Raw genomic sequence first — 220829 nt, forward strand, 5'->3', positions numbered from 1 at the left:
ACATCCTGGTGAACAATGCCGGATCCTCGCCGTTGGCGCCGTCCTCGCTCGAGACGCCGGAGCAGCTCTTCGACCGCATCGTGGCACTGAACTTCAAGGGACCGTTCCGTCTGATGTCCCTGGTCGGCAGCCGCATGGCGGCAGGCGAGGGCGGCTCGATCATCAACATCTCCAGCGCCGGCGCGCTCAGGCCGCGGCCGCAGATCGCGCCCTATGCCGGCGCCAAGGCGGCGCTGAACGCCATCACCGAGGCCTTCGCCTTCGAGTACGGTCCCAAGGTGCGGGTGAACACCATCTCGCCGGGCCGCTTCCTGACCGACGTCTCCAGGGCGTGGAGCGAGGAGCACAAGCTCAATGCGACGGCGGCACTCAGGCGCAGCGGCCGACCCGAGGAGATCGTGACGGCGGCTCTCTACCTTGCTTCGAGCAAGTCCAGCTTCACCACCGGATCCCTGGTCCGGGTCGACGGTGGCATCGCCTGAGGCCGGGCGAAACGACCGGCCCGACGGCGACCTGTTTGCAGGAGGAAAGAAGATGAAGATGAAAGCTGCCGTGCTCACCGTGTGCGGTGCGCCACGTCCGTTCGCCAAGTCCAAGCCGATCCAGATCGCCGAGGTCGACCTCGATCCGCCGGGCGAGGGCGAGGTGCTGGTCAAGGTCGGCGGCGGCGGCCTCTGCCATTCCGACCTGTCGCTGGTGAACGGCGACCGGCCGCGGCCGGTGCCGGTCGTGCTGGGCCACGAGGGCGCGGGCGAGATCGTCGAGGTCGGCGCCGGCGTGCACGACGTCAAGCCGGGCGACCATGTCTGCTTCACCTTCAACGTGAGCTGCGGCCGCTGCCGGCGCTGCCTCGAGGGCCGGCCCTATATCTGCGAGCGCTCGGTAACGCCGCGCGCCGCCGGCCAGCTCCTGTCGGGACATCATCGCCTGCACCTCGACGGCAAGCCGGTGAACCACCAGTCCGGCGTCTCCTGCTACGCCGAGTATGCCGTGGTCGACCGCGGCTCGATCGTGGTGATCGATCCGACGCTGCCGCTCGACGTGGCGGCCCTGTTCGGCTGTGCCGTCGTCACCGGCGTCGGCGCCGTGGTCAACACCGGCCAGATCCGGCCGGGCAGCTCGGTCGCCATCGTCGGCCTGGGCGGTGTCGGGCTCAGCGGCCTGATGGGCGCGGTGCTGGGCGGCGCCGGCCGCATCGTCGCGATCGACCTCAGTGACGAGAAGCTCGGCCTGGCGCGCCAGCTCGGCGCCACCGACACGGTGAACGCCCGCGACCCCGACCATGTGAAGCAGGTCCGCGACCTGACCGACGGCGGCGTCGACTATGCCTTCGACCTCGCCGGCACGATCAAGGCGATGGAGACGGCCTACCTGGTGACGCGCTGGGGCGGCACCACGGTGACCGCCGGCCTGTCGCCGATCAGCGCCGACTTCTCGTTCAAGCAGAGCGGGCTGGTCAGCGAGGAGAAGACCATCAAGGGCAGCTACATGGGGAGTTGCGTGCCGGTGCGGGATATCCCGCGCTTCATCTCGCTCTACCAGCAGGGCAAGCTGCCGGTCGATCGCATGATGAGCCAGCGCATCGGCTTCGACGAGGTGAATGCCGGCTTCGACCGCCTGCAGGATGTCGCCACGGTTCGGCAGGTGCTGGTTCCCCACGGATGATGGCCAACCTCGCGCTCGCCAGCCTGATGGTGAGCCTGACCGTCGTCGTGCACTTCGCGGGCCTGCTGATGCTGATGCGCATGCTGCGGGCCCGCGGACACCGCTTCCGCGCGCACGAGAGCGCGGTCGGGCAGGGCGCCGCGATCGTCTTCGTGGTGCTGGGCCTGATGGCGTGCCACACCGCCGAGATCTGGCTCTATGCGGTGGTCTACTACTGGTTCGGCAGCCTGCACGACTTCGAATCGGCGCTCTACTTCTCGACGACGAGCTTCACCACCATCGGCTACGGCGACGTGGTGCTCGACAAGCACTGGCGCCTGCTGAGCGCCATCGAGGGCGCCAACGGCCTGCTGCTGTTCGGCTGGTCGACCGCCTTCCTGTTCGCCGTCACGGCGCGCATGCGGACGCTCGAGCACGACTGGCTGGAGCGGCCGGAGGCGCCGCGGTGACGGCGGAGGCGAGGCGGAGACCCGACGCATCCCGCCTCGCCTCGCGCCGCCCTACTCCATCTTTGCGCCGCTCGCCTCGATGATCGGCTTCCACCGCTGCATCTCGGCGGTGAAGTAGGCGGCCGACTTCGCCGCGTCCGCGTCGGCCACCGGCTCGATCGACATGGCCCGCAGATCTTCCTGGAACTTGGGGTCGCTCATGATCTTGCGGGTCGCGTCGGCGATCACGTTCGTTTCCATCGCCGGCGTCGCGGCCGGAAGGGCCACCGGGTTCACCGTCGAGACGAGTACCTCCGGCAGGCCACATTCGGCAGTGGTCGGGACGTCGGGAATCACGCTCGAGCGCCTTTCCGCGCAGATCGCCAGGTAGCGCAGCTTTCCCGACCGGTACTGGCCGAGCGACGTGCCAACCGTGTCGAGCAGCCAGTTCACCTCGCCCGAGAGGGCGGCCTGGAGGGCCGGGCTGTTGCCCTTGTATGGGACATGGAGCGAGACGAGGTTGCCCGCCTGCATCTTGAAGAGCTCGGCGCCGAGATGGTTGATGCTGCCCATGCCGGACGAGCTGTACCGATACTTGTCCGGGTTGGCCTTGAGCAACGCCACCAGCTCGGGCAGCGTCTTGACCGGTAGTTCGGGATTGCAGGCGATCACCATCGGTACAAAGCCGATGATGAACAGCGTGAAGTCCTTCACCGGGTCGTAGGGTGCCTGCGGCATCAGCAGCGGGCTCGTGACCTGGGTCGAGGACGAACCGATCAGCATCGTGTAGCCGTCCGGCTTGGCCTTCGCGACGATGTCGGCGCCCACCGTGCCGCCGGCGCCGGCCTTGTTGTCGACGACCACAGTCTGTCCGAGTTGCGCCGCAAGCCGCTCGCCGTAGCGTCGGCCCAGCACGTCGGTCGGGCCGCCCGGCGGGAACGGCACGACGAGCCTGATCGGCCGCGAAGGGTACTTGTCCTGCGCGAAGGATGCCGCCGGCAGGCTGGCGCTTCCGGCCAGGGCGCTCGCGCCGAGCAACAGGGTACGTCTCTTCATCGATTCCTCCTCGTTGATGTTGTCACCAGTGGGGCCGGCGCTTCTCGAAGAAGGCGGCGATGCCTTCGCGGGCCTGCGGGCTCGCGAGTCCGAGGCTGATGCTGTCCACGGCGCTGGCCATGGCGGCGCGGTGGCCGGCCTCGTCGCTGTGCCAGACGAATTCCTTGGTCCGCCGCACCGCATCCGGGCCGCTGCGCAGCAGGCTCTCCAGGAGCTTGCGCAAGTCGGCGTCGAGCCCGCCGGCCGGCACGGCGCGGGTGATCAGGCCGATCCGGTCCGCCTCGCGGGCGTCGATCCGCCGGCCGCTCAGCACGAGGTCCATCGCCTTCTTGCGCCCGACGGCCAGGAACAACGCCATCAGGGCCGGCGAGGGCGGAAAGCCGTGATGGACCTCCGGATAGGCGAACAACGCCTCCTCCTCCGCCACCGCGATGTCACACCAGCTCGTGAGGGTGGCGCCGGCGCCGAAAGCATACTTCTCGACCACAGCGACGGTGGGCTTGGGGCAGAACCAGACGGCCTCGTTGAGTGCCTTGAGCTTGTCGTAGGTCGCCACGATCGTCGCATTGTCGGCATCCTGCAGCGCCCGCAGGTCACGCAATTCGCGGCCGGCGCAGAAGATGCCGCCACGGCCGCGCACGACGATGACGCGGCACGCCGAGTCGGCCGCCAGGGCACGATAGTGGCCGGTCATCGCCTCGATCAGCGTGTTGTTCAGCGCGTTGCGATGCGCCGGGTTGTCGATCCAAAGCGTGGCGACGCCGCCCGCGTGATCCAAGTCGATCTTGCCTTTCGAGGCTTCGCCGCTCATATCGCACCCTCCTTGCGCAGGGCCGCGATCTTGTCCTCGCCAAAACCCAGCTCTTGTTTCAAAATCGAATCCGTATGCTCGCCCAGCGCGGGCGGCGCGCCGCCCGGCACCGCCGGAGTCGCCGACAGGTTCAGTGGCACGCCGGCAAGTTCCAGGGAGCGGCCGCCGCGTCCCGCTACGTCGAGCACCATCTCCATGGCGCGGACCTGCGGATGAGCCAGTGCCTTGGCGATGTCGTTGACGGGCGAGCAGGGAACGTTGGCGGCATCGAGCAGGCGAACCCACTCGGCCGTTTCACGGGTTGCGAAGATCTCCGACAGAGCGGCGATCACCTGTTCGCGCTCGGCGATCCGCTGGGTCGTCGTCGCATATTCCGGGTTGGCGCCCAGCGCGTCGGCGCCGATGGCCGCGCAGAGCCGGCGCCACGCGGCGTCGTTGGTCGCGCCGGCCAGCACGTAGCCGTCGCGGGTGCGGAACGCTTGGTAGGGCACGATATGCCAGACGCCCGAACCGTCGCGCGGCGGCAGCTTGCCGGCCAGCGTGTAAGCCGGCACGTGATAGCCCAGCAGCGCGATCGCGGTCTCGAGCAGCGACACGCGGATATGCTGGCCGTCGGCCTTGCCGGCGAGCCGAGCGTAGAGGGCGGCCGAGACGCCGGAGAAGGCGAGCATGCCGGTTGCCATGTCGATGAAGGAGGCGCCGGCGCGGATGGGGCCGCCGTCGCGCTCGCCGGTCATGGCCATCATGCCGCTGAATGCCTGGAGCATCAGGTCGTAACCGGGCTTGCCGGCGAGCGGCCCGTCGTGGCCGTAGCCGCTGATGGTGACGTGGATCAGGTCGGGCCGCAGCGCCCGCAGCTTCGGGTCGTCGACGCCCAGCCGTCCCGCGACTGCCGGCAGAAAGCTGTCGATCACGACGTCGCTGCGGCGCACCAGCGCCGCCAGGATCTCTTGACCGGCCGGACTCTTGAGATTCAGGGTCATGCCGCGCTTGCCGCGGTTGACGCTGAGATAGTTGGCGCTCTCACCGTCGACCACCGGCGCCCACTTGCGGTTCTCGTCGCCGCCGACATCCTCGACCTTGATGACGTCGGCACCGAAGTCCGCAAGGAGCTGGCCGCACGATGGTCCCGCAAGCACGCGGCTGAGGTCGAGGACGCGGATCCCGGAAAACGCGCTCATGTCACTGGCCGCGCACAGTGGGCGTGCGCTTCTGCCGCCAGGCCTCGTGCGCGTCCTTCGAATCCTCGGTCTGGCTGAGCGCCATGAAGCGATAGACGTCGACCTCCGAGGCGTCTCGGATGCTCGGGATGTCGAGTCCCCGGGTCAGCGATTCCTTGGCCAGCCTCGCGGCCAGCGGCGGCAGGGCGGCGATGTCGTCGGCCACCGCCATCGCCCGTTCCATCAGATCGGCGTGCGGGACCAGCCACTGGGCCAAGCCGATCCGGTAGGCTTCGGCGGCGTCGATCGGATGGCCGAGTGCGGCCTTCATCGCGTGGCCCTTGCCGACCCAGCGCGCCAGCCGGACGGCACCGCCATAGGCCGGCATGATGCCCAGCCGCACCTGCGGTAGCCGCCATTCGGCGCGTTCCGAGGCGACGATCAGGTCGCAGCAGTAGGTGGCGATGCAGCCGATGCCGATGGCATAGCCGTTGACGGCGGCGATCACCGGTTTTGGAAAGTCGGTCAGCAGGTTGGCGACGAACTTTCGCCAGTGAGGGATGGCCGTGATGAAGGCAGCGGGAGAGGCAACCGTATGGGTCGTCGTGTCGGCGAGGTTGGCGCCGGCCGAGAAGGCGCTGCCCTTGTCGTCGCCCGTCAGGACGACGCAGCGGATCTCGTGATCCTTCTCCAGCGCCGCCAGCTCGGACTCCAGGCCCTCGTTGAAGTCCTCGTCCCAGGCGTTGCGGGCGTCCGGCCGGCTGAGGGTCAGGATGGCGACGTGGCCGCGAATCTCTTTGAGCACTGGCATGGTGGTTTCCTCCGTTGGAGGCGGCGCGCCATCACGGCAGGACGGTGCCGCTTATTCCGAGCCGGCCGAGCCGATCAGGCGGCCGTCGGCGGTCGGCCGACGTCAGTGCGGGATCGATCGGTCCGGGGCCGGATGCCGTTCGTCTTGCGGTCATTTCGCGTTCCTCCGGCGCGGAAGATTCGCCAGGGCGCGTCATTTTTGAATTATATTTTTCGTATGAGAGTAATACGAACGGCAGATCAATGAATCTGCGGTCTCTGCGCTGCTTCATTGCCGTGGCCGAGGAACTGCATTTCGGGCGCGCGGCGCGCCGATTGAACCTCTCCCAGCCGCCGCTGACCCAGCACATCAAGGCGCTCGAGGCCGAACTGGGCGCCAGCCTGTTCCAGCGAACCAAGCGATCGGTTCGCATCACCGATGCCGGTGCCGCCCTGCTCGACGAGGCGCGGCGCCTCATCGCCGAAGCCGACGGGTTGCGCCACCTGGTCCGGCGCGCCGACGAGGGTGGCAGCAGCTACCTGCGCGCGGGCTTCATCACCTCCTCGGTCTTCACGGCGGCCCGCCGGATCTTCGCGCGCCTGTCGCGCGGGGTCCCCGGCATCACCGTCATGTGGCAGGAGATGAGCTCCTCGGAGCAGATCGAGGCTCTGCACAAGGAAAAGATCGACATCGCCTTCCTGCATGTGCCGGACCAGCATGACGGGCTGACGGCACGGCTGATAGTGCGCGAGCCGATGGTCATGGCGGTGCCAGAGGCGCACCGGCTGAGCGGCCGGCGCAGTGCCACTCTTGAGCAGTTCGCCGCCGACGATTTCGTGCTGCCGCTGCGCCACATGTCGCCAATCTTCCACGACAGTATCATCGCTGCCTGTCGCGAGGCCGGGATCAGCCCGGTCATCCCGCCGCACGAGCCGCGCAACCTGCTCACGGTCCTCAGTCTGGTGTCGGTGGGAGCCGGTGTGTCGGTGGTGCCGGCGACGTTGGCGGCATCAGGCTTTCCCGGCGTCACCTTCCTCGCGATCCGCGGCACCCGGTTGGTGTCCGAGGTGTCGGCTCTGTGGAAGCCCGACAACCGCTCGCCGGGCCTCGCGCGGGCGCTTGCGGCCCTTCGGTTTGCGGGGCGACGCGCGCGGGCGTGAGGGGGCCGTCCTCAGCGGAGCTCGAATCCCAGCCGCGCCAGCGCGCCGCGGATGCGTTCGCGGCCCATCATCGACTTGAGCGGCCCCATCCGGTTCAGCACGCGCTGCGACCAAGTCGTGGCCTGCATGTCGTTGCGCGCCGAGAAGGCGGCCATCTCGGAATCGTAGGCGGCACGGTCGCGGCTCTCAGCCGTCGCCGCATAGCGCTCGCGATGCAGGACCGTCGACTGCGCGAGGCGCGGCTTCACCTCGTTGCGCGTCGCCGGGTTGCCGGTGCCCACGCAGAGGCCGAACACGACGAAGGCGCGCGGCGGCAAGCCGAGCAGCTCGGCCACCCGGACGGGATCGTTGCGCATGGCGCCGATGTAGACGGTGCGCAGGCCCAGCGATTCGGCGGCGACCACGGCGTTCTGCGCCGCCAGGGCGGCGTCGACGCAGGCGACCGTGAAGGTCTCGAGCCAGGGCAGGGCCTCGAGCTCGGTCTTCTCGGCGGCGCCCAGCCGCTCGTTGCGCGACAGGTCGGCGACCCAGCAGATGTACAGCGGGCACTGCTCGATGTGCTTCTGGTCGCCGGCGATGCGGGCCAGCTCGCGGCGCGTCGCGGGATCGTCCACGGTGACCGCCGACCAGAGCTGCATGTTGGAGCTGCTGGCGGCCGACTGCGCGGCGGCGATCAGCGTCTCCAGGGTCCCGGGCGGCACCGGGTCGGGCAGGAAGTCGCGCACCGAGCGATGGTCGAGCAGGCCGGCGATCGTCTCGTTCCACGGGCCGTGCGGCGGCAGGGCCGCACCGTAGCGGCGGGAGAGAGACTTGGTCCGGTCGGCGCCGGCTTCGGTCGTTGCGGGAGTCAGTGCGTCCATGCTGTGTCGGCCTGCGGTTTGGCGCGGGTGACGGCAGTCAGCAGCGCGAGGAAGATGAAGGCGGTGACGATCATGAAGATCGCTCGCGGCTCGTGATGGTCCATCAGCGCGGCGTAGAGCAGGGGCGCCACGACGCCGCCCAGGTTGAAGCCGGTCGAGACGAAGCCGAACACCTTGCCGAACGAGCCGGGCGGCGTGACGGCGCGCACCATCATGTCGCGCGACGGCTGGATGACGCCGTTCAGCAGCCCGCCCAGCGACATCACGCCGATCAGCAGGATGGCCGGCATGCTCACCCAGGCCATCAGGATCGCCATGGTCGAGGTGCAGGCGAAACCGACGGCGGCGACGCGCTCGTGGTGCGGCGTGCGGTCGGCGATGAAGCCGCCCAGCAGCACGCCGCCGGCGCTGAACAGCAGGAAGCCCGAGAGGCCGATGTTGGCCACGGAGGCCGGCGTGCCGTGGATGGCTCCGAGGCCGACGACGCTGTAGGTCTGGATGCCGCCATTGGCCATGGCGATGCAGAAGAAGAACAGCAGGTTGCGCAGGATCGGCGCGCTCAGCAGCAGGTCGAGGCCGACCTTGGCCTCGGCCGCAGCGCCGTGCGACCGGGCCTTGTGCGGCTGCGGCTTGTGGACGACGCGCGGCAGGATGCTGCCGGCCACGATCAGCAGCAGGGCGACAGCGAAGGACAGGGCGCCGGCGAACAGGAACGCGCCTTGCCAGCCCCACAGGGCGGCGCAGCCCAGCACCATGGCCGGCGTCACGCCCGACCCCAGATAGCCCGCGAACGTGTGGATCGAGAAGGCCTTGCCGATCCGCTTGTGGTCGACCGTCGCCGACAGGATCGAATAGTCGGCCGGATGGTAGACGGTGTTGGCGACGCCCAGCAGGGCGTAGGCGATGATGAAGAACCAGTAGCCCGGCAGCAGCGCGGCGGCGACGATGGCAGCGCCGCCGACCACCAGGCCGCCGATCAGCATGAAGCGCGGACCGAAGCGGTCGACCATGAAGCCGGCCGGCGTCTGCAGCAGGGCGGAGGCGATGTTGAAGACGGTGATCGCCAGCGCGACCTGCGTGTAGGTGACGCCGAACGCCTCCTTCACCTGGAGGAGGATCGGCGGCAGCAGCATGATGTGGATGTGACTGACGAAGTGCGCGATCGCCACCAGGCCGATGATCTTGGTTTCGCGCCCGACGGTTGCCGAGGCGGGCAGCGGCAGGGGTTCACTCGTCGACGACATTGACACCCAGGGTCCCGATTCCGGAGATCTCGACCTCGACCTTGTCGCCGCCCTTCATCCAGAGCGGCGGCTTGCGGCCGAGCCCGACTCCGTCCGGTGTGCCGGTCGCGATGATGTCGCCCGGTTCCAGCCAGGTCACGGTCGAGAGATATTCGATGATGGTGGCGACGTCGAAGATCATGTGGTCCGTCGTGTCGTGCTGCACCACGGTGCCGTTCAGCCGCGTGGTGAGCTCGAGCGCCTGCGGATCGGGGATCACGTCGGGCGTGACCAGCCACGGGCCGAGCGGCCCGGTCGCCGGGAAGTTCTTGCCGGCGGTCACCGAATGCTTCTGGAAGTCGCGCACGCTGCCGTCGAGGAAGCAGGTGTAGCCGGCCACGACCGACAGCGCGCTGGCCCGCGACACGTGGCGGCAGCGTTCGCCGATCACGACCGCGAGCTCGCCCTCGAAATCGAACTCGATCGAGGCGCGCGGCCGCACGATGTTGCCGCCGGCGCCGACCAACGTGCTCTGCAGGCGGGCGAAGACGCTGGGAACGGTCGGAAGCTGGCGGCCGACCTCGCCGGCATGGCTGGCGTAGTTCAGGCCGACGCAGAGGATCTTGTCGGGGTTGGGTATGAGCGGCGCCAGCTCGACGTCGCCCAGCGCGACGTCGGCCTTGGCGCCCTTGGCGGCGTGCGCCAGCGCCGGCAGCGCCTTGGCCGCCAGCACGTCGCGCAGGCTGGCCCAGGTCGACGAGGTCCGGGCGGAGAGGTCGATGACACCGCCTTCGACGACGGCACCGATCCGGACCGCGTCCGCATGGCGAAAACTGACCAACCGCATGCGGCGACAATCCCAGATGGCAACGCCCTTGTCATCCGAACGCGCAGCACAGGAGATGTGCCGCGCGCGACGATGGCGCCGGCGGTCAGCCGATCCGCTTCCGCAAGCCCGGCGACAGGCGCACGCTGTCGACCGGCGCCGGCACGGCGAGCGATCCACGCGTCGCCTTGGCCGGCTTCTGCCGGGCCAGCCCCTCGGCCATCGACACGGCGCAGGCCACGCCATCCAGCAGGGGAACCGGCACGGCGCTTCGCAGCCGGTCGGCGAGACCGGCAAGGCCCGCGCCGCCCAGGATCACCACCTCGGCGCCGTCCTCGGCCACGCAGGCCGTGCAGCCTTGGGCCAGCAGCGTCAGCGCGGCCTTGGGGTTGCGGGCGATGTCGCCGCCGGTCGGCGCCACGGTGCGCACCGAGGCGAGCCGGCCGGCCAGCCCCTGCGAGGCGACGAACTCCTCCAGCATCGGGCCCCAGCGCTCGCCGCCGGTCACGATCGAGAAGCGCCGGCCGAGCGCGCAGGCCTGCAGGATCGAGGCCTCGGCCATGCCGACGACCGGCACGTCGGCGATCTCCTTGAGCGCGGCGAGGCCGGGATCGCCGAAGCAGGCCAGGACGACGGCGTCCTTGGCGCCACGATCGGCGGCCAGCGCATCGACCGCGGCGTGGCCGGCGATGGCGTAGCCGACGCGGCTCGCGATGTAGCGGGGCCCGAAGGCGCCGCTCGCCGCGCGCAGCTTCGTGCCGCGGTTGGCGAAGCGGCGGGCCGTCCGCAGCACCAGCGCCGTGATGGTGCGCGTGGTGTTGGGGTTGATGAGAAGGATCTCGGTCATTGCTGCATGATCTCTTTCAGCCGCGCCACGTCGTAGTTCTCGCCGATCGACAGCGCGCAGATGCGCGACACGAAGGCCATGGGAAGGCCGCTCTCCTCCTTCCAGGCATTCAGCTGCGCCTGGGCCGCGCGAAGATCCTTCCGCGAGGTGCCGGTGGCGCTCAGCGCCACGCCGGCGTCGCGCAGGCAGAGCATGACATGGCCCGACAGGACCCAGGCATCCCATCCCAGGAAGCGCAGCAGGTACTGGCCGCTGAAACCGCCCAGCCGCGCGCCGCGCTTGGCCAGCACCTCGAGCAGGCCGGCCTGGTCGTCGGCCGGCCAGCCGGCGAGGAACTTGCCGAAGCTGCCGTGCTCGGCGGCGATCTCGCTGACGAACTTCGCGTTGTCGCGCACCGAACGGATCTTCTGAGGATTGCGCACGATGCGCTTGTCGGACGCCAGCGCGTCCCAGAACTCGGCCGGCTGGAAGAGCAGCCGCTTCGGCTCGAAGCCGAGGAAGGCCTCCTCGAAGCCCGGCCATTTCTGGTCGATCACGCTCCACACGAAGCCGGCCGAGAAGACGCGCGCGGCCATCTCCGACAGGACGCGATCGTCGGCGAGCTTCACCAGCGCCTTGTTGTTGGGCTTCTTCGGCAGAAGGCTCGTCAGCACCTTCTCGCCGCCCTTGCGCCGGGCGGCGCGCTCGCGGATTCGCGCGAAGGGAATGCGGACCACTCGCTTCGCCACCGCCGCTACTCCAGCCAGCCGTCGAAGAAATCGAACACGCTCGCCTTGAACAGGCCGTGCGCGATCATGGAGAAGTGGTCGCAGCCCGGCAGGGTGACGGCGCGCGCGCCGGGAATGGCGTCGGCCAGTCCCTGCGGCGGTCCCGCCAGCGGATCGCGCGCGCCCGCCACCACGAGGGTCGGGCGGCGGATCGGCATCAGCGCGTCCGGCGTGATCGGTCCGCGCGGGCCGCGCGAGCAGGCCGCCAGCGCCAGCCGGTCCTCCCTCTGCTCGTCGGCGAATTGCCGGAAGCTCTTCAGCAGCGGATCGTCGATCGCATCGGGCGAGTCGGCCTCCATGGCCTTGGCCATGGCCTCGGGATCGCGCGCCGGCTCGAAGATGCGGCCGCCGACGCCGGCCACGACGAGATGATCGATGCGGCCGCCATCCTCCATCGCCGCCGTCAGTGCGATGTGGGCGCCCATCGAGAAGCCCAGCAGGTGCGCCCGCTCGATTCCGGCCTGGTCCATCAATGCAAAAACATCGCGTGCCATCGCCCTGCGGTCGTAGAGCGCGGGATCGTGCGGCTTGGCGCTCGCGCCGTGACCGCGGCAGTCCAGCGCCAGGCCGCGCAGGCCCTTGGCCGCGACGGCGTCGTACCAGCCCATGCGCTTCCAGTTCTCGACGCGATTGGACGAGAAGCCGTGCACCAGCACGATCGCCTTTCGGGCGTCATCCGGTCCGAAGGAGTCGTAGGCGAGCGTCAGCCCGTCGGCGGTGAACTCAGCCATAACTTTCCCTAGCCTGTGCCATGAAGCGTCACAAGTTGATCCGGGAAGTGTGATAGCGCACAAGGGCCCAAGAAAAGAGGAAACGCATGACGGCACGGATCGGAAAGACGGTGGCGGACTCGAAGCCTTTCTGGCCCGAGACCCCCGCCCGGCCCAAGGGCGCGCCCAACATCCTGGTGATCCTGTTCGACGATGTCGGCTTCTCCGACTTCGGCTGCTACGGCTCGCCGATCGCGACCCCGACGATCGACGCCATCGCCGGCCGCGGCCTGCGCTACACCAGCTTCCACACGACGGCGATGTGCTCGACCACGCGCGCCGCACTGCTGACCGGCCGCAACCATCATTCGGTGGGCGTCGGCTGCCTGGCGAACTTCGATTCGGGCTATCCCGGCTATCGCGGCAAGATCGCGCGCGAGGCCGGCACGATCGCAGAGATGCTGCGGCCGCATGGCTACCGCAACTACATGCTGGGCAAGTGGCACGTCACGCCGCTCACCGAGACCGGCGCCACCGGTCCGTTCGACGGCTGGCCGCTCGGCCGCGGCTTCGACCGCTACTACGGGTTCATGGATGCGGAGACCGACCAGTACGCGCCCGAGCTGGTGCGCGACAACACGCCGTGCGATCCGCCCGGCACCTTCGCGACGGGCTATCACCTGACGGCCGACCTGGTCGACCAGGGCATCCGCTACCTTGCCGACCATGTCGCCGACGACGCGGCCAAGCCGTGGCTGATGTGGCTGGCCTTCGGCGCCTGCCACGCGCCGCACCAGGCGCCGTTCGACCTGATCGCCAAGTACGACGGCATGTTCGCCGACGGCTGGGATGCCGAACGCGAGCGCCGGCTGGCGCGGCAGATCGAGCTCGGCATCGTGCCGAAGGGCACGCGCCTGCCGCCGCGCAACGACCTGGTTCGGGCCTGGGCCGACGTGCCCGAGGGCGAGCGGCGGCTGTTCACGCGCCTGCAGGCCGCCTACGCCGCCATGCTGGACCATGCCGACCGGCACATCGCCCGGCTGATGGACTTCCTCGACAGGGCCGGCCAGCTCGAGGACACGCTGGTCCTCGTGCTGTCGGACAACGGCGCCAGCCAGGAGGGCGGGCCGTTCGGCATGGTCAACGCCATGGGCCCCTACAACCTCAAGCGCGAGCCGCTGGAGGAGAAGATCGGGCGCATCGAGGATATCGGCGGGCCCGACACGCATTCCAACTTCCCGCTGGGCTGGGCGATGGCGGCCAATACGCCGCTGCGCCGCTACAAGCAGAACACGCACGGCGGCGGCATCCGCGATCCCCTGGTGATGGCCTGGGACAAGGGCATCGCCGCCCGCGGCGAGCTGCGCCACCAGTTCTGCCATGCCAGCGACCTTGCGCCCACGCTGCTCGACATCGTCGGCGTCAAGCCGCCGAAAGCCATCAACGGCGTGAAGCAGATGCCGCTCGAGGGCACGAGCTTCGCGCGCAGCCTGTCGAAGCCGAAGGCGCCGTCGAAGAAGAAGCCGCAGTACTTCGAGATGTTCGGCCATCGCGGCCTGGTGCAGGACGGCTGGAAGGCGGTCAGCTTCCATCCGCCCGGCAACAGTTTCGAGCACGACAAGTGGGAGCTCTACCATCTCGACCGCGACTTCAACGAGGTCGACGACCTGGCCGAGCGCGAGCCCGAGCGGCTGAAGGCGATGGTCGAGGAATGGTGGCGCCAGGCGGAGGCCCACCAGGTGCTGCCCCTCGACGACCGTTTCGCGCCGCGCTTCGCCGACAATGCCAAGCGCTTCCACGGCCCGCGCAAGAGGTTCGTCTTCCACGCCGGCATGGGCCACCTGCCGACCGACGTGGCGCCCGACGTGCGCAGCCGCAGCTACACGATCGAGGCCGATGCCCGCGTCGACGGACCGACGACCGAAGGCGTGCTGATCGCCCACGGCGACATGACCGGCGGCTACACGCTGTACATCAAGGACAACCGGCTCTGCTACGACATGAACGTCGGCGGCCTGCATCACCTGATCAGCTCCGACCGCCCCGTGCCGGCCGGCGACCGCCGGCTCGGCCTGCAGATGCGCCGTCGCAACGACATGAACGTCGCCACCCTGCTGATCGACGGCGAGCCTTGCGGTCGCTTCGAGACCGCGGTCGGCTTCGTCGCCTTCATCTCGTGGTCCGGTCTCGACATCGGTCGCGACCGGTCGAGCCCGGTTTCCCATTACGAGGCGCCCTTCGCCTACACCGGCCGGCTGCGCAAGGTCACCATGACCATGGACGACGACCAGGCGCTCGATTCCGAGACGGCGGCGGCGGCGGCACTCGCGCGCGAATGACCGCCGTCCTGCCGCGGCCGGCCGCCGGGCCGCCCGGCGTCGACAGCCCCTATGCCTGGCGGCTGGCGCTCGTGTCGATGTTCTGCATCGCGCTCGGCGGCGGGGCGATCTACCTGCCGGTGCTGGCGCTGAAGGAGATCGCCGCCGAGTTCGACGGCCGCCGCGCCGTGCCGTCGCTGGCCTACATGCTGGGCTTCTCGGCGATGGGCCTGGGGGGCGTCGCCATGGGCTGGCTGGCCGACCGGACCAGCCCGCGCGTGCCGCTCCTGATCGCCGGCGTGTCGATCGTCGCGGGCGGCTGGCTGACGACGCATGGCGGACGCTGGATCGGCAACGAGCTCGCCCTCTATCTCGGCTACGCGATCCCGCTCGGCTTCCTCGGCAATGCCGCCACCTTCACGCCGGCCATGAACAACATCCAGGGCTGGTTCGAGCGCCGCCGCAGCACGGCGGTGTCGATCATCTCGGTCGGGCCGGCGCTGTCGGGCTTCATCTGGCCGCAGATCTTCCGCTGGCTGCTGCCCGACATCGGCTGGCGCCAGGCGCTGGTCGTCTACGGATTGACGGCTGGGACGCTGCTCTTCGCCTGCGCCTTCTACGTCCGTGCCGCGCCGGCGCGCCGCCCGGCCGGGCGCCGCGCGGCCGAGGACCGCCCGCACCTGCCGCTGCCCTCGCCGGCGCTGATGACGCTCCTCTCGGCGGCGGGCTTCTGCTGCTGCGTCGCGATGGCGGTACCCTTCGTGCACATGGTGGCGTTCTGCGGCGACATCGGACTCTCGCCGGCCCGCGGCTCGGAGGCGCTGTCGCTGATCCTGCTGACGGCGGTGGCCTCGACCTTCGCCATGGGCCGGCTGGCCGACCATATCGGCCCGACCCGGGTCAGCCTGCTCTGCGCCTTCGTGCAGATCGCCTCCCTGGTCGGCTTCGTCTTCGTCGACAGCCTGAGCGGCATCTACACGCTCTCGGTCATCCACGGCATCCCCTACATCGCCATCGTGCAGGGCTATGCGCTGATCCTGCGGCAGGTCTACGGCGCCTCGATCGCCGGCTGGCGGCTGGGCGTGGTGATGCTGTTTGCCATGGCGGGCATGGCCGTCGGCGGCTGGCTGGGCGGCGAGATCTTCGACGCCACGCTCAGCTACCGCCCGGCCTTCCAGGCGGCGCTCGCCTTCAACCTGCTGAACTTCATGCTGCTGGGCGTGCTCTACATGGCGCAGCGGCGGCGACCGATGACCAGCCTGCCCTGACGGTCGGGATCGATCGAGGCGTCGTCGGCGACCTCAGCGGACGAACGTGGCCTTTGCGCGACGGGAGGCACGGAGGTAGCACGTGCCCACGATCGCGCTCGTGAGATGGCCGGCGACGAAGCCGACGAAGAACGGGGTCAACGCCTGCGCCAGCGTCATGTCCAGCCGGACGACCGCCATCAGCTTGTCCGTCAGCAGCAGCGGCACATAGGCGAACGACTGCATGATCCAGAGCGCCGGGAAGGTCCGCAGCCTTCGGAACATCGCCACGGTGGTGCAGGCGACGAAAGCGACGAACAGCAGGTGCAGGACGAACTGGGTGACGTAGGTCGGTTCCTGGAAGGGCAGGCCCTGCTGGGCCAGTTCCATCCTGTCGAGCAGTTCTCGCAGGACGTGGAAGACCAGCAGCACCTGAAGCAGGACGAGGAGCCGCAGCCAGCCGCCCAGGCGCGCCGGCCGGCCGGCGACAGGAGGGCGGTCCTCCGCGTCGGCGTGGAGCGTCACGGCGAACGGCTCCCCGGCTCGAGCCTGTTCAGCAAGTCGTGCGCCCGCCCGCGCACGTGGTTGGCCAGGGCGGCCGGGCCCTTCCAGGCGAAGACGACGTCGTACAGGCAGCGTCCGTCGTAGGCCACGTAGGACAGCTGCGTGGCCTCGCTCTGCTCGGGCAGGCAGCGCAGCGATGTCGTCGCCGTGATGAAGGCGAGGGCGCTCGTCGTGGACACGCCGTCCAGCTCGCCCGTCACGATGCATTCGGGCGAGCGAGCCCGTACGGCGGAAAGGATGCCCGAGAGGAGCTGCGCGCGAGCCTGCGGGGCCGTGGCGCCTTCCTGGGCCCAGGCCAGTCCGGTCTTGGGGAAGGCGCCGGGTCGGGGGCCGGCGGCGATGATCGCGGTGACCTGCGGCGTGCAGCCGTCGCATCGCAGCTGTCTCCCGGCGCCGAGGATCGGGGTCGTGCTCCTGATGGTGACCGGCACCTCGCTCCAGCCCGCCGGCAGTCCGCCGAGGCCGACCGGACAGGTCTGTCCGGCGGCCGTGCCGCCTGTCAGGCTGATCGCGAGAGCCAGCACGGCTTTCCATGCATGGGCCGCCATCGAGTCCCTCCCCTTGTTCACTTTCGCCGCTGGCCGCGTCCGGCGACCCACTGCACGACGCCATGCTCCAGGCATTCGTTCATGAACTGCACGGTCTGGTGCAGGCCGCGGGCGATGGCGGCCTGCCGTTCCGGTGCCTGCGCCACGCCCGGGACCCAGACGTAGCGGGCACGGCCCTTCTCGACGATGAAGCCGAGCTTCAGGAGCTGCCGCAGCTTGCGGCGCACCGTCTCGCGCGGCATGCCGAGCGCGCTGGCGATCGAGGTGGCGTTCACCCCGCGCTGGCCCTCGAGGCCGACGACGCTGTCCAGGCTGCCGTAGCGGGCGCGAAACGCGGCGTCGCGCATTCCCGGCTCGATCGCCGCCATGCCGATGATCTCGGCGACGCGGGCGAGATTGAAGTCGCCGAAGTACAGCGTCCGGCGCTCCTGCTCGAGGCGATGCAGGTAGTGACCGATCATGTAGACGAAAAGGCGTGAGTTGCCGGGAACATCCGTCAGAACCAGCCTTCCTTCCGGCGCGACCGTCGTGGCACGTCTGCCCGGCGCGGAGGTCCCACCGTTCGCGCGCTTGGGTGCCGGCCGCGAGTACTTGATCATCCTGTCTCCTCCCGATCGGCCGTGCAGCGGCCAGCCTGCCCAGTTTGGGCACTTGGAAGATCGCAGGCGACCGCCTCAACCCTAGATTTAGCCGCGAGATAGACCCCGCCGGCACGGCGGGAGACGGGAGGTGGCATGCACGTGGCCTGGAAATTGGCTTCTGTCCTGGTGGTGGTCTCGGGTCCGGCGCTGGCCGAGAGCTGGAAGGCTCGCGCCGAGCTGATAGAGACCAAGTCGGCGGAAGGGTGCCGGCGGGACGGCAGCGTCTACACGCTCGAGCTCGGCGGCGGCACCTTCAGCGCCACCGACGTCGACGGCAAGATGTTCAGCATCGCCGTGCCGGCCAACGGCGTCATCAAGGAGGACTACCGCTCGCCGAGCGGCAGCCGCCTGGAAATGTCGGGCAACGTCAACACCCGCCACCTCGAGATCTACAGCGGGCTGCGGGGATGCTTCTGGCGCCTGGTCCCGGAGAAGGGCTGACCGTCGAGCGCAGGTGGCGGCGTCGCGCCGAGCGTCAGTCCTCGATCGCCTGCAGCACCAGGTTGCGCAGCAGGGGCGCGGTCCGGCCTCGAATCCCGCCCGGGGCGGCCGTCATCAGCACGGCGGCCAGCTGCTCCCTGGGGTCCACCCAGAAATACGTGCCGTAGCCGCCGCTCCAGTAATAGTCGCCTTCGTTGCCGGCGAACTCCGCGATCCCGGGCTGGGTGCGCACCGCGAAGCCGAGGCCAAAGCTGTAGCCCTTCGGCAGGATCGGGTTCGTCGTGCGCGCCCGCACGTCGGCGCCGAGCTGGTCGGTCGTCATCATCTTCAGGGTCCTGCTCGCGATGATGCGTTTGCCGTCCAGTGTCCCGCCATTCGCGAGCATCCGCGCGAAGCGAAGGTAGTCCGGCACCGTCGACATGACGCAGCCGCCGCCGCAGTCGAACTTGAGCGGCTGGTGGTCGGCCTGGAGGACGAATTGCGGCCGTCCCGTGAGGGGATCGTTGGCGAAGGCCTGGGCGTGGCGGTTCTTCTTGCCTTCGGGGACATTGAACGCGGTGTCGACCATGCCGAGCGGCGTCCAGAGGCGATCCTGCAGGAAGGTTGCGAGTGGGGTGCCACTGACCGCTTCGACGATCAGACCGAGCGCGTCGACCGACAGGCCGTAGTCCCACACCGTGCCGGGTTGGTAGAGCAGTGGTGCCCTGGACAGCGCGGCCACGAAACCCCGCGAGGTCAGCGTCAAGCCCGACCGGCCCGAGGTCGGCGGCCAGAACCTGTGCACCGGCGTGTCGCCGAGGCTGCCATAGGTGAAGCCCGACGTATGGCGCAGCAGGTCCTGCACGGTGGGTTGGCGGCTCGCGGCGACCGTCTCCACCGTGTCGCCCTTCACGACACCCACCTTCATGTCGGCCAGCGCCGGAATGAACTTTCCGACGGGATCCGACAGGAGCAGCTTGCCTTCGTCGTGGAGCATCATGACGGCGGTCGACACCATCGGCTTGGTCATCGAGGCGATGGCGAAGATGGCATTGGCCGGCATCGCGTCCCGGGTCACCGGATCGCGGTAACCGAGCGATTCGAAATAGACGGGCTGATCCTTGCGGACGACACCGATCACGGCGCCAGGCAGTTGGTTCCTGTCGACCTCCGACTGGAACACCCTTGTGATCCGGTCGAGCCTCGACCTGGACATGCCCACGTTTTCCGGCGCGGCGACACGAGCCGTATCGGCAAACCCCGGCGGACAGGCGACAAATGCCGCCAGTACGGCGGCAACGACCGCGGTCCCCCTGTGTCCGAGCGTCACTTGTCCCCCAGTCGCGCCCCAAACGCCCGCTCACGATAGCCGCAAAAGTCGGCGGGCCGCACGGACTTCTCCTGGAAATGCATTGGAATTCGCCCGACGCCCCGTATTCAATCGGGATCCGACAAGGTCGGGTGGCGATTTTCGGACGGAGGCGTGATGAGCAGCGAACTGACGAGGATGAGCGCGGTCGAGGCGGTGAAGCGGCTGAAGGCGCGCGAAATCACCCCGCTCGAGCTCATTGACGCCTCGGCCGCCCGCATCGCCGAGGTCGAGCCCGCGGTGAATGCGTTGCCGACGCTCTGCCTCGACCGTGCGCGCGACCATGCAAGGCGCATCATGGCCGGCGGCGCGGCCTGCGAAGCCGAGGGCGAGGCCGGCTGGCTCGCCGGCCTGCCGGTGTCGATCAAGGACCTGACCGACGTGGCCGGCGTGCGCACGACCTACGGCTCGCCGATCTTCGCCGACCACGTGCCGGCCAGATCCCATCCGCTGGTCGAGCGCATCGAACGCAAGGGCGGCATCGTCGTCGCCAAGTCCAACACGCCGGAGTTCGGCGCCGGCGGCTCGACCTTCAACGAGGTGTTCGGCCGCACGCGCAATCCCTGGAACACGTCGCTGACCTGCGGCGGCTCGACCGGCGGCGGCGCGGTGTCGCTGGCGACCGGCGAGGTCTTCCTGGCGCACGGCACGGACCACGGCGGCTCGCTGCGCCGGCCCGGCACCTACTGCTCGGTCGTCGGGCTGCGGCCGTCGCCCGGCCGGGTGACGCGCGGCACCTCGAACAATCTCTGGTCGCCGCAGTCGGTGCAGGGGCCGATGGCGCGCAGCGTGCCCGACCTCGCGCTGTTCCTCGACACGATGGCGGGCTTCTGCCCGGAGGACGCGCTCACCTTCGAAGCGCCGGCGACGTCGTTCAGCGATGCCGTGGCCCATCCGGTGGTCCCGCGGCGCGTCGCCTGGACGGCCGACCTCGGCGGCATCTGCGAGATCGACCGCGACGTCCGCGACGTCACGTCGACGATGGTCCGGCGTTTCGAGGAGATGGGCTGCATCGTCGAGGAAGTCTCGCCCGACTTCGGTCCGGTCGACGACGTCTTCATGGCGCTGCGCAGCCAGCAGTTCGTCGTCGATCGCGAGCTGCAGATCGAGCAGCATCGCGACAAGATCAAGCCGGACATCATCTGGAACACCGAGCTCGGCCTGAAGCAGAGCGCCAGCCGGCTTGCCTGGGCCGAACGCGAGCGTGCCGCTCTCTTCCGGCGAATGGCCACCTTCTTCCGGACCTACGATCTGCTGGTGACGCCCAGCGCTCCGACCGGCGCCTTCGACGTCAACCTACGCGCGCCGGAGACCATCAACGGGCGCAAGCTCGACAACTACATGGGCGGCTCGACGCTGAACTCGGCGATCACCGTCACCGGCAGCCCGGCGATCGCCGTACCCTGCGGCTTCGACCCGTTCGGTCGTCCCGTCGGCCTTCAGCTCGTCGGCAAGCCGCGCGGCGAAGCGGCGCTCCTGCAGGCGGCCTCGCTTTACGAAAACCTCGTGGGCCTCAACAAGCTCCTGCCCATCGACCCCCGGCCGGGAACGGTCCCACCCGCTTGACGTGGGTCGTTCTAGATATACATTTGGAATGTATATCCATGAGGTTGGTATGCAGGTTTCCAAGTGGGGCAACAGTCTCGCCATCCGGCTGCCGGCCGCCGTGGTGGAGGCGCTGAAGCTGAAGGAAGGGGACGAGGTCGAGGTGCACGTCGCCGGGGAGCGCGCGTTCGACATTGCGCGCGACCGCAGCCGTGAACGGGCGCTCGAGCGCATCCGGGCCCTGCGCAAGGACCTGCCGCCCGACTGGAAGTTCGATCGCGACGACGCCAACGCCCGGTAGGGAGCATGCCGGCGTTTCTCGACAGCAATGTCCTCGTCTACGCCTTTACCACCGATCGCCGTTCGTCGGTGGCCCTGGATCTGCTACGCGCCCGTCCCGTCATCAGCGTGCAGGGTCTCAACGAGTTTGCCAACGTGGCGAGGCGCAAGCTCGGCATGACCTGGCCGGAAGTGCGGGAGAGCCTTTCCGTGCTCCGGTCGCTGTGCCACGCGATCCTGTCTCTCGACGCGGCGGCGCACGACGTCGCTCTGCGGATCGCCGAGCGTTACGGCTATTCGATCTTCGACGCCCTGGTAGTGGCGTCGGCGTTGCAGGCGGGCAGCGAGACACTTTGGTCCGAGGACATGCAGCACGGCCTGGTCGTCGATGGCCGCCTGCGCATTGCCAATCCGTTTCGCAGCGGAAGTTGACCGCGGCGGGCGAGGATCGACCCCAAGCCGGGAACCGTGCCACTCTCCCAGACCTCACCCTGAGGAGGCGCGCAGCGCCGTCTCGACGGGTGGGCAACAGCAAGGTTGGGTCCCACCCAGCGAGACGCGACTCCGTGCGCTCCTCAGGGCGGGGAATGGAGGAAAGAACGAGATGAAGGCTTCGCTGTTCTACCTGCCGAGCATCGGCAGCCGCGCGGAGATCGAGGCCGGCATGGCCGGCATGAACCCGCACTACTACCAGCGCATGCTGAAGGAGCTCAGCGAGCAGATCAGGCTCGGCGACGATCTGGGCTACGATTCGGTGAGCTTCACCGAGCATCATTTCCACATCGAGGGCTTCGAGCTCTCCAACAACCCGGTGCTGCTCGACCTCTACTTCGCGATGCAGACCAAGCGCATCCGCGTCGGCCAGCTCGGCATCGTCCTGCCGGCGGCCAACCCGATCCGCGTGGCCGAGGACATCGCCATGCTCGACCACATGACGGGCGGCCGCGCCAATGCCGGCTTCGCGCGCGGCTACCAGCGCCGCTGGGTCGACATCATGGCGCAGCAGACGCACGGCATCCACGGCGCGCTGCCCAACCAGCACGACGAGATCGACAACGCCAATCGCCTCGCCTTCGAGGAGAACTTCCGCATCGTCAAGAAGTGCTGGACCGAGGAGATGCTGACCCACGACGGCACCTTCTGGAAGGTGCCGGCCGGTCCGACGCCGTGGACGCTCGACACGACCGAGAAGTGGGGCAAGGGCGTCGAGAACGGCATCCTGAAGTCGGTCGGCGTGGTGCCGAAGCCGCTTCAGAAGCCGCATCCGCCGCTGTTCCAGCCCTTCGCCAGCTCGGAGAACACGGTGCGCTTCTGCGCCCAGGAAGGCATCACGCCCATCCTGCCGCCGATGCTGCCGGTCTACGAGGACAAGCTCTACAGCGTCTACTCCGAGGTTTCGGGCAAGCCGCGCGGCCAGGGCGTCGGCGTGCTGCGCGACGTCATCATCGTCGACAGCGACGAGGAGGCGATGGCGCTATGGCGCGATTCGGGTCAGTTCTCCGGCCGCGCCTGGTTCGAGCCCTTCGGCTTCCGCAAGGGCATGCAGGATCCCAAGACCGGCAAGTTCCCGACCGCCGAGGAGATCATCGCCATGGGCTACGCCTATGTCGGCACGGTCGACACGGTGCTGCGCGCCATGGAGGCGCAGCAGAAGCGCCAGCCGGTCGACTGGGTGTTCTGCTACACCTACAACGCGCTGCTGCCGCATCCGGTCCTGATGAAGTCGATCGAGACCTTCTGGACCAAGGTGATGCCGCGCTTCCGATAGGGCATTTCCTTCCGGCGGCGTTCCGCACTAGCGTGGGCGGGTGACAGCGTACGGTATCGTCGGGTTCGGCCGCATCGGCCGGCGGCTCGCGGCGCGGTTGCCCGGGGCCGTCGCCGTCCTGGTGCGGCCGGCGCAAGAGGCCGACGCCGCGGCGGCGCTGGGCGCGGATAAGGTCTGCACCGATCTCGCGGGGCTGATCGCCCGCCGACCGTCCGTCGTCGTCGAATGCGCGTCCGCTGCCGTGCTGGCGCAGGCCGGTCCGGCGCTGCTGGGCGCCGGCATCGACCTCGTGCCGCTGTCGCTGACCGCGCTGGCCGACCCCGCCGTCGAGAAGCGCCTGCTGGCCGCCGCCGCCACGGGACCCGGACGGCTCGAGATCGCGCCGGGCGCCATCGGCACGCTCGACCTGCTGGCGACGGCGCGCGAGGACGGGCTGCGCCGCGTCGTCTATCGCCAGCTCAAGTCGCCGTCGATGTGGGCGCTCACGCCTGCCGCCGCCCTGGCCGATCTCGGCGCCGTCGACGGCCGCCACGTCTTCCTGCGCGGCAGCGTGCGCGAGGTCGCGCGCCGCTTCCCCGACAACCTCAACACCTCGGTCGGCGTGGCGCTGGCCGGGCTCGGGCTCGACGAGACGGAAGCCGAGCTGGTTTCCGACCCGGCGATCTCCGAGACCGCGCACGAGCTCGAGATCGAGGCGGCGCCGGGCAACGCGGTGCTGCGGCTGGGCGGCCGGACGGTGGCGCCGGACGGCGACCCGGTCGACTACACGACCTTCAGCCTGATGCGTATCCTGCGCCGGCGACAGGGGAGCGTGATGATCTGATGGCCGATCCGGTGGCATTCCTGCAGGCGCTGGTGCGCGCCCAGAAGGATGGCGAGGCCGCGGTGCAGCGGCTGGTCGCCGAGGCGGCGCGGGCGCTGGGCTGCACCGTCGAGACCGTGGGCTATCGCCCCGCCGAGGTGCCCATGGTGGCGGAGTTCGCTGCGGGGCCGGCGATCGACACCGGCGAGCGCGAGAGCGTGGTGGCGACGTTCAGGGGCCGTGGCCCCGTCAGGGACAGTGGCCTTGCCGGGGCCAGTGGCCGCAGCGTGATCTTCTTCGCCCATCCCGACGGCGAGCCGGTGCCGGCGCGACCGGGCTGGCGGCACGATCCCTTCGCCGGGACGATCGAGGGTGGCCGCCTGCACGGCTGGGGCGCTGCCGACGACCTTGCCGGCGTCGCCATCCTGGTCCAGGGCCTCCAGGCGCTGCTCGAGTCGGGTCGCGCGCCGGCCGGCGACGTCATCCTGGCCAGCACGCCGAGCAAGCGTCACGCCCGCGGCGTGTCGGCGCTGCTGCACGGCGGCCTCAGGGCCGACGCGGCCGTCTACCTCCATCCCGCCGAATCGGGCGTCGGCCTGCGCGAGATCAAGGCCTTCGCCTCGGGCCTGCTCGAATTCGAGGTCAGCGTCGAGGGCCGCCAGCCCGACACCAACGAAATCAGCCACGCGGCCTTCGCCCACACAGCGGTCAATCCGATCGACAAGCTCTGGCTGGTCCACCGGGCCCTGCAGGACCTCGATGCACGGCGCGCCGCGGTGCGGCATCCGGCGCTGGAGGCGGCGATCGGCCGCTCGACCAACCTCCTGGTGTCGCACGTCCAGGCCGGGCAGCCGGGCGTCTACGCCCGCGTGCCGCAGCGGGCGGTCCTGTCGGCCGCGCTCTCCTTCCCGCCGCCCGAGACCCTGCCGCAGGTCCAGGCGGCGGTCGAGGCGGCGGTGCGGGCCGCGGCCGAGGGCGATCCCTGGCTGCGGGACCATCCGCCGCGGATCAGCTTCGTGTCCGGCGTCACCGGGGCGGAGGTCGCGGTCGACCATCCGCTCTACCGCGTCGTCGCCGAGGCCGTGCGCGCCGTCACCGGCGAGGCCCCTCACGTCAACCCGCTCCACACGTCGAGCGACATCCGCAATCCCATCGTCCAGGCCGGCATCCCCACGGTCGGGCTGGGGCCGCTGGGCGGCAATCTCACCCAGAACGGCCTGACCGACGAATGGGTCGACGTCGAGGACTACCGCCGGGCCGTGGAAGTGGCGGCCGCGGTCATCGCCGGCTGGTGCGGGACGGCCTGATTCGGGCCGGGACAGGCCGCGCGTTCGGCGTCAAAATTGCATTCGTTCGGGCGGCTCGTTTTGTGGGGGACTGACATGAAGACATCCGGACTACACCGTCGCGGCCTGCTGAGCGCAGGCGCCGCGGCCTCGGCGCTGGTGGCCCTGCCGGCGGGACTGCGCGCGCAGCCCAGGATCGCGCCGCCCAACATCATCAAGGCGGGCACGCTGATCATGTCGATCAACCCGACCCTGCCGCCGCTCCAGTATGTCGACGACAAGGGCGAGCTCAAGGGCATGCGCGTCGAGCTGGCCAACGAGTGCTGCAAGAAGCTGGGGCTGGCCCCGGAATACATCCGCACCGAGTTCGCCACCATGATCCCGGGCCTGGCGGCCAAGCGCTGGGACATGATCAACACCGGCATCTTCTGGACCGAGGAACGGTCCAAGCTGATGTACATGATCCCCTACGAGCAGGCGGCGATCTCCTTCCTCGCCGCCAAGGGCAATCCGCTCGGCCTCAAGACGGTCGAGGACCTGGCCGGCAAGCGCATCTCGGTCGAGCTGGGCGGCATCGAGGAGCGGCGCACGCGCGAGGTCGCCAAGATGCTGGCCGACAAGGGGCTGAAGCCGGTCACCGTCATGACCTTCAACAACTTCGCCGAGGCCTTCCAGGCGCTGCGCGCCGGCCAGTCCGACGCCGCGACCTGCATCGACGCCACGGCGATGTTCATGCAGCAGCGCGGCGACTTCACCCGCGCCATCAGCGGCGTCTTCCCGCAGACCGCCTGCTTCGCGGTGGCCAACAAGCCCCTGGCCGAGGCCGTCGTCGGTGCGCTGAACGACCTCAAGAAGGACGGCACCTACGACAAGCTGCTGGACCAGTACGGCGTGCTGAAGGTCGACGAGCCGACCTTCGCCATCAAGGGCCCGGGCCCGGCCTAGCGGAACAGACTGTCTTTCCTCCCCTTCGCGGCTTGCGCGAAGGGGAGGTGCCCGCGCAGCGGGCGGAGGGGTCGAGCACGTTGCCACTCCATGACCCCTCCGGCGCTTCGCGCCACCTCCCCGCGCGATGCGCAGGGAGGCAGAGGAAACACCAATGAAAGTCTGGAACTGGGAAGGCTTCTGGGGCTACTTCACCAACCTCTACCTTCTCGAAGGCGCGCTGTGGACGATCGGGCTCACCATCAGCACGCTGATCCTGGGCGGCATGCTCGGGCTGGTGCTGGCGGTCATGCGGCTCAGCAAGCACAAGGCGGTCTCCCGGGCGGCGCAGGCCTATGTCTGGATCTTCCGCGGCACGCCGCTGCTGGTGCAGCTCATCATCATCTACACCGGCCTGCCGCAGCTCGGCCTGATGCGCTTCAGCGTGCTGGAATCGGCGGTCATCGGCCTGGCGCTCAACGAGGCGGCGTACCTCTCGGAGATCCTGCGCGGCGGCATCCTGTCGGTCGCCAAGGGGCAGTCGGAGGCGGCGCGGGCCCTGGGGCTCAAGCCCTTCCAGATCTTCCGGCTCGTCGTGCTGCCGCAGGCGCTGCGGGTGATCATCCCGCCGCTCGGCAACTCGGTGAACGGCCTGCTCAAGACGACGTCGATCGCCTCGGTCATCTCCATGGAGGAGGTGCTGCGGCGCGGCCAGATCCTGATGCAGCAGAAGTTCCAGGTCCTGGAAGTCTTCATGGTCGTGGCAATCATCTACCTGGCGATGACCACCTGCTGGGACTTCGTGCAGCGCCACATCGAGGCCTATTACGGCCGCGCGTATGGCGGGACGGCCGATCGCCAGCTCGCGCGGGACGATCACTGAAAGACTGACGCCGTCGCCGTCGTGGTCGGCATGTTTCGTGCATCGCCGCCGGCCAGTTCGACAGGACGGTGCAATCATGTCCAAGGGCCCGCGCCAGTTGCGCTTCGGTGCCTTCTTCAGCGTTCCAGGTTGCCATCCGACGGGGTGGCGCCATCCCGATGCGATCTGTGAGACCGACCTCGACTTCCGCCTGCTCGCCGACATGGCGCGCATGGCCGAGCGCGGCCGGCTCGACTGCATGTTCTTCCAGGACAGCGTCGCCATCCCGGGCAGCACCGCGGTGTACGGCGCCAAGCCCTTCCGCGTCCGCAACGGCCGCCAGGCGCATATCGAGCCGGTGAGCGCCATCGCCGCCCTGGCGGCGGTGACCAGCCATATCGGCCTCGTCTCGACCTGCACCACTTCCTACAACGAGCCGTACAACGTCGCGCGGCGCTTCCTCACCATCGACCATATCAGCGGCGGTCGCGCCGGCTGGAACCTCGTGACCTCGCAGGCCGAGGACGAGGCGGTGAACTTCGGCCGCGACCAGCACTTCGAGCACGGCGTCCGCTACGACCGCGCCGCCGAATTCCATGATGTCGTGGTCGGCCTGTGGGACAGCTGGGAGGACGACGCCTTCCTGCGCGACAAGGAAAGCGGCGTCTGGTTCGACTACGACAAGATGCACATCCTGCGGCACAAGGGTCCGCACTTCACGGTGCGCGGGCCGCTCAACGTCGCGCGCTCGCCGCAGGGCCGTCCGATCGTCGCCCAGGCGGGCTCCTCCGACGTCGGCATGGAACTCGCCGCCCGCACCGCCGACATGGTCTTCACTGCCCAGACCACGATCAAGGAGGGCCAGACCTTCCGCAACGAGATGCATGCGCGCATGGAGAAGTACGGGCGCGGGCCCGACGAGATGCGCATCTTCCCCGGCATCATGCCGATCGTCGGCCGTACCGAGGCCGAGGCGCAGGAGAAGTACGAGCAGCTCCGTTCCTATGTCGACGACGGCGTCGGCATCGCCGGCGTCGCGCGCCTGGCGGGCGGCGTCGACATCTACGCCCACGATCCCGACGGGCCGCTGCCCGAGCTCAAGCCCAGCAACGCCGCGCGAGCGCGCCAGGAAATGATCATCGCCATGGGCAAGCGCGGCCTCACCATCCGCCAGATCGGCCGCGTGCTGGCCATGAGCCAGGCCCATCGCGTCCTCTACGGCACGCCCAAGCAGCTCGCCGACGACATGCAGGCCTGGCTGGAGGAGGGGGCCTGCGACGGCTTCAACCTGCTGTTCGCCCACTATCCCAAGCCGCTCGAGGAATGGGTGACCATGGTCGTGCCCGAGCTGCAGCGCCGCGGCCTGTTCCGCACCGAATACGAGGGCAGGACCTTCCGCGAGAATCTCGGCGTGCCGTTCCCGAAGAACGTCCACACGCCGAACCGGACGACGGTGCAGGTCACCGCGGCGGCCGCCAATGACTGACCGCCGGCGCCCGCCCCGGGTCCCCCTGTCATCCCGAGCGAAGCGAGGGACCTTTCCCGCTGCCTCAAAGGCCCCTCGCTCCGCTCGGGGTGACAGTCTTCGCTTCGGAGACGCCTAGTGTCGCGCAAGCAGCTCCATCTCGGCGGGTTCTTCAGCGTGCCGGGCAACCATCTGGCGGGCTGGCGCCATCCCGACGCGGTCGTGACGTCCGACATGGACTTCAAGCAGTACGCCCACATCACCCAGGTGGCCGAGGCGGCGAAGTTCGACACGATCTTCTTCCAGGACACGGTGGGCGTCGCCGGCAGCCGGGCGCTGGCCCGCGGCGAGCGCACGCGCGCCAAGCTCTCGCGCACCGTGAAGCTCGAGCCGACGGCGACGCTCGCCGCGCTCGCCGTGGTCACCAGCCGCATCGGCCTCGTGGCAACGGCGACCACGACCTACAACGAGCCCTACAACATCGCCCGCCGCTTCGCCTCGATCGACCATATCTCCGGCGGCCGCGCCGGCTGGAACCTGGTGACCTCGCAGATCGAGGACGAATCGGAGAATTTCGGCTTCGACGAGCACCTGGCCCACGCCGAACGCTACGAGCGCGCCGCCGAGTTCTACGAGGTCGTGACCGGCCTGTGGGATTCCTGGGAAGACGACGGGCTCCTGCGCAACAAGGAGACCGGCATCTACATGGACCGTGACAAGGTCCATTTCCTCGACCATGTCGGCAAGTACTTCAAGGTCAAGGGACCGCTCAACATCACGCGCTCGCCGCAGGGCTGGCCCGTGGTGGCCCAGGCCGGCTCGTCCGAGGCCGGGCGCGATCTGGCGGCGCGCACCGCCGACGTGGTCTTCACGGCCCAGACGCGGCTCGACGAGGCCAGGGCCTTCTATGCCGATATCAAGGGCCGCGCCGCGCGCTACGGTCGCTCGCCCGACGACATCAAGATCATGCCGGGCCTCACGCCCGTGCTGGGCGGCACCATGGCGGAGGCGCAGGCCAGCTACGACTACCTCCAGTCGCTGATGCCCGATGACGTCGCGCTGCAGTCGCTGTCGCACATCTCGGGCGGTCTCGACCTCACCCAGTATCCGCTCGACGGGCCGCTGCCCGAGCTGCCGCCCAGCAATGCCGCCAAGGCGCGCCAGGCGCTGATCGTGCGCACCGCGCGCGAGGGCAACATGACCTTGCGCCAGATCGCCCGCCACACCGCCGCCGGCACCGGCCATCGCGTGCTGGTCGGGACGCCCGAGTACATGGCCGACGAGATGGAGACATGGCTCAAGGAAGAGGCGGCCGACGGCTTCAACGTGGTCTGCAACCACTATCCCAGGCCGTTCGAGGATTTCTGCCGCCTGGTCGTGCCCGAGCTGCAGCGGCGCGGGATCTTCCGCACCGAGTACGAGGGCACGACCCTGCGCGACCATCTCGGCTTACGCGTCCCGGAAAACCGCTACACGCGCCAGGCCCGCTCCGGCCTGGCCAAGGAGGCCTCATGAGGAGACTCACGCTCGCGATCGTCGCTGGCCTGTCGGCGCTCGCGCTCTCGGTCGGCACGGCGGCACCTGCCCTGGCCCAGGGCCCGACCGAGAAGGTGCGCCGGATCAACCTCTACTCCTGGCCGCAGGCGGCCCTGCCGCAGAGCTTCCAGGCGGCGCAGCTCATCGCCCAGGAATGGCGCAAGCTCGGGCTCGACGTCGACGTCAAGCCGCTGCAGCGCCAGCAGCAGACGCAGCTCATCTGGTTCAGCCGCGACAAGTGGGACACGACCATGTGGCGCATGGTCGGCCGGCCCGAGCGCAGCGATCCCGACGAGCTGCTCTACAGCCTCTATCACTCGAAATACGCCGACAAGGGCTACAACTTCATCGGCTACATCAATCCCGAGTACGACGCGCTGGCCGAGAAGCAGCGCACGCAGCTCGATCCCGCCGAGCGCCAGAAGACGGCGTTCAAGATGCAGCAGATCATCAACCGCGACCAGCCGCAGGCCTTCCTTGTCCACCCGAAGTACCTCGCCGCCTTCAACAAGGCGGTGTTCAAGGAGGACACGGTCGTCAACGAGAGCGGCATCGGCATCCGCAACATCTGGACCTTCCTGAACATCCAGCCGCTGGGCGCCCAGAAGGACCTGATCATCAACAGCAACGAGAACATCAACGCCACCAACCCGCTCTACATAGGCGGCGCCGTCGACAGCTGGGTGACCGACCTGATCTGGGACCGCGTGATGCGCATCGGCCCCGACGGCATGCCCAAGCCCTGGGCGGCCGAGAGCGTGGCCTGGGTCGACGACAAGACGGTCGACGTCAAGCTGCGCGCCGGCATGAAGTGGCACGACGGCCAGCCGGTCACGGTCGACGACGTGATCTTCTCGTTCCAGGCGCCGGCCGGCGACAAGGCGCCGATGTACAAGCCGTTCGTCACCGACATCGCCAAGATCGAGAAGACCGGCGACCTCGCGCTGCGCTTCACGCTGAAGCAGCCCAACACGACCTTCTTCACGGCCTCGCTGTCCAAGATCAACCTGATCCCCAGGCACATCTGGGAGCCGGTGCTCAAGGACCTGGCCGGCAAGCCCGAGACCGCCGAGCAGCTCAAGGACGTGTCCCGCATCGGCTCGGGCCCCTTCAAGCTGGTGCGCTGGAAGCCGACCGAGGAGATCCTGCTCGAGCGCAATGGCGATCATTTCGCCGCGCCCAGGATCGAGCGCTGGATCATGCGCATCGTCCCCAACGCCGAGGCGACGCTCGGCATGCTGAAGCGCGGCGAGCTCAACTTCATCGGCATCTTCGGCGGCGATCCCGAGGTGCTGACCAAGTTCGCCAAGGACAATCCCGACATCGCCATCCGCAGCGAGGTCGACATCGGCTTCGAGTACGTGGCGTTCAACAACCGCCGTCCGCCGTTCGACGACGTCGCTTTCCGCCGCGCCCTGTCGCTCGCCATCGACCGCCGCCTGATGGTGGCGGCCGCCTGGCAGGACTACGCGATCCCGGCCAACAGCCACGTCTCGCCGGTGCTGAGCTACTGGCACGATCCGTCGGTCGACAACCTCAAGACCAGCCTGGCCGAGGCCAAGAAGATCCTGAAGGACGCCGGCTACCGCCTGGTCGGCGGCAAGCTCTACTACCCGGCCGGCAAGCAGGAAAAGCTGACGACGGAGTGATGCGGGAGATGTTGTCATCCCGAGCGCAGCGAGGGACCTTTGATGGTCCCGAAAGGTCCCTCGCTGCGCTCGGGATGACAGCTTTGTCGTGCTCCGCGGGGAAGTCGCCATGAAGCTCGTCGTCGAGCGCTTCACGCACAACGCGCTGGCGCTGCTGGCCGTCACGACGGTCCTGTTCTTCATGTTCCGGCTGATGCCGGGCACGCCGCTCGCCGCCTTCATCAACGAGAACCTGAACGCCGACCAGCAGCAGGCGATGCTCGAGCAGTTCGGCCTCGACCGGCCGATGTGGCAGCAATACTTCATCTATCTCGGCAACCTGCTGCAGGGCGAGATGGGCCTGTCGTTCTTCCAGCGCCGCCCGGTCACCGAGATCCTGCTCGAGGTCCTGCCCAACTCGGTGATCCTGACCCTCACCTCGCTGATCGTCGCCTACATCGTGGGCGTGCTGGCCGGCGCCTGGCTCGCCTGGAAGCGCGGCAGCTGGATCGAGCGGGTCGCGGTCCCGGCCGTGCTGGCGACGCGCGCCGCGCCCGAGTTCTGGATCGGCATGGTGCTGCTCGCCCTGCTGTCGTTCAATGCCGGCTGGTTCCCGTCGGGCGGCGCGAGCAGTCCTGGCCTCGACTACGACAACGAGTGGCAGCGCATCGCCTCGCTCGACTATCTCCACCATCTCGCCCTGCCGGTGCTGACCCTGGCGCTCTACCTGCAGGGACTGCCGTTGCTGCTGATGCGTTCCAACATGCTCGAGGTGATGCACGAGGAGTTCGTCACCATGGCGCGCATGAAGGGGCTCAGCGAGTGGCGGGTCGTCATCGGCCACGCCGCGCGCAACGCGCTCCTGCCGGTCGTCACCGCCTTTGCGCTGGGCGTCGGCCTGTCGATGGGCGGCAACGTGGTGATCGAGACGGTGTTCAGCTGGCCCGGCATCGGCCGCCTGCTGGTCCAGGCCGTGACGGTCCACGACTATCCGCTGGCCCAGGGCGCCTTCCTGATGATCGCCCTGGTGCTGGCGCTGATGAACTTCGTCGCCGACCTGCTCTACATGGTCCTCGACCCGCGGGTGAGCCATGGCCGAGCGGGCTGAGCCGCTGCCCGCGCGGGCGGGCTGGCCGATGCTGGCCGCGGTGCGGCGGCTCGCGGCGATGCCGCTGCGCGATCCCTTCGCCTTCGCCGGCGTCCTGATCTACGGGCTGTTCGTCGTGGTGGCGCTGTTCGCCGACCAGATCGCGCCGGTCGATCCGCTCGAGATCCTCTTCACCGAGGCCGGCAAGCTGGCCGCCAACGTGGCGCCCTCGGCCGACTTCCCGCTCGGCACCACCAATCTCGGCCGCGATATCTATTCCCAGCTCGTCCATGGCACGCGGAGCGCGCTGGCCGTCGGCCTGTCGGCCGCGGTCATCGTCGCCACCGTCGGCACCGTGGTCGGGCTGGTGGCGGGCTATTTCGGCGGCACGGTCGACGCCGTGCTGATGCGTATCGCCGACATGGCGCTCAGCCTGCCCTTCCTGCCCTTTGTCATCGTCATGACCGGCTTCCTGGGCGCCAGCACGTCCAACATCGTGATGGCGGTGGCGCTGCTCCTGTGGCCGAACTCGGCGCGCGTCATCCGCAGCCAGGTCCTGACCTTGCGCGAGCGCGCCTATGTCGAGGCCGCGCGAGTCACCGGCGCCAGCCCTTGGCGCATCCTGTTCGTGCACATCGCGCCCAACATCCTGCCGCTCAGCTTCGTCTATGCCGCCATCGCCATCGGCTGGGCGATCATCACCGAGGCGAGCGTGAGCTTCCTGGGCTTCGGCGATCCCGACAGCGTGTCGTGGGGCATGATGCTGCAGGATGCCTTCGCCTCGCAGGCCCTGTCGCGCGGCCAGTACGCCTGGTTCGTGCCGCCCGGCCTCTGCATCATCCTGGTGGTCGTCGCCGGCTTCTTCATCAGCCGCGGCTACGAGGAGGTCTTCATGCCGCGGCTGCGCGGACGGTGAACCGGCGATGATGCTCGAGGTCGACGACCTGCAGATCCACTACGGCACGCGCGACGGCGCGGCGCGGGCGGTCGACGGCGCCTCCTTCGTGGTGCCCGAGGGCCGCATCGTCGGCCTCGTGGGCGAATCGGGCTGCGGCAAGACCACGACGGTCCGCGCCATCATGGGCGTGCTGTCGGAGAACGGCCGGCAGGCCGGCGGCCGCGTCGTCTTCAAGGGCCAGGTGATGGACGAGGCGACGACCCGGCGGCTGCGCTGGCGCGACATCGCCTACGTGCCGCAGAGCGCCATGAACTCGCTCGACCCCGTCTACACGGTGGGTGCCCAGCTCACCGAGGTGCTGACCCGGCGCGGCGGCCTCTCGCGCGCCGCCGCCCGCGCCCGCTCGGCCGAGCTGTTCGACCTGGTGGGGCTGAGCGAACGTCGGCTGGGCGACTATCCGCACCAGTTCTCCGGCGGCATGCGCCAGCGCGCCGCCATCGCCATGGCGCTGGCGCTCGAGCCCAGCCTGCTGCTGGCCGACGAGCCGGTGACGGCGCTCGACGTCATCGTGCAGCGGCAGATCCTCGACGTGCTGCGCTCGCTCCAGCAGCGGCTCGGCATCTCCATGGTGCTGGTCACCCACGATATCAGCGTGGTCGCCTATCTCTGCGACGACGTCGTGGTCATGTACGCCGGGCAGGTGGTCGAGAGCGGCCCCGTGCGCGAGGTCCTGGCGCGGCCGCGTCATCCCTACACGATGGGCCTGCGCAACGCCTTTCCCGACCTGCTGGCCGACGCCATGGAGCTGGTGCCGATCGGCGGCAGCCCGCCCGACCTGCGCGAGCCGCTCAGCGGCTGCCGCTTCGTGCCGCGCTGCCCCTTCGCCCAGCCGGCCTGCAGCCTCGACCTTCCTCCCGCCGCCGGCGAGGGCCATCGTTCGGCCTGCCGGCGCGACGGCGAGGCCGATTCGCTTCGCATAGCCGCATTGGATCCCAGGACATGGCAGCGCTCGTCGAGCTTCGCGATGTCGTGAAGCACTTCCCCGTGACGCGCACGCTGGGCGATATCGCCCGCGGCGCGCGGCCGGTCGTGCGCGCGCTCGACGGCGTCAGCTTCGACGTCGGCGACGGCGCCGCCGTGGCGGTGGTGGGCGAATCGGGCTGCGGCAAGACCACGCTCGGCCGCCTGATGCTGAAGCTCGTCGAGCCGACGGCGGGGTCGATCGCCTTCGACGGCGCGCCGGTGGCGGGGCTGGCGGGGGCGGGGCTGCGCCGCTTCCGCCGCCAGGCCCAGCTCGTGTTCCAGAATCCGTTCGAGGCGCTCAACCCGCGCTTCACGATCTACCGCGCCGTCATCGAGCCGCTGATCAACGCCGGCATCGATCGCGCCGAGCATGCCGACCGCGCCGCCTCGGCCTTCCGCCGCGTCCACCTGGCCGACTTCGACCGCTACTTCGACCGCTACCCGCACCAGCTGAGCGGCGGCCAGCTCCAGCGCGTGGTGATGGCGCGCGCGCTCGTTCTCGAGCCGCGTTTCCTGGTGGCCGACGAGCCGGTGTCGATGCTCGACGTCAGCGTGCGCGCCGGCATCCTGGCGCTGCTGCGCGAGGTGCGCGAGACGATGGGGCTGACCGCCGTCTACATCTCGCACGACCTCGCGCTGGTCCGGTATCTCTGCGAGCGCACCCTGGTCATGTATCTCGGCCGCGTCGTCGAGGATGCGCCGACCGACGAGATCGTGCGGCGGCCGCGCCATCCCTACACCAAGGCGCTGGTCGCCGCCGTGCCGGTGCCCGATGCCGACCAGTCGCGCGCGCCGCTGCCCATCACCGGCAACGTGCCCGACGCCCGAGACCCGCCGAGCGGCTGCTCCTTCCGCGACCGCTGCCCGCGCGCCGAGGCGCGCTGTGCCGCCGAGTTGCCGCCGCTGCGGCCGCTGGCCGACGGCCACCGTGTGGCCTGCCACTTCGCCTGAGGGTCGCTCTGCCCGAACGGACGGGATCAGGCGCGGGCGCGCACCTTTTCGTCGGGCAGCACACCCATCTCGCGCAGCACCGCGCGCAGGGCGGGGCGCTGCGCCTCGGGCAGCGGCAGGCGCGGGGCGCGCGGCGGGCCCATCGGCATGCCCATCATCTCGAAGCAGGCCTTGGTGCCCGAGACGTAGCGCGGGCCGCCGACCCACCAGAGGAGCGGCGTCATCTTCTTGTAGAGCGCCAACCCGGCATCCATGTCGCGCTTGTCGGCCACCAGCTCGAACAGCTCGGCCGACCAGCGCGGGATCACGTTGGAGCAGACCGCGACCCAGCCCTCGGCGCCCAGCCAGAACGATTCGTAGCCCAGCACGCCCGCGAACACCGTCATCCTGTCGCCGGCGAGCCGGATGATGTCGCGCACGCGGGTCGGATCGAGGGTCGATTCCTTGACGTAGAGGCAGTTCGGGATCTCGGCGATGCGCGCGATCAGCTCCGGCATCATGTCGACATTGGCGGTCGCCGGGTTGTTGTAGACCATGATCGGCAGCGAGATCGCGTCGGCCACCGTCTTGTAGTGCGCGTAGAGCTCGTCGTCGGTCGGCACGCTGTAGAAGGGCGGGATGATCATCACGCCGTCGGCGCCCATCGACTCGGCCTCGCGGCTGGTGCGCACCACCTCGTCGGTCCATTCCGCCCCGGTGCCGATCAGCACGGGCACGCGGCCGGCCGCCTGGCCGACCACGATCTCGACGATCTGGCGGCGCTCGTCGGGCGTCACGCTCAGGAACTCGCCGGTGCTGCCGAGCGGGATCAGCCCGTGGATGCCCTCGTCGATCTGGAAGTCGACCAGCCGCCGTAGCGCCGCCTCGTCGACCTTGCGTCCGTCGGCGGTGAAGGGGGTGATCAGGACGGTGTAGGTGCCGCGAAACTTCTTCATGTCGTACCTCTGGCGTCCATTGTAGACGTTTTGCCATGCGCCTGAAGCATCCCGACCTGCGGCCCGCCGGCGCGTCCGTGACGATGACCTTCGACGGGCGGGAGATCGAGGCGCTGGAGGGCGAGACGGTGGGCGCCGCCCTGGCCGCCGCCGGCATCGTCGCGGTCCGCCGGACCCGCTCCGGCGACCCGCGCGGCCCCTTCTGCGGCATGGGCGTCTGCTACGACTGCCTGGTCACGATCGACGGCCGGCCGAGCCAGCGCGCCTGCCTGACCAGGGCGACGGCCGGCATGGATATCCGTTCCGATCCGACGGCCACGGCACCCGTTCCGCTGCCCGTGCCGCCGCCCGCCGCGCCGGCCGCGGACGTCGCCTGCGACGTGCTGGTGGTGGGGGCGGGGCCAGCCGGCCTGTCGGCGGCGCGGGCACTGGCGCTCGCCGGCGCCGACGTGGTCGTGCTCGACGAGCGGCTGCATGCCGGCGGGCAGTTCTTCAAGCCGCTGGCGCCCTCGCACGCTGCCGATCCGGCGACCCTCGACCGCCAGTTCCGCGACGGCGCCGTGCTGGTCGAGGCGACACGGCGTGCCGGCGCCCGCCTCGAGGCCGGCGCCCTGGTCTGGTCGGCCTTCTCGCCGCACGAGGTGGCCGCCCTGGTCGGCGGACGCTCGATCCTCTACCGGCCGCGCCGCCTGGTGCTGGCCACCGGCGCCTACGAGCAGGCGCCGATGCTGCCCGGCTGGACGCTGCCGGGCGTCATGACCGTGGGCGGGCTGCAGACGCTGGCGCGCTCCTACCGTGTCGCGCCGGGGCAGCGCATCGTGATCGCCGGCAACGGACCGCTCTGCCTGCAGACGGCCGTCGAGCTGATCGACGGCGGCGCCGAAGTCGTGGCCGTGCTCGAGGCGGCGCCGCGCCCCGGCCCGGCGCGCGGTTGGGCACTGGCGCGGTCGGCACTCGCTGCGCCCGGCCTCGTGGCCCAAGGCCTCTCGCTCGCCGCCCGGCTCGGCCCGCGGCTGCACTGGGGCATCGTGGCGACGCGCCTCCTGGGCGAGGACCGGGTGACGGGCGTCGAGGCCGGCGGCCGCGTCTTCGAGGCCGACATCGTGGCGCTGAACCACGGCTTTTCCGCCTCCTCGGAGCTGGCGCGATCGCTGGGCTGCGCCCATCGCTTCGTGGCGCGCGGCAGCGGCTCGATGGAGACGCTGACCGACGCCGACGGCCGCACCAGCCTGGAAGCCGTGTTCGCGATCGGCGACGGGGCACGCTTCGGCGGCGCCCAGGCGGCGCTGGCGCGCGGCGCGCTGGCCGCCGCCGCCATCGCCGGCGACCTCGGGCTGAAGGCGGCGGTGCCGGCCCGGTCGCTCGCCGAGGCACGCCGCGCCGCTGCCCGCGCCGAGCGCTTCCAGGCGGCGCTGTGGGCGCTGTTCGCGGCGCCTGCCTTCGATCCGGCGGCGCTCGACGACGAAACGATCGTCTGCCGCTGCGAGGAGGTGACGGCGGGCACGCTGCGCGGCCTGATTGCCGCCGGCCACGACTCGCCCGCGGCGCTGAAGCGCGCCTCCCGCGTCGGCATGGGCCGCTGCCAGGGCCGCTACTGCGCGCCGGTGGTGGCGCGGCTCACGACGCCGGCAGTCGACGAGTACGGCCTGTTCGCGCCGCGCCCGCCGGCCAAGCCGGTGCCGATCGCCGCCCTCACGGTCGAGCGGCCGGAATGGACGGGCCACAAGGACTTCGTGCCGCCCGACATGGCCCATCCGCGCGAGGTCGCGCCGCTGCCGGCGGAGACGGTCGACGTGCTGGTGATCGGCGGCGGCGTCGCCGGCTCCTGCCTCGCCTACTGGCTGGCCGCGGAGGGCATCGACGTGATGGTCGTCGAGCGCGACGAGGTGAACCTGCAGGCCTCGGGGGCCAATGCCGGCTCGCTGCACGTCCAGCTCCTCGCCTTCGACTTCTCGCTCGACGGGCCGGCCGACAACCGCGCCGCCGACACGCTGGCGCTCGGCCCGGCGTCGGTGGCGCTGTGGCAGTCCATCCAGGAGGAGACCGGCGAGGACCTCGAGATGAAGGTCTGCGGCGGCCTGATGCTGGCCGAAAACGAGCGCGACATCGAATTCCTCAAGGGCAAGATCGCGCTGGAGAAGAGCCGCGGCGTCGCGGCCGAGCTGATCGGCGGCAACGAGCTGCGCGCGCTGGAGCCCTGCATCGGCGAGGTGGCGATCGCCGCCGAATGGTGCCCGGGCGAGGGCAAGATCAATCCGCTCAAGGGCACCAACGCCGTGGTGGCGCGGGCGCGGGCGCGCGGCGCGCGCTTCCGGCGCGGTAGCAGCGTGCAGGCGATCGAGCGCGACGGCGCCGCCTGGACGGTCGCGACCAGCCGCGGCCCGATCCGCGCCGGCCGCATCGTCAACGCCGCCGGGCCATGGGCCGCCGAGGTGGCGCGCCTGGTCGGCGTCGAGATCCCGGTGCGCGGCGCGCCGCTGCAGATGGTGGTGACCGAGCCCACAGCGCCCACCCTGTCGCGGCTGGTGGCCTACGCCCATCGCCATCTCACGCTGAAGCAGATGGGGTCGGGCGCCTTCATGATCGGCGGCGGCTGGACCGCCGGCCTCGACGAGCAGCAGCGCCTGTCGCGCGCCCTGCGGCCGAGCGTCGAGGGCAATCTCTGGATCGCCAGCCGCGCCGTGCCGGCGCTGGCCCAGCTCCATGCCGTGCGCATCTGGGCCGGCATGAACGTCAACATCGACCGCGCCCCCATCCTGGGCGAGGTGCCGGGCGTGCCGGGCTTCTACAACTGCGTCAGCTCCAACGGCTACACGCTGGCGCCCGTCCTTTCACGGTTGACCGCGGAGATGCTGGCCGGCCGGTCGCCCAGCCTGCCGGTCGAGCCGTATTCGGTCCGTCGGTTCGGCTGAACCCGCACCCTGTCATCCCGAGCGCAGCGAGGGACCTTTCCGGGATGCCGCCGCCGCCCTCAATTGAAGATCGACGGGTCGATCAGCGGCTTGCCGCGCGGCTGGGCGGGGAGGGGAGGGGGCGGTCGCAGCGCTGGAAGAGGCCGCGGCCGGCCGAGCCGCTCATGCGGCCTTCCTCCATGACGACCTCGCCGCGCGACAGGGTCATCACCGGGTAGCCGGTGAGCTCGCGCCCCTCGTAGGGCGTGTAGTCGCAATTGTGGTGGAGGATCGTGTTGGTCAGGCTCACCTTGCGCTCCGAATCTGGCAGCAGCCCGATTTCCTTCCACAGTCTGACGCCATGCTGGTACGATGATGGCGACTGAGCCGTTATGCTGAAGGTGGAGCATCGTGGCGAACCAGAACGACCTTCAGGTCGCTGCGAATGGCAAGGATCACTGGAACACGTGGGTCAACGCGCACCCCGGCTACAACGCCGACTTTTCGGGGCATGTGTTCACCTCGATGGCCGACTTCGCAGGCTTCAACTTTCCGGGAAAGGCGAACTTTCAAAACTGTACCTTCACGGCAGACGTGACGTTTAAGGAAGCAAGAATCTGGGGAGAAGCAGACTTCTCTGGCGCGACCTTTCAGGCGTATGCCGCCCTAGACCGCATCCAATTTCGAGACGACGCCAATTTCCAGCGTGCTCACTTCAAGCAGTACCTCTATCTGGTCCACTCGGAGTTCTACCGCTGGGCCACATTCAGGGAAGCAATGTTCAATGGAACACTTGAGCTAACGGGTTCGACGTTTCACGGTGAGACTGACTTCACTCAGGCAACGTTCGACGATGCGATCTTCAAAGCTGTTCAATTTAAGAGCGCGCTTACGACGTTCGCATTGACCATCTTCAAGAAGGTGCCCGACTTTCGGAATTGCAGGTTCGACACGCCGCCCATCCTGTACGGCATGGATGTCGGTGACGATCCGACAAGCAAGCAGGCAGCAGATGCACAGGATGCAGACAAATTTCGTCGCCTCAAGGTGCTGGCGTCCGATGCCAAAGATTTTCAGAGCGAACTAAACTTTTTTGCGGATGAGCTTCGGGCGAAGAGAGGTCACGAGACGAAGAAGCGCTCTGCAATACTGCTGAACAAGACCTACGAGTGCGTCTCTAACTTCGGACAGAGCATTGCGCGGCCGTTCTGGTGGTTGTTGGGCATGATTGCCGTCTCCGGTTTCATAAGAGTGGGCGCCTGTTTGCCATCATCGATATCATCGGTGGATGCGGCAGTGTCCCACTTCATGATGTCACTTGCTGATACGGCTCTACTTGTCGGTTCCGAAAAATGGGAGCTTAGGGCTGCGGCTCTAAAACTTGCGGTGTGCAACAGGCACTTCGGCTTGCTAGAGCACGTCGGCGCGCTGCTTCAGAGTCTCACGGGACTGATCCTTTTGTTCCTGATCGTGCTTGGCCTGAGAAACAGATTCCGAATTGGCGGCGGCAACTAGTGTCAGCCTTAGCGCGGTCCCGGATCAGATCAAGCGATGTCCGCAGTTGAGGCTATCAGCGACGCCGGGCGAGCAACGGAGACGGCTTCCGCTGCAGGGGCGTCGAATATCCCGGCCGGATCGGGCCGAACAGCCAGGATGGATTGTGGATGCCGAACTTCATGGCGGCCTTCTCCTCCCGTGAGATGGAGGAAGTTAGCTGAAGATCGACGGGTCGATCAGCGGCTTGCCGCGCGGCTGGGCGGGGAGGGGGCGGTCGCAGCGCTGGAAGAGGCCGCGGCCGGCCGAGCCGCTCATGCGACCTTCCTCCATGACGACCTCGCCGCGCGACAGGGTCATCACCGGGTAGCCGGTGAGCTCGCGCCCCTCGTAGGGCGTGTAGTCGCAATTGTGGTGGAGGATCGTGTTGGTGAGGCTGACGCGGCGCTCGGGATCCCACAGCACGATGTCGGCGTCGGCGCCGACGGCAATCGTGCCCTTGCGCGGATGCAGGCCGTAGATCTTGGCCGCGTTGGTGGAGGAGAGCGCCACGAACTGCTGCAGGGTAATGCGACCCTTGTTGACGCCCTCGGAGAAGAGCAGCGGCAGGCGCGTCTCGACGCCCGGCACGCCGTTGGGAATCTTGCGGAAGCTCTTGTCGGCGCCGGGCAGCTTCTTGCCGCGCACATCGTCGTACTTGAAGGCCGCATGGTCCGACGACAGGACCTGGAAGGTGCCGGCCGACAGGCCGGTCCAGATGTGCTCCTGGTTGTCGGTGCCGCGCGGCGGCGGCGAGCAGACGCACTTGGCGCCCTCGTCGCCCGGCCTGTCGAAATCCTCCTCGCTCAGGAACAGGTACTGCGGGCAGGTCTCGCCGTAGACCTTGAGGCCGCGCGCCTGGGCGCGCTGGATCTCGTGCATCGCCTCCTTGGCCGACACGTGGACCAGCAGCATCGGCACGTCGAGCAGCTCGGCCAGCGAGATCGCCCGATGGGTCGCCTCGCGCTCGACGACGAAGGGCCGCGAAGTCGCGTGGAACTTGGCCGCCGTCAGGCCCTTCAGCTCCAGCCGCTCGGTCAGCCAGCCGATGCAGTCGGAATTCTCGGCATGGATCATCAGCATGGCCTGCTCGCGGCGGGCAGCGGCCAGCGCGTCGAGCATCTGCCGGTCGGTCAGCTTGATGTCGTCGTAGGTCATGTAGACCTTGAACGAGGTGTAGCCCTCGGCGACCAGCGCCGGGAAATCCTGCCCCATGATCTTCTCGCTGGGGTCCGACAGGATGACGTGGAAGGCATAGTCGATCAGCGACTTGCCGTCGGCCCGCTGGTGGTAGCGGTTGACCACGTCGCGCAGCGGCTGGCCGCGGCCCTGGTAGGCGAAGGGGATGATCGTCGTGGTGCCGCCGGCCGCCGCCGAGCGGCTGCCGCTCTCGAAATCGTCGCAGAACACCGAGCCGTCGGCCGTGTCCTGGTCGAAATGGACATGGGCGTCGATGCCGCCCGGCACGGCGACCAGCCCGGTGGCGTCGATCTCCTTGGTGCCCTTGTCCAGCCGCTCGCCCAGCGCCACGACCCGGCCCTTGGTGATGCCGATGTCGCCCTTCACGACGTCCGAGGCCGTGGCGATGGTCGTGTTGCGGATGACGAGGTCGTACTCGGCCATGTCCAATCTCCCTTGGCCCGAAGGCTGCAAGTCCCGTGCCGTCCGTCCTGCCTAGACCGGGCCCGCTCCCCGGTCCACACTCGCCGCAAGGAATAGGGAGCCGTCATGAAGCGCTGGATCAAACCGCTGGCCGTCCTGCTGTCGGCGGGCGTGCTGGCCGCGACCGCCGTCGCGCAGGCCCCGGTCAAGCCGGCGATCATCTACAGCACCGGCGGCAAGTTCGATAAGTCGTTCAACGAAGGCGTCAGCATGGGCGCTGCCCGGTTCACCAGGGAGACGGGCATCGCCGTCGCCGAGTTCGAGCCGAGCAACGAGACCCAGTTCGAGCAGGCCCAGCGCCGCTTCGCCCAGCGCGGCCAGGACCCGATCATCGCCGTCGGCTTCTCCCAGGCCGTGCCGCTCGAGAAGGTCGCCAGGGAATTCCCCAAGGTCCATTTCACGATCATCGACAGCGTCGTGAACCTGCCCAACGTCCAGTCGGTGGTGTTCAAGGAGCAGGAAGGCTCCTTCCTGGTCGGCGTGCTGGCGGCGATGGCGTCCAGGACCGGCAAGGTCGGCTTCGTCGGCGGCATGGACATCCCGCTGGTCCGCCGCTTCCTGTGCGGCTTCGAGCAGGGCGTGAAGTACGCCGATCCCAAGGCCGAGGTGATCGCCAACATGACCGGCACGACGCCGGCGGCGTGGAACGATCCCGGCCGCGGCGCCGAGCTGGCCAAGGGCCAGTTCGATCGCGGCGTCGACGTCGTCTATGCCGCCGCCGGCTCGACCGGCCTCGGCGTGCTGCAGGCGGCCAAGGACCGCGGCAAGCTCGGCATCGGCGTCGATTCCAACCAGAACCATCTCCACCCCGGCACCATGCTGACCTCGATGCTGAAGCGGGTCGACCTCGCCGCCTACAACAGCTTCAAGGCGGCCCAGGCCGGCACCTGGAAGGGCGGCACGCTGGTGCTCGGCCTCAAGGAGGGCGGCGTCGACTGGGCGCTCGACAAGGACAACGAGAAGCTGATCACGCCGGAGATGAAGGCCAAGGTCGAGGCCGCCAAGGCCGACATCGTGTCGGGCAAGATCTCCGTGCACGACTACATGAGCAACAATTCCTGCAAGTGACGCCGCTTCCGTGGCGCCGGCGATCGAGCTGATCGGAATCGACAAGTCGTTCGGCGCCGTCCACGCCGTGCGCGGCGTCTCGATTTCCGTCGAGGGCGGCACCATCACCGGCATCGTGGGCGAGAACGGTGCCGGCAAGTCGACGCTGATGAGCGTCCTCTACGGCCTCTACGACGCCGATGCCGGCGAGATCCGCATCGACGGCCGGCCGGTGCGCATCACCGGCCCGAACGACGCCATCGCGCAGGGCATCGGCATGGTCCACCAGCACTTCATGCTGGTCGAGACCTTCACCGTCCTGGAGAACGTCGTGCTGGGGGCCGAGGGCGGCGCGCTGCTGGGTGCGGGCCTCGCCCGGGCGCGCGCCGAGCTCGAGCGGCTGGCGCGCGACTACGGCCTCGCCGTCGATCCCGATGCCCGCGTCGCCGACCTGTCGGTGGGCGAGCAGCAGCGGGTCGAGATCCTGAAGGTCCTCTATCGCGGCGCCCGCATCCTGATCCTCGACGAGCCCAGCGCGGTGCTGACGCCGCAGGAGACCGACCGGCTCTTCCGCATCCTGCGCACCTTGCGCGAGCGTGGCGTCACCATCGTGCTGATCACCCACAAGCTGCGCGAGATCATGGCCGCGACCGACCGGGTGTTCGTCATGCGCCAGGGCGCCATCGTGGCCGTCCGGCTCACCGCCGAAACCGATCCCGACGAGCTGGCCGAGCTCATGGTCGGCCGCAAGGTCCGGCTGCGGCTCGACAAGGCGCCCGCGCGGCCCGGCGCGGTGCTGGTCGAGGCCGAGGGCCTGTCGCTGGTCGACCGCCGCGGCGTGCGCCTGCTCGACGATGTCGACCTGCAGGTCCGGGCCGGCGAGATCGTCGGCATCGCCGGCGTCTCGGGCAACGGCCAGACCGAGCTGCTTCAGGTCCTGTCGGGCATCCGCCGCCCGACCGGGGGCCGCGCGACCCTGTGCGGCCGCACGATCGACGCCCGCCATCCCTGCGATCCGGCCGAGATGCGCGCGCTCGGCGTGGCCCACGTGCCGGAGGACCGCCAGCGCCAGGGCATGGTGGCGGCCTTCCCGGCGCGCGAGACGGCGATCCTGGGCTACCAGTTCCAGCCGCCGTTCTCGCATCATCACCTGATGGACGGGCCGGCCGTCGGCCGCCACTGCGCCGCGCTGATGGAGCGCTTCGACGTGCGGCCGCGCGCCCCCGGCCTTCGCTCGGCGAGCTTCTCCGGCGGCAACCAGCAGAAGCTGGTGCTGGCCCGCGAGATGGCGCCGACGCCGCGCGTGCTGCTGGTCGGCCAGCCGACCCGCGGCGTCGACATCGGCGCCATCGAGTTCATCCATCGCGAGCTGCTGGCCTGCCGCGACCGGGGCTGCGCCGTGCTGGTCGTCTCGGCCGAGCTCGACGAGATCCTGGCGCTGGCCGACCGCGTGATCGTGATGTTCGCCGGCCGCATCGCCGGCGAGATGCCGGTCGCCCGCGCCGACGAGCGCACGCTCGGCCTGATGATGGCCGGCGCGCATGCCGAGGGAGCGACGGCGTGATCCTGGCGCGGCGGCCGCTGCCCGCCTGGGCGGAGATCGTGGTGCTCCCGGCGGTCAACATCGCGCTCGCCTTCGTGACGGTCGCCGTGATCGTGCGCGTGATCGGCGCCGATCCGGGACACGCGCTGCGCCTGCTGGTGCTGGGCGCGGTCGGCTCCTCCGAATCGATCGGCTACACGCTCTACTACACGACCAATTTCGTCTTCACCGGCCTCGCGGTGGCGGTGGCCTTCCATGCCGGCCTGTTCAACATCGGCGGCGAGGGCCAGGCCTATCTCGGCGGGCTGGGCTGCGGGTTGGCGATCCTCGCCTTCGACGGCGTCCTGCCGGCGCCGGTGATGATCCCGGTCGGCATCCTGGCGGCGGCGCTGTTCGGCGCCGCCTGGGCGGCCGTGCCGGCCTGGCTGCAGGCCTGGCGCGGCAGCCACATCGTCATCACCACCATCATGTTCAACTTCCTGGCGGCCGCGCTGATGGTCTACCTTATGGTGAACGTGCTGATCGCGCCCGGCTCGATGACGCCGCAGAGCCGCACCTTCGCCGCCTCGGCCTCGATCCCGTCGATGCAGGACGCGCTGGCGGCGATCGGCATCGCCGTCGCGCCCTCGGCGCTCAACCTGTCGATCGTGCTGGCGGTGCTGTGCTGCCTCGGCGTCTGGGTGTTCCTGTGGCACACGCCCTGGGGCTACTCGCTGCGCACCATGGGCCACAATCCCGAAGCCGCCGTCTATGCCGGCACCAACCTGCGCCACATGACGATGCTGGCCATGTGCCTGTCCGGCGCGCTGGCCGGCTTCGTCGGCGTCAACGAGCTGATGGGCGTGCACCATCGCCTGGTGCTCGACTTCCCGGCCGGCTACGGCTTCGCCGGCATCGCCGTGGCCCTGATGGGTCGCAGCCATCCGCTGGGCATCCTGCTGGCGGCGCTGCTGTTCGGCGCCCTGCAGCAGGGCGGCACCGAGCTCTCGTTCGAGATCCCGGCGATCACCCGCGAGATGGTCGTGGTGATCCAGGGCCTGGTCATCCTGTTCTCCGGCGCCCTGGTGAACATGCCGCGTCCGTGGCTGCAGCGCCTGTTCGCCCTCGTGGGCCGGGGGGAGGGGCCTACGAAGCGGCCGGAGGGCGCATGACCGACCTCCTGCTCTTCGTCCTGCTCACGCTCGCCGCCACGCTCCGGGTGGCGACGCCGCTGATCCTGTGCGCCATGGGCGGGCTGTTCTCGGAGAAGGCCGGCATCATCGACGTCGGCCTGGAGGGCAAGATGCTGGTGGCGGCCTTCTTCGGCGCCGCCGCGGCCTCGGTCGCGGGCTCGGCCTGGGCGGGAGTCGGCGCGGCGATCCTCGCCGCCGAGGCCTTCGCCCTGCTGCACGGCTTCGCCTGCATCACCCATCGCGGCAACCAGGTGGTGAGCGGCGTCGCTCTCAACATCGTGGCCGCGGGCCTCACCGTCGTGCTGGGCAATGCCTGGTTCGGCCGCGGTGGCCAGACGCCGCCCCTGGTCGGCGAGCAGCGGCTGCGGCCGCTGCTGCTGCCCGACGCCGGCGACAATATCCTGGTCTATGCCGCGCTGGCCTCGGTGCCGCTCACCTGGTGGCTGATCGCGCGCACCCGCTTCGGCCTGCGCCTGCGGGCGGTCGGCGAGATGCCGCTCGCCGTCGACACGGCCGGCGTCTCCGTGCCCGGCCTGCGCTACCGCGCCGTGCTGCTGTGCGGCCTGTTCGCGGGCCTCGCCGGCGCCTATCTCTCGATCGCCCAGAGCGCCGGCTTCAGCCGCGACATGACGGCGGGCCAGGGCTTCATCGCGCTCGCCGCCATCATCTTCGGCAAGTGGCGGCCGTTGCCGGCCTTCGGCGCCTGCCTGCTGTTCGGCCTGCTCGACGCCGTCGCCATCCGCCTGCAGGGCGTGCGCATCCCCGGCCTCGGCGAGGTGCCGGTGCAGCTCATCCAGGCCTTGCCCTATCTTCTCACCGTCTTCCTTCTGGCGGGGTTCATCGGCCGCGCCGTCGCCCCGCGCGCCGCCGGCATCCCCTACCAGAAGGAACATTAGAGCGTTGGAGACATCGATGGACGACCTGCTGCACCTCGCGCAACGCATGATGCTGCGCGCCCACGCGCCCTATTCGAAGTTCCATGTCGGCGCCGCGGTGCGGGCGGAGGACGGCTCGGTCCACGGCGGCTGCAACGTCGAGAACGCGGCCTATCCCGAGGGGACCTGCGCCGAGGCGGGCGCCATCGCCGCCCTGGTCGCCGCCGGGCACAGGCGCGTCCTCGAATGCCTCGTCGTCGGGCCGGGGCCCGAGGTCATCACGCCCTGCGGCGGCTGCCGCCAGAAGCTGCGCGAGTTCGCCGCCGACGACCTGCCCGTCCATCTCTGCGGACCCGACGGGCTGCACCGCACCGTGACCCTGGGTCAGCTCCTGCCCATGTCCTTCGGGCCGCACCACCTGGAGAAGCCGTGAGCGCCGCCGAGGAGATCGCCCGGCGCGCGCCCGGCTTCCGGCCCCGGGTCGCGCTGGTCCTGGGCTCGGGCCTGGGCTCGTTCGCCGAGGAGGTCGCGAGCGTCGCCGTCATTCCCTATGCCGAACTGCCGGGCTTCCCGCAGCCCACCGTCGGCGGCCATGCCGGACGGCTGGTGCTGGGCCATGTCGGGCCGACGCCCGTCGCCGTGCTGCAGGGCCGCGCCCACTACTACGAGCGCGGCCGCGCCGACGAGATGGCCGGCGCCATCGACACGCTGGCGGCGCTCGGCTGCGAGACGCTGCTGCAGACCAACGCCGCCGGCAGCCTGCGGCTCGACATGCCGCCGGGCTCGGTGATGGCGCTCAGCGACCACATCAACTTCACCGGCGTGAACCCGCTGTTCGGCCGGACCGGCAACAGCCGCTTCGTCGACATGGTCGATGCCTACGATCCGGCGCTGCGCCGCCGCCTGCTCGACGTCGCGCACCGCGCCAATCTCCGCTGCCACGAGGGCGTCTACATCTTCTTCAGCGGCCCGAGCTTCGAGACGCCGGCCGAGATCGCCGCGGCGCGCGTGCTGGGCGCCGACGCCGTCGGCATGTCGACCGCGCCCGAGACCATCCTGGCCCGTCACGCCGGGCTCCGGGTGGCGGCGCTGTCGGTGGTGACCAACTATGCCGCCGGCCTGGTGCCGGGCGCGCTGGGCCACGACCACACGATCGCCGTCGCCAGCGCCGCCTCGGGCGACGTGCGACGCCTGCTGCGGGCGTTCCTCGAAGGCTACGAGGCGGCCTGAGCCGGCGGCGGTGCCTTCTTCGGCACCCACAGGTCCGCCGTCGGCGCGATCTCGATCAGGTCGCTCGGGAAGGTCCGCTTCTGGAAGGCCACGATGTCGTCGAACGATCCGTGCAGCCACTCGTCGAACTCGTGGGCGTGGAGCAGGACGGGCATCCGGTCGTGCAGGGGCCGGATCGCGTCGTTGGCGTCGGTCATGACCCCGGAATAGACCGGCCCCCACTCGTCGCTGGTGCGCCACAGGCCGCCCCACGCCGCGACCGGCTGGTCCCTGATGGCGATCCACGTCCGGGTCCTGGCGCCCTTGGGGCCTTCGGGTTCGGCGAAGCGAGTCAGCGGGATCAGGCAACGCGATCGCGGCGTTTCGGCCAGGCGCTTCCAGGTGAACTTCGTGACGTCGGCGATGTTGTTCACGGGCCTGGGCTTCGAGCCGGGCTTCATGGTCGCGAAGCGCATCGGGAAGCCCCAGACCATCGACTGCAGCACGCGCTCGCCGCCCTCCGCGTCGCGCACAACGAGGCCCGGACCGCCGGGCAGGATGTCGTCCGGCAGGTTCGGCTCGACCGGCGGCATGCGCGCCCGGAAGACCTTCGCCACCTCGTCCCTGCTCTTTCGCACCGTGTAGAGATTGCACATGTCGTTCCCCGAGAGCGGCAATCCTGTCGCGGGACGGTCTCGAAGCAAAGCGCCTTGAGGGAAGAGGGGGGCCCCCGACCGGCCGGTGGGAGGCTCCCCCGATCCGGCGCTTGATTGTTCGCCATGCGTTCTATATACGGGAGTTATTGATCTGATCCCCGGTTATGAGGCATGGTCATGACCCCCTGCGGTCCCGGCGACATCGATACCGACGACGTTGCGCTCGAAATCGACGCGCTGGAAGACGATGCGCTCGACGAGGATGCCCTCGACGCCCACCCCCTGGTGCGAATCGTGCGCTCCGATCCCGAGTCGGAATTCTACGATCCGCGCTACGCCCGGCCGGTCGGCGCGCCACCGACGGCCGGCTGGGGCGAGATCGACACCGCTGTGCTGGACGAGGCGCGCGCGCCCGTCCCTGCGTTTCCCCTCGACGTGCTGCCCACGTTCTGGCGCGACTGGGTCGAGGCCACGGCGCGGGCGGTCGGCGCGCCTGTCGACTACGTGGCGCAGTCGTTGCTGGCGGCCGTGGCCGCCCTATGCGGCGGCGGAGCGGTTGTGCGCGTCGGGCCGCGCTGGTCCGAGCCGCTGGTGCTCTGGCAGGCGATGGTCGGGCCGCCGTCGAGCGCCAAGTCGCCGGCCATGGCGCCGCTGCGCGAGCTGCTGGCGACCCTCGACGCCGAGAAGACCGGAGAGGAGGAGGAGCCGCGCCGGGCGGTCGTGAGCGACGCGTCGCTCGCCGCCGTTGCCGAGGCGGTGGCCGCCAACCCGCGCGGCGTCATCGTCTGGCGCGACGACTTGCCGGAGGGGCTGATGCGGCCGGCGGACACGGCCCGCCGACAATGGCTTCAGGGCTGGGCGGCGGGTCCCGTCGCGTTCGGCCGGGGCGAGGGAGCGGGACTTCGAAGCATCGACCGTTTCGCGGTGAGCCTGTTGCTGGCCATGGTGCCGGACCGGGTATCGGAGCTGTTCGCCGCCGGCGAGGAGCTGGCCGGCCGCTTCCTCTATGCCTGGCCGCCGCTGCCCGAGCATTCTCCCCTGGCCGACGCCAGGCCGGCCCCGGACGCCGAGGCGCTGGCGGCGCTGCGGCGGATCGCGCGCAAGGCGCGCCCGCCGTCGATCCCGCTCGAGCTCATCGTCGATGGGCGCGGCCTCGGCGCGCTGGACGACTTCCTGGGCGCGCTGCAGCGCGAGCTGCGCGAGGCCGAAGGGCTCGACATGGCCTGGCTGGGCAAGGGCCGCGGCACGGCGGTGCGCCTGGCCGGCATCCTGCAGATGCTGGCATGGTCGGAGAGCGGCGCCCCCGGAGCCCCGGGCCATCTGGGCAGCGAGGAAATCGAGCGCGGTGTGCGCCTGTGGTCCGGCTACTTCCGCCCGCACGCGCTGGCCCTGTTCCATCGCAGCGCGCCCAGCGACGGCGATCGTCGCGCCCGCCGCGTGGTGCGCTGGTTGCGGGATCGCGGCGTGACCGAGTTCTCGCGCGAGCAGGTCCGGCTCGAAGCCTTGAACCGCAGCGTCAACGCGGCGGCGACGGACGGCGTGCTTGCCCGCCTGCAGGCCGCCGGCCTCGTGGAGCGCGTGTCCTACGCCACACCCAGCCGCGGCCGGCCCCCCAATCGCTGGTTGGTCAATCCGCGGCTGGCCACAAGGCCCTCTGTCGGAAATGCCGGAAATGCCGGAAAATCGCCGGCCTGACCGCGAGTTCACGGTGCCGCTCGCTTCCGACCTCGCCCGCTCGCGTCGATCGACTTGAGGCGACTGGCACGAGTGGGCTTGAAGGCTGCGGTACTCGCTGCGGAGCGGTGGCCGCCAATCGCTGCCCCCGCTATCCTCGATGCGATGCTGCCCCAGGAGATCATCCGTCGCAAAAGGGACGGTCATGAACTGTCGGCCGGCGAGATCGCCGCCATCGCCCGGGGCATCCACGACGGCAGCCTGAGCGAGGGCCAGGTCGCGGCCTTCGCCATGGCGGTGTTCTTCCGCGGCATGACCACGGCCGAGCGCGTCGCCTTCACGGTCGGCCTGACCCATTCCGGCCGGACGCTGGAATGGCAGAGCCTCGCCCTGCCGGGCCCGGTGATCGACAAGCATTCGAGCGGCGGCGTCGGCGACAAGGTGAGCCTGATGCTGGCGCCGCTGGCCGCCGCCTGCGGGCTCTTCGTGCCGATGATCTCGGGCCGCGGGCTCGGCCATACCGGCGGCACCCTGGACAAGCTGCAGGCGATCTCCGGCTACGAGACCCAGCCCGACATCGAGACCTTCCGCCGGGTCGTGCGCGAGGTCGGCTGCGCCGTCATCGGCCAGACCGACGACCTCGCCCCGGCCGACCGGCGGCTCTACGCCACGCGCGATGTCACGGCGACGGTGGAATCCATCCCGCTGATCGTGAGCTCCATCCTGTCCAAGAAGATCGCCGCCGGCCTCGGCGGTCTGGTGATGGACGTGAAATGCGGCTCGGGCGCCTTCTGCGACACCGAGGCGATGGCGCGCGAGCTGGCCGAGGGGCTGGTCGCGGTCGCCAACCAGGCCGGCCTGCCGACCGTGGCGCTGATCACCGACATGGACCAGGTGCTGGGCCACACGGTCGGCAACGCGCTCGAGGTCGCCGAGGCGGTGGCCTACCTGAAGGGCGAGGGGCCGCGCGAACCGCGCCTGCACGAGGTCGTGCTGTCGCTGGCCGGCGAGATGATCGCGCTGGGCGGGCTGGCGCCCAGCGCCGCCGCCGGCCGCGCCCGCGCCCAGGCGGCGCTCGACGACGGGCGGGCGGCCGCCGTGTTCGGCCGCATGGTGTCGGCGCTCGGCGGTCCCGACGACTTCCTCGAGCACAGTGCGCGCTATCTCGGACGGGCGCCGGTCGAGCGTCCCTGTCCGGCAGTCAGGGCCGGCTGGGTGGCCGGGATGAACGCCCGCGAGGTCGGCATCGCCGTGGTGGCGCTGGGCGGCGGCCGCGCCCATGCCGACGACGCGATCGACCCGGCGGTGGGCCTGAGCGGTTTCGTCGAGGTCGGCGCCCGGGTGGAGGCCGGCACGCCGCTCTGCCTCGTCCATGCCGCGGACGAAGCCGCGGCCGCCGCCGCGATCGCCGCCGTGCAGGCGACCGTCCGCATCGAGGACCGGCCGCCTTCCGCCCGGCCGGTGGTCATGCAGCGGATCGACCGGTGAGCGCCGTCGACCTCGACGCCTGGCGGCGCGACGGCTTCCTGGTGCTGGAGGATTTCGTGGCCGCTGCCGACTGCGATGCGCTGCAGGCGCGCGTGGCCGAGCTGGTGGCCGGCTGCGATCCGGGGCTGGCGCGCACGGTCTTCTCGACCCGCGACCAGGGCCATGCGCGCGAGGCCTATTTCCGCGAGTCGGGCGGGGCGATCCGCTTCTTCTTCGAGGAGGCGGCGACCGACCGGCCGCCGGCAGAGGCGCTGAACAAGATCGGCCATGCCCTGCACGACCTCGATCCCGTGTTCGACCGCGTCTCCCGCCAGCCGCGCTTCGCGGCGCTGGCCTGCCAGCTCGGCCTCGAGCGGCCGCTGCTGCTGCAGTCGATGTACCTCTTCAAGCAGGCGCGGATCGGTGGCGAGGTCGGCTGGCACCAGGACGCCGCCTTCCTGCACACCAGGCCTTCGACCGTGGTCGGCTTCTGGATGGCATTGGACGATGCCGACCGCGACAATGGCTGCCTGCTGGCCCTGCCCGGCGGCCACAGCGGGCCCCTGCGGCAGCGCTTCCGCCGCCAGGGAGAGTCCATGGTCACCGACACGCTCGACGCGACCCCGTGGCCGGCCGTCGAGCCGGTGGCGCTGGAGGCGCGGCGGGGCACGCTGGTCGTCCTGCACGGGCTCCTGCCGCATGCCAGCGCGCCGAACCGCTCGGCCCGGCCGCGCCACGCCTATGCCTTGCACCTGATCGACGGAACCGCCGAGTATGGCGCCGACAACTGGCTGCAACGGCCGGACCTGCCACTGCGAGGATTTGCGTGATTCCCAAGGCCGAGCTGCATTGCCACCTGGAAGGCTCCATCCCGCCGGCGCTGGCGCACACGCTGGCGGCGCGCAACGGCCTCGCCATGCCGCCCGGGCTGATGAGCGAGGGCGGCCACTATGTCTGGAACGATTTCCTGAGCTTCCTGAAGGCCTACGACCTCGTCTGCACGACGCTGCGCACGCCGCGCGACTTCGGCGACGTGATCTATAGCTACCTGGCCGGCGCGGCGCGGCAGGGCGCGGTCTATGTCGAGATGTTCTGCTCGCCGGAGCGGCCGGCGGCGCTCGGCCTGTCGTACGGACAGTGGCTCGAGGCGCTGGAGGAGGGGATCGAGCGCGCCCGCCGCGAGTTCGGCATCGAGGGCCGGATCATCGTGATCTGCATCCGCCATCTCGGGCCCGAACGGGCGCTCAGGATGGTGCAGAAGATGGTCGCCGAGCCGCACCGCTACGTCGTGGGCTTCGGGATGGGCGGCGACGAGGCCAAGTTCGCGCCGGCCGATTTCGCGCCGGCCTACCGGCTGGCCCACGAGCACGGCTACGGCTGCACCGTCCATGCCGGCGAGGTGGTCGGGCCGGAGAGCGTCTGGGCGGCGATCCGCGACCTGCCGGTCACCCGGATCGGCCACGGCGTGCGCTCGGCCGACGATCCGCGGCTGATGGAGGAGCTGGCGCGGCGCGGCACCGTGCTGGAGGTCTGCCCCGGCAGCAACGTGGCGCTCGGCCTCTATCCCGACCGGGCCTCCCATCCGCTGCACCGGTTGATCGCCGCGGGCGTCCGCGTCACGCTCAATTCCGACGACCCGCCGTTCTTCAACACCAGCCTGGGCGAGGAGTACGACAAGGCCGGGCTCGGCGAAGCGGAGCTGCGGGGCATCGCGCGCACGGCCATCGAGGCGTCCTTCGCCGACGAGGCGACCCGGCGCCGGCTACTGGGGGAGATCGGACAATGATCGGTCGGAAGGTTCTGGCCCTGGCGGCGGCGCTGGCCGCCGTCTCGACGGCGACGGCGCAGGCCCAGGAAGTGCCGCCCAACGACATGCTGCTGGCGACGCTGTGGACCCAGCGCTCGGTCGAGTACCGCGCCAATGCGCTCACCGTGTTCTCGCTGGCCCGGATCCGCCTGGACGAGGCGCTGGCCGACAGGAGCTGGACGGCGGCGCCCAACGAGCAGAAGGGCAGCTTCGGCGACCTGCCGCCCGCCGTGGTGCTCGATGTCGACGAGACCCTGCTCGACAACTCGCTCTACCAGGCCTGGATGCTGAAGGCCGACCAGACGTTCAGCACCAGGACGTGGAACCAGTTCTGCGCCGACCAGGTGTCGCGGGCGGTCCCGGGCGCCGTCGAGTTCGCCAAGTATGCCGATTCCAGGGGCGTCAAGCTCTTCTACATCACCAACCGCGACGCCTCGACCGAGAAGGATACCCGCCTCAACATGGAGAAGCTGGGCTTCCCCATGGGCGGCAACGTCGACACGTTCCTGATGCAGAACGAGCAGAAGGACTGGGGCAGCGCCAAGAGCACGCGGCGCGCCGTGGTGACGAAGGACTACCGCGTGCTGCTGAACATCGGCGACAATTTCGGCGACTTCGACGACCGCTACCGCTCGAGCGAGGCCGACCGGGCCAAGGCGTTCGATGCCGACCTCGGCTACTGGGGCAAGCAGTGGCTGATGCTGCCCAACCCGACCTACGGCTCGTTCGACACGGCGACCTACGGCCACGACTTCAAGAAGCCGCGCGGCGAGCAGCGCAAGGCCAAGTGGGACGCGATCGAGACCTGGGTCGGCCCGAAACAGTAGCGGGGAAGGTCGCGCCTCAGACCGTGACGTCGAGGTCGACGAAGGCGCCGTCGGCGAACTGCAGCGGGCCCACCTGCCACTGCACGACGGTGCCGTCCTCCTTGCGGCCCTCGACCACGATCACGTAGTCGCGGCCGGGATCGACCGTGTGCCCGCCGTAGCGCGGCAGCCGGCCGCTGTCGGGAACGAACCACGAGAAGAAGTTGCGGACCGAGCGGCCCTTGATGACGCCCAGCAGCAGCGGCCGCGTGCCGGCGGGCGCCCCGGCCGCCGGCGGCGGACCGGCATAGACGTAGAGGTCGCCGACCGCCTCGCCCTTCAGGGCGCGGACGGAGATGTAGGCCTTGCCGGCGGGCGGCTTGGGCGGTCCCGCCGTCGCCGGCGTGCGGACCTGGCGGAAGCCCAGCGCGACCAGCATGCTGTTCACGCCGGAGCTGCCGCCCGCGATGATCATGGCGGTCAGGACCATGCCGGGCGTGCTGGCCGCATAGGCCTTGCCGGTGACGGCGTTGACCAGCGCGGTCACGATGTCGAGGTCGAAGTAGCGCACGAACAGGAAGGCGACGACGAAGGCGATCAGCGGCCGGACGGCGCGCGGCACCAGGTTCTCGACGAACGGCTTCCAGTTGAACAGCAGCGCCAGCGCCGATTCCAGCAGCACCGCCAGCACGAACAGCAGGAAGATCGCCTTGAAGGAGGCCTCGTAGACCTCGCCGAAGGCATTGTCCGCCGGCGCCTGGGCCATCGCGGCGGCGGGCATCAGGAGAAGGGGCAGCAGGGTAAGGGACAGGAGCCCGGTCATCCGCCGCCGGCGCGGCACCGGCGGCTCTCGCCGCAGCAACCCGTGTGTCATCTCGGCCCCCGTGCGCTGTCGTCGGGCTCTCCCCGAGCCGTCCGGGAAATCTTGCGGGCGCAGCCGAAGGTTGTCCACCGGGCCACGCGATGGCCCCCGGCGCACGGCTCAGATCGCCGCTTCGGTCCGGGCGTCGAACAGGTGCAGCCGGTTGGGGTTGACGGCGAGCTTCAGCCGCTCGTGCACCCGGGTGCGCAATGTCGGGTCGACCGAGGCCACGAAGGTGCTGCTGCCGACCCGCGTGTCGAGCAGGATCTCCGAGCCGAGCTGCTCGACCACCTCGACCTCGACCTCGAAGCAGAGCTCGTCGGGGTCGCCGGGACCCGCGACATGCAGGTCCTCGGGCCGGATGCCGAAGGTCGCGCGATCGCCGTCGCGGCCGTTGGCGCGCCGCGCCACCGGCTCGGGCAGGCCGATGCGCAGGCCCGGCGCCTCCGCCCACAGCCGGCCGTTGCCGCCCGACAGGGTGACGTCGGCGAAGTTCATCGCCGGCGAGCCGATGAAGCCCGCCACGAAGCGGTTGGCCGGGCTGTTGTAGAGCTCGAGCGGCTCGCCGACCTGCTGCACGACGCCGTCCTTCATCACGACGACGCGGTCGCCGAGCGTCATCGCCTCGACCTGGTCGTGGGTGACGTAGATCGCCGTCGTGCCCAGCCGCTCGTGCAGCTTCTTCAGCTCGACGCGCATCTGCACCCTGAGCTTGGCGTCGAGGTTGCTGAGCGGCTCGTCGAACAGGAACACCTTGGGGTCGCGCACGATGGCGCGGCCGAGCGCGACGCGCTGGCGCTGGCCACCCGACAGCTGCCGCGGCTTGCGATGCAGCAGGTCGCCGATGCCGAGGATCTCCGCGGCGCGCTTGATGCGCTTCTCGATCTCCGGCTTGTCGAACTTCCGCATCTTCAGCCCGAACGCCATGTTGCTGGCGACGCTCATGTGCGGATAGAGCGCGTAGTTCTGGAACACCATGGCGATGTCCCGGTCCATCGGCGGGACCTCGTTGACCACCGTCTCGCCGATCAGGATCTCGCCCGACGTGATCGCCTCGAGCCCGGCGATCATGCGCAGCGTCGTGGTCTTGCCGCAGCCCGAGGGACCGACGAAGACCACGAACTCCTTGTCGCGGATGTGCAGGTCGACGTCGCGGACCACGTGGTTGGCGTCGAACTTCTTGTTGAGCTTGCGGACGATGACCTCGGCCATGACCCTACCCCTTGACCGAGCCGGTGAGGCCCGACACGTAGTGTTCGACGAAGAACGAGTAGACGATCGCCACCGGGATCGAGCCCAGCAGCGCGCCGGCCATCAGCGGTCCCCAGAAGAAGACGTCGCCGCGGATCAGCTCGGAGGTCACGCCGACCGGCACGGTCTTCTGGTCGGGCGACGACAGGAAGACCAGGGCGTAGATGAACTCGTTCCACGACAGGGTGAAGGCGATGATGCCGGACGACAGGATGCCCGGCACCGCCACCGGGATGATGATGTAGATCATCGCCTTCAGCCGCGAGGCGCCGTCGATGCGGGCGCATTCCTCGAGCTCCTTGGGGATGGCCTTGAAGTAGCCCATCATCAGCCAGGTGCAGAACGGGATCAGGAAGGTCGGATAGGTCAGGATCAGCGACCACGGCGTGTCGCCGAGCCTGAAGTTGCGGATGATCTCGGCCAGCGGGATGAACAGCAGCGTCTGCGGCACCAGATAGGTGATGAAGATCATGGTGCCGAGCCCGCCGGCCCACGGGAAGTTGAGGCGGGCGAGCGCGTAGCCCGCCAGCACGCCGCAGAACAGCGAGATGATCGTGGAGGCGATGGCGATGAACATCGTGTTCAGCATCCAGCGCCCGAAGTTGGTCTCCTCGAACAGGTACTCGATGTGCTCGAAGGTCGGATGGTTCGTCCAGAACGGCATGTAGTTGACCGCGTTCCACGGCCGGTAGAGCTCGCCGTCGGGCCGGAAGGTCGTGATGATCATCCAGTAGAACGGGAACAGCAGGACGAAGACGAACAGGATCAGCGGGATGTTGTAGAACACCCAGCGCCGCCAGGACGCACCCTCGATCATCGGCGGATCCCTCCCGTCATCTGGTTTCGACCCGGCGGATGTAGAGGAGCTGCACGACCACGATGATGAACAGGAACGGGAACATGGCGAGCGAGATCGCCGCGCCCTCCGACAGGAGGCCGGTGCCGATTCCGATCTGGTAGGCGTAGGTGGCGAACAGCTGCGTGGCGTTGGCCGGCCCGCCCCCGGTCATGACGTAGACGAGCTGGAAGTCGGCGAAGGTCTGGATCACCGAGAACAGCATCACGACCATGGTGACGGGCAGCAGCAGCGGCCAGGTGACGTACCAGAAGCGGTTCCACGGCCGCGCGCCGTCGATCGCCGCCGCCTCGTTGAGCTCGGGGCTGATGGTCTGCAGTCCGGCGAGAAGGCTGATGGCGAAGAACGGCACGCCGCGCCAGATGTTGACGATGATGATCGAGGTCATGGCGAGGTCGGGATCGCCCAGCCAGTTGATGCGCTGGTCGATCAGCCCGAGATGGAACAGCGTCCAGTTGATGACGCTGAACGTCGGGTCGAACATCCACTTCCAGGCGAAGGTCGACAGGACCGTCGGGATGATGAAGGGCAGCAGGATGAAGGCGCGGACCAGCGCCTTGCCGCGGAAGTGCCGGTTCAGCAGCATGGCCAGCCACAGGCCAAGCGCCAGCTTGAACACGGTCGTGACGCCCGTGTACCAGAAGGTGTTCCAGACCGCCGTCCGGAAGATGCTGTCGTCCCAGACCTTGGCGAAGTTGTCGAGGCCGACGAATTTGCCCTCGATGCCGACGCGCGTGTTGGTCAGCGACAGCATCACCCCCTCGAAGAAGGGATAGGCGATGAAGAGGCCGAGCAGCACCGCTGTCGGCGTCAGCAGCGCGAGGGCGAGCCAGCGCTCGTCCTCCAGCCGCCGCAGCCGCGGGGTTTGACGCGATGCCACACCCGGGACTGCGGTCACTGCCATGGTTCGCTCACCCGTCGAGTTGCGCGATGGGGCCGGCGGTCAGCTTTCGTAGATCTTCTTCAACTCCGTCTCGGCCCACTTCACCGATTCCTCGGCGGGCATGCCCTGCACCGCCTTGGCGTACATGTCGGTGATGATGTACTTGCTGAGCGCCTCGGCCGCCTTGGCATTGGGCGTGCCGGCATAGCCGGGCGCCTGGCCGAGGCGGGCGGCGACCTTGTAGGGCGTCATCACGGGATCGACGTCCCAGAGCTTGTCGCTCTCCCACTTCTCGGTGCAGGGCGTGGCGAAGCCCTTCTGCGATTCGAAGAACTTCCGGTAGTTGGCCTCCTGGTGGAGCCACTTCAGGAACTCCTTCGCCGCGTCCTGGTTCTTGGAATACTTCATCAGCATCTGCGACTGCAGCAGATGGAAGCCGAACTGTCCCGCCGGGCCCTTGGGCAGGGGCGCATGCAGGATGTCCTTGTTCATCGGCGCGCCCTTCTCGGTCTGGTACTGGGCGGGCTTGCGCAGGGTCTCGATGTAGATCGACGCGCCGTTCAGGGTCGCGGCGATGGTCTGGGACAGGAAGGCACGGTTGTTGTTGGTGTCGTCCCAGGCGAGGCCGCCCTCGTCCATGGCGTCCTTCCACAGGCCCTGCATGAACTTCACCGATTCGATCGTGCCGGGCGAGTTGATGACGACCTTCTTGCCGCTGTCGTCGACCTCCTTGCCGCCCCACGACCACATGTAGGGATAGGTGAAGCCCGGCGCGTCGCCGAACGTGTGTCCGAGCGTCTGGCCGAACGGATGGCCCTTGGCCTTCAGCTTCTTGCCGACCTCGCGGTAGGTCTCCCAGGTGTCGGGGAACTTCGAGGCGCCGACCTCGTCGAGCCACGACTTGCGATAGGCGATCATGCCGCCGATCACCGCCCAGGGCATGCCCATGAACATCTTGCCGTCGCTGCAGATCGAGCGGGCGTACTTGAACAGGCCGCCCTCGCGCTTGGCGACCTCGTCGACGATCGCGCTCAGGTCGACGACGCTGTTGGCGTAGAGATAGGTCTGATTGTTGAACGCCATGATCAGGTCGGGACCGGCGCCCGACTGGATCGCCGCGGTCGTGCGCGGCTGCAGGTCGTTGCCGTTGACCGTCTCCAGGTTGACCTTGATGCCGAGATCCTTCTCGGCCTGCGGCATCAGCTCCTTGCGGAACATCTGGTCGGTCGCTGGAACGAAGTCGACCCACTTGAGCCAGTGAACTGTCTTCTGCTGGGCATAGGCCGGCGTACGGCCGGTCGCCAGAATGCCCGTCATGCCACCCAACGCTGAACCGGCGGCGAGCTTCAGTACGCTGCGACGCTTGGTCTTGGCCATGGTGTTCCCTCCCGGGAAGGCCGCCTCATTGGACGGCTTGTTTATGCGATCATGGTAGGCACCACGCGAGCGCGCGCGCAAGACGGTTGAAGAAATATTCGCTGCGTGTCGTGGCGCGCTGCAGCAAACGCGGTTCACCCGACCTGAAGCGGCGTCGCTGCCGGCTGTCCGGCGACGACCGTCCTTCATGCTCAAAGCGTCTCCGGGTCGAGCGTGAAGAGCTCCTGCGCCCGGCCGACGCCGCGCAGCGCGAAGCGGCCGACCGACACGAGCTGGGCGCGCTGACCCGGCGGCAGGCAGCCGGCGAAGGTCGACGAGATCAGCACCGGGCGATCGACGGAGCGGCACATCGAGGCGATGCGGCTGGTCTCGTTGACTGCGGGCCCCACGACGGTGAAGTCGAGTCGCTGCAGGCTGCCGACATTGCCGTAGAAGACCTCGCCGACATGCAGGCCGACATAGACCGAGGTGACCGGCCGTTCCTCGCCCTGCCGGCGCTCGTTCAGCGCCGCGACGCGTGCCCTGAGCTTGGCCTCGGCCTTCAGCGCGCGCTGGCAGGCCTCGCCGCGATCGTCGCCGCGGAACAGCGCCAGCGTGCCGTCGCCGATCAGCTTCAGCACGTCGCCGCCGGCCTCGTGGATCGAGGTGATGGCCGCGTCGGCATAGTCGTTCAGGAGCGGGATGATCTCCGCGGGTGGCGCGGTCTCGGTGATGGCGGTGTAGCTGCGCAGGTCGGAGAACCAGAGCGCGGCCTCGATGCGCTCGGCGACGCCGCGCTGGATGCGGCCCTCGAGCACGCGCCGTCCGGCGTCGCGGCCGAGATAGACCTCGACCAGCGTGCCCGAGACGCGCGCCAGGGCCGCGCTCTTGATCGCCAGTCCCAGCGCCGGCACCAGCCGGCGCAGCGCCGCCACGTCGCCGTCGCTGAAGCCTTCAGGCGCGCGCGTCGACCAGGCGGAGTAGACGCCGTCCATCTCGCCGATCATGGCCTCGCCGCCGATGCGGTGGATGAAGATCAGGTAGTCGGTGTGGCCGAGATCCTTCATCTCCTGGATGATCTTGAAGTCGGCCGGCTCGCCGAAGCCGATGCGCCGGCGCAGCTCCTCGCCGCCGGTCTGCAGCAGGTGGAAGAAAGGGCTGCGCTGCCAGGATTCGGCTGCCTCGCCCTCGTTGGTGCGGCCATAGTCGGCGGCGGCCTCTTCCTCGACCTCGTCGTTGCGCCAGCGGAAGATCGTGCCTTCGTGCACCGGATGGAGCGTGTCGATGAAGGTGAGCGCCCGCGAGACAGGAAGACCGGCGGCGTTGCACTTCTCGCAGAAGTGGCGCAGCAGGTCCGCCTCCGGCAGGCCCTGCAGGCCGCCGCGGACCAGCCAGTCGACCAGGCGATCGATCTCGGCGGTCTTCACGGGCGGCGGTCGAGCGGATGGACGGGCAGGATCATGCCGCAGGATACAACGAAGCCGGCGCGCCGCGCCGGAATTCCGCCTGCCCCGCGCGCGCAACCGAGGCCCGGCTGGCGCATTGTGCCGGCATGCTCGTCAGCGACGTCATGACCCGCGAGGTCGAGACCGTGCCTCCGGAAGCCTCCCTCCAGCAGGCCGCCATGGCCATGGAGGCGATCGGCGTCGGCTCTCTGCCGGTCTGCGACGGCCGTCGCCTGGTCGGCACCCTCACCGATCGGGACATCGTGGTGCGCGGCGTCGCCACCGGGCGATCCCCGGTCGAGATGCTGGTGCGCGACTGCATGACCGAGGACATCGTCTGGGCCTTTGCCGACGAGGACGCCGAGGCGGTGCTGGCGCGCATGCGCACGCTGCAGGTCCGCCGTCTGGCGGTGGTGGACCGCGACAGGCATCTGGTCGGCATCGTCTCCCTGGGCGACATCGCCACCGAGCCGCGCGCGGCCGACTTGCGCGAGGTCGGAGAGGCGGTCGCCGAGATTTCCGAGCCGTCCCGGCCGCAGAAGTAGGCCGCAGAAGTCGGGCGAGCCGGTCAGGCCGGCACGCAGTATCCGTCGCGGCGCGGATCGCAGCCGCCGGTGAAGGTGCCGCTCTCGTCGCGCGCCACCGCCTGCATGCCGCCGACTGTCCACGTCCAGTCGGGACCCGCCGAGAGGTCGTGGCCGCGGCTGCGCAGTTCCGTCCGCACCTCGGCATCGACCCGCGATTCCAGCAGCACGGCGCGGCCGTCGGTCAGGCGCGCGCGCGGTGCCTCGATCGCCTGCTGCAGCGGCAGGCCGAAGTCGACGTACTGCACCATCGCCTGTGCCTGGGTCTGCAGGATGCCGTAGCTGCCGGGCGTGCCAAGCGCCAGCACCGGCCGATCGCCCTGGGTGACGATCGAGGGCGCGACGCAGATCGGCATGGCGTCGCCCTGCTTCACCCGGTTGGGGCTCTGCGGGTTGACGTCGGCCCAGTAGAGGAAGTTGTTGAGGCAGAGGCCGGTGCCCGGGACGACGACGCCCGAGCCGAACACGCTGCCCAGGCTCTGTGTGACGCACACCATGTTGCCGTCCCTGTCGGCGATCGAGAAGGAGGTCGTGTGACCCTCGCTGGCCGCCGGCGTCCACTGCTCGGTGGGGCCCGTGACCGGCTTGCCGTCGCGCACGCGGGTCCGCAGGCTCTCGACATGGCCGTCCGACAGGAGCTCGGCCAGCTTCTGCGGCGAGGGCGCGCCATTGGCGATGCGCACGCCGGCGGCGATGCGGATGGCGCGCAGCACCGTGTCGATGTGCTCCGTGCCGTTGCGCTTCATCCCGGCGAGGTCGAAGCCTTCGAGGATGCGCAGGGTGAGCAGGTACTGAAAGGCCTCGCACGGCGGCGGCGGCACGTGGATGGTGCGGCCGCGATAGGTGGCGGCCAGCGGGTCGATCCATTCCGCCTTCGTGTCGAGCAGGTCCTCGAGCGTCAGCGTGCCGCCCAGCTCGGTGAGGCGGTCGATCAGCTTGCGGCCGAGCGCGCCGCCGTAGAGCAGGCCCGGCCCCTCGGCTGCGATGGCCTCCAGCGTTGCCGCGAGATCGGCCTGTTTCAGGATCGCGCCCTTCACCGGCCGGCCGCCTTCGATGCCGTCGATGTAGGTGCGCGACCATTCGGGGAAGAGATCGGCATGGCTGCGCATCTGGGGCGTGATGCCGGCGATCTCCTCGACGTTGAACTCGATCATGCTGAAGCCGTCGCGCGCCACCCGGATCGCCGGGGCGAACAGCTCGGGCAGCTTCCTGGTCCCATAGGCATCGACCATCTCGCACCAGCCGGCGAGATTGCCGGGCGAGCCGACGGCGATCGGGCCGCGCAGGATCTGCTCGCGGTTGCTGAGCTTCTCCAGCGGGAACCGGCGCGGGATGCGGCTCATGAAGTTGAGCGAGCGCACCCGCCGCTCGGCGGCGATGTAGCAGGTCGCCATGCCCTGGCCGGCGAGGCCCGACATGTAGGGCTCGACCACGTTCAGGGTCGCCGCTGTCGCCGCCGCGGCATCGAAGGCGTTGCCGCCGCTGCCGAGGATGCGGGCGCCGGCCGCGGCGGCCAGCGGATGGGCGGCGGCCACCATACCGTGCCGCGATGCGATCGTAGGACGCTTGCCGTGCTGCAGCATTCTGTCTCCCCCGGGGGCGCGCGATGGTGCCTTCCCGCAGCCGACACTGCCAGCAACAATTGCGCCGCGGCGCCGCGCGGAGGACAATTCGACCATGCGCAACCTTGAATTCGGCTGGTTCCTGCCGACGGCCGGCGACACCACCGCCTACGGGCTCGCGAGCGCGCAGGTCGCGCCCTCGCTGCCCCTGTTCGATCGCGTCGTCGCCGCGGCCGAGGCCGCCGGCTTCGAGTACATGCTGGTGCCGGTGCAGACCGCCTGCTGGGAGGCCTGGATCTCGAGCGCCCTGATGGTCGGCCGCTCGAAGTCGATCCGCATGCTGGTGGCGGCGCGGCCGTCGTACATCAACCCGGTGCTGCTGGCGAAGATGATCGCCACCTTCGACCAGCTCTCGGGCGGGCGCATCTGCATCAACCTGATCGCCGGCCAGAGCGAGCAGGAGAACGCCTCGGAAGGCATCAGGTGGGGCAAGGAAGAGCGCTACGAGATCATGGACGAGGAGGTCTCGATCCTGAAGGCGCTGTGGACGACGCGCGGCCCGGTGACCTTCGAGGGCAAGTTCCACCAGCTGAAGGGCGCCCAGATCCGGCCCTATCCGCTGCAGCAGCCTCATCCGCGCTTCTATCTCGGCGGCGGCTCGCGGCAGGCCTGGGAGATCTCGGCCAGGCATTCCGACGTGCATCTCTTCTGGGGCGACACCTACGACCGCATCCGCGCCAACATGGCCGAGATCCGCGGCATGGCGGCCCGCCACGGCCGCGAGAAGGACATCGGCTTCGGCATGCGCCTGCAGGTCGTGTGCCGGCCGACCGAGGCCGAGGCCTGGGAGTTCGCCCACGAGCTGGTGGCGCATGCCAGCGAGTCGCAGAAGGCCTTCGTCAAGGAACGCTTCGCCGCTTCCGAGGCCAACCGCCGGGTCCGCGAGCTGGCGGCCCAGGGCGAGGTGATCGAGCGCAACCTGTGGACCGGCATCACCCAGGTGCGGCCGGGCGCCGGCATCGCCGTGGTCGGCACGCCCGAGCAGTGCGCCGACACGCTGCAGGACTTCATCGACCTCGGCTGCCACTCCTTCTGCCTGTCGGGCTACCTGCACGACGAGGAGGCCGAGCGCTTCGGCAAGTGGGTGATGCCCATCCTGCGCGAGCGCAACCGCGAGCGCATGCTCGCAGCCTGAAGCACGTATCGGAGCGCGGACCTCCAGGTCCGCTCATGATCATGATGCGGACCTGGAGGTCCGCGCTCCAAAGACGCGCCAAGGAGTGGCGCGCCCCCCGGCAAGATGGCGAGCGCGCTAGCCGCCCAGCGGCACGGCCAGCAGGACGAGCACCGATCCCAGGAGCGCGATCGCCAGACCGGTCCGCCATCGACTGCTCCCGGAATAATGGGCCCACCAGTACCCCGTCAGGAACAGCAGCCCGACTTGCAGCGCATTGGCCCAGCGCAGGGCGACGAAGCCGTCATCGAACACCAGCAACGGGATCAGGCCGGGGATCGCCGTCGCGCTGACCAGCACGACGATCAGGCCGGCGGCGACCCAGTCGTGGCCCCGAAGGTGCGCCCGATCCGTCCCGGCATGCCGGAACAGGTCCAGCAACGTCCTGTGCAGGTGGGCCTTGTCCTGTGGCCGCATCGGCGGTTCGCCGTCGAGAGCGAACTCGTCCTTGATGGCGGCGAGCGCCTCCACGTCACTCGCGGCGGTCTGCAGCCGCCTCACGAACTGTACGCGTCTGTTGCGGTTGAAGATCGTGCCCAGAAGGTAGAACGCGCCGTCGATGACGCCCCAGGCCAGATTGCAGCCCAGAAGCGCCAGGGCGAGCTCGACGCCGACGATGTCTGCCCGCTCCGACAGCAGCCGGGCGCCGGTCGTGATGGTGAGCGCCATGATCAGGCCGAACAGTATCTCGAGGAGCGTCTCCGACGGATCGAGGTAGCGACCGACGAAGCGGGCGATCATGGCAGTCTGTCTCCCGGGCGCCGGGCGCGGGACAGCGACACGGTGAAATAGACGTTCCACCCTTCGGGGCGGTTCTGGGCGGCAAACTCCTTGTAGCCCCGGAGGCTGAGATCGGTCGCGACGCCACCCAACTGGAACGACCAGCCGGCCTGTGGCCCGACGCCCGCCACCCGGGACCGGAAATCGCCCAGCCGCGCCGAGCCGCCGGTGTCCGGGCTGAGCTGGCTGAAGTAGTAGCCCGCCAGGCCGACATAGAATGAATCGCTCAGCGACCAGGACGCACCGACGTCGATGTGCGCGTCCATTCCGCTCTGATACTGCGTCGTCGGATTGATGAAATTGTAGGTCAGGCCGGCGGTGACCGAGAACTCGAAGGGCGAGGGCGGCATGAAGGTGTAGCCCATGCCCCAGTCGATCGCCCAATGGCCGACGCCGACGCCGGCCCAGCGATCGGGATCATAGCCGCCGACGGGCGCGCTTCCCATGACATAAGTCATGGCGTTGTGGCTGCCAGTCTGCCACTTCAACGAAACCATGGGATAGAGATCGCTGATCCCCGTCGCGGTGTCGCTGGCGCCCGCCGAGAACGCACGGCCTCCCGGCCCGGTCAGCACGCCCCAGACCGATGTGTCGGCGCGGCCCGCCGAAAAAGTCACGCCGAGCCAGAGCTGTCCGTTCAGGACCGGATCGGCAAAAGTATAGCCTGGCGTCAGGTAGAGGTACTGCTCCGTCGTGCTGTAGCCCAGCAGCAGGCCGCCACCCCGCGAGAAGCTCGTCCCTGCCGTGGCGCTGGCCTTGCGAAAGTAGAAGAGCGCCTCGAACGAGAAACCCGGATCGCCCGGCACGGAGGCAAAGCTTGCGAACTGACCCGGCAGCCAGACGCTGGCTCCGCCTTCGTCGGCCCTGGCGGCTCCCGATTGCAGCGCGGAGCCGAATGCCAGGGCCAATGGCATGGCGAAGATGGCCCTCGACGGCATCGGCCTCCCCCATTTTCGTTTGAGTGTATCATGGTTCCAGCCAGGGGGAGGTCGCGATGAAGACTTTGCGAAGCGTGCTGGCCGAGGCGCCATTGGCATGGTTGCTGATCGCCGTACCCGTGACGGCCTGGGTCCATCATGCCCGGCCCGAATCGCCCCTGCTCGGTTTCGTGCTCGCCTGCGTCGCCATCATCCCCCTGGCCGGTCTGCTCGGGCTTGCGACCGAGAAGCTCTCGGCCCGCGTCGGCGATGCGATCGGCGGCTTTCTCAACGCCACGCTCGGCAATGCCGCCGAGCTCATCATCGCGCTCATGGCGCTGCGGGCCGGCTTGCTCGATGTCGTCAAGGCGTCGATCACCGGCTCGATCATCGGCAACCTGCTGCTGGTGCTGGGGGCGGCCTTCCTCGCCGGCGGGCTGCGCTATCCGGTGCAGACCTTCGCCACGATCGGCGCCCGCGCGCAGGTCGGCATGATGGCACTGGCGGCCATGGCCATCCTGATCCCGTCGATCGTGGCCGCGATCGGCGGCGGCAGGTTCGTGGCCCAGTCGGTGAATTTCAGCATCGTCGTGGCGATCATTCTGCTGGTGGTCTATCTGCTGAGCCTGGTGTTCGCCCTCCGCACCCATGTGCACCTGTTCAAGGGCGACCAGGAAGCGGCCGGGCACGAAGCGCATGGCGCTCCCTGGTCGAAGTCTCTCGCCATCGGCGTCATGCTGGTCGCCACCCTGCTGATCGTGTGGATGAGCGAGATCCTGGTGGCGACGGTCGAGCATGCCTCCCAGGCGCTCGGGCTTTCGAACCTCTTCGTCGGCGTCGTCGTCGTGGCGGTCGTGGGCAATGCCGCCGAACACAGTACGGCGGTGCTGATGGCCATGCGCAACCGCATGGAGATCGCCATAAGCATCGCCATCGGCAGCAGCACGCAGATCGCACTGTTCGTCGCACCTCTGCTGGTTCTGCTGAGCCTCGTCATCGCCCCGGCGCCGCTCAGTCTCGCGTTCACGGGGGTGGAGGTCTTCCTGGTGCTGATGGCGACCTTCGTGGCCTCGATCCTGGTCGTCGACGGGCGGACGACCTGGTTTACGGGCGCACAGCTCATCGCCGTGTACCTCGTCATGGCGATCACGGTGTTCGGCGTACCGGCGTGAGACGCAACGGCCGACCACGGGTTGACCGACTCCGGAGGATACGATGGGACGCATCACCCTGACCGTGGCTGTCGCCGTGCTGGCGGCGACGAGCGTGGCGGCTTGCCACGACCAGCACACGATCGAGGGTACGCGCTCGCACACCCTCACCGTTGGCGGCAAGAGGATGAAGGCGAATCTCTCGCCGACCGGTGGGGCCAACGAGTTCGACCTCCTGGTCGTGCGCGACGACATCGTCATCAATCCCGACCCGGCATCCGAGCGCGAGCGAGGGCAGGAGGCGGCAAGCCGCATCATGGGGGAGGTCTGCAAGGTGAAGGGGCTCAAGCCGCAGGTCCTCGACGACCGTCTCGTCCAGCAGCTCAATTACTATGTGCGATTCCGCTGCGTCTGACGGACATCAATCTCCCGCCCGGGAGTGCGGCTGATCCGAAGCGTTGGAAGAAGATGTATGCTTGGCCGTGTGGTTCTCCGAGGCTCCCACAATGTGAGGAAAGACCATGCACAAGACTTTGTCCCGGAGGCTCTTCATCCTGGCGGGATTGGCGCTTGGTTCCGCCGCCCATGCCCAGCCATCGGCATCCCGGTTCGTGGGTCGTTGGACGGGCCACGTGCGTGGATTGGGCGACGCCGAGATCGTCGTGACCGCCGTTCGGCCGAACGGCCAGATCGACGGCGCGATGACTTTTCCCGAGCAGGGGAGGACCCTCGCGTTCGGTGACAAGGTCGACATCGCGAACGGCATCAATCACGGCGTTGTCCGGGAGTCGGTTCTGACGATCGAGACGGCCCTGGGAGGCACCTACCGCCTGAACCTCGTCGAGGGCGGGATGAGCGGAGAGTACACGCGCGGGACGACCATGAAGGTGCCCGTTACCTTTCAGAAGGTGAAATGACGGGCCTCCCGTCCACGGCGTCAAGGCGCAGGCGGAAGCCCTTCAGCGTCCACATCAGCGCAGTGGCCTGTCGGTTGCCCAGGGTGACACGCTGAGAGAGCTTGCACTGGTCAGCGGGACCGCCGTCGCCAGGTCAGGATCCAGCCGAGAAGCAGGCCGCCGATCAGCACCAGAAACGGCAGCACGAAGCCCAGCAGGTAGACGTGGAGCGGCGACCACGCCGAGTATTCGCCCAGACGGAGCAGCAGGCCGTTCTCTCGGGCGCGGCACCAGAAGTCGCCGTTCGGCATCGTGGTGCATATTTGGCGGATGAAGAGCGTCCAGCCGATCAACCAGATCGCCGAGGCGACCAGCCACAGGGCAAAGACTCCGCGAGGCCAACTCATGGTGGCGGTTCAGGTCTGGTGACGCAGGCGGGACATGCCCCGCCGCGTCTCGATATGCTGCAGGAGGGCATTGATGGATTCCTCGACCAGATCCTGGCCGTGGCGTCGGGCATCGGCGACCAGCGCCTTGGGCATATCTTTCTGACGGCAGACCGCTTGCTGTCCGCGGCACAGCCAGAATTCGATGCGCTCCTTCCGCGCAATGATCTGGACGGAGAGCGGTACCTCACTCGGCCGGCTTCGAGCGGGCGGTGGAGAGCGATTTGCAGCCACGCCAACAAGAATACCGCGGGCCCAGTTTCGGACCTTGATTTCCGTCAAGGGAGCGCTTCCGTCCATTCGAGGACTATCCGACACTAGAAGGCGCTGCCCGCGTCCTTCGAATCGCATCGCGTCTTCCCCATGTCGAGCAGCCGGTCGCGATCCAGCACCACGATCTCGTCCGTGCCGGCGACCTGGATGATGCCGCGCCGCTTGAGCTTGCCGATGGTCCGGCTCACGGTCTCGATGGTGAGGCCGAGATAATCCGCTATGTCGCCGCGGGTCATGTGGAGCGACAGCGGCTGGCTCGATACGCGGCGCACGCGATAGAGCGTATCGATCTCCGCGAGGAAATGCGCCACGCGCTCCGTCGACCTGAGCTGCCCGAGCACCAGCATCGCCTGTCCGGTCTGCTTCAGCGCCGTCGCCAGGGCTTCGGCCGTGGCGGCCGCCAGGTCGGGATGGGCGGCGGCGAAGGCATCGAACTTGCGGCGGTCGAAGCCGCACGCCTCGACGTCGGTCAGCGCCTCGCCTTCGAAGGCGTACAGGCCACCTTCCTCGAGATAGCCGACGCAGTCGCCGGGCACGCGGATGGCCACGATCTGCCGGCGGCCGTCCTCGAGCGTGCGCGACACGGCAACGACGCCCCTGGTGATCTTGAAGAAGCTGCCCATGGGCGTTCCGGCCGCGAACAGGATCTCGCGCTTTCGCCACTTGCGCGGCCCGCCCAGCGCCAGCAGCTGCGCCAGTCGTTCCCGATCCAAGGGTTTGCAAAGGTTCAGATGCCGACCGGCGCACCGCTCGCAGGGCAGCGACACTTTGGTCTGCTGCTTCTCGGAGGAGTCCTCGCTGCGTGCCAGGATGCCGGAAAGGACATTCACCATGCAAAATTAGCATGCTTCCCAATTCCCGGCGAGACCAACCGTCAGGGGTGATCCGCGACCCGGCTCGCCTGCCCGGCGCTAGCGCTTGGGCAATCGCGCGCTTTCGGCCTGTATGGCCCGGTCGATCACGACGAACAGATAGGACTCGGGAGACAGGGTGCAGCCGCCTCTCACGAGGTAGGCGATCTGTGCGCCACGATCGTCGTCCGGCAGGACGACGCCTCGGTACCGGGCCGAATGCTCGGCGAGCTGAGTGGCCAGGGTCCGGCGGGCGTCCGGCGCCATCGCATGGGCTTCCCGGCAGGTCACGTACGCCGCACGGTCGAAAACGAAGGCATTCTGTGCCTCCGCCGCGCCGAACGCCGCGAATGCAGCCGTTGCCGCGGTTCCCGAAACGGCCAGGAGAAGGCGCTTCATTGCTTCCTCCTACTTCTGGATCGCGCTGCCGGTGATGTATCCGGCCGCGCCGCCGATCAGGCCGGCGCCGACGACCTGGCCGAAGCTGCCGCCGGCCACCATGCCGATGCCCGATCCCAGCGCGGCGCCGGTCACCGCGCCCTTCTGGCTGGTCGACATGTTCTCGCAGCCGGCGGCCAGGCCGCCGGCGGCGAGCGTCAGGATGAGGGTCCGGAATAGGCGCTTCGTCATGGTTCAATCCCCGCTCGGCTCGATGCCTGGAGTGCCGCGCCCCTCTCCCGGGACATCCGGCAAACAGGGCATAATAGTCGCGGGATCGGGCCTCGCCATGATTTCGATCAAGCGAGCGCCTCGCCGGCGTAGTGCGCGATCATGCGCTCCTCGTCGGTCGGGATCACCCAGGCCGATACCGGGGAGTCGTCCCGGCTGATGCGGCCCTCGTGCCGATGGTTGCGCGCCTCGTCGAGCGCCAGGCCGAGCCAGCGGCACCCGGCCGAGACCTCGGCGCGGGTGTCGGCGTCGTTCTCCCCGATGCCGGCGGTGAAGATCACGGCGTCGACGCCGCCCAGCGCGGCGGCGAGCGAGCCCGCCTCGCGCACGATCCGGTACACGAACAGCGCGATCGCCTCGGCAGCCTCCGGCGCGTCGGAGGCGCGCAATGTGCGCATGTCGGACGACAGGCCGGACACGCCGAGCAGCCCCGACTTGCGGTAGAGCAGGTCCTCGATCGCCTGGGCGTCGAAGCCCCGCTCCTTCAGGAGATAGAGCAGGACCCCGGGATCGAGGGAGCCGGTGCGCGTGCCCATCATCAGCCCGTCGACCGCGGTGAAGCCCATCGTGCTGGCGACGCTGCGTCCGCCATTCACGGCGCAGAGGCTGGCGCCGTTTCCGAGATGGGCGATGATCAGGCGCCTGTCCGCGATGGCCGGCGCCACGTCGCGGACGCGGCGCACGATGTAGTCGTAGGAAAGCCCGTGGAAGCCGTAGCGTCGTACCCCGTCCGCCGTCAGCGCGCGGGGCAGGGCGAAGGCCTGCGCCACCGCCGGCTGGCTGCGATGGAAGGCGGTGTCGAAGCAGGCGATCTGCGGCAGCTGCGGCGCGGTCCGCGCGATCGCCCGGATGGGCGCGAGATTGTGCGGCTGGTGCAGGGGCGCCAGCGGGATCAGCTTCTCCAACCGTGCGACGATGGCGGGATCGACCCGTACCGGTGCCGCGAACTCCGTGCCGCCGTGCACGACCCGGTGCCCGAAGGTCACGACCGGCCGGCCGCGCAGCAGCTCCTGCCCGCATTCCAGGATCGCGTCCGTCGCGCTGTGATGGTCGAGGGCGCCGGCGGGCCAGGATCGCTCGGCGACGACCTTGCCGGCGGCGTCCTTCACGCTGAGTCGCGGCTCCAGGCCCAGGCGTTCGACCTGGCCGCGGAACAGCAGCGGTCCGTCGCGTTCCGGCCCTCCGGTTCGCCGCTCGAAGAGCGCGAACTTGATGCTGGACGAGCCGGCATTGAGGACGGCGATGACGCCGGACTCCGTCGCGGGGGAAGGGTTCACGCCGGTCACGCGACGATGTTGGCGCCGCCGTCGACATAGACGGTGCCGCCGGTGACGCGATGTGCGAACGGGGTGGCGAGGTAGGCGCAGGCGTAGCCGACATCCATGATGTCGACCAGCTCGCCCAGCGGCGCCTTCCGGGCGGCCTGGTTCAGCAGCAGCTCGAAGTCCTTCAGTCCCGAGGCGGCGCGCGTCTTGAGCGGTCCCGGCGAGATGGCGTGCACGCGGATGCGCCGGGGGCCGAGCTCGTAGGCGAGGTAGCGGCAGGCGGCTTCGAGCGCGGCCTTGACCGGACCCATGACATTGTAGTTCGGCACCACGCGGTTCGCGCCGTAATAGCTCATGGCGAACATCGTGCCACCCCTCGTCATCAGCGGCGCGGCCAGCCGGGCCATGCGGATGAAGGAGTGGCAGGAAACGTCCATCGCCTTGGCGAAGCCCTCGGCCGAGCAGTCGAGCAGGCCGCCGCGCAGGTCCTCTCCGGGCGCGAAGGCGATCGAGTGCACCAGGATGTCGAGCCCGCCCCAGCGCTTCTCGATCTCGGCGAACACGTCTTCGAGCTGGCCGGGCACGGCGACGTCCAGCGGCAGGGCGATCGGTGCCTCCAGCGCCCGCGCCAGCGGCTCGACATGGGGCCGGGCCTTGTCGTTCAGCCAGGTCACGGCCAGCTCGGCGCCGGCATTGCGGAACGCGCGGGCGCAGCCGTAGGCGATCGACTGGTCGTTCGCGATGCCCACGACCAGGGCTCTGTGGCCGGTCAGGACCGGCCGGATGGCGTCTTCCATGATGGTCTCAGGCAATGGCGGCGGCGGAATTGGCACGGCGGGCTGCCGCGACGAGCACGGCCACCGCGCACGAGGCCAGCCGCGTGAGCAGCGAGTCGGCGCGGCTCGTCAGGATCACGGGCACGCGGGCGCCCAGCACGATGCCTGCCGCGTCGGCATTGGCCAGGAAGGACAGGCTCTTGGCCAGCATGTTCCCGGCCTCGAGGTCGGGCACGACCAGCACGTTGGCGCGCCCGGCGACCGGCGAGACGATGTGCTTGATCGCCGCCGCCTCCTCGCTGATGGCATTGTCGAGCGCCAGCGGCCCGTCGAGCTCCGCTCCGGTGATCTGACCCCGATCCGCCATCTTGCACAGGGCCGCCGCCTCGATCGTCGAGGGCACGCGCGGATTGACGGTCTCCATCGCGCTCAGGATGGCGACACGCACCGGCTCCGTGCCCAGCGCGTGGGCGAGGTCGATCGCGTTCTGCACGATGTCCACCTTTTCCTCGAGGGTGGGGACGATGTTGACCGCGGCATCGGTGATGATCAACGGGTGGGGATGGCTCGGCACGTCCATCACGAAGCAATGGCTGATGCGGCGCGCGGTGCGGATGCCGGTGGTTCGCGCCACCACGGCGCCCATCAGCTCGTCGGTATGCAGGCTGCCCTTCATCAGCGCCTCGACCCGGCCCTCCTGGACCAGCTCGACGGCCTTGGCCGCCGAATCGTGGCTGTGCTGGGAGGCGACCAGTTCGAGACCGCCGATGTCGATCGAGCAGCGTGCCGCGGTGTCGCGGATACGCGCCGGCGGCCCGACCAGGATCGGCCGGAGCAGGCCGATCCGGGCGGCCTCGACGGCGCTTTCCAGCGAGACCTCGTCGCAGGGATGGACGATCGCCGTCGCCATCGGCGGATGCCGCGCCGCCGTGGCGATCAGCCGGTGGTACTTCTCGTGCCGGCGGCCGCCGGGTTCCGTGTCAGGCATGGTTCGCTTCTCTCGCGGAGTGGCGCTGCGGCGCGGTGAACAGGTCCTCGACACGCTGCAGCCGCCGCCGTGCTTCGTCCAGCAGATCGCCGCTGGCCGCCACGACCTCCTTCACGGCAGCCAGGGCGTCGCTCCTGGCCTGCGCGTCGTCGGGCAGCAGGTGGGGGATGGCGCGCACCGCACGCTCCTCGTCGAGCCGCAGCAGCAGGTACTGGTCGCGCAGCATCGCCTTGATCTCGCCGAGCGTGCGGCGGCGGTTGGCGGGCTGCAGCCGACGAATGGCCTGCAGCGTGCGGAAGCCGCGTTCGTCGACCGAGCGCTCGGGCAGCCGCACGTACATGATGGCGCGCACCAGGGCCTCCGGCATGCCGCCCACCTCGAAGCGCTTCTCGAGGTCGGCGCGGTAGTGGGCGCTCGCCGCCTCGCGCGCGAGGTCGCGGGCGATGCGGCGTTGCGCCGGTGCCGAGGCCGTGCCCAGCCCGGCCATCGCCTGCACGACGGGCGAGCCGTAGGTCGCGAGGAAGGCCGCCTCCGTCATGGCGTCGCGCGCGAGGCGCCAGCTCTCCCAGCACGTGGAAATCCAGGTCGAGCCGATCTGCTCGAGGACATGGAACGGATTGTCGGCGGACACCGGCTTGCGGTCGGCGCGCACCGCGTCGGCGAGCGGCTTGATCGCGGCCATCGCGGGATTGCGGTCGGAGAAGGCCGCGAAGCGCACGCGGTTGGGATGCAGCTCGCGCAGCGCGTCGGCCGTCGGCGCCGAAACCACCGCCTGCACGGCCGGTTGCGCGATCGTGCGATAGAGCCCGTGGCCGATCTCGGAGACGCGGGCCACGGTGGCGAAGCGCAGATTGTCCTCGTCGCTGTTGGCGCCCAGCGCCCTGATGTCCGCGAGCGAGCGGGCCTCGAGGCGGAAGAGGTACTTGCCGTGGATCAGATCGGCGTTCGCGGTGGTCCCGTCGACCTCCGTGATGACCGCTTCGTAGAGGCCGGGCGGCAGCAGGTCGATCATCTCCATGCAGGAGGCGAACTCGGCGTGTTCCCTGGTCGCCACCTTGCCCGAGACGAAGATGCCGAGATGGCCGATCGACTGGTGCAGCGTGTAGACGATCGTCTGCCCGTTGGCGACGATCTCCTCGTCGCTTGCGTAGAGATCGGTGACCCAGCCGAGCGCCTGCTGCGGCGGCGTGATGTTGTCGCCCCACGAGCACAGCACGATGATCGGCGACCGGATGTTGCGCAGGTCGACGCGCACGCCGGCCGAAGTGCTGAGCTCGCCGGAGGTGAGCTTGTTGCCGACGAAGAGATTGTCGGCGATCCACTGCATCTCGCCGGCGTTCAGCAGGACCGGGTTTCCCCACCAGGTCTCGAATTCGAGGAAGCGCGGCCCCTCGGTGTCGACCCTGGAATAGAGGTTGTAGGGCTTCTCCCAGTAGGTGTTGGCCGGGTTCAGGGATTCGAAGTTGGCGACCAGGTTGGCGCCGTCGAAGATGCCGTTGCCGAGGTCGCCGGCGAGCGCCGTGAGCCAGGTGCCGCCCAGCGTGCCGCCGAGATAGCGCATCGGATTGCGGCCGCGCACGCCGGCCCAGTAGGACAGCGGCGAGCCGGCCAGCAGGATCGGACCGCAGAGGTCCGGGCGGATGGCCGCCATCATCATGATCTGCCAGCCGGCCTGGCAGTTGGCCACGACCACCGGCTTCCCCTCCGCCTCGGGATGGCGCCGGGTGACCTCCTCGAGGAAGGCGGCCTCGGCTGCGCAAACGTCCTCGACCGTCTGTCCGGCGACGGGCTGGGGCAGGAAGCCCACGAAGTAGCAGGGGTGTCCGGCCGCCAGCGCGACCCCGATCTCGCTGTCGTGCTTCATGCCGCCGATCCCGGGTCCGTGCCCGGCCCGCGGGTCGACGACCACGAAGGGCGGCTTGGCGGGATCGATCACCGTGCCCTCGGGAGGAACGATGCGGACCAGCGCGTAGTTCACCGGCCGTGGCAGCGTACGGCCGTCGACGATCGGTTCGAACCGGAAGTTCAGCACGTTCGGTGCGCTCTTCTGGTTCTGCTCGTCGTGGATGTTGCCGCGCTGGCGGAGCACGTCGAGCGTCAGGATGGCCCGCTGCCAGGCATCGACCCAGTATTCCTGCAGCACATTGACATTGGGCGTGGCGGTCATCCTCTGGCCCTCCTGCAGGCTGCGCCGGCGCTGGCTGCACCGCGTCCGACCCTGATAGTCGCCGCTCTCATGTTCGAGCCTTGATCCTGCTCAATAGGGCAGGCGGTTCGGCTGCGACGAAAGGCGCCCGGAACGCGGTGCGATGGCTTTGCCCGTCCGCCTGCCCGGTCGAAGAGGGCTCGGGGAACCGATGGACAGGCGGGACATGGTCGATATCCTCGACGGTTCCGGCAAGGGACGCACAGGAGTCTCGGTCCCCTTGGTTACGCCATCATGATGCACGCCGCCCTTCCGGATTTCAGCGCGCGCCAGCTCGAGGCCGTGCTGGCGCTGGTCGAGTATGGCAGCTTCGTTGCCGCCGCCGCGCGGCTGCGCGTCTCCCAGCCCGCCCTGACGCGCGCCATCAAGCGCCTGGAACACGATCTCGGCGTCCGCCTGTTCGACAGGACGACACGGCGCGTGCAGGTGACGGCCGCCGGCCGGGAGTTCGCCGCCGTCGCCGAGCGCATGCTGAACGACCTCGGGATCACGGTGAAGAGCGTGCGCGAGGTGGCGCAGGAACGCCGCGGACTGGTCGTGCTGTCGAGCGTCATGTCGGTCGCCGGCGCCGCCCTGCCGCGTGTCATCGCGGCCTATCGCGCTGCCCGGCCGGGTGTCGAGATCCATGTGCGCGAGAGCGTTCATGGCTCGGTGCTGGAGGACGTGCGCAGCGGCGTCGCCGATTTCGGGATCGGCTACGTCGACGAGCTTCCCGATTTCGCCGTCGGGACGTCGCTCGGGCGCGAGACGTTCTGCGTCGTGATGGCCCGGCGCCACAGGCTCGCCGGCCGGCGCAAGCTCGGCCTGTCCGACCTCGCGGACCAGCCGATCGTGGCGCTGCCGACCGATTCGCGGACCCGGCGCACCATCGACGCCGCGGCCGCGATGGCCGGCGTGCCATTGCGCCAGATGGTGGTGGTGACGCAGATCGCGACCCTGCTCGGACTGGTGGCGGCGGAGGTCGGCGTCGGGATCGTGCCCCGGGGCGCGGTCCGCGGCGCGACCGGCCGCGGGTTGCGGGCGGTGCCGCTCGCGCCGCGGCTGAGCTGCCGGATCGGCGTGATCGTGCTGCGCGAACGCGAGCCGACGCCGGCGGCGTCGGGAATTCTCGCCCTGCTGCGGCGGGAATGGCCGCGCCGCGATTGATGCGCCGCCCGCAACAATCCCGCCTATCAAGTTGACGTTGGCATGGCGCCGCCGCGCGCTATGCTCGGCGCCGGAGGAATGACGTGCAGCTTTCTTCGCGGACCTACGACGCCGCCAGCATCGGCGATGTCCAGGAGCTCTATCACAGCAACGGCTGGACCGACGGGCTGCCGATCGTGCCGCCGACCGCCGACGCCGTGCAGGCCTGCCTCGACTGGGCGATGATGCCGCCCGACCAGCTCATCGGCATCGAGCCGGTGCGCGGCCTGTCCATCACGGCCGAGAAGCTTGCGGTCAACGCCGTCATGGCGGGCTGCCTGCCGATGCATTTCCCCGTCGTGGTCGCCGCCTGGACGGCCATGATGCAGGACGATTTCCTGATGCACGGCGCCACCGCCTCGACCGGCGGCTGTGCCGTGCTGGTGGTGCTGAACGGACCGATCCGGCTCGAGCTCGGCGCCAGCGGTGGCTTCAATGCGCTCGGCAACAGCGACCGCGCCACCGCCGTCATCGGCCGCGCCATCCGGCTCTGCCTGATCAACCTCATGGACGTGCGGCCGGGCGCCATCGACCGGTCGACGCTCGGCCATCCCGGCAAGTTCAGCTACTGCATCGCCGAGGACGAGGAGGACACGAGCTGGCAGTCGCTGGCCGAGACCCGCGGCATCCCCCGGGAGGCCTCGGCGGTGACGGTCATGGCGGCGGGCGCGCCGCGCCAGATCATGAACGAATGGACGACCCGGCCGGAGGAGATCCTCGAGACCTTCGCGGCCGAGATGCGCGCCAACCTGCGGCACTATTCGATTTACGCCGGGAACTATGCGCTGATCATCCCCAAGCAGCTGCGCGAGCACCTGCAGGCGGCCGGCTGGACCAAGGCCGACATCGCCGCCTTCATCCACGAGCGCGCCCGCATCCATCGCCGCGAATGGGCCGAGGTCGGCAAGGGCGCCGTGGTGCGCGACCGCGGCGACAGCGTCTATCCCGCCATGGACTCGGCCGACCAGCTCCTGGTCGTGGCGGCCGGCGGTCCGGCCGGCGGCTTCGGCGCCGTCATCCCACCCTGGCTCGGCCACAAGAGCCACGCCGTCACCGTTGCCATCGGCGCCTGCGTCGATTGCGAGCCGCCCAGGAAGTAGCGGAGGAAAGACCATGAGCTTCACCGTCCTCGATCCGACGCCGGAGAAGGCCCCGCCGGCCGGCCGTCGCGCCCCGCGCCTCGACACGCTGGAGGGCAAGACCGTCGGCTTCATCTCCAACGGCAAGGAAGGCACCAAGGGCTTCTTCGCCCATCTCGACCGCCTGCTGCGCGAGGAGCACGGGGTGGCGCAGGTCGTGATGCGCACCAAGTCGAACTACAGCGCGCCCGCCGATGCGCCCATCGCCGCCGAGATCCGCAGCTGGGACGCGATGATCTCCGGCATCGGAGATTGAGGCAGCTGCTCGTCGTGCAGTCTGCACGACTCCGTAACCGCTGAGCGCCTCGGGATCCCGGCCTTCAGCGTGATGACCGAGCGGTTCGTGAGCGCCGCCGAGATGATGAGCCGCGTGCTGGGAATGCCCGGCTATGCCTTCGCCACCATCGGCCACCCGGTGAGCAGCGCCTCCGACGCCGAGCTCGAGGCCATGGCGCGCCGGGCGATCGAGCAGGGAAGGGCGCTGCTGGTCGACGGTTGAGGCGGGAACCCGAGGGCCCGGGAGGCGTTGATCCCGGCACCCAGAGGAGTCCTGCATGAGACCGCTCGTCGTGTTCGGCGTCACCCTGATCGCCATCGGCATCGTCGGTCTGGCGATCGACAATATCTCGTTCACCGAGAAGCGGACCCTCGTCGACGCCGGCCCGATCCGGGTGACCGCCGACCAGGAGCGCACCATCCCCATCCCGACCATCGCCGGCGTGATCGCCGTGCTGGCCGGGGCCGGCATGGTCTTCGTCGGCCGGCAGGCGAGGGGATGACCCTCCCGCAGGTGACATCGAGTTGACAGTCGGCGCGGTGCGGCCGTCCGTGCAAGGGCGGCGTCATCGCGTGCGTGATGTCCTCGGGCTCCTCATCAGGGAGGAGCCCCTGCGCACCCATCCAAAACTGACGCCGGGCACGACCGAGGAGAATCCGGCCGGCCGGAACTGATGGGTAGCGGGGCGTGACCGGCTCAGTCGCGGCCCCACAGGCGGCGGGTCGCGATGGCGGCCCCGTCGCGGCAGCTGCGCAGCTTCGCCCAGACCACGTCCTCTGCGACCAGCTCGGAGCCCGCGAAGGTGCCGAAGCCGCAGTCGCTCGAGGCGATGACGCGGCTGCGGTCGCCGACCGCGTCGACCGCCTCGCAGATGCGGTTGGCGATCACCTCGGGATGCTCGACGTAGTTGGTCGTCGAATCGATCACACCGGGCAGCAGCAGGAACTCCGGCGGCAGGCCGATCCGCTTCAGCGCGGCATATTCGTGCTGGTGGCGCGGGTTGGCGAACTCGACGCTGAGCGCGCCGACCCTGGCCTGGGTGAGCACCGGCAGCACCTCGGCCAGCGGCACGTCATGGATGTGCGGCCCGTCGTAGTTGCCCCAGCAGCAGTGCAGCCGCACGCGCTCGCGCGGGATGCCGGCCAGCGCTTCGTTCAGCGCCGCGACATGCATCTCGGCGATGGCGATGAACTCGGCCACCGACTTGTCGTGGAACAGGACGCTGCGCTCCATCGCGAGGTCGGGCGCGTCGATCTGCAGGACATAGTCCCGGGCGATGCGCTGGTATTCCTTCCGCATCTCGCGGGCCAGCGCGAAGACATAGGCTTCGTGGCTGTCGTAGTGCGCGTTCAGCATCGTCGTGGCGACGATGCCGGGCGAGGCCGCGGTCATGAAGGCATCGGCGGGCGGCGTGTCGAGGGAAGCGAGTGCGGCGCCGAACATGCGGCATTCCTCCTCGGCCGCCGACAGGTCGTCGTACGACACCGCCGCGATCGCCTGCGGCGCGTTCGACACCTTGCTGCGCCGCGGGAAACGCTGCCGATGCTGGGCCAGCAGCGAGGGGAAGTCGACATAGTCGCGCGGCCGCGGGCGCGCCGATTCGCCGCCGAAGCCGGTCATGCGCTGCGCTACGTAGGTCTGGAAGCCGACGCGCGGCTGCTCGCCGTCGTTCACGATGTCGACGCCGCAGTCCGACTGGGCGCGCACCACATGGCGCACGGCCGCCTCGCTCTGGCGCGCCAGCTCGGCCTCGTCCACCGGCTCGCCCAACTCCTGGCGGATCAGCAGGTCGCTCAGGACCTCGTTGCGCGGCAGGCTGCCGACATGCGTGGTGAGGATGCGGTCTTCGCTGCGGTGCATGGTCAGGGCAGCTCGAGGCGCACGGCGACCGCCGCGCTGGCGATCACCGCCGGGTCGTTGTTCTCCGGATCGGGCACGTCGAGCCCGCCCTTGACCGCCTTCACCGTCACGATCCCGTGCGGCAACGAGGCGCGGACCTTCTCGAGGTCGACCTTGTCGGGCTGCTGCACGCCGATCGTCACGTCGACGAACATGCCGGTCTTCGGATCGACCTTGAGGCTGCGGATCATGGCGAGCGAGCTGTGGTGCAGCGCGTCCTGCACCGCCCGCAACGCGGCCTTGGTGTAGTCGCCGCCGTGCAGGTCGTTGCCGGTGCCGAGCTCGAGAATCACTCTCTTGGCGGGCATCGCTTCCTCCCTACAGGTCCAGCCGCACGACGGCGGCGGCCTGGGCGATGATGGTCTTGTCGGTACCGGCCTCGTTGGCGATCTCCAGCCCGCCCTCGTGCACCGTCACGGTGCCCGTGCCGTGCGGCAGGACGGCCAGCACCTGCTCCTTGTCGACCTGGGACGGCTGCGGCACGCCGATCAGCACCTCGACCCGCATGTCGTCGCTCGACTTGCCGAGCGCCGTCGCGACGGTGAGCGAGTTGTGCCACAGCGCGTCGCGCAGGGCGCGCACCGCGGCCTTGGTGTAGTCGCCGCCGCGGATGTCCGTGCCCATGCCGATCTCGAGGGCCACTCTCTTCAACGCCATGCACCGTCTCCCCTCTTCCGTCGCTCAGGGGAGCGGTTGTAGCACGGAAGCGCCCGCGCGCCGCGGCGTCAGCGGCCCTTGCGAAACGCCGCGTCGAGGCTCCACGGGCCGGGGCCGGCAGCGGCAATGTAGAGGAACACGAAGCAATAGAGCACCGCGAGTTCGCCCCGGTTCAGGATGGGGAAGAAGCCCTGCGGCGCATGCGCCATGAAGTAGGCGACCGCCGTCATGCCTGAGGCGAGGAACGCTGCCGGGCGGCTGAACAGGCCGATCACGAGGAGGATGCCGCAGACGAACTCGATGATGCCGGCATAGCCTGGCATCGAGGCGATCGTGAAGTTGGCCGGGACCGCTCCCGCCGGAAACTTCAGGAGCTTGGCGGTGCCGTGCTGCAGCAGCAGCAGGCCCGACATGAAACGCAGGATGCTCAGAAGACGCGGCGACCAACTCGACGCCACGGAATCAACGCTCATAACTAAACTCTCCCCGGATACGCGGGCGCACCGTGACCATCCGTCGGGGAGGTTGCAAGTCACGCTTATGCGACAGGCTTCCTTATGCGACAGGCGTCGGCGGACCCGGAGGGTGGACCGGCGGCGGTGGCACGTCCTCGGGGACCGGGCGGCCGGGCTGGGGCATCTCGGGCGGAATCGGATCGGTCTTTCCCGGCGGCGGCGGCACGGGCATCGGTTCGGTCGGCGGCTTGGCCATCATAGTCTCCATCGCTCAGAATTCAGAAGAGGTGCGGTGGCCACGCGCGAAGAGGGGGCGCACGCCCGCGGCGTGCACCCCCCTCGCTTCGGCGTGAGGACCTCTTAGCGATCCCTGTTCTGGGACGGGTTCTGGGACTGGCCGGGCGCCTGGCCCGGCTGCTGCTGACCCGGCTGGTTCGGCCGGTTCTGCCGCTGCTGCTGCTCACGCTGCTGTTGCTCGCGCTGCTGCTGCTCCCGCTCCTGCTGGGACTGCGGATTGCGTTCCTTGGGGTCGTTCATCACTGCCCTCCTTGGACTGTACGAGGCGACGGCCGGCATTGGCCGCCACCACCTGAGGAACGGCCCCCTCGCGCAACGGGTTGCCGCCGCGTGTCGTTTGAAAGGGGACCATTCAAGGGCATGCACGGAGACCGCAAATGACGAAGAAACCTGCACGCGCCGCGTTCGCTTCCCTGCTCGTGGCGCCGGTGGCGGCAGCAATGTGCGTCGGCCTGTCGTCGACCGCATGGGCCAGCTCGGACGAGCACTGCGCGGCGGAGTGGAAGAGCGCCGACGGCAATGGCGACGGCGAGCTCGTCGGGCCCGAGGCCGAACGCTACCTTGCCTACTACCGGGTCCGCGCGCAGGTCGAGCCCGTCCAGGGCCGCATCGGCCGGGAGGAGTTCATGCGCGCCTGCCGCAACGACGTCTTTATGGCCAAGGCGCCGGACGACGGTGCCCCGCTCAAGGGCGCCAACAGCTTCACCGAGGAACAGGCGAAGGACCGCGCGAAGGCGGCGGGCTACAGCAGCATCGCCTCCCTCAAGAAGGACGGCGACGGCGTGTGGCGCGGCAACGGCATGAAGGACGGCAAGGCCACCGACATTGCCGTCGACTACAAGGGCAACGTGGTCGCCCAGTAGCGCGGCGGCCCGGTAGCGCGGCGGCCCAGCAGCGCCGCGGCGACGAGGCGGAACCGTCGACGGCTCCGCCTCGTCGCGCAGGAGCCCGGGCGTCAGCGACGACGGTCGCCGCGATCGCCCTGGCCCGACTTCACGGCGCGCCTGGAATGGCGGCGGCGATCCTGCGCCAGCGAGCGGCCGACATCGTCGCTTTCCTTGAAGCGGCCCTTGCGCGTGCGGCGCACGTAGCGCTTGTCGGTGCCGGTATCGATCAACTCGCGCTTCGCCGCCGTCTTGCGGCGGGCGACCTTCTTCTTCGCAGCCTTCTTCTTCGCGCCCTTCGCGGCGGGCTTCTTCGTCGCGCTCTTCGCGGCGGTCTTCTTCTTGGCGACCTTCTTGCCGGCGACCTTCTTCTTCGCCGCCTTCTTCCTCACAGCCATGACGTCCTCCGGACTTCGTTGCGCCGCCGCGCAATCCGCGCGGGGCAGGCACACCAACGTCTGCTCGTGCAACTTCGTTGCGTGGACTGTAGATCGGTCCGATGGTCGACGCGCGAGTTGAAGGGCGCGGCTGCTAAAAACGAGCGCTTGCGTGGTACCGACCGCGACCTCGAAGGCGCGCGGACCATCTGGCAGAATGTTGATGAAGTCGATCGCGAGTCGGTGGAGGCATGATGAATCTCCCAGCGCGGATTCTTGGGGATCATCCGCTGCGGATGATCCGGGAGAGAGCGAATGCCGTCGGAGTGGACGTTCCGGCGTGGGTCTTTTCGGGCTTCACGACCAAGCTCCTGGCGGCCCCAGCATGAGCGTCCTGGGCAAGTGGCGCATCGTGGAGATGCCGGACTATACGGAGGACTATCCCGGCATGATGAGGCCGGCCTACATCCTGTTCGAGCCCACTCGCGGCGAGTTCGCCTTCGGCTGTGTGACCGGTGCCTTCGCCGGCGGAGACGACCACGACGGCGTCGAGTTCGACTGGGGCGGCAACGATGAAATGGACGAGGCCTGCGGCAATGGATGGGCCGAGCTGCAGTCCGACGGTACCCTCATCGGCGAGATCTGCTTCGACGGCGGCGATGAAGTCTCCTTCACCGCACGCCGATGGACCACTTCTTCAACAGCCTGCTAGAGAGGTAATGACGACAGCTTCGTACTCTTTCCTATAGGGAGCACGTGAAGGGACGGAGGGGTAAGCAGATTCATGAGTTCGAGCATCTCGGGCCACTTCCACAGGATGGAGGCCGCGATCTGATGCAATGGAGTTTTTTGGTACGCCGGCGCTAGGACAAAGCCATGCAGGCCAGCCGACCGAAGCGCTTGGCGTTCCGCTGGATTCTTGTGAAGTCGCGCGTCACCAGTGATGAAGCACCATGCGTCAGTGTCATTCTTCAGATGGTTCAGCCAATCGACGTCTGCGGTGTGTCGTCCGTTCGGGAGGCCGGGCACGTCCTTGATGTGAAGGGCCTGATGACCAGAGTGCCGAATGAATCCGTCGAGAGTAGACGCCACTGCTGGCGCCGTGTTGTTGTCGAAGAAGACTTTCACGCCATCGCGGCTTCGAAGCGGACAGCCCGCTTCACAGCCGCAACTGAAACGTCAAATGCAAGCGCGGCCTCTTGCTCGCCATCTATGGCCGCCGCAGCGGCCAAGCTGCGAGTTGGCACGCTCGTGTCGGCATCAATTGGTTGTCCAAATGAGCGAGCGGGATCGACGACGACGTGCTGCTGCTTCCCAAGAGGCCACCACATCGACGGCTCGCCGTCCTCGAAATCGACATCCCTTAGCAGAGGATCGATAACTTGCTTGAACTCGAACTGACGCCGAAACAGGTTCAGCAATTGCTCGCGGGGTTGTCCCTCGTCATCCGTTGACAGGATCTTGAAGAAGATTTCGCGACCATCAGTACGAAACCGGTAACTGGAAAGCGGCCGGTCTGTGCCAATGATCTCACTCGCGAGGGCAATACCGGCCCGAACTCGCTGCGGCGATAGCCCCTCTTGGATGAACCGGTTGGCGATGCGTGCCTCAAGCAGATCGCGAAAGCCGAGGAATATCTGCCCATCCGACAGATGGATTTGAGCGTTCCACAGCGGCGCATAAAAATGGGCACCGACTCTATGGCCCCGTACCCAGCGTGCGATTTTCTTCGCCGGTATGCGGAGCAGGCGGCCGGCTTCGGCCGCCGTATAGATTCCAATGCCAACCAGCTGCTCCTGCATAGGAATCATATAGCGCATCGGTCCGGACATCGGAACCAGAACGCTCACGCTGGATCTCGGTTTGCTTCTCTGGAAAAACCAAAGGGCCCAGCCGTTGCCGGCTGGGCCCTTGATCTTGGTGGAGCCAGGCGGGATCGAACCGCCGACCTCTACAATGCCATTGTAGCGCTCTCCCAGCTGAGCTATGGCCCCGAAATTCTGCCTGGGCGGCGGGAGGTATAATTGCTGCTCCTGCGACTGGCAACAGCCAGCAGCAGGGCCCGTCGCCTAGCGGTCGTTCTCTCCCTTGTCGTCCTCGACGTCGACCTCGACCTCGATGTCCTCGGTCTCGTCGCCGAGATCGTCGGTGTCCTCTATCGCCTCGTCGCCTTCGACATCGGGCAGCTCGTCACCGACCAGCGCCGCCTCGTCCGCCTTCTTCTTGGCAGCCTTGGCGGCAGCCGCGGCTGCCGCGGCGGAAGCGGCGGCCGTCGCCGCGGCGGCCGCGGCGCCACGCCCGCGGCGCACCTTCACGAAGTCCTCGCGATCGTGCTCGCGGCCGCATTTCGGGCACTTGATCGGGCCCTTGTTCAGGTCGTAGAAGCGCGCGCTGCAGCTCTGGCAGGTGCGCTTAGTACCCCAGCTCGCCTTGACCAACGCTCAAACTCCCGGGAATTCCGAAGGAAGGGGGCCGGAATCGGCCGCGAGGGGGGCGTATGTCACGCGTCTTTCACCCTGTCAAAACCAAATTCCGGCATGGTAGGAGCACCGTTCCTCGCGGCCCGACACCGGTTCGCAGGACGTGTGGGGGCGCCCGTCGCATTCCCGCCGCAATTCCCGGAGGGTGACCCTGTCCTCGAGAGCCCACTCGGCCAAGCTGATCGCCCGTCCGGTCGACCGTCTCGCGGGCCGCGTGCGCGCCCCCGGCGACAAGTCCGTGTCCCATCGCGCCCTGATGTTCGGTGCGCTCGCGCTGGGCGAGACCACGGTGCGCGGCCTGCTGGAGGCGGAGGACGTGCTGGCGACGGCGGCGGCGCTGCGCCAGCTCGGCGCCACCGTGACGCGCGAGCCCGCGGCCGGCCTGTGGCGGATACGCGGCTTCGGCGTCGGCGGCGCGCGCGAGCCCGCCGACGTGCTGGAGCTCGGCAATTCCGGGACCTCGGCGCGGCTTCTGTCGGGCATCCTGGCCAGCCATCCCTTCACCAGCTTCCTGACCGGCGACACCTCGCTGCGCCGCCGGCCCATGCAGCGGGTCATCGAGCCGCTGTCGCTCATGGGCGCGCGCTTCGAGAGCCGCGCCGGCGGGCGCCTGCCGCTGGCGGTGATCGGCACCGACGAGATGGTGCCGGTCGAGTACCGGCTGCCGGTGGCCTCGGCACAGGTGAAGAGCGCCATCCTGCTGGCCGGCCTCAACACCGCCGGCGAGACCACGGTGATCGAGCCGGAGGCGACCCGCGACCATACCGAGCGGCTGCTGCGCCACTTCGGCGCCGAGGTCCGCGAGGCGTCGGCCGAGCCCGGCGGCAAGCGCATCACCGTGGTCGGCTGGCCCGAGCTCACGGGCCGCGACGTCACGGTGCCGGGCGACCCGTCGTCGGCCGCCTTCGCGGTCGTGGCGGCGGCGATCCGCCCGGGAAGCGACGTCACGGTCGAGGGCGTCGGCATCAATCCCCTGCGCACGGGCCTGTTCGAGACCTTGCGCGAGATGGGCGCCGACATTGCCTTCGAGAATGCGGGCGAGCGGAGCGGCGAGCCGGTCGCCGACATCCGCGTGCGCGGCGGCCGGCTGGAGGGCGTCGAGGTGCCGGCCGACCGGGCGCCCCGCATGATCGACGAGTATCCCATCCTCGCCGCGGCGGCGGCCTGCGCCCGCGGCCCGACGCGCCTGCTGGGGCTGGGCGAGCTGCGCGCCAAGGAGAGCGACCGGCTGGCCGGCGTTTCGGCCGGGCTGCGGGCCAACGGCGTGGCTCACGAGACGGGCGCCGACTGGCTGATCGTCCATGGTGCCGGCGGCCCGCCGCCCGGCGGCGGGCTGGTCGAGACGCATCTCGACCATCGCATCGCCATGGCCTTCCTGGTGCTGGGGCTGGGGGCGCGCGATCCGGTCGCCGTCGACGATGCCTCGCCGATCGACACCAGCTTCCCCGGCTTCGCCAGCCTGATGAACACGCTCGGGGCCTCGATCGGCCCGGAGGCGGCGTGATGGCGCCCCTGCTGATCGCCATCGACGGCCCGGCCGCCTCGGGCAAGGGCACGCTGGCGCGCCGCCTGGCCGGCCATTTCGGCCTGCCCCATCTCGACACGGGCCTGCTCTACCGGGCCGTCGGCCGGATGGCCGAGCGGACCGGCGGGGACCCGGCAGCCATCGCCGCCGGTCTGACCGCCGCCGACCTGGCCGATCCGGCGCTGCGCGGCGACGATGCCGGCCAGGCCGCCTCGCGGGTCGCGGCGCTCGCCGAGGTCCGGGCCAACCTCTTGAAATTCCAACGGGAATTCTCACATCAGGCGTCCGGTGCCGTGCTCGACGGGCGCGACATCGGGACGGTCATCTGCCCCGAGGCGCCGGTGAAGCTGTTCGTGACCGCGAGCCTCTCGGCCCGCGCCGACCGACGGTACCGGGAGTTGCGCCAGCAGGGAGCCGACACTATAAGACCGCGCGTTCTTGCCGAGTTGGCGGAGCGGGACCGTCGCGACAGCGAACGGGCGGCTGCACCCCTGAAAGCCGCGCCCGATGCTTACCTTCTCGATACCAGCGACATGGATGCCGACGCGGCTTTCGCCGACGCTCTGGCCTTCATTCAGCGCAAGGGCTTTCGATCACCCGGACCTTAAGTCGCCGCCGGGCGGTCGCAGACTCCGACAGCGGCGACTGCGGACGGCACGGCCGGACGCGGTTTCAAAGGCATTGGATCCGCCGGACTTAACCGGTTGGCCGACGGGCGGCAGCGTTTCGCCCGGGATCGAGGAAGGAAGAGGTATTGAATGGCCAAGGGCAGCGCCCTGCGCAAACAGACGAACGACGCCGCCAGCGCGGAGTTCGCCGCACTACTCGACGAATCGCTGGGCGGTTCCTCGAGCTTCGAAGGCACGGTCGTCAAGGGCCGCGTCATTCGCATTGCCAATGATTTCGTCGTGGTCGATGTCGGGCTGAAGTCCGAGGGCCGCGTTCCCCTCCGCGAGTTCTCCAACGGCGGCACCCCCGCCGAGATCCGCGAGGGCGACACGGTCGACATCTTCGTCGACCGCATGGAGAACAAGGACGGCGAGGCCGTGCTGTCGCGCGACAAGGCGCGGCGCGAGGAGGCCTGGACCGTTCTCGAGAAGGCCTTCACCGACGGCGAACGCGTCAACGGCACGATCTTCGGCCGCGTGAAGGGCGGCTTCACGGTCGACCTGTCGGGCGCCGTGGCCTTCCTGCCGGGCAGCCAGGTCGACGTGCGCCCGGTGCGCGACGTCGGCCCGCTGATGGGCCAGGCCCAGCAGTTCGCCATCCTCAAGATGGACCGTCGCCGCGGCAACATCGTCGTGTCGCGCCGCGCCGTCATGGAGGAGACCCGCGCCGAGGACCGGACCCGCCTGATGGGCAACCTGTCCGAGGGCCAGGTGCTGGACGGCGTCGTCAAGAACATCACCGACTACGGCGCGTTCGTGGACCTGGGCGGCGTCGACGGCCTGCTGCACGTCACCGACATCGCCTGGAAGCGCATCAACCATCCGTCCGAGGCGCTGACCATCGGCCAGTCCGTCAAGGTGCAGGTCATCCGCTTCAACCCGGAGACCCAGCGCATCTCGCTCGGCATGAAGCAGCTGATGAGCGATCCGTGGGACGGCGCCGGCGCCAAGTACCCGGTCGGCCTGAAGCTCAAGGGCCGCGTCACCAACATCACCGACTACGGCGCCTTCGTGGAGCTGGAGCCGGGGGTCGAGGGCCTGGTGCACGTCTCGGAGATGAGCTGGACCAAGAAGAACGTCCACCCCGGCAAGATCGTGTCGACCTCCCAGGAGGTCGAGGTGATGGTGCTGGACGTCGACATGTCCAAGCGCCGCATCTCGCTCGGCCTGAAGCAGTGCATGGCCAACCCGTGGGAGAGCTTCGCCGACCAGTATCCGGCCGGCACCGAGCTCGACGGCGAGGTCCGCAACATCACCGAGTTCGGCCTGTTCGTCGGCCTGCCCGGCGACATCGACGGCATGGTCCACCTGTCCGACCTGTCGTGGGACAAGGCCGGCGACGAGGCCATCCGCGACTACAAGAAGGGCGACCCGGTCAAGGTCAAGGTCCTCGACGTCGACATCGACAAGGAGCGCATCTCGCTCGGCATCAAGCAGCTCGAGAACGATCCCTTCGAGAACGTCGGCAACGTCGCCAAGAAGGGCGACGTGGTCACCGTCATCGTGGCCGGCATCCAGGACAACGGCATCGACGTCACGGTGCAGGACGGCATCCCGGGCTTCATCCGCAAGTCCGAGCTCTCCCGCGACCGCTCGGAGCAGCGCCCGGACCGCTACGCCATCGGCGACAAGCTCGACGCCAAGATCACCAACATCGACCGCGCCTCGCGCCGGGTGGTGCTGTCGGTCAAGGCCCGCGAGCTCGACGAGGAGAAGAAGGCGATGGCCGATTTCGGCTCCTCCGACTCGGGCGCCAGCCTGGGCGACATCCTGGGCGCGGCGCTGAGCCGGGCCCAGAAGAAGGAAGAGGAAAACCAGTAAGCCGTCCCTCCGGACGACCTGCTAAGGCCGGCCCCTCGAGGGGCCGGCCTTTTTCGTGCCCGGCCGGCAGACCGATTGCGTTTTTCGTGCACGAATCGCCTCTGGGATGCCGGCACGCCGCCTTTCCGTTTTGATTCAAGGGCTTAGGCTTGAAGGAGGGTGCCTTTTCCGATATTGTCACGGCAATGACCAAGTCGGAGCTGATTGCTCGCCTGGCGGCCAAGAATCCCCATCTCTATCAAAGGGATGTCGAACGGATCGTGGCCACGGTCTTCGACGAGATCTCCAAGGCGCTGGCCAGCGGTCATCGCGTCGAGTTGCGCGGCTTCGGCGCCTTCTCCGTGAAGAAGCGCGAGCCGCGCACCGGCCGCAATCCGCGCACCGGCGAGCAGGTGGCGGTGGCGTCCAAGCGGGTGCCCTATTTCAAGACCGGCAAGGACCTGCGCGACCGCCTGAACAAGGAGGCGGTCAAGGCGGCCGGCCTCGCGCCGCCGGAGCCGGCCGACCAAGCGGACAAGGATTAGTCCCGCGACACGGGTGACAGGCGCCACCCTGAACCCTCGCCTCGAACGCCCGCGATATGCCAAGGTAGGGGCGTCATGAAGATCCTCGTTCGTGTCCTGTTCGTGCTGTTCCTGCTGATCGGCGTGCTGATCGCGGTGAGCAACAACCAGCCGGTCCAGCTCAGCCTGTGGCCGCTTCCCCATCTCGTGGTCATGCCGCTCTACCTGCTGGTGATCGGCATGCTGCTGCTGGGCGTCCTGGCGGGGCTCGGCATGGGCTGGTGGGCCGGCCGCCACCATCGCCGGAGGGCGCGCGCGGCCCGCGGCGAGGCCAACCGGCTGGCGCGCGAGGTGCAGCGCCTGCGCGACACGACCCCGGCGGCCGCGCCGGCCCCGGTTGCCCCGGCGCCGCGCGAGGCCATCCAGCGGCAGGCCGAACTGGTGGCGCCGGAACTGGCGGCCCCGCGGGCCTCGGGGCGCGGCCCCTTCTCGTGAGGATTCTCCCGGCCGCGGAGGTCGACGCGGCCCTCGACGACCTGGCGCTGATCGATCGCCTCGACGCGCTGTTCCGCGCCGGCTGCGAGATGCCGACGCGCCACCACCACACGATCGCCGCGCCCAACGGCGCCGGCTCGGCCGATGCCACGCTGCTGCTGATGCCGGCCTGGACTCGCGGGTCCTCCGCGGGGCCGGCGACGGGCCGCGTCGGCATCAAGGTCGTCACCGTCTTTCCCGACAACGGACGGCGGTCGCTGCCCTCGATCTACGGCCAGTACCTGCTGCTCGACGGAGCGACCGGGGCGCCGCTCGCCCTGCTCGACGGCACCATGCTGACCAAGCGGCGCACCGCCTGCGCCTCGGGGCTGGCCTCGCGCTACCTGTCGCGGCCCGACGCGCGCCGGCTGCTGGTGATCGGCACCGGTGCGCTGGCCCCGCAGCTCGCCCGCGTCCATGCCAGGGTCCGGCCGATCGAGGAGATCGTCGTGTGGGGACGCCGGCCGGAGGCAGCCGAAGCGCTCGCCGAGTCGCTGGCATCGAGCCTGCCGCCGGCGCTGGGGCGGCCCGTCACGGTCCGCGCCGCCACCGACCGCCAGCAGGCCGTGGCCGAGGCCGACATCGTGTCCTGCGCCACCCTGTCGAGCACGCCCCTGGTCGAGGGCGCTTGGCTGCGCGAGGGCCAGCATCTCGACCTCGTCGGCGCCTTCACGCCGCGGATGCGCGAGAGCGACGACCGGGCGGTGCAGCGCGCCCGGATCTACGTCGATACCCGCGCCGGGGCCCTGAAGGAGGGCGGCGACATCGTGCAGCCGCTGGCCAGCGGCGCGATCGGGGAGGGCGACGTCGTCGCCGACCTGTTCGAGCTCTGCCGCGGCGAGCGGCCGGGACGGGCAGCCGGCGACGCCACGTCCATCACCCTCTTCAAGTCGGTGGGCGCCGCCCTCGAGGACCTGGCCGCCGCCGAGCTCGCCGTCACGGCTCGATGAGGGCACCGGCGCTCTTCAGCGCCTCGATCTCCGTCTCGCTCAGCCCCGCCTCGGCCAGCACCCCGCGCGAATCGGCACCGAGCCGGGGCGCCATGCGCCGGATCGCGGGCGGCGTGCGGCTCATGCGCATCGGCGGCTCGACCATGGTGATCTCGCCCTCGCTGGGATGCGGGTACTTGCGGAAGAGCTGCCGCCACACGAGGTGGGGATCCTCGAACAGGTCGGCCGGCCGTGACACCGGCGCGTTGGGGATCTGCGCCTCGTCGAGGAGCCTCACCCATTCGGCCGTGGTTCGGGTGGGCGCCAGCGCCTCGACCATGCTGTACATGTCGTTGATGTGCAGCGAGCGCGCGTTCAGGGTCGAGTAGCGCGGGTCCTGCAGCACCTCGGGGCGGCCGACGATCTCGAAGAAGTTGCGCCAGTGCTTGTCGTTGTAGGGCAGGATCGCCATCCAGCCGTCGAGCGTGCGGAACGGCTTGCGGGTACGCGCCAGCAGGCGGGTGTAGCCGACCGCGCCCTCGTCGCTGAACGTCCGTTCCCACAGATGCTCGACCATCAGCCAGGCGGCCATGGTCTCGAACATCGGCACCTCGACGAACTGGCCCTCGCCGGTGCGCTGGCGGTGCATCAGGGCGGACAGGGTCGAGAAAGCAAAGGTGAGGCCCACCGTCTTGTCGGCCAGGATGGTCGGCGGATAGCGCGGCACGTCGTCCCCCGCCGCCTGGCCCATCAGGTCGGCGATGCCGAAGCGTGCCTGGATGGCATCGTCGTAGGCCGGCAGGCGTCCGTAGGGACCGTCGGCGGCATAGCCGTAGGCGCCGACATAGACGATGTCGGGCCTGATCTTGCGGATCGCCTCGTAGCCCAGCCCCAATCCCTCGATGGCCTGCGGCCGGAGCGCGTGCACGAAGGCGTCGGCGCCCGCAACCACCTTGAGCAGCGCCGCGCGCGCCGCCGGGCTCTTGAGGTCGAGGCAGAGCGAGCGCTTGTTGCGGTTCACGTAGAGATAAGTGGGACCCATGCCGGGCGTCTTCGCCGGCCGGCCGATGTGGCGCACCGCGTCGCCCTCCGGCGCCTCGACCTTGATGACGTCGGCACCCTGGTCGGCCAGCAGCATCGTGCCGTAGGGACCGAGGATGATGTTGGTCAGGTCGACGATCCTGATTCCTTCGAGCGCGCCCGGCATGTTCCTTCCCATTGCGTGACCCGAGACTGCCATTGCCTTGACGAGCCGTCACCGCCTCTGGCACTGCGGCGCAAAACACCGAGAGGAAACGATGGCCGCGCACCGACGCGGACGCGGCGTCGGCCGGCCGGCAACTGTCGCGTGCACGGGCCCATCAGCGAGTCAAGGGACGGCACGCACATTCACGGTCGGCGCTGCGGTTTATGAATCCGTTGTGAATCGCGCGCGGCCGGTGTAGCGAGGATCAAGCAAGGACGGGGGCGATGCGAAGCAACGTCGCGGGGAAACAGCAGGAGACAAGGTCGGCCTCGAGTCCGGCAGCGAGGCGGTACCGCATCGAGGATCAAGTCGGCTACCTGCTGCGACGGGCCCATCAGAGGGCATCGGCCATCTTCCAGGTCACGATCGGCGACCAGAACATCACGCCCACGCAGTACTCGAGCATGGTGAAGCTGCACGAGTACAACGAACTCTCGCAGAACCATCTCGGCCGCCTCGTCGGCATGGACAAGGCGACCATGCAGGGCGTCGTGCGCCGGCTGAAGGATCGCCAGCTCGTCGATTCGCGGCCCGATCCCGGCGATGCGCGCCGCACGCTGCTCAGCCTGACGAGCGAGGGCCAGCGGATGGTGAACAAGCTGCTGATCAACGGTCCCGCCGTGTCGCGCGAGACGCTGAAGCCGCTCACGGCCGCCGAACAGCGCCAGCTCCTCGAGCTCCTCTCGAAGATCGTCTGACGCGCCGCCGCCGCCGGGCGGCACGACTCCTCGTTGACTCGCGCGATGCCTGTGGCATCGTATGTGTACGAACGAATGGGTGCCTATCTCCGTCCCCGCCATCTTCAGGACGCGCTCAGTGCGCTCGCCCGACCGCACGCGGTGCTGGCGGGCGGCACCGACTTCCATCCCGCCCGGGTCGGCCGCGCAACCGACGAGGACGTGCTCGACATCGCCGGTATCGTCGAGCTGCACGGTATTTCCTCGACGGCCGACGGCTGGCGCCTCGGCGCCACCACCACCTGGAGCGAGCTCGTCGCGGCCGACCTGCCGCCGCTGTTCGACGGGCTGAAGCAGGCCGCGCGCGAGGTCGGCGGGCGGCAGATCCAGAACATCGGCACGCTGGCCGGCAACCTCTGCAACGCCTCGCCGGCCGCCGACGGCGTGCCCTGCCTGCTGGCCCTCGACGCCGAAGTCGAGATCGCCGGCGTGGCGCCGCGCCGCCTGCCGGTGTCGGCCTTCCTCACCGGCCCGCGCCGCACTTCCTTGGCGCCGGGCGAGCTGGTGGTGGCGCTCCACGTGCCGCGTCCGCGCCACGACACGCGAAGCGCCTTCCTGAAGCTGGGCGCCCGCCGCTACCTCGTGATCTCGATCGCCATGGCCTCGGCCGTGCTCGAGATCGCCGACGGGCGGATCGCGGCGGCGCGTGTCGCCGTCGGCGCCTGCTCGCCGGTCGCCGTGCGGCTGCCCGGCCTCGAGGCCGCCCTGGAGGGCGCGCCGGTCGACGGCGCGCTGGCCGACCGGGTCGACGCCGCGCATCTCGCGCCGCTCGCGCCCATCGACGATGTCCGCGGCAGCGCCGCCTACCGGAGCGACGCGGCGCTCACGCTGCTGCGCCGCCTGCTCGGCGGCTTCGCGCCATGACGGTGCGCTTTACCGTGAACGGCGCCGCCGCGACGTGGGAAGGTCCGCCGATCACCCGGCTGGCCGCTGCGCTGCGCGACGATCTCGGCCTCACCGGCACCAAGGTCGGCTGCGACGCCGGCGACTGCGGCGCCTGCACGGTCCTGCTCGACGGCTGCCAGGCCTGCTCCTGTCTCGTGGCGATGGGGCAGATGGAGGGCCGCACGGTCGAGACCGTCGAGGGCCTGGCCGGCGCCGACGGCACGCTGTCGCCGCTGCAGCGCTCGTTCCTGGCGCATGGCGCCGCCCAGTGCGGCATCTGCACGCCCGGCATGCTGATGGCGGCGGAGGAGCTGCTGCGCCGCGTCGCGGCGCCCAGCCGCGCCGAGGTCGAGGATGCGCTGGGCGGCGTGCTCTGCCGCTGCACCGGCTACGGCAAGATCGTCGCGGCCGTGATGGATGCCGCCCGGACCGCGCCGCCGGTGGCGCCCGCAGCGGGCACCGCCGTCGGCGCCCGTCTTGCCCGCGTCGACGGCGTTCCGAAGGTCACTGGCCGCGACGGGTTCGGCGCCGACGGCATCCCGGCCGACGCGCTGTGGATCCGCGTCGTGCGCTCGCCACATGCCCGCGCCCGCTTCGTCCTGGGCGATCTCGCGCCCTTGCGCCGCCGCCTCGCGGCCGTGCTGACGGCCGCCGACGTGCCGTCGAACGGCTACGGCATCTATCCCGACATCAAGGATCAGCCGGTGCTGGCCGACGGCCAGGTGCGCTACCGCGGCGAGGCCGTCGTGGCCCTGGTCGGCGCGCGCGACGTGGTGATGGCCATCCGCGACGACGAGGTGCCGATCGCCTGGACGCCCGAGCCGCCGGTGACGGGCATCGACGCCGCGACCGCCGACGGGGCGCCGCTGGTCCAGGAGGACCGGCCGCGCAACCTGCTGCTGGAGGGCGGCGTGCGCCGCGGCCGGCCGGCCGAGGCCTTCGCCGACTGCGCGGCGGTCGCCGAGGGCGTGTTCGAGACCGCCTTCGTCGAGCACGCCTATATCGAGCCGGAGGCCGGCTGGGCGCGGCGCGTCGGCGACCGGCTCGAGATCCACGCGACGACCCAGACGCCCTACATGGACCGCGACGAGATCGCGGGCGTGATGCGGCTGCGGCCCGAGGCGATCCGCATCGTGCCGACCGCGTGCGGCGGCGGCTTCGGCGGCAAGCTCGACCTCTCGGTGCAGCCGCTCCTCGCGCTCGCCGCCTGGACGCTGGGCCGGCCCGTGGCCTTCGTCTACACGCGGCCCGAGAGCATGGCGGCCTCGACCAAGCGCCATCCGGCGCGGGTCGCGGCGAAGTTCGGCTGCGACGCCAACGGCAGGCTGGTGGCCTGCGACGTCACCGCCACCTTCGACACCGGCGCCTACGCCTCCTGGGGGCCGACCGTCGCCAACCGCGTGCCCGTGCACGCGATGGGCCCCTATGCGGTGCCCAACGTGCGCACCTGGGGCGAGGCCTTCTTCACCAACGGCCCGCCGGCCGGCGCCTTCCGCGGCTTCGGCGTGCCGCAGGCCGCGATCGCCCACGAGGCGATGATGGACGCGCTGGCCGACCGGCTCGGCATGGACCGGCTGGAGTTCCGGCATCTCAATGCATTGCGGGCCGGCGATACGACGGCGACCGGCCAGACGCTCGCCCATTCGGCCGGCCTCGCCCAGTGCCTCGACGCGCTACGGCCGTCGTGGCGCGCCGCGCACGAGTCCGTCGCCGCCTTCAATGCCGCCGAAGCCGGGTGCGGTGGGCAGAAGCGGCGCGGCGTCGGCATCGGCTGCATGTGGTACGGCATCGGCAACACCTCGATGTCGAACCCCTCGCGCATGCGCATCGGCCTGTCGCCCGCCGGCACGCTGACGCTCTACAGCGGCGCGCTCGACATCGGGCAGGGCTCGAACACGATCATGACCCAGATCGCCGCCGATGCGCTGGGCCTCCCGGCGGCCGCGATCGTGCTGGTCACCGGCGACACCGATCTCACCCCGGACGCCGGCAAGACCTCAGCCTCGCGACAGACCTTCGTGTCCGGCCAGGCGGCCGAGCGCGCGGCGTCCGACCTGCGGCGCCAGATCCTGCGCCTGGCGAATGCCGGTCCCGATGCGCTGCTGTCGCTCGACGGCGCCACGGTGACGGTGCGCGACGGCGGCACGGTGCGCACCATCGACCTCGCAACGGCGGGGCCGCTGATGGGGGAGGGGACCTTCGATCCGCCGACCACGCCGCTCGACGCTGACGGGCAGGGCATCCCCTATGCGACCTATGCCTTCGCCGCCCAGACCGCCACGGTCGAGGTCGATCTCGATCTCGCCACGGTCAAGGTCCTGAAGATCGTGGCCGCCCACGATGTCGGCCGCGCCATCAACCCGACCCTGGTCGAGGGCCAGATCGAGGGCGGCATCGCGCAGGGGCTGGGCCTGGCGCTGATGGAGGAATATCTGCCGGGCCGCACCGAGAACTTGCACGACTATCTGGTGCCCACGATCGGCGACGTGCCGGAGATCGAGTGCCTGCTGATCGAGGATCGCGAGCCGCTCGGACCGTCGGGCGCCAAGGGCGTCGGCGAGCCCGGCCTGGTCCCGACCGCGCCCGCCATCCTGGGCGCCGTCCACCACGCCACCGGCATCCGCGCCACCCGCGTGCCGCTGCTGCCGCATCGCCTGCGGGAAGCGTTGCTGTCTTCTCCCATCCTTTCGGATTCCTCTCCCCCGCGAGGGGGAGAGGCTAGGAGAGGGGGCGACGGCGGGACTATCCCCCTCACCCAACCTCTCCCCCTGGCGGGGGAGAGGAGCAAGAGAGAGCGGGCGGCGCCGTCCGTGTCTTCCTCGGATTCCTCTCCCCGCGAGGCGGAGAGGAGCATGACAGCTGATGCTTCTTCCTCGGATTCCTCTCCCCCGTTAGGGGGAGAGGCTAGGAGAGGGGGCGACGGCGGGACTGTCCCCCTCACCCAACCTCTCCCCCTGGCGGGGGAGAGGAGCAAGAGAGAGCGGGCGGGACCTTCTGCTTCTTCCTCGGATTCCTCTCCCCCGCGAGGGGGAGAGGCGAGGAGAGGGGGCGATGACGGGCGCGTCGCATCGGAGGGAAGCCCATGAGCGACGACATCGCCCTCAGCGAGGCCGAGCGCGGCGCGGGCATCGTGCGCTGCGATGCCTGCCCGGTCCTGTGCCGCATCCGGCCGGGACGCGCCGGCGCCTGCGACCGCTACGCCAACGAGGACGGCAAGCTGGTCCGCGTCGATCCGCTGGTGCTGCTGGCCAGGCCCGACCTGGCGCGCGTCGCCTTCATCGAGGGCAGCGAGTCCTGGCGCGGCGAGCTTGGCCGCGGCGACGGCGCGTTCGTTACGGGAATCGGCGCCACCACGACCTATCCCGACTACAAGCCCGCCCCCTTCATCGTCTCGTCGACGCACGAGGGCGTCGACATGGTCACGGTCGTGACCGAGGGCATCTTCAGCTACTGCGGCACCAAGGTGAAGATCGACACCGACCGCTTCCTCGGGCCCGAGCAGGCCGCGGTGCGCGTCAAGGGCGAGGCGGTCGGCCATGTCACCACGGCCGAATACGGCTCGCAAATGCTGTCGCTGGGTGGCGTGCATCACCTGACCGGCGGCAGCAAGAAGGAAGGCGTCGTCACCTGCGACACGCTGCTGGCGCTGTGCAACCGCGAGCCCGTCGAGCTCGCGATCGACGGCGGCTCGACCGTCATCGTCCAGGCCGACCGGCCGCCGGTGGTCAACGGCGCGCGCGAGGAGCGCATGCGCGTCGGCTGCGGCTCGGCCGCCATCGGCATGTTCGCGCCGCAGTGGAAGGACCATGTCGACGAGGTGATCGTCGTCGACGACCACATCACCGGCGTGCTGAGCGAGCACCAGGGCGGCCGCTTCCTCGACATGAAGCCGGCCGGCATCCGCGTGCGCGGCCGCCGCTCGACGCCGGGCCGCTATTTCCAGGTCGCCGAGCCGGGGCTGGGCTGGGGCGGCACCAATGTCTCCGATCCGCTGGAGATCATCGACCGGATCGACCCGAAGCAGGCCTGGCCCGGCCTGCGGCTGCTGATGGTCTCGACCACCGGCGAGCATTCGGCCTGGTTCGAGCTCGACGGCGAGCTGCGGCCGCAACCGGCCGACATGCCCGACCCGGTGCGCCACGTCGTCGAGCGCATCGCCGAGAACTGCGAGCCGGCGCTCTGCACGGTGATGTTCATGGCCGGCGCCGGCGGCTCGCTGCGCGCCGGCGTCACCGAGAACCCGGTGCGGCTGACGCGCTCGGTGCGCGATGCGCTGACCAAGGTCACGCTGGGCGGCGTGCCGGCCTATGTCTGGCCGGGCGGCGGCATCACCCTGATGGTCGACGTGGCGAAGATGCCGGAGAAGTCGTTCGGCTACGTGCCGACGCCGGCGCTGGTGGCGCCGATCGAGTTCACCCTGCGCGCCGAGGACTATGCGGCGCTCGGCGGCTACGCCTCGCGCGCCGTCACCCTCGAGGACGTGCTGCGCGGCCACAAGGTGCGGCTCGACCCGTCTCGGGAAGAGGGGGGCGAACCGTGAGCGCGGTCGCCGCCCGCCTGGCCGACGGCCGCCTGCACCTGCAGCACGGGCCGATCGACCTGGTGATCGAGGCCTTCGGCGCATCGTCGGAGGTCGAGCGTGCCTACGGCCAGGCAGTCGACCGCTTCGCCGACATCCTGCCGACGCTGGTGCGCGAGCTGCCGGTCCTGCGCCGTCCGGTCGGTGACGCCTATCCATTGCTGCAGGGTCCGGTCGCGCGCCGCATGGCCGAGGCGGTGTGGCCGCATCGCGCCGTCTTCGTCACGCCCATGGCCGCCGTCGCCGGCGCCGTGGCCGACGAGATGCTGCAGGCGCTGGTGGCCGGCCGCACGCTCGACAAGGCCTATGTCAACGACGGCGGCGACATCGCCCTGCACCTGACGCCGGGCCACGCGCTGCGCGCGGGCCTTTTCGTGTCGGCCCTCGACGGCGTGGCGCGCCTCGCCCACGGGCAGCCGTCGCGCGGCATCGCCACCTCGGGCCGCGGCGGCCGCTCCTTCTCGCGCGGCATCGCCGATTCGGCCACCGTGCTGGCCCGGACCGCGGCCGCAGCGGATGCCGCCGCGACCCTGATCGCCAATGCGGTGGACTGCGATCATCCTGCCATCGAGCGCCGTCCGGCCCGCGACCTCGATCCCGACAGCGACCTGGGCGACCTCGCCGTGACCGTTTCCGTCGGCCCCTTGCCCGAGGCGGCGGTTGCCGGGGCGCTGGACCGCGGTGCCGTCGAAGCGCGCCGCCTGCGCAACCGCGGCCTGATCGATGGCGCCGCGCTGTCGCTGCGCGGCCAGTGGCGCCTCGTTGTTGAGTCGCAGCTCCCCTTCGTCTCGACCGAGGGCCACGGGCCCGAGTGGAGAGACCTTCTTTCCACGACAAGCCGCTTCTCGGGAGAAGCAGGGACGCTCCCCGCGAAGGCACGCCACAGTCTCCAGCTGGACAGGGTCGTCGAATGACCGAGCCCACCGACCCAGGAGAAGGCAATGAGCCGAAACTGGCGACGCTGCGTGCCGCGTTTGACGAGGGCGACGAAAGCGGTCCGGCGACGCCTTTCGATTTCGAGGCGTTCATTGCCGCGAAGCGTCGAGATTGCCAACCTTCCGACACGGGTCATGGTGATGGCACGGCGCTTGCCGGGACGAGGAAGCGATGAGCGATTCCCTGGATGCCGCGATGGCGGCGCTCGATGCCTACATGGACGGGCTCAACCGCGGCGACGAGGCGGCGGTCAACGCCGCCTGCAATTTCCCCCACGTGCGGCTGGCTGGCGGCAAGGTCGCGGTCTGGCACGATCGTGGCGACTACAGGCTGGACGATTTCCGGGCGCGCGCCGGCGAGGGCTGGGCGCGCAGCCAGTGGGACGAGCGCACGCCGATCCATGTCGGGGCCGACAAGGTCCATCTCAAGGTGGCGTTCAGCCGCTACAAGGCCGACGGCACGCTGATCGGCCGTTTCGAGACGATCTACATCGTGACCCGTCAGGACGGGCGCTGGGGCATTCAGGCGCGGTCGTCTTTCGCGTCCTGACGGCTTGTCGTGGAAGGGGCCGCCTCGGTAGGGTCGGCCAAGGGTTGTTTCATGGAGGGGAACAGATGCTGACGCGCAATCACCTGCTGTCCGGCGCCGCGGCGCTGGCGGCGCTCGCGCTTGCCGGGCCGGCCGGCGCCCAGGCGCCGATCAAGCTCGGCGAGCTCAACAGCTACAAGGTCTTCCCGGCCTTCCTCGAACCCTACAAGAAGGGCTGGGAGCTGGCGGTCGAGGAGGTCAATGCGGCGGGCGGCGTGCTCGGCCGCAAGATCGAGGTCGTGAGCCGCGACGACAACGGCAATCCGGGCGAGGCGGTGCGCGTCGCCGAGGAGCTGCTGAGCCGCGAGGGCGTGGCGATGCTGATCGGCACCTTCCCCTCGAACGTCGGCCTGGCGGTCTCCGACTTCGCCAAGCAGCGCAAGGTCCTGTTCATCGCCGCCGAGCCGCTGACCGACAAGATGGTGTGGGACGCCGGCAACGCCTACACGTTCCGCCTGCGCACCTCGACCTACATGCAGACGGCGATGCTGATCCCCGATGCGGTCAAGGTGAACAAGAAGCGCTGGGCCATCGTCTATCCGAACTACGAGTACGGCCAGTCGGCCACGGCGGCCTTCAAGAAGCTGCTCAAGGCCAAGCAGCCCGACGTCGAATTCGTCGCCGAGCAGGCCACCCCGCTCGGCAAGATCGACGCCGGCGCCGTCACCCAGGCCCTGGCCGACGCCAAGCCCGAGGCGATCTTCTCCTCGCTGTTCGGCCCCGACCTCGCCAAGTTCGTGCGCGAGGGCCAGCAGCGCGGCATCTTCAAGGGCATTCCGGTGTTCAACCTGCTGGCCGGCGAGCCCGAGTATCTCGACCCGCTGAAGGAGGAGGCGCCCGAGGGCTGGTACGTCACCGGCTATCCCTGGAGCGAGATCAAGACGCCGGAGCACACCAAGTTCCTCAACGCCTACCAGGCCAAGTACAAGGACTATCCGCGGCTGGGCTCGGTGGTCGGCTACGCGGCCATCATGTCGGCCGTCGAGGCGATCAGGAAGGCAGGCTCGCTCGACCAGGACAAGCTGATCGCCGCCGCCGCCGGCCTCAAGGTGCTGACCCCGTTCGGCATGATCGAGTACCGCGCGCTCGACCACCAGTCGACGATGGGCGCCTATGTCGGCCGCATCGGCGTCAAGGACGGCAAGGGCTACATGAAGGACTGGCGCTTCGTCGAAGGCAGCGACGCCCTGCCGCCGGACGACGAGGTCAGGAGGATGAGGCCGAAGAATTGAGAGACGGCGACTCTGTTCAAGCGCCCTTCAAGCTCCTCTCCCCCGCCAGGGGGAGAGGTTGGGTGAGGGGGCTGGTCCCGTCGGTGCCCCCTCACCTGGCCTCTCCCCCGAGCGGGGGAGAGGAACATGAGGAACGTATCAACGACGGTCTTCACGACCTCTCGTGACCTTCGCCTCGCTCATCATCCAGCTCCTGAACGGGCTGGCGTCTGCGGCGTCGTTGTTCCTGGTGTCGGCCGGCCTGTCGCTGATCTTCGGCGTCACGCGCATCGTCAACTTCGCCCACGGCTCGCTCTACATGCTGGGCCTCTACGGCGCCTACACGCTGATCGAGACGCTGGGGCGGACGCCGCTCGGCTTCTGGTCGTCGGTCGTGCTGGCGGCGCTCTGCGTCGGCCTGGTCGGCGTCGCGATCGAGACCGTGATCCTGCGGCGCATCTACCGCGCGCCCGAGCTCTTCCAGCTGCTGGCCACCTTCGCCGTCGTCCTGGTGATCAAGGACGTCGCGCTGGCCGTCTGGGGCGCCGAGGACCTGGTCGGCCCGCGCGCGCCCGGCCTGTCGATGGCGGTCGAGATCCTGGGCCGCCGCATCCCGGCCTACGATCTGGTGCTGATCGCCATCGGCCCGGTCGTCCTGCTGGCGCTCTGGCTGCTGCTGAAGCGCACGCGCTGGGGCGCGCTGGTGCGGGCCGCCACCCAGGACCGCGAGATGGTGGCGGCGCTGGGCGTCGACCAGGCCTGGCTGTTCACCTCGGTGTTCTTCGTGGGCGCCGTCCTGGCAGGCCTGGGCGGCGCGCTGCAGATCCCGCGCGAGCCGGCCAACCTCGACCTCGACCTCGCCGTCATCGCCGACGCCTTCGTGGTCACGGTGGTGGGCGGGCTGGGCAGCATCGGCGGCGCCTTCCTGGCCGCCATCCTGATCGGCGTCGCCAAGGCGCTGTGCATCGGGCTCGGCACCGTCGATCTCCTGGGCGTCGAGATCGCCTTCCCCAAGCTCACCCTTGTGGTCGAGTTCCTGATCATGGCCGTCGTGCTGGTGGCCCGGCCGTTCGGCCTGCTCGGCAAGCCGCCCGCCCAGCAGCGCCTCGCCGCCGACCCCGCGCCGCCGCTCACGGTGCCGTCCTGGACCTTCGTGCTGGTCTGGCTGGTCGTGCTGGCGGCCGTGCCGCTGATCGCCGACCGCTACGTCACCATCCTGCTGACCGACATCTTCTGCTTCGCGCTGTTCGCGGCCAGCCTGCACTTCATCATGGGGCCGGCCGGCATGGTGTCGTTCGGCCATGCCGCCTATTTCGGGCTCGGCGCCTACGCCGCCGGCCTCCTGCTGAAGCGCGCTGGCCTGCCGATGGAGGCCGCGCTCGTGCTGGCGCCGCTGGCGGCCGGCGCCTTCGCCGTCGTCTACGGCTGGTTCTGCGTCCGCCTGTCGGGCGTCTACCTCGCCATGCTGACGCTCGCCTTCGCGCAGATTTCCTGGTCGATCGTCTTCCAGTGGGATTCGCTCACCGGCGGCAGCAACGGCATCTTCGGCATCTGGCCGGCCGGCTGGCTCGCCTCCAAGACCGTCTACTACTACCTGACGCTGGCCTGCTGCGGCCTCGGCATCGCGCTCCTGTGGCGGGCGCTGTTCTCGCCCTTCGGCTACGCGCTGCGTGCCGGCCGCGATTCGCCGCTGCGCGCCGAGGCGATCGGCATCGACCTGCGCGGCTTCCAGTGGATGGCCTTCGTGCTGGTCGGCACGGTCGCGGGCCTGGCCGGCGCGGTCTACGCCTTCTCCAAGGGCAGCATCTCGCCGGCCACGATCTCGATCGCCCAGTCGACCGATGGGCTGGTCATGGTGCTGCTGGGCGGCGTCGATACCTTGACCGGCCCGCTGGTCGGCGCCGGCCTGTTCACCTGGCTGCGGGACGAGGTCGCCCGCCGCACCGAGTTCTGGCGGGCCGTGATCGGGCTGGTGATCCTGCTGATCGTGCTGCTCTTCCCGCAGGGCCTGGTCGGCGGGCTGAAGGCGCTGGTCGCGCGCGTGCGGGAGCAGCGGGCATGAGCGCGGTGCTGCAGGTCGAGGGGCTGCACAAGTCGTTCGGCGGCGTGCAGGCGGTGGCCGACGTCTCCTTCGCCATCGACGCCGGCGAGCTGCTGGCGCTGATCGGCCCCAACGGCGCGGGCAAGAGCACCTGCTTCAACATGCTGAACGGCCAGCTCGCGCCGGACGGCGGGATCGTGCGCCTCGCGGGCCGCGACATCGTGGGCTTGAGGCCGCGCGCCATCTGGCGCCTGGGTGTCGGCCGCACCTTCCAGATCACCGCCACCTTCGTCTCGCTGACCGTGCGCGAGAACGTGCAGATGGCGCTCTATTCCCACGCCGGCCGGCTGGGCTCCCTGCTGGCGCGCTTCGGCCGCGCCTTCCGTGCCGAGGCCGACGGGCTGCTGGAGCAGGTCGGCATGCTCGACCAGGCGGAGCGGCCGTGCGGCGTACTGGCCTATGGCGACCTGAAGCGCGTCGAGCTCGCCATGGCGCTGGCCAACCAGCCGCGCCTGCTGCTGATGGACGAGCCGACGGCCGGCATGGCGCCCCGGGAGCGCGTCGCTCTCATGGAGCTCGCCGCCGGGCTGGCCCGGGCGCGCCGCATCGCCGTGCTGTTCACCGAGCACGACATGGACGTGGTGTTCGGCCAGGCCGACCGCATCATCGTGCTCGACCGCGGCCAGCTCATCGCCGGCGGCACGCCGGCCGAGGTCCGCGCCGATCCCCGGGTGCAGGCCGTCTATCTCGGGAGCGCCCACTGATGCTCTCGGTCCGCGACCTCCACGCCTATTACGGCCGGGCCCACATCCTGCACGGCGTCTCGCTGGAGGCGCGCGCGGGCGAGGTGGTGGCGCTGCTCGGCCGCAACGGCGCCGGCAAGTCGACGGTGATGAAGTCCGTCATGGGCCTGGTGCCGCCGGCGGCCGGCGAAGTCGCCTTCGAGGGCCGGCGCATCGAGCGCTTGCCGACCCATCGCATCGCCCGGCTGGGCCTGGGCTACGTGCCCGAGGAGCGCCGCATCTTCACCGAGCTCAGCGTCGTCGAGAATCTCGCGGTCGGGCGCCAGCCGGTGCGGCCCGGCACGCCGGCCTGGACCGAGGACAGGCTCTTCGCGCTCTTTCCCAACCTCGGCGCCATGCGCGAGCGGCCGGGCGGGCGCATGTCGGGCGGCGAGCAGCAGATGCTCACCATCGCCCGCACCCTGATGGGCAACCCCCGCTGCGTGCTGCTCGACGAGCCGTCGGAGGGGCTGGCGCCCATCATCGTCGAGCAGATGGCCCGCTCGATCCGCGCGCTGAAGGGCGAGGGGCTCTGCGTGGTGCTGAGCGAGCAGAATCTGCATTTCTCCCAGGCGGTGGCCGACCGCGCCTACATCATCGAGAAGGGCCAGATCCGCTTCGGCGGCTCGATGGCCGAGCTCGCGGCCGACGCCTCCCTCCGTGAACAGTACCTGTCGGTGTGATGGATCCTCTTCGTCTTCCGGACCGCGGGCCTCCAGGCCCGCCTCATGTCATCCTGAGCGCAGCGAAGGATCTCATGCCGATTGCCTCCGGCGATGAGGTCCTTCGCTACGCTCAGGACGACAAATTCGAGTGGACCCCGCCATGCCCCCGCGCTTCCTGACCGTCGGCATCGATGTCGGCGGCACCTTCACCGACCTCCTGGCCATCGATCCGCGCACCAACCAGGTGAAGCTCGCCAAGGTGCCGACGACGGTCGACAACCAGGCGACCGGCTTCCTGGCGGCGCTGGCCGCGGCCGGCGCCGATCCCGCCACCGTGCAGGCGCTGGTGCACGGCACCACGACCACGACCAACGCCGTGCTGGAGCGCAAGATCGCCTGCGTCGGCCTGATCACGACCAGGGGTTTCCGCGACGTGCTTGAGCTCGGCCGGCGCACGCGGCCGCAGCCCTACGGGCTGCGCGGCACCTTCGAGCCCGTCGTGTCCCGCGAGCACCGGCTCGAAGTGCCCGAGCGCATGGACGCCGACGGCAATGTCGTGACGCCGCTCGACGAGGCCGCCGTCGCCGAGGCGGCGAAGACGCTGATCGCCGCCGGCTGCGAGGCGGTCGTCATCCATTTCCTGCACAGCTACATCAACCCGGCCCACGAGAAGCGCGCGGCCGAGATCGTCCATGCGCTGTGGCCCAACGGCTACATCACCGCCGGCCATGCCATCCTGTCGGAGTACCGCGAGTACGAGCGCGGCGTCACGGCCGCGGTCAACGCCGCGGTGCAGCCGGTGCTCGACCGCTACCTGTCGCGGCTGCGGCTCGAGCTGCTGGGCAAGGGCTTCGACCGCGACATCCTGGTGATGCAGGGCAACGGCGGCACGGCCTCCTCGCAGTTCATCGCCCGGGCGGCGGTCAACACGGTGATGTCGGGCCCGGCCTCGGGCGTCATGGCGGCCGCCTATACCGGCCGCCTGTCGGGCCATCCCAACCTGATCACCTACGACATGGGCGGCACCTCGACCGATGTCGGCCTGATCGAGAACGCCGTGCCCACCGTCTCGGGCGAGCTCGAGCTCGAATACGCCATGCCGATCCACGTGCCGATGGTCGACGTGCACACGATCGGCGCCGGCGGCGGGTCGATCGCCGCCGTCGACGCGGCCGGCATGCTGCGCGTGGGCCCCGAGAGCGCCGGCGCGCGGCCGGGCCCGATCTGCTACGGTCGCGGCGGCGCCGAGCCCACCATCACCGACGCCAACCTGGTGCTGGGGCGCCTCAATCCCGACCGGCTGCTGGGCGTCGACAGTCCCGTGACGCTCGACCATGTGCGGACGCTCGTGGAGGACAAGGTCGGCCGGCCGCTCGGCCTCGACGCCGAGGCGGCGGCTGCCGCCATCCTGCGCATCGCCAACGACCGCATGGCCGGCGCGATCCGGCTGGTGTCGCTGGCGCGCGGCCGCGACCCGCGCGACTTCGCGCTGTTCGCCTTCGGCGGCGCGGGCCCGTTGCACGCCACGGCGCTGGCCCGCGAGCTCGGCATCCCGACCGTGCTGATCCCGGCGCGGCCCGGCATCACCAACGCGCTGGGCTGCGTCGTGGCCGACCTGCGCCAGGATTATGTGCGCACTATCAACAAGCCGCTGTCGGCGCTCGACGCCGCCGCCATCGCCGCGGCCTATGCCGAGCAGGCCGCCCAGGGCCGCACCGCCATCGGCCGCGAAGGCGTGCCGGTGCGCGAGCTGCGCCGCGTCCTCAGCGCCGACATGCAGTTCCAGGGGCAGAGCCACATCCTCTCGGTCGCCGTCGACAACGAGAACATCGGCGTCGCCGGCCTGCACAAGGCCTTCGCCGCCGCCTACTTCCGCCGCTTCGGCATCGAGCTGCCCGAGATCCCGCCGGTGCTGGTCAACCTGCACACCGCGGTGATCGGCGTCCGCCCCGAGATCCCGCTGGCGGCGCTCGCCGCCGGCGAGCGGGCGCCGACGCTGGCGGCGGCCAGGGTCGGTGAGCGCCGCGTCTGGTTCACCGACGGCTGGCGGGAGACCCCGGTCTATGCCCGCGACCGGCTGCCGCTCGACGCGGCTTTCGAGGGGCCGGCGATCCTGGAGCAGCTCGACTGCACGACGGTGGTCGAGCCGGGCGACAGGGTGAGGCAGGACGGGATCGGGAACCTGCTGGTGTCGGTCGGGACCTCGGCTTGATCTGCTGGATCTGTCAGTCAATCGGCGGGATCGAAGGGGATGATCTTCGTCGTGGACGGCAGGAATCTCTCCGGCCCGGTTTTTGCGACCTTTTCCCAAAGATAGCCTATCATGGGCAGGCGGCAGGCGGCAGCGGAGGTGGTTCATGGTGACTCATGTGCGGTGTGGTTCTCTCTTCACGGGCGACCAGACGACGGCCTCGCCAGGCAGCACTCTCGTGTACGGCGACGACGGACGCCTCACCTATGTCGGGCCCACGGCGGGCGCGCCAGCGGTCTCCGTCGGCGAGACGCTGCTGAACTATGAATCGCTGTTCGTCATGCCCGGCTTGATCGACGTGCATGTCCATCTGGCCTACGGCAACGCCAAGACCGAAGAAGACATCGATCTCTACCAGCCCATGGAGTTCCGTGCCCTGCGCGGGATGTTCTTCGCGCAGAAGGTCGTCGCGGCCGGCTATACCTCGATCTGCGCGCCCGGCGACGCCGGGCAGATCAGCCTGTCGGTGCGCGATGCCATCACTGCCGGCCTGTTCGACGGTCCGCGCGTGACGGCGGCCGGCCGCTACATCACATCCCGCCAGGGCCTGACCGACTGGTATCCCAGCTGGATCGGCGCGCCCGACACGTCGATCGGCCGGCTGGTCGCCAGCAAGGACGAGGCGATCGAGGAGATCCGCGTCCAGGCCAAGAACGGCGTCGATTGCATCAAGATCGCCATGGACGGCTTCCAGACCCGGCCCGACGGCGAGCTGATTGCCGCTTTCAACCAGGACGAAACGACCACCATGGTCACGGAGGCCCAGCGTCTCGGCCGCAAGGTGGTGGTCCATGCCCGCGGCCGCGAGGCCGTGCTCTACTCGGCGCGGGCCGGCGTCGACCTGATCTTCCACGCCTACTATCTCGACGACGAATGTCTCGACGCCATGGTCAAGTCGGGATCGGCCATCGGTCCGACCATGACCTTCCCGCGCAACATCATCGACTTCACCCAGCCCTATGAACGCGCCGCCACAAAGGGGCGCATCGAGAACACTTCTCGGGAATACGAGATCGCCTGCGCCAACCTTCAGCGGGCCCGCAAGGCCGGCATCCCGATGATGACCGGCACCGACAGCGGCTTTGCCGTCACGCCCTACGGCGAGTGGCACGCCCGCGAGCTCGAGATCTTCGTGCGCGATCTCGGCTTCACGCCGGCCGAGGCGCTGCGCTGCGCCACCGAGGTGGCCTCGCGTTTCCTGGCGCGGGGCGACCGGCTCGGCGTCCTGGCACCGGGTCGCCAGGCCGATTTCATCGCGGTCGAGGGCTCGCCGCTCGACAACATCGCGCTGCTGCAGGACAAGAAGCGGATCCGGCACGTCCATATCGGCGGAACGCGCCTGCAGATTCCCGAGCGCGGCTACGACCCGAACCTCGTCACCGACAAGTCGTGGATCAACTGGAGCGATATCTACACCCAGGAGCGGGTGCACGAACTCGGCCTGCTCGGAGACAAGAGCCTGGCTGCCGCCGAGTGATCCGGGCGGAGGACGGGCATGCACGCTGAGATCGCCGGCGCGGGCTTTGCCGGCCTGGTGACCGGGATCGCGCTGCGCCAGCGGGGCTGGACGGTGCGCGTGCACGAGATCGACGATGAGTTGCGCGCCTTCGGTGCAGGCATCTTCATCTGGGACAATGGCCTGCGCGTGCTGGAGGCCATCGGGGCCTACGAGGCCGTGGCCGCCGGGGCCTATGCGGCGCCGGGCTATCGCACCGAGCGCGACGGCGCCTGCATGTCCTTCGGCAGGGTCAATGCCGAAGGACACTTCCGGCTGCTCACCATGTCGCGCCAGCATCTCTACGCGGCCATCCTGGCGGCCGCACGCCGGGCCGGGGTCGAGCTGGTCACGAGCTCGGCGGCCGTGGGTGCCTCGCCGGACGGCGAGCTGCATCTGGCCGACGGTCGCCGCCTGAAGGCCGACCTGGTGGTTGGCGCCGACGGTGTCCGCTCGGCGGTGCGCGATTCGCTGGGCCTGCCCGGAACGCGGAAAAAGTACATCGACGGCATCGTTCGCGTGCTCGTGCCGCGTGGCCCGCTGGTCGGCGGCCGCTGGGACGAAGTCATCGACTTCTGGGCCTTCTCGCCGCGCACCCTGCGCATTCTCTACACGCCTTGCGGCGCCGATTCGCTCTACATGGCGATGATGGCGCCGGTGGCCGACGCCGAGGCGTCGGCGATTCCCGTCGATCCGGACGTGTGGGCCTCATGCTTCCCCGACCTGCGGCCGGCACTGGAGGCGATCGGCACGAGGGGGCGCTACGACGTCTACGAAACGACACGGCTCGACCGGTGGTCGTCGGGCCGCGTCGCGATCGTCGGCGATTCCGCGCATGCCATGCCGCCGACGCTGGCCCAGGGCGCGGGGTGCGCCATGATGAACGCACTGGGGCTTGCCGTTGCCGTCGAGGGCGTGAGCCGCGGCGACTTGCCCGCCGCGCTTGCCGCCTGGGAGGCACGCGAGCGTCCCCTGACCGATCACACCCAGTCGAGCGCCGCGCATCTCGCGGCGACGCGGGCGCTCGCCCAGGGAATGCCGTGGGACAGCGACGTCTTCCGCGCCGTCCGCCACGTCCCGACAGGGACCGCGCCCCCTTGACGTCACCGCAAGACAACCGTCACAATTAACTAGATAGTTAGTTAAAGGGGGCGGCATGCCGGAGGCTGGGGCGACGGCAAGCAAGGTCGCGATCGACATCGGCGGCACCTTCACGGACATCGCGTTGGCGACGGCCGACGGCCGGATTCACCAGAGCAAGGTCTCCTCTACGCCCGACGATCCCAGCCGCGCCGTGATCGAGGGCGTGGCTCAGCTGCTGGCCGAGCTCGGCCTCGATCCGGCGGACGTGGCCGAGGTGATGCACGGCACCACGGTCGGCTCCAACACCATCCTGCAGAGGACGGGAGCCCGAACGGGGCTGATCACCACGCGCGGCTTCCGTGACGTGCTGGAGATCGGCCGCATCCGCATGCCCGACATGTTCGACCTCACCTGGGAGAAGCCGCGGCCGCTGGTCCCGCGCCGGCATCGACTCGAAGTCACCGAGCGCATCGCCGCCGACGGCTCGATCGTGTCGCCGCTCGACGAGGGCGCCGTCGTCGACGCGGGCCGCGCGCTGGTCGCCGACGGCATCGAGGCGATCGCCGTCGTCTTCCTGAACAGCTATCGCAATCCGGTCCATGAGCAGCGCGCCGAGGCGCTGCTGCGCGAAGCGATTCCCGGCCTCCTCGTGACGAGCTCCTGCGCCGTCCTGCCGGAGATCAAGGAATACGAGCGGACGAGCACGACGGTGGTCAATGCCTACCTGCTGGCCGCGATGCAGCGCTACCTGCAGCGTCTTGAAAAGGGCCTGCGCGGCGTCGGCGTCACCGCACCCATCCTCGTCATGACTTCCAACGGCGGCATGCTGGCGGCGGAGGCGGTCTGCGAGAAGCCTGTGCTCGCCGTCGCCTCCGGACCGGCGGGCGGGGTGATCGGCGCCGCGCGCCTGGGGGCGGCGCGCGGCGATCGCGACGTCATTGTCTTCGACATGGGCGGGACGACGGCCAAGGCCGTGATCGTCGAGGACGGCCGGCCGACGATGACGTCCGAGTACGAGTTCCGCGACGGCATCTCGACCTCGAGCCGGTTCGTCAAGGCTGGCGGTTACATGCTGAAGGTGCCGGCCATCGACATTGCCGAGGTGGGCGCGGGTGGCGGCTCGATCGCCGCCATCGACAAGGGAGGCCTGCTGGTGGTCGGTCCTCAGTCGGCGGGCGCGATTCCGGGCCCGGCCTGCTACGGCATGGGCAATGACCGACCGACGGTGACCGACGCCAATGTCGTGCTCGGCTTCATCAACCCGCATGGCTTGGCCGGCGGCCGCCTGGAAATCGACAAGTCGCTGAGCGAGAAGGCGATCGCCGACCATCTCGCGGCCCCGCTGGGGCTCAGCATCGTCGATGCCGCGCACGGCATCCGCGCCGTGGCGAACGCCAACATGGCGCGTGCCGTGCGGGCCGTCACGGTGGAGCGCGGCCGCGATCCGCGCGATCTCGTGCTGATGGCGTTCGGAGGCAACGGCGGCGTCCATGCGCCCGATCTCGCCCGCCAGCTCGGCATTCCAAAGGTCATCGTGCCACCGCTCTCCGGCGTGTTCTGTTCGGTCGGAATGCTGGCCAGTGACGTCGAGCACATCGCGCTCGCCACCGTCGTGTGCCGTCTCGATCGCTTGGCGACGGCCGAACTCGCGGCCCTGCAGCGCGGCCTCGCCGAGGAGGTCGATGCCAGGCTGGCCCGCGACGGCTACCGCCCTGACCGCCGCGTCGTGGCCTTCGAGGCGGAGTTGCGCCACGAGGGCCAGGCCAGCGAGCTCACCGTCGCACTCGACGGCGACGACCTGGAGGTGCTGCGCGAACGCTTCGCGGACGAGTACTTCAAGGTCTATGGCTATCGCGACACGACGCCCGTCGAGCTCATGAAGCTGCGGGCGATCGGCCGCGGCCTGCGCGACAACCGGCTGGATTTCGCCGACATGAAGATCGCGCCGCGTGCCGGCACGACCGCCGCCGCGAGCCGCGCCGTGTCGTTCGCGCGCGGCGAGCCCGCCGTGCCGGTCCCGATCGTGGGCCGCCAGGCCCTCGGCAGCGTCCCGCGCCCCGGTCCCTTGATCGTCGAGGAGTTCGACGCCACCGTCGTCGTGCCCCCGGACGCCACCGTGCATTGCGATGCGATCGGCTGCATCGTCGTGGAGATTGCCGCATGAAGATCGATCCGATCACCTTCGCCGTCGTCAAGAACGGCCTGGATTCGATCGCCGACGAGATGGCCTACACGGTGGTCCGCACCGCCAGATCCGAGATCGTCAAGGACGTGATGGATTTCTCGGCTGCGCTGTGCGCCGCCGACGGCCAGATGGTGGCACAGGCAAAGACCATCGCCCAGCATCTCGGCGCCATTCCCGAAGCCATGGACTCGGTGCTGACGGCCTTTGCCGACGATCTGCATGACGGCGACGTGGTGATCATGAACGATCCCTATCATGGCGGCATGCACCTGCCGGACATCTTCATGTTCGTGCCGATCTTCCACGGCGGGGTGCGCCGGGCCTTCGCGGTCGTGATCTGCCATCACACCGATGTCGGCGGCCGGGTGCCGGGCTCCAATGCCTCCGATTCGACCGAGATCTACCAGGAAGGCCTGCGGATGCCGCCGCTCAAGCTCTACGAGCAGGGCCGCATCAACCGCACCCTGGAGAAGCTGATCCGGATCAACGTGCGCGTGCCGGACCGCGTGCTGGGCGACCTCGCGGCCCAGTATGCCGCCGCCCAGGTCGGTCGCCGCGGCCTGGAGAAGCTCATGCAGCGCTACGGCGCCGACGAGCTCGAAGCCTACATGCAGGAACTGCTCGACTACGCCGAGCGGCTGACCCGGCAGGAGATCCTCACCTGGCCGCGCGGCACCTGGCGGTTCACCGACCATATCGACAGCGACGGCTTGTCCGACGCGCCGATCCCGATCTCGGTCGCCATCACGGTGCGCGACGACGGCACGCTTGCCGTCGACTATTCCGGCTCCTCGCCACAGGTCCGTGGCGCGCTCAACTCGACCCTGAGCTTCACGCGCTCACTCACCTATCTGAGCGTGCGTTGCGTGCTGGCCAAGGATATCCCGAACAATGTCGGCCTGTTCCGCTGCGTCGACGTGACCGCCCCCGAGGCCTCCATCCTCAATCCGGCGATGCCGGGTGCCTGCGCCGCGCGTGCCCTTACCGGCTATCGCGTCTTCGACGCCATGCTGGGTGCCCTGGCGCAGATCGTGCCGGACAAGGTTCCCGCGGCGGGCGAGGGCGGCAACAGCGTGATCTGCATCAGCGGGCTGCGCCCGAACCGGGAGCCCTTCATCATCGTCGACATGATCTGCGGCGCGTGGGGAGGGCGGCCGGACAAGGACGGCCTGGAAGCGGTAACCAACGCCTCGCAGAACCTCTCGAACATGCCCGTCGAGATCATGGAGGCCGAGCATCCCGTGCGCATCGAGGAATACGCCTTCGTGCCCGACAGCTGCGGCGCAGGCCGCTTTCGCGGAGGGGTGGGCATCCGGCGGACCTATCGCATCCTCGCCGCCGAGGCGCTCCTGCAGATGCGCACCGATCGTGTGCGGTTCGCGCCGTACGGCCTGTCCGGCGGCCAGCCGGGCGGAAAGTCCAGCAACTACATGGAGGTCGGCGGCGAGCGGCGCGCCCTTCCCGGCAAGATCACCACCAGCGTTCAGCAGGGCACACTGATCGTCCACGAGCAGGCCGGCGCCGGCGGCTTCGGCGATCCGCTCGAGCGGCCGCCCGAAGCCGTGTTCGAAGACTTCCTCGAAGGCAAGATCTCGCGCGACTATGCCGAGCGCTTCCATGCCGTCGTGCTGACGCCCGAGAGTACGCTCGACCGCGATGCCACCGCCGCCCTGCGCGATGCGCGCGGACGCGCGCGGCCGGTCGCGACCGCGGCCTGAGGCGGCGGGACTCGATGGAGGCCGTCGAGATGACGCCGCCGCGCCGCACGCGCAATGCCGCAGCGACGCGGGCTCACATCCTCGCGGTCGCGCAGGCCGAGTTCGTCGACCACGGGCTGAGCGGCGCCAGGATGGACCGCATCGCCACGGCCTGCGCCGTCAACAAGAACCTGCTCTATCATTACTTCGGGTCCAAGGAAGACCTCTACCTGGCGGTGATCGAGGCCATCTGGGCGGGCCTGCGCGCCCACCAGCGGGACGACGAGCTGCTGGCGCTGCCGCCGGACCAGGCGATGCGCCGGCTGGTCACCAACACCTTCGACCACTTCGTCGCCACGCCGGAGCTGATCCGGCTGATGAGCGTCGAGAACATCCACTACGCCCGAAACCTGCGGCGCTCGACCACGGTCAAGCCGCTCTACGGGGACCTTCTCGACACGCTCCGGACGATCCTGCAGCGTGGTCAGTCGGAGGGAATGTTCCGGCCCGGCGTCGACGTGATCGACCTCTACCTGTCGATCTCGGGTCTGGCCTACTTCTTTCTGTCCAACCAGCACACGCTGTCGTGGCTGCTCGACCGCCCCCTGGTGACGCCCCGTCGCGTCGCCGCGCGGCGCCGGCACGTCGTCGACATGGTGCTGGCCTATCTCGTGCATCCGTCGCCGGACGGGCAGGACATGCCGGCGGCCCAATCAGGCGAAAGGAGACAGGGATGAGCAGGATTTCTTGGCAGCGATGGGTGGCGGCGACGATCGCCGCGGCGGGGCTGATGGGGGCGCTGGCCGCTCCGGCGGCCGCCCAGGAGAAGATGTCGGTGCGCCTCGATTTCGCGCCGTGGGGCGTGCAGGCGGCCATGCACCTGGCGAACCAGCAGGGCATGTTCAAGGCGGCCGGGCTCGACGTGGACGTCCAGGACGGCCGCGGGTCGGGCAACACCATCCAGCTGGTGAATGCCGGTCAGGTCGATGTCGGGCAGGTGCAGGTGGGGCTGCTCGGATCTGCGCGCGCCCAGGGTGCGCAGCTGAAGGCGATCGCCACCTTCATGCCCAAGACCGATCTCTGCGTGCTGGTCGACAAGTCCTCGCCCATGACCAAGGCGGCGGACCTCAAGGGCAAGACCGTGGTCGTGTTCGCCGCCAGCCCCTGGGCGCCGCTGATCGATCCCTACCTGAAGTCGGGCGGCCTCAACCGGGAGACCGCGAAGATCGACTTCGTCGATCCCGCCGCCCTCTGGGGCACCTACATCGCCAAGCGGGCCGACGGCCTGATGTCGACGGCGAGCTCGGCGCTGCCGGTCGCCGAGGCATCGCGGCCGTCCAAGTGCCTGTGGGCCTCCGATGCGGGTCTGACCTTCATGAGCTACGGGCTGGTCGTGAAGGAGGATACCATTGCCAAGCGCGGCCCGGCGCTACGGAAGCTGATCGAGACCCAGCAGCGCGCCTGGGAGCAGATTCGCAAGGATCCCGAGCTCGGCGTCAAGGCGATGCTCGCCGCGCGCCCGGACGCCCGTCTCAAGCCGGACGTCCAGCGCAGCCAGATCGTCATGTCCCTCGACTTCTTCGAGACGCCGGCGACCAAGGGCAAGCCGATCGGCTGGCAGGCGAAGGCCGACTGGGAGGCTACCTTGAAGACGCTCGAGGGGGCCGGCGTGGTCAAGCCCGGCTGGAAGGCCGACGACTACTTCACCAACGCCCTGATGGACTGAGATCGTGCCGGAGGCATCGCCCCTTCTCGGCGCCGCGCACGTCTGCCTGCGCAACGTGGGCAAGACCTATGCGTCGCCGCGCGGGCCGGTGCCTGCCCTGGCGGGCATCGACCTCGACCTCGGCGTCGGCGAGTTCGTCAGCGTCGTCGGGCCTTCCGGCTGTGGCAAGAGCACGCTGCTCAAGCTTGTAGCCGGGCTCGAGGGCCTGAGCGCCGGCGAGATCATGGTCGAGGGCCGTCGGATCGATGGACCGCCGGACGGGCTGGGCGTCGTGTTCCAGCGCGACGTCCTGCTCGACTGGCGGACCATCCTCCAGAACGTGCTGCTCTCCGTCGAGCTCAGCGGCAAGCCGACGGCCGGCTATCGCGAGCGCGCCCTCGGGCTTCTGGGGCGCTTCGGGCTGGGCTCGTTCGAGCATCGCTATCCGTGGGAGCTGTCGGGCGGCATGCGCCAGCGCGCCTCGATCTGCCGTGCGCTGCTCTCAGACCCGCAGCTTCTGCTGATGGACGAGCCGTTCGGAGCCCTCGATGCGATGACGCGCGACGACCTCAACCTCGAGCTGGCGCGCATCTGGCAGGAGACGCGCAAGACCCTGCTGTTCATCACCCATTCCATCGCCGAGGCGGTGTTCCTCTCGGACCGTGTGGTGATGATGGGGCGCGCTCCGGGCTCCATCATGGAGATCGTCTCCATCGACCTGCCTCGGCCGCGCTCGCTGGCGGTCCGCGAGAGCGCCGACTTCGGCCGCTACGTCGCGCACGTCCGGCATCATTTCGCCGAACTCGGGATCGTCAAGGAGTAGCCGATGCTGAAGCGCCTGCTTGGGGCGAGCGAGGCGCGCGACGTCGTCGCGGTCCTGGCCGCCACCCTGCTCTTGTGGGAGGCGGGCGTCTGGTTTTTCCAGCCACCGCCGCTGATCCTGCCGGCGCCGAGCGCCATCGTCGCCGCTTTCCTGCAGACGCCGGGGGTGTTCATGCGCCAGCTCGGCTTCACGCTGGGCATGACGTGCCTGGGCTTCGCCCTGGCCGTCGTCCTGGGCGTGCTGCTGGCCGTGGCGATCGTCTCCTCGAAGCTGCTCGAACGCACGATCTACACGCTGCTGGTCGCCCTGAACTCGATTCCCAAGGTGGCGCTCGCGCCGCTCTTCGTCATCTGGATGGGCACGGGCAGCGAGCCCAAGGTGGCCATCGCCCTGATGCTCGCCATCTTCCCCATCGTGATCGACACCGTGCTGGGGCTGCGATCGGTCGATCCCGACATGCTGCACCTGGCCCGTGTCTCGCGGGCGTCGCCGTTGGCGGTGCTGGCCAAGATCAAGTTCCCCTGCGCGCTGCCCAGCCTGTTCGCCGGCATGAAGGTGGGCATCTCCTTCGCGCTGGTCGGTGCCATCGTGGGCGAGTTCGTGGCTGGCAGCCAGGGGTTGGGCTTCCAGATCCTGGTGGCGCAGGGCCAGTTCGACACCGTCGCCGTGTTCGTCTGTCTGGTGCTGCTGGGCATCTTCGGCACGCTGCTGTTCTTCGTGCTCGACTACGCCGAGCGGCTCTGCCTGCCCTGGCACGTCTCGCAGCGCGGCCGCCACAGCGGCGGCGAGTGAGGGACGGATTGGCGTGGGTCGTACGGGCATGCCACCGACAGATGGCTCGAGAGGATGCGGACTGCTGGCGCCCATCAGAAGTCCGCAGTCAGGCCTCACGCTTCTCTTCCCTTCGACGGCGCGCGACCCGAAGGCGGGAGGGTAAGGACGCCTGCTCCTCAAGCCGGCAGCGGAAGATCCAGCGTCGTCGTCCGGCGCATCTCGCGGCGGTGGGTCTTGTCGTCGAACGGGCGGGCGCGGTGCATGGTGCAGCGATTGTCCCAGATCACGAAGTCATGCGGCCGCCAGATGTGGCGGTAGGTGAATTGCGGCTGGGTCGCGTGATCCATCAGGTCTCGCAGCAGCAGGCGGCCCTCCGGCACCGGCCAGTCGACGACATGGGCGGCATGCGAGGCGAGGTAGAGGGCGCGGCGGCCCGAGGTCGGGATGGTGCGGACCAGCGGATGGACGGCGCCCTTCAGCTTCTCCTGCTCGTCGTCGCTGAAGTCGAAGCCCAGCACGTGGCGGGAATAGACGATGGAATGGAAGACGCGCAGCCCCTCGATCGACGCGCGGGTCTCCGCGTCGAGCGCGTCGTAGGCGGCGCGCATGTCGGCGAACTCGGTATCGGCCCGCACCGGCGGCACGACCCGCGCCGACAGCATCGAGTAGCGGCCCGGCGGATCGACGAACGAGGCATCGGTATGCCACAGCCGGTTGGCGACCGAGGAGGCGCGCATGCGGTTGTTGGCGTCCCGGATCCGGCCATCCCGGTCGACGTTCGAGACGTCGGCAATGGCCTCGTTGCCGAACCGGTTGGCGCCGATCGCCGAGGAGGAGGTGCGGGCATGCAGGGTGCCGTCGAAGCGCTGGGCGAAGTCCAGCTGCTCCTCGTTGGTGAACTGCTGGTCGCGGAACACCAGCACGGCGTATTTGTCCATGCCGGCGCGGATCGCCTCCAGCGATTCGCGGTCCTTCACCTGGCGCAGGTCGATCGCGCCCACCTCGCCGGCGAAGACGGGCGTGAGCGGCGTGATGGTGACGGTCATGATGTACTCCCGGGCGAGAGAACGACCGGACCATCCTGAGGGAAGTCCCCGCGGCCACCAACACGGTTCTTTCGGCAGGCGAAGGCCGGCCGGCGCCGTTCGAGCCGGGCCGGCCGGACCGGCGTCAGTCCGGAAAGTGTTCGACGTGAGTCTCGCCGCTCCGGCCGATGTAGAGGGCGCGGCGGCCCGTGAAGGATACGAGGTAGGCCGCGCACCCGGCGGCGGCGGCCTTCCGGCAGAAGCCCCGGTAGGTGTAGCCCGGCACGAGCTGCTGGGCCTCCCGGATGGCCGCGCCGAGGCCGGCGATGTCGAAGGCGGGCGCGACCGCCGCATCGGTCCCGTGGGTGGCGAGCTCGATGCTGTCGCCATCGGGAAGGTAGTAGGTCGCGACGGCGCGGCGGAAATCGACCGCGTAGCTCTCGAAGCCGGCCGCCATCAAGGCACCGACGATCTGCGGGAAGGTCATTGCGTTCGTCTCCGCGGCCTCGAGACAGGTCCTGGCGACGCTCGTCCTGTGTTCGTCCATGGCGATTGCTCCTCGATGGGGTCAGTCGATCGGGATCGCGGTCATCCGGCCGCGCTCCACCAGGTGCCTCAGCATCCTGCCCAGGCGCTTCCGGTCGTCGGCGGAGAGATGCTCGAAGAACGCCGCGTCGTTGCGGTCGGCGAGGTCCGCCAGCGCCGGCACGAGGTCCGCTCCCCGCTTCGTCAGGGCGAGGGTTTGTGCCCGTCCATCCTCGGCACTCGCGCGGCGGACGATCAGCGACTTGGCGATCAGGCGGTCGGCCAGTCGTGTGATGGCCCCGCGCGTCAGCCCGATCTCCGCCGCCAGGCGGCTGGGGGCCGTCGGCTCCCGGCCGTAGAGCGAGCGCATCACGACCCATTCGGCGACCGTGACCCCATGGGCGGCAACCTTGGCGGCGAAGGCATGCGACACGTGGTTGGACACGGCCCGCAGCCAGAAGCCGAGATGGTCGGTGAGGGCGGACACCGGCTTCGCGGTCATGCGATCTCCTTGATTGACAAGGAAACTAGTCGGGGATGATTGCCAAGTCAACTAGCTGCGGTTCTCGGCTTGGGCCCGCTGCAAGACCAAGTGTGGCAACCGGAATCGAGCCCAAGGCCGGGCGTCTCCTGGAGCCTCAAAAGTCACTGCGTGGCGGAGCTGACGCCGATCGAGCGGGCGTCGGACTTAACAGGGACAAGCACTTGAGTTATAGTGGCGGCTGCTCTATTCATCGTCCATCTGCGACAGGGCCGGCCGGGCCGCGATCCGGGCTGGGAAGCCGTCGGTCTCGGTCAGGCCAGGCCCTGGCGGACCGCCGAAACCATCAGCGAAACTTGCGCAATTATCTGAATTCGCGGGTGGAGGGGGAAACCATGAAGATCGTCGACGTCAAAGCCTTTCCCACCAGCTTCCGGGTGCCGAAGGAGCGGCAGGTGTCGCTGGGCATCGGCACCATGACCAAGCGCGACTGCGTCATGGTGAAGGTGACGACCGAGGACGGGATCGTGGGCTGGGGCGAGAGCCACCATGCGCGTGCGCCGGGCAGCATCGGGCACCTGATCAACACCACGCTGAAGGACTTCGTGGTCGGCCAGGACGCCACCGACACGGTCGGCATCTGGAGCCGCATCTACAAGTTCCAGCTCGGCAGCCACGGCATGGGCGCGGCGACGGCGATGGCCATGAGCGGCATCGACCAGGCGTTGTGGGACGTCCGGGGCAAGGCCGTGGGCTGGCCGCTGTACCGGCTGCTGGGCGGCAGCGCGAAGCCGGTGCCGGCCTATGCCGGCGGCATCTCGCTGGGCTACCAGCCGCCCGAGGCGCTGGTCGCCGAGGCCGAGCCGATGGTCGAGGCGGGCTACCGGGCGCTGAAGCTCCGGATCGGCGACACGGTAGCCGACGACATCGCGCGCATGAGCGCGGTGCGCCGCCGCTTCGGCGATGCCATCGACATCCTGACCGACGCCAACACCGGCTACACGGTGGCCGACGTGCGCCGCGTGATGCCGGCGATGGACGAGCTCGGCATCGGCTGGCTGGAGGAGCCGTTCCCGGCGCACGACCACCGCTCCTATGCCCTGGCCAGGGGCTTCGGCCGCACGCCGCTGGCGGCCGGCGAGAACCACTACACGCGCTTCGAGTTCCACCGCGTGATCGAGGACGGCACCATCACCATCCTGCAGCCCGACCTCTCCAAGAGCGGCGGCATCACCGAGGTCCAGCGCATCGCCGCCGCCGCCTCGATGTGGAAGCTGCCGGTCCATCCCCACAGTTCGATGACCGGGCTCAACCACGCCGTCTCGATCCACCTGCTCGCGGCGATCGACAATGGCGGCTACTTCGAGGCCGACCTGTCGCTGGCCAACAAGTTCCGCGACGAGCTGGGCAGCGAGCCCTGGAAGATCGGCCGCGACGGCTGCGTGCGGCCGCTCGAACGGCCGGGAATCGGCGTCGAGATCGACGAGGCCTTCCTCGCGGCTCATCCGGTGATCGAGGGGCCGGGTTACGTCTGACGCCGTGCGGTCGACAAGAGTGTGACCGGCCGGACACGCCCGCGCAGTGCTCTTGTGGCGCGATCGTGGCATTCGTCCGGGACGTGGCGAAACTCACATATCCTGCCCGTGGGACTGCTACTGATCCGCCCGAAAGCGCCCTCGATGGCGTTCAAGGAGCAGCCCATGAGTGCACCTTCCGTCCTGTCGAACTTCCTCCGCCCCCGGACCGCCGAGGAGCGGGCCGCTGCCGAGCTCTTCGACGCCGACCAGCCGATCCGCCTGACGCCGGTCGTGCCGAAGGACAAGCTCCCGGGCGGCGCCGGCGACGCGCTCCAGGTCGAGGTGCTCGGCTACCGCGAGCAGCTCTCGACCCTGGACGGCCGCCGCTTCCGCGTGCTCGACCCGATCTGGAAGCTGGTACCGCGCCGGCGTTGACAGGGAACCGCGTTCCTCCCCGGCGAAGCCGGGGAGGAACGACATTCGCTACTTTCGCTACGCCGCCACGACCAGCGTCGAGGCGAGCTGGCGCACCGATCTCACCATCGCCATGGCGACCAGCTTGCCGGTCTTGCGGTTCTCCGCGCTGACGGCGACGTCCTCGCGGAAGGTGAAGGAGCCGAACGCGCCGGCCGCCTCGAGCTCGACCACGTGGCTGTCGATCCCGGGATCGGCCACGATCACCAGGCGCGTGGCGTCGAGGCCGAGCCCGGCGATGGCGGCGGCGGCCGAGATGTTGACGTTCTGCGGATAGAGCCGCGCGCCCTCGCGCACCGGCCCGTCGAACAGCGTATGCGGGGCGGCCAGCGCGTCGAGGTCGACCAGCGTCTCGGCCGGCGTGCCCTTCCACGCCGAGGGATCCTTGCGCACCGTCACGGTGACCCGGTCCAGCCCGCCGACCGCGGCGCTGCTCAGGATGTCGAGCGCGCCGATGCCGGCCGACGGCAGGATCAGGCGCCGGCCGGCGGCTCGGGCCGCGGCCAGCAGCCGGTCGAACAGCGCGGTGTCGGTGAAGGCGCCGACCGAGGTCACCAGCAGGTCGGCGCCGCCCTCCAGCGCGCGCTGGCCGTGGCTGCGCACCGCCTCGTGGCCCGCGCATTCGGCCACTGCGTCGAAGCGATGGGCGAAGAAGCGCTCGGGATCGTGGGTCAGCCGTTCCGCCTCGGGGCCGGCGGGACGCGGCCGCTTCACCAGGGCGGCGACCAGCTCGAGGTTGTCGATGCCGCCGGCCGCCAGCGCGGCCTCGACCTGCCGCCCGATCGCGCCGTAGCCGATCAGGCCGAGCCGAACGCTCACGCGAGCGCGCGCTCGACCCAGCGCGCCGCCGAGATCAGGCGGTCGTCGTCGCCCGGTCGGCCGACGAGCTGCACCGAGAGGGGCAGGCCGAACGGGCCGGTGTTGAAGGGCAGCGCGATGCAGGGCGTGCCGAGCAGCGTCCAGAAGCGGTTGAACACGGGATCGCCGGTGCTGCCGAGCCCGGCCGGCGCCTCGCCCTTCGCCGCCGGCGCCAGCAGCAGGTCGAAGCTCTGCCAGGCCTCGGCAAGCTGGGCGAGGGCCGTGCGCTTGCGCTTCTTGGCATCGGCATACTGCTTGCGCGTGACGGCATCGCCTTCCTCCATCACCGTCTGCAGCGAGGGCGAGAAGAGGGCGGCGAAGCGCGCGCGCTCCTTGGCGAACGACTGAGTCGCCTCCTTCGTCATGATGCGATGCTGCGCCGGCAGGAGCGCGGCCCAGCTCTCGGGCGCCGTCCATTCGCGCACGCGGGCGCCGGCGGCGCGCAGCGTCCGCGCCGCCGTCTCGATGTTCTTCCTGTTGTAGGGCTCGGCCAGCTCCCACCACGGCGTGCGGACGAGGCCGATGCGCGGCGGCGCGGCCGGCGGATCGGCCGGCTCGTGCCCGTAGGCGGCGCGGATCAGCGCCAGGTCGTTGGCCTCGCGGGCGAAGAAGCCCAGCGTGTCGAGGCTCGGCGCATAGGTCTTGACGCCGCTCATGTCGGCCCAGCCGAAGCTGCCCTTGTAGGCGACCACGCCGTTGAAGGCGCCGGGCCGGATCACCGAGCCTGCCGTCTGCGTGCCGTAGCCGACCGGCGCCATGAAGTCGGCGACGGCGGCCGCCGAGCCCGAGGAGGAGCCGGCCGGCGTGTGGCGAAGATTGTGCGGGTTGTGGGTCTTGCCGGCATGGGCGCCGGCGAACTCGGTGGTCACCGCCTTGCCGAGCACGATGGCGCCGGCCTTCACCAGCCGGGTGACGCAGTCGGCATCCTTGCCCACGACATGGTCGCGGTAGATCGGCGAGCCGCAGGTCGTCGGCATCGTCCGGGTCGAGATGATGTCCTTCACCGCCAGCGGGATGCCGTGCAGGGGCCCGACGGGGCGGCTGCGCCTGTCGAGCAGGTCGGCGCGCTTGCGGGCGCCCTCGGGGTCGAGCGCTTCCCAGGCATGCACCTCGCCCTCGCGCGCGTCGATGCGGTCGAGGCAGGCCTCGACCAGGTCGCGGGCCTTGAGCCGCTTCTGGGCCATGTGCAGCACGGCCTCGCTGGCCGTGAGACGGCTGGGCGATTTCGCCATCGATGCTTCCCCCTGGTGCGTCGTCGGGTCCATGATGACGGACCCCATCCGGGAAAGGTAGGCCCATGCCCGTGCCCTTCGCCGTCCGCAAGCTGGGACACGTCGTCCTGAACGTCGCCGATCTCGAGGCCTCGAAGCGCTTCTACACCGAGCTGCTGGGCTTCAAGGTCTCCGACGTCTATCCCGACGGCATGATGCCGGGCGGCATGGTGTTCCTGCGCTGCAACGGCGACCATCACTGCCTCGCGCTGGTCGGCAAGGCGCCGCCGCCGGGCGAGGCGCGCGGCACGCTGCATCATCTCGCCTTCGAGCTCGCCACGCTCGACGAGGTGTTCCGCGCCCGCGACCACCTGAGGAAGCACGGCGCCCGCATCGTCTACGAGGGCCGCCGCCGCGCCGGCTGCCAGGTCTCGGTCGAGTTCCTGGATCCGGACGGCCACCATCTCGAGCTCTACTGGGGCGTCGACCAGATCGGCACCGACGGCCGCGCCCGGCCGGCCGAGGAATGGCGCCAGACGCTCACGCTGGAGGACGCGGTCCGCATGCCGCCGCCCGGCCAGGACACGACCCTGCACGATCCCGCGCTGATCGAGGCGACGACGCCGGCATGACGACCGAGTACGAGCCCATCCCGCTGCCCGACTACGAGGAGCTGACGCCGGCCGAGATGCAGCGCCGCGCCGACGCCTTCCTCGCCGTCATGCGCCGCCGCCACACGGTGCGCGACTTCGCCGACCGGCCGGTGCCGCTGGCGCTGATCGAGCGCTGCATCGCGGTGGCGGCGACGGCGCCCTCCGGCGCCAACCACCAGCCCTGGCACTTCGTGGTGGTCGGCGACGCCGCGCGCAAGGCGCGCATCCGCAGCGCCGCCGAGGAGGAGGAGCGCGCCTTCTACGCCGGCAAGGCGGGCGCCGAATGGCTGGCGGCGCTCCGGCCCCTCGGCACCGATCCCGACAAGCCGTTCCTCGAGACCGCGCCCTGGCTGATCTGCATCTTCGGCGCCCGCTCGAGCGCCAGCGCCGACGGCGTGATACGCAAGAACTACTTCGTGCCGGAATCGGTCTCGATCGCCACCGGGCTGCTGATCGCGGCCCTGCACCAGGCGGGGCTGGCGACGCTCACCCACACGCCGAGCCCGATGGGCTTCCTGAACGAGATCTGCGGCCGGCCGAAGGAGGAGAAGCCCTACATCCTGCTGGTCACGGGCTACCCGGCGGCCGACGCCACCATCCCGCGCCACGCCACCGAGAAGAAGAGTCTGGCCGAGATCTGCACCGTCTTCTCCTGACGCTTGGACGAGCCTAGGCGTGCGGCTCGGCGGGCGGGGCCTTGCGGCCCCAGCCCTTGACCTTCTCGCGGAAGGTCTGGAAGGCGACGTACAGGCCCGGGATCACGAAGATGCCGAGGAAGGAGGCGGCGATCATGCCGCCGAACACCGCGGTGCCGACGGCGCGCTGGGTGGCGGCACCCGCGCCGGAGGCGATGACCAGCGGCACCAGGCCCAGGATGAAGGCGAAGGAGGTCATCATGACGGCGCGGAAGCGCAGGCTGGCCGCCGTCGTCGCGGCGTCCACGATGCTCTTGCCGTGCTCGCGTTCCTCCATCGCGAACTCGATGATCAGGATGGCGTTCTTGGCGGCCAGCGCGATCAGCACCACGATGCCGATCTGGGCGAAGATGTTGTTGTCGAGACCGGTGAGGAACAGCGCCAGCACGGCGCCGAACAGGCCCACCGCCACCGACAGCAGCGCGGCGATCGGGATCGCCGTGCTCTCGTAGAGGCCGACCAGGAAGAGGTAGGCGAAGACGACGGCGAGGCCCAGGATGAACCCGGTCTGGCCGCTCGCGGCCTTCTCCTGCAGCGCCGTGCCGGTCCATTCGAAGCCGTAGCCGGCCGGCAGGTTCGAGCGGGCGAGGGTCTCCATGGCGGCGATCGCGTCGCCCGACGAGTAGCCGGGCGCCGGCGCGCCGTTCAGCACGACCGAGCGCAGGTTGTTGTAGCGCACGATCGACGAGGGCGCGGTCACCAGCTCGACGCTGGCGACGGCCTGCAGCGGCACCAGCTCGCCGTTGGAGGAGCGCACGCGCACCCGGTAGATGTCGTTGACCGTGCTGCGGTCGGCGGCGTCGGCCTGCACCTTGACCTGCCAGACGCGGCCGAACAGGTTGAAGTCGTTGGTGTAGGTGCCGCCCAGCGTCGTCTGCATGGCCGAGAAGATGTCGGAGATGCCGACGCCCAGCGCCTGGGCGCGCTCGCGGTCGAGCTTGAGGTTGATCTGCGGCGTCGACGCGGCATAGGTCGTGAACACGCCGGCGAGCTGCGGCACCTGCTTCGCCGCGATCATGATGCCGCGGGCGACGGCGGCGAGGTCGGTCGGCGGCGCGCCGGCCAGCGACTGGACCACGAACTCGAAGCCCGACGAATTGCCGAGACCCATGATCGGCGGCAGGTTGAAGGCGAAGACGTTGGCCGAGGCGATCTGCTGGAAGGCCGCGTTCAGCTCGTCGAGCGCGTGGAAGACGCTGAGGCTCGCATCCTTGCGCTCGGCGAAGGGCTTCAGCCCGACCACGACCAGGGCGCGGTTGGGCATGTTCAGCCCGTCGAGCAGGCTGTAGCCCGAGACCGTGAAGATGCTCTGCATCCACGGCTTGCCGATGATCTTCTGCTCGACCTCCTGGATCGAGGCCAGCGTGCGGTTGGTCGAGGCGGCGTCGGGCAGCTGCACCTCGGCCATGAAGGCGCCCTGGTCCTCGTCGGGCAGGAAGCCGGTCGGCACCAGGCTGCCGACGCCGCCGGTCGCCACGACGAAGCCGCCGACCAGGATCAGCGCCAGGAAGGTCCGCCGCGCGATCGGCGTCACCAGCCGGACATAGCCGTCGCGGCTCCTGTCGATGCCGTTCTGCAGCCAGGCCATGACGCCGCGGGGCTTGCCGCGATGGCGCAGGATCAGCGAGCACAGCGCCGGCGACAGCGAGAGCGCGTTGATGGCCGAGATCACCATCGACACCGACACCGCGACGGCGAACTGCTGGTAGAGCTGGCCGGTGATGCCGGGAATGAACGCGGTCGGGATGAAGACCGACAGCAGCACCAGGGTGATGGCGATGATGGGCGCGGTGACCTGGCCCATCGCCTTCTCGGTCGCCTGGGCCGGCGTTAGATCGGGCTCGTGCTCGAGGATGTGCTCGACCGCCTCGACCACGACGATGGCGTCGTCGACGACGATGCCGATCGCCAGCACCAGCGCCAGCAGCGAGATGGTGTTGGCCGAGAAGCCGAGCGCCAGCATGACGGCAAAGGTGCCGATCAGGGCCACCGGCACCGCGACGATGGGGATCAGCGTGGCGCGGAAGTTGCCGAGGAAGATGAAGACGACGATCGCCACCAGGACGAAGGCCTCGATCAGCGTGTGGATCACGCTCTCGATCGTGGCCTCGACGAACACCGTCGTGTCGTACATGACGTCGTAGGCGACGTCGTCGGGGAAGCGCGGCTTGAGGTCGTCGAGCGCCTTGCGCACGCCCTGCGCCGTGGCGAGCGCGTTGGCGCCGGGGAGCTGGTAGATCTGGATGCCGGCGGCCGGCCTGCCGTTGTAGCGGCCGACCGAATCGCTGCTCTTGGCGCCGAGCTCGACGCGGGCGATGTCCTTGATGCGCACCAGCGAGCCGTCGCCCTTGGCGCGCACCACGATGTTCTCGAACTCCTGGACCGTCGTCATGCGGCCCTGGGTCGTGATGTTGAGCTGGAAGCCGACATCGTCGAGCAGCGGGGCGGCGCCGACCAGGCCGACCGCCGCCTGGACGTTCTGCGCCTGGATCGCCTTCACGACCTCCTCGGCCGTGATGTCGAGGCTCGACATGCGGTCGAGGTTCAGCCACACGCGCATCGAGTAGTCGAGCGCGCCGAAAAGGGCGGCATCGCCGACGCCGGGCACGCGGCGCAGCGTGTCGAGCAGCGTGATGGTCGCGAAGTTGCTGAGGAAGAGCCCGTCGCGCGAGCCCTTGGGCGAATAGACCGCCACGACCTGCAGGAGCGCCGAGGACTGTTTCTTGGTGGTGACGCCCAGCCGCTGGACCTCGGGCGGCAGCAGGGCCAGCACGGCGTTGACGCGGTTGGTGACGTTGACCGTGTTGAGGTCGGGATCCGAGCCGACCTCGAAGCTGATCGTCAGCGAATAGCTGCCGTCGCCGCCCGACGTCGACTTCATGTAGAGCATGCGCTCGACGCCGTTGACCTGGCCCTCGATGACCTGGGCCACGCTCTCCTCGACCGCCTGGGCCGAGGCGCCCGGGTAGGTGGCGGTCACCTTGACCTGGGGCGGCACGATGTCGGGGAACTGGGCCACCGGCAGGGCGGTCATCGCCAGCACGCCGGCGATGGCGATGACCGTCGAGACGACGAAGGCCAGCCGCGGCCGGCGGATGAACAGCGACGAGATGGTCATGGCGCTACTGCTGCTTGGGCTTTTCCGGCGGCGCGACCGGACTCGGTGCCACGGTCATGCCATTGCGGATGCGTTGCTGGCCCTGCACCACGACCTTCTCGCCGGCCTTCAGCCCCTCCGTCACGACCTGCAGGCCGTTGCGGACGATGCCGGTCTTGATGCGCTGCAGGTGCGCCACGTTCTTGTCGTCGACGGTGAAGAGGTAGGACCCGGTCTGGTCGAGGGCGATCGCCTGCTGCGGCACGGCGACCACGGTCTGCGGCTTGTCGTCTTCGAGGATGACCCGGATGGTCTGGCCGTCGGTCAGCAGCCCCTGCTTGTTGTCGAAGGTCGCGCGCACGATCTGGCCGTCCGTCTTGGCATCGACCGTGACGTCGATGAAGTCGACCTTGCCCTTTTCCTTGTAGAGGCTGCCATCGGCCAGCTTGAGGCGGGCGATCGGCGGGTCGCCGAGGCTGGTGTCGCGCTTGGCCTCGAGCAGCTCGCGCTGGGTCACCGAGAAGAGCACCCGGATGGGCGTCTCGCTGACCACCGTCGCCAGCACGCCGGAGTCCGGCCCGACCAGGTTGCCGGGCGAGACCGCGGCGCGGCCGATGCGGCCGTCGATCGGCGACACGATCTTGGTGTAGGAGAGCTGGATCTCGGCATCGCGCAGCTGCGCCTTGGCATCCTCGAGCTGGGCCTTGGCCTGGAGCTGCTCGGAGAGGCGCTGGTCGTAGGTCTGCTTGGTGCCGGTGTTCGACTTCAGCAGCTCGGAGGCCCGCGAAAGCTGCAGTTCGGCGTTGGTGAGGGCCGCCGCCGCGGCGTCGCGCTGGGCGGCCTTCTGGTCGACCGCGGCCTGGTAGGTCTCGGGCTCGATGGTGAAGACGACCTGGTCCTTCTTCACCATGTCGCCCTCGTTGAACAGGCGGGGGCCGAGGATGCCCTTGACCCGGGCGCGCAGCTCGACCTTGTCGACGGCGGCGACACGGCCGATGAACTCGGCTTGGTCGGCGATCGGCGTCGCTTCTGCCGGCTGGACGAGGACCGCCGGCGGCGCGGCGCCCTGCTGGGCGCGCGCGTCCGGCCCGGGGACGAGGGGTCCGACCAGACATGCCACTACAAGCGCCGCAATCGATGTGCGCCGTTCACTCATTGTCTTCGTCCCCGCCCGTAGTAACCTGCCGAACACTGCCCCAATTCGAAAGACCGGTCACGGCATTTTGGAACCGTAACAAGGAAGGGACCCGCTCTGCCATGGTGCGTCGGCTGCTGCTCGTCTTGACGTTGATCTTCACCCTGGGCGCCGTCGAGGCATTGGCCCAGGACAGGAGCAGCTTTGCCAATCCCGCCGAGTACGACGCGTACAAGAAGGCGCAGGCCACGACCGATCCGGCCCGGCGGGCGACGGCGATGGAAGTGTTCATCGCCTGGTACCCCGGCAGCGTGCTGCGCAACGAGGCCTATGCGCAGGCGATGGCGGCCTGGGCGGCGGCGCGGCAGCCGGAAAAGGCCGACTTCATCGCGGGCAAGCTGCTGCAGATCGACCCGGAGAACGTCGATGCGCTGGCCTACCGCGTCTATGCCGGCCGGACCCGGGCGGTCCAGGGCGACGGGGCGGCGCTGGGTCCGATGGTCGCCACGGCGCAGGAGGGGCTCGCGGCGCTGGCGAAGTGGCAGAAGCCCGCGTCGCTCGACGATGCCGGCTTCGCCCGGAGCCGGCAGCGCCTGAGCGCAGTCTTCAATGGGGCGCTGGGCTACGCCGCCCTGCAGGCCAAGGACTACGACAAGGCGCGCGGCTACTTCCGCGAGGCGGTGGCCGCCGAGCCGGACAATCTTCAGGACGTCTACCAGCTCGCGGTGTCGCAGCTCGAGGGCAAGCCGCTCGACGCGCTGGGCTTCTGGTTCGCAGCGCGGTCGATCGCCATCGCCCGCGCCGCCGGCAACGAGGCGGCGGCCAAGGAGATCGACCGATACGTGCGCTCGCGCTACCGCCTGTACCGCGGCAGCGAAGAGGGCTGGGACGAGCTGCTGAAACGGGTGGTCGCGGGCGAGAAGTCGCCGCCCGGTGGCTTCGTGAAGTCGATCCCCAAGGCGCTCACGCCCGAGGAGATGGCGCTGCAGCTCCTCGAGGAGAACGAGCCCGGCGCGCTCACCTTTGCCGACTGGGTGCTGATCCTGCGCTATCGCGACGCCGGCCCGGCCAACCGGGCGGCTGCGGACAAGCTGTGGCAGGCGATCGTCGACAAGCAGCAGGGCGGCACCCGCATCAAGATCCCGGTGAAGGTGATCACCGCCACGCCCGAGGTCATCGAGGCGGCCGTGACCGAGGAGGCGCAGGCCGGCAACGTCGCCGACGTGCATGTCGTGATGGCCCATCCGCTGTCGACGCTGCCGGCCGTGGGTTCGCGGATCGCGCTCGTGGGCACGCTGAGCGAGTATCGGCCCAACCCGTTCCTGTTCACGCTGACGCGGGCCGAGCTGGCGCCCGAATCCATGCCCGTCGCCGGCGGCCGCTGCGCCGATCCGCGACCGCAGATGTGCACGCGCGAGCACCGGCCGGCCTGCGGCGAGCGTCGCGACGGCAGCCGCAAGACCTACGGCAATGCCTGCACGGCCTGCAGCGATCCCGACGTGGTGAGCCAGGCCGCCGGCGCCTGCCCTTAGCCCAGGACCCTCGAGAATCGTCGATTTCCCTTGAAAGATCGTCGCCGGCTCATTAGTTAAGTGATCACTTAACTATTGCCGGAAGCCATGACGCTCACGCTGCATTTCCACCCGCTCTCGTCCTACTGCCACAAGGTGCTGATCGCGCTGTACGAGAACGCGACGCCGTTCGAGGGCCGCGTGATCGACTTCGGCAATGCCGAATCGGCGGCTTCCTTCCGGGCGCTCTGGCCGGTGGGCAAGATGCCGGTGCTGCGCGACGCGGCGCGCGACCGCACGATCCCCGAATCCAGCATCATCATCGAGTACCTAGCGCAGCATCATCCGGGACCGGTCGCGCTTCTGCCCGCCGATCCCGACCTCGCGCTGCGCACGCGGCTGGCCGACCGCTTCTACGATCTCCATGTCCACGATCCGATGCAGAAGATCGTCGGCGACCGGCTGCGGCCGGACGGCGTCAAGGATCCGCACGGCGTCGAAGCGGCGAGGGAGCGCCTGCGCCTGGCCTACGACCTGATCGACGCCGACATGGCCGATCGCCTGTGGGCGGTGGGCGAGAGCTTCACGCTGGCCGACTGCGCCGCCGCGCCGCCGCTGTTCTACGCCAACAAGCTGCTGCCGTTCGGCAACGACCATCCCAATCTCGCGGCCTATTTCGCCCGCCTGTCGCGGCGGCCGTCCTATGCGCGCGTGCTCGCGGAGGCGGAACCCTTCATGAAGTACTTCCCGGGCTGAGCATGCTGCAGCCGCTCGACCGCGCCTTCCAGGCGCTGGCCGATCCGACGCGCCGCCGCATGGTCGAGCGGCTGTGCCGCGGCCCGGCCTCGGTCAGCGACCTCGCACGGCCGCTCGACATGTCGCTGTCGGCGGTGGTGCAGCATCTCGCGGTGCTGGAGGAGGGCGGCCTCGTGCGCTCCGAGAAGGTGGGGCGGGTGCGCACCTGCCGCCTCGAGGCCAAGGCGCTCGAGGCCACCGAGCGCTGGATCAGCGAGCGACGGGCGACCTGGGAACGTCGCTTCGACCGGCTGGGCGCCCTGCTCGCCGAGTCCGAGACCCCGCTGTCAAAGCCACGGAGAGGGAAATGAGCAAGAGATCCGCCCGGCACGCGACCTTCACCATCGAGCGCCGGTTCGCGGTACCGCCGGCCCGCGTGTTCGCCGCCTATGCCGACAAGAAGCTGAAGGTCCGCTGGTTCGGCGGTCCCGACGAGTGGGAGAAGTCCAACCTCAAGCTCGACTTCCGCGTCGGCGGCCGCGAATCGATGAGCGGCGGCCCGCAGGGCGGGCCGGTTCATTCCTACAATGCCCTCTACCAGGACATCGTGCCCGACGAGCGCATCGTGATGACCTACGAGATGCATCTCGACGACACGCGCATCTCGGTGTCGCTCGGTACCACGGAATTCAGGCCGCAGGGCAAGGGGACCCGGCTGGTCTATACCGAGCAGGCGGTGTTCCTCGACGACTTCGAGGATGGCGGCGGCCGCGAGGAGGGCACGCGCGCCCTGTTCGACAATCTCGCGGCGTTCCTGAAGGCGGCGTGAGGGCCCGGCGGAGCGTCAGTGCGCCATCAGGAGAGGCACGCGGCAGGACGAGATCACCTTGCCGGTGGCGCCGCCCATGCCGAGGAAGCTCAGCACCTGGCCGCGGCCGTAGGCGCCCATCACCAGCAGGTCGGCGCCCTTGCCGTGGGTGTAGTCGAGCAGCGCTCGACCGCGGGCGCGGCCCGACACCGCGCCGGGATCGATGGCGTCGATGGCGACCTTGATGCCGTGCCGGCCGAGATTGCGGGCCAGGTAACCCGCGCCGACATCGTCGGGCGTGCTGCCGACCACCAGCATGGTGACCTCGGCGGCCTTCACCAGGACGGGCAGCGCGTACTCGATCGCGCGCGCCGCCTGGAAGCTGCCGTTCCACGCCACGATCACGTTGGCGAAGGCGCCGGCGCCGGGATTGGGCGGCGCTATCATCACGGCCCGGGCGCATTCGTGGATGGCGGCCTCGACGGTGGCCGGCGCCACGTTCTCGGGATCGGCGCCCGGCCGGCCGAGCACCAGGAGATCCGAGCAGCGGCCCATGGCGACCATCGTGTCGAGGGTCGCCGTCTGGGCCGCGGTGTAGGTCGCATCCTTGATCGGCTGGACGATCTCGCCGTAGACGCGCGCGCTCTCCTGCTGGCGAGCCTCCAGGCGCTCGTCGTCGAGGTTCATGATCAGCGGCATGGCCTCGCCGCTCATCGCGAGACCACCCACCATGCCGCCGGCCGGGCCGACCGGCAGGTGCAGCGCATCGACCGTGGCGTCGAACAGGCCGGCCACCCTTGCGGCCAGCGTGAAGGACATGGTGGCGTCGGGACCGCCCTCCGAAACGGCCAGGATCGATTTGAACATGATTATTTCCCCCAAGGCGGCGACGGACGCCGATTAATACGGTGGGCCCGCCGTCATGCAAGCCGGGACTTTCGCGTATCGCGTCAAGCCGAGGCCCGTGCGATCTCGCGGCGGCGGATCCAGTGGATGAAGGGCAGGGCGAGCAGCACCATCCACAACTTGCCGACGATCTGGCCCGCCAGATAGTCGAGGCTGCCGAAGGCGAGCCACAGGAAGAGCACGCTGTCGGCGACCAGGCCGACCACGCTGCTGGCGAACACGGCCAGCACCAGGCCGCGCGATTCGAGCGGCGTGTAGACGGCGAAGTCGGCGAGCTCCGACAGCAGGAAGGCGGCGGCCGAGGCGTAGACCAGCGACGGCGGCGCCACGGCGCCCGACAGCAGGGCGCCCGCGACGATCGCCACCAGCGCCACCGTGCGCCCGAGCCGCCGCTGGACCATGTCGCGCAGCACCAGGGCGAGGCCGATCATCGCCACGCCGGACGGCGCCATCAGCGGCATGTCCTTGGGGCCCCAGGGCCAGACGGGAACGAGGCAGGGACCGTGCGGCGGGACGCAGACCGTGCCGACCTGGCCGATCATCCAGTTCGCAACGGGAATGCAGGCGATGAAGCCGAGGAAATAGAGAAGCGCCGCGGCTTTCTGCCGGGGCGTCGACACGGAGGCGGGGGTCATGGCGCGGCGTCGTAGCAGGTCTGCCCGCAGGGGGGAACCCGGTGCAGAAAAGCTCACCTGGACGGTGAAAATCGGCTCTGGCGCGATCCCCCGACAAGTGCTGGACTGATGTCCGGAGAGTGGCCCGTCCGAGCGGGCAGCGTGCGTGAGGCCAGTTCGGCCGGCAGCCTCCTCTCCGTGAAGCCTGCTTTGGCTTGCGTCCGCTTATGGCTCAATCGATCGCGGAGGAGGAACCATGTTCGTCTCCGACATTCTTACGCAGAAGGGTGGTCTCGTTCACTCGGTCACGCCGGAAACCTCGGTCGCCGAGGTCGCCCAGCAGCTCAGCACGCGTCGCATCGGATCGGTCCTGGTCCTGGACGACGAGAGTTCGGTCGTCGGCATCGTCTCCGAACGCGACCTGGTGCGGGCCCTCGCCAGCCACGGGGCGCAGGCCCTGACCCTCCAGGCGCGCCAGGTCATGACGCGCGAGGTGGTGACCTGCGATAGCGACGATTCGATCGACACGATCATGGAAACCATGACGCGCGGTCGTTTCCGGCATCTGCCGGTGGTCCGTCACGGCGAGCTGCTCGGCCTGGTCTCCATCGGCGACGTCGTCAAGGCGCGCCTGGAAGAGGCCCGGCACGAGACCGAGGCGCTCAAGGCCTATATCGTCGCCGGCTGAGCGTCCGGTCCTCGCGTCTCCGTCGCCATGGCCGGCGCGCCGCCGGTCGCGCATAGTGGTGCGCACTGGCAAGGACGGGGGAGATCGATGGCTGGGAAGAGGCGCGGCTTCGCGCGGGGAACGATGTGGCTCGCGCTGGTCCTGCCAGCCGCCGCCGCGGCGCAGGACGGCGGAACGGTCAGGATCGGCCAGGAGACCAAGCGCACGGTCGGCACGATCACGGCCATGACGGCGGGCGACGTCGCCTGCCATCTCACTCTCAAGGACGATCGCGGCGCACGTTTCGAGGAGCTGGCCGACTTCGACATCTGCGAGCAGCGCGGCCTGGTCGGCAAGCGCGTGGCACTCACCTACGTGCAGCAGAAGGTGCTGGCGCCGGAGTGCCAGGGCGATCCATCCTGCAAGAAGAGCCGGACGGTCGCCCTGGTTGCGACCGCCAGGCCCGTTGCGGCGGCGAAGCCGGCACCGGTGCCTGCCCCGGCGCAGGCAGCGTCGTTCTGCACGGCCACGGAGGTCGTCGCATTCACCTGCCGGGTCGGCGCCAGGCAGGTGTCCGTCTGCGCCTCGCGTGACGCCGGTCCCGGGCGCGGCTATCTCCAGTACCGCTTCGGCAAGCCGGGCGAGCCGCTCGAGCTGGTGCTCCCCGAGAGCCGGGTGGCGCCGGCGAAGGCGGCGAACGGCGGCAGCGAGGCCTATTCCGGCGGCGGCGGCGCCTGGCTGCGGTTCTTCAATCGCCCGACCACCTACACGGTCTACACCGGAATCGGGAACTGGGGACCCAAGGGCGAGAAGCGGGTCAAGGAGGGCCTGCTGGTCGAGCGCGCCGGCAAGCCCGTCGCGACGTTGCCCTGCACGAGCAAGCCGGAGAGCGAGCTCGGCCCCGACTGGTTCGACAAGATGGCGATCGTGCGCGGGCAGCAGGCGTTCGACTTTCCGGAGTGAGTCGACACGCGGCGCCCGGGCTGGCAGGTTCCGCGGCCGGCCCGCGCCGCGCGCGGCCGCGCCCTTCCTCCATCTCTCCAACACCGTCGGGTCATCCATGGCGTCTTCGTCTCTTCCCCTGCAAAACCGGGTCGCCCTGGTCACCGGCGCGGGCCGCAACATCGGCCGCGCCATCGCCCTGACCCTGGCCCGCGACGGCGCGTCCGTCCTGGTCAACGGTCGCAGCGACAAGGAAGCGGTCGACGCGGTCGTGGCCGAGATCAAGGCGGCCGGCGGCAAGGCGGCCGCCGCGATGGGCGACGTCGCCGATCCCGCCGTGCCGGCGCGGCTGGCGCAGCAGGCCCAGGAAACGTTCGGCGGCGTCGACATCCTGGTCAGCAACGCCGGGCTGCGCCGCCAGACGTCCTTCCTCGACATGTCGTTCGACGAGTGGCGGGAGATCCTGTCGGTGGCGCTCGACGGCGCCTTCCTGCTGGGCAAGGCGTTCGTTCCGCAGATGGTGGCCAAGGGCAACGGCGGCGCCTTCGTCGCCATGTCCGGCATCTCCACCCATGTCGGCACGCCGAACCGCTGCCACGTCTCGGCCTCCAAGTCGGGCCTCGAAGGGCTGATGCGGGCGCTCGCCGTCGAGCTGGCGCCGCACCGCATCACCTGCAACGCCGTCTCGCCGGGCGCCATCGACACGGCCCGGGCCGCGTCTGCCGGACCGGCGCCGGTCAATCGCGTGAATCGCCCGATTCCGCTCAAGCGCTTCGGCACGGTCGACGAGATCGCCGCCATGGTCCGCCTGCTGGTCGGGCCGGAGGGCACGTTCATCACCGGTCAGACCATCCATGTGAACGGTGGCGAGTTCCTGACTTGAGGAACCTGCTCACCGACGTGCCGGGCGTCCTGGTCGGCAACGCCCAGGATGCGCGGGCGGCGACCGGTGTCACCGTCGCGATCTTCGAGCAGAGCGTCAGCGCCAGCGTGGCGACGCTGGGCGGCGCCCCCGGCTCGCGGGCCGTCAGCCTGCTCGAGCCCGACATGACGCGGGCGGTGATCGACGCGGTCGTCCTGTCAGGCGGCTCGCTCTACGGGCTCGACGCGGCCGGCGGCGTGTCGGCGGTCCTGTGCGCCCAGAAGAAGGGCGCGACCTTCGGCGGCATCACCCTGCCCGTGGCCGTGCAGGCGATCCTGTTCGACCTCATGAACGGCGGCGAGAAGGACTGGCTCGTCCACCCGGTCGAGAAGAGGCCGCCCTACTGGGACCTTGGCCGCGACGCGGCCCTCGCCGCCGCCGCCGACTTCGCGCTGGGCACGGCCGGTGCCGGCTACGGCGCGACCACGGTCAGCGCCAAGGGCGGGCTGGGCTCGACCAGTGCCCGTACCTCGCAGGGGTTCACCGTCGGCGCGCTGGTGGCCGTGAACGCCGTCGGTTCGGCGCTGATCGGCGACGGGCCGCATTTCTGGGCGGCGCCCTACGAGCAGGGAGGCGAGTTCGGCGGCCTCGGATGGCCCGCCCGCCTCCCGGCCGACGCGCTGTCGATCCGCTTCAAGGGCCAGCCGGCGCCGGCCACCGCGACGACCATCGGGCTCGTCGTGACCGATGCCACGCTGACCAAGGCCGAGTGCAAGCGGCTGGCGATCATGGCCAATGACGGTCTCGGCAAGGCGTTGCGGCCGGTCCACGCGCCCAACGACGGCGACACGATCTTCGCCGCCTCGACCGGCGGCGCCGGCCCGGGCGGCGAGCCGCCGGTGCTGACGGAGCTCGGCACCGTGGCGGCCGATTGCGTGGCGCGGGCGGTGGCGCGCGGCGTGTACGAGGCCACGTCCTTGCCCTACAAGACCGCCGTGCCCGACTGGAAGACGCGATTCGGAGGCGCCGGCGCATGATGGGATTTCTGGCGGTGTTCGTCGGCGCAGGCATCGGCGGGGCGATGCGCCACGGCATGAACGTGTCGGTGGCGCGCCTGATCGGCACGCATTTCCCCTGGCACACGCTCATCATCAACATCGTGGGCTCGATGGCGATGGGGCTCGTCGTGGGCTGGTTCGCTGAGCGCGGCGCCGACGCCTCGGGCCAGCTTCGCCTGTTCCTGACCACAGGCGTGCTGGGCGGGTTCACGACCTTCTCGGCCTTCTCGCTGGAGGCCGTGCTCCTGTGGGAGCGGCACGAGCACCTGATGGCGGCAATCTATGTCGGCGGCTCGGTCGCGGGCGCTATCGCCGGCCTCGCGCTCGGCCTCTGGATCATGAGGACGGCGCTGGCGTGAGCCGGCGCTTCGACGTCGTCGTCGTCGGGGCCGGCGCCGCCGGCCTGATGTGCGCGCTGCGCGCCGGCCAGCGCGGCCGCCGCGTGCTGGTGCTGGAGCATGCCGACAAGGCCGGCAAGAAGATCCTGATCTCGGGCGGCGGGCGCTGCAACTTCACCAACCGCGACGTGCGGCCGGAGTCCTTCCTCTCGGACAATCCGCACTTCTGCCGGTCGGCGCTGGCGCGCTACACGCCGCAGGACTTCATCGCCCTGGTCGAGCGGCATCGCATCGCGTGGCACGAGAAGACGCTGGGTCAGCTCTTCTGCGACGGCTCGGCGCGGCAGATCGTGGCCATGCTGCTGGACGAGGCGGCGGCGGCCGGCGTCGACGTCCGCGTCGGCCACCGCATCACGGCGGTCGACCGGTCCGACCGGTTCGCGGTGACGACCGATCATGGGTCCTTCGAGGCCGGGACGCTCGTGCTCGCGACCGGCGGTCTCTCGATCCCCAAGATGGGCGCGACGGGCTTCTCGCACGACGTCGCCCGCCGCTTCGGCCTCGCCATCGTCGCGCCACGGCCCGGCCTGGTGCCGCTGACGCTGGGCGTGCCCGAGCTGGCCGGCGTGTCGCTCGAGGTGGTGGCCGGCCTCGGCCGCACGCGCTTCCGCGAGGCCATGCTGTTCACCCATCGCGGCCTGTCGGGCCCGGCCATGCTGCAGATCTCGTCCTACTGGCGCGCGGGCGAGGGGATCGCCCTCGACCTGCTGCCCGACCTCGATGCGGTCGCCTTCCTGAAGGACCGCAAGCGCTCGCGGCCGAAGGCCGAGCTGCGCACGGTGCTCGGCGAGGTGCTGCCCCAGCGGCTGGCCCAGCATCTCGCGACCGAGGGCACGATGGCGACCTTGCGCGACCGCGATCTCGAAGCCCTCGGCGAGCGCCTGAAGCGCTGGACGATCGTCCCGACCGGCACCGAAGGCTATGCCAAGGCCGAGGTGACGGTGGGCGGCGTCGACACCGACGAGCTGTCGTCACGGACGATGGAAGCGAAGAAGGTGCCCGGCCTGTTCGTGATCGGCGAGGCGGTCGACGTCACCGGCTGGCTGGGCGGCTACAATTTCCAGTGGGCCTGGTCGAGCGGCTGGGCGGCCGGCGAAGCGGTCTAGCACGGCCTTCCCGGCTAGTGTCCCAGGTAGCTCTTTCGCAGCTCCGGATGCTCGGCGAGCTCGGCGGCGGCGCCGCTCAGCGAGATGCGGCCGTTCTCCAGCACGTAGGCGCGATGGGCGATGGCCAGCGACTGCACGACGTTCTGCTCGACCAGCAGGATCGACAGCCCGTCGCGATTCAGCCGGCCGATGAGGGCGAACATCTCCTCGACCAGCAGCGGCGACAGGCCGAGCGAGGGTTCGTCGAGGATCAGGAGCTTGGGCTCGCCCATCATGCCGCGGCCGATCGCGAGCATCTGCTGCTCGCCGCCCGACAGGGTGCCTGCCGACTGCGTCAGCCTTTCCCGGAGCCGCGGGAAGACGTCGAGCACATGCTCGAGGTTCTTCGCGCGGCCGGCGCGGCCGCGCCTGTAGCTGCCGAGCTCGAGGTTCTCGCGCACCGACAGGTTGGGAAAGACGCGGCGGCCCTCGGGCACCTGCACCAGCCCGGCCTCGACGATGCGCCTCGACGGCGTGCCGCCGATCGACCGGCCGTCGAACGTGATGGTGCCGCCGAACGGACGGTATAGGCCCGAGACGTTGTTGTTCAGGGTCGACTTGCCGGCGCCGTTGCTGCCCAGCAGGGCCACGATCTCGCCGGGGCCGACCGCGAGGTCGACGCCGCGCAGCACCTCGATGGCGCCATAGCCGGCGCGCAGGGCCGCGACCGAGAGGAGCGCCTCAGGCACGCAGCACCTTGGCGGCGCCGTGGCCGAGATAGGCTTCGATCACCTGCGGGTTCTCGGCGATCGCCGCCGGCGTGCCGTCGGCGATCATGCGGCCCTGGTTCAGCACGTAGACGCGCTCGGCGAGCGAGGTCACGGCCTGCATCACATGCTCGATCAGCAGGATGGTGACGCCCGAATCGCGGATGTCGCGGATGACCTGCACGATCTCGACGATCTCGGTCGGGTTGAGTCCGGCCATGACCTCGTCGAGCAGCAGCAGGCGGGGGCCGGTGGCGAGGGCACGGGCGAGCTCGAGGCGCTTGCGCCCTGCGACGGTGAGGTCGGCGCCGATCCGGTCGAGCTGGCCGGTCATGCCGACGATGCCGGCCACCGTCTCGGCCTCGCGTCGCGCCAGCGCGCGGTCGGCGGTGCGGAAATAGGCGCCGACCATGATGTTCTCGCGCACGCTGATCTTGGCGAAGGGTTGGGTGATCTGGAAGGTCCGCACCATGCCGGCGGCGCAGATCCGGTGCGGGGCGAGGCCCGTGATGTCCTGTCCGTCGAAGGCGACGCGGCCGGAGTCGGGCTTGTGGAAGCCCGCGATGGCGGCGAACAGCGTCGTCTTGCCGGCGCCGTTGGGACCGATCAGGCCGACGATCTCGCCCTGCCGCACGTCGAGCGAGGCGGCATCGACCGCCTTCAGGCCGCCGAACGACTTGGAGAGATCACGGACCTCAAGCATGGGGGATCGCTTGGCTCACCGCCTCATGTTCCTCTCCCCCGCCAGGGGGAGAGGCCAGGTGAGGGGGAAGCGACGGGTGAAACCCCCTCACCCGACCTCTCCCCCTGGCGGGGGAGAGGAGGAAGAAAGGGAGGGCGAAGAAAGGCTGCCTACGCATGCCGCGGCTTCCGTCGGAACAGGCCCATCAGCCCGTCGGGCAGGCGCGCCACGATCAGGATCAGCATGATGCCGTAGACGACCAGGCTGAGCGGCTGGACGTTCTTCAGCGCCGGCACGACGCTGGCCAGCGCGCGCGTCACCTCGTTGATCACGGTGAGGGTGATCGAGCCGATCAGCGGGCCGAAGATGGTGCCCGCGCCGCCCACCATGCTGACCAGCAGCATCTCGACCGACTTGTCGACGCCGAAGGCGATCGAGGGGTCGATGTAGAGGTACTTCTGGGCGTAGAGCGTGCCGCCCGCCGCGCACATCGCGCCGGAAAGGGTGAGCACCTTCACCTTCTCGGCGAAGACGTCGATGCCGAGCGCGCGGGCGGCGTCCTCGTTCTCGCGGATCGCGACCAGGCGGGCGCCGAACCGATTGCGCGTGAGCTGCCACGCGATCACGAGCGAGATCACGCAGAGCGCCAGCGCGATGTAGTAGAACCAGACCGGGTCCTTGAACTGGAAGTTCAGCGGCCGCTGGTCGGCCTTGATCAGCATGCCGAGGCCGCCGCGCGTGAAGGGCACGGAGTTGGCGAGGATGCGGAACACCTCGGCGAAGGCCAGCGTGATCAGCGCGAAATAGGAGCCGCGCAGGCCGGCGCGGAACGACAGGAAGGCGATCATCCAGCCCACGATGCCGCCGGCAAGCATCGCCGCCGGCCAGGCGATCCACGGATTCCAGCCGTATGTCACCTGGAGGATGGTCGAGGTGTAGGCACCGGTGCCGAAGAACACGACATGGCCGAACGAGGTCTGGCCCGCGAAGCCGCCGGAGATGTTCCACGACTGGCCGATGAAGGCCACGAAGAACACCAGCATGCCGATGTTCACCAGATAGTTCGGGGCGACCAGCGGGAAGACCACGGCCGCCGCGAGCCCGATCAGGCAGAGCAGGACCTGCCGGTTCACGCCTTGCTCCCGAAGAGGCCGGTCGGCTTCAGCAGCAGGATCAGGATGAAGATCAGCGAGATGCCGATCTGGCCGAGCTGCTCGCCGAGGAAGAGCCCGCCCAGGGCCTCCGTCACGCCGATGATCAGGCCGCCCACCGCCGCGCCGATGAAGCTCCCCATGCCGCCCAGCACGACGATGGTGAAGGCGACCAGCACGAAGGCGTGCCCCGAGGTCGGGGTCACGTAGAAGGTCGGCATGAGCAGGCAGGCCGCCGCGCCGAGGCAGGCGATGCCGATGCCGTAGGAGACCGCGAAGATCGTCTCGACGTCGATGCCGACCAGGCGGGCGCCCTGCCGTTCCTTGGCGACGGCCCGGATCGCCTTGCCCGTGTCGGTCTTCGCCATGTAGAGGCCGAGGATGGCGCAGAGCACCATCGAGGCCACGAAGGAGATGATCTTGGGCAACGGCAGGAAGGCCGCGCCCAGCTCGACGAAGGTGCCGGCATAGGGCACGTCGATCGTCTGCGTGTCGCCGCCGAAGAACAGCAGCGCGACGTTGTCGATCACGATCGAGAGGCCGAGCGTGATCAGCAGGATGTTCTCGTCGCGTCCGTGGCTGAAGCGGCCGATGACCAGCCGGTAGATCACGAAGCCGAAGACGAAGGCGCCGGCGATGACGAACGGCAGGGCGACATAGGGATCGATGCCGATCAGGCGCCACAGCCAGAACACGGAATACATGGCGAGCATCAGCATGCTGCCATGGGCGAAGTTGATGATGTGCAGGACGCCGTAGATCAGGGTGAGACCCACGGCGACCAGCACGTAGATGCCGCCGGCGAGCAGCCCGTTCAGGACGCCGGCGAGGAGGATCTGCGGATCGAGCACGCCTGCTGTTGCCGCCGGCCGATCACAGTTTCGGCTTGGGGAACACCGCCTTGGCCGAGGCGAACTCCGCCGGCGCGATGACCTCGATGTCGCCCTTGAGCGACTGCATCACGCCGGGCTTGCCGCCCTGGTTCTGGCCGTTGACGAACTTGGTCGGACCGTAGGGCATCAGCTCCGCCTTGAAGGTCGAGCTCGCCAGCGCGTCGGTGAGCTTGGCCTTGTCGGCCGACGCCGCACGCTCCAGGGAGTCGGCCAGCAGCATGACGTTGGTGTAGGTGAGATAGACCTCGAAGGTGAACAGTGCGCCGGTCGCCTCGACGCGCTTCTTCAGCGCCTGCGCCTTCTCGCTCTTGGGATTGAACCAGTGGTTCACGTCCATCATGTACTGCGAGACGTCGGGCATCTCCTTGACGAACTTGTAGTTGAAGCCGCCGCCGAGGATCGAATAGAAGCCGGCGACGTTCACCTTCTGCTGGTAGAGCGTGCGGGCCAGCAGCATGTACTCGTTGCCGTAGTTCGACATCATGACGATGTCGGGGGCGAGCGAGCGGATGCGCAGCGCAATGTTGTCGAAGTTGCGGGTCGGGTTGTCGTGGGCGATCAGCTCCTTGGCCTCGATGCCGATCGAGGGCAGCTTCCCCTGGAGCAGCTTGGCCGTGCCGGTGCCGAACTCGCCCGATTCGTGGACGATCACGGCGGTCTTGGCCGGGCTTCCCGCCGCCTTGTTGAGGGCGCCGAGATTGGCGACGCCGTCGTCGACGCAGACGCCGAAGCCCGGCTTCAGGCGGAACACGTTCTTCAGCCCGCGATTGACGATCAGGTCCGAGGCGCCGACGTCGATCAGGAACGGCGTGTTGTACTTCGAGGCCGCCTGGCTGGCGGCGATGCCGACCGGGCTCTGGAAGCAGCCGATATAGGCCGCGACGCCCTGTTCGTTCATCTTCTCGACCTCGGCGACGCCGACCTCGACCTTGGACTGGCTGTCGCCCAGCAGCGCCTCGAGCTTGGCGCCGCCCATCGACTTGATGCCGCCGGCCTTGTTCACGTCCTCGACGGCCATCGTGCCGCCGAGCCGGCTCTGCTGGCCGTTGTAGGCGACGAAGCCCGTCACCGGATGGATCATGCCGACCTTCACCGGCGCGGCCTGCGCGCGGAGGATGGCGGGGAAGCCCAGGGTGCCGGCAAGCGCCGTGCCGCCGGCGACGAAGCCGCGTCGCGAAATCGGGTTGCTGATCTGCTTTTTCATCGTGAAGCCCCTTCTTCTGTCCCCGTGCCGGCGACGCTACGATAGGGACCTCCAGCGAACAACCGGCAACCGAGGACCGTCCATGCCCAAGATCCTCTCGGCCGCCCAGGTCGACCAGTACCGCCGCGACGGCTTTGCATTTCCCGTGCCGGTGCTCTCGCCGGACGAGGTTCGCGAGCTGCGGGCCGACCTGGAGCACTGGGAGAAGGTGCAGGGCCATCCCCTGGACTATCCGGAGAAGAGCAAGTCCTACCTGCTGTATCGCTGGGCGGATCGGCTGGTGCATCACCCGCTTGTGCTCGACGCGGTCGAGGACGTGATCGGACCCGACATCCTCGTCTATCACGCGACGATGTGGATCAAGGAGGCGCATACGCCGGCCTATGTGCGCTGGCACCAGGACGGCGCCTACTTCTTCCTCGATCCGCTGGAGCACGTGACCGCCTGGGTGGCCTTGTCCGAGGCCTCCGAGTTGGCGGGCTGCATGCGGGTGATCCCCGGCACCCACCGCCTGCCCATGATCGAGCACGACGACCGGCCCGGGACCCACAACATGATCAAGCGCGGGCAGGGCATCAGCGACCGCTTCGACGGCGAGACCGGCGTGTCGATGCCGCTCCGGGCCGGCGAACTGTCGCTGCACCATACGGCGCTGGTCCATTGCTCGCCGGGCAACGACAACGACGACCGTCGCATGGGGCTGGGGATCAGCTTCATTCCCGCCCATGTCCGCCCGCTGGGCGCGGTCCGGCCGTCGGCGCTGCTGGTGCGCGGCGAGGACCGCTACGGTCACTTCCTGCCCGAGGCGCGCCTGCAGACGCCGATGTCGCCGGAAGCCCAGGCCGCGCACGCCGAGGCGGTGCGCCTGTTCCGCCTGCGCCAGGACCAGGGGTTCGTGAAAGCGGCGGAGTAGCGCCGTGGCTCCTGTTCATGTCATCCTGAGCGAAGCGAAGGATCTCATACCGGTGGCAAGCGGCGATGAGGTCCTTCCCTTCGGCTCCGCTCAGGGCAGGCGCTACGCTCAGGACGACAGAATTGAGCGGACCTGGAGGCCTACCCTCCGCTCACCTCGGGACAAGGGGTTCGTGAACGCGGCGGAGTAAGGGAGCGCGAACTCCTTCTCATGTCATCCTGAGCGAAGCGAAGGATCTCATGCCGGTGGCAAGCGGCGACGAGGTCCTTCCCTTCGGCTCCGCTCAGGGCAGGCGCTACGCTCAGGACGACAGATTTGTACGGCCTGCCGTCCGCTCAGCCCGTCATCGTGGTCATGTAGTGCTTGGCCACCTCGCCGGGCGTCGCGTGCCAGACGTTGCCGAAGCGCTCGATGCGCCGCAGCGCCTCGTCGAGATACTTGATGCGGTGGGGCACGCCCATCACCCAGGGATGGATCGACAGGTTGAACACCTGGCCGCCCTCGTGATGCAGCCGCTCGAAGGCCTCGCCGACGATGTCGGGATAGCGCGGCGTCGGGATGCGCCGCAGCCAGAGCTGCTGCACGTCATCCCATTCCGGCTGGTTGGGCAGGGACACGAAGGGCCTGCCGACCTTCATCAGGTAGGGCTGGTCGTCGTTGGGCCAGTCGACGACATAGTCGAGGCCGGCATCGGCCAGCAGCCCGGGCGTGCGCTGGCTCTCGCCATAGTCCTGGCCGAGCCAGCCGGTCGGCCGCACGCCCGCCGCCGTCTCGACGGCGTCGAGAGCATGCTGGATCTCCGCCTTCTCCTCGGCCTCGCTCATCTTCGAGGTGATCATGCGATTGGCCGAATGGCCGTGGCCGATGAACTCGTAGCGGCGACGGGCGCACTGCTCGATCAGGTAGGGATAGCGTTCGGCGGCGAGCGCGTTCACCGCCACGCCGGCGCGGATCTGGTAGCGGTCGAGCACGTCCAGGACGCGGAAGATGCCGGCGCGGTTGCCGTACTCGCGCTGGGTCCAGGTGCGGTAGTCGGGCACGAAGCTGCCGAACTCGCCGACGAAGCGCGGATCGCGATGGCTGCCCTCGTCGGGCACCAGCTCCCAGTATTCGAGGTGCAGGGTGACGAAGAAGGCGACGCGGGCGTGGCGCGGCCAGTCGAGCTTGGGCCGCAGCGGGTAGGGCGCGTAGTCGTACCAGGGATTGTCCATCCCCGGCGGCAGCGGCGGCGGATTCTTGGGAACGGGAGAACCGGCCACGGTCACGCCTCCTTGCCGAGATGCTGCTGGAAGGGCGCAAGCCCGTTCGCCACGTACCAGTCGAGGATCTCCTCGGCGGTGCAGATCCAGGCGTCCTTGTGCTTGCGGATGTAGGCCAGCGCCCGGTCGAGATGCTTCAGCCGGTGCGGCGCACCCATCATGTAGGGGTGGAGCGCGATGCACATGACGCGGCCGTTCTCGCTGCCCTCGCGATAGACCGTGTCGAAATGGTCGACGATCATCTGGGCGAATTCCTCGGCCTCGACAGGCTGGCGATAGATCAGCGCGTCGTTCAGATCCATCGTGTAGGGCACGTGCATCAGCGTGCCGTGCCGGGTCGCGAGCGGCGTCGGCTGGTCGTCGTGGTAGAAGTCGCAGAGGTATTCGAGGCCGGCTTCCTTCACGAGATCGGGCGTCGCCAGCGTGTTGGAGATGGCGGGCGAGAACCAGCCGCGCAGCTTGCGGCCGGTCAGCCGGAGGTGCGTCGCCTTGCTGTGCTCGATGACCTCGCGCTCCTCGTCCTCGCTGTAGCCCCAGTGGTAGCGGGTGTTGAAGTAGCCGTGGCTCATATACTCCCAGCGCCGCGCTTCCATGGCATCGAGTATCTCGGGGTACATCTCGATCACCGACATCGACAGCGACACGGTGCAGCGGATGTGGTGCTTGTCCAGCACCTCGAACATGCGCCACAGGCCGACCCGGTTGCCGTAGTCGCGGCCGCCGTAGCCCAGCACGTCGGGATGCGGCATGCGCGGCCAGGGATTGCGGACGCGGACTTCGGCCGGCACGTACTCGTAGTGCTCGATGTTCGGGCAGATCCACACCGCCACCCGCGCGCCGTTGGGCCAGGAAAGCTTCGGCCGCTCGACGACGGGGGAGTAGCCGAACCGGTAGGGATCCATCGCTGAACTCGCTCTGTTGCGGGCGCGGAGTCCATCATGCCGGCCGGAGTGACGCAACCGCTTGCGGATCGGAAGGAGCCCGATCACAGTCGTTCGCATGGCGGCCCGCATCCGTTTCGTAATCAACGACCAGCCGGTGGAGATCGCCGGCCTGTCGCCGATGACGACGCTGCTCGACTGGCTGCGCGAGCACCGGGGCCTCAGGGGCACCAAGGAAGGCTGCGCTGAGGGCGACTGCGGCGCCTGCACGGTGGTGCTGGAACGGGCCGACGGGCGGCGGGCGCCGATCAATTCCTGCATCGCCCTGCTGGGCCAGCTCGACGGACTCGCGGTCCGCACGGTCGAGGGGCTGCGCGGGGCCGACGGCGGTCCGCATGCGGTGCAGACGGCGATGGCCGAAGCCGACGCCACGCAGTGCGGCTTCTGCACGCCGGGCTTCGTGATGTCGGCCTATGCCTTCGCCGCCGGCGGCGAGGCAGCGACGCCGGATGCCATCCACGAAGCGCTGGCCGGCAATCTCTGCCGCTGCACCGGCTATCGGCCGATCGTCGCGGCCTTCTCGGCGGTGGCGGGACTGGCGCCGGAGCCGGCGACAGAACCGAAGGGGGCGTTGGAAGCGCGCAAAGCCTCGGTCGATTTCGACGGCACGTTCCATGCGCCGCGGTCGCTGGCCGATCTCCTGGCGCTGCGCGCCCGCCATCCCGCGGCGCTGCTGCTGGCCGGCGGCACCGACCTCGGCCTGCTGGCCAGCCGGTCGCGCAAGCCGCCGGCCGCCGTCATCCACGTGGCGCATGTGCCCGAGCTCACGACCGTCGCCGAGACCGGGGACACGCTCACCCTGGGCGCGGCGGTGAGCTATGCCGAGTCCCTGCCGCTCCTGTCCCGCCATTTCCCGGCGCTGCGGACCTACCTGTCGCGGCTGGGCTCGCGCCAGATCCGCAGCCTGGGCACGCTGGGCGGCAATATCGGCACGGCCTCGCCGATCGGCGACATGCCGCCGGTGCTGATCGCACTGGGCGCCACCCTGCGGCTCACTTCGTCGCGCGGCGTGCGCGGCCTGCCGCTGGAGGATTTCTTCCTAGACTACCGCAAGACGGCGCTGGCGCCCGACGAGGTGATCGAATCGATTGCGATCCCGCTTCTGTCCGCGGACGAGGCCTTCTTCTGCGACAAGCTCTCCAAGCGCCGCGACCAGGACATCTCCACCGTCGCGGCCGGGTACCGGCTGCGCCTCGCGGGCGAGCGCGTCGTGGCGGCGCGGCTGGCGTTCGGCGGCATGGCGGCGACGCCGCGGCGTGCGCCGGCAGCCGAGGCGGCGCTGGTGAAGGACGGAGCCGAGGCTGCCGCCACGACCGTGCAGCAGGAGTTCCAGCCCATCGACGACTGGCGCGGCAGTGCCGCCTATCGCCGGCAGGCGGCGGGCAACCTGCTCCGTCGGCTCGGGCTGCGGCTGGCCGCGCCGGGCCAGGCGGTCGAGGTCGAGGCGCTGTGAAGGGCGGCGTCCACACCGCGCAGCGCCACGACAGCGCGCTGAAGCACGCGACCGGCCAGGCGATCTACATCGACGACATGCCCGAGCCGCCGGGCACGCTGCATGCCGCGCTGATCACCAGCCCGGTGGCCTGCGGGCGGCTGCGCGGACTCGATCTTTCGGCAGCGGCCGCCGCGCCCGGCGTGGTGGCGGTGCTGCGCGCCGCCGACATTCCCGGCGCGAACAACGTCGCCGGCGGCGACAAGCAGGAGCCGCTGTTCGCCGAGGACACGGTCGAGTTCCTCGGCCAGCCGCTGGCCATGGTGCTGGCCGACACGCTCGACGCGGCGCGCGGCGCCGCCGGCCGGGCCGCGATCGACATCGAACCGGGCGAGGCGATCCTCGACGTGGCGACGGCGATGGCGCGGCAGGCCTGGGTGCAGGCGCCCTCGACCCTGCAGCGCGGCGACGTGGCCGCGGCGCTCGCGGCCGCGCCGCACCGGCTCGATGCCGCGTTCAGCGTCGGCGGTCAGGAGCATTTCTACCTCGAGGGCCAGATCGCCTTCGCCCTGCCGGGCGAGGACGGCGACCTCGTGGTGCATTCCTCGACCCAGCATCCGACCGAGGTCCAGCATGTCTGCGCCCACGTGCTGGGCTGCGACTTCAATCGCGTGACGACGGTGGTGCGCCGGCTGGGCGGCGGCTTCGGCGGCAAGGAGAGCAACGCCACCTGGATCGCGGCGGCGGCGGCGCTGGGCGCCGGCCGCACCGGCCGGCCGGTCAAGCTGCGCCTGCCGCGCGAGGCCGACATGCTGATCACCGGCAAGCGGCATCCGTTCGACTACCGCTATTCGGTGGGCTTCGACGGCGAGGGCCGGGTGCAGGCGCTCGACGTCGAGCTGGCGGCCGATGCCGGCTGGAGCCTCGACCTGACGCCGGGCGTGGTGGCGCGGGCGCTCACCCATGTCGACAACGCCTACTGGATCCCGCACTTCCGCGCCGTCGGCTACGCCTGCCGCACCAACAAGCAGTCGAACACCGCGTTCCGCGGCTTCGGCGGGCCGCAGGGCGTGCTGGTGATGGAGGATGCGATCGACCGCATCGCCAACCGTCTCGGCCGCGACGCCAACGCGATCCGGGCGCTGAACTTCTACGGCGAGGGGGGCGACGAGACGCCCTACGGCCAGCCGGTCGAGGAGAACCATCTCGCGCGCTGCTGGGCCGAGGTGAAGTCGGGCGGCGACTGGGAGCGGCGGCGGGCGGAGGTCGACGCGTTCAACGCGGCCAACCCGGTGCTGAAGCGCGGTCTCGGCCTGTTCCCGCTGAAGTTCGGCATCTCCTTCAACCTGCCGCATCTCAACCAGGCCGGCGCCCTGGTGCACGTCTATACCGATGGCTCGATCCGCGTGAACCATGGCGGCATCGAGATGGGCCAGGGCGTGTTCATCAAGGTGGCCCAGGTCGTGGCAGAGGTCTTCCAGGTTGACATCGATCGCATCCGCCCGACGGCGACCTCGACGGCGGAGGTGCCCAACACCTCGCCGACCGCCGCCTCGACCGGCTCGGACCTCAACGGCTGGGCGGCCTGGGAAGCGGCCAATACCATCAAGCAGCGCATGATCGCCCACGCCGCCGAGCATTTCGGCGCGGCACCGGCCGACATCGCCTTCACCGACGGAGCGGTGCGTATCGCGAAACCCGGCAGCAACCAGGTCGTGAGCTTCGGCGAGCTGGCGCGGCTCTGCCATCTCGGTCGCGTGTCGCTGTCGTCCACCGGGTTCTACAAGACGCCCAAGGTGCACTGGGACGGGGCGGCGATGCGCGGCCGGCCGTTCTTCTACTTCTCGTTCGGCGCGGCCATGGCCGAGGTGGCAATCGACACGCTGACCGGCGAGAGCCGCGTGCTGCGCGCCGACCTGGTGCAGGATTGCGGGTCCTCGCTCAATCCCGCCATCGACCTCGGCCAGATCGAGGGCGCGTTCGTCCAGGGCCAGGGCTGGCTGACCTGCGAGGAACTGTGGTGGGACCGGGAGGGCCGGCTGCGCACGATCGGCCCCTCGACCTACAAGATCCCGGGCAGCCGCGACGCGCCCGCGGTGTTCAACGTGACGCTGCTCGAGAACGCGCCCTCGCGCGAGGCCACCATCTTCCGCTCCAAGGCGGTGGGCGAGCCGCCGCTGCTGCTCGCGACCGCCGTGTGGACCGCGCTCAAGGACGCCATCGCCGCGACCGGCAATGGCAGGACCGCTGTGCGGCTCGATGCGCCGGCGACCCCCGAGCGCGTGCTGGCGGCAATCGCTACACTCCGCCGCTAGAATTTCCGGACCATCATAGGGGGAAACAATGGACGTACGCATGGATGGCCGCGTCGCGGCGATCACGGGCGCGAGCACCGGGCTCGGCCTGGCCATGGCCAAGGAGTTCGCGGCCTCGGGCGCCTCGGTGGCGCTGCTGGCGCGCAAGGCCGACGTGCTGGCCTCGGCCAAGGCCGAGGTCGCCAAGGCGGCGGGCAAGACCAACGCCAAGATCGAGGCCTATTCCTGCGACGTGTCGAAGGCGCAGCCGATCTCCGACACGTTCAAGAAGATCGAGGCCGAGTTCGGCAAGGTCGACATCCTGGTCAACAATGCCGGCATCAGCCATGCCAAGCCGTTCGAGACGGTGACCGACGAGGACTGGCAGGGCGACCTCGACCTGAAGCTGTTCGGCGCCATCCGCACCATCCGCGCGGTGCTGCCCGGCATGCGGGAGCGCAAGTGGGGCCGCATCGTCAACGTGCTGAACATCGGCGCCAAGGCGCCCAACGCCAACTCCGCGCCGACCAGCGTCAGCCGCGCCGCCGGCATGGCGCTGACCAAGGCGCTCAGCCACGAGAACGCGCCGCACGGCGTGCTGGTGAACGCCATGCTGGTCGGCCTGATCGAGAGCGACCAGTGGCAGCGTCGCCACAAGACGGCGGCGGGCGAGGGCAAGACCTACGAGGAGTTCCTGGCCGGTATGGCCAAGGGCCGCATCCCGCTCGGCCGCATGGGCAAGGCCGAGGAATTCGCCCGCATGGCCTGCTTCCTGTGCTCCGACGCGGGCTCGTTCATCACCGGCGTCGCGATCAACGTCGACGGCGGCGCGAGCCCGGTGGTCTGACCGCCACAGGCGTTGTCGCCCGAGGGTCCGCCGGCTTGTTGGCGGCTGGTTCTATCGGGGCAGACGTTTCAGGATATCTTCGACGGCGCCGCGGAGTTCGGGCAGGCGATGCGCGACGGTTTGCCAGACGATCGCCGGCTCGATTCCCGCATAGTCGTGCGCAATCAGGTTCCGCATGGCGCGTATTCGCGCCCATGGAATCTGAGGGGCCAGTTCGATGACGGCGGGCGGCAGGCGTGAGACCGCCTCGCCGATGTATTGGAGGGCATGAAGGACGGCGTAGAGCGTCCTTTCGTCGGCGTTGGCGGCGCCCGTCGGATTGGCCGGCGTCCAGCGTTCGATGCGATCGATGAAGCCCAGAATGTCGTTCAGAAGGTCCGCCGAACGATCACGCGGCATAGCGCACTTCGTTGAGGACGCGGTCGCGCAGTCTCGGCTTCAGGCCTCGCGGTGTGGCAAGGTCCACGGGCCGTCCGAGAATCTCGCAGAGCCGGTCCCGGAGTGCCGCCATCTGGAAGAGGTCGGGCGTCTCCTCGAACTCGACCAGAATGTCGATGTCGCTGTCTTCGCGCGCCTCATCACGCGCAACCGAGCCGTAAACGCCCAGTCGCCGCACGCCCACGCTCGCGAGTTCGGAGCGGTGGAGGTCGATAAGACGGAAGAACTCCTCGGATGTCATGGCAGGGCATCATACCGCGTCTGCGACGGCCGAGACAGGCACACCGCCGGTGTTCCGGCAGCCCGGCTCCGAACGTCGGAGTGGGATGAGGTATCGTCAAGAAGGCCGCCCCGCCGGCGTGACGTTCCAGCGGCGGCGCAGGTCCTCGAGGTCGTGCTCGACCCAGTCCCAGACGCTCCATCCGGGATCGAAGAGGTCGACCGTCATATCGGCGCCCCGCGCCCAGGCGTGCCAGAACTCGTCGGGGTCGAGGCCGCCCGTGCCGGCATGGCCGACATCGTTCAGCGGCTCGCCGAAATGGAAGAAGAAGATCACCGGCAGGATGTGGCCGCTCATCGGGTTGATCGGATGCATGCCGGCGGTGAAGGTCGAGACCAGCAGCTCGCCGCGCGCGCTGGTGTCGTAGCCCGAGATCACGTGGGTGGAATCGTGCGGCGTGCCGAAGCCGGCGTTGAGCGCCTGCGGGTCGCCGGGGAAGGGATAGCCGTTCCTCTTGTCGAAGTCCCACAGCGCCTTGCCGAACGTCGAGGGCGGCAGCCCGCCCAGCGCCTCGTAGCGCGCCACCAGCGCCGGATCGGCCTGGTCTCCGGCATAGGGCCGGATCCACCGGTCGGGGTCGAGGCCGGCCGAGGAGCGGCTGAGCACGCTGTCGAAGTTCTTGCGCCCCATGTCGGCGGTCGCCCAGGCGAGATGGCCCGACGCCGCCTCGACCAGGTCGGTGAGGTAGTCCGCCTCGACGTCGAGGGCGCGTGAATAGTCGAGCACGCGCGCGAGCTTCTGGTGATCGAGCGCGCCGTCGACCAGTGCCATGATGGCGAGGTACTTCACGGCCTCGCCGGCCAGCTCGGGCCGGCCGCGCAGGATCGCGACCAGGTCGGCGGGCTCGGCCGGCGGCAGCGCGCCGATGTCGGCGAGGTCGCGGCGGCGCAGCAGGTAGCGGCCGGCGGCCAGGATGCTCACCGTGTCGGCGTAGGAGAGCGCCGCGCCGCCGGCCAGCGCCACCTGGCGCTCAGGATGGCGTCGCTCTCTGTCCGATCGATGGCCCGCACCGGTCGCTTCCCTGTGATGAAGAATGATGCTTGTTGGTCAAGCATGCAGCCTCTGCGCTTCGTTCTGCAAGCGATCGACCCGGAATTCGGGCATCCCGCCTTCGAATGCATGTTCATGGTCGAACGGCCGGACGAATTGCGCGCGATCCTCGGCCTCGAGGCCGGGCTCGATCCGGACCTGACGAGCCGGTACCGGCTCGAGCCGCGGGAAGTATCGGCGCTGACCCGTCATTTCGCGCTCGGTTTCGATCCAGGCGGCCGCCAGACGGCGCTCTTCAAGTGGATGCCCCGCGAGGCGATGCCCTACCTCGCGCATACCGGCTACGAGCTCGTCCTGATGATCGACGGCCGAAAGCCGTTCGCGCGGATGCAGGAGGACGTCTACCCGCCTCTTCGCTTCGAGGGCGAGGAACAGTTCGACCGTTTCGTCGCCGAAGGGCTCCTGCACAAGGAAGAGGAGCTGGAGCCGTTTGCCGAGCCGACCCGCCGGGCGGATGGCCGGACGGCCGAAGGCCTCAGAACCGTCTATTACGCGCGCAAGGGCGAGGAGTGGCGCATTCCCGCCTGGAAACTGGTGTCCCGGGCGGCGGCGAAGACCGGCTGGAACGACACTCTCGAACGTCTCGAAGGCATGCTGCTGGGCTACGAGGACTGGCAGAACGACTGGTGGGCCGACGACCGGCGCCGCCGGGGTGAGCAATTCGGCAAGCTGCGCCTCCATCTCGCCGTGACGGCGGAAGAGCTCGCCGCCATCGAGACGGCCGGCCGGCGCGCGCTGCCGGCGGGCCAGAGGGCGCTGCGACTCCTGGGCTCTTCATCGAACGAGCTGGACGGCGACGACAGGCGCTGGCTGACGGCCGGGCTGGATACGGCAGCGCTGGTACGGTTCAGCGTGCCCGCGCACCGTTTCCTGACAGCCGTCGCGGACGATCCGCAGGCGGCCCGCCACGATCTGCCGGCTGACCGCGTCGCGGCCCTCAACCGCCTGGTCGAGGGCGAGATCGAGGTGCTGGGTCTTTAGCGGCGATCTCGAACGATCAGCGCAGCGGCTCGAGGATGCTGACGTAGTTGGCGACGGCGGCGCCGCCCATGTTGAAGACGCCGCCGAGCGTCGCCTTGGGAAGCTGCAGGCCCTCCGGCGCGGTGCCCGAGAGCTGCATGGCCGACATCACGTGCATGCTGACGCCGGTGGCGCCGACCGGATGGCCCTTGGCCTTGAGTCCGCCCGAGACGTTGACCGGCAGCTTTCCGTCTCGCTCGACCCAGCCTTCGTTGATCGCCCGTTCGCCCTCGCCGGGCGCGGTGAGGCCCATCGCCTCGTATTCGATCAACTCGGCCGAGGTGAAGCAGTCGTGGCTCTCGACGAAGGACAGGTCGAGCAGGTCGAGGCGGGCAGCGGCCAGGGCCTTCTTCCACGCCGCTTGCGGGCCTTCGAACTTGATGATGTCGCGGCGGCTCATCGGCAGGAAGTCGTTGACCTGCTCGGCGGCGCGGAAGGCGATCGCCTGCTTCATGCCGAGCGCCGTCGAGACGTCGGCCAGCACCACCGCGGCGGCGCCATCGGTCACCGGCGAGCAGTCGGTACGCTTCAGCGGCCCGGCGACGAACGGGTTCTTGTCCGACGGCGTGCGGCAGAAGTCGTAGGCGAACTCCTTCTGGAAGTGGGCATAGGGGTTCTTGGCGCCGTTGCGGTGCGCCTTGACCGCGATGCGGGCGAGCGCGTCCGACTTGTCGCCGTAGCGCTGGAAGTAGGCCGAGGTGATCTTGCCGAAGATGCCGGCGAAGCCGGCCTCGATGTTGGCTTCCTCGGCGACGTAGGACGCCTTGATCAGCACCTCGCCGGCCTGGGCGCTGTTGAGCTCGGTCATCTTCTCGACGCCGACCACCAGGACGAAGCGGGCCTTGCCGGCGGCCAGGCTGTTCAGCCCCATGTGGATCGCCGCCGAGCCGGTGGCGCAGGCGTTCTCGACCCGCGTGCTGGGCTTGAAGCGCAGGTCGGGATGGGCCTGCAGCGCCAGCGAGGAGTGGAACTCCTGGCGCACGAAGCCGCCGTTCATGTTGCCGACATAGATCACGTCGACGTCGCGGGGCTCGATCCCGGCATGGGCCATGGCCTCGCTGGCCGCCTTCACGATCAGCGATTCGCTGGTCTCGCCGTCCAGCTTGCCGAACTTGCTGTGGGACCAACCGACGATGCAGGCCGTCATGGCAACTCTCCTTCGCAACGGGCGGCCGACCTTAGAAGCCGAACGCGGGCAGGTCGAGGCCGAGAAAGTGCATATACACTTATATAGGATCGGGCGCTTGGCAAGGGCCGCCGCGGTTGCGGCCCGCAGCCGCCCCAATTCCGCCGCGTCGACGGTATTGACTGCTGCGTTGTCCCGGAGCCCAACTGCATCGCCATGGCCGAGAACGTCCCATCGTCCGACCGTCCGACATCCCGCTGGCCGCTCATTCTGGGCGGCCTGGTCGGAGGCTTCTTCCTGCTCGCCGCCGGCCTCGCGCTGGGCTGGTACCTGTTCTATCGCCCGATCGTGAATGTCGCGGTGCAGTTGCCCGCGCCGCCGCCGCCGCCCGCGCCGGCGGGCCCCGACCAGGCGCAGGTGAAGGCGCTCGAGGACCAGATCGACAAGCAGAAGGCCGCCAACAAGCAGATCGAGGAGCAGATCGCGCTCCTCAAGGAGCGGCTCAAGGCCGATGTCTGCACGATCAAGGATCCTTTGGGCAAGGATCAGCCGGCCAAGACTCCGGCGAGCGGGGCGACGGAGAAGAAGACCTGAACGCGGCGAGCGTCCTGCCGGTGGCAAAAGAATCATTTGCCCCTCACAAGATGTAGCTTCAATCTAAACCCGCTGCTCAATGAACGGGGCGAGCGGGGGCGTGACGCAGACATTCGACAGGTTTCGGTACGCGGCGATCGTGGGTCTCGGTCTCCTGACCGCCGGCTGCGACAAGGCCGTCGTCCTCAATCCCAAGGGACCGATCGCCGACGCTGAGCGCGGCCTGCTGTTCGATGCCTTCGCCGTGATGCTGGTCGTGATCGTTCCGGTCATCGTCATGGGATTCCTGTTCGCCTGGCGCTACAGCGCCTCGCGCAATGCCCGCTACGAGCCCAAGTGGGACTATTCGCCCAAGATCGACGCCGTGGTCTGGGCGATCCCCGCCCTGATCGTGGTCGCGGTCGCCGTGCTCGTCTGGCGCAGCACCCACCGGCTCGATCCTTACAGGCCGCTTGCCTCCGACGTGCCGCCGCTCGACATCGAGGTCGTGGCCCAGGACTGGAAGTGGCTGTTCATCTACCCCAAGGAAGGGGTGGCGTCGGTCAACCAGATGGCGATCCCGGCCGGCCGGCCGATCAGCCTGCGCATCACCTCGGACACGGTGATGAACTCCTTCTACGTTCCGGCGCTCGCCGGCCAGATCTACGCCATGGCCGGCATGCAGACCCGGTTGCAGCTCCTGGCCGACCAGCCGGGCAAGTTCGTCGGCCGCAACACGCAGTACAGCGGCGGCGGCTTCTCCGACCAGTTCTTCGAGGTCGTCGCCACCAGCCCGGCCGAGTTCGACGCCTGGGTCGCCAAAGCCCGGCAGGCGCCGGCCAGGCTCGACCCGCCGACCTACGCCAAGCTCGCCGAGAAGAGCCGCCTCAATCCGGTGACCTACTACTCGGCGGTCGAGCCGCGCCTGTTCGATACGATCATCGAGAAGTTCGCGGGACCCTACGGCCACGGCGCCCATGGCGCCCACGGCGGCCATGGCAGCCCCGGCGGCCAGGGCACCAACCCGCCGGCCCGGAGATAGGACGCATGTTCGGCAAGCTGACGATCGAGGCCCTGCCTCTCTACAGCCCGATCGCCGCCGGCGGCGCTGCCGTGACGGTGGGCGGTGCGCTGATCGTGATGGCGGTCATCACCTGGCTTGGCGCCTGGAAGTACCTGTGGACCGAGTGGCTGACCAGCGTCGACCACAAGCGCATCGGCGTCATGTACATCGTGCTGGCGCTGATCATGCTGCTGCGCGGCTTCGTCGACGCCATCATGATGCGCGCCCAGCAGGCGCTGGCCTTCGACAATGGCGGCTACCTGCCGCCCGAGCATTTCGACCAGATCTTCAGTTCCCACGGCACGATCATGATCTTCTTCATGGCCATGCCGTTCATGACCGGGCTGGTGAACATCGCCGTGCCGCTGCAGATCGGCACGCGCGACGTCGCCTTCCCCTTCCTGAACTCGCTCAGCCTGTGGCTGAGCGCCTCGGGCGCCGGCCTGGTGATGGTGTCGCTGGTGATCGGCAAGTTCTCGACCGCCGGCTGGACGGGCTACCCGCCCTATTCGGGCATCCAGTACAGCCCCGGCGTCGGCGTCGACTACTGGATCTGGGCGCTGCTGATCAGCGGCGTCGGCTCGACCCTGTCGGGCATCAACTTCCTCGTGACCATCCTGAAGCGGCGGGCGCCCGGCATGACGCTGATGCGCATGCCGCCCTTCACCTGGACCGCCTTCTGCGCCTCGCTGCTGATGGCCTTCGCCTTCCCGGCGCTGACCGTCGCCTGCGGCCTGCTCGCCCTCGACCGCCTGCTCGGCATGCACTTCTTCACGAACGAAGCCGGCGGCAACATGATGAACTACGTCAACCTGTTCTGGATCTGGGGCCATCCGGAGGTCTACATCCTGATCCTGCCGGCGTTCGGCGTGTTCTCCGAGGTCGTGGCGACCTTCTGCCGGAAGCGGCTGTTCGGCTACGATTCGCTGGTCTACGCCACGATGGCCATCGGCATCCTGTCGTTCGCCGTCTGGCTGCACCATTTCTTCACCATGGGCTCGTCGGCCAACGTGAACGCCTTCTTCGGCGTGACCACCATGATCATCGCCGTGCCGACCGGCGTTAAGGTGTTCAACTGGCTGCTGACCATGTATCGCGGCCGCATCACCTTCCATCCGTCGATGCTGTGGACGGTCGGCTTCATCGTCACCTTCGTGATCGGCGGCATGACCGGCGTGCTGCTGGCGATGCCGCCCGCCGACTTCCTGATGCACAACACGACCTTCCTGGTCGCGCACTTCCACAACATGATCATCCCGGGCGTGCTGTTCGGCTACCTCGCCGGCTACATGTACTGGTTCCCCAAGGCGTTCGGCTTCCGCATCAACGAGCCGTGGGGCAAGGCCGCCTTCTGGTTCTGGATCGTCGGCTTCTATCTCGCCTTCATGCCGCTCTACGTGCTCGGCCTGATGGGCATGCCGCGCCGCATGGAGCAGTACAACGACCCGAGCTGGCAGCCCTGGCTGATCGCCGCCTCGATGGGCGCGGTGCTGATCCTGATCGGCATCGGCTGCCTGGCGATGCAGCTCATCGCGAGCTTCCGCGACCGCAACAAGACGGTCGACCTGACCGGCGACCCCTATGACGGGCGCACGCTCGAATGGGCGATCGCCTCGCCGCCGCCGCCCTACAATTTCGCCGTCCTGCCCGAGGTGCGTGACCGCGAGCCGCTGATGGAGATGAAGGAGCGCGGCGTCGCCTGGAAGCGGCCGGCCGTCTACCAGGACATCGAGATCCCGAAGAACTCGCCGGTCGGCGTCATGATGGGCGGGCTCGCCTTCGTGCTGGGCTTCGCCATGGTCTGGCACATCTGGTGGCTGGCCATCGCCTGCGGCCTCGCGATGTGGGCCACCATGATCTGGCGCTCCTCCGACGACGACACCGAGTTCGTGCTCACGGCCAAGGAGGTCGAGCGCATGGAGACCCTGCGCTACCGGGCGGTGGAGACGGCCCGGATGGCCGGCCGGACATGAGCGTCGCGAGCATGCACGCCCAACCCCACGGCCAGTCCCCGGGGCAGCCCCACGGGGAGCAGGCCGCGATCCACGAGCAGCGGGCGCTGGGCTTCTGGCTCTACCTGATGGGCGACGCCGTGATCTTCGCCCTGCTGTTCATGACCTACGGCATCATGGTCGGGAACACGGCCGGCGGGCCGAGCGGCAAGACGCTGTTCGACCTGAACAATGCCGCGCTGGAGACGGCGCTGCTGCTGGTGTCGAGCATGACCTTCGGCTTCGCCTCGCTGGCCTCGCGGCGGGGCAGCAGCGGGGCGGTGCTGGCCTGGCTCGCGGTCACCTTCGTCCTGGGCGCCGGCTTCGTCTTCCTCGAGGTCCGGGAATTCATCGGCATGATCGCCGCCGGCGCCGGCCCCGACCGGTCGGGCTTCCTGTCGGCCTTCTTCACCCTGGTCGGCACGCACGGCACCCATGTCAGCGTCGGCCTGATCTGGATCCTGATCCTGTCGGCCCAGGTCGCGACCAAGGGGCTAAGCCTGCCGGTGACCTCGCGCCTCTTCCGGCTCGGCCTGTTCTGGCACTTCCTCGACATCGCCTGGGTCGGCATCTTCTCGATCGTCTATCTCCCGGGGCTCATGTGATGGAACGCCACGGTCTCGGCTCCTACCTCGTGGGCTTCGTGCTCGCCGTCGTGCTCACGGCCATCCCGTTCTGGCTGGTCTACACCCACGCCCTGCCGCCGCCGCGGCTGATGCTGGTGATCGCCGCCGCGGCGGTGCTGCAGATCCTGGTGCACCTGCATTTCTTCCTGCACGTCAACTTCACCACGACTCCGCGCGAGAATCTGCTGGCGCTCGGCTTCACCGCCGTCCTGATCTTCCTGATGGTGGGCGGCAGCTTCTGGATCATGATCGACCTGCACAGCCGCATGGCGCTGTAGGACCGGCCGGCCCACAGGCTCGGCAGGGGCGACCTCAGACGACGAAGAGCCCGTCGTGGTTGCCGCGGATGGTGAAGACGAGGTCCTGGAAGTCGTTGTCGCCCGTGGCGCTCGCGAGGTCCTCGAAGCCGAAGGTCATCGCCGTACCGCCCGGCACGACGCCGGACAGGACCTGCTCGGCTTGCCCCGGATTGAAGGCCGCGAAGGAATGGAAGACGGTCGCGTCGTTCAGCAGGCCGAGCGATGCGCTCTGCAGGAACACCGGCTGGCCGCCGTTCAGGTTGGCCGCGGTCGCGCCGCCGGCCGTCACGAAGGAGAGGTCGTTGGGCATGTTGCCGAACTGGCCGAATCCGTTCTGCACCAGGAAGAAGCCGATGCGGTCGCCGTCGGCCGGCGAGCCGAGGCTGGTCGTCAGGCCGATGCCGGCTGCCGTGTGGCTGTCGCTGAACAGCATCGCGACGCCGTAGACCGTCCCGTCCGCCCGGACCTTGTAGGTGCCCAGCGAGTCGTTGAAGACCGAGACCGCGGCGTCCATCTTGAGGCTGAAGCCGACAGAGCCGTCGCCGGTCAGGAAGGGCTGGTTGGCCACCCCGTTGATCATCGACGATGCGACGCGCACGCCTTCGTAGAGGGTCGGCATGTAGGTCTCGAAGGTCACGTAGGTGTGGCTGCTCTCGCCGCTGCCGCGCGCGACCGCCATGAAGTCGCCGCCGGTGAACGCACCTTCCAGGGCGATCTCCGTCTCTCCCAGGACCAGCGTCGTGTCGCCGAAGGCATGCTGCACCTGGAGGTGCGAGCGGCCGATCAGCGAACCTTCGATGTCGATCGTGGTGCTGCGGCCGAAATGAAGGACCGTGTCGCCGTCCATGTTGGCCAGCGTGTCGCGCAGCGTGTTCAGGCCGCCACCCGGGTCGATCGTGTCCGGATCGGCCCCCCCGGTGAGGATGTCGTCGCCGGCGCCGCCGAAGATCTGGTCGCTGCCGAGGCCGCCGATCAGGGTCGAGGCGACGTCGGAGGCGTAGATCGTGTCGTTGCCGCTGCCGCCTCTGGCCGTCTCGATCACTGTGTCGTGGGCGATCCCGATGTTGTTCACCCTGCCGCCGGCACTGGAGAAGGTGCCGGGGATCAGGCTGATCACCGCGTCCTGGCTGTAGCCGGAGAGGTCGAGCGTGTTGTTCGTGCCGCCGTCCCACAGGGTGAGCACGGGGAACGCGTTGCGCGAGAAGTCGTAGATCAGGCCGAGGAAGCCGCCGATGTTGCTGTTGAAGCCGAAGACCTGGCCGCCCGAGGCGAGCGGACCGCTGGTCGCCGCGCCGTAGAGTCGCTGGATCGCCAGGATGTCGAGCATCATCGGCGTGAGCGGCTGGATGTCGTTGCCGTCCTGGTCGGTGCCCCAGGCCGTGCCGGTGACAGGATACTCGTCGAAGAAGCCGGTCGGCCGGGCATCCGGCGGGATGTAGGACATCAGCGTCCACAACGTCGTGTCGTACGGGCCGAACTGCTGCGTCATGTTGTTGACGGTGGAGTTGTAGGGGCCGCCATGGCCGAGGCCGAGCATGTGGCCGATCTCGTGCACGACCGTCGAGAAGGGGTAGCCGCCCTCTGTCGCGAGATCCTCGTTGATCGGTCCGAATCCGCGGCCATTGGTATCGATCGAGATCAGCGAGCCGGTGGCGTTGGGCGTACCGACCTCGGAGGCGCCGATCTCGGCATCCGTCTGTCCCGAATATCTCTGATAGGCGCCGCCATCGGATCCGCGGGTGATCACGAAGTTGGCCGTGGCGGCATCGGCGGCTTCGACGAAGGTCACGTTGGCGATCGCCGACCAGACGGCGAAGCCGCCTTCCCAGGCCGACTGCTCCTGGTCTGTCCAGTTGGAGGCCACGGTGAAGAAGTAGCTGATGGAGGCGCCCGAGCCCGGGGTGGGGGCGCCCCATTTCACGGCGCCGGACACGTCCGCATAGCCGGCGGGAATCGCGTAGTTCCAGGTCTGGAAGGCGATGGGTGCGACCGTACCGTCGGCGGCAACGCCCGACAGGAACGTGACCTCGGACTCGTAGGGGGCCGCCATGACTCGAACCTCGGGAGGGCTGGACTGCGAAACGCTCGACTCTCACTCTAGCAGGGCCGTCGGCGCCGGCTTTGACTGTCCGTCCCGGATGTCTTGATCAGGCGTCCCGCAGGTATCGTGCAGGTGAAACCCTGCATCGCCGCTGCGGGCACCCGGGGTTCCGGCACCTTTTCCCTCGCCTTGCCGGGGCACGCACGGTTGACTGCCGCCTCCGCGGGAACCGACGAGCGTCGCGAAGCGTCACCGACAGGCATGAGCGAGACCGGCAAGATCCCCTTCAGCCTGTTCACGACCCGTGAACTGGAAGCGCGCGACCAGTTCGCGGCCTGGCAGGAAAGCATCTCCGTCCTGTTCGATGTGGCGCCGCCTCCGGGCTATCGCGCGGAACAGGGATTCGCGGCGACGGTCCGCGGCTACCATCTGGGCGGTCTGCTGATCTCCGAGGTCGGGTTCGACGGCCAACACTTCGTGCGCGACCGCAACAAGGCCGTCGCGGACGGGCTCGACCACTATCTGGTGCAGCTCTATGCCAGCGGCGGCCTGGTCGGCGAGGCCGGGGACCGCGGCCGCGTGCTGGGCGGCGGCGACGTGCAGATCCTCGACCTCACCCAGTCGAACGTCACCCAGGCCGCGGCGTCGGGCACCGTGGCGATCGTCGTCCCGCGCGAGACGCTCGATCGCGCCTTGCCGTCGCCGACCGACCTTCACGGCCTGATCCTGCGCGGCGACAGCGGCATGGGCGGCCTGCTGGGAGACTACATGCGCTCGCTGCTGGCGCGCGCCGACGACATCACGCTGCCCGATGCGCCGCATGTCGCGCAGGCCACGACCGACATGATCGCCGCCTGCTTCCGCACGACCGCGTCGACCGTCGACCGCGCGCGGGCTTCCCTCGACGAGACCTTGCTGCGGCGCATCCAGCGCCATGTCGCGCTCCATCTGCGCTCGCCGTCCCTCGATGCCGAATCGCTCTGCCGCTCGTTCCACGTCTCGCGCAGCCAGCTCTACCGGATGTTCGAGCCCCTGGGCGGGGTGGCGCGCTACATCCAGCAACAGCGGCTGGTGCGGGCCGGCGCCGAGCTCGCCAGCCCGGCGAACGACCACCGACGCATCTACGACATCGCCTTCGCGCTGGGCTTCACCAGCGAGGCCCATTTCAGCCGGCTGTTCCGGCAGGCCTTCGGGATGAGCCCCAGCGACACGCGCGCCGCCGCCCGGGCCGGACGCGGGGACATGCGCCAGCCGGCGAACCTGGTGGCCGCCAGCCGCGACTACGAGGACTGGGTCCGCCGGCTTCGGTAGAGACAGGCCATCCGTGCGTGGGATGAGATCCATCGCCAACTTGCTGGGGGGCGCGCCACTCCATGGCGCGTCTATGGAGCGCGGACCACTCCGCTACTTGGGAAGTGCTTCCAGCGCCTTCTTCGCGTCGGCGTCGTTCTGCGCCGCCGCCTGCTGCAGCCAGGTCCGCGCCTTCGCCGGATCGGCGGCCAGGCCGGCGCCGCCCTTGGCCAGCAGCAGGCCGAGCCGGCGCTGGGCTTCGCCCGAGCCAGCGAGCGCCGCGCGCTCGTACCAGTCGGCGGCGCGCACGCCGTCGGGCGTGAAGCCCGCCTTGGCCGGCGTGACCAGCGGGTCGTAGAAGGCGGCGAGCTCGACCTCCGCCTCCGCATTGCCGGCTTCGGCGGCGCGCCGGAACACCAGGAAGGCCGCTGCACCGTCGCCCGCCTTGGCAAAGTCGCGCGCCTTGGCGAGCATCGCCTCGGGCGTGGGCTTGGTCGCGAGATAGTCGGCGACGACGGCGCGGACCGACTTGCCGGCAGGTGCGCCCTCGGCCGTCTTCAGGTCGACCGTGGGGCTGGGCGCGGCAGGCGGCGTCTCGGCTACCGTCTCGGCCGGCTTGTAGTAGGTGAGGTAGGCGTAGTAGCCGCCGCCGGCCAGCGCCAGCAGGATCAGTATGGCGACCACCCAGCCGGCCGCGCCCGACCGCCGGGCCGGCACGGTGTCGCGTTCGGCGCGCAGCTCGGACCGCGGCGGGGCGAAGGGCGGCGCCGGGGGCTCGGGCAGGGGCTCCGGCACGGGCTCGGGTACCGGCTCGGACATCGCGGCGGAGCGCAGGCGAACCGTGTCGTCGGGCCGCCGGCTCGACGGGTCGACGGCGCCCGAGGTCAGCATGGGCGGCCAGGCGACGACGGTGGTGCCGACGACGCCGATGTCGGGCTCCTTGATCCGCAGGCGCACCGTGGCGATGCCGGCCAGCCGGTCGCAGATCTCGGGACCGAGGTGGAACTCGAGCATCCCGCCGCGTTGCGCGACGGTCTCGGGCATCAGCCAGGCTTCGGTGCGTCGCCAGCCGTCGTCGCCGAGATGGCTGTCCGGCCCCTGCTGGCGCTGGATCGAGAGCGCCAGCCCCTCGGGCGCGGCGTCGAGATCGCTCACCCGCAGGAGGGCGTGGCCGGGCTCGCTGAGCGGTGCGACGGAAGCGCGGATCGGCATCGCGCGGTCAGGCCGGCACGGTGCGCAGGATGGCGCCCAGGCGGTCGTTCTGCTCGGGCGAGATCTCGCGGCCGCCCTCGTAGCCGACATTGTCCATGGCGAGCTGCAGGAAGGCGCGCATCCAGTCCTTGCAATAGTCGGCATAGATCGCCGACGGGTTCTCGGTCAGGACCGGCATGCCGTTCACCACCGGCGGTCCCTCGAAGACGCGGCGCTGCGGATTGTTGGGCGGCAGCCCGGGGCGCTGGTCGAGCGGGAGGCGGTCGAAGCCCAGCGCGCTGACATAGCCGTTCAGCGCGGTCGAGGCGGTGCGTACCTGGCGCTCGGCGATCTCCTCCCACTTGGCGTTGGCGGCGTTCTCCAGCTCGCGCACCTCGTGGCTCAGCTGGTCGATCAGCTTCAGCCGGTGCGCCCCCACGATCAGCTCGTCGATCAGCCAGCCGAGATGCTGCCGGTCGACGCCGAAATGGGACAGTGCCTTGTCGTCGGCGCCGACGCGCCGCATGTTCTCCAGCCAGTACTCGGCGGCCTCGCGCGCGAAGCGCTCGGCGCGATCCTCCAGCACGCCGGACGGCGGCGCGGCGCGGCCTTCCTCCTCGCCGAACACGTCGGCGAAGATGGCGCCGAGATCGACCGCCGCGCCGGTCGACTGCGCGACCTGGCCGGCCGGCTTGCCCGCCGCCCCGTCATCGGAGGGGCGCGCCGTGGCGATGCGGAAGTAGATCTCGCGCAACGCGGTGTCGGCGATCTGCAGCGCCGCCATGAGCTCGCCGAACAGCTGCTGCTGGATGCAGGTCGCCAGCCCGCGCAGCACCGTGTGCACGAGCTCGCGCTTCTTGGCGCGCGAATCGCCGTCGGCGGCGCTGTGGAAGCCGGCCAGCCGGTCGACCAGGCGGCGGATCTGGACCTCGAGCTGGCCGCGCACCTGGGCGCGCTTGATCGCCGGGTCGCAGACCGGGGTCAGGCTCTCGACCAGGTAGGCGACGCCGCCGTCGTTGGCCCGGAAGGCCTCGTCCCAGGCCCGCGACGGATCGGCGAAGTGGCGGCGCACGTCGGGATTGGCGACGAAGTGCGAGCGCAGCTCGCGGGCGCGGCCGGCGAAGGTCTCGGCGATCCCGACCTCGCGGCCGGCATCGTAGTCCATCAGCCGCTCGTCGATGACGGTCGGGTTGCGCAGCCAGAAGGTGTTGTCGAACGGCTTGCCGTCCCAGTTGGCCGGCCATTCGCCGCGGAAGTTGTTGATCAGCGAGTTGTTGAGGCGGGCCGACCAGCGCAGCTTGCGCGATTCCTCGGTCTCGCCCGCCTTCTGCTCGAACTCGCGGTCCATCTTGCTGAGGACGAGGAACAGCGCGTTCCTCTGCTTGGCGCGGTCGGCCGGCGTGGCGCCGATCGTCTGGTCGATCCACGCCGTCATCATGTCCGAGAGATCGCGGACCTCCTGGTTGCCGTCGGGGATGCACAGAAGGATGGCCGACAGCTCGCGCTCGGCCGAGTAGCGCTGGAACAGGTAGGCGACCTTGCCGCGCAGCAGCAGCTCGCGCAGCGGGTTGGCGCCCTCGGCGACGCCCTTCGCCTTGGCGACGTCGCCCAGGCTGGCGAGCTTCAGCCGCGAGCGCGCGCCGGGGAAGTCGAGAAGGTCGGTATGGTCGAAGAAGTCCCACGGCTTCTCGGCGATCGAGACGCTGAGCTCGGCGGTGAGCGCGCAGATCAGCGAGCGCGGCAGGTCGGCGTCGGGCGCGGCGCGGCCGTCGGCCAGCTTGGGCCGCACCAGCAGCGTGTCGGCCGAATCGGCGCCCAGCCGGTCGAGCGTCAGCACGTCGACGATGCTCTTCTCGCGCGGGATCAGCGCGTCCATGCCGAGCATCGCCTCGGGCGCGAAGGACAGCTTCTGCAGCCCGTCGTAGAGGGTGAGATAGAGGTCGGTGAAGGGCTGGAAGTCGTACCACAGGACCGACCACAGCCTGGCGCGGTCGTGACCCGACAGGCGCGGCGCCAGCTCGATCGCCTCGCGCCAGTAGTCGGTGCGCAGCTCGGCCGTCACGCCGGCGAAGAACGTGTCGAAATACTCGATCAGGTCGAGCACGTCGTCGGACTCGAGATCGCCGTAGGGAACCGACGCCGCCCTGGTGCGCAGCTCGGCCAGCCGCGTGCGGATGGCGGCGCCGTCGGGCCGTTCGAAGGCCGCCTTCTGGTGGTCGAAGTCGAGCAGGAAGGAGTTGCCCAGGATCTTCACGATGTCGGTCTGCGTCAGCAGGCGCACCCGCACCGGGAAGTCCTTGTCGCCGGCGCTCAGCCCCAGGCCGAAGCGCGTGACCAGGCCGGTAGACTCGCGATTGCCGGGGGGATTGATCTCGCGCAGGAAGTCGTAGCTCCTGTCGCCGAACCGCGCCTGCATCGGCCTTCCGTCGCGGCTCGCCAGGATGGAGACGAGATAGGACTTGCCGGCCTGGCTCGGGCCGAACACGCCGACGCACATGCGCCGGCGGGCGGCGCGCGCCAGCTTGCGGCTCTGGTTCCTCACCTTCTGCAGCTCGCCGATCAGCGACGGCGCCTGCTGGGCCACGGTGGGCGATTCGGCGGCGGCGCCCTTCAGCCACGCCACGCCTTCGCTGGCGGCCACGGCCAGCGTTTCGCAGTCCTGGGCCAGCTTGAGATCGACAGTATCCATAACGACTACCCGGTCTTGAGCATGCCCGTGTCGAGCCAGTAGCCCTCACGGCGCGGCAGGGTTTGCAGACGCAGCGTCAGGCGATCGAGCGCGACGGCGCGGCCGTCGCGGTTGGTCACCTGGCGCAGGCGGAAGCGCTCGACGTCACCCGAATCCTTGTCCTTGGGCTTCACCCGGGCCAGCGCGATCTTGAACGGCGTCTCGCGGGCGTGCCGCTCGGCAAACTCCGGCCGCGCGAACTCCAGCGCATAGAGCCGGGCCGCCGGCCAGCGCACGAGGTCGAGCTGGCGGGCGCCGAGCCACATCGGGCCACGGAACTCGAAGGTCGTCTCGGGCAGCTCGTATTCGCGATTGTCGAGATCGACGTCGCGATAGACGAGGTCCTCGCCCTGCAGGCGGCCACCGCCGTCGAGCTTGCCGATGTAGCGGGCGATGCTGCGCGAGCGCAGCAGGTCGGAGCGGAACGAGAAGTCGGGGAGCTGCGACTGGGCGAGGGCGGCGATCATGGCGCCCACCGCCACCGTCGTCTTGGGATCCTCGACCCTGAGGCGGGCGTCGCGGAACGGATACCAGGCGCCGACCCGGTAGTCGTGCAGCGAGATCACACGCTCGGGCGGCAGCGGCAGCAGCTCCATCAGCAGCGCGCGGATGCCGGGCAGGCGCGAGGGCCGGCCCGACAGCAGCAGCACGTCGCAGTCGTAGGCGTGGACGATCTCGGCCAGCGGCGCCAGCACGCGGCCCATCTCGGCCCGCACCGTCTTGTCGAGGCCCGGCAGGTCGACGGGGAACACGGTGGCCCGCAGGTCGAAGTCGCGGGCGCCGCGCTTGCGCGCCGCCTCGTTGACGAAGGTGACGACTTCCTCCGAGGGCCGCGCGCCCTCGGGGAAGAAGGAATCGAAGCTGCGCGGCTCGGCCGCAACCACGCCGGAGGCGGGGTCGTAGCTTTCGGCGGCGCGCATGAACTCGAGCGCGATCGGATGGGCGACCTGCAGGGCGAACTGCTGGCGCAGGTTGCGCTGGATCACGTCCTCGCCGCCGCGGTCGCCGCCCAGCAGCTCGGCCATCAGGTCGGTCGGGTTGGCGAGGCCGGCGGCGCGCATCGCCGCCTCGATGGGCGGCAGCACGTGCCCCTGCACGACGCGCAGCAGGATGTCGTCGCCGGCGACGTTGAAGCCCTCGCGGAAGCGCTGCTCGGGGAACAGCGTCACCGACGTGCCGGCGCCCTCGAGCGCGTAGGAGTTGATGATGAGATCGGTGGTGCCGCCGCCGACATCGATGCTGGCGATGTTGAGCTTGCCGTCCCACGGCCGGCCGCGCGGCTTGGCGGTGATCTGGAAGAAGCGCCGGGCGTCGCCGCCGAAGTTCCGCGCCACCTCGGTGTAGAGGTAGACGAGCTGCGTGCACGAGGCCTCGTCCCAGTCGGTCAGCACCCGCGGCGCCGGCGCGGCGGGATCGTCGAGCTTCCAGCCCAGCATCATCCAGACGAGGTCGCGCGCGGCCTCGGCGCGCTTGCGGAAGATCAGGCGCTCGGCCAGCGGCATGCCGGTCGGCAGGGTGAGCACGATGCGGCGCAGCCGCCTCGGCGTCTCGGCATGGGCCCGCCGGCCGCGCTGCTGCGGCGAGTTCATCAGCGTCAGCGCCTGCAGCAGGATCTCCGACAGCACGAAGGTCATGATCGAGGAGCGCGAGTAGAGCGGCTCGAACACCGGCAGGTGGTCGGCGCCGTCGGCCTCGGGCTCGACGAGATGCAGCGGCTCGCCCTTCTGGTTGACGAGCTGCGCCATCGGCCCGGCGGCGGCCGGCATCGCCGTCTGGTCCTGGGCATAGGCGACGTTGAAGCGCCATTCGCGGGCCTGGGGCTCCTCGTCCCACAGGTAGCGCTTGGGGCTCGACATGCCCGTATTGCCCTCGGTGCCGCGGCGGCGGGCGGCAAGCCGCGTCGCCTCCGGACCGACCCGCGTCATGGTTGGCCAGACGAAGGCGTCGGCGCGGCCGCCCAGCCGCGACAGGTGGTTCTTGCCGAACCAGGCCTGGGCGAACTCGACGCGCGATTCGAAGGGGCGCGTGTGCACGACCTCGGGATGCGAGAGGTCGCGCAGCGACAGTTCGTAGGAATCGTTCAGGTTGACGCCGAGTTCGCCGGCCGCCTCGATCAGCAGGCCGCAGGTCCGCGAGTTGCCGACGTCGAGCACGAGGTCGACCTCGATGGCGCCGCGGCCGGGCCGCTCGGCGTCGCCGACCAGCTTGACCGGCGGGAAGCGCACCGCCTCGGCCAGCAGGCCGAGGAAGGCGAGGTAGCGGGCCGTGGCCTCCTGCGGCTTCTGCTTGATGTCGCCGTCGATCTCCTCGAGCGTGGCGCGCGGATGCAGCTCGCGGAACAGCTCCTCGAGCCACTGGGTCATCCAGTCCTGGCGCAGCAGCCAGTGGCTGGCGCGCTGCTGCGGCGCGAGCGCGAACAGCGCGCCGGCGGTCACGTCCTTGGGCGAGGGGGCGAGGTAGGCGCGGCCCTCGGCCTCGGCGATGAGGCCGGTGTCGAAGGCCAGCACGCAACGATAGCGATTGCCCTGCTCGTCGCGGAAGCCCGCGCCGTAGCGCATCTCGAGATCGACCACGCGGACCCGCGCCCAGTCGGCCGGTCCCTCGCGGAACTGGTTGTTGGGCCGCACCTGCAGGAAGGGCACCGGCACCCACTTGTCGAGGAAGGGCGCGAGCGCGTCCTTGGCCGTCACCACCAGGTTGGGCTCGGCGGCGCGGCGGCGGCCGGCCTCGACCACCTCGTACTGGCCACGGCCCTCGTCGAAGTCGAGCTGCACGAGGTCGTCGACTCCCCGGGCGGCCGAGGCGGCGTCGTGGAAGCCCCATTCGCGCACCTTGAGGCGCACGGGATCGAAGCCGAAGTCGAGGAACTGGATGCCGGACCGGGCAATCAGCGTCGTCGGGCTGGGATAGCTCGGCAGGCGGGCAAGATCGGTCATGGCGATGAAAATGAGGGGAAAGTCACGGGAATCAACGGCCAATCTGCACAGTGTAGGCGCGCTTGTCGCCGGGCTGGCTGCCGGTGCACTTGGCGACGCCGTCCTGGCCGACCTCGCAGTTCACGGTGTTGCGGGCGTAGGTGTGGCCATCGGTGCATTTGGGGTTGCTCTTTTCCTCGATCACCAGCTTGGCGCCGTCCCAACGCGCCTCGGCCGGGGCCTCGCATTTGGCGCCGTTCTTTTGCACGAAGCTCACCTTGCCCTTGCCCTTGTCGTCCAGCGTGTAGGACGGCCGCAGGTCGCGCTCGCCCGTCGCCGTCGCCAGCGCCGTGCGCGAGCGCCAGTCGCCCTTGAGGAAGGCGAGGTCCTGCTTCTGCTTGGCGTCGGGCGGCACGACCATGGGCTTGGGTTCGTCCTTGGCGTTCTTGTCCTTGTCCGCGGCGCCCTTGTCGGGGCCCTTGTCCGGCATCGCCTTGTCCTGGCCATCGGGCCCCTTGGCGTCGCCCTTGTCGGCGGTCTTGTCGTCGGGGCCCTTGCCCTGGTCCGCACCCTTGCCGTCCGCGGCCGCGACGTCGGGGCCGCCGGCACCGTCGGCGGGTCCGCGCTCGATGGGCACGCCCGCGACGCCGGCGACCACGCCGCCCGGCACGATCACGCCGGCCGCGCAGTCGCCGCCGCGATGGGCCACCTCGTCGGTCAGTCGCGCCAGTTCGAGGCGCAGATCCTCGTTCTCGCGCAGCAGCGTGTCGGCGCGGGCATGCTGCAGCTCGATCGGCTGGCGCACCGCAAGGCTGAGCGCGCGCTCGCGCGCCTCGGCCTCGAGCAACGGCTCGATCCGCGGGAGGTAGGGACGGACCAGCCACGCCAGAAGGGCGAGCAGCAGGAGCAGCAGGACCGCCAGCAGCAGCCACTGCCACCAGGGCGAGCGCGTGCCGGCCGCCGCGATCGCGGGCGCGGAGACCAGCACCGCTTCGGGCACGGCCTGCGGGCGCACCGCGGCCTGCGGCAGCACCGGCGGGCTGGCCAGGAAGACTCCCGGCAGGTTGGCGTCGGCGGAGAAGCCCCAGAAGGCCATGACGGGCCGGCCGTCGACGACGTAGAGCGTGTCCTCGCCGGGCGCGGTCAGCGCGTGGCGCAGAAGGCGCGCGAAGTTGCGCTCGGCGCCCGAGCGCTCCGGCGCCTCCATCGACTCGGCGAGTCCGGTGATGTCGGCGTGGAGCTGACGCACCTCGGTCAGCACCGCGTCGCGCTCGGCCGGCGCGAGGTCGGTCACGCGGTGCGCCTCGCCCTCGAACGGCGCGTACCAGTCGATGCGCCGGCCGCTCGGCTCGACCTCGGGGATCGCCAGCAGGTCGGCGTGGCGGCGCGACAGACGCTGGGCGATGGCCGCGCGCAGCTGGCCGGCGGCGCGCCACACGGGGTCGCCCGCCATGCCCAGCGCGCGGTAGCGCTGCAGCGGTTCACTGACGAGGAGCGGACCAGCGGCCATCGAAGTTCCTCAACGCGGGCACACCATGGCGTACGTCCAGCGCGTACCCCACATCTCGCCTGTTACGATCACATCGACCGAATAATCCCCGGCAACCGGCCTCCAGTCGAACCCGAATCCGCCGCGGCCGCTGCGCGGACCACCGGTGCCGGCGATCACCTGGCCGCGATACACGACCTTGATGTCGTCCGGCTTGACGTAGAGGTTGTAGTTGATCGCCACGAATCCCGGCCTTTCGCCGAGATAATGGCGATTGCGTGTCACGCCTTCGCCGCCGGAATCGCCCGACCAGTTGCAGGGAAGCTGCCCGGGCGGTGGCCGGTTGACCGGCGGCGCGCGCGGCACGGCGGCCTGCTGTCGCGGCGGCGGTGGCGGCGGAGGAGGGGGCGGCGCCTTGGCCACGACCGGCGGAGGCGGCGGCTTCGGCGGCTCGACCGGCTTGCACATCTCGACCTTCTTCCTGAGGTCGCCTTCGAGCGCGGCCAGCTCCAGTGCGAGCTTCTTGCCGGCCGCCTCCTCGTCGTCGAGCGAGGCCTTGAGGACCGGCGTCGGATCGGGCGGCGCCTCGGGCGGCGGCGGCGCCGGCGTCTCGTGCGTGGCGATGGTCAGGCTGGGATCGACCGGCGCGCAGAAGCGCAGCAGCCACGAGGTGAGCAGCAGCAGCAGGAGCAGCAGCAGGCCGAACAGCAAGGCGCTCAGCCACGGCGCCCAGGCGAGCCGCGCCGGCAGCAGGACAGCCGGCGCACTCGCAAGCGGCACCGGGGCGGGCACCGGGCCACGCGGCATCGGCACCGGCGGCGTGGCGGCGTGCAGGCTGGCCGCGGCGTCGGCTTCGTAGCCCCAGGCCACGATCACGGGCTCGCCGCCCACCATGTAGATGAAGTCGTCGGACGGCCGCGCGGTGGCGAGCTGCAGCGAGCGGCCGATCAGCCGCGCTTCCTCGCTCCCCGGCGTCTCCTGAAGTTGCACCCCGAGCGCACGGATCGCGGCGAGGCGCTCCTCCACTGTCCGGAGGGCTTCCGCCCGCGCGGCCTCGTCGAGATCGGCCAGCCGTCGCACCTCGCCCGGGCGCGCGGCATACCAGTCGATGCCGTCGCCGCCTTCGCGCAATTGCGGATCGGCCAGCAGGTCGGCCGGACCGTCGCCCAGTCGACGGCGGATGACGGCCAGAAGCTGGCCGGCCACCGCGTGCAACGGGTCGCCGCGGACGCCGAGCGGCCGCACGCCCAGCCGAGTCGTGAGAATCAGGGTGGGGCGATCGCCCATCGCTGCCGGTTGCTCCCTCTCAGGCCATATCGCCCGGGGATTCCGGCGGGTTTATGACCGAATCGCCGCTTAATCGGGATCGAACTCGCGGCGCGCCGAACGGTTCCGATTCAACGGGCCTCGGGCAGGTGCAGATGCCGCCAAATGGTCACCAGCGCAGGAGGCGATGGCCGATCACGGCGCCCAGCAGAACGACCGGCACCGCGGCCAGCGCGTACCAGGTGACGACGAACAGCGGCGAATCGTCGAAGCAGTGGAAGGCATAGAGCGCGGCGGCGGAGGCGGCGGCAAGCAATCCTGCGGCCGCCCCCGCCAGTGCCGGCGAGGCCGGTGCGCCCGAGCGCAGGATGGCCAGCACCGCGACCAGTGGTGCCAGCGCGAGGACCGGGATCGTGGTCAGGCAGACGATGGCGTTGCTGCCGACCAGGCGCGTCGCCCAGGCGGCGCTCGGCAGGGCGAGAAGCTCGACCGCCACCGCGGCGGCGGCAAGCCCCAGGACGGGCAGCAGGCGCCGGCTGGGATGGGCCGGCATCAGCGGGCGCGAGAGTGCGACGCAGAGGCCGAAGGACGCGGCCAGCGCCACGATTACCAGCACGATCTTGGTGTCGAACCGCCAGGTCGCCAGCGCTGCGGCGATGTCGGCGCGCACGCCGAGATCGACAAGGAAGATGGCCAGCGACACCAGCAGGCCGACGGCGAGGGCCGCCGCCAGCGCCCGGCGCAGCGGCCGCATTCCCGCACCGCGGTCGGCGACCAGTGCCGTGATGAGGTTCTCCGTCTTCACGGGCGATCCTTTCTGTACGCGGCGGCCAGAGCCTTCAGGGCGCGGTGCAGGGCGACGCGCACCGCGCCCTCGCTCATCCCGAGCTGGGCCGCGACCTCGGCGGCGCGCCGGCCGGCCAGGGAGACTTCCTCGACGATGCGGCGCTGGCGGGCAGGCAGGCCGGCCAGCAGGCGCTGCGAATCGATTGTCGCCGCGGCATCGGGCGCGGCGGTGGCCAGCACGTCGGCATGGTCGTCGATGTCGACATGGTCGCGGTAGCCACGACGGCGCAGATGGTCGGCGAGCTTGTGGCGGGCGATCGCTCTCACCCAGGGTTCGAGCGGCTGCCCCTCGTCCCAGGTGTCGCGCTTCAGGTGGATGGCCAGCAATGTCTCCTGCACGATGTCCTCGCTGTCGGCGATGCCGCGGCCGGCGGCGGTCAGGCCGCGCCGCACCACGGAGCGCAGCCAGCCCGCCGTCAGCAGCAGCAAGCGGCGGTACGCCTCGTCGTCGCCCTGCCTGGCCCGTCGCATCAGCGCGGAGAGATCGGTCGGATCCGACAACGAGGTTCGTCCCCTCACATATTCGTGTTCGGCGGCGAAACGTTACACGCCAATGTCGCAGTTAGCGGGCCGCGGTGCACGGGGCCAAGAAAAATCCCGTCGGCCGATTGTAACGTTGCGGCCAACCGCCGCGAATGAAGCGATGCGGGTCCGATGCCCGCCTATCCGAGGAGGCTCTGCATGAACAAGCGTACGATGATCACCACCGCCGCTGCGATCTTCGCGGCGACCAGCTTCGCGTCGACGTCCTTCGCCGCCGGCGTGAAGTGCTCCGGCTCGAACGCCTGCAAGGGCCAGAGCGCCTGCAAGAGCGCCACCAACGCCTGCAAGGGCCAGAACGCCTGCAAGGGCAAGGGCTTCACCGAGGCCGCCGACGCCCAGGCCTGCACGTCCAAGGGCGGCAAGGTGATGTAAACTCGGGACTTCGAACGTGCCGCGGACGTCCGGCCGCCGGCCGGCGTCCGCGCCTTTCGCCCTTGCTGCAGGATCGCTGTCGGCGGACTGCAAACCGTCGTGCAACCGTTCTCGCGAGCAGCCGGCATGAACGCCTTCGTCACCGTCTTCTACGACTGGCCGCGCCTGGTGGTCGATCACCTGAAGTGGCTGCCGCCGCTCGCCATCCGCATCGTGGTCGGCTGGGTGTTCCTGTGGACCGGCTGGCAGAAGCTGCACTTCCTGCCGCGCATGATCGAGAATTTCCGCGAATGGGGCATTCCCGCGCCCGAGATCCTGACGCCGTTCGCGTCGGGCATGGAGTTCGTCGGCGGCGTGCTGCTGCTGGTTGGGCTGCTGACGCGCATCGTGTCGATCCCGATGATGATCATCATGCTGGTGGCGCTCGCCTCGGCAAAGTGGGGCGACGTCGACTCGCTGCAGACGCTGCTCGGCTTCGAGGAGATCTCCTACTTCGTCATGTTCGGCTATCTCGCCGTCGCGGGCCCGGGCCCGGTGTCGCTCGACCACCTCATCCTGCGGGCGATGCGGCCGGCTCGCCCGGCGTCCGACTACGGCGCCTGACGGCCGCGCTCACGGCCCGAGCAGGCGGCCGTAGCCCGCGACCGGCGCGCGCACGCCGGTGAGCCGCAGGCAGTGCCACAGGCTTGCCTGGTTGGCCGTGATCACCGGCCGTCCGAGATCCTGTTCCAGCGCGTCGATGATCCCGACGCAGCGGAAGCCCGTGCCGCCGATCAGCACGCCGTCTGCCGACGGCGGGCAGGCGGCGCGGATCTGCGCATAGAGCGGCTCGATCTCCTGCGCGAAGCCCATGCCATGGCCGTAGAGGTCGCCGGGCGGCAGGTCGCGCCACTTGCGGCCGGCATCGGCGCGCAGGTGTCCCGCCGGCGCGACGCCGTTGTCGGTGTAGTAGCGCACCGCCGCCTCGACGGCGGGGTCGGGAAACCACGGCGGCATCACGAGGAAGGGCCGCGTCACGCCGGCCGCCGCGAGCGCCGCCAGCGTGTCGCGTCCGTTGGTCGTCGCGACGGCGTCGGTGCCCATCGCCGCGGAGATCGCCGCCGCCGTCGCCTCGTCCCAGCCGGGGCCGCCCACGACGCTGCTGGTCGTGTGGGCCAGCACGACCGCGGACAGGCGCATGGCGCCGAACTGGCGGCAGCCGCGCTGCATGTCGTCGGCCAGGTCGACGCCGCTGCGGTCGGCGCGCCAGCGCGCCCAGGGCGAGGGCGACGTCACCCGGGCGGCGTGGATCGACACGCCCGGCGGCGCCATGGCCCACCATTCGGCCTCCGGGACCGCCTCGCTGCCGACGATGAACAGCCCGATGCGGGCCCGCCATCCCCAATTGTCCTTCTGCGTCACGCGTCCCGCCTTCCCGTGGTGGAGAGCAGACGGGATATCACCCGACGGCGGTCAGCCCAAGCTCACGAACGCCACCCCGTCGCCGGCGGTCACGCGGGCGATCGGCGTCGCGAACACCCGCGACAGGAGGCCGGGCTCGAGCGTCGTCGCCGTGGGACCAATGGCGGTGAGCCGGCCCGCCTCCACGATGGCGACCCGGTCGGCGTAGCGTGCCGCCATGGAGAGGTCGTGCAGCACGGCGAGCACGCCCAGCCCGCGATCGGCGCGGCGGCGGGCGCTTCTCAACGCGGCATGCTGGTGCGCGAGGTCGAGGCCGGCGATCGGCTCGTCGAGCAGCAGGAACGGCCGGGTGCCGGGATCGGCGTCGCACTGCGCGAGCACGCGCGCGAGCTGGATGCGCTGGCGTTCGCCGCCCGACAGGACCGTGTAGGGACGGTCGGCGAAGCCGGTCGCCTCGGTCTCCTCGAGCGCCCGTTCGGCGAGCCGCCGCATCTCGCGCTCGGACAGGCGGTCGCGATGGGCGAGCAGGCCCAGCATCGCCACCTGCAGGCCGCTGAAGTCGAAGGCGACCGTCGACTGCTGCGGCAGCACGGCACGGCGATGGGCGAGCGCGCGCTTGCTCCACCGCGCGAGCGGCAGATCGTCGAGCAGGACGCGGCCGGCGCTCGGCGGACGGTCGCCGGCGAGCACGGACAGGAGCGTGCTCTTGCCGGCGCCGTTGGGGCCGATCACCGCCATCAGCTCGCCCGAGGCCAGCGCCAGCGAGATGTCCTCGATCAGCGGCTTGCCGCCGATGCGGACGGAAACTCCGTCGGCCTGAAGGAGGTCCGGCCTCACAGCCCCTCCCGTGCCGCCCGGCCGGCCAGCAGCCAGAGGAAGAAGGGACCGCCCACCAGCGCCGTCAGCACGCCGATCGGCATCTCGGCCGGCGCGACCAGGGTGCGGGCGAGCGCGTCCGCCAGCACCAGGAAGGCGCCGCCGAACAGCGCGGCCGCCGGCAGCAGGGTGCGATGGGCCGGCCCCAGCAGCAGGCGCACGATGTGCGGCGCGACCAGGCCGACGAAGCCCACGGTGCCCGAGATCGCCACGCCCGCGCCCACGGCCAGCGCCACCTGCGTCACCAGCCGGCGCTTCAGCCGTTCGACGTCGACGCCGACATGGCCGGCTTCGCGCTCGCCCAGCGCCAGCGCATCGAGCAGGTGCGCCGACGGCAGCAGGATGGGCACGGCGAGCGCCAGCACCAGCAGCGACGGGACGATCGCCACCCAGGTGACGCCGCCGAAGCCGCCCATGGTCCAGAAGATCAGGGTGCGGAGCTGCTGGTCGTCGGCGATGAAGACCAGCAGGCCGATGCCAGCGGCGGCCAGCGCGTTGATGGCGATGCCGGCCAGCAGCAGCGTACCGATCAGCGTGATGCCCTGGCGGGCGGCGAGGCGGTAGACGACCAGCGTGGCCGCGAGCCCGCCGGCGAAGGCGGCCAGCGGCAGCAGCCAGGGCCTGAGGTGCGGCGGCACGAGATGCATCACGCGTTCGCCCAGCACGATCACCGACACCGCGGCGAGCGCCGCGCCGCTCGACACGCCGAGCAGGCCGGGGTCGGCCAGCGGATTGCGGAACAGGCTCTGCAGGGCGCCGCCGCCGGCCGCCAGCGCAGCGCCGACCGCGAAGGCGGCGAGCACGCGCGGTGCGCGGATGGCGTAGAGCACCGCCGCCGTCGTGTCGTCGACCGGCCCGTCGGACAGGCCGAGCGCCGACAGGAGCTGGCCGGCGCTGATCGGGAACGCGCCGATGCAAAGGCCGGCGGCGACGCTCGCCAGCGCGGCGAGGGCGAACAGGGGAAGGGGACGGGAGAAGGGAAAAGTCATGAGATCCAACAATTTCCTGTCATCCCGACCGGAGCCGAGCGCAGCGCCTGCCCTGAGCGTAGCCGAAGGGAGGCGCAGTGGAGGGACCCTTTTTGCTGCTGCATCGGCAAAAGAGGTCCCTCGGCTTCGCCGCCCCCGGATTCTGATGGGGCGGCGGCTTCGCTCGGGATGACGATCAGGAGGTCACTTGCCCTTCACCAGGTCGGGATGCAGCGCCTGGGCGAGCTCGGCGGCGGCCTGCGGCGTGCGCGGGCCGAAGCCCAGCAGCAGGATCGCGTCGAACTGCAGGACCCGGCCGTTGCGGCCGGCCGGCGTCTGGCGCAGCGCCGGCTGGTCGAGCACGGCCTGCACGCCGCCCAGCGCCTCGACGCTCTGGCGCGGCATCACCACGACGTCGGCGCGCGAGGCGATCACCGCTTCGGGTGTGAGCGGCCGGTAGCCGGCATAGCCGTCGACGGCGTTGACGCCGCCCGCCAGCCGGATGATCCCGTCGGCGGCCGTGTTGCGGCCGGCGGCCTGCGGCGCGCCGCCGCTCATCGCCAGCAGGAAGAGGACGCGCGGCCGCGCCGCGACCGAGGCGAGCTTCGCGGCCAGGGTTGCCATGTCGCGGCGGCCCTCGGCGATCAGCGCCTTCGCCTCGGCGGTGCGCCCGGTCACCTTGCCGATCGCCTCGATCTTCTCGACAACGCTGTCGTAGTCGTAATGGTCGGGCAGCAGCAGCACCTCAATGCCGGCTCCGCGGAGCTGGTCGAGGGTCGTGGCGGGGCCTGCCGCGGTCGTGGCCACGACCAGGGTCGGCTTCAGCGCCAGCACGCCCTCGGCGGAGAGGGCGCGCATGTAGCCGACCTGCGGCAGCTTGCGGGCGGCGGCGGGATAGAGGCTGGTCGTGTCGACCCCGACCAGCAGGGTCTCGGCTCCCAGGGCGTAGAAGATCTCCGTCACCGAGCTGCCGACCGACACGATGCGCGGCGCGGGCTGGGCGCGCAGGACCGGAGCCGCGAGCGCAAGAGGCGCAAGGGCAAGCGAGCCGAGCGCGACCGCACGCCGGCCGGGAAGCGGCCGCTGCGTCACGACGCGGACCGCTTCTCGGTGCGCGCCACCAGCGCACGCCACGCCTCGAGCTCCGGGTTTCCGGGCTTGCGGGCGCCGAACATCATCAGGACGGTGCGGTTGGCGGCGTCGAAGGCCTCGATCGAGGTCACCGTGCCGTCGTCGGTCGGCTTGCGCACGGCGAAGACCCGCGTCACGCCCGCTTCGCGCAGGTGCAGGTTGAAGGTCGGATCGAGGACATTGAACCAGCCGTGCGTCTCGACCAGGCGCTCGACCCGCCCGGTGTGGATCTGGATGCAGCCGCGGTTGCCGACGAAGATCATGATCGGCGTCTTCGACTCCGCCGCGTCCTCGAGGGCGGTCCTGAGCGCGCGGGACGGCAGCTCGCGCGCGAATTCCTCGCCGGCCAGGCGCAGCGCCTGCACGCGTCCGACGCCGAACGACTTCAGCAGGCCGAAGAATTCGTGCGTGTCCTTCATCGCCCGCCAGGCCGCCCGGAGCCCGTCGAGGTCGATTTCGCCGTCGGGCCGGTCGGCCGCGTCGGGATCGCGCGGCACGATGCCGGGCGTCGCCGCCGTCGCGGCGCGATGGCGCGCGATCAGCGCGTCGAAGGCCGGCCGGTCGGTCTCCTCGGTGGCGTAGATCTTGTGCACGGCCTCGCCGGCGGCATCGAAGAACTGCAGGCTCAGCCGCTCGCCGTCGCGCACCGGCTCGCGCACCGCGAAGCCGTGCCGCCACTGGCCGAGGAACAGGCGCAGGTCGATGTCCGGACCGAGCACGAGCCCCTGCGCGCCGGCGACCTGCACGTCCTCGAAGCGGCCGTGGCGCTCGTGGACGCAATGGTCGTTGCGGGTCAGGCACATCACCCGGCCGACCGCCGGCATCTCCGACAGGATGGCGCGCCAGTCGCCGTCCAGCGGCACCGAGCTCTGGGTGACGCCGTTGGGACCGCTGCCCAGGGCGACCAGCTCGGCCTCGCTGACGCCCAGCGTCGCGGCGGCATCGCGGATCCGCAGCGCCGGCTTCTCGCCGCGCAGGCGGCTCCAGCGGGCCGCCAGGTCGGCAGGGGAGGACGAGAGCATCACAATCTCCTTCATCATCTTATCGCAGGTGGAAACGGACGGGAATCTCGACCCAGGCCGAGACCGGCTGGCCGTTGCGGACGGCCGGCAGGAAATGCCAGCCGCGCACGGCCGCCAGCGCCGCCTGGTCGAGCAGGCGATAGCCGCTGGGTCGCTGGATCAGGATCTCGACCGCACGGCCGGACGGGTCGAGGCGAACGCGGACGAGGACCTCGCCCTGCTGGTTCAGCTCGACGGCGCGGGTCGGATAGACCGGCGGGGTCGGCGGCGACCGATAGCGCGGCTTGCCTTCGAAGACGATGGGCGGCGCCATCGCGAAGCCGGCCGCGGCATGGCGCGACTCGCTGGCGTCACCGCGCGTCTGGGCCGAGGCGGGCTTGGGCACCGGTCCCGCCTTGGCGGCGGCGCGCGGCGGTTCAGCCTTTGCCTGCTGCCGTTGCTGGTGGGGTTGCGGTTTCGGCTTCGGCGGCGGCGCGGGCCTGGGAGGTGCCGGCGGCTTCAGCTCGGCGGCGTCGACGGGCGGCGGCTCCGGAGAGGGGGCGAGGTCGAGCGGCCTGGCCGCGAGTTCGACGGGCGGCGGCTCGGGCGACGGGGCGAGCTCGATCGGCTTGGCCGCAAGATCGACCGGCGGCGGCACGTCGGCTGTCGGGACCTCGACCGGGTGCGGCACGGAGAGGTCGACGGGTGGCGGCTCCTCGACCGGCGGCAGGTCGAGCGTCTGGGCGAGAGTCGGAAGGGTCGGCTGCGACGGGCTGGCGGCGGGCTGCGGCGATTCGGCGGGCGAGTCCGGGGCTCGCGAAGCGACCGGCGCGTCGAGGGCGAGCTCGACCAGCACAACGTCCTCGCCGAGCAACGCACCGCCCGAGGCGCCGGCGGCGAACAGGAGAATGACGGCCAGTCCGTGCAGCGCCAACGACAGCGCCATCGACACGCTCGGTGGACGTGTCGATGGCGCCGGTAGTCGCTCGGCGGAGAGGGCTGCCGGGACTACCATCTGGCCGTTAGGTTGACGCCGAAATATCGGCCGGGCTGGGCGTAGAGATCGAGTTGCTGGTTGGTCGAGGCGAGCCCGATCACATCGGCCGAGTTCCAGTACTTGGCGTTGGTGATGTTGAACGCGCCGGCGTTGATCTTGAAATGATCCTTGAAGGTGTAGCCGATCGTGGCGTCGAGGTTGAAGTAGGCCGGCGTCTGGAAGTAGTTCGGGTTGCTGACCATGTTGTGCTGCGCCGTCATCGTGCCGATGAGCTGCGCGACGAAGCCCTCGTCGGAGCCGTAGCGGAGGCGCGCCTGGGTGGCCCAGGGCGCGACCGAATCGACCGGCAGGCTGGTACGCGAGTCGGTGCCCTGCGCGAACGCCGTCCAGCCCAGCACCGACCAGTTGGGCGCGAAGCGGTATTCGCCGCGCGCCTCGACGCCCCAGATCGTGACGTTGGTCAGGTTGACGTACTGGAACTGGGTGATGGGACCGGCCTGGTTCACGACCACCGTCTCGAGGAAGTTGTTGTAGAGATTGTAGAAGCCGGTGAGCTGCCAGCTCGATCCGCTGGCGTACTTGCCGCGGAAGCCGACCTCGAAGCTGTTGGCGGTCTCGGGCTTGAGGTTGGGATTGGGCAGGATCTGGTAGAACGAGGCGGCGTTGGTGAAGCCGAAATTGGCGTTGTCGTAGGGCGGCGCGCGGAAGCCCGTCGCGTACTGGAAGTAGGCCGAGTAGATGTCGGAGAAGTGGTACAGCGCGCCGAGCTTGGGCGAGGCCGAGACGTAGGTGCTGGCGCTGGGAACGACGTTCAGGGTCGCGCCCGTCGAATTCCAGAAGTAGCGGTCGGGGTTGGGCGTGAGGCTGTAATAGTCCAGCCGCACCGCCGGCGTGATGCTGAGCCGGCCGCCGAGCGCCGTGATCTCGTCCTGGATGTAGGCGCCCGCCTGCACCGTGTCGGTGTCGGGGAAGTTCTTGTTGGGATAGGTCTCGCCGCCGACCGACTGGGTGCGCGCGCCGGTGGCGAGCGTGATCTGCCAGCGATTCCGCGGCCGGGTCGTCGTCGTGTAGGCGAAGCTCAGCCCGTAGGTGAAGACGTTGCGCAGATCGAACAGCTTGGTGTCGGTGTTCATCTGCAGCTCGGCGCCCGTGACGTTCTGCGTGTACCAGAACTGGGAGGTGCGGGCATTGGTCGGGACGACGCCGGTGGTCGTGCCGCGAAGCTGGTAAGTGTCGGCCTGGTTGTAGACCGAGTTGAAGTAGGCGAGGAAATCGACCCGGTCGATGAAGCCGATCGGCTCGTCATGCACCCACTGGGCGCTGATGCGGTAAGTGTTTATGTAGTCCTGGCCCCATTCGTCGTAGATGCGGGCGAACAGGCTGGGGAAGACGCCGACGCCGGAGAGGACCTGGGTGCTCTGCTGGCTCTGCTGGTAGCCGCCGGTGATGCGGATCGTGTCGACGTCGGTCGGCCGCAGCACGAGCTTGGCCAGGAAGTCGTTGGCGAACCAGTTGGTCGGATTGGGCTGGAGCGACGACTGGGCGGGCTGGAACTCTTGACCGTCGCGCCGCGTGTACATGCCCAGGAACTCGACGTTGCCCTGCTGCACCGCGCCGGTGAAGGTCTCGGCGAATTGCTGGTTGGCGCCGGAATAGGCGCCCTTGACCGATGCGTAGATGTTCTTGCCGCCGATCATGTAGTCGCGCGGATCCTTGGTCGTGTAGGCGACGACGCCGCCCAGCGCGTCCGAGCCGTAGAGCGCCGAAGCCGGGCCGCGGATGATCTCGACCCGCTTGATGTCCTCGAGGTCGGGCTGCTCGCGCGAGTAGGTGCCGGCGCCCTGGTTGGTGTCGGGGAAGTCCGGCATGCGCATGCCGTCGAGCATCAGCAGCACGCGGTTGCCGCCGATGCCGCGGATCAGGAAGTTCTGGTAGCCGGCGCGGAACGGGTTGTTGGCGACGGTGACCCCGGGTTCGTTGCGCACGAGATCGCGGACGTCCTGCATGTTCTCGCGGTCGATGTCCTCGGTGGTGATCACCGAGACGGTGGCCGGCACGTCGAAGAGCGGACGGCGCGTGCGCGTCGCCGCCGTGGTCACGGCGTCGAGCTGGGTCGGCACCGGCTGGCCCGGCGTGATGACGGGCGTCGTGGTGGTGCCGGGCCAGGTCGCGGCGGGCGGGGGCGGCGAGGTGTTGCCGGTGGCGTCGGGAGTGGCCGGAGTGGCGACGGGCGGCGTCTGGGCAACCGACGGCGATGCGAGGGCGGCGCCGAGCGCCGTGGTCGCCAGGAGAAGATAGAGAAGCGGCCTGCTCTGCATTGCCAAGGTCCCCCAAAGAAAGAAAAGGGTGCCTGGCTGGCAGGAGATCCTCGGGGGATCGGCTGGCTGGGCAGTTTGCCCGAGAAGGGATGGCTTCTCGGAGGTTTCGTTGCTTGTTACTTGGTGAGGATCAGCTTGTTGGAGGCGGTGATCCTCAGGCGATAGGTGTCGGCGCCGTGGCGGATGATCAGCTCGCGCCGGCCGCGCAGCAGCGCGGCGCTGTCGACCGACACGGGCGCGTCGCGGCTCTCATCGGCTCTCGCTGCGTCGGGCTGCACGGCGGACGTCGGCTGGGTCATGGCCCCGGTCGCACTTCTTTTGGGTTGAGATTGATTTGCAATCGCATAGACTTGGCGCAATGTCAACCGCCCCCAACCCTCGGTGAGCCATGCAAACGCCCGCAGAACAAGGATTTAGCGCGCTCAATCCCGATCCGAAGCCGGGTTGTGGCCGCCTGGGCTGCGCCTGCGGTCTCCCCATCGGCGACCGCTTCGTGCTGTGGGCATTGCGCCAGTGGCAGCAGGATCGCGCCCTGCCGATGGAGGGCTCGACCCTGCACCAGGGCTTCAAGGTCGCGGGCCTGCTGCCGGCGCTTGCCGACTTCGCGATCGCGATGGATGCCTTCCTGTTCGGCGCGCGGCGCGCGATCGAGATCCATCGTCCGGCCTGCTCTTCGGTGAGCCGCGACGAGGCGACCCTCGTGGCCCTGTGCGGCTTGGCGCAGGGCGACTTCGACGGGCCGCTCCAGGCTTCGCTCGACCGCCTGATGGCGCCGACCGCCTCGCGCGTGGCGGCGATCCGGCTCAAGACCTTCGCGTCGGCGCTGGCCGGGGCGGGGCTGAGGCTCGCGCCGGCCGCGGGCGACTCGGCGGGGAGGCTCAATTGAGCGCGCCCGACGGCCGCATCGCCGACCTGCAGCTTGCCATGCGGCTGATCGCCGACGCGGTGGACGAGCTGCCGGCCGAATGCCGCGAGGTGGCCGGCAACGCGCTGCTGAACGTCGCGGCCGAGGCGGTAGCGCAGGATGTCGGCTGCCGCGAGGCATCGCGAATCTTCGCGCGTCTCGCCGACCTCCTGTCCCGCGGTCTGCAGCCGCCGGTCGCCGACGCGCTCTCGCTCACCGCCTTCGACGCGTGACGGTCCGGCCTGGCCGTCGGACCCCGCTCAGACCTCGATGCGGATGCCGAGCTCGACGGTGCGGTTGGCCGGCAGGCCGAGGAAGTCGCCGGCGCTGGCGGCGAAGCGCACCAGCACGAGGAACAGCTTGCGCTGCAGGATCGGCAGCAGCGGCTTCTCGCCGCTGACCACGTTGTTGTGGCCGATGAACCACGACGTGTGCGCGGGATCGAGGGGCACGCCGTGGTCGGCGATCGGGGCGAGGTCGCGTGCGACCTGCGGCTGCTCCATGAAGCCGTAGCAGAGGAGGGCGCGGTAGATGCCGCTGCCGATCTCGTTCACCTGCAGGCGCGCCGCCGGCGCGATGAAGGGATCGCCGGCCCACTGGACCGTCAGCAGCACCACATGCTCGTGCAGCACGCCATTGTGCGTCAGGTTCTGCATCAGGCAGTTCGAGCCGTAGTCGGAGTAGGTCGTCAGGTACACCGCCGTGCCGCGCGGCCGGAACACCTTGTCCGGTTCGACGGTCTCCAGCAGCCGATCGATCGGGACGGAACGTTCCTTCTCGCGCCTGTCGACGGCCTGCCGACCGCGGTACCAGGTCGTCATGCACGCGAAAAGGGCGAGTGCGATGACCAGCGGCACCCAGCCGCCATGCGTGAATTTCAGCAGGTTGGCCGAGAACAGCGCACCGTCGACCGTCAGCAGCACCAGGAAAAGCGGTACCACCAGAACAAGCGGCCACTTCCATAGCCGTATCGCCAGGGCCAGGACCAGCACCGTGGTTATCAGCATGGTGCCGGTGACGGCGATGCCGTAGGCCGAGGCGATGTTCGATGAGGACTGGAACGCGAGGACGACGGCGATGACGCCGGCAAGCTGCAGCCAGTTCACGGCCGGCACGTAGATCTGGCCGGACTCGCTGGCCGAGGTGTGCTGGATCCGCGCCCGCGGGCTCAGCCCCAGCAGCGTCGCCTGCTGGGCCATCGAGAAGGCGCCCGAGATGGTCGCCTGCGAGGCGATCACGGTGGCCAGCGTGGCGACGACGACCAGCGGATAGAGCGCCCAGTCCGGGGCGAGACGGAAGAACGGGTTGGCGATCGCCGTCGGGTCGGCGAGCAGCAGCGCGCCCTGGCCGTAGTAGTTGGTCAGCAACGCCGGCAGCACGACGAGGGCCCAGGCCGCGCGGATCGGCCCGCGGCCGAAATGGCCGAGATCGGCATAGAGCGCCTCCGCGCCGGTCAGGGCCAGCGTCACGGCGCCCAGCGCCACGAAGGCCAGGGTCTGGTGGCGCAGCGCGAACTCGGCGGCATGCAGCGGCGACAGGGCGGCGAGGACCTGGGGGTGCTCGAGGACATGGCGGATGCCGAGCACGAACAGCAGGATGAACCACAGGAACATGATCGGCCCGAACCAGTTGCCGATGCCGCTGGTGCCGAAGCGCTGGATGGCGAACAGGGCCGTCAGGACGCCGACCGCGATCGGCAGCACCACCGGCGAGAAGTCGGGTGTGGCGACGTTCAGCCCCTCGACCGCGCTCAGCACGGAGATCGCGGGCGTGAGCAGGCAGTCGCCGTAGAACAGCGCGGCGCCGGCGATGGCGAGGACGACATAGACGCGCCGGCGCCGTCGCGGCGCGCCGGAAACAAGCGCCATCAGCGCCAACACGCCGCCCTCGCCGTGATTGTCGGCGCGCATGACGACGCCGACATACTTGACGGTGACGACGATGATCAGCGCCCAGGTGATCATCGACAGGATGCCGAGCACGTTGTCCGGCGTCGGCTGAAGGCCGGTATAGTCGCTGAAGCAGGTCTGCACCGTGTAGAGCGGGCTGGTGCCGATGTCGCCGAACACGACGCCGAGCGCGGCGAGGGTGAGGCCGGCGGACCGCCGCTTGCTGGCCGGCCGTGTCGCCGCCGTCATGCTCATCGTGCCAAAGCTCCCCCTGACCCCGTCGAATTCTGCTGAACCGGCTCTTAGAGGGTCAATGTGAAAGTTCCTATGCCATTCATATGCGCCGCCGCGGGCGCTCCCCTCGAATTCCTACGCCGCCCGCGCCTTCTATGGCCGCGAAGGAGTTTCGCATGCTCGACCTCGTGTTCCTGGGGGGCGGCGGCGCGCTGCTCTGCGCGCTGATCGCCTACGCCCATCTCGCCGACCGTCTGTGAGCCGGCCATGACCCTCGACTATCTCCTGGGCGGCGCGCTCGCCCTCTTCCTGCTCGCCTATCTCGTGGTCGCCCTGGCGCGGCCCGAGAAGTTCTGAGGCGGCGGCCATGACCCTGAACGGCTGGGCGCAGATCGCCCTCTTCTTGCTCATCGTTCTGGCGCTGACGCGCCCGGCGGGGGGCTATCTCGACACCGTCCTGTCCGGCCGGCGCTCGTTCCTGTCGCCGGTGCTGCGGCCGGTCGAGACCGGCTTCTACCGCCTGGCCGGCATCGATCCCGACGCCGACCAGTCGTGGCTGGCCTATGGCCGCGACATGCTGGTGTTCCACGTCGCCGGCTACGCGCTGCTCTACCTGCTGCTCCGCCTGCAGGACCTGCTGCCGCTCAATCCGCAGGATCTGGCGGGGCTGCCGCCCGATCTCGCCGGCAACACCGCCATGAGCTTCATCACCAACACCAACTGGCAGGCCTATGGCGGCGAATCCACCATGAGCTACCTGTCGCAGATGGCCGGCCTGGCGGTGCAGAACTTCCTGAGCGCCGCCACCGGCATCGCGCTGGCGGTCGCCCTGGTGCGCGGCTTCGCGCGCGCCGGCGCCAAGGGCATCGGCAACTTCTGGGCCGACCTGGTGCGAATCACGCTCTACGTGCTGCTGCCGGCCTGCGTCGTGCTGACCCTGTTCTACGTCTGGCAGGGCGTGCCGCAGACTCTCTCGGCCTATGTCGATGCCACGACGCTGGAGGGCGCCAAGCAGACCATCGCCCAGGGACCCGTGGCCTCGCAGCTCTCGATCAAGATGCTGGGCACCAACGGCGGCGGCTTCTTCAACGCCAACTCGGCGCACCCCTACGAGAACCCGACGGCGCTGTCGAACCTCGTGCAGATGGTGACGATCTTCGCCCTCGGCGCGGCGCTCACCAACCTCTTCGGCCGTGCCGTCGGCGACGAGCGCCAGGGTTGGGCGATTCTCGCCGCCATGGGCGCGCTGTTCCTGGCGGGCGTTGCCGTCGCCTACTGGGCGGAGGCCGGGGGCAACCCGCTGATGGCGGCGCTGGGGGTCGACAACAGCGCGGGCAACATGGAGGGCAAGGAGGTGCGCTTCGGCGCCCCTCTGTCGGCGCTGTTCGCCGTCATCACTACGGCGGCATCCTGCGGCGCGGTCAATTCGATGCATGACAGCTTCATGCCGCTGGGCGGGATGATCCCGCTGCTCAACATCCTGCTGGGCGAGATCATCGTGGGCGGCGTCGGTGCCGGCCTCTATGGGATGCTGCTGTTCGCCGTGCTGGCGATCTTCCTGGCCGGGCTGATGGTCGGCCGCACGCCGGAGTACGTCGGCAAGAAGATCGAGGCGCGCGAGGTGAAGTTCACCATGCTGGCCATCCTGGCACCGCCGCTGGCGATCCTGGGCTTCGCCGCGGTGGCGACGGTCGCGCCCGCGGGGCTCGCGGGGCCGCTCAACGCCGGCCCGCACGGCTTCAGCGAGATCCTCTACGGCTACACGTCGGCCGCCGGCAACAACGGCAGCGCCTTCGCCGGCCTGTCGGCCAACACGCTCTTCTACAACGCCACGCTGGCGATCGGCATGCTGATCGGCCGGTTTGCGATGATCGTCCCGATGCTGGCGGTTGCCGGCTCATTGGCCGCCAAGCCCAAGGCGGCAGCCTCGGTCGGCACCTTCCCCACGCACGGGGGGCTGTTCGTCGGCCTGCTGGTGGGCGCCATCCTGATCGTGGGCGGACTCACCTTCCTGCCGGCGCTCGCGCTGGGCCCCATCGCCGAGCACTACGCGCTGCTCGCCGGCACGCTGTTCTGAGAGGCGTTGTCATGAGCAAGAAAGACAAGTCGCCGTCGCTGTTCGACGCGGCCATCCTGAAACCCGCCATCGGGGCGAGCTTCGCCAAGCTCGACCCGCGAGAGCTGGTTAGGAACCCCGTAATGTTCACGGTCGAGATGGTGGCGCTGGTGGCCACGATCATCCTGGCGCGCGACATCGCGGCCGGCGCACCGCACATCGGCTTCGAGATCCAGATCGTCGCCTGGCTGTGGGTCACGGTGCTGTTCGCTACTTTCGCCGAGGCGGTGGCCGAGGGCCGCGGCAAGGCCCAGGCCGACACGCTGCGCCGCATGCGCACCGAGACGCGCGCCAAGCTGCTGCTGGGCGTCGACGATCTGTTCGAGCTGGTGCGCGCCGACGGACTGAAGGTCGGCGACCGCGTGCTGGTCGAGGCCGGCGACCTGGTGCCGGGTGACGGCGAGATCGTCGAGGGCATGGCCACGATCGACGAATCGGCCATCACCGGAGAATCCGCGCCGGTGATCCGCGAGGCCGGCGGCGACCGCTCGGCCGTCACCGGCGGCACGCGCGTCCTGTCCGACCTCATCAAGGTGCGCATCACCGCCGAGCAGGGCTCGAGCTTCCTCGACCGCATGATCGCCCTGGTGGAGGGCGCGGCGCGGGCCAAGACGCCCAACGAGCTCGCCTTGTCGGTGCTGCTCGCCGCCTTCACGCTGATCTTCGTGCTGGCGGTCGTCACCATCCCCGGCTTCGCCGCCTATGCCGGGGGCAGCGTATCGGTCGTCGTGCTGATCGCGCTGTTCGTGACCCTCATCCCGACGACGATCGGCGCACTCCTGTCGGCGATCGGCATCGCCGGGATGAACCGGCTGGTGCGCTTCAACGTGCTGTCCCTGTCGGGCCGCGCCGTCGAGGCGGCGGGCGACGTCGACACGCTGCTGCTCGACAAGACCGGCACGATCACGCTGGGCAACCGCCACGCCACCGAGTTCCTGCCGGTGGCGGGCGTGAGCGAGCAGGAGCTGGCGCGCGCGGCCCATCTCGCGAGCCTCGCCGACGAGACGCCGGAGGGCCGCTCGATCGTCGTGCTGGCGAAGGAGCGGCATGGCCTCCGCGGCGTCGATGTCGGTGAGCGCAACGCCAGCTTCGTGCCGTTCACCGCCCAGACCCGCATGAGCGGCGTCGACATCGACGGGGCGACGATCCGCAAGGGCGCGGTCGACGCGGTCCTGGAGCACGCCCGCAGCCGCGGCGTCGTCGTGCCGGTCGAGGAGGTGGAGCGCATCGCCGGCCGCATCGGCCGCGAGGGCGGCACGCCGCTCGCCGTGTCGGCCGACGGCCGGATCCTGGGCGTCGTCTACCTCAAGGATATCGTCAAGGGCGGCATCCGCGAGCGCTTCACCGAGTTGCGGGCCATGGGCATCCGCACCGTCATGATCACCGGCGACAATCCGCTGACCGCGGCCGCGATCGCCGCCGAGGCGGGGGTCGACGATTTCCTGGCGCAGGCGACGCCCGAGGCCAAGCTCCGGCTGATCCGCGAGGAGCAGGCCCAGGGCAAGCTGGTGGCGATGTGCGGCGACGGCACCAACGACGCGCCGGCCCTGGCCCAGGCCGATGTCGGCGTGGCGATGCAGACCGGCACCTCGGCGGCACGCGAGGCCGGCAACATGGTCGACCTCGACAGCGACCCGACCAAGCTCATCGAGATCGTGGCGATCGGCAAGCAGCTCCTGATGACGCGCGGCGCGCTCACCACCTTCTCGATCGCCAACGACGTCGCCAAGTACTTCGCCATCATCCCGGCGATGTTCATCGCCTTCTATCCGCAGCTCGACGCGCTCAACTTCATGCAGCTCGCCACGCCCCAGTCGGCCATCCTCTCGGCCATCATCTTCAACGCGCTGATCATCGTCGCCCTGATCCCGCTGGCCCTCCGCGGCGTGCAGTACAGGCCGAGCGGCGCGGCGGCGCTGCTGCGGCGCAACCTGCTGATCTACGGCGTTGGCGGCCTGATCGTGCCGTTCGTCGGCATCAAGCTGATCGATGTCCTGGTCGCCGCCGCCGGGCTCGCCTGAATCCCCGGCTTGAAGGAGTAAGTCATGCTTCGATCCATCCGCGCCTCGATCGTCATCCTGCTGCTGATGACCGTGCTCACGGGGCTCGCCTACCCGCTGGCCATGACGGGCCTGGCCGCCACTCTGTTCCCGGCCCAGGCCGCCGGCTCGCTGATCGTGCACGACGGCAAGATCGTCGGCTCCAGCCTGATCGGCCAGAACTTCACCGAGGACCGGTATTTCCAGGGCCGGCCGTCGGCGACGGGCAGCACGCCCTACGACGCCGCGGCCTCCTCGGGCTCCAACCTCGGCCCGACCTCCAAGGCGCTGATCGAGCGCGTGAAGGAGGATGTCGGCAGGCTCGGCAAGGGCGTGCCGGTCGACCTGGTGACGACCTCGGGCAGCGGACTCGACCCGCACATCTCGCCTGACTCTGCGGCCTGGCAGGTCGCCCGCGTGGCCAGGGCTCGCAATCTGCCGGAGGCCGAGGTGCAGCGTCTGGTGGCGCAGCATACCGAAGGGCGGGTACTGGGCGTGCTGGGGGAGAGGCGGGTCAACGTCCTGGCGCTCAACCTGGCGCTCGACGCCCTGCCCCGGCAGTGACAATGATCGCGGTGCATGGCCAGTCACGGTGAGGAGAGCCGTCCTTCGCCCGACGCTCTCCTGAAGGCGGCGGAGAAGGAGACTCGCGGCAAGCTCAAGATCTTCCTCGGCGCCGCGCCCGGCGTGGGCAAGACCTACGAGATGCTGTCGGAGGCACGCCGCCGGCAGAAGGAGGGGGTGGACGTCGTGGTCGGCGTCGTCGAGACGCACGGCCGCGCCGAGACCGAGGCGCAGCTCGCCGGACTCGAGGTCGTCGCCCGCCGTCCGGTCGAGTACAAGGGCCGGGTGCTGCAGGAGATGGATCTCGACGCCATCCTGAAGCGCCGGCCGGCGCTGGTCCTGGTCGACGAGCTCGCCCATACCAACGCGCCGGGCAGCCGCCATCCCAAGCGCTACATCGACGTCGAGGAGCTGCTGGCGGCCGGCATCGACGTCTATTCCACCATGAACGTGCAGCACGTCGAGAGCCTGAACGACGTGGTGGCGCGCATCACCCGCATCCGCGTGCGCGAGACGGTGCCCGACCGCATCGTCGATGCGGCGGACGAGGTCGAGCTCGTCGACCTCACGCCGGCCGATCTGATGGCGCGCCTGCGCGAGGGAAAGGTCTATGTGCGCGAGCAGGCGCAGCGCGCGCTGCGGCACTACTTCTCGCCCGGCAACCTGACGGCGCTGCGCGAGCTTGCGCTGCGGCGCACCGCCGAACGCGTCGACGGGCAGATGCTGAGCTACATGCGCGAACACGCCATCACCGGCCCGTGGGCGGCCGGCGAACGCGTCATCGTCTGCATCGATCCCAGCCCCGCCGCCGCCAACGCCGTGCGCGCCGCCCGGCGCACCGCCGTCGGCCTCGATGCCGAGCTCATCGCGCTCTATGTCGAGACCGACCGCCATACCTCCCTGAGCGAGGCCGAGCGCGGCCATCTTGCCGAGACCATGCGGCTGGCGACCGAGCTGGGGGCCGAGGTCGTCACCCTGCCCGGCCGCTCGGTGGTCGAGGAGATCCTGGCCTTCGCCCGCTCGCGCAATGCCACGCGCGTGGTGGTCGGCAAGTCGCGGCGCTCGCGCTGGTTCGAGATGCGTCACGGCTCGGTGGTCGACGACCTGGTGCGCAGCGGCTCCGGCCTTGCCATCGAGGTGGCGCCGTCGGGCGAAGAGCAGCCGCCCGGCGGTCCCACCGACTGGCTGCGCGACGTGCCGCTGACGCCCGGACCCTACCTCGAGGGCATCCTGACGACGACGGCCGCGACCGCGCTCGGCAAGCTGATCGACGCCTGGATCGTGCTGCCCAACATCTCCCTGGTCTACGTGCTGCCGGTGCTGGTGGCGGCGGCGCGGCACGGGCTGGTGCCGTCGCTCTGGGTGTCGGCGCTGAGCGTGCTCGCCTACAACTTCTGCTTCCTGCCGCCGCTCTACGAGTTCACCATCCACGATCCCGCCAACGTGGTCGCGCTGCTGCTGTTCATGCTGGTCGCGATCATGGCCAGCACGCTGGCCGCCGGCACGCGCTCGCGGACGGTGGCGGCGCGGCGCGAGGCCCGCATCACGGCCGATCTCTATGCCTTCAGCCGCAAGATCGCCGGCGTCGTCGACCTCTACGACCTGCTGTGGATCGTGGTGACCCACCTGGCGCGGCTCCTCAACGCCGACGTGGTGATCCTGATGCCGGATGGGAGCGAGGGGCCGGCGCGCGGCAAGCTCGACGTGCGCGCCGCCTTCCCGCCGGACGACGCGCTGAACGATGCCGAGCTGGCGGCAGCGCGCTGGTCGTGGGATGCCGACCGTCCCACCGGCCGCGGCACCGACACGCTGCCGGGCGGGCGCTGGCTGTTCGTGCCCATCCGCACCAGCCGCGCCGCGATCGCCGTCGTCGGCGTGCTGGCGAAGAACGACGGCGGCGGCCTCGGCGAGCGCGACCGGCGCCTGCTCGACGCGGTGGGCGACCAGGCTGCCGTGGCCATCGAGCGCGTCATCCTCGCCGAGGACATCGAACAGGCGCGGCTGGGCGAGGAGCGGGAGAAGCTGCGCTCGGCGATGCTGACCTCGGTGAGCCACGACCTGCGCACGCCGCTCGCCTCGATCATCGGCTCGCTCTCGAGCCTGCAGAGCTACGGCGACCGCTACGACGATGCGACGCGGCGCGATCTCCTGGGCACCGCCCTGAGCGAGGCGCGGCGGCTCGACCGCTTCGTCGGAAACCTGCTCGACATGACCCGCCTCGATGCCGGTGCCATCGTGCCGCGGCGCGAGCCGGTGGATGCCGGCGACCTGGTCTCGACCGTGCTGCGCCGCGCCCGGCCCCTCCTGGAGGAGCATGTGGTCGAGACCTCGGTGGAACCGGGATTGCCGTCGCTTTCGCTCGATTTCGTGCTGGCCGAGCAGGCGCTCTTCAACCTTCTGGACAATGCCGCCAAGTACGCGCCCTCGGGCGGCCGCATCGAGGTCGCGGCGCGCCGCGTCGACGGTCGTGTCGAGATCGCGGTGCGCGACGAAGGGCCCGGCATTCCGGCCGAGGCATTGCCGCACCTGTTCGACAAGTTCTATCGTGCCGACGATGGCGATCGCCGCCGTGCCGGCACCGGCCTGGGGCTCGCGATCGCCAGGGGCTTCGTGGAGGCGCAGGGTGGCACCATCACGGCCCGCAACCGGACCGACCGCACGGGGGCGGAATTCATCGTGAGCTTCCCGGCATGACGACCGACGACGCCACCATCCTGATCGTGGACGACGAGCCGCCGATCCGCCGCCTGCTGCGGGCGACCCTCGGCGCGCACGACTATCGTACCGTGGAGGCCGCCACCGGCGCGGAGGCGCTGTCGGCGCTGCGCCATCACCGCCCCGACCTGGTGCTGCTCGATCTCGGCCTGCCGGACATCGACGGCCAGGAACTGATCGGCCGCATCCGCGCGATCTCGCCCGTGCCGATCGTCGTGCTGTCGAGCCGCGGCGAGGAGGCGGCGAAGGTGGCGGCGCTCGACGCAGGGGCCGACGACTATGTCACCAAGCCGTTCGGCGCCGAGGAGCTGATGGCGCGCCTGCGCGCGGCGCTGCGCCACCGCCTGCAGCAGCAGGGCGCCGAGCGGACCTTCGCGAGCGGCGATCTCGGCATCGACCTGGTGCGCCGGATCGTGAAGCGCGACGGGGAGGACATCAGGCTCTCGCCCAAGGAGTACGACATCCTGGAACAGCTCGCGATCCACGCCGGCAAGGTGCTGACCCATCGCCACCTGCTGCGCGAGGTGTGGCGCGACGAATCGGTCGATCCCCAATACCTGCGGGTCTATGTCCGCCAGCTCCGCCAGAAGGTCGAGGCCGATCCCGCGACGCCGCGCCATGTCCTGACCGAGCCCGGCGTGGGCTACCGGCTGGTCTGACCCTGTTTCCCGCTTGACCCTTGATGCTCTACGCTCCCGCCTCCACCAGGAGGGAACGATGGCCGAGAGCGAGAACTACAAGAAGGGCACCGAGATCCGCAGCAAGCTGATGGGCGCCAAGTACGCCGACCAGATGAACAAGTCGGTCTACAGCGATCCCATCATGCAGAAGTTCGGCGACTATGCCCGCGAGGCGGTGTTCGGCATGCTGTGGAGCCGGCCGGGCCTCGACCTCAAGACCCGCGCCCTGATCTGCGTCGTCTCGGACACCGCCCAGGCGCGCTGGCCCGAGCTCAAGATCCATCTGCGCATGGCGCGCAACCAGGGCTGGACCGAGGACGAGCTGTCGGAGGCGCTGCTGCATCTCGGCGGCTATATCGGCCTGCCGTCGGTGCGCGAGGGCCTGCTGACGGCCAAGGAGCTGTTCGAGGAGATGCGTCACGAAGCGTGACGCGGCAATCGGGGGAGCAAGGATGCTGATGACAACGAGCGATCTGCCGCTTAGGCGGATCGCCCGCGGCAAGGTTCGCGATGTGTACGAGGTCGACGACCAGCGGCTGCTGCTGGTCGCGACCGACCGGGTGAGCGCCTACGACGTGGTGATGGCCGAGCCCATCCCGATGAAGGGCGCCGTGCTGACCCAGGTCAGCGCCTGGTGGTTCCGCCGTCTCGAGGGCGTGGTGAAGCACCACATGATCGCCGCCGACGCCGCGGCGATCGTGGCCGCCGTCCCGGCGCTCGCCGGACACGAGGCGGCGATCGCCGGTCGCGCCATGCTGTGCCGGCGCACCACCGTCTTCCCCGTCGAATGCGTGATCCGCGGCTACCTGTCGGGCTCGGCCTGGCGGGAGTACGCCAAGGCGGGAACGCTGGCCGGCGAGCCATTGCCGGCGGGCCTGCAGGAGAGCAGCCGGCTCGACCCGCCGATCTTCAGCCCGGCGACCAAGGCGGAGACCGGCCACGACGAGAACATCACCGTGGGCCGCATGGCGGAGGTGCTGGGCCGCGACGTCACCGCCGAGCTCGAGCGGCTGAGCCGGCAGGTCTACACGACCGGCCGCGACGCGGCGCTCGGGCAGGGCATCATCATCGCCGACACCAAGTTCGAGTTCGGCCGCACCGCCTCGGGCGAGATCCTGCTGATCGACGAGGTCATGACGCCGGACAGTTCGCGGTTCTGGCCGCTCGACGGCTACGCGCCCGGCAAGCCGCAGCCCAGCTTCGACAAGCAGCCGCTGCGCGACTGGCTCGACGTCGAGCGGCACGCCGGCCGCTGGAACGGCGACGCGCCGCCGCCGGCGCTGCCGCAGGCGGTGGTCGACGCGACCAGCCGGCGCTACCTCGAAGCCTACCGGCGCCTCACCGGCGAGGCGCTGGCGATCGTGTAGCGTCGCGCCTCAGTTCCGGCTGGGCAGGGTGAAACGGGCGTCGCGCAGCTTCTTCTCCAGCACCGGGATGCCGGCTGCGGTGTTGCCCTTCTGGCACTCGTCCATCGCGACCGAGGCCGACACATCGGGGAAGTTGCGGCCCTGCGCGGTATTGCCGAGGTAGCGGCGGTAGAGGCTGGAGAGCTCGGCGCAGTAGGCGGCGTCGCTTTTCTGCGCCGCCGCCGGCATCGAACCGAGAACCAGGGCGGCCAGCGTGCAGCCCAGTGGAAGGCGTTTCATCGGGCTCTCGTAAGAGCAAGCCGGCGCGCCGGCAAGGCGGCACCCGGTCCGGCGGACCGGGTGCCGGAATCCATTGTCACGGCCGCGCGGTTCCGGCGAGCGTGCCGCGGCGCCCCGCAAACCGCTCGCGCAGCCACAGGCCGGCGACCGCCAGCGGCAGCCATCCCAGCCAGCGCACGGCCTCCAGCAGATAGCCGCCGGTATCGGTTGCCAGCAGGTAGTCGAGCGGCCGGCTCCACAGGCTGGCAGCGACCTCGAAGGCCAGCAGCCAGATCAGGATCGCCGGCAGCAGCACGACCAGGGGCCGGAACCTCGCGGGCAGGCGGGCCGACCACCAGGGCGAGAGCGAGAGCGAGAAGACCAGCACCGCGATCAGCGGCCGGAGCGCGGCATGGTCCTTCAGCCAGGGTGCGACCAGGGGCTCGCGCACGATCATCGTGTAGCCGGTCCAGGCCAGCACCGCGCCGCCCAGCAGGATGACCGAGGGATAGCGGTCGACCAGGCGGATCACGAGCTGGCTGCCCCAGACGATGATCGGAACGCTGATCGCGAGGCCGAGCAGGATCAGCAGGATGCTGCCGCTGGCCGCGCCGCCGATCGCCAGGACGTTGTCGATGCCCATCACCGCATCGGCGATCACGATCGTGCGCAGGGCGCCGGCAAAGGTGGTGGCCGGGGCCTTGACGAGCGAGTCGGCGTCGCCGTGCTCCTCGGGCATGAGCAGCTTGCGGGCGATCCAGATGAGGGCGAGGCCGCCCGCCAGCATGAAGCCCGGCACGTCGAGGATGTAGACGACGAGGATGGCCATGAGGGCGCGCACGGCGATGGCGCCGAACGTGCCCCAGAGGATGACCTTCCGCTGGGTGTGTTTGGGCAGGTTGCGGGCCACCAGGCCGATGACCAGCGCATTGTCGCCCGCCAGGACGAGGTCGATCAGGACGATGGCGAGCAGGGCCGACAGGAAGGCGGCCGAAAAGAAATCGGTTTCCATGAGATCTCCGAAGGCAAAGGACGCGGGAAGGCGGTCTTTTGTCCGGAGCTAGATCGGCACCTTGTCGATGGCGCGCGGCGGGACGGCCCGCAGGCGGCGCAGGAAGGGCAGGGCGAAGATGCGCAGGAGCGTGAGCGCCACGGCCAGCACGGCGCCCGCGAACAGGAACTGCAGCAGGTGCCAGTGGTGCAGCGCCAGCAGGGAGAATTCGCCCACGCCGTCGAGGGCGGCGAACTCGAGCCCGGCTTCGCCCAGGGAGAGCGGGTCCACGGCCTCGCCGAACGAGGCCAGGACCATGCAGGCCACCACCGACATCACGAACAGCGCGCCGCCGCCGGACACGGTCCGGACGGCGTTGCGGCCGCGAGGCGAGCGGTGGACGAGCAGCATCCCGCCTATGTCGGGCGATCGGCCGGGCCTTTCAAGCGAAAACGGACGGGTTGGCCTGTCCGGCGCTCAGAGGCCGACCCGGCGCAGCCGCAGCGCGTTGCCGACCACGCTCACCGAGGACAGCGCCATGGCGGCCGCACCCACGATCGGCGACAGGAGAATGCCGAAGAAGGGGTAGAGCAGGCCGGCCGCGATCGGCACGCCGGCGGCGTTGTAGCAGAAGGCGAAGAACAGGTTCTGCCGGATGTTGCGCATCGTCGCCTGCGACAGCCGCCGCGCCCGCACGATCCCGGTAAGGTCGCCCTTGAGCAGGGTGACGCCGGCGCTCTCGATCGCCACGTCGGTGCCGGTTCCCATGGCGATGCCGACATCGGCCGCCGCCAGGGCCGGCGCGTCGTTCACGCCGTCGCCGGCCATGGCGACGACGCGTCCCTCGGCCCGCAGCTTCTCGACCACGGCGCTCTTCTGGTCGGGCAGGACCTCGGCCTCGACCTCGGTGATGCCGAGGCGCCGCGCCACGGCCTCGGCGGTCGTGCGGTTGTCGCCGGTCAGCATGACCACGCGCACCTTCTCGGCGGCCAGTGAGCGGAGCGCCGCCTCGGTCGTGGCCTTCACCGGATCGGCGATGGCGAGGACCGCCGCCGCCTGGCCGTCGATGCCGAGGAAGACCGCCGTCGCGCCCTCGCGGCGCTGGGTTTCGGCGTCGGCTTCGAGCGCCTCGACGGCGATGCCGTGCTCGCCGAGGAAGCGGCCGTTGCCCAGCACCAGCCTGCGGCCCTCGACCGTGCCCAGGACGCCCTTGCCGGTCGGCGAATCGAAGTCGGCGGCCTCCGCCGTCGCGAGCTTGCGTTCGCGGGCGGCGGCGACGATCGCCTGGGCCAGCGGATGCTCGCTGGCGGCCTCGAGGCTGGCCGCGAGGCGCAGCGCTTCCGGCTCGTCGACCCCCGGGGCGGTGGCGATCGACACGAGCCGGGGCCTGCCCTCGGTCAGGGTGCCGGTCTTGTCGACGACCAGCGTGTCGACGCGCTCCATCCGTTCCAGCGCCTCGGCGTTCTTGATCAGCACGCCTTCCTGGGCGCCGCGGCCGACTCCGACCATGATCGACATCGGCGTGGCCAGCCCGAGCGCGCAGGGGCAGGCGATGATCAGCACGGTAACGGCGGCCACCAGCCCGTAGGCCAGCCGCGGCTGCGGCCCGAACAGGGCCCAGGCCGCGAAGGCGACCAGCGCCACGGCGATCACCGCGGGCACGAACCAGCCGGCGACCTGGTCGGCCAGGCGCTGGATGGGCGCGCGCGAGCGCTGCGCTGCCGCCACCATCTGGACGATGCGGGACAGCATCGTGTCGCGGCCGACCTTGTCGGCGCGGATCACCAGCGCGCCGGTTGTGTTCAGCGTGCCGCCGATCACCGCCGCGCCGCGCTCCTTGGTGACCGGCATGGATTCGCCGGTGACCATCGATTCGTCCAGCGCCGAGCGGCCGTCGACCACCTCGCCGTCGACCGGCACCTTCTCGCCGGGCCGCACCCGCAGGCGGTCGCCGACTGCGATCGCGTCGAGCGCCACCTCCTCCTCGCCGCCGTCGGACTTGAGGCGCCGGGCCGTCTTGGGCGCGAGGTCGAGCAGGGCGCGGATGGCGCCCGACGTCTGCTCGCGGGCGCGCAGCTCCAGCACCTGCCCGACCAGCACCAGCACCGTGATCACCGCCGCCGCCTCGAAGTAGGCCGCCACCGTGCCGTCGGGGCCTCGGAAGGCTGCCGGGAACAGGTCGGGAAGGGCGACGGCCACCACGCTGTAGAGCCAGGCGACGCCGGTGCCCATGGCGATCAGCGTGAACATGTTGAGATGTCGCGTCCGCAGCGACTGCCAGCCGCGCACGAAGAAGGGCCAGCCGGCCCACAGGACGACCGGCGTCGCCAGCGCGAACTGGATCCAGTTCGAGACCGCCGGCGGGACCAGCGTGTGCAATCCGGCGAGATGGCCGCCCATCTCCAGCACCACCACCGGCACCGAAAGCACCAGCCCGATCCACAGGCGGCGTCGCATGTCGTCGAGCTCGGGATTCGGCTGGGCCTCCGCCGTCACCAGCTCGGGCTCGAGCGCCATGCCGCAGATCGGGCAGCTCCCCGGCCCGACCTGGCGGATCTCCGGATGCATGGGGCAGGTGAAGATCGTGCCCGGCGGCGCTTCCTCGGCCGGCGCGGCGGCGGACTTCAGGTAGCGGTCGGGCTCGGCAGTGAACTTCCCGAGGCAGCGGGCGCTGCAGAAGTAATAGGGACGGCCCTCGTGCTCGGTCGTGTGGCGGGCGCCGTCGATCTTCACCGACATGCCGCACACCGGGTCGGTGGCGGTCGCCGCCGCGTCGGCGGCGGACCCGTGGTGATGATGCCGGTGATCGTGGGCGGCATGCCCGGAGCAGCAGTCGTGAGCCATGCTTGCCACATATACCCTACGGGGGTATAGTTCAAGCCATGGACGAGAAGGTCAAGAAATCGCAGATGGCGCGCCTCGGCCGCATCGAGGGCCAGGTGCGCGGCGTCGCTCGCATGATCGAGGAGGAGCGGTACTGCATCGACGTGCTGACGCAGATCCGTGCCGTGCGCGCCGCTCTCGACAAGGTCGAGCAGGAGGTGCTGGGCAACCATCTGCAGCACTGCGTCGCCCATGCCCTCCACGCCGGCTCCGAGCGCGAGCGCCAGACCAAGATCGACGAGCTGCTCGAAGTGCTCGACAGTCGCCGCCGCTGACATGGGCCGCCTCCGTCTCCTCGTCTGGCTCGTTGCCCTGGTGGCGCTGATGGCGCCGCCCGGCTTGGCCGTGCACGCGCTGGCCGCACCGGAGGGCGAGGCGGTCGAAGGCTGCCCGGATCACGCGCCGCCGCCCGATCCCTGCCCGGAGGGCGCCGACAAGCACGCCAGCGGCACCTGCTGTCCCCTGATGGCCGGCGCGCTCGCCCTGATGGCGCCGTCGGCCGGCCTCGACGCGCCGCCGGCCGCCGATGCGCCCGAGGCGCCGCCGGCCGCCAGCCTGACCAGCCGTATGTCCGCCAAGGATCCACCGCCTCCCCGGGTCTGAACCGCGATCGTCGGTTCACTCTCAGATTCGGAGAAGCATCATGTTGTCTAGACGTTCCATCGTCGGCGTCCTGGCGTGGCTTGCCGCCCGCCCGGCGTCGGCTCACGGCCCCGCGCCCAGCGGCGGCCGGCCGGGCGATCCGGCCCTGATCGGTCGCACCATCGAGGTCGTGGCGATCGACAACGAATTTTCGCTGAAGGCGCTCGACGTCGGCGACGGCGAGACGGTGCGCTTCGTCGTGCGCAACGACGGCATGGACCCGCACGAGCTGACGATCGGCACGGTCGCTGAGCATGCCGAGCATCGCCGGCACATGAAGGCGATGATGGAGCAGATGAGGAAAGGCGGGCATGCCGGGCACCGCATGGCAGACATGGTGCACGCTGGCGGCGTGTGGATCGAGCCCGGCCGGACCGCGAGCTTCGTCTGGACCTTCGCGCGCACGGCCGGCCTCGAGTTTGCCTGCAACATCCCCGGCCACTACGAGGATGGGATGAAGGGTCCCATCCGGTTCGTCCGGTGAGGAAGCCATGAGAATGCCGATCCTTTCGGGCGTGGCCGCGGCGCTGCTGGCGGTGCTGCCCGTTCACGCTGCGACCTACGACCTGGTGATCGATCGCACCGACGTGCCGATCGACGGCCAGACGCGCCGCGTCTTCTCCATCAACGGCCAGATCGCCGGGCCGACGCTGCGCTGGCGGGAAGGCGAGGACGTGACGATCAATGTAACCAACCGGCTGAAGGAGGACACGTCCATCCACTGGCACGGCGTGCTGCTGCCGTTCCGCATGGACGGCGTGCCGATGGTCAGCTTCGCCGGCATCAAGCCGGGCGAGACCTTCACCTACCGCTTCCGTGTGCGCCAGTCGGGCACCTACTGGTACCACAGCCACTCCGGCGGCCAGGAGCAGGAGGGCATGTACGCCCCCATCGTCATCGAGCCGGCGAAGGGCGAGCGCCACAAGGCGGCGCGCGACTACGTCGTCATGCTGTCGGACGCCCATCCGATGTCGGCCGGCGCCATCCTGCGCAAGCTGAAGCAGGAGCCGGGCTACTTCAACGACCGCCGGCGCACGCTGCCCGGCCTGATGCGCGACCTGCGGCGGGCCCAGACCACCGAGGAGCGACAGGCGATCATCTCCGACCGGCTGGCCTGGGGCGAGATGCGCATGGACCCGACCGACCTCGCCGACGTCACGGGCTACACCTTCCTGGTCAACGGCCGCGGTCCCGGCGACAACTGGACCGGCCTGTTCCGGCCCGGCGAGAAGGTGCGGCTGCGCTTCATCAACGGCTCGGCCATGACCATCTTCGACGCCCGCATCCCCGGCCTGAAGCTGAAGGTCGTGGCGGCCGACGGCAACGACGTGCAGCCGGTCGACGTCGACGAGTTCCGGATCGGCGTCGGCGAGACCTACGACGTCATCGTCGAGCCGCGCGAGGATCGCGCCTACACGATCGAGGCCGAATCGATCGACCGCCGGGGCTTCGCCCGAGCCACCTTGGCGACGCGCGGGGGCATGGCGGGCCCGCTGCCCACGCCGCGCCCGCCAGCACTGCTCGGCATGGCCGACATGGGACATGGCGCCGCCGGCCACGGCGGCATGGACCCGTCGAAGATGGATCATTCGAAGATGGACCATTCGACCATGGACCATTCCGGGACGGCGGCGCCGGCGGCTGGTCCGGGCGCGCCCGACCCGTCGGGCCTGGTCCACGTCCCGCCGGTCGCCGCGCCGCCCGGGGCGAGGGTGCTGGCCTACGCCGATCTCCGGCGGCTCGATCGCTCCTACGCGCTGAAGCCGCCCGACCGCACGATCGACATCCGGCTCACCGGCAACATGGAGAAGTTCATCTGGTCGTTCGACGACCGCAAGTACTCCGAGCAGCCGGTGGTGAACTTCACCGAGGGCGAGACGGTGCGGCTGGTCTTCCGCAACGAGACCATGATGAACCACCCCATCCACCTGCACGGGCTGTGGATGGACCTCGACAACGGCGCAGGCGATGCGCGGCCGCGCAAGCACGTGGTGATCGTGCCGCCCGGACGCACCGTCAGCGTCACGGTGGAGATGACCGAGGTCGGCCGCTGGCCGTTCCACTGCCATCTGCTGTTCCACATGATGGCCGGCATGTTCCGCGAGTTCGTGGTCCATCCGCGCGGCGGCGCGCTGCTCGCGGCTCCCGCACACACGGGGGGCGGCCATGCGCATCACTAGTCTCCTCGCCGGCGCGCTCGTCCTCGCGGCCGTTCCCGCGATGGCCATGGACGACCAGGCGACCTACTGGCGCTTCGACGCCCGGGCCGAGAAGCGCATCTCCGACGTGGCGCCCGCCACGGAATGGGCGGCCTCGGCCTGGATCGGCGACGATTTGACCAAGCTCCGGCTCTACAATACCGGCATCGTCGGGGACTCCGGCCACATCGACAACGAAGGCGGCACTAAGGGCATCGACAGCCGCTTCTTCTACAGCCGCCTGATCAGTGACTTCTGGGACGCCAAGGCCGGCGTGTCGTTCACGGTGTTCGACGACGGCGTGACCCGCTCGGGCTTCGTCGCCGGCGTCGAGGGCCTGGCGCCCTACGGCATCCATGTCGATGCCGTGTTCGGGGTCAGCCAGACCGGCGTGGTGAGCCTGCGGCTCGAAGCGTCCTACGATCTCATCCTGTCGCAGAGGCTGATCGCCGAACCCTACCTCGAGGCCATGGCGGCCTCGAAGGACGATCCCGCCATCCAGCTCGGCAGCGGCCTGTCGCGTTTCGAGGTGGGACTGCGCCTGCGTTACGAGATCGCCAAGGAGTTCGCACCCTATGTCGGCGTGAGCTTCGAGCAGTTCACCGGCAACACCGCCGGTTTCGTCGCCGCGGGCGGCGAGCCGACCTCACTGGTGCGCGCGCTGGTCGGGCTGAAGGTCTGGTTCTGACGGACGCAAGGACCCGCGGGACGGCGACGCGCCGCCCCGCGGGCCGACGGCGAAAGGCCTATTGCGGCTCGATGCGGGCGATCTTGATGTAGTCGCCCCACTTGGCGCGCTCCTCGCGGTCCTGCGCGGCGCACTGCTCGAGGCTGAGCGGCTTGGAATTGAGGGCGAACTCCTCGGTCAGGCGCTTGTGGATCTCGGGCGAGGCCAGCGCCTCGTTGATCAGCGCGTTCAGCTTCTCCTGGACCGGCTTCGGCGTCGCCTTGGGAACGGCGACGGCGAGGAAGCCGGTGGTCGAGAAGCCGGGATAGGTCTCGGCCAGCGCCGGCAGGTCGGGATAGAGCGGGCTGCGCTGCGGCAGGGTGATGGCGAGCGGCCGCGCCTTGCCGGAGACGACCTGGCCGCGGCCCGCCGTCAGGTCGACGAACATGAACTGAAGGCTGCCGGCGTAGAGGTCGTTCCAGGCATTGCCGATCGCCTTGTAGCCGACGCCCTGCCATTCGACGCCGGCCTTCTTGGCCAGCACCTCGGCCGGCACCTGCGAGCTGGCGTTGAAGTAGCCGAAGTTGAGCTTGCCGGGCTTGGCCTTGGCGGCGGCGATCAGGTCGGCGAGCGACTTGTTGGGGCTGTCGGCCGGCACCACGAGGAAGGCGCCGCTGGCGCCGATGACGCCGACCAGCTGGAAGTCCTTCTCGGGATCGTAGCCCGGGTTCTTGAACATGTGGATGTTGGCGGCGTTGGTCGAGGTCGTGGCCAGCATCAGCGTGTAGCCGTCCGGCGGCGCGGACTTGACCGCCATCACGCCGACGATGCCGTTGGCGCCGGGCTTGTTCTCGACCACGAAGGGCTGGCCGGTCTTGTCCTCGATGTACTTGCCGATCAGGCGTGAGGTGATGTCGCCCGAACCGCCCGGCGCGAAGGGAACGACGATCCGGATCGCCTTGGTCGGGAAGGCCTCTGCGTCGGCGCGGGACGGCCGGGGGAGCGTTGCGAGGAGCGGAAGCGCCAGGGCGGCGCGGCGAGACAGCGACATGCGAAACGATGACATGCCGGCCAGTCTAAAGGAACGGCGGCGCATGGACAGCGCGCGGCTTGCAGCCCTACCTTGCGCGAATGGCAAAATCCGGTCGTCCGCCTCTCGAGGGCATCCGCGTCGTCGACTTCTCCCGCGTCATCGCCGGGCCGATGTGCACCCAGATCCTCTCGGACATGGGCGCCGAGGTCATCAAGATCGAGAACCCCGACGGCGGCGACGACACGCGCAAGGGCGCCGGCCCGCGCGCCGGCGGCGAGAGCCACTTCTTCATGACCTACAATCGCGGCAAGAAGAGCGTGGCGCTCGACTTCACCAAGCCGGAAGGCCAGGCGGTCGTGCACAAGCTGCTCGCCGGCGCCGACGTCATGGTCGAGAACTTCCGGCCGGGCGTGCTGAAGAAGTACGGCTTCGACTATGCCTCCACGCACGAGAAATATCCGCGGCTGATCTGTCTCTCGATCTCGGCCTACGGCCAGACCGGGCCGCTGTCGGACCGGCCGGGCTACGATCCGGTGCTGCAGGCCGAGTCGGGCATGATGAGCGTCAACGGCGAGGCCAACGGCGAGGGGCTGCGGCACGCCATCGCCATCGTCGACACGATGACGGCCATCCATTCGGTGGCGGCGATCAACGCCGCGCTGTTCGCGCGCACCGGCACCGGCCGCGGCCAGCATGTCGACCTCGCGCTCTACGACACGGCGCTGGTCAGCCTGGGCAACATGGGCTCCTACTATCTGATCGGCGGCGAGCAGCCGCGGCGCGCCGGCAACGGCCATTTCGCCTCGGCGCCCAACAGCTCGTTCGAGACCAGCAACGGCAAGATCTACATGGCGGTGGCCAACCAGAAGCTGTTCACCGACACCGCCAAGGCGCTCGGCCATCCCGAATGGGTCGCCGATCCGCGCTTCGCCACCGTCGCCGACCGCGTCGCCAACAAGCCCGAGCTGACGCGGCTCATGGAAGAGGTGCTGAAGACCGACACCAAGGAGAACTGGGCGCACAAGCTGCGCCACCTGCCGGCCGGTCCCATCCGCACCATGAAGGAGGCGCTCGACGAGCCCGAGGTGCGCCGGCGCGGCATGCTCAAGACCTATCATCACAGCACCGCCGGCGACGTGCCGATCATCGGCTCGAACTACCACTTCTCCGACACGCCGGTCGACGACACGCGGCCGCCGCCGGCGCTGGGCGAGCACACCGACCAGGTGCTGCGCGACCTCGCGGGCCTCGGCGCCGCCGAGATCGCCGCCCTGCGCGAAAAGAAGGTGATCGCCTAGGCTGTGCTCATGTTCCTCTCCCCCAAGAGGAAGAGGAACATGACGGATGGGTGAGAGCGTTTTCCTCTAGGCCAGCCACTTGCGCAGGATCGCGTTGGTCTCCTGGGGCTTCTCCATCGTGACGAGATGCCCGCACTGCTCGACCACGACCAGCTCGCTGCCGGGGATGGCGGCCGCCATCTCTTCCGACAGGAACAGCGGCGTCGCGGCATCGTCGCGACCGCAGACCACGATCGTCGGGCAGCGGATCCTCGGCAGGTCGGGGCGACGATCGGCGCGGATGGCGGCCAGCGCCTCCTGGCGCTTGTAGATCTCGACGCCGATCTCGCCGCACATCGCCATCACCGAGTCGACCAGCGGTTTGTCGGGCAGGCGGTAGGCAGGAATGAAGCGCGAGAGCTGGAGCCCCAGCACCAGCTCGAAATGGCCCTCCTCGGCCAGCCGGATGCGGCCGCGGCGGATGGCACGCTCGGTCTCGTTCTGGCTGCGCATGCCGGTGTCGAGCAGCGCCAGCTTGCTGACGCGCTCGGCGGCGATCTGCATGATCTCGACCGCCAGCATGCCGCCCAGCGACAGGCCGCAGAGCGCGAACCGCTCGGCCGGCATGCAGTCCAGCACCCAGCGGGCGGCGCTGGCCCAGCTGTCCCAGACCGACAGCGGCGCCTCGCGCCAGTCGGGCACGACGATGTCGGCATCGGCCGCCAGCGCGGCGGTCTGGGCCGCGAAGAGGCGCGGCGAGCACAGCATGCCGGGCACCAGAAGCAGCGGAATCTTGGTCATTCGATCCTCCCGCCGGAACGGTAGCCCACGCGGCGTGGCTGCGGTACCAATGGTCGGCCATGGCCAGCCCGCCTGTCCTCGCTTCCGCCCGCGACATCCGGCTCGATCTGTTTCGCGGCCTGGCGCTCTGGTTCATCTACATCGACCACGTGCCGACCAACGTCGTGAGCTGGCTGACCGTCCGCAACTACGGGTTCAGCGACGCCACGGAGATCTTCGTCTTCATCTCCGGCTACACGGCCGTCATCGCCTACGGCCGCATGCTCCAGCGCGAGGGCTGGCTGCGCACCGGCGCCCGCGTCTACCGCCGGGTCTGGCAGCTCTATGTCGCGCACATCCTCCTGTTCGTCGCCTTCACCGCCCAGATCGTCTGGCTGTCGGTCGCCCGCGACATGCCGGCCCTGATCGAGGAAATGGAGCTGATGGGCCTGGGCGAGAACCCCTACCAGGCGATCCTGCAGGCGGCATTGCTGAAGTTCCGGCCGGTGAACCTCGACGTGCTGCCGCTCTACATCGTCCTGCTGGCCGCCTTTCCCTTCGTGCTGCCGGTGGTCGTCCGCCGGCCGTTCGCCGTGATCGCCGCGTCGCTCGCCCTCTACGCCGCGACCTGCCACTTCAACTGGGGCCTGCCCGCCTATCCCGACAACAAGGTATGGTACTTCAATCCCCTGGCCTGGCAGGTCGTCTTCTACGTCGGCGCGGCGATGGCCGTGCTCGGTCCCCAGATCGCCTGGCTCGACCGCTTCCGCTGGCCGCTCAGCGTGCTGGCCGTGCTGTTCCTGCTGTTCGCCGCCTTCATCGCCCTGTCGTGGCACTACAACTGGCTGGCCGAACGCGTCCCGGCCTGGGTCGCCCGGCAGATCTATCCGATCGACAAGACGAACATCGACATCCTGCGCTTCCTGCATTTCCTGGCCGTGGCCTGGCTGGTGCGCCTCGCCATCCCGGCCGACGCGCCCATGCTGCGCTGGCGGGTTTTCGAGCCACTTCGCAGATGCGGGGAACAATCCTTGCTTATATTCTGCATCGGAACGTTCCTGTCCCTGTCCGCCCAAGTGATCGTCAGCCATTTCGAGGAGTCGATCCTGTCCCAGATCGTCGTCAGCATCGCGGGCGTCGCGATCATGTGTGGGGCCGCCTATATCGCGGCCTGGTTCAAGGGCGGCGGAACGGCGGCACCGCGGCGACCGATGGCGGCGAGCCCGGCCCAATGACGCGCTTCCTGTCCTGCCTGCTCGCAGCGCTTGCCTGGCTGCTGCCGACCGTGGCGGCGGCCCAGTCGATGACCCTCTGCCGCACCAGGCCCGAGTTGTTGCAGCTCGGCACGACACTGCCGGCAGCGCGGAAGTCGATCGCCGACCGCAAGCAGTTGCGCATCATCGCCCTGGGCTCCTCCTCCACGTCCGGCTACGGCGCCTCCCACCCGTCCTATGCCTATCCGGCGCAGCTCCGGATGGGCCTCGACAAGGCGCTGCCCGGCATCGACGTCGACGTCATCAACCGGGGCATCGGCGGCCAGGACGTGCGCGAGATGGCCGAGCGGATGCGGCCCGAGATGAAGGACAATCCGGCCTCTCTGGTCGTCTGGCAGACCGGGACCAATGCCGCGATCCGCCACATGCCGCTCGACGAGTTCGAGCGCTGGCTGCGCAACGGCCTGGCGCTCGGCAAGTCGCTGGGCGCCGACTTCGTGCTGATGAACCTGCAGTACGTGCCCGCCGTCGTGGCAGTGTCCGACAAGACCGCCTACGAAAGGGTCATGACGGAAGCGGCCAAGGAGTACGGGGCCGGCCTGTTCCGCCGCTACGACATCATGAAGAGCTGGTACGAGGACGGCATGCCCTATGCCCAGTTCGTCCAGCTCGACGGCCTGCACCTCAACGATTTCGGACAGAAGTGCATCGGCCGCCTGCTCACCCGGGCGATCCTGAACTCCCTCACCGGACCCTGAGGCCCGCCATGCCCCGCCGCTTCGTCGACCTGTCGATCTATCTCGAGAACGACGTGATCTCCGATCCGCCGCCCTTCGGACCCAAGATCCAGTATCACAAGCATGCCGACACGGCCGGCCAGATCGCCGGCTTCTTCCCCGGTCTCAAGAAGGAGGACCTGCCGGACGGGCAGGGCTGGGCGGTCGAGAACGTCAACCTCTCGACCCACAACGGCACGCATCTCGACGCGCCCTATCACTTCCATCCGACGATGAACAAGGGCGAGCGCGCCATCACCATCGACGAGGTGCCGCTGGAATGGTGCTTCCAGCCCGGCGTCAAGCTCGACTTCCGCGACCGGCCGGACGGCCATGTGATCACCGCATCCGAGGTCGAGGCCGAGCTGGCGCGCATCGGCCACGCGTTGCAGCCGCTCGAGATCGTCGTGGTCAACACGCGCGCGGGCTCGCGCTACGGCAACAGCGACTACGTCAATGCCGGCTGCGGCATGGGCTACGACGCCACCATCTTCCTGCTCGAGAAGGGCGTCCGGCTCACCGGCACCGATGCCTGGAGCTGGGACGCGCCGTTCTACTGGACCGCCCAGAAATGGGCCAAGGACCACGATCCCTCGATCATCTGGGAAGGCCACAAGGCCGGCCGCGACATCGGCTACTGCCATCTCGAGAAGCTGCACAATCTCGAATCGCTGCCCGGCGACGGCTTCACCATCGCCTGCTTCCCGCACAAGATCCGCGGCGCCTCCGCCGGCTGGACCCGCGCGGTCGCGATCTTCGAGGAGTAGTCTTGTCGTCCTGAGCGCAGCGAAGGACCTCATCGCCGCTTGCTGCAGGGAAGAAATCCTTCGCTGCGCTCAGGATGACGACGGCAGGGCCGCCGTCACGCCAGCGGCTCCGGCTCGCCCGGCGGCAGCGGCATCTCGAAGACGTTGAGCGTCATCGACACCAGCATGTAGTAGCCGCAGACGCCGACCAGGTCGACCACGCCCTGCTCGCCGAAGGCGTCGACCGCGCGCTTGTAGTTCGGCGCCGCGACACGGTTGGTCTCAAGATATTCGGTGACGAAATCGTAGACCACCTTCTCGACGTCGCGCGTGAAGGGCGGCGTCCGGCGGGTGCGCACGGCCTCGACGATCTCGGCCGACAGGCCGGCTTCCTTCGCCAGCCGGGCGTGGGCGTAGAACTCGTACTGCGCCTTGAAGTGGCGGCCGACGAGGCAGATCGCGAGCTCGCTCAGGTCGCGCGGCAGCGTGTTGTGGAAGCGGCAGTACTCGCCGAGCTTCTGCGCCCGGTCGGCCAGCACGGGCGAGCGCAGCCAGGGCTCGAACGGCCCGCGCAGGCCGCCGCGCGGGCCGGACACGATGGCGTCGGCCACCTTCTTCTGGTCGGGCGTGAGCTTCTCGAGGTCGAGCGGGGCCAGACGCGACATGAGACGGTTTCCTCCGGACGTTGTTGACGGGTTCAGATCGGGCAGCCGGCGTCGCCGGTCATGCTCTTGTTGGCGTTGTCGAAGACGCGGTTGATGATCGCCTCGCCGGCGCTCTGCGCCTTGTCGGCCTGGGTGGAGCAGGAGCCGGTGGCCGTCCACAGGACCTTGCCGCCCTCGGTGGCGTAGAGCGTGAGGGTGATGCGGAGCGTCGGCGTGCTGGTCGTGGAACCCAGCCCGTCGCGCCGCCGGACGGAGTTGCTCGGCAGGTCCATGCGCGGATTGGAGCCCGGCGCGGCGTAGGAGGGCTGCCCGCCCTGCGTGCCGTAGTCGCCGCGGCCGCCTTGCGAGAAGTCGAAGTAGCTCACGTCCATGCGCATGACGTTGCCGCCCGAGAAGCCGACCTGGTTGCCGCGCTGCGACAGGCGCACCATCACCTGGCGGCGCAGCTCGCGCGACAGGTGGGTGTCGGAGGTGAGCTGGACGGCGACCTTGGCCTTGGGGATGGCCTGGTAGGCCTTGATCTCGATCTCGCCGAGCTTGGGGCCGGCCGGCACGCCGTAGCTCTGGGCGCCGGCCGGTGCGGCCGCGGCCAGCAGGCCGGCGGCGGCGATGTACGCGATGCGCATTGTCTCTCCTCTAGGCCGCGAGGCGCCGCCAGCCGGGTTCGTCCCGGTCGAGCATCCGCTTCAGCGATTCGAAATGCAGGAAGGCCTGCTGGGCCTCGCCCGCGATCTGTCCGGCCGTATGCTCGGCGAGGCGGTCGTCGATAGTGTGCAGCGGCCGGCCGGTCTGCATCGCCAGGACCTGCACCAGCGCCGTGCGCTCCAGGTAGTAGAGGTCGTCGTAGGTCTGCGCCACCGTCGGGCCGCAGACGATGACGCCATGGTTGCGCAGGAACAGGATGTCCTTGTCGCCGAGCGCGCGGCACATCCGGTCGCCTTCCTCGTTGCTCAGCGCGACGCCGGCATAGGCCTCGTCGTAGGCGATGCGGTTCCAGTAGCGGAAGGCGTTCTGCGTGCACATCTCGATGCGGCCGTCGCGGATCGAGGTCAGCGCCGTGGCGTAGGGCATGTGGGTGTGCAGCACGACCTTGGCCCGCGGGTTGCCGTCGTGCAGCCGGGCATGGATGAAGAAGGCGGTCGGCTCGACCGGGTGCTTGCCTTCGATCACGTTGCCGGCCCCGTCCGCCATCACGAGATCCGACGGGGTGATCTCCGACCAGTGCAGGCCCTGCGGATTGACCAGGAACAGGTCCTCGCGGTCGGGAACGGTCATGCTGAAGTGATTGCAGACGCCCTCGTTCAGCCCGTGCCGCGCCGCTGCCCGGAGCGCCGTCGTCAGATCGATGCGCGCTTGGGTCACGGGATCGTTGGCCAGCATTGCGAAGCTCTCCATTTGCCGAAGCGTGTCGCGAGCCGCGATGATGCGGCCAAAGCGCATCGCGCGGCCAGCGAAAACAGCCGTGCCCGGAGCAGGTCGATGGACGTGCTGTTTCGTTCGCCCCTGGGGGCGCTCCTGGCGCGGCCATGGATCGATGGCCCGGCCCTGTTCGGGCTCGCCCGCTGGTATTTCCCGCTGTCGCGCCTGTGGGCGGCGGCCAACGCTTCCGCGGGCGACGTCGACCGCTTTCGCGACGAGATCGGCGCACCGCTGCGCGGCGCCTGGCCCCGGCCCTACCTCGGCGGCCTGCTCGCCCGCCATGGCGCGCGCCAGGCGGCGGCGGCCGCGGCGCGCGCGGCCTGGGAGGAGGCGCTGTTCGACGCGCGCGCCGGCCACGGTGAGGGTGGCGGTGATGGTGATGGTGGCGAGCGCCGGGTCCAGCTCGACCGCCGGCGGCGCTCCGCCGCGACGCGGCACCTCTCGGGGCGCGCCGCTCTGTATCCGCTGCTCTTTCCGACGCGGCCGCCGCCCGCCCATTGGCGCATCGAGTCGCCGGCGGCGGCCGAGCGCGCTCTCGCGGACGAGATCGTCCATCCCGACCGGCTCTACGCGGCGGCGCTCGACCTCGGCACGGTGGAGGTCTCCGCGCCGATCGCGCGCAACGGCGTGCGCGAGATCTGGGTCCGCGGGCCCTCGCCCGCGGCGCGGCTGCACGCGCGTCCGGGCAGCGAGCGCTTCTATGCGCGCATCGTCGAGCCGGCCGGCGGCGACGCGCACGGCACGCTGGTGTTCGGCAGCGGCCTCGGGCTGGAGCTCGAGCTGCTCACGCTCGGGCACGATCCGGGCGCGCGCCTCGCCGCCCTGGGCTGGCGCGTGCTCGAGCCGATCTCGCCCTATCACGGGCTGCGGGCGATGCCCGGCTTCTACGGCGGCGAGCCCTTCGTCGCGCTGGCCCCGACGGCGCCGATCGACCTCGTGGCGGGCCAGACGATGGAGACCGCGCTGCTGGTCGCCTGGCTGCGCGCCCGCTACGGCGGACGCGTGGCGGTGGCGGGGATCTCGATGACGTCCTTCGTCGCCCAGCAGGCGGCCAGCCGCTGCCACCTCTGGCCGGCCGAGTCGCGGCCCGATGCGGTCATGCTGATCAGCCATTCGGGCAGCATCGGGGAAGTGACGTTCGGCGGGGCGCTCGCGGTCTCGCTGGGCCTCGACCGGGCGCTCGCCCGCGCCGGCTGGTCGCGCGAGAGCCTGGCGCGGCTGGCACCTCTGGTCGATCCCACCGAGCGGCCGGCGGTGCCGCCGGCGCGGATCGTCTCGGTGCTGGGCGTGACCGATCGCTGGCTGCCGCACGACGACGGCCTGGCGGTGGCGCGCGCCTGGCGGCTGCCGGAGGAGAACGTCTTCCGCTACACGCTCGGCCACCTCGGCATGCCGGTGCAGCTGATGCGCGACCCCGCGCCCTTCGAGCGGCTCAGGCGGGTGATGGAAGGGGCGTGAGGCCGTCGCCCGAGATCTCGCGCACAAGCTTCGAGCGGACGGCGCGGCCGAACTGCTCGAACGTGTCGGCCACGATGATGAACGAGCCCGGGCCGCCCGTGACGTTCTCCTCGTAGTAGCGGTCGAGCGTGAGGTCGGGCGGCCGGCCGAAGTTGGTGCGGTTCATCATGACGGGCAGGCCGTTGATGACGATGCCCTGGCCGACCAGCCGGTCGCGCACCAGCTCGGCCGGCGGCCCGTCGTTGGTGCGGCCGTCGCCCGAGACGTCGATGACCCGCCGCTTCGAGACGAAGCCCGAGCCGTCGAAGCGCTGCCCGGCATGGGTCAGGGCCGCGCCGACCGCGGTCCAGCTCTGCGACTGGCGGGGCGCCTCGGTGAGCTTCTCCGCGAACCGCCGCGCCGCCGCGGGGCTGTCGATCACCGCCCAGTCGATCACCACCGTCTGGTAGTGCGTGCCGGCCCATTCCGTGTAGCAGAGCGCGATGCGGCGGTTCTCGCCGCCCAGGATCGCGTCGATCACGCGGTCGCTGGTCAGGGCGTCGATATAGCCGCGGCGCTGCAGCTCGGCCTCCACGTCGTCGATCGACCGCGAGACGTCGACCGCCAGCACGAGCTGCAGGTCGACCGTCACGTCGGCCGCGCGCGCCGTCGCCGCCGTTGCGGCTGCCGCCAACGAGCCGAGGAGCGCCGACCGTCGCTTCATGTCCGTCTCCCGCTGAACGGCACGAGCATAGCATCGCCGGCGGGCGGGCAACAAAAAGCGCCGGGGGCGAACCCTCCGGCGCTTTCGCAGGGTGCCGTTTCCGGCGGCCTACTGGTCGTCGTCGAAGCCGCGCTTGCGCGGTTCGTAGTCGCGCTCCCGACGCGGCCGGTCGGGCGGACCCTGGTGACGCCGGGGCGGGCGGGCGAAATCGCCGCCGCCACCGCCGCCGCCTTCATAGCCGCCGCCGGCCGGGGGCGGCCCGGAGAAGTCGGCGCGCCGGTCGCGCATCGGGCCGCCGTCGCCGGCGCCGCGATAGCCGCCGCCACCGCCGCCTTCACGGCCGCCGCCGCCGCCGCCATAGCCGCCGCCACCACCGCCGCCGCGATAGCCACCGCCACCGCCGCCGCCGTAGCCGCCGCCACCACCGCCGCCGCCATAGGGCGGACGCGGACCGCGCGGACGGAAGCCGCCGCCATCGCGGCCGCCACCGCCGCCACCGAAGCCGCCGCCGCCACCACCACCGGGCTGGCGCTCGACGGCTTCACGGACGGCGATCGAGCGACCGTCGAGCAACGCGCCGTTCATGGCCTGCATTGCCGCGGCGCCCTGGTCGTCGGTCTCCATTTCAAGGAAGGCGAAGCCGCGACTGCGGCCGGTCTCGCGATCGACGATAACTTTTGCGGAAGTGACGGTGCCGAACGGAGAGAAAGCTTCTGATAGACGCTCGGACGTGACCGAGTAGGGCAGGTTGCCCACAAACAATTTGCGACTCATTCAACGGCTCGGGGCTGGAGGATGGCTCGGGGCTGAGGATGAACAGAGCGGAGTCCGGTACGCGCTCGCTTGACGACTGGGTCCCAGCGTTTGGTTTGAAGGCAGAAGACCAAGAGGCTCACGGTAAAGACGTTTGACCGGCATTGCGCTGCGCGACGTTGCCGAGACTCATGATGATGCTCGCCGGCATGTGTCGCAATGCAGCTTTTATGCGCTGATTCGCGCCTCAAGTCCACCGCAAGCGGGGCCGGCGGCGACGAGGGTTGTGAAGCGCAGGGCCCCGTCACACAATCGCCACCCAGAGGGGAGGAATTCACCGATCGCCGAGGCTGCCGTTCGAATCGACGCGACCCGTTCTTCTGCATTCTGAATCCAGATGCTCGAGGACGACGGGCTCGCGGCTCTCGCAGCGGGCTCGCGCCGCACGGAACCAAACGACAGCCGGCGCTTGCAGTGCGCTTCTCCGCTTCTCGCGACGCCTGGCGGACGCTTCTCTATTTGCAGAAGAACCGAGAATAGGCGAAGAGCGGCAAACTAGATGTTGGTGCCAATCTCCTCCATACCCACGAATTAAGGGAAGTCAGATGTCCACCTCGTCGTACCCGCGCCGCAGCGGAGCCCAGGTCCTGATCGACCAGCTCCGGATCCATGGCACCGAAACGATCTTCGGCGTGCCCGGCGAAAGCTATCTCGCCGCGCTCGACGCCCTCTACGCGCAACGGAATTCCATCCGCTTCGTGATCTGTCGCCAGGAAGGCGGCGTCGCCAACATGGCGGAGGCCTACGGCAAGCTGACCGGCAAGCCCGGGGTCGCATTCGTCACACGCGGTCCCGGCGCGACCAACGCCAGCATCGGCCTGCATACCGGCTTCCAGGATTCGACGCCCATGATCCTGCTGGTCGGGCAGGTGGCGCGCGAGGCGGCCGACCGCGAGGCGTTCCAGGAGATCGACTACCGCCGCATGTTCGGCCAGATGGCCAAGTGGGTGGTGCAGATCGAGGATGCCCGCCGAATCCCCGAGCTGATCAGCCAGGCCTTTCACACTGCCGTGAACGGACGGCCGGGGCCGGTCGTCGTGTCGCTGCCCGAGGACATGCTGGTCGACGAGGTCGAGGTCGCCGATGCCGGTCCCTACAAGGTCGCGCGCGGCGCGCCGGCGCCTGACGACATGGCGACGCTGCGCGAGCTCCTGGCCGCGGCCGAGCGGCCGATGGTGATCGTGGGCGGCGGCGGCTGGACCGCGGGAGCCTGCGCCGACATCAAGGCCTTCGTCGAGGCCAACGACCTCCCGGTCTGCGCCTCGTTCCGCAACCAGGACCTGTTCGACAACCGCCATCCCAACTATGCCGGCGATCTCGGCGTCGGCGTCGGTCCGGCGCTCGGCCAGCGGCTCAAGGAATGCGACCTGATCATCGCCGTCGGCCCGCGGCTCGGCGAGGCGACCAGCGCCGGCTACACGCTGCTCGACATTCCGGTGCCGAAGCAGAAGCTGGTGCACGTCCATGCCAGCCCCGAGGAGCTCGGCCGCGTCTACCAGGCGACCCTGCCGATCAACAGCGGCATGGCCCATTTCGCCGCCGCGGCCAAGGCGATGAAGCCGGTCGACGGCAAGCGCTGGAAGGCCGAGACCGCCAAGGCGCACGCCGACTATCTCGAGAACATCAAGCCCGGCCCGCTGCCCGGCACGGTCAACATGGGCGAGGTCATCGCCTGGCTGAACAAGCGCCTGCCCGACGACGCGATCGTCACCAACGGCGCCGGCAACTACGCCGCCTTCCTGCACCGCTTCTTCCAGTATCGCGGCTTCAAGACCCAGCTCGCGCCGACCAGCGGCGCCATGGGCTACGGCGTACCGGCGGCCGTGGCGGCCAAGATCGCCGAGCCCAACCGCATGGTCGTGTCGCTGGCCGGCGACGGCTGCTTCCTGATGAACGGCCAGGAGTTCGCCACCGCCGTCCAGCACGGCGCCAACGTGGTGATCACCGTGGTCGACAACGGCATGTACGGCACCATCCGCATGCACCAGGAGCGGGAGTATCCGACGCGCGTCCACGGCACCGAGCTCGTCAACCCCGACTTCGCCGCCTACGCCCGCGCCTTCGGCGGGCATGGCGAGACGGTCGAGAAGACCGAGGACTATGCCGCCGCCTTCGAGCGCGCGGTGGCCGCGGCCAAGCCCGCCATCATCCACGTCAAGACCGACCCCGAGGCGCTGACCTCGCGCATCACCCTCAGCAAGCTGCGCGAGCAGTCGCTGGCGAAGCAGAACGGCTGACGCTTCTCGGGCTCCTCTCCCCCTGCGAGGGGGAGAGGCTGGGTGAGGGGGCTGCGTCGTGGCGCCGGTTTCGTGACGCCGTCGGAGCGCGGACCTCCAGGTCCGCCTCATGATCATGAGCGGACCTGGAGGTCCGCGCTCCCCCCAAAGGCGTGCCGCATCACGCCGCGAGCAGCGGGACGCCGTAGGCCCTGAAGGCGCGATCGCGCGTGACGATCGTGAGGTTCTCCTCCAAGGCCTGCGCGATCATCATGCGGTCGAACGGGTCGCGATGATGGCGGGGGAGCGATTGCAGACGCTTCAAGTGGGGGATGTCGATCTGCAGGAGCGTGGCGGCGATGTGGTCGACGCCATCCGTGTAATTGTCCGGCAGGTCGAGCTTGCCGGCCGCGGACTTGATCGCCAGCTCCCACAGGCACGCGACGCTGACGAAGCGCTGGTTCTCCGCATCCTCGATCGCCTGACGCGCCGCGTCCGACAGTTCCGACGGCCGCATGATCGCCCAGATGTAGGCATTCGAATCGAGAAGCAGCCTCAACGCCTGGGCGGCCCCTCGCCGAGCATCAGGGCTTCGATCTCGGCGTTGGTTGCCGGGGAATCCCAATCCGGCGCGAGCTTGATCTTGCCCTTGAAGGTGCCGAGCCGGATTTTCTTCCGCGCCGGTTCATAGGGCGCCAGCCGCGCCACCGGCTTGCCGGCCTGGCAGATCACGACCTCCTCGCCGGCGCGCACGGCGGCGATCAGCTTCGAAAGCTGCGTCTTGGCCTCGTGCGTGTTGACGTATTTCATGTTGGCTAAGTTAGCTAACCGGTGTGGCGTCCACAAGAACGCGCTTGCTCCTGCCGGCAACCGGCGATATGTACACCGCCGTGGAGATTTGAGCCGACCGGCTTGCGACCACGTTAAAAATCGCTAAAAGGTCGGAGGTGCCCGCAAAAGCCCCCGTCCTTCCAGGTCGGGGGCTTTTTCGTTGCGTGCCGTCGGACGGCGCGGACGGGTGGAGAAGGACAGTGGACGGATCGATTCCCAGCAAGAAGGCGGCGGCCGACCCATCGACCTGGCGGCCGCAGACCCGCGCGGTGCGCGGCGGCCAGGTGCGCAGCAACTTCGACGAGACGTCGGAGGCCCTGTTCCTCACCTCGGGCTACGCCTATTCGAGCGCCGAGGAAGCCGAGGCGACCTTCAAGGGCGAGAGCACGCACTTCCAGTACTCGCGCTTCGGCAACCCGACCGTCTCGATGTTCGAGAATCGTCTCGCGGCGCTCGAGGGCGCCGAGGCCTGCCGCGCCACCTCGACCGGCATGTCGGCGGTTTTCTTCTCCCTGCTGGCGCTGCTCAAGGCCGGCGACCGCGTCGTCGCCGCCCGTCAGCTCTTCGGCTCCTGTCACTACATCGTGGCCGAGCTCCTGCCGAAGTACGGCGTCGAGAGCGAGCTGGTCGATGCCGGCGACCTCGCGCAGTGGGAAAAGGCGCTGTCGAAGCCGACCCAGGCCGTGCTGTTCGAATCGCCCTCCAACCCGATGCTCGACATCGTCGACGTCAAGGCGGTCTGCGACCTCGCCCACAAGGCCGGCGCCAGGGTCGTGCTCGACAACGCCTTCGCCACCCCGATCCTGCAGCGGCCGCTGGAGTTCGGCGCCGACATCGTCGTGCATTCGGCCACCAAGTACATCGACGGCCAGGGCCGCACGCTCGGCGGCGCCGTGCTGGGCGACCGCGCCTTCATCGTCGACAAGCTGCAGCCGATCATCCGCAACACCGGCCCCTCGCTCAGCCCGTTCAACGCCTGGGTGCTGGTCAAGGGGCTGGAGACGCTGGGCCTGCGCGTCGAGCGCCACTGCGCCAACGCCGCCCGCGTGGCCGACGCGCTCGCCGCCCATCCCGCGATCGGCCGCGTGCTCTATCCCGGACGCAAGGACCATCCGCAGCACGCGCTGGCCATGAAGCAGATGTCCGGCGCCGGCGGCGTCGTCACCTTCGACCTCAAGGCCGGCAAGTGGGCCGCCTTCGAGACGCTGAACCGGCTGAAGCTGGTCGACATCTCGAACAACCTCGGCGACGCCAAGAGCCTGGTGACGCATCCGGCGACCACCACCCACATGCGCATCGGCGCCGAGGAGCGGGCGAAGCTCGGCATCGGCGACGGCACGGTCCGCATCTCGGTGGGCCTGGAGGACGCCGACGACATCATCGCCGACCTCGTCCAGGCGCTGGGCTGACGGACGGCTGGGGGCGCGCCATTCCATGGCGCGTCAAGGTCTTCCGGACCGCCGGCTTCCAGCCGGCTCATGATCCCGAGCGAGCCGGAGGCTCGCGGTCCGGAAAAGCATGAGAAGACCGCGCCACCGGCGTGGCGCGTGGCCAGCGGAGAACACCGATGTCCCTCGCCCGCACCCTCTGGGAAGCCAACGCCGACGCGGCCCGGCGCATCCTCGCCCATCGTTTCGTGCAGGGGCTGGGCGACGGATCGCTGCCGCTCGCGAACTTCAAGGCCTACGTGGCGCAGGACGCGTATTTCCTCGAGGCGTTCGCGCGCGCCTACGCGCTCTGCCTCGCCGACAGCCCCTCGCGCGACGATCTCCACGGCTTCGCCGAGCTCATCGCCGGAGTCGTCGAGGAGCTCGGGCTGCACAGGCGCCAGGCCGAGCGCCTGCAGATCGACCTCGACGGCGTCCGTCCGCTGCCGGCGACCACGGCCTATGTCGGTTTCCTGCTGTCGACGGCGCGCCGCGGCGACCTCGGCGAGACGATCGCCGCCATGACGCCGTGCATGCGGCTCTACGCCTTCCTCGGCCAGTCGCTGGCGCGCGGTGCGGTCGCGCCGGCCTATGCCGAGTGGGTGCGGACCTACGCCGATCCCGGGTTCGAGACCCTGGCGGCGCGGCTCGAGAGCCTGCTCGACCGCCATGCCGCCGACACGCCGGCGGTCCGCGCCGCTTACGCGCGCGCCATGGCGCTGGAATACGATTTCTTCGACGCCAATCTCTGACGCCGCTCACAGCGCGGCCAGCTTCTCCATCGAGCGGTCGAGCGCCTCGTGCAGCTCGCCGGTCAGCTTGCCGCCCAGCGTCTCGCGGACCTCGTGCTCGGCCTCCGCCCACAGCGGCAGCGCGCGCTTGAAGAGGGCGCGGCCGGCCGGCGTCGCCACCAGCTCGTGGCGGCGGCGGTCGCCGGAATTCGCCCGCTCGACGAGCCCGTCGGCGAGCAGCGGGCGCAGGTTGCGGGTGAGCGTCGTGCGGTCGGTGCTGAGCAGCTCCGACAGGCGGCCGATCGAGACCGGGCCCTGCGCGGCGACGTGGCCGAGCAGCGAGAACTGCGAGATCTTGAGCCCGACCGGCGCGAGATGCCGGCTGTAGATCTGGGTGACGCGGCGGGCGGCGCTGCGCACGCGGAAACAGGTGCATTCGAGCGGCGACAGGCGGGGCGCGGTCGTCATCGGGCGACTTTAGGCCCCCGGCTTGCGATGGCCAAGGCCGAATGTGTATATGCACTGAAACAGCAACGGACTGGAGAGCCCATGAGCGACGTGACCTATGGCGTGGTGCCGCTCGAGGAGGCGCGCACCCTGGATGGGCTCACCCTGTTCCAGGGCCTGCTCGAAGGGCGCTATCCGGCGCCGCCGATCTCCCGGGCGCTGGGCTTCGGCCTGAGCGAGGTCGAGCGGGGGCGGGTGGTCTTCACCTACACGCCGCTCTACGACCACTACAATCCGCTGGGCACCGTGCATGGCGGCATCGCTGCCACGCTGCTCGATTCGGTGATGGGCTGCTGCATCCACACCACCCTGCCGGCCGGCAAGGGCTACACGACGGTAGAGATCAAGGTGAACTACGTGCGCGCCATGACCGACAGGACCGGGCCGGTGAAGGCCGAGGGCAAGGTGATCAACGTCGGCTCGCGCATCGCCACCTCGGAAGGCCGGCTCTACGACGCGGCCGGCAAGCTGCTGGCGCATGGCACCACGACCTGTCTGGTCTTTCCGATCTGAGTCTTCGCGATCCGGGATGCGTCGCGCGGTGCGATGAGGCGTTCGCGCGCCCCGCGATCAGGCCTTGCCTCGTTCGGCCTTTTGTTGGGAAAGTCCCCTTTCAGCGGGAACGCCGGGATTTCGCATCATGTACACAGCCACAACACATGCCATCAAGGTGAGCGTGCAGCCGCAATATATGCCCGATCAGTCCGATCCGGCGAAGTCGCAGTACGTCTGGGCCTACCAGGTCCGCATCGAGAACCAGGGGGCCGAGGCGGTGCAGCTGCGCAGCCGCTCCTGGCGCATCACCGACGGGCTCGGCCAGACGCGCGAGGTCAAGGGGCCGGGCGTGGTCGGCAAGACGCCGCTGCTGCAGCCGGGCGAAGTGTTCGAGTACACTTCCGGCACGCCGCTTTCGACGTCGTCCGGGATCATGGGCGGCTCGTATCAGATGGTGAGCGCGTCCGGCGAGAAGTTCGACATCGAGATCCCGACCTTCTCTCTCGACACGCCGAGCGCCGGCCGCCGGCTCAACTGAGGGAACGACCATGAACAGGATGCTGAAGAAGAGCGAGGTGGCGTCGCTCACCCCCGGCCGGTCGCGCCCGTCGCGCGAGGAAGCGGAGGCGGCCGTGCGCACGCTGCTCCGCTGGGCCGGCGACGACCCGGATCGCGAGGGGCTGACGGGCACGCCGGACCGCGTCGTGCGCTCCTACGAGGAATTCTTCCGCGGCTACGGCGAGGATCCGCGCGAGATGCTGCAGCGGACCTTCGAGGAGGTCGAGGGCTACGACGAGGTCGTGGCGC

At 69.7% G+C, this 220829-nt stretch carries 222 protein-coding genes, 1 tRNA gene and 1 riboswitch (2 of these 224 running past the window's edge); of the genes, 125 read left to right on the top strand and 98 right to left on the bottom strand.

Features of this window, described 5'->3' with window-relative positions; genetic code table 11:
• The 3 genes in view from ACO073_RS07665 to ACO073_RS07675 are tightly spaced (at most 52 nt apart) and all read left to right on the top strand, a layout consistent with a single transcriptional unit that may run on beyond the window.
• Nucleotides 1–482 carry the 3' portion of an SDR family NAD(P)-dependent oxidoreductase gene (locus tag ACO073_RS07665; RefSeq protein ID WP_421996568.1) on the top strand. Its footprint begins 262 nt before the window's first position, so 482 of the gene's 744 nt are visible here — the last part of the coding sequence; its start codon lies beyond the left edge, outside the window; its stop codon occupies nucleotides 480–482.
• A gap of 52 nt (nucleotides 483–534) precedes the next feature.
• On the top strand, nucleotides 535–1665 hold the full coding sequence (locus tag ACO073_RS07670) for a zinc-binding dehydrogenase (RefSeq protein WP_421996569.1): 1131 nt from the start codon (nucleotides 535–537) through the stop codon (nucleotides 1663–1665).
• Complete coding sequence (locus tag ACO073_RS07675; RefSeq protein WP_421996570.1) at nucleotides 1662–2114, top strand: potassium channel family protein; 453 nt, start codon at nucleotides 1662–1664, stop codon at nucleotides 2112–2114. Before ACO073_RS07670 ends, ACO073_RS07675 begins: the two co-directional genes overlap by 4 nt.
• 51 nt (nucleotides 2115–2165) lie before the next feature.
• Here ACO073_RS07675 and ACO073_RS07680 read toward each other — a convergent pair whose 3' ends face one another.
• From ACO073_RS07680 to ACO073_RS07695, 4 genes are read right to left on the bottom strand one after another with little or no spacing between them, the layout of a single operon-like run.
• Nucleotides 2166–3149 (bottom strand): Bug family tripartite tricarboxylate transporter substrate binding protein, encoded by a 984-nt coding sequence (locus tag ACO073_RS07680; protein WP_421996571.1) that lies wholly within the window; start codon nucleotides 3147–3149, stop codon nucleotides 2166–2168.
• Between the two features lie 22 nt (nucleotides 3150–3171).
• Nucleotides 3172–3960, bottom strand: coding sequence for an enoyl-CoA hydratase/isomerase family protein (locus ACO073_RS07685; RefSeq protein WP_421996572.1), 789 nt, complete (start codon nucleotides 3958–3960; stop codon nucleotides 3172–3174).
• Nucleotides 3957–5141, bottom strand: a complete 1185-nt coding sequence (locus tag ACO073_RS07690; RefSeq protein WP_421996573.1) for a CaiB/BaiF CoA transferase family protein — start codon at nucleotides 5139–5141, stop codon at nucleotides 3957–3959. The genes ACO073_RS07685 and ACO073_RS07690 overlap by 4 nt, the downstream gene beginning before the upstream one ends.
• 1 nt (nucleotide 5142) lies before the next feature.
• Nucleotides 5143–5931, bottom strand: a complete 789-nt coding sequence (locus ACO073_RS07695; protein ID WP_421996574.1) for an enoyl-CoA hydratase/isomerase family protein — start codon at nucleotides 5929–5931, stop codon at nucleotides 5143–5145.
• Between the two features lie 242 nt (nucleotides 5932–6173).
• Here ACO073_RS07695 and ACO073_RS07700 point away from each other — a divergent pair, with 242 nt between their 5' ends.
• Nucleotides 6174–7070, top strand: coding sequence for a LysR substrate-binding domain-containing protein (locus tag ACO073_RS07700; RefSeq protein ID WP_421997409.1), 897 nt, complete (start codon nucleotides 6174–6176; stop codon nucleotides 7068–7070).
• An 11-nt stretch (nucleotides 7071–7081) separates the two neighbouring features.
• Here ACO073_RS07700 and ACO073_RS07705 read toward each other — a convergent pair whose 3' ends face one another.
• The 6 genes from ACO073_RS07705 to ACO073_RS07730 form a co-directional block, all read right to left on the bottom strand.
• Complete coding sequence (locus tag ACO073_RS07705) at nucleotides 7082–7930, bottom strand: NADPH-dependent oxidoreductase (protein WP_421996575.1); 849 nt, start codon at nucleotides 7928–7930, stop codon at nucleotides 7082–7084.
• Complete coding sequence (locus tag ACO073_RS07710) at nucleotides 7918–9174, bottom strand: MFS transporter (RefSeq protein WP_421996576.1); 1257 nt, start codon at nucleotides 9172–9174, stop codon at nucleotides 7918–7920. Before ACO073_RS07710 ends, ACO073_RS07705 begins: the two co-directional genes overlap by 13 nt.
• Nucleotides 9158–10000, bottom strand: a complete 843-nt coding sequence (locus ACO073_RS07715; protein WP_421996577.1) for a fumarylacetoacetate hydrolase family protein — start codon at nucleotides 9998–10000, stop codon at nucleotides 9158–9160. Before ACO073_RS07715 ends, ACO073_RS07710 begins: the two co-directional genes overlap by 17 nt.
• 85 nt (nucleotides 10001–10085) lie before the next feature.
• Nucleotides 10086–10826, bottom strand: coding sequence for an aspartate/glutamate racemase family protein (locus ACO073_RS07720; RefSeq protein ID WP_421996578.1), 741 nt, complete (start codon nucleotides 10824–10826; stop codon nucleotides 10086–10088).
• Nucleotides 10823–11554 (bottom strand): DNA-3-methyladenine glycosylase I, encoded by a 732-nt coding sequence (locus ACO073_RS07725; protein ID WP_421996579.1) that lies wholly within the window; start codon nucleotides 11552–11554, stop codon nucleotides 10823–10825. Before ACO073_RS07725 ends, ACO073_RS07720 begins: the two co-directional genes overlap by 4 nt.
• Before the next feature lie 5 nt (nucleotides 11555–11559).
• Nucleotides 11560–12324: an alpha/beta fold hydrolase gene (locus tag ACO073_RS07730; RefSeq protein ID WP_421996580.1), complete on the bottom strand. Its 765-nt coding sequence runs from the start codon at nucleotides 12322–12324 to the stop codon at nucleotides 11560–11562.
• An 86-nt stretch (nucleotides 12325–12410) separates the two neighbouring features.
• On the opposite strand from ACO073_RS07730, the gene ACO073_RS07735 reads away from it, so the two are divergent.
• Together ACO073_RS07735 and ACO073_RS07740 are read left to right on the top strand one after the other, a co-directional pair.
• The gene (locus ACO073_RS07735; RefSeq protein ID WP_421996581.1) at nucleotides 12411–14642 is read left to right on the top strand and encodes an arylsulfatase; all 2232 of its coding nucleotides are present in this window, start codon (nucleotides 12411–12413) and stop codon (nucleotides 14640–14642) included.
• Nucleotides 14639–15889, top strand: a complete 1251-nt coding sequence (locus ACO073_RS07740; RefSeq protein ID WP_421996582.1) for an MFS transporter — start codon at nucleotides 14639–14641, stop codon at nucleotides 15887–15889. Before ACO073_RS07735 ends, ACO073_RS07740 begins: the two co-directional genes overlap by 4 nt.
• A 33-nt stretch (nucleotides 15890–15922) precedes the next feature.
• Here the strand turns inward: ACO073_RS07740 and ACO073_RS07745 are convergent, their stop codons facing one another.
• Genes ACO073_RS07745 through ACO073_RS07755 form a run of 3 tightly spaced genes read right to left on the bottom strand, consistent with a single transcriptional unit; the run spans nucleotide 15923 to nucleotide 17579 of the window.
• Entirely contained in the window at nucleotides 15923–16393 is a 471-nt protein-coding gene (locus ACO073_RS07745; RefSeq protein WP_421996583.1) for a DUF2569 family protein, read from the bottom strand.
• Entirely contained in the window at nucleotides 16390–16980 is a 591-nt protein-coding gene (locus tag ACO073_RS07750) for a hypothetical protein (protein WP_421996584.1), read from the bottom strand. Before ACO073_RS07750 ends, ACO073_RS07745 begins: the two co-directional genes overlap by 4 nt.
• Nucleotides 16981–16997: 17 nt before the next feature.
• Nucleotides 16998–17579 (bottom strand): hypothetical protein, encoded by a 582-nt coding sequence (locus tag ACO073_RS07755; protein ID WP_421996585.1) that lies wholly within the window; start codon nucleotides 17577–17579, stop codon nucleotides 16998–17000.
• A 141-nt stretch (nucleotides 17580–17720) separates the two neighbouring features.
• On the opposite strand from ACO073_RS07755, the gene ACO073_RS07760 reads away from it, so the two are divergent.
• Nucleotides 17721–18062: a hypothetical protein gene (locus tag ACO073_RS07760; RefSeq protein ID WP_421996586.1), complete on the top strand. Its 342-nt coding sequence runs from the start codon at nucleotides 17721–17723 to the stop codon at nucleotides 18060–18062.
• A gap of 34 nt (nucleotides 18063–18096) precedes the next feature.
• Here ACO073_RS07760 and ACO073_RS07765 read toward each other — a convergent pair whose 3' ends face one another.
• The gene (locus tag ACO073_RS07765; RefSeq protein WP_421996587.1) at nucleotides 18097–19371 is read right to left on the bottom strand and encodes a serine hydrolase domain-containing protein; all 1275 of its coding nucleotides are present in this window, start codon (nucleotides 19369–19371) and stop codon (nucleotides 18097–18099) included.
• A 156-nt stretch (nucleotides 19372–19527) separates the two neighbouring features.
• Between ACO073_RS07765 and ACO073_RS07770 the strand changes: the two genes are divergently transcribed.
• The 15 genes from ACO073_RS07770 (at nucleotide 19528) to ACO073_RS07840 (ending at nucleotide 35464) form a co-directional block, all read left to right on the top strand.
• Nucleotides 19528–20976: an amidase gene (locus tag ACO073_RS07770; protein ID WP_421996588.1), complete on the top strand. Its 1449-nt coding sequence runs from the start codon at nucleotides 19528–19530 to the stop codon at nucleotides 20974–20976.
• A gap of 49 nt (nucleotides 20977–21025) precedes the next feature.
• Complete coding sequence (locus ACO073_RS07775; RefSeq protein ID WP_421996589.1) at nucleotides 21026–21256, top strand: AbrB/MazE/SpoVT family DNA-binding domain-containing protein; 231 nt, start codon at nucleotides 21026–21028, stop codon at nucleotides 21254–21256.
• 5 nt (nucleotides 21257–21261) lie between these two features.
• Nucleotides 21262–21666 carry a PIN domain-containing protein gene (locus ACO073_RS07780; RefSeq protein WP_421996590.1) on the top strand — a complete coding sequence of 135 codons (405 nt, stop codon included), beginning with the start codon at nucleotides 21262–21264 and terminating at the stop codon, nucleotides 21664–21666.
• 172 nt (nucleotides 21667–21838) lie between these two features.
• Nucleotides 21839–23002: an LLM class flavin-dependent oxidoreductase gene (locus tag ACO073_RS07785; RefSeq protein ID WP_421996591.1), complete on the top strand. Its 1164-nt coding sequence runs from the start codon at nucleotides 21839–21841 to the stop codon at nucleotides 23000–23002.
• Between the two features lie 40 nt (nucleotides 23003–23042).
• Nucleotides 23043–23825 (top strand): aspartate dehydrogenase, encoded by a 783-nt coding sequence (locus ACO073_RS07790; RefSeq protein WP_421996592.1) that lies wholly within the window; start codon nucleotides 23043–23045, stop codon nucleotides 23823–23825.
• Complete coding sequence (locus tag ACO073_RS07795) at nucleotides 23825–25111, top strand: M20 family metallopeptidase (protein WP_421996593.1); 1287 nt, start codon at nucleotides 23825–23827, stop codon at nucleotides 25109–25111. Before ACO073_RS07790 ends, ACO073_RS07795 begins: the two co-directional genes overlap by 1 nt.
• Nucleotides 25112–25186: 75 nt before the next feature.
• A complete protein-coding gene (locus tag ACO073_RS07800) occupies nucleotides 25187–26035 on the top strand; it encodes an ABC transporter substrate-binding protein (protein WP_421996594.1) in 849 nt (282 codons plus the stop codon).
• A gap of 154 nt (nucleotides 26036–26189) precedes the next feature.
• The gene (locus tag ACO073_RS07805; protein WP_421996595.1) at nucleotides 26190–26897 is read left to right on the top strand and encodes an amino acid ABC transporter permease; all 708 of its coding nucleotides are present in this window, start codon (nucleotides 26190–26192) and stop codon (nucleotides 26895–26897) included.
• Nucleotides 26898–26973: 76 nt separating this feature from the next.
• On the top strand, nucleotides 26974–28362 hold the full coding sequence (locus tag ACO073_RS07810; RefSeq protein ID WP_421996596.1) for an LLM class flavin-dependent oxidoreductase: 1389 nt from the start codon (nucleotides 26974–26976) through the stop codon (nucleotides 28360–28362).
• A gap of 117 nt (nucleotides 28363–28479) precedes the next feature.
• Nucleotides 28480–29856, top strand: a complete 1377-nt coding sequence (locus tag ACO073_RS07815; RefSeq protein WP_421996597.1) for an LLM class flavin-dependent oxidoreductase — start codon at nucleotides 28480–28482, stop codon at nucleotides 29854–29856.
• Nucleotides 29853–31526 (top strand): ABC transporter substrate-binding protein, encoded by a 1674-nt coding sequence (locus ACO073_RS07820; RefSeq protein WP_421996598.1) that lies wholly within the window; start codon nucleotides 29853–29855, stop codon nucleotides 31524–31526. Before ACO073_RS07815 ends, ACO073_RS07820 begins: the two co-directional genes overlap by 4 nt.
• 109 nt (nucleotides 31527–31635) lie before the next feature.
• Complete coding sequence (locus ACO073_RS07825; RefSeq protein ID WP_421996599.1) at nucleotides 31636–32613, top strand: ABC transporter permease; 978 nt, start codon at nucleotides 31636–31638, stop codon at nucleotides 32611–32613.
• Complete coding sequence (locus ACO073_RS07830; protein WP_421996600.1) at nucleotides 32597–33508, top strand: ABC transporter permease; 912 nt, start codon at nucleotides 32597–32599, stop codon at nucleotides 33506–33508. The genes ACO073_RS07825 and ACO073_RS07830 overlap by 17 nt, the downstream gene beginning before the upstream one ends.
• Before the next feature lie 7 nt (nucleotides 33509–33515).
• Nucleotides 33516–34523 carry an ABC transporter ATP-binding protein gene (locus tag ACO073_RS07835; protein ID WP_421996601.1) on the top strand — a complete coding sequence of 336 codons (1008 nt, stop codon included), beginning with the start codon at nucleotides 33516–33518 and terminating at the stop codon, nucleotides 34521–34523.
• Nucleotides 34490–35464, top strand: coding sequence for an ABC transporter ATP-binding protein (locus ACO073_RS07840; RefSeq protein WP_421996602.1), 975 nt, complete (start codon nucleotides 34490–34492; stop codon nucleotides 35462–35464). The genes ACO073_RS07835 and ACO073_RS07840 overlap by 34 nt, the downstream gene beginning before the upstream one ends.
• A gap of 26 nt (nucleotides 35465–35490) precedes the next feature.
• On the opposite strand, the gene ACO073_RS07845 is transcribed toward ACO073_RS07840, so the two are convergent.
• Nucleotides 35491–36399 (bottom strand): dihydrodipicolinate synthase family protein, encoded by a 909-nt coding sequence (locus ACO073_RS07845; protein ID WP_421996603.1) that lies wholly within the window; start codon nucleotides 36397–36399, stop codon nucleotides 35491–35493.
• 35 nt (nucleotides 36400–36434) lie between these two features.
• Between ACO073_RS07845 and ACO073_RS07850 the strand changes: the two genes are divergently transcribed.
• Nucleotides 36435–39311, top strand: a complete 2877-nt coding sequence (locus ACO073_RS07850; RefSeq protein ID WP_421996604.1) for an FAD-dependent oxidoreductase — start codon at nucleotides 36435–36437, stop codon at nucleotides 39309–39311.
• A gap of 82 nt (nucleotides 39312–39393) precedes the next feature.
• Here the strand turns inward: ACO073_RS07850 and ACO073_RS07855 are convergent, their stop codons facing one another.
• A complete protein-coding gene (locus ACO073_RS07855; RefSeq protein WP_421996605.1) occupies nucleotides 39394–39600 on the bottom strand; it encodes a hypothetical protein in 207 nt (68 codons plus the stop codon).
• A gap of 101 nt (nucleotides 39601–39701) precedes the next feature.
• Between ACO073_RS07855 and ACO073_RS07860 the strand changes: the two genes are divergently transcribed.
• Nucleotides 39702–40805 (top strand): pentapeptide repeat-containing protein, encoded by a 1104-nt coding sequence (locus ACO073_RS07860; protein WP_421996606.1) that lies wholly within the window; start codon nucleotides 39702–39704, stop codon nucleotides 40803–40805.
• Between the two features lie 195 nt (nucleotides 40806–41000).
• Here ACO073_RS07860 and hydA read toward each other — a convergent pair whose 3' ends face one another.
• A complete protein-coding gene (hydA, locus tag ACO073_RS07865; protein WP_421996607.1) occupies nucleotides 41001–42446 on the bottom strand; it encodes a dihydropyrimidinase in 1446 nt (481 codons plus the stop codon).
• A gap of 105 nt (nucleotides 42447–42551) precedes the next feature.
• Between hydA and ACO073_RS07870 the strand changes: the two genes are divergently transcribed.
• From ACO073_RS07870 to ACO073_RS07895, 6 genes are read left to right on the top strand one after another with little or no spacing between them, the layout of a single operon-like run.
• On the top strand, nucleotides 42552–43553 hold the full coding sequence (locus ACO073_RS07870) for a BMP family lipoprotein (protein ID WP_421996608.1): 1002 nt from the start codon (nucleotides 42552–42554) through the stop codon (nucleotides 43551–43553).
• 10 nt (nucleotides 43554–43563) lie between these two features.
• On the top strand, nucleotides 43564–45096 hold the full coding sequence (locus tag ACO073_RS07875; protein WP_421996609.1) for an ABC transporter ATP-binding protein: 1533 nt from the start codon (nucleotides 43564–43566) through the stop codon (nucleotides 45094–45096).
• The gene (locus ACO073_RS07880) at nucleotides 45093–46226 is read left to right on the top strand and encodes an ABC transporter permease (RefSeq protein WP_421996610.1); all 1134 of its coding nucleotides are present in this window, start codon (nucleotides 45093–45095) and stop codon (nucleotides 46224–46226) included. Before ACO073_RS07875 ends, ACO073_RS07880 begins: the two co-directional genes overlap by 4 nt.
• Entirely contained in the window at nucleotides 46223–47143 is a 921-nt protein-coding gene (locus ACO073_RS07885) for an ABC transporter permease (protein WP_421996611.1), read from the top strand. Before ACO073_RS07880 ends, ACO073_RS07885 begins: the two co-directional genes overlap by 4 nt.
• 16 nt (nucleotides 47144–47159) lie before the next feature.
• Nucleotides 47160–47555 (top strand): cytidine deaminase, encoded by a 396-nt coding sequence (locus ACO073_RS07890; protein WP_421996612.1) that lies wholly within the window; start codon nucleotides 47160–47162, stop codon nucleotides 47553–47555.
• Nucleotides 47552–48352, top strand: coding sequence for a purine-nucleoside phosphorylase (locus ACO073_RS07895; protein ID WP_421996613.1), 801 nt, complete (start codon nucleotides 47552–47554; stop codon nucleotides 48350–48352). Before ACO073_RS07890 ends, ACO073_RS07895 begins: the two co-directional genes overlap by 4 nt.
• Here the strand turns inward: ACO073_RS07895 and ACO073_RS07900 are convergent.
• Nucleotides 48337–48987 carry an SOS response-associated peptidase gene (locus ACO073_RS07900; RefSeq protein ID WP_421996614.1) on the bottom strand — a complete coding sequence of 217 codons (651 nt, stop codon included), beginning with the start codon at nucleotides 48985–48987 and terminating at the stop codon, nucleotides 48337–48339. The two genes, ACO073_RS07895 and ACO073_RS07900, sit on opposite strands and share 16 nt — an antisense overlap.
• Before the next feature lie 177 nt (nucleotides 48988–49164).
• Here ACO073_RS07900 and ACO073_RS07905 point away from each other — a divergent pair, with 177 nt between their 5' ends.
• The 5 genes from ACO073_RS07905 to ACO073_RS07925 all read left to right on the top strand — a co-directional run bounded on the left by ACO073_RS07905 (nucleotide 49165) and on the right by ACO073_RS07925 (nucleotide 54762).
• Entirely contained in the window at nucleotides 49165–50682 is a 1518-nt protein-coding gene (locus tag ACO073_RS07905; protein WP_421996615.1) for a DUF3987 domain-containing protein, read from the top strand.
• A 144-nt stretch (nucleotides 50683–50826) separates the two neighbouring features.
• On the top strand, nucleotides 50827–52149 hold the full coding sequence (gene deoA / locus ACO073_RS07910) for a thymidine phosphorylase (RefSeq protein WP_421996616.1): 1323 nt from the start codon (nucleotides 50827–50829) through the stop codon (nucleotides 52147–52149).
• Entirely contained in the window at nucleotides 52146–52958 is an 813-nt protein-coding gene (locus ACO073_RS07915) for a phytanoyl-CoA dioxygenase family protein (RefSeq protein ID WP_421996617.1), read from the top strand. The genes deoA and ACO073_RS07915 overlap by 4 nt, the downstream gene beginning before the upstream one ends.
• Nucleotides 52955–53914: an adenosine deaminase gene (gene add / locus ACO073_RS07920; RefSeq protein ID WP_421996618.1), complete on the top strand. Its 960-nt coding sequence runs from the start codon at nucleotides 52955–52957 to the stop codon at nucleotides 53912–53914. Before ACO073_RS07915 ends, add begins: the two co-directional genes overlap by 4 nt.
• Entirely contained in the window at nucleotides 53911–54762 is an 852-nt protein-coding gene (locus ACO073_RS07925; protein ID WP_421996619.1) for a 5'-nucleotidase, lipoprotein e(P4) family, read from the top strand. The genes add and ACO073_RS07925 overlap by 4 nt, the downstream gene beginning before the upstream one ends.
• A gap of 16 nt (nucleotides 54763–54778) precedes the next feature.
• Here the strand turns inward: ACO073_RS07925 and ACO073_RS07930 are convergent, their stop codons facing one another.
• The 6 genes from ACO073_RS07930 to ACO073_RS07955 all read right to left on the bottom strand — a co-directional run bounded on the left by ACO073_RS07930 (nucleotide 54779) and on the right by ACO073_RS07955 (nucleotide 61376).
• On the bottom strand, nucleotides 54779–55615 hold the full coding sequence (locus ACO073_RS07930; RefSeq protein WP_421996620.1) for a hypothetical protein: 837 nt from the start codon (nucleotides 55613–55615) through the stop codon (nucleotides 54779–54781).
• Between the two features lie 108 nt (nucleotides 55616–55723).
• Nucleotides 55724–56815, bottom strand: coding sequence for an ABC transporter ATP-binding protein (locus ACO073_RS07935; RefSeq protein ID WP_421996621.1), 1092 nt, complete (start codon nucleotides 56813–56815; stop codon nucleotides 55724–55726).
• 4 nt (nucleotides 56816–56819) lie between these two features.
• Entirely contained in the window at nucleotides 56820–57671 is an 852-nt protein-coding gene (locus ACO073_RS07940; protein ID WP_421996622.1) for a carbohydrate ABC transporter permease, read from the bottom strand.
• 16 nt (nucleotides 57672–57687) lie between these two features.
• Nucleotides 57688–58614 carry a carbohydrate ABC transporter permease gene (locus ACO073_RS07945; protein ID WP_421996623.1) on the bottom strand — a complete coding sequence of 309 codons (927 nt, stop codon included), beginning with the start codon at nucleotides 58612–58614 and terminating at the stop codon, nucleotides 57688–57690.
• A gap of 39 nt (nucleotides 58615–58653) precedes the next feature.
• Complete coding sequence (locus tag ACO073_RS07950) at nucleotides 58654–59970, bottom strand: ABC transporter substrate-binding protein (protein ID WP_421996624.1); 1317 nt, start codon at nucleotides 59968–59970, stop codon at nucleotides 58654–58656.
• 191 nt (nucleotides 59971–60161) lie between these two features.
• Nucleotides 60162–61376 carry an adenylate/guanylate cyclase domain-containing protein gene (locus tag ACO073_RS07955; RefSeq protein WP_421996625.1) on the bottom strand — a complete coding sequence of 405 codons (1215 nt, stop codon included), beginning with the start codon at nucleotides 61374–61376 and terminating at the stop codon, nucleotides 60162–60164.
• A gap of 125 nt (nucleotides 61377–61501) precedes the next feature.
• On the opposite strand from ACO073_RS07955, the gene ACO073_RS07960 reads away from it, so the two are divergent.
• Complete coding sequence (locus ACO073_RS07960) at nucleotides 61502–61939, top strand: CBS domain-containing protein (protein WP_421996626.1); 438 nt, start codon at nucleotides 61502–61504, stop codon at nucleotides 61937–61939.
• 23 nt (nucleotides 61940–61962) lie between these two features.
• Here the strand turns inward: ACO073_RS07960 and ACO073_RS07965 are convergent, their stop codons facing one another.
• Nucleotides 61963–63561, bottom strand: a complete 1599-nt coding sequence (locus ACO073_RS07965; protein ID WP_421996627.1) for a gamma-glutamyltransferase family protein — start codon at nucleotides 63559–63561, stop codon at nucleotides 61963–61965.
• Between the two features lie 94 nt (nucleotides 63562–63655).
• Between ACO073_RS07965 and ACO073_RS07970 the strand changes: the two genes are divergently transcribed.
• Nucleotides 63656–64735 carry an LLM class flavin-dependent oxidoreductase gene (locus ACO073_RS07970; protein ID WP_421996628.1) on the top strand — a complete coding sequence of 360 codons (1080 nt, stop codon included), beginning with the start codon at nucleotides 63656–63658 and terminating at the stop codon, nucleotides 64733–64735.
• A gap of 117 nt (nucleotides 64736–64852) precedes the next feature.
• Here ACO073_RS07970 and ACO073_RS07975 read toward each other — a convergent pair whose 3' ends face one another.
• Together ACO073_RS07975 and ACO073_RS07980 are read right to left on the bottom strand one after the other, a co-directional pair.
• A complete protein-coding gene (locus ACO073_RS07975; protein ID WP_421996629.1) occupies nucleotides 64853–65515 on the bottom strand; it encodes a VIT1/CCC1 transporter family protein in 663 nt (220 codons plus the stop codon).
• On the bottom strand, nucleotides 65512–66492 hold the full coding sequence (locus ACO073_RS07980) for a SphA family protein (protein ID WP_421996630.1): 981 nt from the start codon (nucleotides 66490–66492) through the stop codon (nucleotides 65512–65514). The genes ACO073_RS07975 and ACO073_RS07980 overlap by 4 nt, the downstream gene beginning before the upstream one ends.
• A gap of 56 nt (nucleotides 66493–66548) precedes the next feature.
• On the opposite strand from ACO073_RS07980, the gene cax reads away from it, so the two are divergent.
• The 3 genes from cax (at nucleotide 66549) to ACO073_RS07995 (ending at nucleotide 68539) form a co-directional block, all read left to right on the top strand.
• The gene (gene cax / locus ACO073_RS07985; protein ID WP_421996631.1) at nucleotides 66549–67643 is read left to right on the top strand and encodes a calcium/proton exchanger; all 1095 of its coding nucleotides are present in this window, start codon (nucleotides 66549–66551) and stop codon (nucleotides 67641–67643) included.
• 43 nt (nucleotides 67644–67686) lie between these two features.
• The gene (locus ACO073_RS07990) at nucleotides 67687–68037 is read left to right on the top strand and encodes a hypothetical protein (protein WP_421996632.1); all 351 of its coding nucleotides are present in this window, start codon (nucleotides 67687–67689) and stop codon (nucleotides 68035–68037) included.
• Nucleotides 68038–68143: 106 nt separating this feature from the next.
• Complete coding sequence (locus ACO073_RS07995) at nucleotides 68144–68539, top strand: hypothetical protein (protein ID WP_421996633.1); 396 nt, start codon at nucleotides 68144–68146, stop codon at nucleotides 68537–68539.
• Nucleotides 68540–68649: 110 nt separating this feature from the next.
• On the opposite strand, the gene ACO073_RS08000 is transcribed toward ACO073_RS07995, so the two are convergent.
• The 9 genes from ACO073_RS08000 to ACO073_RS08040 form a co-directional block, all read right to left on the bottom strand.
• Complete coding sequence (locus ACO073_RS08000) at nucleotides 68650–68925, bottom strand: hypothetical protein (protein WP_421996634.1); 276 nt, start codon at nucleotides 68923–68925, stop codon at nucleotides 68650–68652.
• A 9-nt stretch (nucleotides 68926–68934) separates the two neighbouring features.
• A complete protein-coding gene (locus tag ACO073_RS08005; protein WP_421996635.1) occupies nucleotides 68935–69246 on the bottom strand; it encodes a hypothetical protein in 312 nt (103 codons plus the stop codon).
• A 35-nt stretch (nucleotides 69247–69281) separates the two neighbouring features.
• Nucleotides 69282–69950 carry a Crp/Fnr family transcriptional regulator gene (locus tag ACO073_RS08010; RefSeq protein WP_421996636.1) on the bottom strand — a complete coding sequence of 223 codons (669 nt, stop codon included), beginning with the start codon at nucleotides 69948–69950 and terminating at the stop codon, nucleotides 69282–69284.
• A 198-nt stretch (nucleotides 69951–70148) separates the two neighbouring features.
• Nucleotides 70149–70487: a hypothetical protein gene (locus ACO073_RS08015; protein ID WP_421996637.1), complete on the bottom strand. Its 339-nt coding sequence runs from the start codon at nucleotides 70485–70487 to the stop codon at nucleotides 70149–70151.
• Between the two features lie 9 nt (nucleotides 70488–70496).
• The gene (locus ACO073_RS08020) at nucleotides 70497–70718 is read right to left on the bottom strand and encodes a hypothetical protein (protein WP_421996639.1); all 222 of its coding nucleotides are present in this window, start codon (nucleotides 70716–70718) and stop codon (nucleotides 70497–70499) included.
• Nucleotides 70719–70825: 107 nt separating this feature from the next.
• A complete protein-coding gene (locus tag ACO073_RS08025) occupies nucleotides 70826–72034 on the bottom strand; it encodes an acetate/propionate family kinase (RefSeq protein ID WP_421996640.1) in 1209 nt (402 codons plus the stop codon).
• Nucleotides 72035–72039: 5 nt separating this feature from the next.
• The gene (gene fabI, locus ACO073_RS08030; RefSeq protein WP_421996641.1) at nucleotides 72040–72819 is read right to left on the bottom strand and encodes an enoyl-ACP reductase FabI; all 780 of its coding nucleotides are present in this window, start codon (nucleotides 72817–72819) and stop codon (nucleotides 72040–72042) included.
• 7 nt (nucleotides 72820–72826) lie between these two features.
• Nucleotides 72827–73786 (bottom strand): phosphate acetyltransferase, encoded by a 960-nt coding sequence (locus tag ACO073_RS08035; protein WP_421996642.1) that lies wholly within the window; start codon nucleotides 73784–73786, stop codon nucleotides 72827–72829.
• A complete protein-coding gene (locus tag ACO073_RS08040) occupies nucleotides 73779–75953 on the bottom strand; it encodes a DUF3141 domain-containing protein (protein ID WP_421996643.1) in 2175 nt (724 codons plus the stop codon). The genes ACO073_RS08035 and ACO073_RS08040 overlap by 8 nt, the downstream gene beginning before the upstream one ends.
• A gap of 276 nt (nucleotides 75954–76229) precedes the next feature.
• On the opposite strand from ACO073_RS08040, the gene ACO073_RS08045 reads away from it, so the two are divergent.
• The 4 genes from ACO073_RS08045 to ACO073_RS08060 all read left to right on the top strand — a co-directional run bounded on the left by ACO073_RS08045 (nucleotide 76230) and on the right by ACO073_RS08060 (nucleotide 79095).
• Complete coding sequence (locus ACO073_RS08045) at nucleotides 76230–77138, top strand: LysR family transcriptional regulator (RefSeq protein ID WP_421996644.1); 909 nt, start codon at nucleotides 76230–76232, stop codon at nucleotides 77136–77138.
• Nucleotides 77139–77221: 83 nt separating this feature from the next.
• Nucleotides 77222–78277: a hypothetical protein gene (locus tag ACO073_RS08050; RefSeq protein WP_421996645.1), complete on the top strand. Its 1056-nt coding sequence runs from the start codon at nucleotides 77222–77224 to the stop codon at nucleotides 78275–78277.
• A 13-nt stretch (nucleotides 78278–78290) separates the two neighbouring features.
• Nucleotides 78291–78815, top strand: a complete 525-nt coding sequence (locus ACO073_RS08055; RefSeq protein ID WP_421996646.1) for a UGSC family (seleno)protein — start codon at nucleotides 78291–78293, stop codon at nucleotides 78813–78815.
• Between the two features lie 55 nt (nucleotides 78816–78870).
• Nucleotides 78871–79095: a hypothetical protein gene (locus ACO073_RS08060; protein WP_421996647.1), complete on the top strand. Its 225-nt coding sequence runs from the start codon at nucleotides 78871–78873 to the stop codon at nucleotides 79093–79095.
• Nucleotides 79096–79289: 194 nt separating this feature from the next.
• Here ACO073_RS08060 and ACO073_RS08065 read toward each other — a convergent pair whose 3' ends face one another.
• From ACO073_RS08065 to ACO073_RS08085, 5 genes are all read right to left on the bottom strand, one after another.
• The gene (locus ACO073_RS08065) at nucleotides 79290–80453 is read right to left on the bottom strand and encodes a cobalamin-independent methionine synthase II family protein (protein WP_421996648.1); all 1164 of its coding nucleotides are present in this window, start codon (nucleotides 80451–80453) and stop codon (nucleotides 79290–79292) included.
• 2 nt (nucleotides 80454–80455) lie between these two features.
• Nucleotides 80456–80800, bottom strand: coding sequence for a Lin0512 family protein (locus ACO073_RS08070; RefSeq protein ID WP_421996649.1), 345 nt, complete (start codon nucleotides 80798–80800; stop codon nucleotides 80456–80458).
• Between the two features lie 10 nt (nucleotides 80801–80810).
• Nucleotides 80811–81149, bottom strand: a complete 339-nt coding sequence (locus tag ACO073_RS08075; protein ID WP_421996650.1) for a Lin0512 family protein — start codon at nucleotides 81147–81149, stop codon at nucleotides 80811–80813.
• Nucleotides 81150–81217: 68 nt separating this feature from the next.
• Nucleotides 81218–81622: a DoxX family protein gene (locus ACO073_RS08080; RefSeq protein WP_421996651.1), complete on the bottom strand. Its 405-nt coding sequence runs from the start codon at nucleotides 81620–81622 to the stop codon at nucleotides 81218–81220.
• A 342-nt stretch (nucleotides 81623–81964) separates the two neighbouring features.
• On the bottom strand, nucleotides 81965–82141 hold the full coding sequence (locus ACO073_RS08085; protein WP_421996653.1) for a hypothetical protein: 177 nt from the start codon (nucleotides 82139–82141) through the stop codon (nucleotides 81965–81967).
• Between the two features lie 137 nt (nucleotides 82142–82278).
• On the opposite strand from ACO073_RS08085, the gene ACO073_RS08090 reads away from it, so the two are divergent.
• Nucleotides 82279–82764, top strand: a complete 486-nt coding sequence (locus ACO073_RS08090) for a PepSY domain-containing protein (RefSeq protein WP_421996654.1) — start codon at nucleotides 82279–82281, stop codon at nucleotides 82762–82764.
• A gap of 92 nt (nucleotides 82765–82856) precedes the next feature.
• On the opposite strand, the gene ACO073_RS08095 is transcribed toward ACO073_RS08090, so the two are convergent.
• Nucleotides 82857–83183: a hypothetical protein gene (locus ACO073_RS08095; RefSeq protein ID WP_421997426.1), complete on the bottom strand. Its 327-nt coding sequence runs from the start codon at nucleotides 83181–83183 to the stop codon at nucleotides 82857–82859.
• A 364-nt stretch (nucleotides 83184–83547) separates the two neighbouring features.
• Between ACO073_RS08095 and ACO073_RS08100 the strand changes: the two genes are divergently transcribed.
• Nucleotides 83548–83874: a hypothetical protein gene (locus ACO073_RS08100; protein WP_421996655.1), complete on the top strand. Its 327-nt coding sequence runs from the start codon at nucleotides 83548–83550 to the stop codon at nucleotides 83872–83874.
• On the opposite strand, the gene ACO073_RS08105 is transcribed toward ACO073_RS08100, so the two are convergent.
• The 4 genes from ACO073_RS08105 to ACO073_RS08120 all read right to left on the bottom strand — a co-directional run bounded on the left by ACO073_RS08105 (nucleotide 83871) and on the right by ACO073_RS08120 (nucleotide 85600).
• Nucleotides 83871–84290 carry a hypothetical protein gene (locus ACO073_RS08105; RefSeq protein WP_421996657.1) on the bottom strand — a complete coding sequence of 140 codons (420 nt, stop codon included), beginning with the start codon at nucleotides 84288–84290 and terminating at the stop codon, nucleotides 83871–83873. The two genes, ACO073_RS08100 and ACO073_RS08105, sit on opposite strands and share 4 nt — an antisense overlap.
• The gene (locus tag ACO073_RS08110; RefSeq protein WP_421996658.1) at nucleotides 84287–85012 is read right to left on the bottom strand and encodes a hypothetical protein; all 726 of its coding nucleotides are present in this window, start codon (nucleotides 85010–85012) and stop codon (nucleotides 84287–84289) included. Before ACO073_RS08110 ends, ACO073_RS08105 begins: the two co-directional genes overlap by 4 nt.
• 68 nt (nucleotides 85013–85080) lie before the next feature.
• A tRNA-Ala gene (locus tag ACO073_RS08115) sits at nucleotides 85081–85156 on the bottom strand.
• A 75-nt stretch (nucleotides 85157–85231) separates the two neighbouring features.
• The gene (locus ACO073_RS08120) at nucleotides 85232–85600 is read right to left on the bottom strand and encodes a TIGR02300 family protein (RefSeq protein WP_421996659.1); all 369 of its coding nucleotides are present in this window, start codon (nucleotides 85598–85600) and stop codon (nucleotides 85232–85234) included.
• A 193-nt stretch (nucleotides 85601–85793) separates the two neighbouring features.
• Here ACO073_RS08120 and aroA point away from each other — a divergent pair, with 193 nt between their 5' ends.
• From aroA to ACO073_RS08150, 6 genes are all read left to right on the top strand, one after another.
• Nucleotides 85794–87146, top strand: coding sequence for a 3-phosphoshikimate 1-carboxyvinyltransferase (gene aroA / locus ACO073_RS08125; RefSeq protein ID WP_421997411.1), 1353 nt, complete (start codon nucleotides 85794–85796; stop codon nucleotides 87144–87146).
• The gene (locus ACO073_RS08130) at nucleotides 87146–87775 is read left to right on the top strand and encodes a (d)CMP kinase (RefSeq protein ID WP_421996660.1); all 630 of its coding nucleotides are present in this window, start codon (nucleotides 87146–87148) and stop codon (nucleotides 87773–87775) included. Before aroA ends, ACO073_RS08130 begins: the two co-directional genes overlap by 1 nt.
• A 150-nt stretch (nucleotides 87776–87925) precedes the next feature.
• Nucleotides 87926–89656 carry a 30S ribosomal protein S1 gene (gene rpsA, locus ACO073_RS08135; protein ID WP_421996662.1) on the top strand — a complete coding sequence of 577 codons (1731 nt, stop codon included), beginning with the start codon at nucleotides 87926–87928 and terminating at the stop codon, nucleotides 89654–89656.
• Between the two features lie 185 nt (nucleotides 89657–89841).
• Nucleotides 89842–90180 carry an integration host factor subunit beta gene (gene ihfB, locus ACO073_RS08140; RefSeq protein WP_421996664.1) on the top strand — a complete coding sequence of 113 codons (339 nt, stop codon included), beginning with the start codon at nucleotides 89842–89844 and terminating at the stop codon, nucleotides 90178–90180.
• Between the two features lie 75 nt (nucleotides 90181–90255).
• Nucleotides 90256–90654: a lipopolysaccharide assembly protein LapA domain-containing protein gene (locus ACO073_RS08145; RefSeq protein ID WP_421996665.1), complete on the top strand. Its 399-nt coding sequence runs from the start codon at nucleotides 90256–90258 to the stop codon at nucleotides 90652–90654.
• Nucleotides 90651–91643, top strand: a complete 993-nt coding sequence (locus ACO073_RS08150; RefSeq protein WP_421996666.1) for an ornithine cyclodeaminase family protein — start codon at nucleotides 90651–90653, stop codon at nucleotides 91641–91643. Before ACO073_RS08145 ends, ACO073_RS08150 begins: the two co-directional genes overlap by 4 nt.
• On the opposite strand, the gene ACO073_RS08155 is transcribed toward ACO073_RS08150, so the two are convergent.
• Nucleotides 91630–92829, bottom strand: a complete 1200-nt coding sequence (locus tag ACO073_RS08155; protein WP_421996667.1) for a CaiB/BaiF CoA transferase family protein — start codon at nucleotides 92827–92829, stop codon at nucleotides 91630–91632. The genes ACO073_RS08150 and ACO073_RS08155 overlap by 14 nt on opposite strands.
• A 263-nt stretch (nucleotides 92830–93092) precedes the next feature.
• On the opposite strand from ACO073_RS08155, the gene ACO073_RS08160 reads away from it, so the two are divergent.
• The 20 genes from ACO073_RS08160 (at nucleotide 93093) to ACO073_RS08255 (ending at nucleotide 117323) form a co-directional block, all read left to right on the top strand.
• A complete protein-coding gene (locus tag ACO073_RS08160; RefSeq protein WP_421996669.1) occupies nucleotides 93093–93566 on the top strand; it encodes a MarR family winged helix-turn-helix transcriptional regulator in 474 nt (157 codons plus the stop codon).
• A gap of 75 nt (nucleotides 93567–93641) precedes the next feature.
• Nucleotides 93642–94469: an FAD binding domain-containing protein gene (locus ACO073_RS08165; RefSeq protein WP_421996670.1), complete on the top strand. Its 828-nt coding sequence runs from the start codon at nucleotides 93642–93644 to the stop codon at nucleotides 94467–94469.
• Nucleotides 94466–97576 (top strand): molybdopterin-dependent oxidoreductase, encoded by a 3111-nt coding sequence (locus ACO073_RS08170; RefSeq protein WP_421996671.1) that lies wholly within the window; start codon nucleotides 94466–94468, stop codon nucleotides 97574–97576. Before ACO073_RS08165 ends, ACO073_RS08170 begins: the two co-directional genes overlap by 4 nt.
• Nucleotides 97573–99030 (top strand): 6-hydroxynicotinate reductase, encoded by a 1458-nt coding sequence (locus ACO073_RS08175; protein ID WP_421996672.1) that lies wholly within the window; start codon nucleotides 97573–97575, stop codon nucleotides 99028–99030. The genes ACO073_RS08170 and ACO073_RS08175 overlap by 4 nt, the downstream gene beginning before the upstream one ends.
• Nucleotides 99027–99983, top strand: a complete 957-nt coding sequence (locus tag ACO073_RS08180) for a UPF0280 family protein (protein ID WP_421996673.1) — start codon at nucleotides 99027–99029, stop codon at nucleotides 99981–99983. The genes ACO073_RS08175 and ACO073_RS08180 overlap by 4 nt, the downstream gene beginning before the upstream one ends.
• Nucleotides 99980–100180, top strand: coding sequence for a type II toxin-antitoxin system ParD family antitoxin (locus ACO073_RS08185; protein WP_421996674.1), 201 nt, complete (start codon nucleotides 99980–99982; stop codon nucleotides 100178–100180). The genes ACO073_RS08180 and ACO073_RS08185 overlap by 4 nt, the downstream gene beginning before the upstream one ends.
• On the top strand, nucleotides 100177–100554 hold the full coding sequence (locus ACO073_RS08190) for a hypothetical protein (protein WP_421996676.1): 378 nt from the start codon (nucleotides 100177–100179) through the stop codon (nucleotides 100552–100554). Before ACO073_RS08185 ends, ACO073_RS08190 begins: the two co-directional genes overlap by 4 nt.
• 65 nt (nucleotides 100555–100619) lie before the next feature.
• A complete protein-coding gene (locus tag ACO073_RS08195) occupies nucleotides 100620–101825 on the top strand; it encodes an ABC transporter substrate-binding protein (protein WP_421996677.1) in 1206 nt (401 codons plus the stop codon).
• A gap of 163 nt (nucleotides 101826–101988) precedes the next feature.
• Nucleotides 101989–103866, top strand: a complete 1878-nt coding sequence (locus ACO073_RS08200; RefSeq protein WP_421996678.1) for an ABC transporter permease — start codon at nucleotides 101989–101991, stop codon at nucleotides 103864–103866.
• Nucleotides 103863–104609 (top strand): ABC transporter ATP-binding protein, encoded by a 747-nt coding sequence (locus ACO073_RS08205; RefSeq protein WP_421996679.1) that lies wholly within the window; start codon nucleotides 103863–103865, stop codon nucleotides 104607–104609. Before ACO073_RS08200 ends, ACO073_RS08205 begins: the two co-directional genes overlap by 4 nt.
• Entirely contained in the window at nucleotides 104606–105310 is a 705-nt protein-coding gene (locus ACO073_RS08210) for an ABC transporter ATP-binding protein (protein ID WP_421997413.1), read from the top strand. The genes ACO073_RS08205 and ACO073_RS08210 overlap by 4 nt, the downstream gene beginning before the upstream one ends.
• A 142-nt stretch (nucleotides 105311–105452) precedes the next feature.
• Entirely contained in the window at nucleotides 105453–107504 is a 2052-nt protein-coding gene (locus ACO073_RS08215) for a hydantoinase/oxoprolinase family protein (protein WP_421996681.1), read from the top strand.
• A gap of 217 nt (nucleotides 107505–107721) precedes the next feature.
• Entirely contained in the window at nucleotides 107722–109020 is a 1299-nt protein-coding gene (locus tag ACO073_RS08220; protein WP_421996682.1) for an amidohydrolase family protein, read from the top strand.
• An 18-nt stretch (nucleotides 109021–109038) separates the two neighbouring features.
• Nucleotides 109039–110139 carry an FAD-dependent oxidoreductase gene (locus ACO073_RS08225; protein ID WP_421996683.1) on the top strand — a complete coding sequence of 367 codons (1101 nt, stop codon included), beginning with the start codon at nucleotides 109039–109041 and terminating at the stop codon, nucleotides 110137–110139.
• A 55-nt stretch (nucleotides 110140–110194) separates the two neighbouring features.
• Nucleotides 110195–112285: a hydantoinase/oxoprolinase family protein gene (locus ACO073_RS08230; RefSeq protein ID WP_421996684.1), complete on the top strand. Its 2091-nt coding sequence runs from the start codon at nucleotides 110195–110197 to the stop codon at nucleotides 112283–112285.
• Nucleotides 112282–114024, top strand: coding sequence for a hydantoinase B/oxoprolinase family protein (locus tag ACO073_RS08235; protein ID WP_421996685.1), 1743 nt, complete (start codon nucleotides 112282–112284; stop codon nucleotides 114022–114024). The genes ACO073_RS08230 and ACO073_RS08235 overlap by 4 nt, the downstream gene beginning before the upstream one ends.
• A gap of 14 nt (nucleotides 114025–114038) precedes the next feature.
• On the top strand, nucleotides 114039–114740 hold the full coding sequence (locus ACO073_RS08240) for a TetR/AcrR family transcriptional regulator (RefSeq protein ID WP_421996686.1): 702 nt from the start codon (nucleotides 114039–114041) through the stop codon (nucleotides 114738–114740).
• Nucleotides 114737–115729 carry an ABC transporter substrate-binding protein gene (locus ACO073_RS08245; RefSeq protein WP_421996687.1) on the top strand — a complete coding sequence of 331 codons (993 nt, stop codon included), beginning with the start codon at nucleotides 114737–114739 and terminating at the stop codon, nucleotides 115727–115729. The genes ACO073_RS08240 and ACO073_RS08245 overlap by 4 nt, the downstream gene beginning before the upstream one ends.
• 4 nt (nucleotides 115730–115733) lie before the next feature.
• The gene (locus ACO073_RS08250) at nucleotides 115734–116531 is read left to right on the top strand and encodes an ABC transporter ATP-binding protein (RefSeq protein WP_421996688.1); all 798 of its coding nucleotides are present in this window, start codon (nucleotides 115734–115736) and stop codon (nucleotides 116529–116531) included.
• Nucleotides 116532–116534: 3 nt separating this feature from the next.
• The gene (locus ACO073_RS08255; RefSeq protein WP_421996690.1) at nucleotides 116535–117323 is read left to right on the top strand and encodes an ABC transporter permease; all 789 of its coding nucleotides are present in this window, start codon (nucleotides 116535–116537) and stop codon (nucleotides 117321–117323) included.
• A gap of 158 nt (nucleotides 117324–117481) precedes the next feature.
• On the opposite strand, the gene ACO073_RS08260 is transcribed toward ACO073_RS08255, so the two are convergent.
• From ACO073_RS08260 to ACO073_RS08270, 3 genes are all read right to left on the bottom strand, one after another.
• Complete coding sequence (locus ACO073_RS08260) at nucleotides 117482–118351, bottom strand: TauD/TfdA dioxygenase family protein (RefSeq protein WP_421996692.1); 870 nt, start codon at nucleotides 118349–118351, stop codon at nucleotides 117482–117484.
• Nucleotides 118352–118475: 124 nt separating this feature from the next.
• Nucleotides 118476–118877: a DUF1398 family protein gene (locus ACO073_RS08265; protein WP_421996694.1), complete on the bottom strand. Its 402-nt coding sequence runs from the start codon at nucleotides 118875–118877 to the stop codon at nucleotides 118476–118478.
• A 21-nt stretch (nucleotides 118878–118898) separates the two neighbouring features.
• Nucleotides 118899–119357 (bottom strand): MarR family winged helix-turn-helix transcriptional regulator, encoded by a 459-nt coding sequence (locus ACO073_RS08270; protein ID WP_421996696.1) that lies wholly within the window; start codon nucleotides 119355–119357, stop codon nucleotides 118899–118901.
• 374 nt (nucleotides 119358–119731) lie between these two features.
• Between ACO073_RS08270 and ACO073_RS08275 the strand changes: the two genes are divergently transcribed.
• Nucleotides 119732–120871 (top strand): mandelate racemase/muconate lactonizing enzyme family protein, encoded by a 1140-nt coding sequence (locus ACO073_RS08275; RefSeq protein WP_421996698.1) that lies wholly within the window; start codon nucleotides 119732–119734, stop codon nucleotides 120869–120871.
• A 165-nt stretch (nucleotides 120872–121036) separates the two neighbouring features.
• A complete protein-coding gene (locus tag ACO073_RS08280) occupies nucleotides 121037–121288 on the top strand; it encodes a hypothetical protein (protein WP_421996699.1) in 252 nt (83 codons plus the stop codon).
• Between the two features lie 57 nt (nucleotides 121289–121345).
• Here ACO073_RS08280 and ACO073_RS08285 read toward each other — a convergent pair whose 3' ends face one another.
• Entirely contained in the window at nucleotides 121346–122146 is an 801-nt protein-coding gene (locus ACO073_RS08285; RefSeq protein ID WP_421996700.1) for an aspartate dehydrogenase, read from the bottom strand.
• A complete protein-coding gene (locus ACO073_RS08290) occupies nucleotides 122143–123417 on the bottom strand; it encodes an amidase (RefSeq protein WP_421996701.1) in 1275 nt (424 codons plus the stop codon). The genes ACO073_RS08285 and ACO073_RS08290 overlap by 4 nt, the downstream gene beginning before the upstream one ends.
• Nucleotides 123418–123482: 65 nt before the next feature.
• On the opposite strand from ACO073_RS08290, the gene ACO073_RS08295 reads away from it, so the two are divergent.
• Together ACO073_RS08295 and ACO073_RS08300 are read left to right on the top strand one after the other, a co-directional pair.
• On the top strand, nucleotides 123483–124028 hold the full coding sequence (locus tag ACO073_RS08295) for a VOC family protein (RefSeq protein WP_421996702.1): 546 nt from the start codon (nucleotides 123483–123485) through the stop codon (nucleotides 124026–124028).
• Nucleotides 124025–124705: a nitroreductase family protein gene (locus tag ACO073_RS08300; RefSeq protein WP_421996703.1), complete on the top strand. Its 681-nt coding sequence runs from the start codon at nucleotides 124025–124027 to the stop codon at nucleotides 124703–124705. Before ACO073_RS08295 ends, ACO073_RS08300 begins: the two co-directional genes overlap by 4 nt.
• 13 nt (nucleotides 124706–124718) lie before the next feature.
• On the opposite strand, the gene ACO073_RS08305 is transcribed toward ACO073_RS08300, so the two are convergent.
• Together ACO073_RS08305 and ACO073_RS08310 are read right to left on the bottom strand one after the other, a co-directional pair.
• A complete protein-coding gene (locus ACO073_RS08305; RefSeq protein WP_421996704.1) occupies nucleotides 124719–127862 on the bottom strand; it encodes an efflux RND transporter permease subunit in 3144 nt (1047 codons plus the stop codon).
• Nucleotides 127863–127866: 4 nt separating this feature from the next.
• A complete protein-coding gene (locus ACO073_RS08310; RefSeq protein WP_421996705.1) occupies nucleotides 127867–128961 on the bottom strand; it encodes an efflux RND transporter periplasmic adaptor subunit in 1095 nt (364 codons plus the stop codon).
• Nucleotides 128962–129098: 137 nt separating this feature from the next.
• On the opposite strand from ACO073_RS08310, the gene ACO073_RS08315 reads away from it, so the two are divergent.
• The 4 genes from ACO073_RS08315 to ACO073_RS08330 all read left to right on the top strand — a co-directional run bounded on the left by ACO073_RS08315 (nucleotide 129099) and on the right by ACO073_RS08330 (nucleotide 132051).
• Nucleotides 129099–130508 carry a hypothetical protein gene (locus ACO073_RS08315; protein ID WP_421996706.1) on the top strand — a complete coding sequence of 470 codons (1410 nt, stop codon included), beginning with the start codon at nucleotides 129099–129101 and terminating at the stop codon, nucleotides 130506–130508.
• Nucleotides 130509–130595: 87 nt separating this feature from the next.
• Complete coding sequence (locus ACO073_RS08320) at nucleotides 130596–131243, top strand: glutathione S-transferase family protein (protein WP_421996707.1); 648 nt, start codon at nucleotides 130596–130598, stop codon at nucleotides 131241–131243.
• A gap of 2 nt (nucleotides 131244–131245) precedes the next feature.
• Nucleotides 131246–131593 carry an ArsR/SmtB family transcription factor gene (locus tag ACO073_RS08325; protein ID WP_421996708.1) on the top strand — a complete coding sequence of 116 codons (348 nt, stop codon included), beginning with the start codon at nucleotides 131246–131248 and terminating at the stop codon, nucleotides 131591–131593.
• The gene (locus tag ACO073_RS08330) at nucleotides 131590–132051 is read left to right on the top strand and encodes an SRPBCC family protein (RefSeq protein ID WP_421996709.1); all 462 of its coding nucleotides are present in this window, start codon (nucleotides 131590–131592) and stop codon (nucleotides 132049–132051) included. The genes ACO073_RS08325 and ACO073_RS08330 overlap by 4 nt, the downstream gene beginning before the upstream one ends.
• 15 nt (nucleotides 132052–132066) lie before the next feature.
• Here ACO073_RS08330 and ACO073_RS08335 read toward each other — a convergent pair whose 3' ends face one another.
• On the bottom strand, nucleotides 132067–132897 hold the full coding sequence (locus tag ACO073_RS08335; protein WP_421996710.1) for a universal stress protein: 831 nt from the start codon (nucleotides 132895–132897) through the stop codon (nucleotides 132067–132069).
• A gap of 83 nt (nucleotides 132898–132980) precedes the next feature.
• Nucleotides 132981–133571, bottom strand: coding sequence for a VUT family protein (locus ACO073_RS08340; RefSeq protein ID WP_421996711.1), 591 nt, complete (start codon nucleotides 133569–133571; stop codon nucleotides 132981–132983).
• Nucleotides 133572–133806: 235 nt separating this feature from the next.
• Here ACO073_RS08340 and ACO073_RS08345 point away from each other — a divergent pair, with 235 nt between their 5' ends.
• The 6 genes from ACO073_RS08345 to ACO073_RS08370 all read left to right on the top strand — a co-directional run bounded on the left by ACO073_RS08345 (nucleotide 133807) and on the right by ACO073_RS08370 (nucleotide 138583).
• Nucleotides 133807–134238, top strand: a complete 432-nt coding sequence (locus ACO073_RS08345) for a CBS domain-containing protein (protein ID WP_421996712.1) — start codon at nucleotides 133807–133809, stop codon at nucleotides 134236–134238.
• A gap of 87 nt (nucleotides 134239–134325) precedes the next feature.
• Nucleotides 134326–135180: a hypothetical protein gene (locus ACO073_RS08350; protein ID WP_421996713.1), complete on the top strand. Its 855-nt coding sequence runs from the start codon at nucleotides 134326–134328 to the stop codon at nucleotides 135178–135180.
• Nucleotides 135181–135277: 97 nt separating this feature from the next.
• Complete coding sequence (locus ACO073_RS08355; RefSeq protein ID WP_421996714.1) at nucleotides 135278–136042, top strand: SDR family NAD(P)-dependent oxidoreductase; 765 nt, start codon at nucleotides 135278–135280, stop codon at nucleotides 136040–136042.
• A complete protein-coding gene (locus ACO073_RS08360) occupies nucleotides 136039–137058 on the top strand; it encodes a P1 family peptidase (protein ID WP_421996715.1) in 1020 nt (339 codons plus the stop codon). Before ACO073_RS08355 ends, ACO073_RS08360 begins: the two co-directional genes overlap by 4 nt.
• Nucleotides 137055–137438, top strand: coding sequence for a fluoride efflux transporter CrcB (gene crcB, locus ACO073_RS08365; protein WP_421996717.1), 384 nt, complete (start codon nucleotides 137055–137057; stop codon nucleotides 137436–137438). The genes ACO073_RS08360 and crcB overlap by 4 nt, the downstream gene beginning before the upstream one ends.
• On the top strand, nucleotides 137435–138583 hold the full coding sequence (locus ACO073_RS08370; protein ID WP_421996718.1) for an NAD(P)/FAD-dependent oxidoreductase: 1149 nt from the start codon (nucleotides 137435–137437) through the stop codon (nucleotides 138581–138583). Before crcB ends, ACO073_RS08370 begins: the two co-directional genes overlap by 4 nt.
• A gap of 14 nt (nucleotides 138584–138597) precedes the next feature.
• Here ACO073_RS08370 and ACO073_RS08375 read toward each other — a convergent pair whose 3' ends face one another.
• The 5 genes from ACO073_RS08375 to ACO073_RS08395 form a co-directional block, all read right to left on the bottom strand.
• Nucleotides 138598–139311, bottom strand: coding sequence for an ABC transporter ATP-binding protein (locus tag ACO073_RS08375; protein WP_421996720.1), 714 nt, complete (start codon nucleotides 139309–139311; stop codon nucleotides 138598–138600).
• Nucleotides 139304–140032 carry an ABC transporter ATP-binding protein gene (locus ACO073_RS08380; protein ID WP_421996721.1) on the bottom strand — a complete coding sequence of 243 codons (729 nt, stop codon included), beginning with the start codon at nucleotides 140030–140032 and terminating at the stop codon, nucleotides 139304–139306. The genes ACO073_RS08375 and ACO073_RS08380 overlap by 8 nt, the downstream gene beginning before the upstream one ends.
• A gap of 149 nt (nucleotides 140033–140181) precedes the next feature.
• A complete protein-coding gene (locus ACO073_RS08385) occupies nucleotides 140182–141144 on the bottom strand; it encodes a branched-chain amino acid ABC transporter permease (protein ID WP_421996723.1) in 963 nt (320 codons plus the stop codon).
• The gene (locus ACO073_RS08390) at nucleotides 141141–142013 is read right to left on the bottom strand and encodes a branched-chain amino acid ABC transporter permease (RefSeq protein WP_421996724.1); all 873 of its coding nucleotides are present in this window, start codon (nucleotides 142011–142013) and stop codon (nucleotides 141141–141143) included. The genes ACO073_RS08385 and ACO073_RS08390 overlap by 4 nt, the downstream gene beginning before the upstream one ends.
• A 22-nt stretch (nucleotides 142014–142035) precedes the next feature.
• Nucleotides 142036–143259 (bottom strand): ABC transporter substrate-binding protein, encoded by a 1224-nt coding sequence (locus tag ACO073_RS08395; RefSeq protein ID WP_421996725.1) that lies wholly within the window; start codon nucleotides 143257–143259, stop codon nucleotides 142036–142038.
• An 82-nt stretch (nucleotides 143260–143341) separates the two neighbouring features.
• Between ACO073_RS08395 and ACO073_RS08400 the strand changes: the two genes are divergently transcribed.
• Nucleotides 143342–144172 carry a phytanoyl-CoA dioxygenase family protein gene (locus ACO073_RS08400; protein WP_421996726.1) on the top strand — a complete coding sequence of 277 codons (831 nt, stop codon included), beginning with the start codon at nucleotides 143342–143344 and terminating at the stop codon, nucleotides 144170–144172.
• A 335-nt stretch (nucleotides 144173–144507) separates the two neighbouring features.
• Here ACO073_RS08400 and ACO073_RS08405 read toward each other — a convergent pair whose 3' ends face one another.
• Both ACO073_RS08405 and ACO073_RS08410 read right to left on the bottom strand, forming a co-directional pair.
• Complete coding sequence (locus ACO073_RS08405; protein ID WP_421996727.1) at nucleotides 144508–145431, bottom strand: polysaccharide deacetylase family protein; 924 nt, start codon at nucleotides 145429–145431, stop codon at nucleotides 144508–144510.
• 2 nt (nucleotides 145432–145433) lie between these two features.
• Nucleotides 145434–146333, bottom strand: a complete 900-nt coding sequence (locus tag ACO073_RS08410; RefSeq protein WP_421996729.1) for a polysaccharide deacetylase family protein — start codon at nucleotides 146331–146333, stop codon at nucleotides 145434–145436.
• Between the two features lie 97 nt (nucleotides 146334–146430).
• On the opposite strand from ACO073_RS08410, the gene xdhA reads away from it, so the two are divergent.
• From xdhA to ACO073_RS08425, 3 genes are read left to right on the top strand one after another with little or no spacing between them, the layout of a single operon-like run.
• Nucleotides 146431–147825 (top strand): xanthine dehydrogenase small subunit, encoded by a 1395-nt coding sequence (gene xdhA / locus ACO073_RS08415; RefSeq protein WP_421996730.1) that lies wholly within the window; start codon nucleotides 146431–146433, stop codon nucleotides 147823–147825.
• Nucleotides 147822–150119 (top strand): xanthine dehydrogenase molybdopterin binding subunit, encoded by a 2298-nt coding sequence (gene xdhB, locus ACO073_RS08420; protein WP_421996732.1) that lies wholly within the window; start codon nucleotides 147822–147824, stop codon nucleotides 150117–150119. The genes xdhA and xdhB overlap by 4 nt, the downstream gene beginning before the upstream one ends.
• 40 nt (nucleotides 150120–150159) lie before the next feature.
• Complete coding sequence (locus ACO073_RS08425) at nucleotides 150160–150945, top strand: SDR family oxidoreductase (RefSeq protein ID WP_421996734.1); 786 nt, start codon at nucleotides 150160–150162, stop codon at nucleotides 150943–150945.
• A 51-nt stretch (nucleotides 150946–150996) separates the two neighbouring features.
• Here ACO073_RS08425 and ACO073_RS08430 read toward each other — a convergent pair whose 3' ends face one another.
• The 3 genes from ACO073_RS08430 to ACO073_RS08440 all read right to left on the bottom strand — a co-directional run bounded on the left by ACO073_RS08430 (nucleotide 150997) and on the right by ACO073_RS08440 (nucleotide 152626).
• Nucleotides 150997–151344 (bottom strand): DUF86 domain-containing protein, encoded by a 348-nt coding sequence (locus ACO073_RS08430; RefSeq protein ID WP_421996735.1) that lies wholly within the window; start codon nucleotides 151342–151344, stop codon nucleotides 150997–150999.
• Nucleotides 151334–151624: a nucleotidyltransferase family protein gene (locus tag ACO073_RS08435; RefSeq protein WP_421996737.1), complete on the bottom strand. Its 291-nt coding sequence runs from the start codon at nucleotides 151622–151624 to the stop codon at nucleotides 151334–151336. Before ACO073_RS08435 ends, ACO073_RS08430 begins: the two co-directional genes overlap by 11 nt.
• A 96-nt stretch (nucleotides 151625–151720) precedes the next feature.
• A complete protein-coding gene (locus ACO073_RS08440; RefSeq protein ID WP_421996738.1) occupies nucleotides 151721–152626 on the bottom strand; it encodes a hypothetical protein in 906 nt (301 codons plus the stop codon).
• 36 nt (nucleotides 152627–152662) lie between these two features.
• Here ACO073_RS08440 and ACO073_RS08445 point away from each other — a divergent pair, with 36 nt between their 5' ends.
• Nucleotides 152663–153694: a hypothetical protein gene (locus ACO073_RS08445; RefSeq protein WP_421996739.1), complete on the top strand. Its 1032-nt coding sequence runs from the start codon at nucleotides 152663–152665 to the stop codon at nucleotides 153692–153694.
• Nucleotides 153695–153710: 16 nt separating this feature from the next.
• Here ACO073_RS08445 and ACO073_RS08450 read toward each other — a convergent pair whose 3' ends face one another.
• Nucleotides 153711–154880, bottom strand: coding sequence for an acetyl-CoA acetyltransferase (locus tag ACO073_RS08450; RefSeq protein WP_421996741.1), 1170 nt, complete (start codon nucleotides 154878–154880; stop codon nucleotides 153711–153713).
• Between the two features lie 195 nt (nucleotides 154881–155075).
• Here ACO073_RS08450 and ACO073_RS08455 point away from each other — a divergent pair, with 195 nt between their 5' ends.
• The 5 genes from ACO073_RS08455 to cyoD all read left to right on the top strand — a co-directional run bounded on the left by ACO073_RS08455 (nucleotide 155076) and on the right by cyoD (nucleotide 159390).
• The gene (locus ACO073_RS08455) at nucleotides 155076–155453 is read left to right on the top strand and encodes a hypothetical protein (protein ID WP_421996742.1); all 378 of its coding nucleotides are present in this window, start codon (nucleotides 155076–155078) and stop codon (nucleotides 155451–155453) included.
• Between the two features lie 100 nt (nucleotides 155454–155553).
• Nucleotides 155554–156474: a ubiquinol oxidase subunit II gene (gene cyoA / locus ACO073_RS08460; RefSeq protein WP_421996743.1), complete on the top strand. Its 921-nt coding sequence runs from the start codon at nucleotides 155554–155556 to the stop codon at nucleotides 156472–156474.
• A gap of 5 nt (nucleotides 156475–156479) precedes the next feature.
• Nucleotides 156480–158468: a cytochrome o ubiquinol oxidase subunit I gene (gene cyoB / locus ACO073_RS08465; protein ID WP_421996744.1), complete on the top strand. Its 1989-nt coding sequence runs from the start codon at nucleotides 156480–156482 to the stop codon at nucleotides 158466–158468.
• Nucleotides 158469–158479: 11 nt separating this feature from the next.
• Nucleotides 158480–159091 carry a cytochrome o ubiquinol oxidase subunit III gene (gene cyoC / locus ACO073_RS08470; protein ID WP_421997414.1) on the top strand — a complete coding sequence of 204 codons (612 nt, stop codon included), beginning with the start codon at nucleotides 158480–158482 and terminating at the stop codon, nucleotides 159089–159091.
• Nucleotides 159091–159390, top strand: coding sequence for a cytochrome o ubiquinol oxidase subunit IV (cyoD, locus tag ACO073_RS08475; RefSeq protein WP_421996745.1), 300 nt, complete (start codon nucleotides 159091–159093; stop codon nucleotides 159388–159390). Before cyoC ends, cyoD begins: the two co-directional genes overlap by 1 nt.
• A gap of 34 nt (nucleotides 159391–159424) precedes the next feature.
• On the opposite strand, the gene ACO073_RS08480 is transcribed toward cyoD, so the two are convergent.
• Nucleotides 159425–161461 carry a M10 family metallopeptidase C-terminal domain-containing protein gene (locus tag ACO073_RS08480; RefSeq protein ID WP_421996746.1) on the bottom strand — a complete coding sequence of 679 codons (2037 nt, stop codon included), beginning with the start codon at nucleotides 161459–161461 and terminating at the stop codon, nucleotides 159425–159427.
• A 252-nt stretch (nucleotides 161462–161713) separates the two neighbouring features.
• Between ACO073_RS08480 and ACO073_RS08485 the strand changes: the two genes are divergently transcribed.
• A complete protein-coding gene (locus ACO073_RS08485) occupies nucleotides 161714–162763 on the top strand; it encodes a helix-turn-helix domain-containing protein (protein WP_421996747.1) in 1050 nt (349 codons plus the stop codon).
• Nucleotides 162764–162856: 93 nt separating this feature from the next.
• Here ACO073_RS08485 and ACO073_RS08490 read toward each other — a convergent pair whose 3' ends face one another.
• The 7 genes from ACO073_RS08490 to ACO073_RS08520 all read right to left on the bottom strand — a co-directional run bounded on the left by ACO073_RS08490 (nucleotide 162857) and on the right by ACO073_RS08520 (nucleotide 173678).
• Complete coding sequence (locus tag ACO073_RS08490) at nucleotides 162857–163954, bottom strand: hypothetical protein (RefSeq protein WP_421996748.1); 1098 nt, start codon at nucleotides 163952–163954, stop codon at nucleotides 162857–162859.
• 7 nt (nucleotides 163955–163961) lie between these two features.
• On the bottom strand, nucleotides 163962–166622 hold the full coding sequence (locus tag ACO073_RS08495) for a virulence factor SrfC family protein (RefSeq protein WP_421996749.1): 2661 nt from the start codon (nucleotides 166620–166622) through the stop codon (nucleotides 163962–163964).
• A 5-nt stretch (nucleotides 166623–166627) separates the two neighbouring features.
• Nucleotides 166628–169597 (bottom strand): virulence factor SrfB, encoded by a 2970-nt coding sequence (locus ACO073_RS08500; RefSeq protein WP_421996750.1) that lies wholly within the window; start codon nucleotides 169595–169597, stop codon nucleotides 166628–166630.
• A gap of 31 nt (nucleotides 169598–169628) precedes the next feature.
• The gene (locus ACO073_RS08505; protein WP_421996751.1) at nucleotides 169629–171086 is read right to left on the bottom strand and encodes a hypothetical protein; all 1458 of its coding nucleotides are present in this window, start codon (nucleotides 171084–171086) and stop codon (nucleotides 169629–169631) included.
• Between the two features lie 9 nt (nucleotides 171087–171095).
• Nucleotides 171096–172352 (bottom strand): hypothetical protein, encoded by a 1257-nt coding sequence (locus ACO073_RS08510; protein WP_421996752.1) that lies wholly within the window; start codon nucleotides 172350–172352, stop codon nucleotides 171096–171098.
• A 148-nt stretch (nucleotides 172353–172500) separates the two neighbouring features.
• Nucleotides 172501–173136, bottom strand: a complete 636-nt coding sequence (locus ACO073_RS08515; protein ID WP_421996753.1) for an NrsF family protein — start codon at nucleotides 173134–173136, stop codon at nucleotides 172501–172503.
• Complete coding sequence (locus ACO073_RS08520) at nucleotides 173133–173678, bottom strand: sigma-70 family RNA polymerase sigma factor (RefSeq protein WP_421996754.1); 546 nt, start codon at nucleotides 173676–173678, stop codon at nucleotides 173133–173135. The genes ACO073_RS08515 and ACO073_RS08520 overlap by 4 nt, the downstream gene beginning before the upstream one ends.
• A gap of 180 nt (nucleotides 173679–173858) precedes the next feature.
• Between ACO073_RS08520 and ACO073_RS08525 the strand changes: the two genes are divergently transcribed.
• Nucleotides 173859–174092: a hypothetical protein gene (locus tag ACO073_RS08525; RefSeq protein WP_421996756.1), complete on the top strand. Its 234-nt coding sequence runs from the start codon at nucleotides 173859–173861 to the stop codon at nucleotides 174090–174092.
• A 126-nt stretch (nucleotides 174093–174218) separates the two neighbouring features.
• Nucleotides 174219–174695, top strand: coding sequence for a DoxX family protein (locus ACO073_RS08530; protein ID WP_421996757.1), 477 nt, complete (start codon nucleotides 174219–174221; stop codon nucleotides 174693–174695).
• Nucleotides 174696–174704: 9 nt separating this feature from the next.
• Here the strand turns inward: ACO073_RS08530 and ACO073_RS08535 are convergent, their stop codons facing one another.
• From ACO073_RS08535 to hemP, 8 genes are all read right to left on the bottom strand, one after another.
• Nucleotides 174705–175493, bottom strand: a complete 789-nt coding sequence (locus ACO073_RS08535; RefSeq protein ID WP_421996758.1) for a maleate cis-trans isomerase family protein — start codon at nucleotides 175491–175493, stop codon at nucleotides 174705–174707.
• Between the two features lie 51 nt (nucleotides 175494–175544).
• The gene (locus ACO073_RS08540; protein WP_421996759.1) at nucleotides 175545–176330 is read right to left on the bottom strand and encodes a heme ABC transporter ATP-binding protein; all 786 of its coding nucleotides are present in this window, start codon (nucleotides 176328–176330) and stop codon (nucleotides 175545–175547) included.
• Complete coding sequence (locus ACO073_RS08545) at nucleotides 176327–177358, bottom strand: FecCD family ABC transporter permease (RefSeq protein WP_421996760.1); 1032 nt, start codon at nucleotides 177356–177358, stop codon at nucleotides 176327–176329. Before ACO073_RS08545 ends, ACO073_RS08540 begins: the two co-directional genes overlap by 4 nt.
• Nucleotides 177359–177541: 183 nt before the next feature.
• Nucleotides 177542–178429 carry a heme/hemin ABC transporter substrate-binding protein gene (locus ACO073_RS08550; RefSeq protein WP_421996761.1) on the bottom strand — a complete coding sequence of 296 codons (888 nt, stop codon included), beginning with the start codon at nucleotides 178427–178429 and terminating at the stop codon, nucleotides 177542–177544.
• The gene (locus ACO073_RS08555) at nucleotides 178426–179490 is read right to left on the bottom strand and encodes a hemin-degrading factor (protein WP_421996762.1); all 1065 of its coding nucleotides are present in this window, start codon (nucleotides 179488–179490) and stop codon (nucleotides 178426–178428) included. Before ACO073_RS08555 ends, ACO073_RS08550 begins: the two co-directional genes overlap by 4 nt.
• 19 nt (nucleotides 179491–179509) lie before the next feature.
• On the bottom strand, nucleotides 179510–180415 hold the full coding sequence (locus ACO073_RS08560) for an energy transducer TonB (protein WP_421996763.1): 906 nt from the start codon (nucleotides 180413–180415) through the stop codon (nucleotides 179510–179512).
• Between the two features lie 62 nt (nucleotides 180416–180477).
• Nucleotides 180478–182784 carry a TonB-dependent hemoglobin/transferrin/lactoferrin family receptor gene (locus ACO073_RS08565; protein ID WP_421996764.1) on the bottom strand — a complete coding sequence of 769 codons (2307 nt, stop codon included), beginning with the start codon at nucleotides 182782–182784 and terminating at the stop codon, nucleotides 180478–180480.
• A 116-nt stretch (nucleotides 182785–182900) separates the two neighbouring features.
• Nucleotides 182901–183083 carry a hemin uptake protein HemP gene (gene hemP / locus ACO073_RS08570; protein ID WP_421996766.1) on the bottom strand — a complete coding sequence of 61 codons (183 nt, stop codon included), beginning with the start codon at nucleotides 183081–183083 and terminating at the stop codon, nucleotides 182901–182903.
• 89 nt (nucleotides 183084–183172) lie between these two features.
• Here hemP and ACO073_RS08575 point away from each other — a divergent pair, with 89 nt between their 5' ends.
• Both ACO073_RS08575 and ACO073_RS08580 read left to right on the top strand, forming a co-directional pair.
• Complete coding sequence (locus tag ACO073_RS08575; RefSeq protein WP_421996767.1) at nucleotides 183173–183670, top strand: hypothetical protein; 498 nt, start codon at nucleotides 183173–183175, stop codon at nucleotides 183668–183670.
• Nucleotides 183667–183921, top strand: coding sequence for a hypothetical protein (locus ACO073_RS08580; RefSeq protein ID WP_421996768.1), 255 nt, complete (start codon nucleotides 183667–183669; stop codon nucleotides 183919–183921). Before ACO073_RS08575 ends, ACO073_RS08580 begins: the two co-directional genes overlap by 4 nt.
• A 27-nt stretch (nucleotides 183922–183948) precedes the next feature.
• Here the strand turns inward: ACO073_RS08580 and ACO073_RS08585 are convergent, their stop codons facing one another.
• Complete coding sequence (locus ACO073_RS08585) at nucleotides 183949–185826, bottom strand: potassium transporter Kup (RefSeq protein ID WP_421997415.1); 1878 nt, start codon at nucleotides 185824–185826, stop codon at nucleotides 183949–183951.
• A 252-nt stretch (nucleotides 185827–186078) separates the two neighbouring features.
• Here ACO073_RS08585 and kdpF point away from each other — a divergent pair, with 252 nt between their 5' ends.
• The 8 genes from kdpF to ACO073_RS08625 are packed head-to-tail and all read left to right on the top strand — an operon-like array spanning nucleotide 186079 to nucleotide 195292.
• The gene (gene kdpF, locus ACO073_RS08590) at nucleotides 186079–186168 is read left to right on the top strand and encodes a K(+)-transporting ATPase subunit F (protein WP_421996769.1); all 90 of its coding nucleotides are present in this window, start codon (nucleotides 186079–186081) and stop codon (nucleotides 186166–186168) included.
• A gap of 10 nt (nucleotides 186169–186178) precedes the next feature.
• On the top strand, nucleotides 186179–187888 hold the full coding sequence (gene kdpA / locus ACO073_RS08595) for a potassium-transporting ATPase subunit KdpA (protein WP_421996770.1): 1710 nt from the start codon (nucleotides 186179–186181) through the stop codon (nucleotides 187886–187888).
• Nucleotides 187889–187899: 11 nt separating this feature from the next.
• On the top strand, nucleotides 187900–189948 hold the full coding sequence (gene kdpB, locus ACO073_RS08600) for a potassium-transporting ATPase subunit KdpB (protein ID WP_421996771.1): 2049 nt from the start codon (nucleotides 187900–187902) through the stop codon (nucleotides 189946–189948).
• A gap of 24 nt (nucleotides 189949–189972) precedes the next feature.
• Entirely contained in the window at nucleotides 189973–190530 is a 558-nt protein-coding gene (gene kdpC / locus ACO073_RS08605; RefSeq protein ID WP_421996772.1) for a potassium-transporting ATPase subunit KdpC, read from the top strand.
• Nucleotides 190531–190545: 15 nt separating this feature from the next.
• On the top strand, nucleotides 190546–193224 hold the full coding sequence (locus tag ACO073_RS08610; protein ID WP_421996773.1) for an ATP-binding protein: 2679 nt from the start codon (nucleotides 190546–190548) through the stop codon (nucleotides 193222–193224).
• Nucleotides 193221–193904 (top strand): response regulator, encoded by a 684-nt coding sequence (locus ACO073_RS08615; protein ID WP_421996774.1) that lies wholly within the window; start codon nucleotides 193221–193223, stop codon nucleotides 193902–193904. Before ACO073_RS08610 ends, ACO073_RS08615 begins: the two co-directional genes overlap by 4 nt.
• Nucleotides 193905–193962: 58 nt before the next feature.
• Nucleotides 193963–194355, top strand: coding sequence for a carboxymuconolactone decarboxylase family protein (locus ACO073_RS08620; RefSeq protein WP_421996775.1), 393 nt, complete (start codon nucleotides 193963–193965; stop codon nucleotides 194353–194355).
• 28 nt (nucleotides 194356–194383) lie between these two features.
• Nucleotides 194384–195292 (top strand): phosphoribosylaminoimidazolesuccinocarboxamide synthase, encoded by a 909-nt coding sequence (locus ACO073_RS08625; protein WP_421996776.1) that lies wholly within the window; start codon nucleotides 194384–194386, stop codon nucleotides 195290–195292.
• Between the two features lie 9 nt (nucleotides 195293–195301).
• On the opposite strand, the gene ACO073_RS08630 is transcribed toward ACO073_RS08625, so the two are convergent.
• From ACO073_RS08630 to ACO073_RS08645, 4 genes are all read right to left on the bottom strand, one after another.
• A complete protein-coding gene (locus ACO073_RS08630) occupies nucleotides 195302–195571 on the bottom strand; it encodes a hypothetical protein (RefSeq protein ID WP_421996777.1) in 270 nt (89 codons plus the stop codon).
• 76 nt (nucleotides 195572–195647) lie between these two features.
• Nucleotides 195648–196562 carry a TerC family protein gene (locus ACO073_RS08635; RefSeq protein WP_421996778.1) on the bottom strand — a complete coding sequence of 305 codons (915 nt, stop codon included), beginning with the start codon at nucleotides 196560–196562 and terminating at the stop codon, nucleotides 195648–195650.
• A 48-nt stretch (nucleotides 196563–196610) separates the two neighbouring features.
• Nucleotides 196611–196952 (bottom strand): hypothetical protein, encoded by a 342-nt coding sequence (locus ACO073_RS08640; protein ID WP_421996779.1) that lies wholly within the window; start codon nucleotides 196950–196952, stop codon nucleotides 196611–196613.
• Between the two features lie 66 nt (nucleotides 196953–197018).
• On the bottom strand, nucleotides 197019–199385 hold the full coding sequence (locus ACO073_RS08645; RefSeq protein ID WP_421996780.1) for a heavy metal translocating P-type ATPase: 2367 nt from the start codon (nucleotides 199383–199385) through the stop codon (nucleotides 197019–197021).
• 38 nt (nucleotides 199386–199423) lie between these two features.
• Here ACO073_RS08645 and ACO073_RS08650 point away from each other — a divergent pair, with 38 nt between their 5' ends.
• From ACO073_RS08650 to ACO073_RS08670, 5 genes are read left to right on the top strand one after another with little or no spacing between them, the layout of a single operon-like run.
• On the top strand, nucleotides 199424–199699 hold the full coding sequence (locus ACO073_RS08650; protein WP_421996781.1) for a metal-sensitive transcriptional regulator: 276 nt from the start codon (nucleotides 199424–199426) through the stop codon (nucleotides 199697–199699).
• A 1-nt stretch (nucleotide 199700) separates the two neighbouring features.
• Nucleotides 199701–200027 (top strand): hypothetical protein, encoded by a 327-nt coding sequence (locus ACO073_RS08655; protein ID WP_421996783.1) that lies wholly within the window; start codon nucleotides 199701–199703, stop codon nucleotides 200025–200027.
• A 40-nt stretch (nucleotides 200028–200067) separates the two neighbouring features.
• A complete protein-coding gene (locus ACO073_RS08660; RefSeq protein ID WP_421996784.1) occupies nucleotides 200068–200550 on the top strand; it encodes a cupredoxin domain-containing protein in 483 nt (160 codons plus the stop codon).
• A gap of 13 nt (nucleotides 200551–200563) precedes the next feature.
• Nucleotides 200564–202246 carry a copper resistance system multicopper oxidase gene (locus tag ACO073_RS08665; protein WP_421996785.1) on the top strand — a complete coding sequence of 561 codons (1683 nt, stop codon included), beginning with the start codon at nucleotides 200564–200566 and terminating at the stop codon, nucleotides 202244–202246.
• Nucleotides 202233–202952, top strand: coding sequence for a copper resistance protein B (locus ACO073_RS08670; RefSeq protein WP_421996786.1), 720 nt, complete (start codon nucleotides 202233–202235; stop codon nucleotides 202950–202952). The genes ACO073_RS08665 and ACO073_RS08670 overlap by 14 nt, the downstream gene beginning before the upstream one ends.
• 58 nt (nucleotides 202953–203010) lie before the next feature.
• Here ACO073_RS08670 and ACO073_RS08675 read toward each other — a convergent pair whose 3' ends face one another.
• On the bottom strand, nucleotides 203011–203997 hold the full coding sequence (locus ACO073_RS08675) for a Bug family tripartite tricarboxylate transporter substrate binding protein (protein WP_421996787.1): 987 nt from the start codon (nucleotides 203995–203997) through the stop codon (nucleotides 203011–203013).
• Between the two features lie 65 nt (nucleotides 203998–204062).
• Here ACO073_RS08675 and ACO073_RS08680 point away from each other — a divergent pair, with 65 nt between their 5' ends.
• Entirely contained in the window at nucleotides 204063–205262 is a 1200-nt protein-coding gene (locus ACO073_RS08680; RefSeq protein ID WP_421996788.1) for a CaiB/BaiF CoA transferase family protein, read from the top strand.
• A 66-nt stretch (nucleotides 205263–205328) separates the two neighbouring features.
• Here the strand turns inward: ACO073_RS08680 and ACO073_RS08685 are convergent, their stop codons facing one another.
• Nucleotides 205329–206042, bottom strand: a complete 714-nt coding sequence (locus tag ACO073_RS08685; RefSeq protein ID WP_421996789.1) for an alpha/beta fold hydrolase — start codon at nucleotides 206040–206042, stop codon at nucleotides 205329–205331.
• A 59-nt stretch (nucleotides 206043–206101) separates the two neighbouring features.
• Here ACO073_RS08685 and ACO073_RS08690 point away from each other — a divergent pair, with 59 nt between their 5' ends.
• The 3 genes from ACO073_RS08690 to ACO073_RS08700 are packed head-to-tail and all read left to right on the top strand — an operon-like array spanning nucleotide 206102 to nucleotide 208778.
• Nucleotides 206102–207256, top strand: a complete 1155-nt coding sequence (locus ACO073_RS08690; RefSeq protein ID WP_421996790.1) for an OpgC family protein — start codon at nucleotides 206102–206104, stop codon at nucleotides 207254–207256.
• Nucleotides 207253–207993, top strand: a complete 741-nt coding sequence (locus ACO073_RS08695; RefSeq protein ID WP_421996791.1) for an SGNH/GDSL hydrolase family protein — start codon at nucleotides 207253–207255, stop codon at nucleotides 207991–207993. Before ACO073_RS08690 ends, ACO073_RS08695 begins: the two co-directional genes overlap by 4 nt.
• Before the next feature lie 8 nt (nucleotides 207994–208001).
• Entirely contained in the window at nucleotides 208002–208778 is a 777-nt protein-coding gene (locus ACO073_RS08700; protein ID WP_421996792.1) for a cyclase family protein, read from the top strand.
• A gap of 95 nt (nucleotides 208779–208873) precedes the next feature.
• On the opposite strand, the gene ACO073_RS08705 is transcribed toward ACO073_RS08700, so the two are convergent.
• Genes ACO073_RS08705 through ACO073_RS08715 form a run of 3 tightly spaced genes read right to left on the bottom strand, consistent with a single transcriptional unit; the run spans nucleotide 208874 to nucleotide 210817 of the window.
• Nucleotides 208874–209422 (bottom strand): carboxymuconolactone decarboxylase family protein, encoded by a 549-nt coding sequence (locus ACO073_RS08705; protein ID WP_421996793.1) that lies wholly within the window; start codon nucleotides 209420–209422, stop codon nucleotides 208874–208876.
• A 32-nt stretch (nucleotides 209423–209454) separates the two neighbouring features.
• Nucleotides 209455–210048, bottom strand: a complete 594-nt coding sequence (locus ACO073_RS08710) for a hypothetical protein (protein ID WP_421996794.1) — start codon at nucleotides 210046–210048, stop codon at nucleotides 209455–209457.
• Between the two features lie 10 nt (nucleotides 210049–210058).
• Complete coding sequence (locus ACO073_RS08715; RefSeq protein WP_421996795.1) at nucleotides 210059–210817, bottom strand: aldolase; 759 nt, start codon at nucleotides 210815–210817, stop codon at nucleotides 210059–210061.
• An 84-nt stretch (nucleotides 210818–210901) separates the two neighbouring features.
• On the opposite strand from ACO073_RS08715, the gene ACO073_RS08720 reads away from it, so the two are divergent.
• Nucleotides 210902–212299, top strand: a complete 1398-nt coding sequence (locus ACO073_RS08720) for a hypothetical protein (RefSeq protein WP_421996796.1) — start codon at nucleotides 210902–210904, stop codon at nucleotides 212297–212299.
• Here ACO073_RS08720 and ACO073_RS08725 read toward each other — a convergent pair.
• The gene (locus tag ACO073_RS08725) at nucleotides 212274–213002 is read right to left on the bottom strand and encodes a DUF1194 domain-containing protein (RefSeq protein ID WP_421996797.1); all 729 of its coding nucleotides are present in this window, start codon (nucleotides 213000–213002) and stop codon (nucleotides 212274–212276) included. The two genes, ACO073_RS08720 and ACO073_RS08725, sit on opposite strands and share 26 nt — an antisense overlap.
• A 108-nt stretch (nucleotides 213003–213110) precedes the next feature.
• Complete coding sequence (locus ACO073_RS08730; RefSeq protein ID WP_421996798.1) at nucleotides 213111–213776, bottom strand: RNA recognition motif domain-containing protein; 666 nt, start codon at nucleotides 213774–213776, stop codon at nucleotides 213111–213113.
• A gap of 584 nt (nucleotides 213777–214360) precedes the next feature.
• Here ACO073_RS08730 and ACO073_RS08735 point away from each other — a divergent pair.
• Entirely contained in the window at nucleotides 214361–216052 is a 1692-nt protein-coding gene (locus tag ACO073_RS08735) for a thiamine pyrophosphate-binding protein (RefSeq protein ID WP_421996800.1), read from the top strand.
• Nucleotides 216053–216212: 160 nt separating this feature from the next.
• Here the strand turns inward: ACO073_RS08735 and ACO073_RS08740 are convergent, their stop codons facing one another.
• Together ACO073_RS08740 and ACO073_RS08745 are read right to left on the bottom strand one after the other, a co-directional pair.
• On the bottom strand, nucleotides 216213–216590 hold the full coding sequence (locus ACO073_RS08740) for a type II toxin-antitoxin system VapC family toxin (RefSeq protein ID WP_421996801.1): 378 nt from the start codon (nucleotides 216588–216590) through the stop codon (nucleotides 216213–216215).
• On the bottom strand, nucleotides 216587–216841 hold the full coding sequence (locus tag ACO073_RS08745; RefSeq protein ID WP_421996802.1) for a type II toxin-antitoxin system Phd/YefM family antitoxin: 255 nt from the start codon (nucleotides 216839–216841) through the stop codon (nucleotides 216587–216589). The genes ACO073_RS08740 and ACO073_RS08745 overlap by 4 nt, the downstream gene beginning before the upstream one ends.
• Before the next feature lie 70 nt (nucleotides 216842–216911).
• A riboswitch (SAM riboswitch) is annotated at nucleotides 216912–216988 on the top strand.
• A 74-nt stretch (nucleotides 216989–217062) separates the two neighbouring features.
• Here ACO073_RS08745 and ACO073_RS08750 point away from each other — a divergent pair.
• Nucleotides 217063–218271, top strand: a complete 1209-nt coding sequence (locus tag ACO073_RS08750; protein ID WP_421996803.1) for an O-succinylhomoserine sulfhydrylase — start codon at nucleotides 217063–217065, stop codon at nucleotides 218269–218271.
• Between the two features lie 158 nt (nucleotides 218272–218429).
• Nucleotides 218430–219041 carry a TenA family protein gene (locus ACO073_RS08755; RefSeq protein ID WP_421996804.1) on the top strand — a complete coding sequence of 204 codons (612 nt, stop codon included), beginning with the start codon at nucleotides 218430–218432 and terminating at the stop codon, nucleotides 219039–219041.
• Nucleotides 219042–219047: 6 nt separating this feature from the next.
• On the opposite strand, the gene ACO073_RS08760 is transcribed toward ACO073_RS08755, so the two are convergent.
• Nucleotides 219048–219488 carry a MarR family winged helix-turn-helix transcriptional regulator gene (locus ACO073_RS08760; protein WP_421996806.1) on the bottom strand — a complete coding sequence of 147 codons (441 nt, stop codon included), beginning with the start codon at nucleotides 219486–219488 and terminating at the stop codon, nucleotides 219048–219050.
• An 81-nt stretch (nucleotides 219489–219569) separates the two neighbouring features.
• Between ACO073_RS08760 and ACO073_RS08765 the strand changes: the two genes are divergently transcribed.
• The 3 genes from ACO073_RS08765 to folE all read left to right on the top strand — a co-directional run.
• The gene (locus ACO073_RS08765; RefSeq protein WP_421996807.1) at nucleotides 219570–220040 is read left to right on the top strand and encodes a PaaI family thioesterase; all 471 of its coding nucleotides are present in this window, start codon (nucleotides 219570–219572) and stop codon (nucleotides 220038–220040) included.
• A 127-nt stretch (nucleotides 220041–220167) separates the two neighbouring features.
• A complete protein-coding gene (apaG, locus tag ACO073_RS08770) occupies nucleotides 220168–220560 on the top strand; it encodes a Co2+/Mg2+ efflux protein ApaG (RefSeq protein ID WP_421996808.1) in 393 nt (130 codons plus the stop codon).
• Nucleotides 220561–220570: 10 nt separating this feature from the next.
• A protein-coding gene (folE, locus tag ACO073_RS08775; RefSeq protein WP_421996809.1) for a GTP cyclohydrolase I FolE crosses the window boundary here: on the top strand, nucleotides 220571–220829 show its beginning. It continues 368 nt past the right edge of the window; the window shows 259 of its 627 coding nt (coding positions 1–259); it begins with the start codon at nucleotides 220571–220573; its stop codon lies off the right edge, out of view.

This window comes from Reyranella sp. (assembly GCF_965229815.1).
Lineage (GTDB): Bacteria > Pseudomonadota > Alphaproteobacteria > Reyranellales > Reyranellaceae > Reyranella.

Excerpts from the sequence above, each read along its gene's own strand:
- ACO073_RS08095 (WP_421997426.1), bottom strand. The coding sequence starts at position 83,183 with ATGGCTGTGAGGAAGAAGGCGGCGAAGAAGAAGGTCGCCGGCAAGAAG.
- ACO073_RS08560 (WP_421996763.1), bottom strand. The coding sequence starts at position 180,415 with ATGGCGCTGTCGTTGGCGCTGCACGGACTGGCCGTCATTCTCCTGTTC.
- ACO073_RS07995 (WP_421996633.1), top strand. The coding sequence starts at position 68,144 with ATGCACAAGACTTTGTCCCGGAGGCTCTTCATCCTGGCGGGATTGGCG.
- ACO073_RS08485 (WP_421996747.1), top strand. The coding sequence starts at position 161,714 with ATGAGCGAGACCGGCAAGATCCCCTTCAGCCTGTTCACGACCCGTGAA.
- ACO073_RS08295 (WP_421996702.1), top strand. The coding sequence starts at position 123,483 with ATGCCCGTGCCCTTCGCCGTCCGCAAGCTGGGACACGTCGTCCTGAAC.
- ACO073_RS07750 (WP_421996584.1), bottom strand. The coding sequence starts at position 16,980 with ATGGCGGCCCATGCATGGAAAGCCGTGCTGGCTCTCGCGATCAGCCTG.
- ACO073_RS07680 (WP_421996571.1), bottom strand. The coding sequence starts at position 3,149 with ATGAAGAGACGTACCCTGTTGCTCGGCGCGAGCGCCCTGGCCGGAAGC.
- ACO073_RS07970 (WP_421996628.1), top strand. The coding sequence starts at position 63,656 with ATGCGCAACCTTGAATTCGGCTGGTTCCTGCCGACGGCCGGCGACACC.
- rpsA (WP_421996662.1), top strand. The coding sequence starts at position 87,926 with ATGGCCAAGGGCAGCGCCCTGCGCAAACAGACGAACGACGCCGCCAGC.
- ACO073_RS07960 (WP_421996626.1), top strand. The coding sequence starts at position 61,502 with ATGCTCGTCAGCGACGTCATGACCCGCGAGGTCGAGACCGTGCCTCCG.
- deoA (WP_421996616.1), top strand. The coding sequence starts at position 50,827 with ATGCTGCCCCAGGAGATCATCCGTCGCAAAAGGGACGGTCATGAACTG.
- ACO073_RS07690 (WP_421996573.1), bottom strand. The coding sequence starts at position 5,141 with ATGAGCGCGTTTTCCGGGATCCGCGTCCTCGACCTCAGCCGCGTGCTT.
- ACO073_RS08260 (WP_421996692.1), bottom strand. The coding sequence starts at position 118,351 with ATGACCGTCACCATCACGCCGCTCACGCCCGTCTTCGCCGGCGAGGTG.
- ACO073_RS08315 (WP_421996706.1), top strand. The coding sequence starts at position 129,099 with ATGGTGCGTCGGCTGCTGCTCGTCTTGACGTTGATCTTCACCCTGGGC.
- ACO073_RS08320 (WP_421996707.1), top strand. The coding sequence starts at position 130,596 with ATGACGCTCACGCTGCATTTCCACCCGCTCTCGTCCTACTGCCACAAG.
- ACO073_RS08660 (WP_421996784.1), top strand. The coding sequence starts at position 200,068 with ATGTTGTCTAGACGTTCCATCGTCGGCGTCCTGGCGTGGCTTGCCGCC.
- ACO073_RS08615 (WP_421996774.1), top strand. The coding sequence starts at position 193,221 with ATGACGACCGACGACGCCACCATCCTGATCGTGGACGACGAGCCGCCG.
- ACO073_RS08175 (WP_421996672.1), top strand. The coding sequence starts at position 97,573 with ATGAGCGACGACATCGCCCTCAGCGAGGCCGAGCGCGGCGCGGGCATC.
- ACO073_RS08620 (WP_421996775.1), top strand. The coding sequence starts at position 193,963 with ATGGCCGAGAGCGAGAACTACAAGAAGGGCACCGAGATCCGCAGCAAG.
- ACO073_RS08380 (WP_421996721.1), bottom strand. The coding sequence starts at position 140,032 with ATGCTTGAGGTCCGTGATCTCTCCAAGTCGTTCGGCGGCCTGAAGGCG.
- ACO073_RS07980 (WP_421996630.1), bottom strand. The coding sequence starts at position 66,492 with ATGCCGTCGAGGGCCATCTTCGCCATGCCATTGGCCCTGGCATTCGGC.
- ACO073_RS07705 (WP_421996575.1), bottom strand. The coding sequence starts at position 7,930 with ATGGACGCACTGACTCCCGCAACGACCGAAGCCGGCGCCGACCGGACC.
- ACO073_RS08060 (WP_421996647.1), top strand. The coding sequence starts at position 78,871 with ATGAGACCGCTCGTCGTGTTCGGCGTCACCCTGATCGCCATCGGCATC.
- ACO073_RS07795 (WP_421996593.1), top strand. The coding sequence starts at position 23,825 with ATGGCCGATCCGGTGGCATTCCTGCAGGCGCTGGTGCGCGCCCAGAAG.
- ACO073_RS07845 (WP_421996603.1), bottom strand. The coding sequence starts at position 36,399 with ATGAAGAAGTTTCGCGGCACCTACACCGTCCTGATCACCCCCTTCACC.
- ACO073_RS08765 (WP_421996807.1), top strand. The coding sequence starts at position 219,570 with ATGAGCGACGTGACCTATGGCGTGGTGCCGCTCGAGGAGGCGCGCACC.
- ACO073_RS08195 (WP_421996677.1), top strand. The coding sequence starts at position 100,620 with ATGCTGACGCGCAATCACCTGCTGTCCGGCGCCGCGGCGCTGGCGGCG.
- ACO073_RS07830 (WP_421996600.1), top strand. The coding sequence starts at position 32,597 with ATGGCCGAGCGGGCTGAGCCGCTGCCCGCGCGGGCGGGCTGGCCGATG.
- ACO073_RS08425 (WP_421996734.1), top strand. The coding sequence starts at position 150,160 with ATGGATGGCCGCGTCGCGGCGATCACGGGCGCGAGCACCGGGCTCGGC.
- ACO073_RS08505 (WP_421996751.1), bottom strand. The coding sequence starts at position 171,086 with ATGGCCGCTGGTCCGCTCCTCGTCAGTGAACCGCTGCAGCGCTACCGC.
- ACO073_RS08510 (WP_421996752.1), bottom strand. The coding sequence starts at position 172,352 with ATGGGCGATCGCCCCACCCTGATTCTCACGACTCGGCTGGGCGTGCGG.
- ACO073_RS07810 (WP_421996596.1), top strand. The coding sequence starts at position 26,974 with ATGTCCAAGGGCCCGCGCCAGTTGCGCTTCGGTGCCTTCTTCAGCGTT.
- ACO073_RS07945 (WP_421996623.1), bottom strand. The coding sequence starts at position 58,614 with ATGGCAGTGACCGCAGTCCCGGGTGTGGCATCGCGTCAAACCCCGCGG.
- ACO073_RS07835 (WP_421996601.1), top strand. The coding sequence starts at position 33,516 with ATGATGCTCGAGGTCGACGACCTGCAGATCCACTACGGCACGCGCGAC.
- ACO073_RS08240 (WP_421996686.1), top strand. The coding sequence starts at position 114,039 with ATGGAGGCCGTCGAGATGACGCCGCCGCGCCGCACGCGCAATGCCGCA.
- ACO073_RS08290 (WP_421996701.1), bottom strand. The coding sequence starts at position 123,417 with ATGGCGAAATCGCCCAGCCGTCTCACGGCCAGCGAGGCCGTGCTGCAC.
- ACO073_RS08675 (WP_421996787.1), bottom strand. The coding sequence starts at position 203,997 with ATGTCATCGTTTCGCATGTCGCTGTCTCGCCGCGCCGCCCTGGCGCTT.
- cyoD (WP_421996745.1), top strand. The coding sequence starts at position 159,091 with ATGGAACGCCACGGTCTCGGCTCCTACCTCGTGGGCTTCGTGCTCGCC.
- ACO073_RS08080 (WP_421996651.1), bottom strand. The coding sequence starts at position 81,622 with ATGAGCGTTGATTCCGTGGCGTCGAGTTGGTCGCCGCGTCTTCTGAGC.
- kdpC (WP_421996772.1), top strand. The coding sequence starts at position 189,973 with ATGCTTCGATCCATCCGCGCCTCGATCGTCATCCTGCTGCTGATGACC.
- ACO073_RS07825 (WP_421996599.1), top strand. The coding sequence starts at position 31,636 with ATGAAGCTCGTCGTCGAGCGCTTCACGCACAACGCGCTGGCGCTGCTG.
- ACO073_RS07925 (WP_421996619.1), top strand. The coding sequence starts at position 53,911 with ATGATCGGTCGGAAGGTTCTGGCCCTGGCGGCGGCGCTGGCCGCCGTC.
- ACO073_RS07785 (WP_421996591.1), top strand. The coding sequence starts at position 21,839 with ATGAAGGCTTCGCTGTTCTACCTGCCGAGCATCGGCAGCCGCGCGGAG.
- ACO073_RS08070 (WP_421996649.1), bottom strand. The coding sequence starts at position 80,800 with ATGCCCGCCAAGAGAGTGATTCTCGAGCTCGGCACCGGCAACGACCTG.
- ACO073_RS07965 (WP_421996627.1), bottom strand. The coding sequence starts at position 63,561 with ATGCTGCAGCACGGCAAGCGTCCTACGATCGCATCGCGGCACGGTATG.
- ACO073_RS08655 (WP_421996783.1), top strand. The coding sequence starts at position 199,701 with ATGGGCCGCCTCCGTCTCCTCGTCTGGCTCGTTGCCCTGGTGGCGCTG.
- ACO073_RS07695 (WP_421996574.1), bottom strand. The coding sequence starts at position 5,931 with ATGCCAGTGCTCAAAGAGATTCGCGGCCACGTCGCCATCCTGACCCTC.
- ACO073_RS08690 (WP_421996790.1), top strand. The coding sequence starts at position 206,102 with ATGGCCAGCCCGCCTGTCCTCGCTTCCGCCCGCGACATCCGGCTCGAT.
- ACO073_RS08340 (WP_421996711.1), bottom strand. The coding sequence starts at position 133,571 with ATGACCCCCGCCTCCGTGTCGACGCCCCGGCAGAAAGCCGCGGCGCTT.
- ACO073_RS07800 (WP_421996594.1), top strand. The coding sequence starts at position 25,187 with ATGAAGACATCCGGACTACACCGTCGCGGCCTGCTGAGCGCAGGCGCC.
- ACO073_RS08100 (WP_421996655.1), top strand. The coding sequence starts at position 83,548 with ATGAGCGTCCTGGGCAAGTGGCGCATCGTGGAGATGCCGGACTATACG.
- ACO073_RS08715 (WP_421996795.1), bottom strand. The coding sequence starts at position 210,817 with ATGGAGAGCTTCGCAATGCTGGCCAACGATCCCGTGACCCAAGCGCGC.
- ACO073_RS08090 (WP_421996654.1), top strand. The coding sequence starts at position 82,279 with ATGACGAAGAAACCTGCACGCGCCGCGTTCGCTTCCCTGCTCGTGGCG.
- ACO073_RS08410 (WP_421996729.1), bottom strand. The coding sequence starts at position 146,333 with ATGGATCCCTACCGGTTCGGCTACTCCCCCGTCGTCGAGCGGCCGAAG.
- ACO073_RS07740 (WP_421996582.1), top strand. The coding sequence starts at position 14,639 with ATGACCGCCGTCCTGCCGCGGCCGGCCGCCGGGCCGCCCGGCGTCGAC.
- ACO073_RS08640 (WP_421996779.1), bottom strand. The coding sequence starts at position 196,952 with ATGCTGCTCGTCCACCGCTCGCCTCGCGGCCGCAACGCCGTCCGGACC.
- ACO073_RS07975 (WP_421996629.1), bottom strand. The coding sequence starts at position 65,515 with ATGATCGCCCGCTTCGTCGGTCGCTACCTCGATCCGTCGGAGACGCTC.
- xdhA (WP_421996730.1), top strand. The coding sequence starts at position 146,431 with ATGGCGGCCCGCATCCGTTTCGTAATCAACGACCAGCCGGTGGAGATC.
- ACO073_RS07850 (WP_421996604.1), top strand. The coding sequence starts at position 36,435 with ATGCGCCTGAAGCATCCCGACCTGCGGCCCGCCGGCGCGTCCGTGACG.
- ACO073_RS07720 (WP_421996578.1), bottom strand. The coding sequence starts at position 10,826 with ATGACCGAGATCCTTCTCATCAACCCCAACACCACGCGCACCATCACG.
- ACO073_RS08450 (WP_421996741.1), bottom strand. The coding sequence starts at position 154,880 with ATGACGGCCTGCATCGTCGGTTGGTCCCACAGCAAGTTCGGCAAGCTG.
- ACO073_RS08280 (WP_421996699.1), top strand. The coding sequence starts at position 121,037 with ATGAGTGCACCTTCCGTCCTGTCGAACTTCCTCCGCCCCCGGACCGCC.
- ACO073_RS08680 (WP_421996788.1), top strand. The coding sequence starts at position 204,063 with ATGGCAAAATCCGGTCGTCCGCCTCTCGAGGGCATCCGCGTCGTCGAC.
- ACO073_RS07900 (WP_421996614.1), bottom strand. The coding sequence starts at position 48,987 with ATGTGCAATCTCTACACGGTGCGAAAGAGCAGGGACGAGGTGGCGAAG.
- ACO073_RS08705 (WP_421996793.1), bottom strand. The coding sequence starts at position 209,422 with ATGTCGCGTCTGGCCCCGCTCGACCTCGAGAAGCTCACGCCCGACCAG.
- ACO073_RS08745 (WP_421996802.1), bottom strand. The coding sequence starts at position 216,841 with ATGAAATACGTCAACACGCACGAGGCCAAGACGCAGCTTTCGAAGCTG.
- ACO073_RS07730 (WP_421996580.1), bottom strand. The coding sequence starts at position 12,324 with ATGGCTGAGTTCACCGCCGACGGGCTGACGCTCGCCTACGACTCCTTC.
- ACO073_RS07735 (WP_421996581.1), top strand. The coding sequence starts at position 12,411 with ATGACGGCACGGATCGGAAAGACGGTGGCGGACTCGAAGCCTTTCTGG.
- ACO073_RS08645 (WP_421996780.1), bottom strand. The coding sequence starts at position 199,385 with ATGGCTCACGACTGCTGCTCCGGGCATGCCGCCCACGATCACCGGCAT.
- ACO073_RS07840 (WP_421996602.1), top strand. The coding sequence starts at position 34,490 with ATGGCAGCGCTCGTCGAGCTTCGCGATGTCGTGAAGCACTTCCCCGTG.
- ACO073_RS08020 (WP_421996639.1), bottom strand. The coding sequence starts at position 70,718 with ATGACGAAGCGCCTATTCCGGACCCTCATCCTGACGCTCGCCGCCGGC.
- ACO073_RS08245 (WP_421996687.1), top strand. The coding sequence starts at position 114,737 with ATGAGCAGGATTTCTTGGCAGCGATGGGTGGCGGCGACGATCGCCGCG.
- ACO073_RS08585 (WP_421997415.1), bottom strand. The coding sequence starts at position 185,826 with ATGACGGCGGCGACACGGCCGGCCAGCAAGCGGCGGTCCGCCGGCCTC.
- ACO073_RS07820 (WP_421996598.1), top strand. The coding sequence starts at position 29,853 with ATGAGGAGACTCACGCTCGCGATCGTCGCTGGCCTGTCGGCGCTCGCG.
- ACO073_RS08230 (WP_421996684.1), top strand. The coding sequence starts at position 110,195 with ATGCCGGAGGCTGGGGCGACGGCAAGCAAGGTCGCGATCGACATCGGC.
- ACO073_RS08215 (WP_421996681.1), top strand. The coding sequence starts at position 105,453 with ATGCCCCCGCGCTTCCTGACCGTCGGCATCGATGTCGGCGGCACCTTC.
- ACO073_RS08455 (WP_421996742.1), top strand. The coding sequence starts at position 155,076 with ATGGCCGAGAACGTCCCATCGTCCGACCGTCCGACATCCCGCTGGCCG.
- cax (WP_421996631.1), top strand. The coding sequence starts at position 66,549 with ATGAAGACTTTGCGAAGCGTGCTGGCCGAGGCGCCATTGGCATGGTTG.
- ACO073_RS07685 (WP_421996572.1), bottom strand. The coding sequence starts at position 3,960 with ATGAGCGGCGAAGCCTCGAAAGGCAAGATCGACTTGGATCACGCGGGC.
- ACO073_RS08555 (WP_421996762.1), bottom strand. The coding sequence starts at position 179,490 with ATGCTCTCGTCCTCCCCTGCCGACCTGGCGGCCCGCTGGAGCCGCCTG.
- ACO073_RS07905 (WP_421996615.1), top strand. The coding sequence starts at position 49,165 with ATGACCCCCTGCGGTCCCGGCGACATCGATACCGACGACGTTGCGCTC.
- ACO073_RS08165 (WP_421996670.1), top strand. The coding sequence starts at position 93,642 with ATGGGTGCCTATCTCCGTCCCCGCCATCTTCAGGACGCGCTCAGTGCG.
- ACO073_RS08685 (WP_421996789.1), bottom strand. The coding sequence starts at position 206,042 with ATGACCAAGATTCCGCTGCTTCTGGTGCCCGGCATGCTGTGCTCGCCG.
- ACO073_RS08730 (WP_421996798.1), bottom strand. The coding sequence starts at position 213,776 with ATGAGTCGCAAATTGTTTGTGGGCAACCTGCCCTACTCGGTCACGTCC.
- ACO073_RS07890 (WP_421996612.1), top strand. The coding sequence starts at position 47,160 with ATGGACGACCTGCTGCACCTCGCGCAACGCATGATGCTGCGCGCCCAC.
- ACO073_RS07885 (WP_421996611.1), top strand. The coding sequence starts at position 46,223 with ATGACCGACCTCCTGCTCTTCGTCCTGCTCACGCTCGCCGCCACGCTC.
- ACO073_RS07770 (WP_421996588.1), top strand. The coding sequence starts at position 19,528 with ATGAGCAGCGAACTGACGAGGATGAGCGCGGTCGAGGCGGTGAAGCGG.
- ihfB (WP_421996664.1), top strand. The coding sequence starts at position 89,842 with ATGACCAAGTCGGAGCTGATTGCTCGCCTGGCGGCCAAGAATCCCCAT.
- ACO073_RS08530 (WP_421996757.1), top strand. The coding sequence starts at position 174,219 with ATGAACGCCTTCGTCACCGTCTTCTACGACTGGCCGCGCCTGGTGGTC.
- ACO073_RS08045 (WP_421996644.1), top strand. The coding sequence starts at position 76,230 with ATGCACGCCGCCCTTCCGGATTTCAGCGCGCGCCAGCTCGAGGCCGTG.
- ACO073_RS07870 (WP_421996608.1), top strand. The coding sequence starts at position 42,552 with ATGAAGCGCTGGATCAAACCGCTGGCCGTCCTGCTGTCGGCGGGCGTG.
- ACO073_RS07935 (WP_421996621.1), bottom strand. The coding sequence starts at position 56,815 with ATGGCCGAGGTCATCGTCCGCAAGCTCAACAAGAAGTTCGACGCCAAC.
- ACO073_RS08490 (WP_421996748.1), bottom strand. The coding sequence starts at position 163,954 with ATGCCGATCCGCGCTTCCGTCGCACCGCTCAGCGAGCCCGGCCACGCC.
- ACO073_RS08065 (WP_421996648.1), bottom strand. The coding sequence starts at position 80,453 with ATGCACCGCAGCGAAGACCGCATCCTCACCACGCATGTCGGCAGCCTG.
- ACO073_RS08205 (WP_421996679.1), top strand. The coding sequence starts at position 103,863 with ATGAGCGCGGTGCTGCAGGTCGAGGGGCTGCACAAGTCGTTCGGCGGC.
- ACO073_RS08040 (WP_421996643.1), bottom strand. The coding sequence starts at position 75,953 with ATGACCGCCACGCCCAATGTCAATGTGCTGCAGGAATACTGGGTCGAT.
- ACO073_RS08355 (WP_421996714.1), top strand. The coding sequence starts at position 135,278 with ATGGCGTCTTCGTCTCTTCCCCTGCAAAACCGGGTCGCCCTGGTCACC.
- ACO073_RS08085 (WP_421996653.1), bottom strand. The coding sequence starts at position 82,141 with ATGAACGACCCCAAGGAACGCAATCCGCAGTCCCAGCAGGAGCGGGAG.
- ACO073_RS08155 (WP_421996667.1), bottom strand. The coding sequence starts at position 92,829 with ATGCCGGGCGCGCTCGAAGGAATCAGGATCGTCGACCTGACCAACATC.
- ACO073_RS08400 (WP_421996726.1), top strand. The coding sequence starts at position 143,342 with ATGCCCAAGATCCTCTCGGCCGCCCAGGTCGACCAGTACCGCCGCGAC.
- ACO073_RS08325 (WP_421996708.1), top strand. The coding sequence starts at position 131,246 with ATGCTGCAGCCGCTCGACCGCGCCTTCCAGGCGCTGGCCGATCCGACG.
- ACO073_RS08545 (WP_421996760.1), bottom strand. The coding sequence starts at position 177,358 with ATGACTTTTCCCTTCTCCCGTCCCCTTCCCCTGTTCGCCCTCGCCGCG.
- kdpB (WP_421996771.1), top strand. The coding sequence starts at position 187,900 with ATGAGCAAGAAAGACAAGTCGCCGTCGCTGTTCGACGCGGCCATCCTG.
- fabI (WP_421996641.1), bottom strand. The coding sequence starts at position 72,819 with ATGGAAGACGCCATCCGGCCGGTCCTGACCGGCCACAGAGCCCTGGTC.
- ACO073_RS08015 (WP_421996637.1), bottom strand. The coding sequence starts at position 70,487 with ATGAAGCGCCTTCTCCTGGCCGTTTCGGGAACCGCGGCAACGGCTGCA.
- ACO073_RS07990 (WP_421996632.1), top strand. The coding sequence starts at position 67,687 with ATGGGACGCATCACCCTGACCGTGGCTGTCGCCGTGCTGGCGGCGACG.
- ACO073_RS08350 (WP_421996713.1), top strand. The coding sequence starts at position 134,326 with ATGGCTGGGAAGAGGCGCGGCTTCGCGCGGGGAACGATGTGGCTCGCG.
- ACO073_RS08345 (WP_421996712.1), top strand. The coding sequence starts at position 133,807 with ATGTTCGTCTCCGACATTCTTACGCAGAAGGGTGGTCTCGTTCACTCG.
- hydA (WP_421996607.1), bottom strand. The coding sequence starts at position 42,446 with ATGGCCGAGTACGACCTCGTCATCCGCAACACGACCATCGCCACGGCC.
- ACO073_RS08275 (WP_421996698.1), top strand. The coding sequence starts at position 119,732 with ATGAAGATCGTCGACGTCAAAGCCTTTCCCACCAGCTTCCGGGTGCCG.
- ACO073_RS07930 (WP_421996620.1), bottom strand. The coding sequence starts at position 55,615 with ATGACACACGGGTTGCTGCGGCGAGAGCCGCCGGTGCCGCGCCGGCGG.
- ACO073_RS08430 (WP_421996735.1), bottom strand. The coding sequence starts at position 151,344 with ATGCCGCGTGATCGTTCGGCGGACCTTCTGAACGACATTCTGGGCTTC.
- crcB (WP_421996717.1), top strand. The coding sequence starts at position 137,055 with ATGATGGGATTTCTGGCGGTGTTCGTCGGCGCAGGCATCGGCGGGGCG.
- ACO073_RS07940 (WP_421996622.1), bottom strand. The coding sequence starts at position 57,671 with ATGATCGAGGGTGCGTCCTGGCGGCGCTGGGTGTTCTACAACATCCCG.
- cyoB (WP_421996744.1), top strand. The coding sequence starts at position 156,480 with ATGTTCGGCAAGCTGACGATCGAGGCCCTGCCTCTCTACAGCCCGATC.
- ACO073_RS07780 (WP_421996590.1), top strand. The coding sequence starts at position 21,262 with ATGCCGGCGTTTCTCGACAGCAATGTCCTCGTCTACGCCTTTACCACC.
- ACO073_RS08075 (WP_421996650.1), bottom strand. The coding sequence starts at position 81,149 with ATGGCGTTGAAGAGAGTGGCCCTCGAGATCGGCATGGGCACGGACATC.
- ACO073_RS08145 (WP_421996665.1), top strand. The coding sequence starts at position 90,256 with ATGAAGATCCTCGTTCGTGTCCTGTTCGTGCTGTTCCTGCTGATCGGC.
- hemP (WP_421996766.1), bottom strand. The coding sequence starts at position 183,083 with ATGACCCAGCCGACGTCCGCCGTGCAGCCCGACGCAGCGAGAGCCGAT.
- ACO073_RS07715 (WP_421996577.1), bottom strand. The coding sequence starts at position 10,000 with ATGCGGTTGGTCAGTTTTCGCCATGCGGACGCGGTCCGGATCGGTGCC.
- ACO073_RS08565 (WP_421996764.1), bottom strand. The coding sequence starts at position 182,784 with ATGCAGAGCAGGCCGCTTCTCTATCTTCTCCTGGCGACCACGGCGCTC.
- ACO073_RS07950 (WP_421996624.1), bottom strand. The coding sequence starts at position 59,970 with ATGGCCAAGACCAAGCGTCGCAGCGTACTGAAGCTCGCCGCCGGTTCA.
- ACO073_RS08670 (WP_421996786.1), top strand. The coding sequence starts at position 202,233 with ATGCGCATCACTAGTCTCCTCGCCGGCGCGCTCGTCCTCGCGGCCGTT.
- ACO073_RS08130 (WP_421996660.1), top strand. The coding sequence starts at position 87,146 with ATGGCGCCCCTGCTGATCGCCATCGACGGCCCGGCCGCCTCGGGCAAG.
- ACO073_RS08495 (WP_421996749.1), bottom strand. The coding sequence starts at position 166,622 with ATGGATACTGTCGATCTCAAGCTGGCCCAGGACTGCGAAACGCTGGCC.
- ACO073_RS08225 (WP_421996683.1), top strand. The coding sequence starts at position 109,039 with ATGCACGCTGAGATCGCCGGCGCGGGCTTTGCCGGCCTGGTGACCGGG.
- ACO073_RS07775 (WP_421996589.1), top strand. The coding sequence starts at position 21,026 with ATGCAGGTTTCCAAGTGGGGCAACAGTCTCGCCATCCGGCTGCCGGCC.
- ACO073_RS08335 (WP_421996710.1), bottom strand. The coding sequence starts at position 132,897 with ATGTTCAAATCGATCCTGGCCGTTTCGGAGGGCGGTCCCGACGCCACC.
- ACO073_RS07700 (WP_421997409.1), top strand. The coding sequence starts at position 6,174 with ATGAATCTGCGGTCTCTGCGCTGCTTCATTGCCGTGGCCGAGGAACTG.
- ACO073_RS08265 (WP_421996694.1), bottom strand. The coding sequence starts at position 118,877 with ATGGACGAACACAGGACGAGCGTCGCCAGGACCTGTCTCGAGGCCGCG.
- ACO073_RS07675 (WP_421996570.1), top strand. The coding sequence starts at position 1,662 with ATGATGGCCAACCTCGCGCTCGCCAGCCTGATGGTGAGCCTGACCGTC.
- ACO073_RS08160 (WP_421996669.1), top strand. The coding sequence starts at position 93,093 with ATGCGAAGCAACGTCGCGGGGAAACAGCAGGAGACAAGGTCGGCCTCG.
- ACO073_RS07755 (WP_421996585.1), bottom strand. The coding sequence starts at position 17,579 with ATGATCAAGTACTCGCGGCCGGCACCCAAGCGCGCGAACGGTGGGACC.
- ACO073_RS08735 (WP_421996800.1), top strand. The coding sequence starts at position 214,361 with ATGTCCACCTCGTCGTACCCGCGCCGCAGCGGAGCCCAGGTCCTGATC.
- ACO073_RS08700 (WP_421996792.1), top strand. The coding sequence starts at position 208,002 with ATGCCCCGCCGCTTCGTCGACCTGTCGATCTATCTCGAGAACGACGTG.
- ACO073_RS08305 (WP_421996704.1), bottom strand. The coding sequence starts at position 127,862 with ATGACCATCTCGTCGCTGTTCATCCGCCGGCCGCGGCTGGCCTTCGTC.
- apaG (WP_421996808.1), top strand. The coding sequence starts at position 220,168 with ATGTACACAGCCACAACACATGCCATCAAGGTGAGCGTGCAGCCGCAA.
- ACO073_RS08330 (WP_421996709.1), top strand. The coding sequence starts at position 131,590 with ATGAGCAAGAGATCCGCCCGGCACGCGACCTTCACCATCGAGCGCCGG.
- ACO073_RS08725 (WP_421996797.1), bottom strand. The coding sequence starts at position 213,002 with ATGAAGCGACGGTCGGCGCTCCTCGGCTCGTTGGCGGCAGCCGCAACG.
- ACO073_RS07670 (WP_421996569.1), top strand. The coding sequence starts at position 535 with ATGAAGATGAAAGCTGCCGTGCTCACCGTGTGCGGTGCGCCACGTCCG.
- ACO073_RS08710 (WP_421996794.1), bottom strand. The coding sequence starts at position 210,048 with ATGCGCATCGCGTACATCGCCGCCGCCGGCCTGCTGGCCGCGGCCGCA.
- ACO073_RS07805 (WP_421996595.1), top strand. The coding sequence starts at position 26,190 with ATGAAAGTCTGGAACTGGGAAGGCTTCTGGGGCTACTTCACCAACCTC.
- ACO073_RS08190 (WP_421996676.1), top strand. The coding sequence starts at position 100,177 with ATGAGCGATTCCCTGGATGCCGCGATGGCGGCGCTCGATGCCTACATG.
- ACO073_RS07710 (WP_421996576.1), bottom strand. The coding sequence starts at position 9,174 with ATGTCGTCGACGAGTGAACCCCTGCCGCTGCCCGCCTCGGCAACCGTC.
- ACO073_RS08270 (WP_421996696.1), bottom strand. The coding sequence starts at position 119,357 with ATGACCGCGAAGCCGGTGTCCGCCCTCACCGACCATCTCGGCTTCTGG.
- ACO073_RS08000 (WP_421996634.1), bottom strand. The coding sequence starts at position 68,925 with ATGAGTTGGCCTCGCGGAGTCTTTGCCCTGTGGCTGGTCGCCTCGGCG.
- ACO073_RS08720 (WP_421996796.1), top strand. The coding sequence starts at position 210,902 with ATGGACGTGCTGTTTCGTTCGCCCCTGGGGGCGCTCCTGGCGCGGCCA.
- cyoC (WP_421997414.1), top strand. The coding sequence starts at position 158,480 with ATGCACGCCCAACCCCACGGCCAGTCCCCGGGGCAGCCCCACGGGGAG.
- ACO073_RS08445 (WP_421996739.1), top strand. The coding sequence starts at position 152,663 with ATGGCCCGCACCGGTCGCTTCCCTGTGATGAAGAATGATGCTTGTTGG.
- ACO073_RS08760 (WP_421996806.1), bottom strand. The coding sequence starts at position 219,488 with ATGACGACCGCGCCCCGCCTGTCGCCGCTCGAATGCACCTGTTTCCGC.
- ACO073_RS08525 (WP_421996756.1), top strand. The coding sequence starts at position 173,859 with ATGAACAAGCGTACGATGATCACCACCGCCGCTGCGATCTTCGCGGCG.
- ACO073_RS08480 (WP_421996746.1), bottom strand. The coding sequence starts at position 161,461 with ATGGCGGCCCCCTACGAGTCCGAGGTCACGTTCCTGTCGGGCGTTGCC.
- ACO073_RS08255 (WP_421996690.1), top strand. The coding sequence starts at position 116,535 with ATGCTGAAGCGCCTGCTTGGGGCGAGCGAGGCGCGCGACGTCGTCGCG.
- ACO073_RS08170 (WP_421996671.1), top strand. The coding sequence starts at position 94,466 with ATGACGGTGCGCTTTACCGTGAACGGCGCCGCCGCGACGTGGGAAGGT.
- kdpF (WP_421996769.1), top strand. The coding sequence starts at position 186,079 with ATGACCCTCGACTATCTCCTGGGCGGCGCGCTCGCCCTCTTCCTGCTC.
- ACO073_RS08575 (WP_421996767.1), top strand. The coding sequence starts at position 183,173 with ATGCAAACGCCCGCAGAACAAGGATTTAGCGCGCTCAATCCCGATCCG.
- ACO073_RS08035 (WP_421996642.1), bottom strand. The coding sequence starts at position 73,786 with ATGCCTGACACGGAACCCGGCGGCCGCCGGCACGAGAAGTACCACCGG.
- ACO073_RS08695 (WP_421996791.1), top strand. The coding sequence starts at position 207,253 with ATGACGCGCTTCCTGTCCTGCCTGCTCGCAGCGCTTGCCTGGCTGCTG.
- ACO073_RS08300 (WP_421996703.1), top strand. The coding sequence starts at position 124,025 with ATGACGACCGAGTACGAGCCCATCCCGCTGCCCGACTACGAGGAGCTG.
- ACO073_RS08235 (WP_421996685.1), top strand. The coding sequence starts at position 112,282 with ATGAAGATCGATCCGATCACCTTCGCCGTCGTCAAGAACGGCCTGGAT.
- ACO073_RS08435 (WP_421996737.1), bottom strand. The coding sequence starts at position 151,624 with ATGACATCCGAGGAGTTCTTCCGTCTTATCGACCTCCACCGCTCCGAA.
- ACO073_RS08610 (WP_421996773.1), top strand. The coding sequence starts at position 190,546 with ATGGCCAGTCACGGTGAGGAGAGCCGTCCTTCGCCCGACGCTCTCCTG.
- ACO073_RS08650 (WP_421996781.1), top strand. The coding sequence starts at position 199,424 with ATGGACGAGAAGGTCAAGAAATCGCAGATGGCGCGCCTCGGCCGCATC.
- ACO073_RS08630 (WP_421996777.1), bottom strand. The coding sequence starts at position 195,571 with ATGAAACGCCTTCCACTGGGCTGCACGCTGGCCGCCCTGGTTCTCGGT.
- ACO073_RS08185 (WP_421996674.1), top strand. The coding sequence starts at position 99,980 with ATGACCGAGCCCACCGACCCAGGAGAAGGCAATGAGCCGAAACTGGCG.
- ACO073_RS08665 (WP_421996785.1), top strand. The coding sequence starts at position 200,564 with ATGCCGATCCTTTCGGGCGTGGCCGCGGCGCTGCTGGCGGTGCTGCCC.
- ACO073_RS08395 (WP_421996725.1), bottom strand. The coding sequence starts at position 143,259 with ATGAAAAAGCAGATCAGCAACCCGATTTCGCGACGCGGCTTCGTCGCC.
- ACO073_RS08625 (WP_421996776.1), top strand. The coding sequence starts at position 194,384 with ATGACAACGAGCGATCTGCCGCTTAGGCGGATCGCCCGCGGCAAGGTT.
- kdpA (WP_421996770.1), top strand. The coding sequence starts at position 186,179 with ATGACCCTGAACGGCTGGGCGCAGATCGCCCTCTTCTTGCTCATCGTT.
- ACO073_RS08635 (WP_421996778.1), bottom strand. The coding sequence starts at position 196,562 with ATGGAAACCGATTTCTTTTCGGCCGCCTTCCTGTCGGCCCTGCTCGCC.
- ACO073_RS08755 (WP_421996804.1), top strand. The coding sequence starts at position 218,430 with ATGTCCCTCGCCCGCACCCTCTGGGAAGCCAACGCCGACGCGGCCCGG.
- ACO073_RS08500 (WP_421996750.1), bottom strand. The coding sequence starts at position 169,597 with ATGACCGATCTTGCCCGCCTGCCGAGCTATCCCAGCCCGACGACGCTG.